This window comes from Blastomonas sp. AAP25, assembly GCF_001295965.1.
Lineage (GTDB): Bacteria > Pseudomonadota > Alphaproteobacteria > Sphingomonadales > Sphingomonadaceae > Blastomonas > Blastomonas fulva.
Map to the genome: position 1 here is coordinate 275,024 of NZ_LJHP01000002.1, position 190,660 is coordinate 465,683.

The following is a 190,660-nucleotide window of genomic DNA, read 5'->3' on the forward strand; positions in this document are numbered from 1 at the left end:
AAGCCCAAGGCGGGACCGGTTGTGCTGCTGGGGCACATGGATGTCGTCGAGGCGCTGCCCGAGGACTGGGAGCGCCCTCCGTTCACGCTGACCGAGGAGGACGGCTATTTCTTCGGGCGCGGCACGCTCGACAACAAATACGGTATCGCCAGCCTCTCGCACACTTTCCTCCGGCTGAAGCAGGAAGGCTGGGCGCCCAGCCGCGACCTCTACCTCGTCTTTTCGGGCGACGAGGAAACCGGGATGATCACCACCCGCGCGCAGGCAAAGCTGGTCGCCGAGACGATCAAGCCAGCGCTGGTGCTCAACGGCGATGCCGGCGGCGTCCGGCTGACCGAGGACTACAAGCCGATCCTGTTCGGGGTGCAGGCGGCGGAAAAGACCTTCGCGACCTTCGAACTCACCGTCACCAACCCCGGCGGCCACTCCTCGCGCCCGCGCAAGGACAATGCGATCTACGAACTCGCATCGGCGCTGAAGGCAATCGAGGCCTATCGCTTCGAGGTGCGCGACAATGCGATCACCCGCGGATCCTTCGCCGAAATGGGCAAGATCACCCCCGGCCCGCTGGGCGAGGCGATGCTGGCGTTTTCGCGCAACCCGGCGGACGAGGCCGCACGCGCGACATTGCTTGCCTCACCCACCACTGCCAATCTGCTCTCGACCACCTGCGTTGCGACGATGCTCAAGGGTGGCCATGCCGAAAACGCGCTGCCGCAATCGGCGACAGCGACGGTCAATTGCCGCATCTTCCCGGGCGAAGGCGGCGCTGCGGCGGCCGAGGCGACGCTCAAGAAGGTGATCGCGAACGACAAGGTGGTGTTCAAGCTCGCCACCGATGTGGTCGAGGCGCCTGCATCCACGCTGACTCCGGAGGTGCTCGCGGCGGTGAAGGCGGGCGTGCACCCGCGGTTCCCCGGCCTCGTCATCGCGCCGTACATGGAATCGGGTGGCACTGATGGCATGCACTATCGCGCGCTGGGGATGAACACCGTGGCGATCAGCGGCGCTGCGATGCGCGATGCCGACATGTTCGCGCACGGCCTCAATGAACGCATCCGGGTCGAAGATTTCTACGCCGGGCTGGATCACTGGTACCTGATCCTCAAGCATCTGGCACGCTAGAGGCGATTCAAGCCATCCAACGTCATTTCCGCGAACGCGGGAATCCCGCTGTCTTGCGCGGTTCGCGCAGAAGCGGGACCCTCGCGTTCGCGGGGGTGACGATCAGGGATGTCGGTGCGCAATGACCCTCGCTTTAGCAAGTCCTCCCGCGCCGATCGTCACGGCGCGGTCTGGAACGGCTTCGCTTCGGCCAGGATCAGCGCAAACCAGTCGTCGGGGTCGGTCCATTCGTGGCACATCGTCCAGCCGCCGGCGCGCAGCAGCAGCCGCGCATCGCGGGGGCCGTATTTGTGGCTGTTCTCGGTGTGGATCGTCTCGCCCTCGGCCATGCTGAAGCGTTCGCCCAGCACCTCGAACGTCATGTCGGCCTGCGCTTCGAGATGCATCTCGATCCGCGCATAGCTGTCGTTCCAGCGCGCGACATGGGCAAACTGCTCGACCGGGATGTCGGCGTCGAGCTCGCGATTGATCCGGCGCAGCAGGTTGAGGTTGAACTCGCCGGTGACGCCCTGCGCATCGTCATACGCCGGTATCAGGATGTCGGGTGACTTGATCCGGTCCATGCCGATCAGCAGCATCGACCCCTCGCCCATCGTCTCGCGCATCGATCGGAGCAGATCGACCGAGCTGCGCGCCACCATGTTGCCGATGGTCGATCCGGGGAAGAAGCCCAGCTTTGGCACGCCCGCCACCGCATCGGGCAGCTTGAGCGGGCGCATGAAATCGCCCTCGAGCGGATGCACCGCGAGCTCGGGAAAATCGGCGGCAAGCGCCGAGGCTGAATCGCGCAGGAAATCGCCCGAGATGTCGATCGGCACATAATGCTCGCCCTGCACCGCGCGCAGCAGGTGCGGTGTCTTGACCGAGGAGCCCGATCCGAATTCGACCACCGCGCGTCCCGCGCCGCCATGCGCGGCAACCTCGCCGCAATATCGTTCGAGCAGCGCGGTTTCGGTGCGGGTGGGGTAGTATTCGGGCAGGTTGGTGATCGCCTCGAACAGCTCCGAGCCTGCAAGGTCATACAGCCAGCGCGCCGGAATCGCGCGGCGGGGGCTACGGAAGCAGGCGAGCACATCCGCGCTGAAGGCAGGATCAGCCGAAGTTCGGGAGACAGTGGATGGTGCTTCGATCGCCTGGGCACTGCTGGGCACGGGGCTGGACTCCTGAATTTTCGTTACAGATCCCGCGCCAGTCTGAGCCCGGTGAACTGCCAGCGCTGATGGGGGTAGAAGAAGTTGCGATAACTGGGACGCACAGAGCCGCGCGGGGTTGCACAGCTGCTGCCGCGCAGCACGAACTGTCCCGACATGAACTTGCCGTTGTACTCGCCGACCGCGCCCTCAGCGGGCTTGAAGCCGGGATAGGGGCGATAGGCGCTGCCGGTCCACTGCCAGACGTTGCCAAACAGCGCGTCTGCCGCATCGGCGCGCGGCCGCACCGGACCAGCGGCATCCAGCTGGTTGCCGCCCAGCGGATCGTGGCTCGCGGCGATCGCCTCCCACTCCGCCTCGGTCGGTAGCCTTGCGCTAGCCCACGCGGCATAGGCGTCGGCCTCGTAAAGGCTGATATGGCAAACCGGTGCCGAAGGATCGACGCTGCGCAGGCCATCGAGCCCGAACTGTTGCCAGTGCCCGTCCTCGTCCTTGCGCCAGTAGAGCGGCGCGTCGATACCGTTCGCCTGCACCCAGGCCCAGCCATCGGCGAGCCAGTGGCGCGACTGGGCGTAACCGCCATCGGCGATGAACGCGGCCCATTCGCCATTGGTCACCGGGCGGCTGGCCAGGGCGTAGGGGGTCAGCAGCACCGCATGGCGCGGACCTTCGCAATCGAAGGCGAAGCGATCGCCGCCATGGCCGATCTCGACCTGGCCGACGGGCCCTTCTATCCATTCGACCGGCCGTGGCTCGACCGCAGGCATCGGCGCGGCAGGCCAGATCGCCGGAAACAGCGGGTTCTGCGCAAACAGGTGCAGGATGTCGGTCAGCAAGAGCTCCTGGTGCTGCTGCTCATGGTTCAGCCCCAGTTCGACCAGCGCCAGCGCATCGTTACTCAAGGTTGGCATCGCCTTTAGCATCGCCGCATCGACATGCGCACGATAGGCGCGAATGTGGTCGAGCGATGGCCGGGTGAGCAGCCCGCGGTGCGGCCGCGCATGCCGCGCGCCTTCGGCCTCGTAATAGCTGTTGAACAGGAAATGGAAGTCGGTATCGAACGGCTGGTATCCTGCGACATGATCGCGCAGCACGAACGTTTCGAAGAACCAGCTGGTGTGCGCCAGATGCCATTTGGCGGGCGAGGCATCGTCCATCGACTGGACCGTGGCATCGGCATCGGACAATGGCTCGGCCAGCGCCAGACTAAGCCCGCGGACGTGCGCGAGCAGATTGGTCAAGGCGGTGGCGGGTGCCTCATGAGAAAGGGCGGTGGCGCTCATGGTCGTCATGTCTTCCCCGTGAAACTTTCAGTGGTCACTTCAGCCGCCTCGTCATTCCCGCAAACGCGGGAATCCCGCTAACTTGTCTGGCGATTACAATGCGGGGCCCCCGCCTGCGCGGGGGTGACGAAAAACTCAGCGAGAAGCGCCCGGAACCCAGAGCGGATCATCGCCGTTGTTGATCCGGCGTGCGAGGACGAACAGGAAGTCCGACAGCCGGTTGATGTACATACGGGCTGCGGGATTGATCGATCCCTCGTGCGAGGCGGCGACCAGGGTGCGCTCGGCGCGCCGCGCAATCGACCGGGCGAGATGCACCGCGGCGGCGCCGGGGCTGCCACCGGGCAGGATGAAGCTGCGCAACGGCGGAAGGCTGTCATTCACCGCATCGATCCGCGTCTCGATCCAGTCGACCTGCGACGGCACGATCCTCAGCACCATTTCGGAGGGCTCGAAATCCTCGCCCGGTGTGGCGATATCGGCGCCCAGATCGAACAGGTCGTTCTGCACGCGCACCAGATCGGCGGTGAATTCGCTGTCGCCCAGCGCCACGACCGCAAGGCCGAGCGCGCTGTTCAGCTCGTCGATATCGCCGATCGCAGCCATCCGCGCGCAGTCCTTGGGAACGCGCGAACCATCGACCAGGCCCGACGTGCCGTCATCGCCGGTGCGGGTGTAGATCTTGTTGAGCTTGACCATCAGCTGTCCCCCAAGCCCCGAAGGCTCAGCGGTTGACCAGCATCAGCACTGCGACGGCAGCGATCGCCATCGCCTGATATTTGACGCGGGCAAACATCATCTTGTTCTGCATCTGGTGGCTGCGTCCGACCCCGGGCGATTTGAGGTCTTCCTCGGTCATCTGGATGAAGGAGACGAGGCCGCGCACGAGGCTGACCAGGACCATGATTGCCAGAGCGACAATCGCAAGGATGATGATGACGTTCATGGCAAGCTATATGAGGCGTGAACCCGGGAAATGCCAGACGGAAGGTGATTTTTTCTCAAATTATCGAGCAGCGCCGCCCCGTCCTCTCCGGCCTCGCGAAGTGCCGCCAAAGCCGCGGCGCCTTCGCTCTTGGCAAGCTTGCGGCCATCGGCTCCGGCGAGAAGATCATGGTGCAGATAGAGCGGCACCGGCAGGCCGAGCAGCGCCTGCAGCAGACGGTGGACATGGCTAGCGGCAAACAGGTCGCGCCCGCGCACCACATGGCTGATCTGCTGGTGCGCATCATCCAATGTCACCGCGAGATGATAGCTCGCCGGCGCATCCTTGCGCGCCAGCACGACATCGCCGAACAGTTCGGGCCGCGCGGGTTGATCGCCGGCTTCGAGATCGTGCCAGACGAGCGCGCCGGTCTCGGCAATCGCGCGCGCCAAGTCCAGCCGCCAGGCATGCGGTTCATTTCGCATCCGCCTCCCGCGCTCCGCCTCGTCTAGCAAGCGGCAGGTGCCGGGATAGACAAGGCCATCGGGCCCTGGCTGCGCGCCTGCGGCTGCAATCTGGCTGCGGGTGCAGAAGCAGGGGTAGACCAGCCCGCGCGCCTTCAACCGCTCCAGCGCCGCGTCATACGCGGCAAGTCGCGAGGACTGGAACAGCACATCGCCATCCCAATCCAGCCCCAGCCAGCGCAGATCGGCAAAGATCCCCTCGACCAGCTCGGGGCGCGAGCGTACCCCGTCGATATCCTCGATCCGCAGCAGGAATTCGCCGCCCCGTTCGCGCGCGAAATCATGCGCGCGCATCGCGGCATAGGCATGCCCCAGGTGCAGCGCGCCATTGGGGCTGGGCGCAAAACGGGTGCGGACACGCGCCTCAGCGGTCACCTCGCTAGCGTCCGCATCGGGGCCATCTTTCCCTTGGGTGTAATGCGCCAACTTATCACCATATATTGTGGCAGCGCCCTCTTGACCTGTGCGGCCGCCTCATGCTGATTAACCGTAAATCCGGTTATCACGTTTTTGTCATGGGGCTGTCACGCAACACGGTTTATAGGAAGCAGCGCGGACGAATGGGAGAGGGTTTGAGCCGACCATGTTTCATCCCGATTTGATCGAGCGGGCCATAAGGGACCCGCACCCCGACTTTATCCGGCACCCGGATAGCTGCCCCGCCCTCGTTCTCAATGCCGATTACACCCCCCTGAGCTATTATCCGCTCAGCCTGTGGCCGTGGCAGACCGCGATCAAGGCGATCTTCCTCGACCGGGTCGATGTCATCGAGACCTATGAGCGCGAGGTGCATTCGCCGACGGTCCAGATGAAGATCCCGTCGGTGATCGCCTTGAAGCAATATGTGAAGCCGTCCGAATACCCCGCCTTCACCCGCTTCAACCTGTTCCTGCGCGACCGCTTCCACTGCCAGTATTGCGGATCGCCGCACCAACTGACCTTCGACCACGTCGTCCCCCGCCGCCTGGGCGGCAAGACCACCTGGCAGAACGTCGCAACGGCATGTGCACCCTGCAACATGCGCAAGGGCGGACGCACGCCCGCGCAAGCCAACATGCGCCTGATGGTCCCCCCGATCCGCCCGACCAGCTGGCAGCTGCAGGAACGTGGCCGCGCGTTTCCGCCGAACTATCTGCACGATAGCTGGCACGACTGGCTGTATTGGGATGTCGAGCTGGAGGCTTGAGGGGGGGCAGAGTGTTCTGCGTGCGGCAGTTACGGCCGCAATTGGGTGGGGAGGTGACGCTTGATTTTCTGGTGGGAGGGTGTGGTTACGCTCCACTCCCCGCTAAGGACCGGTTTTACAGACCGGCTGCCGGAACTACCGGCTTTACCCTCCCAAGCAAACGCGTTGGCAGTCCCAAGCGGGGGGAAGGAAGCGGGCAGTCTGATGGAAAACTTCTGCTCGATTTCACCCCGTACTCAGGGCGAACGCAATCACCCCGTCAAATGACGAGATAATAATAGAAAAAGATCGAGCGGTTGATCATGCAGCCCACCTAGTTTTGGCTGATTGGACTGTCAATGCCCAATTTCCGCAACTGGGTCGTTTGCCGAATGGCAGGTTTTTTCTAGATAACCCCCTTAGCAGCCCACAAGCAATCCATTGTAGTAGCCTTCTTCCGCTACCCCGCTTGCCTGCGAAGGCAGGCATCCATCTCCTGCCCTCGCACCCGGCACAACGGTCGGGAGATGGGCCCCTGCCTTCGCAGGGGACCAAGTTGGTGCATCTTTTGCGGCAGAAGGGTTGGCTGGTGGCCATGTCCGCTAAATGGCCGGATCACAACAAAGAAACGGAACGCGTTCCCCTCCCTGCAAGGGAGGGGTTAGGGGTGGGTGCGAGCGGCAGCGAGCGGCGTTGCGTGAAATCGCCAGCGTTGCTGCCCCACCCCCAGTCCCTCCCTTTCAGGGAGGGGAGTTTAGAGTGCGCATTCCCACCTATGCGTTACGCCACCTGCGCCTGCGCAGCCGCAGCCACCACATCGAGCGGACGCACGATCAGCGTCACCCGGTCATGCCCCACCGCGACATTCAGCACATCGCCCGCCTGGACCACGATCGGCTCGGGGAAATTGTGCAGCATCTGCAGCCAGCCGCCGTCGGTATAGCCATCGGGGTGGTTGTCGAAGGTCACGCCCTCGGCCAGATCGACGTGCATCCACTGGACGATGCCGGTGGCGATGCCGTCGGCCTGCACGTCGATCTCGAGCAGATGCAGGTCGCTGGCATGGGCCTTGCGGGTGAGGTCGATGCTGACCAGTTCGACGTCCGCCGAGAGCCTGCGCCAGTCGGTCATCGTGCCGTGGATCGGCAATTTGGGCGAGGCGAGCGCGCCGAAGCGCGACAGGTCGAAGCCCGAAACCTGATCGACGAAGACATAGTCCGCTAGCACCGGACTTTCGACCAGGCAGCCGATAGCAGACGCCGCGCGCGGGATGACGATGGCATCTTCTTTCAGCAGCCGCGCATGCGCATCCTCGAAGGTGTCGATGACATGCTCGGTCAGCAGGTCGGATGAGAGGATTTCGGAGACCAGGATGTCGGCGCGCTCATCCAGATGCTCGCCGATCTCGAGCTCGGTCGAAGGCGCGGTGTGGACGGTGATCGCGTCCGAATAGCCGTTGTCGGCGATGATCTGGCGCGCCATGTCGGCGATCACCGGCACCACCTCGCACGCGGTGACCGATTGCGCCCCAGCGCGCGCGGCCATCATCGAGAGCAGCCCGCTGCCGGTGCCGATGTCGAGCACGCGCGCGTCCGGCCCGGCCTGTGCGATGGCAGCGCGGATCGCGGCCTCGAACGCATCGTTGCGGCGCACGTCGTTGAGCATCGGGATATGCCAGAAGGGGACCAGATCGGCGCTCAGCCGCCGGATTTGGTGTTCGATATGGATGTTGCCCGGTTGCAGCGCGAGCGCGCGGCGGAACTGGTCAAGAGCTTCTCCCTTGCGGCCTGCATCGGAGAGCATGACCGCAAGGTTGTTGGCGGCGACGGGGTTGGCGGGGTCGGCCTTGCAGCTCGCCTGCAGCGCGGTGATCGCCTCGTTCGGACGCCCGGTACGGCTGTAGATCAGCCCCTTTTCATGCAGCGCGACTGCATGATCGGGATCGAGCGCGAGCAGCATGTCCCATGCCTCGAGCGCCTCGTCGGTCGCGCCGCGATGGCCCAGAATTCCGGCGAGAATCGGAAGCACCTCGATCGTGCGATAGCCCTGCTCCACCACCATCCGATAGCGCGGTTCGGCCGCCGCGAGATTGCCCGCCTCCTGGAGCTGCATTGCCTCGTGCAACAGGGTCCGAGCGCTGACGATCTCGTGTGCGGTATCCGGCATAATCCCCCCGTAAAGCGGCGTTAAGACAATTTGCCGGACTATTAACGAGCAGGGTTAACAAAGCGTAACCGGGCAGGCCGCGGGGGTGCGAGGGTCGGTCGGGCCCTTAAAGCACCATGTAGAAATCAATGACCACATGGTCGGGTTTGCGGATTCCGCGCGCGATGAAGACGTGACGGTTCAGCCAGTCATGGGGGCCCGCAACCACCTCGAAACGCGGGGTGGTACGGAAATAATACAGCGAAGGATCGACATCTTCGCCCTCGGTCAGCTTCCTGGTCACTTCAGGCGTGGCGGTGCGGACGCCGCTGTTGACGACGCCGATCACCGTGCCGTCGCTGGCCTGGATCTGATAGCGGGCCCACACATCCGTGCGCCCATCGGAGCCGATCGCCTGCCAGTCGCCTCCACCGCCAAGCCCCTTCCCGGTGAGGCGGGGACCGTAGACGATGCCACTGTTGACGGGAATGAAGCGTTTGCGCTTGCCGTCGATCTCCCCCTGTTCCTGCGGCGAATCGATCATTCCGCGCAGCGAAAAGACATATTCGAGCGTTGGCGGCGGGGCGGATGGCCCAGCGGCCATCGGCGGGGCATCAGGATTTTCGTTGATCATTCAATGAATATATGCCGACCTCGCAAGCCGACGCAACCGCTAATTTGACGGCATCGACTTCGGTCGTCATGGGCACTTTTACGAAGGCCACCGGCGCGGATTCCCTTTTCGGGTTTTCTGGCCCTCACGGTGTTCCTTGACTCTGTTCCGGGGCAAGAGGATATATGGAACATAAGGTGAACACATGCCCCGATCCGAATCTCTCGAGTCTCTCAAAACCCGGATTGCCGGGATCGAACGCGCACGTGCCGTCGAGACGGCGGCGGTGGCGGGGACCGGCCATTCGGGTATCGACGGCGCGCTGGGCGGCGGGTTGGCGCGCGGGCGGGTGCATGAGGTGTTCGCGGCGCAGGCCGACGATGCGGGCTGCGCGGCGGGTTTTGTCGCGGGGCTGGCGATGAGACTGGGGGTAGGCCTGGGGGTGGGCCTGGGGACAGGATCGGGCGGCACTCTGGTGTGGCTGCGCGAGGCGCAGGCCGAAAGGCAGGGCGGCAGGCTGCACGCGCCGGGGCTGGTCGAGATCGGGCTCGATCCGGCGCGGGTGATCATCGGCGTGCTGCCCGATCCGCTCGCGGTTCTGCGCGCGGCGGCCGATGTGGTGCGCTGCCCCGAGGTCGGCGTTGCGGTGGTCGAACTGTGGCGCGAGCCGCGGCTGCTCGACCTGACCGCGAGCCGGCGGCTGGCGCTGGCGGCGGAAGCATCAGGGGTGACCGTGATCGGCTTGCGGATCGCCGCAGTGCCCTCGCCCAGCGCCGCGCAGACCCGCTGGCAGGTAGCCGCCGCGCCATCGTTGCCGATGGAGGCCAATGCGCCGGGCTATCCTGCCTGGAGAGTGGAATTGTTGCGCCAGCGCGGCCGCCCATCCGGCGGCGACTGGCGCGTGGAGTGGAACCGTGAACAAGCCTGTTTTGCAGACGCCGATGGGGTCGCCGATTTCGGCCCCGATGCCGGAGGATTCGCAGCCATCGCAGCGGCGCCATCTGGCGCTGTTCTTCCCTTTTCTGCCGGTCGACCGGTTGATGCGCCAAAAGACAACAGGAGAGCAGAACTGCGCTGGGCGGGATGAGACCCCTTTGGTGCTGGTCGAGAAGGTGCGCGGCGCGATGCGGATCGCGGCGACCTGCCCGCAGGCAGCCTCGCTCGGGCTGAGCGCGGGAATGGCGCTCGCCGATGCGCGCGCGCAGGTGCCGCTGCTCAGCGTGACCGATCATGACCCGGCGGCCGATCTCGCCTGGCTCGAGCGACTGGCCGATCACTGCGACCGCTTCACGCCTTTGGTGGCGATCGATGCGCCCGACGCGCTGGCGCTCGACATCACCGGCTGCGCGCATCTGTTCGGCGGCGAGGCGCCATTGCTCGCCGATGTCGCGCGGTTTCTAGCGCGGTGGAGCGATGACGTGCGGCTGGCGTGCGGCGACACCCCCGAGGCGGCGCAGGCGCTCGCCCGGTTCGCGCCTGCAGGCACGACGTTCGAGAGCGAGGATGCGACCTTACGCCGGCTGCCGGTTGCCGCTTTGCGGATCGAGGAAGAGACGCAGACCGCGCTGATCCGCACAGGGCTCAAGACCATCGGCGATCTGGCGATGCGGCCGAGCGCACCGCTCGCCGCGCGTTTCGGCGCCGATCTGGTCGACAGCCTCGACCGGCTGCTGGGCAGCGCCGACAGCCGCATCACCCCGCGCCGCGCCGCGCCTGCACTGCGCTTCGAGCGCCGCTTTGCCGAGCCGATCGCGCGCACCGAGGCGGCGATGGCGGCGATCGGCGAGCTCGCCGAGGAAGCGGCCGTCGAGCTCGAACAGCGCGGCATGGGCGGGCGGCGGTTCATCGCGCGGTTCTTCCGCAGCGATGGCCGCACCTATGACCTTGCCACCGAAAGCAGCCTGCCGATGCGCGACCCGGACGTGCTGATGCGGCTGCTTAATGAGCGGCTGGCGGCGCTCGCCGATCCGGTCGATCCGGGCTTCGGCTTCGACATGATCCGGCTGGCGGTCCCGCGCATCGAGCCGCTGACCCCGGCGCAGCTGCAGCTGGAAGGCGGGTGCGTGGCTGACGAGGCGATGGCCGAATTGGTCGACCGGTTGAGCACCCGGCTGGGGCGCGGCGCGATCCGCCGCTTCCAGCCGCACGACAGCCATGTGCCCGAGCAGGCGGCGCTCACCCTGCCTGCGGTCGATCTGCCCGCGCCTGCCGCCTGGGATGCGCCGCAGCAGGGTGAACCGCCAAGCCGCCCGATCCACCTGTTCGATCCGCCACAGCCGATCGAGGTCATCGCCGAGGTGCCCGATGGCCCGCCGCACCGCTTCCGCTGGCGGCGCAGCCAGCACCATGTCGTGCGCTTCGAGGGGCCTGAGCGGATCGCCGCGCAATGGTGGAAGCACGCGCCGGGCAAGAGCCCCGGCCTGACGCGCGACTATTACCGGGTGGAAGACGCGCGCGGACGGCGCTTCTGGATCTTCCGCCACGGGCTGTACGAGACCGAAAAGCCCGATCCGCGCTGGTATGTGCACGGTCTTTTCGCGTGATGCCTGCCCCCTTTGCTGAGCTCGTCACCGCGACCAACTACTCGTTCCTGCGCGGGGCATCGCACCCGGCGGAGATAGTCGCGCGCGCGCTCGAGCTCGGGCTGGCAGGGATCGGCATCGCCGACCGCAACACGGTGGCGGGCGTGGTCCGCGCGCATATCGCGCTGCGCGATGCGCACAAGGCGGCGGCAGAGATCGGCGTTCCTGCGCCCGCACTCAGGCTGGTGGTCGGCGCGCGATTGGTGTTTGCCGATGGGACCCCCGACATCATCGCCTATCCCGCGACGCGGCACGGGTGGGGGCGGCTGACCCGGCTGCTGACCTTGGGCAACCTGCGCGCCACCAAGGGCGATTGCACGCTGCACCTTGCCGACCTGCTCGAGCATCTCGACGACCTGCTGCTGATCGTGATCGCCGCGCCCACCGACGCCACCGTCCTGCACACTCTCCACACCGCCGCGCCAAACCGCGTGTGGATCGGAGCGACCATGCCACGCAGGGGCGCAGACCGCCGCCGTCTCGCCCGAATGATACGCCTCAGCGAAGACACAGGCGTTCCGCTGCTCGCCACCAACGATGTACTCTATGCCGCGCCCGAGCAACGCCCGCTGCACGATGTGCTGACCTGCATTGGCGCAGGCTGCACCATCGCCAATGCCGGGCGCAGGCTCGAGGCCAACGCCGAGCGCCACATCAAGCCGCCGTCGGAAATGGCGCGCCTGTTCGCCGACTGTCCGCAAGCGATCGCGCAAACCACCGCGCTGATCGAGCGCATCGCCTTCACGCTCGACGATCTGCGCTACCAGTACCCGCTCGAGCCCGTTCCCGAAGGATGGGAGGCGCAGGCCTGGCTCGAGCATATGGTGACCGAGGCGGCGCGCGATCGCTATGGCAGGGAACTGCCCGCGAAGGTGCGCAAGATGCTCGACGACGAGTTCAGCCTGATCGCCAAACAGAAATACGCCTGCTATTTCCTCACCGTGCACGATCTGGTGCGCTTCGCCCGCACCCGCGATCCGCCGATCCTGTGCCAGGGGCGCGGCTCTGCGGCCAACTCGATCGTCTGCTTCCTGCTCGGCGTCACCTCGGTCGATCCGGTGACGCACGACCTGCTGTTCTCGCGCTTCGTCTCCGAAGAACGCGCCGAGCCGCCCGATATCGATGTCGATTTCGAGCACGAGCGGCGCGAGGAGGTGATGCAGTACATCTACCAGCGCTATGGCCGCCATCGCGCCGGGATCGCCGCGACGGTGATCCACTACCGCCCGCGCAGCGCGGTGCGCGAGGTCGGCAAGGTGCTGGGCTTTTCCGAGGACATCACCGCGCGCCTCACCAGCACGATCTGGGGCAGTTTCTCGTCCTCGATGGAAGAGAAGCGTTATCACGAGGCCGGGTTCGATCCCGACAACCCCGATATCGTGCGCCTGCGCGATCTGGTCGACCAGATCCTGCACTTCCCGCGCCACCTCTCGCAGCATGTCGGCGGCTTCGTGCTGACCGAGGACCGGCTCGACGAGACCGTGCCGATCCACAACGCCGCGATGGACGAGCGCACCTTCATCGAGTGGGACAAGGACGATATCGACGCTTTGGGGCTGATGAAGGTCGATGTGCTGGCGCTGGGCATGCTCACCTGCATCCGCAAGGCGTTCGCGCTGATGCGGCAGCATGACCTGGGCGAGCACGACCTCACCGTCGATCTGGAGGCTGACGATCCTGCAGTCTATGACATGCTGTGCCGAGGCGACAGCATCGGCGTGTTCCAGGTCGAAAGCCGCGCGCAGATGAACATGCTGCCCCGCCTCAGGCCCCGCACGCTCTACGACCTCACCGTGCAGGTCGCCATCGTGCGCCCCGGGCCGATCGAGGGCGACATGGTCCACCCCTATCTGCGCCGCCGGTCGGGCATCGATCCGGTCGAATACCCCTCCCCCGCCCCGCCGCACGACCCCGATGAGCTGAAGACCCTGCTCGGGCAGACCTATGGCGTGCCGCTGTTCCAGGAGCAGGCGATGAAGCTCGCGATCGTCGCCGCGGACTTCACCCCGGGCGAGGCCAACCATCTGCGCCGCGCGATGGCGACCTTCCGCAATGTCGGCACGATGCACAACTTCCGCGAAAAGCTGGTCAAGGGCATGACCGCGCGCGGCTATACCGCCGAGTTCGCCGAACGCTGCTTCAAGCAGATCGAAGGCTTCGGGAGCTATGGCTTCCCGGAGAGCCACGCGCTGTCGTTCGCGCGACTGGTCTACGTGTCATCCTGGATCAAGTGCCACCAGCCTGCGGTCTTCGCCTGCGCATTGCTCAATTCGCAGCCGATGGGATTCTATGCGCCGGCACAGATCGTGCGCGATGTGCGCGAGCATCAGGTCGAGGTGCGCCCGATCGACATCAACGCCAGCGGCTGGGACAATGCGCTCGAGCGCGATGGCCATGGGCGGCTGGCGCTGCGGCTGGGCTATCGCCAGATGGATGGCTTCCGCAATGCCTGGGCCGAGGCTCTGGTGGCGGCGCGCGCCGAAATAGGGCGGTTCACCTCGGTCGAGATGCTCGCGCGCCGTGCCGACCTGCCGTCCGCCGCGCTGCGCCTGCTCGCCGATGCCGATGCGTTCGGCTCGCTCGGGCTGTCGCGGCGGCAGGCCCTGTGGGAGGTGCGGCGTACCCCTTCGGGCGAGCTGCCCTTGTTCGCCGCAGCCCGCGCGCGCGAACTGGGAGACGAGCCCGACATGCAACTGCCGATCATGCCCGCATCCGAAGAGGTGGTGACCGATTACCAGACGCTGCGCCTCTCGCTCAAGGACCACCCGATGCGCTTCCTGCGCGCTCGCTTGCGCGAAGACGGCGTGCTGTCGTGCGAGGACACCAACAATTCCAAGGCGGGCAAGACGGTGCGCACCGCCGGCATCGTCCTCGTCCGCCAGCGCCCCGGCAAGGGCAACGCCATCTTCGTCACGATCGAGGACGAGACGGGAATTACCAACATCGTCCTGTGGGCCCGCCTGTTCGAACGCTACCGCCGCGCGGTAATGGCCAGCCGCCTGATGCAGGTCGAAGGCGTGCTGCAACGCAGCCGCGAAGGCGTGGTGCATTTGATGGCGAACCGCGTGGTGGATCGGAGCGATCTGCTCGCGACGCTGACGGCAACGCGGGGGGATGGTGCGATGACGCCGCCTTTGGCGCGGGGGGATGAGGTGGCAAGGCCGGTGCCGTCACGCCATCCGCGGGATGCCAGGGTGCTGCCGAAGTCGCGGGATTTTCATTGAGGGAGTAAGCCTAATCAATACATAAGAATTCCGTCAGCTTATACCCAAGTTGGATTGCTTCTATCAATGTAGCGCTGCAGGATAGTCGATATTTGATTTATACCGTCTTTTCCTAATCGAGGACGACACGGGAATTTCAATGAACTTGGTGGGTTTGGCCAGATCTGACAGCTATCATGAAACCCTATCATGAAGCTCTTCTCTTCCAGGTGAACGTTCTCTATTCTCGTGCAAACCACTTGAAATACCGCTCTGCCTGCAATTAGAGTGACAACTTGCACATTTTTATGGGTACCCTCCAGCGGAGGATTAGGCTCTATTCCATTATAGGCTATACAATGCGAATGCCTGACAAAATATAAATAATCTTCACTTATATTTTCAGCTAGATAAAATCTGTAATAATTTGGAATTTGCAGATTTTTATAGAATAAGGTTCGGTCTGACTGAGGTGTAAGCACTACATCCTGAGCATCATGTTCGACAACCATAACTTTCAAAGTCAGCCACTTTGCCAGAACCTCTAAATTCCTTTGTGTCAGAATTATAAATTTTCCAGAAACGACGGATCCCAAAAATAGCTTTGCTTCACCCTCAATACGATTCATCCATCCATTATTACAAGTAGAACAGACAGCCCTTACTCTTACTGTTCTAATGTCACCCTGCCTACCTATGGGTCCCGAAATTTTAAGTCCGGATTTTGGACTAAAATTGTGAACTTCCTTGTTATGGGATGCATCTGACGCTGCGGACTCAAGGTGCTTATGCATCCAGACCGGCCACATATGCTCTTTGCTATTAGCGTTTGCCCCACAAAAAATGCATTTCCTGACCAGTTTCGGCATAATTTATATACTAGTCATTCGAACATTAGATTAACAATAGATTCAGTTGTGAAAACTCAAAAAACTGAGCCAAGGAAAGTTTCCTGAGCAAAATGGATACCTCTACGAATGCCTTCGCTGCGGACCTGATCGCCAGCATGACCGAAGCCGCCGCGCATGCGCGTGGTGAGGAGACAGGCGCGCGCGAGCATGTGGTCGAGGTGCCCGCTGTGCGCGCAATCCGCGAGGCGTTGGGCTTGTCGCAACAGGCATTTGCCAGCGCGTACCGCATTCCGCTCGCCACGCTCAAGGGTTGGGAACAGGGCCGCCGTCATCCCGATACCACCGCAAGCGCCTATCTGAGCGTCATCGCCCGGATGCCCGCCTCAAGGGTTGGGAACAGGGCCGCCGTCATCCCGATGCCACCGCCAGCGCCTATCTGAGCGTCATCGCCCGGATGCCCGATGCCGCACGGGAGGCGTTGAAGGCCGCCTGACGCTGCGCTCGCGCGCAATCCCCATTGACCTCCCCCCTCCACCCCCTACCCTCTCTGCGCGCACCCACAGGAGAGCCCGCCATGACCGCCACCACCGCCGACCCCAACGAACTCAAGGGCGAAGACTGGGCAGGCGAGATGGGGATAAAGTGGCTCACCCATATCGACCGGTTCGAGGGCATGATCGCGCCGATCGGCGACGCGCTGCTGTCGCGCGCGGCGATTGCTCCGGGGCAGCGGGTGATCGATCTGGGGTGCGGCGGGGGGTTGACCTCGCTTGCGGCAGCGCGGGCGACGGGGCCGGAGGGTGCGGTGCTGGGGCTGGATATCTCGCCCGATCTGATCGACGCGGCCCGCCGCCGCGCCATCGATCACCCCAACGTCAGCTTCGTCTGCGCCGATGCCGCCACCGTCGCGCTCGACACCCCCTATGACCGGCCCTATGACGGGCTGATCTCGCGCTTCGGGTCGATGTTCTTTGCCGAGCCCTATGCCGCTTTCACCAACCTGCACGGTCTGATCAAACCCGGCGGGCGGATCGATCTGGCGATCTGGGCGGCGCCGCGCGACAATCCGTGGATGATGGAGCTGATGGGGGTCGCGCGCTCGCATATCGACATCCCCTCGCCCGATCCGCGCGCGCCGGGCCCGTTCGCCTTTTCCGATCTCGATTATGTTCGCGACATCCTGGCGCACGCCGGGTTCTCCGCGCCCGACATTGAGGTGTATCAGGGCGAGCAGGCGATCGGTGGCCCCGGGGCCTCTCCGGATGACGCTGCAGACTTTGCGCTCGCCTCGATGGCGATCGGCCGCGCGCTCGCCGAAGCGGGCGACGACGTGCTCGCCCGCGCTCGCGCCGATCTCGTCACGCTGTTCGAAAAGCGCCATGTGCCGGGCAAGGGCGTGATGATGGCCAACAAGGTGTGGCTGCTCACCGCGACGGCCTGAGGCCCCCCGCAACCTTCGCTCACCCGTCGCGCTTCACTCGCGCACGTTCGCCACGTTGTACTGGAACACCTCGTCCTGCGTCAGGCAGCGGCGGGTAGACTGATCGCCGCCGCCGCTCGCCACCGCCTTCTGCTTGTACATGATGTCGGTCAGCAACTTGCGCGAGACGCCCATGCGGATGAGGAAATCATTGTCCTCGCTGGCGAGCAATGCGCTTTCCTGCTCGATGTCGCCGATCAGCTCGACCGTGGTGTCGGTGCCCAAGGCGACAGATTGATCGATCGCGGCGCGGTCGTTGGTCATGGTGAACATGTGCACCATGAAGTTGCCGCCGGGCTCGACCACGCGCAGCTGGCCGCCCATGAACACGAAGTTGCACGCCGAAAAACAGGTCCAGCCCGCCGGAATGCGCGTCACCAGCCCGGGGTTGCCACGGATCAGCCTGCCTGCGGCATTCCCTGCGCGCGCGTTGCCGCCGGGCGAACGCAGCCAGATCTCGGCGATGTCGGGATTGTCGCTCAGCGCCTTTTTGAGCCGGTCAGGCAATGTCTGGTCGATCGGCCCCTCGGCGAGCAGCACCTGCGCGCCGCCCTTCTTGACGACCTTGAGCGTCATGGTCTTGTTGGCCGACCAGTCGGGCGACCGGGGGCAGCTGGGATTGGCCGGGTCCATCTGTGCCGGGCTCTGCGCGCACAGCAGCGCCGCCGACAGCGCCAGCAGCAGGGATCGGCGGGCGGTCCGCATCCTGTCAGGCCTGCGCGATTTCATAGCGCGCTGCGCCCGGCTTCTTGCACATCTTCTTCGACACCGTGGTCTCCTCGCCCTCGACGATGATGACATCGTTGACATTCATGCAGGTCGATCCGTCCGCGAGCTGGGTCTTGCCCACCACGGTGGAGGTTCCCGACACGTCCTTGCGGGTCTCGCTGGTCCAGGTCGAGCTGCTCCCCACCTCCTCGCCGCGCGTCGCCTCCAACGTGGCATCGGCGGCCTTTTTCTGCTCCTCGGGCTCCAGCTTGCACGCGATGGCGTCGGTGAGCAGCCCGGCGACTTCCGGCACCGGCAGGAAATTGGCGATGCCGCCGATCCGCCCGGTGACGCTGCCCAGCATGCCGCCGATGACCGAACGGCCCACCGACTTGCCCGCGCTGTCGTCGCACCCGGTGGCGCTCTTGCCGCTGGCCCTGGGCTTGCTGCGCAACAGGCCGCCGAATTGCGCCGCCGCCGGCGCCGGCAGGGCCATAGCGATCATCGCCGCCAACGCTGCGGACCGCATCGTGATGTTCAAGACATTCGCACCCATCGCAAGCTTCTCCTGACAGGAACTGCTATCGACCCTGACGCATCGTACCGTAGCGTCCGTGACCGGTCAAACCATGACCCGGATCACAGCTGCACCGATGGCCCGAAAGTTGCCATGGGGGATAGGACATATCCGCCCTGGCGCGATCCAGCCCCCTGTATTTGCAGTTCATTAACCAAAATGACGGACAAGGGCGCATGTTCGTCCGGCTCCGACTTTGGCACAATTCGCTGTCGATCAGCGCGCGGACGGCGTGGAGCATGGCCGTCGGCCTGACGCTCGTCATCGCCGCGACTGCTGTGGTGGCCTTTGGGCAGGAGCAGAACACCGCCATCGATGAGTCTCTGGTGCGGCTGGATCAGCGCAACGCAAAGATCGTCGACGAGCTGGCCCAGCGCTTCGACCGCATCGCCCGGACCCAGGCCCGCGCCATCGATCTGTTCCGTGCCGAGCGTGCGACGCTGACGCCCGCACAGGCGCGGCGCGAGTTCGATGCGCTCTATCCGCTCGGCGCCGATGGCACCCGCCGCAGCACCGATGTGATGTTCGACGGTGGCCGCACCGCGATCGGCCATGTCGAGGGCATGGCGGCCTTTGTCCCCGGCGGCGTGGCCAACGATCTTGAGGCGGTGCGCGACATGGTCGCGGCAACCCATGCGGTTCGCGCGCTGGGCGAAGGCAGCCGGTTCGAGATCGAGAGCCTGTATTTCTTCACCCCGGCCAACGCCATGGTGATCTTCGCCCCCGACCGCCCAGACCGGCTGGAATATTACCGCAGGACCGCGCCTGCCAGCTTCGGTTTCCAGGACGCCGAGTTCGCGACCATTTCCACCCAGACGGCCAACCCGGCCCGATCCATGTTGTGCACCGGCCTGCAATCGCTGATATCGCTGCAGAACCGGCAGGTGTGGACGACCGGCTGCATGACCCCCGTCGATCGCGACGGGCGGCATATAGGCACCTTCGGCACCTCGATGCCGCTCGATCAGGTGGTGCCTGCCGGACATTTTGCCGACAACAGCGACGACAACGTCATCCTGGTGTCGCGCGAAGGGCGGCTGATCTATCACCCCGAATACACGCTGCAGCACAGCAGCAGGACCGGCCAGTATCTCGATATCACCACCAGCGACAAGCCCGAGCTGCGGGCGCTGTGGGCGCTGGTGCGCAAGCACGGCAAGTCCGGATTCACCGGCAAGGCGGACGATCTCGACGCCTATGTCTCGCTGCAGGCGATCCCGGGCGCGGGCTGGTATGCACTGACCGTCAAGCCCGAAAGGCTGATCCTGGCAGAGGCGCTGCGGCCCATTCCGCGGATCGCGGGGATGGCGGTGGTTGCCTTGTTCGTGTGCATTCTGGCGGTGACGCTGGCCTTGCGCAGCCTGGTCGGCAAGCCCCTGCGGCGGCTGACGCGCGATGCGCAGCGCATCACCCGCGAGCTGGCCAACGATGCGATCCTGGTGCTGCCCGATCGCGACAGGAGCAGCAACGAGGTCACCCGGCTGGTCCGCTGGTTCGAAACCATGGCAAGCGCCATCCGCCAGTCGCACAGCCTGCTGGAAGAGCGGGTGGCGGAGCGTACATCCGCGCTCAACCAAGCCAACGATAAGCTGCGCCTGCTGTCCGAGATCGATCCGCTGACCGGCATCGCCAACCGGCGCAAGATTCTGGCCGAGCTGGATGACCGGCTGACCCGCGTGCGCGCGGGCAGCGCGATGGCGGTGCTGGTGGTGGATGTCGACAACTTCAAGGCGATCAACGACCGCCATGGCCATGTTGCCGGCGACGATGCGTTGCGCGTGCTGGCGCAGCAAATGCAGTCGCTGCTGCGGCCGGGCGATGCGCTGGGCCGCATGGGCGGCGAGGAGTTCGTGATCATCCTCGATCGCGCGCGCCCGGTGATCGCCGATGCCATTGCCGAACGCATCCGCGCCGCGATCGCCCGCAACAGCTTCGAGGTGCATGGCAATCTGGCGCTCAGCATTACGGTCAGCATCGGGGTGGCCAACTGGCATCCGGGCGACACCGCGCGGGCGCTGTACGCTCGGGCCGATGGCGCGCTGTACCAGGCCAAGACCGCAGGCCGCAATTGCGCGATCACCAGCCGTCATGTGCCGGGGGCAGAGCGCAGCGCGGCGTGATGCGGGCGGTGCGCCGGGCCGGTTTTGCGGCCCTGCCTTGTTTGCCTGGCATGGCCTCGCGGCTCTGGCGAATATGCTGGATCTGTGTGGTGCGGGCGGGGGGACTCGAACCCCCACGGGCAAAGCCCGACGGATTTTAAGTCCGTTGCGTCTACCATTCCGCCACGCCCGCCAACCGCAGGCGTCTATAGGCCGAGAAGGTTTTAGCCGACAAGCTTAGAAAAACCCCGGACGGTGCCGGGCGGGTGTCTCAATCGGTATTGAGGCGCGCGCGCATTTCCTTGCCGGGCTTGAAATAGGGCACGCGCTTGCCGGGCACATCAACCGCCTCGCCGGTGCGCGGGTTGCGGCCCTTGCGCGGCTCGCGCGAGCGGGTCGAGAACGCGCCGAAACCGCGCAGTTCTACCCGGCCACCTTCGGCCAGCCGCTGAATGATGTTGTTGAAAAAGATATCCAGGATCTTTTCGATCTCGTCAGGACGAAGACCGGGGTTTTCCTCTGCCAGATGTTGTAGCAGTTCCGATCGTATCACGGGCCAATCTCCTGCAATTCAATATGCGACGGGACGCGCACCAAGGAAAATCGCCGCGTGCGGTTCCCCCCAACATTATCGAATTGACCAGCCCCCCGACAAGCCAAAGCGCCGGCTGACAAGCAGGCGCGTATGTGTGTGCCGAACACCGGTGAAGCGGAAATCCAGCACCGTAATGCTGTCAGAAATTGTTTGCCGTTTCAACGCCGTTCTTGCCCGACGGTGCTGGCAAGCGACAGATGGTACACAAAAAAGGGCACCGGCGGTGTGCCGGTGCCCCTTTTTGAAACGGTGTCAGCCTTGAAGGCTGGCCGCCTGGCTGATCAATCTTCGCGCTGCTTGAGAGCCGCACCCAGAATGTCACCCAGCGACGCGCCCGAGTCGGACGAGCCATACTGCGCCACAGCCTGCTTTTCTTCAGCCAGCTGATGCGCCTTGACCGAGAAGGTCGGCTTGCGCGACCGATCGAAACCGGTGACCATCGCGTCGAGCTTCTGGCCAACCTGGAAGCGGTCGGGACGCTGTTCGTCGCGGTCGCGGCCCAGATCGTTGCGCTTGATGAAGCCGGTGGCTCCATCTTCGCCAACCTGGACTTCCAGACCACCGTCGCGCACTTCGAGCACGGTGACGGTGACGACTTCGTTCTTGCGCAGGGTCGAGCTGTCCGATCCACCAACGGCCGGAGCACCCTTTTCGAGCTGCTTCATGCCGAGCGAGATACGCTCCTTTTCGACATCCACGTCCAGGACGATCGCCTTGACCTGCTCACCCTTGAGGTGGAGGTTGAGCGCGTCTTCACCCGAAATGCCCCATGCGATATCCGACATGTGGACCATGCCGTCGACATCGCCATCCAGGCCGATGAACAGACCGAATTCGGTCGCGTTCTTGACTTCGCCTTCGACGACGCTGCCAACCGGGTGCTTGTCTGCGAAAGCGTCCCAGGGGTTCGACTGCGCCTGCTTGAGGCCCAGCGAGATACGGCGCTTTTCGGCGTCGACTTCCAGAACGATGACATCGACTTCCTGGCTGGTCGAAACGATCTTGCCGGGGTGGACGTTCTTCTTGGTCCAGGACATTTCCGAAACGTGGACCAGGCCTTCGATGCCGGGTTCCAGTTCGACGAATGCACCGTATTCGGTGATGTTGGTGACAGCACCGCTGAGCTTGGCACCGATGGGATACTTGACGCTGGCGCCTTCCCACGGATCGCTTTCGAGCTGCTTCATGCCCAGCGAGATACGCTGCGTTTCCGAATTGATGCGGATGATTTGCACCTTGACGGTCTCACCGATGGTGATCGCTTCGCTGGGGTGGTTGATGCGCTTGTAGCTGATGTCGGTGACATGCAGCAGGCCATCGATGCCGCCCAGATCGACGAACGCACCGTAATCGGTGATGTTCTTGACGATACCGTCGATGATCTGGCCTTCGGCCAGCGACTGGATGAGGCCGGTGCGCTGTTCTGCGCGGGTTTCCTCCAGAACGGCGCGACGCGAGACAACGATGTTGCCACGGCGACGGTCCATCTTGAGGATCTGGAACGGCTGCGGAATGTCCATCAGCGGGGTAACATCGCGCACGGGGCGGATGTCGACCTGGCTGCCGGGCAGGAAGGCCACGGCGCCGTCGAGATCGACGGTGAAGCCGCCCTTGACGCGACCGAAGATCACGCCTTCGACGCGCTTGCCTTCGCCAAATTCGCTTTCCAGCTTGTCCCATGCAGCTTCGCGGCGTGCGCGGTCGCGCGACAGCATCGCTTCGCCATCGGCATTTTCGATGCGGTCGACATAGACTTCGACTTCATCGCCAACCTTGAGGCCGTGGTCCTGGCCGGGCGCTGCGAATTCACGCAGGGCCACGCGGCCTTCCGACTTCAGGCCAACATCGATGACCGCCTTGTCGTTTTCGATCGCGGTAACCGTGCCCTTGACGACGCGGCCTTCAAAACCGCCATCGGCAGCTGCGCCGCCACCAAGCGATTCGTCGAGAAGTGCCGCAAAATCATCGCGGCTGGGAAATGCCGTAGAGGCCATAAATCCTGTATTCCTTAAACTGTTTTGTCCGGCCAGCCGGTTGTCTCCGGCGGTCTTGGCCTAACCTGCCCCCCGGGCCGAATGCACCGGAAAGCGCCCAAAAACCGTGTGTTCCGGCGGCGGCAGACAGATATGCGAAAAGCGCGAACGATCGCGCGGGCCGATATCGGCGCGGGCGATGTTCACGATGATCGAAACATCTAAGACTGGGGCGAATGTCCGCCCTGCGTCCTGCCGTTCACCAGCTCTATGGCTCTTTGAACGGCCTGCCCTATAGTCAAATCGCTGGTATCAAGCAAGAGCGCGTCACAGGCGGGCTTGAGCGGGGCGATCGACCGTCCGGAGTCCCTCGCATCGCGCGCGGCAAGGTCGGCGACGATCTCTTCCAGCGTCACATCTTCGCCCCGGCCCAGCATCTCGTTGCACCGCCTCCCGGCCCGCGCAGCGACGCTGGCGGTGACGAACAATTTGGCGTCCGCCTCGGGCGCGATCACCGTGCCGATATCGCGTCCGTCGAGCACCGCGCCGCCCGGCTGCCGCGCGAAGCTGCGCTGCCGCTCGAGCAATGCAGCGCGCACCGCAGGATGGCGCGAGGCGCGACTGGCAAGCCCGCCTGCGGTTTCAGAGCGCAGATGCGCGTCGGCGAGCAGCGCGTCATCGAACGCGCAGCCTGCCAGCGCCTCGTCCGGATTGTCGGGGTCACCGCCCAGCCGCACCGCGTTCACCCCGACCGCGCGATAGAGCAGCCCGGTATCGAGATGCGGCAGTCCGAAATGCGCGGCGAGAGCCTTGGCGATCGTTCCCTTGCCGCTGGCGGTGGGTCCATCAACGGCGATGATCATGGCTGCTGCCCCTCCGGCGCCGCCTGCTGCTTGGCCAGCTCAGCCTCGAACTGTGCTGCCATGCGCGTGTTGAAGCTTTGCAGTTCTTGTCCGTTCACGAACGCGCTTGCATCCCCGGCGATCTGCCGTTTGCATTTGTCGTGCAAGTCAAAGAAATTGTCGTGATTGGCCAGAAAGATATCGGCCTTCATCGCCTTCACCTTGGCGAAGGTGCTGCGATACGCGGCAACCATGCCGGGATAGGCTTCGGGCACCAGCGACTGCCCTGCAACCGTGGCGCTGCAGTGCACGAACACGCTGCGTGTCGTGTTCGCATCGTTCACCGTGGTTGACCACGAGGTGCACCCCGGCGAGTGCCCCGGCGTCATATGCGCGGTCAGCGTCGTGCCACCCAGCGTGATGGCCTCGCCATCGCCGATCACACGATCAACCCGCACCGGCGGAAAGCGCATGCCCTGGCTGGGTCCGTGATCGATCGCGCCTGCCTCCAGAAACGGCCTGTCGGCGGCACTGGCGAGCATCTGCGCGCCGCTCGCCCGCTGCAGCCCGGCAAGGCCGCCGGCGTGATCGATGTGTGCGTGGGTGTTGAGCAGGTACTTCACATCGCCAATGTCGAAGCCCAGCGTCTTGATGTTGGCGATGATCTGCGGGACCGATTGCGCCAGCACGCCATCGATCAGCACATGCCCCTCCGGCGTGGTGATCAGAAAGGCGCTGACCGTCTCGGTGCCGACATAATGCAGGTTGCCGGCAATGGTGAACGGATCGAACGGTTCATTCCAGCGCCCCCCCTTGGCAAAGCCTTCAATGGGCGCAGCCTGGGCTGCATCGATCTCGGCATCCTTGGCCAGGCGCGATGAGGACGCTTCCGGCTGCAGTGCCACACCCGCTGTACCCACGACGGCGAGCATCGCTGTGATCAACATGCGCCTCATCCCTTGGTCCCCTCCCGGTCCACCCCTGCCCGCCGATCCCTGATCGCCTTGACCAGGCCGACCAGCGCGATCCCGGCCCATGCGGTTTCGAGAATCGTCGCTGCCAGATTGAAATGCACCGACAGCGACGTCAGCAACAGGATCGCGCCTGCCAGATTGACGGCGTTGAACAGCAACTTGTCGATCTTCTCGACCTTGTTGGCATAAGCAAAGGCGCCGATGAACAGCACGCTGCCCATCACGCCGAGGATATCGGCCACCAGTGGGCTCATGCCGCGCCCGTGCTGCGGCTGAGCAGGTTCAGAAAATCGGGGAAGCTGGTGGCGATCGGCGCAGTGTCATCCACGTCCACGCCTTGCTCGCTGACCAGCCCCGCCACGGCAAAGCTCATCGCGATGCGGTGGTCGAGCAGGGTCGCCACCGGGCCGCCGCCGCGCAAGGATGCGCCGCCGCTGCCGGTGATCAAAAGGCCATCCTCGCGCTCCTCGACATCCACGCCGATCGCCTCGAGCCCGCGCGCCATCGTCGCCAGCCGGTCCGATTCCTTGACCCGCAGCTCGTCGAGGCCACTGGTGACCGTGGTGCCGCTGGCCATGGCGGCGGCGATGAAGAACACCGGAAACTCGTCGACCATGCTGGGCACGATCGCAGGATCGACGGTGATCCTGCTGAGAGCGCTCGCCCGCACGCGCAGGTCGGCGACCGGCTCGCCGCCGACGGTGCGTGCGTTCAACCGCTCGATCTGGCCGCCCATCTGCTCGAGCACGGTGATGATCCCGGTGCGGGTGACGTTCATGCCGACATTCTCGATTGTCAGGTCCGACCCCGGCACGATCAATGCTGCGACGATGAAGAACGCGGCGGACGAGGGATCGCCCGGCACCTCGATGTCCTGCGCGGTCAGGTCGCATGGCCCGGTGACATGGATATGGCGCACGCCATCGGCATCGGTCTCCACGGTCAGGTCTGCGCCGAACCCCTTGAGCATCTTTTCGCTGTGATCGCGCGTCGCCACCGGCTCGATCACCGTCGTGGTGCCCGGCGTGTTGAGCGCGGCGAGCAGGATCGCGGACTTCACCTGTGCCGAGGCGACCGGCAGCCGGTAGCTGATCGGCACCGCAGGGCTGATCCCGCGCACCATCAGCGGCAGCGTGCCGCCGGGGCTCGCGTTGAATTCCGCCCCCATCTCGCCCAGCGGATCGGTGACCCGCGCCATCGGACGGCGGCTCAACGATGCATCGCCGGTGAACATCGCGGTGATCGGGTGGCTCGCGACCAGCCCCATCAGCAGCCGCGTCGAGGTGCCACTGTTGCCCATGTCGAGCGCCTGGGCCGGTTGAATCAACCCGCCCACGCCCACGCCGTGCACCGTCCAGATGCCATCTGCGCCGCGCTCGATCCGCGCGCCCATCGCGCGCATTGCGGCCGCCGTGGCAAGTACGTCCTCTCCCTCGAGCAGCCCCGAGATCCGGCTCTGGCCGACGCACAGCGCAGACAGCATCAGCGCGCGATGGGAGATCGACTTGTCGCCGGGCACGCGAATGGTGCCGGTGAGCGGCCCGGATCGCGCGAAACGGCGCGGGACCGGTGCCTGGTCTGCTGAATGGGCCATGGGATGAAACAAATTCCGGTTGGGCATGGGGCTGCCAGAGGTGAATTGCGACGCAGCTTTTGACAGCGGCATAAAGCTATGGCAAGGCGCACGCCGATTTTCCTGTTGCGGCGCACCCGCGCTGCGGGCTGGAAATATGCAACCTTCTCCTTACATCTATGATGTTATTGAACCTGAGGCATTATTCATGATCAAGCCTGAATGGGGCGCCAAGCACAGCTGCCCGAAATGCGGCACCCGCTTTTATGACCTTGGCAAGGACGACCCTGTATCCTGCATCAACTGCGGAAACAGCTGGACCCCCGAGCCCGTGCTCAAGTCCAAGCAGCCGCTGCCCTTCGAGGAAGAAAAGAAGAAGGTCATCGAGAAGGAGGACGTGGATCTTGCCGACGAGGATCTGGACATCGACGAGGACGGCGATTCGCCGGACAACGATGTCGACCTGGGCGGAGACGACGACCTGGGCGTCGCAGCAGCCGACGACAAGGACGAAGAAAGCTGAGATTTCCGGTTCGCGAACTTTAGGTGGCGGGGGCAGCGTTTTGCCCCTTGCCACCACCGGACGGCTCGACTAAAGGGCTGTCCTTCTCAGCGCCGGAGTGACTTTTCCCCGGCGCATATGGGGCCTTAGCTCAGCTGGGAGAGCGCTACACTGGCAGTGTAGAGGTCAGCGGTTCGATCCCGCTAGGCTCCACCATTTTCCTTGTCGATATCATGCTAACCCCAGCGTCCGACCCGCTGGGGCTTTGCCGTATCCGGCGGCACCCCGACGATCGGGCCCATCCCGTAGGGCCGCAGCTGGTAGCGGCCATGGCTGCCTGCTATTACCGGTAGCGCTTGCCACGCTGCCCGTTTTGCTGATTGGATAGCCACATGACCACCCTCCTCATCGCAGGCGCCACCGGGCTCGTGGGCCGCATCGTCCTTGCCAAAGCGCTGGACGATCCGCGCATTGGCCAGGTCATTTCTCCTACCCGCAGTGCATTGCCGACTAGCCCCAGGCTCACCAACCCCATCGTCGATTACGATGCGCTGCCGCAGGATGCCGACTGGTGGCGCTGCGACGCGGTGATCTGCGCGCTCGGGACCACGCGGGCCAAGGCGGGGTCGGATGCGGCATTCTTCCGAGTCGACCATGACTATCCGCTGGCCGTCGCACAGGCCGCGCGAGCACAAGGCGCACAGGCCTTTGCGCTGGTGTCCGCGATCGGCGCAGATGCAGGCTCGCGGCTGCTGTACAACCGCACCAAGGGCGAGGTCGAGGCCAGCATCGCCGCGCTCGATTTTCCCAGCTACACGATCGTGCGCCCCGGCCTGATCGGCGGAGACCGCGACGAGTTCCGGCCAGCAGAGCGCGTGTCCGAGGCGATCCTGCGCGTGTTCGGCCCGGTGCTCCCGCGTGGCTGGCGGATCAGCCCTGCCGAGAATATCGCCAGCGCGCTGATCGAGGCAGCGGTGGCCGCACCACCGGGGCGCCACGTCATCTCCGCAGACCGCCTCGCCTGACTTACTGCTTGGGCACGCCCGCCTTGTCGCGGATGGCCTTGAATTCGGACCCTGCCTTCCATTGCGGCCAGCGGCTTGAGTTGGCGAGCTCCGCACCGATCACGCCGATCAGCTCGATATCCTGCACCGCGCCGTCGAGGTTCCAGTCAGGCCCCCAGGCATCGCACGCCTGGTGATAGCACTTGCCGGTATAGGCATCGATCCACGCCTGCCCCGCGGCCACCCCGCCCTGCTTGAGGTTCGCCGCGCCCGCAATCCCCATCAGCAGCATCACCGGGACGCCGCGCTTGGCGAACGAGAAATGGTCGGCGCGATAGAACAGCCCGCGCTCGGGAAGGCTCTCGGGCGTCACAGTGCGGCCCTGGGTCGCGGCAACCCGCGCCATGTCATCCTCCAGCGTGTTCTGTCCCCGGCCGACCAGCACGACATCATTGGCAGCGCCTGCAGTCTGCAGGATGTCGAGCCCCAGATTGGCGACGGTCTTGTCCATCGGGAACAGCGGATTGGCGGCATAATATTCGGAGCCGAGGAGCCCGCGTTCTTCCGCCGTCCACGCGCCGAAGACGACGCTGCGCTGCGCTGCGGGTCCGGCCTTCATCGCGCGCGCAATCTCGAACATGCCGGCGATGCCCAGCGCATCGTCATTGGCCCCGGCGCGATAGATGCGACCTTCAGCATCGGGCTTGCCCGCGCCATAGGCATCCCAGTGCGCGCCATACATCACAATCTCGTCGGGTCGGGTGGTGCCGGGAATCCTGGCGAGCACATTGTGGCTGTCGACGACCTCCGGGGTCACGGGAATATCCGCGCCCAGGGTCACGCCCTTTAGCTCGACCGGACGAAAGCCCGGCGCGCGCGCGGCGACTTCGAGCTTCGCCAGATCCAGCCCAGCAGCCGCAAACAGCCTTGCAGACATCTCCGCCGACAGCCAGCCCTGCAGCTTCAGGCTGGTCAGTTGCTCGGCCGGGCGGACGATATCGTAATTCTCGCCGCCCGGGCTGATCACGACGTTCCAGCCATAGCCGACACCTGCAGCATTGTGGACGATCAGCGCGGCAACCGCGCCCTGGCGCGCGGCTTCCTCGAACTTGTAGGTCCAGCGGCCATAATAGGTCATCGTCCGGTCGCCGAACTTGCCCGCGGCAGGCTCGCCGGGCTTAGCTGCGAAATCGGGATCGTTGATCAGGAACACCGCGACCTTGCCCTTGAGATCGGCACCCTTGAAATCGTCCCAGCCGCGCTCGGGCGCCTTTACGCCATAGCCGACGAACACGACGGGCGCGTCGGCGATGCGCGCGGCATCGTCCGGGCGGATGGTGGAGAGATAGATGTCCTGCGCCAGCACCGGATCGATCGCGCCCTTGGGGCTCGCAAAGCCGAGCCTTTCAGGCGTGCCCAGCCGGGTGTGGAGCAGCGGCACCTTCTGCAGCCAGCCGCCATCGGTGCCTGCAGGCTCAAGCCCCAGCGCCTCGAACCGCGCGATCAGATAGCCGAGCGTCCGCTCCTCTCCGCGCGTTCCGGGCGCGCGGCCCTCGAACACATCGGAGGCGAGCGTGCGCACAGTCTCGGTCAGCCGGTCGGGATCGACCGTCATCGCCGGCTGCGCAAGGACGCTGGTGAAGGGGACGGCGCACAAAGCTGCGGCGAGAACGAGGGTACGGGTCAACATGCTGCGGGTTATAGGGCAGCTTGGGATCAGGGCAAGGCTATGGCATGTCGAGATGTCTGCCCTATATGCTTGGGATGACCGCACCCCTTGCCCATCCGATCCCGAGCGACGCCGATGCAGCGGCGGTGACCGTGTGGTTCGATGGCGCCTGCCCCCTGTGCCTGCGCGAGATAGCGCTGATGCGGCGGCTGGACCGGCGCGGGGCGATTGCCTTTGTCGACGTATCGACACCCGATTCGGTCTGCCCGATCGACCGGCGCGATCTGCTCGCTCGGTTCCATGCGCGCGAGAACGGCGTGATGCTGTCGGGCGCGGCGGCGTTTGCCGCGATGTGGCGCGCGATCCCGGTGCTCAAACCGCTGGGAGTGGCTGCGCGCAATCCGGTGATCCTCAAGGGGCTCGAATGGCTGTATCAGCGGTTTCTGGTGGTGCGGCCACGGCTGCAAAGGCTGCTCGCCAGGCGATGAGAGAGCCACCGCTGTTCCCGCCGACCCGCACCGCCGGGCTCAACCGGCTGGCTGCCTTCGTGCCGCACGCCGGGGCCGATTATGCGATGGGTCGCAACACCGACCCCGGCCCGGACGCCCCTGCGGCGGTCTCCCGGCTGTCGCCCTATCTGCGCTACCGGTTGCTGATCGAGCAGGAGACCGCAGGCGCAGTGCTGGCGGAGCATTCGCTGCACGCTTGCGAGAAATACGTGCAGGAGGTGCTTTGGCGCACCTACTGGAAGGGCTGGCTCGAGATGCGGCCGCAGGTGTGGGCTAGGTTTGTGGCCGAGCGCGACCGGCAGCGCGAGGCATTCCGTGACACCCGCGCGATCGCGGACGCCGAAGCGGGACGCACCGGCATCGAGGGTTTCGACGACTGGGCGCGAGAGCTCGTCGCCACCGGATATCTGCACAACCATGCGCGGATGTGGTTCGCCTCGATCTGGATTTTCACGCTGAGGCTGCCCTGGGCGCTGGGCGCGGACTTCTTCCTGCGGCATCTGATCGATGCGGATGCGGCGAGCAACACCCTGTCGTGGCGCTGGGTCGCGGGGCTGCAGACAGCGGGCAAGACCTATCTTGCCACCGCCGACAATATCGCGCGCTACACCAACGGCCGCTTTGCACCCAAGGGGCTGGCAGAGCAGGCTGAACCGCTGAGCGAGGCTGCTATGGAGCCCGCGCAGCCGATGCCGCAGCTGGCGCCCCTCAACCCGCGCACGCCTGCGCTGCTGCTGGTGACGCCGGAGGATATGCACCCGGAATCGGCCTTGCCGCGCGATGCCGACTGGCGTGCTGCGCTGATCGTCAACGATGCCAGCCTGTTGTGGGGCGATGGCGCGCGCGAATTCGTGCGCGCTGCATCCGCCGATGCGGGCATGCGGGTAACCGACCATTTCGGGTGCAGCGCCAATCCGGCCGCCCGGCTGGATGCCGCCACGCTGATCGGAGCGGCACATGGCTCGGGCGCGCAACAGGTCGTCACGGCCTTTGCGCCGGTGGGGCCGGTCGCCGACGCGCTCACGCAGGCAGCACCAGTGCTCGCCGCCGAAGGCATTCCGCTGGTGCAGGTCCGCCGCGAATGGGACGACATCTTCTGGCCGCACGCCAGGAAAGGGTTCTTCCCGTTCAAGCAGCAGATGCCGCGGCTGCTGGCCGAGATCGGGATGCCCGGCCGCTAGTCAGATCCCCAGCGCGGTTTTCCAATGCTTGAGCCGGGTATCGCGCGCTTGCGCTTCCATCCAGGGTTCGAACACCTGGGTGCTCGACACCATGACCTTGGCATCCTCGAGCGAAGCATAATGCCCTGTGCCCACCGCCGCGAGGATCGCGGCACCACGCGCGGTGGTCTCGACATCGGCGGGGCGCTCGCACGGGATTGCCAGCACATCGGCGATATCCTGCGCCAGCCAGTCGTTGGCGCTCATGCCGCCATCCAGCCGCAGCACCGACCAGCCCGCGCCATCGGCAGCAAAGGCGCGCGCCAGATCGTGGAACACATTGGCGACCGATTCGAGCGACGCGCGGATGATGTGCGCGCGCGTGGTCGCGAACGACAGCCCGATGATGCTGCCGCGCGCATCGGGCAGCCAATAGGGCGCGCCGAGGCCTGACAGCGCAGGAACCACGACCACGCCGCCGCTATCGGGCACCGACCGGGCCAGCGCCTCGCTCTCAGCCGCATTGCCCAGCATGCCGATGCTGTCGCGCAGCCATTTGACCAGGCTTCCGGCGACGAAAACCGATCCCTCGAGTGCAAACGTCCGCGTGCCACCGACTTCGCACAGCACCGTGCCGAGCAGCCGGTGCTCGGACTTCGGCGGGGTCTGGCCCATGTTGGCGAGCACGAACGCGCCAGTGCCCAAGGTCGCCTTGGTCTGGCCGTGCGCGAAGCAGCCCTGGCCGATGGTCGCGGCCTGCTGGTCGCCGGCAAGCCCGGTGATCGGGATCGCCGCGCCCAGCAGTTCAGGTTTCGTCGTCCCGAATACGCCGGCACTCGGCACGATCTCGGGCAGTGCGGCGCCCGGGACGCCGAACAGGTCGCACAGTCCCTCGTCCCAGGAGCTGGCGGTCAGCGGGAACAGCGAGGTGCGGCTGGCATTGGAGACATCGGTAATGTGCAGCCCGCCGGTGAGGTTCCACACCAGCCAGCTTTCGACCGTGCCAAACGCCAGCCGGTCGCCCAAAGTCGCGGCGCCTTCGACGTTCTTGAGCACCCACGCCATCTTGGTGGCCGAGAAATACGGGTCGAGCAGCAGCCCGGTGGCGGTCTGGATCGCAGGCTCGTGCCCCGCATCGCGCAAGCGGCGACACTGCGCTTCGGTGCGGCGGTCCTGCCAGACGATCGCGCGGCACAAGGGCTTGCCGGTGCTGCGGTCCCACGCCACCACGGTCTCGCGCTGGTTGGTGACGCCGATCGCCTCGATCGTTTCTGCACCCCCTGCCCGCTCGACCATCGCCCGCGCGCACTGCAGCGTCTTGTCCCAAATCTCGGCAGCGTCGTGCTCGACCAGGCCCGGCGCGGGATAATGCTGGGTGATGTCCTGCTGCGACGTCGCGATCATGTCACCGGTCAGCGAATACAGGATCGCGCGCGTCGACGTGGTGCCTTCGTCGAGCACCAGCAGGAAACGGTTGTCAGTCATGCTTCAGGCCCCATCCCCGGTTGTTTTATCGTTGCGCGCCCGGTTCCGCGATTTCCAGCAGATCGTCAATGTTGGCGACCGCAAGGCCGAACCGCGCCACCAGATCGGCAATGTCGGCAGGCCGGGCCATCTCGCCATCGTCGCGCATGATCGCGCAGATCACCGCCGCATCGCCGACGCCAGCGCGCTGGCACAGATCGACCGCGGCTTCAGCGGCTGCGGCGCGTTCCCGCACCCCGCCCGGCGCGGTGATCAGCGGAAAGACATGCCCGGGCGAGACGATGTGCTCAGAGGTCGCATCGGGCTGGATCGCGACCTTGACGGTCTGCGCGCGGTCGGCGGCGGAAATGCCGGTGGTGACGCCTTCTGCGGCCTCGATCGATCGACCCAGCGGCCTGCCCGACTGGCGCTCGGTGCCGGGGTTCATCAGGCTGATCCCCAGTTGCTCGGCGCGGTCCTGCCGCATCGCGAGGCAGATCAGCCCGCGGCCATGGGTGGCGAGGAAGTTGATCGCATCGGCGCTGGCGTGATGGGCTGCGACGCAGAAATCCATGTCGCCGCGACGGAAGCGATCGCCGGTGACGATGATCACCTCGCCCCGGGCCAGTGCGTCCAGCGCAGGTTGCACCCCGCTCATGCGCCAGCCTTTGCCATCGCAGAGAGGCTCATCGCACCGTGTACCACCTGCTGGCCGACCAGCTCGAGCTGCAGCCGCGCGCGGTCGTCAAGGCATTCGCCATCGACCGAGAACAGCCCGGGAAAGGTGCGGATCGTCGCCCCCATCGGGGTCGGCCAGCCGCGCAGCGCATGGACGATGCTGCGCAGCGTCTGCATCGTGCTCATCGTCGCCTGGTCGCCATAAGCGGTCGCGATCAGCCCGACCGCGCGGCCATCGAGATAGGGCCGGCTGTCCTTGGACAGGTCCTCGAGATAATCGAGCGCATTCTTGACCAGTCCGGAGATCGTGCCGTGATAGCCGGGCGCTGCGAGCAGCAGGCCATCGGCGTGGCGCACGGCCTCGACCAGTTCACTGCCCTCGGCGCCCGCGTGCGCGGAGCTGCGGTAATGCGGCAGCGCGGCGAGATAGGCCCCGTCGAACAGCTGCACTTCGGCGCCGTGCGCCGCCGCGCTCGCCATCGCGGTGCGCAGCGTGAGCTCGGTGGTGCTGCCGGCGGAGACGGTGCCGCCGATGGCGACGATACGCGGTGTCATGACATGGTTTCCTTGGTGAAGAAGCTGCGCAGATTGTCCTGCTCGGATGCTGAGAGGCGCAGGCCCAGCTTGGTGCGCCGCCAAAGCACGTCATCGGCCTCGCGCGCCCATTCGTTGGCGATCAGATAGCGCACTTCGCGTGTCGTGAGGCCGTAGCCGAAATGCTCGCCACAGTCTGCCAGGCTGGTCGCATCGCCCAGCACCGTGGTGGCCAGCGTTCCATAAGAGCGGATCAGGCGGTCGGCCCATTTTGCTTCCAGGAACGGGTAGCGCGCGCGCAGATTGGTGATCTGCCGGTTGACATCGTCCACCCCGAAATCGCCGCCAGGCAGCGGCCTCGTGTCGGTCCAGTGCGCACCTGCGAGCGCCGGGATACGCTCGGCCATGCGGTCGACCGCCTCCTGCGCCAGCGTGCGGAAAGTGGTGATCTTGCCGCCGAACACCGAGAGGATCGGCGCGCCTTCCTGGGGCTCGCTGACGTCGAACCGATAGCCGCGCGTCGCGGCTTCGGGCTTGCCCGATCCGTCGTCGACCAAAGGCCGCACACCCGAATAGCTCCACACGACCTGCGATGGCGTCACGGGCTTGGCGAAGAACCGGCTCGCGCCCTCGCACAGATAGGCGATTTCCTCGTCGCTGGCGACGATCGGCTCGCCGGGCGTGTGATCGCGGTCGGTGGTGCCGATCAGCGTGAAGTCCTGCTCATAGGGGATCGCAAAGAAGATGCGGCCATCGGGCAGCTGGAAAAAATAGGGGAACGGGTGATCGAACAGCCTGGGCACCACGATGTGCGACCCGCGCACCAGGCGGATCGACTGTTTGGGCGTCTCGCCACTCCGGCCCAGGATGCCGAGCACCGAAGGCCCGGCGGCATTGATCACCGAGCGTGCGGTGAAGCTGCCCTTCGCCGTTTCGATGCGCCACAGGGCGCCTTCGCGCTCGAGCTTGTTCACCGGGCAGCGGGTGTGCACCTCGGCGCCATGATCCGCCGCGTCGCGCACGTTCAACACCACCAGCCGGGCATCATCGACCCAGCCGTCCGAATAGACGAAGCCGTGCTTGAATTCAGGCTTGAGCGGTGCTCCAGCCGGATGCCGGTCGAGCCGGATCGTCTCGGTGGCAAGCAGCAGCTTGCGCATCCCCAGATGGTCATAGAGGAACAGCCCGAGCCTGAGCAGCCAGCGCGGACGCAGACCCTTCACCCAGGGCAGCACGAAGCGCATCGGCCAGATGATGTGCGGCGCGATTTTCCAAAGCTTCTCGCGCTCGCCCAGCGCCTCGCGCACCAGGGCGAACTCGTAATGCTCGAGATAGCGCAAGCCCCCGTGGATCAGCTTGCTCGAGTTTGACGAGGTGCCGCTGGCAAGATCCTGCGCCTCGAGCAACAGCACCTTCGCGCCGCGCCCGGCGGCATCGCGCGCGATGCCGGTGCCGTTGACGCCACCCCCGATGACGGCGACGTCGAAGATCGCAGGTTCGCCGGGCAAGCCTTGCTCCATCAGATGTTCAGCGGGCCATGCTGGATATGCGGCAGCACGTAACGCGCGAACATATCGGCTTCCTGCATGTGCGGATAGCCCGAGAGGATGAACGCCTCGATGCCCTCGGCCTGATAGGCGCGCAGCTTGGCCAGCACCTGATCAGGGGTACCGACGATCGCAGCCCCGCAGCCAGAGCGCGCCCGGCCGATCCCGGTCCACAGGTTTTCCTCGACGAAACCATCGCCATCGGCCGCGCCGCGCAGCTCCTGCTGACGCTGGACGCCGAAGTTCTTGGCATCGAGCGACTGTTCGCGGATCGCCCTGCCCGCCTCGTCGTCGAGCTTGGACAGCAGCCGGTCGGCATAGGCGCGCGCCTCGTCCTCGGTCTCGCGGACGATGACATGCGCGCGATAGCCGAACTTGAGCGTGCGGCCATAACGCGCGGCGCGCGCGGTCAGGTCGGCGATGTTTTCGCGGACCTTGTCCATCGTGTCGGGCCACATCAGATAGACGTCGGATGCTTCCGCAGCGCACTCGCGCGCATCATGGCTGAGGCCCCCAAAATAGAAGGCGGGGCACTTGCCCGAGATCGTGCCGATGCGCGGGGGATCGAGTTCGAGCTGGTAGAACTCGCCCTGGAAATCGAGATGCTCGCCGTTGAGCAGGGTTTTCACGATCTTCATGATCTCGGTCGCGCGGGCATAGCGCGGACCGGACTCGATCTTCTCGCCGGGCATGTCGGACGAAATGATGTTGACGTTGAGCCGTCCGCCAGTGCCTGCGGCATTGGGGCCGAGGATGCGGTCCAGGGTCGCGATGCGGCGCGCGAGCTGCGGCGGCCAGTCCTCGCCCATCCGCGTCGCCCAGAGCAATTTGATGCGGCGGACCTGGGTGGCGACAGCTGCGGCAAACGCAGTGGTGTCCAGCCCCAATGCATAGCCCGATGGCAGCAGGATGTTGTCGAACCCGCCCTCTTCAGCGCGCAGCACGATGTTGCGGCAGTGCTCCCAGCTTGATTTGAGATACGGGTCGGGCACGCCGAGGAATTCATAGTCATCGTCGCACAGCGCCGAAAACCAGGAAATCTCGCAATTCTGTTCAGTCATGATGACTCTCCTTGCAGAAACTTGTGTTCTGTCGACGGGGCCAGCCCGTCGTCGCGATATTCATGCTGCCACGGCGCAGGCGCGCACGCGGCCGATCGGTGCGCGCCTCAGGGCAGCGGGACACCGCGCGCGGCGACGAGCACCGCGTACCAGTCCTGCCGCGTCCAGCGCACCTTGAGCGCCTGTGCGCCCTCGGCGATGCGGCCGGGCTGCTGCGACCCGATGATCGGGACGATCCCCGCCGGATGCGCCATCAGCCAGGAATAAGCCGCGACGGTGCGCGAGACGCCCTGCGCCCCGGCCACCGCATCGAGCGCTGCTGCAACCGCGATATCCTGCGGGGTTTCAGGCGCAGCCAGACGCCCGCCGCCCAGCGGCGACCACGCCATCGGGGTCAGGCCGAGCATCATCGCCTGGTCGAGTTCGCCATTTTCGAAGCAATCGATCCGCAGCGGGCTGATCTCGGGCTGGGTGGTGACCAGCTTTTCGGCGAGGAAATGATCGAGCGCGGCGATCTGGTGGACAGTGAAGTTCGACACGCCGATGGTGCGGATCTTGCCCGACGAGACCGCGTCATCGAGCACGCGCGCGGTTTCCTGCGGGTGCGCGAGGATGTCGGGACGGTGGATCTGCCACAGATCGACCATGTCGACCTTGAGGCGGCGCAGCGAATCGTCGATCGCCTTGCGCAGATAGTCGCCGCTCTGGTCGTATGGCAGCGGCGGCAGGATGCCGCCCTTGGTGGCGAGCACCATGCGGTCGCGCAGGCCGGGCTCCGCTGCGATCACCTCGCCCAGCAGCGCCTCGGCATCGCCGAAACCGCCCGAGCCGTTGAAGCCATAAATGTCGGCGGTGTCGAGGAAATTGATACCGGCGTCGAGCGCGGCGTGCACCAGCGTCGTAGCCTCGGCAACGCTGCGGCCATTGTCGGCAAGCCGCCACATGCCCCACGCAATCGGGGACACCGCGATATCGCTGCGCCCAAGCGGACGGAAGGCAGGAGGCATTGGCAATTCACTCATGAAAAAGTCCTGTCAGGGGGCGCCACCGAGGCGCGTTCGATTAGGGTGTGGGGAAGGCGGCGATGCGAGATATCGCCACCGGCAATCAGGATCTCGGTGGCGGTGCGCGCCAGCTCGATCATCGGCTGATGGATGGTGGTGAGCGGCGGCCAGACGGTGCGCGCCAGCGTGGTATCGTCGAAGCCCGCAACCGAAAGCTGCGCGGGCACGACCATTCCGCGATCATGCGCGACGGCAAGCACGCCCGCGGCCATGTCGTCGTTCGAGGCGAAGATCGCGCTGGGCCGCTGCGGTAGATCGAGCAGCATCCGCCCGCCGCGTACGCCCGAATCGAAATCGAACTCGCCATCGCACACCAGCACCGGATCGTACGGCAACCCCGCCCGGTCGAGCGCGCGGCGATAGCCGAAAAGCCGGTCGTCGGAGGCCATGTGATTGTGGTGGCCCTTGATGAAGCCGATGCGGCGGTGCCCGGCATTGATCAGATGGGTGGTCATGTCATCGGCGGCCTGGGCATCGTCCATGAACACCGAACTCGTCAGCGCGTGATTGGTGCCGGGCGAAATCCGCACGAAGGGCACATCGAGCGCCTCGAGCGCGCGCAGCACCGGGTCGCAATCGGTCACCGGCGAGGACAGGATGATGCCATCGACATGCGTTTCGGTGACAAGGCCCCGCACCTGCTCGCCGACATCGGGATCGGCGACATCGACCGGCTGGGCGAGCAGCCGGATATGGTTGGCGCGGCAGAAGTCCCAGCAGCCGGTCTGGATCTGGAACATGTAATAGGGGCTGTGGTTGTCGTAGATCAGCGCGATCTGGTTCGACTTGCCGCCCGACAATATGCGCGCGGCGACGCTGGGGCGGAAATCGAGCGCGCGCATCGCGTCCTCGACCCGGGTGCGGGTCTCGGTGCTGACATAGGGGTGGCCGTTGAGCACCCGGCTGACGGTCTTGACCGCAACCCCCGCCCGCGCCGCCACGTCCTTGATGTTGGCTCGCTCGCTCATTCCTCCAGCACCCCTTTCAGCCCCGCGAACAGCGCGGCAAAGTCGCTGTCCGGGCGGTAAAACACCGGTGGCTGACCGATCTGAGCAGGGATGTCGTGAACCCCGGGGGCGAAATCCTCGCCCGTCCAGACATGCCGCCAAGGCCGTTCGCCCGGAAGGATGACCTGGCGCTGCAGCGCCCCCTGCTCGATCACTGGTGCCACCAGCAGGTCGGCACCGTAGAGAAACTGGTCCTGCACCGTAAAGAGTGCAGCATCATTGGGGTAATGCAGGAACAAGGGCCGCTGCGTAGGGAGCCCGGCCTCGCTGGCCTCGGCGCACAGCTGGCGGACATAAGGGGCAAGGTGCGCGTGCACCTGGCTCCAGCGTGCGAAGCAGGCGAGCAATTCGGCATTGCTGTCATATTGCAGATTGTCGTCGGGGCGGTTGCCCTCGTGGCTGCGCATCACCGGCGCGAAGGCCGAAAGTTCGCACCAGCGCTGCATCAGTTCGGTGGTGCGGATGTTGCCGTGCAGCGAGGTGTAGCCGCCACAATCCGAATGGCTATACGCATTACCCACCAGCCCGGCCGAAAGTGCGCCGGTGATCACCGTCCCGATGCCATCGTGCCGGGTGAAATCGACCGACTGGTCGCCCGCCCACAGCAACGGGCAATGCGCTTGAACGCCCGAAAAGCCTGCGCGCATGAAGAACACCGCATCGCCGGTGCGTCCCCGGCTTTCGACCGCACGCGCGTTGACCTCGGCCCACAACACCGGCCACAGATTGTGCGCTTCCATCGGGTCGGAACCGTCGGCAAGCCTGAGGTCGGTGGGCAGATACTCACCGAAATCGGCCATCCAGCCATCGATCCCGATATCGAGCATCTCGCGGCCCAGCACGCGTTCGGCGAACCAAGCGCGGGTCTGCGCGCGGGTGAAATCGACAACGCCGCAATCGAACTCGCCGAAATCGACGAGGTACACTTCGTCGCTGTCGCGCTTCAGACAGAAGTGCTTACCTGCGCGCCCTTCCTCGTACAGCTCGCCATCCACCGCGATATACGGGTTTGCATAAGCCATGAAGCGGATGCCGCGTGCATGGAGATCATCGATGCGCGCCTTGAGATCGGGATAGCGCTCTGCGCTGCGCGCGCCGCTGTGCCAGTCCCAGAACAGGCGGCGTCCGAAGGTCGTTTCGCGGACCCCTGCCCAGTCCTCGCACCACACAGCGGAAACCGCAGCGCCAGCCTCGATGAACCGCTCGAGCCTCTCGAAGCTCGACGCGCCAGACTTCAGCCCGACGATCGCGCCGCCGATCGCCCAGTCGGGCAATTGCGGCTGCCGCCCGAAGCGCGTGGAAAGCTGCGCGACCAGGCCTGTCGGGCCGGTGTCGGCGAATATCTCGAACGTCGCCGCACCGCTCCACACATCGACCGCATGGGTTTCAGGATCGGTGAAATCGAGCACGCTGTAGCTGCTGGCATCGAGATGCACCGCCAGCCAGCGCGAGGTGAGGAAGGTCGGCTGCGGATAATTGGTGTTCCAGTAATCGCCGCCCGCCATGCCGTCGGCGTCCATGATGCGCGTGAGCTCGGTCGACTTGTCGCGGCCGACACCGGGCTCGCTGGTCCAGATCGGGAAGGCGCGGCCGTTCAGCGCCAGATAGCTCATCTGCTCGCCGCCGCCCCAGACGGTCTCGCCGGGCTCGGCGTGAAAATTGACGCGCAGCCGGTCATAGCCCTGGATCAGCGCGCGCAGCTTTAGCATGCTCCCGGCCAGCTCGATCCGCACAACGGGCACATCGCCGTCGAGCAGTTCGACGCCCTGATAGCAGGTGCGCCAACCCGCAGGTGCAATGGCACCTTCAGGAGAATCGGAAATGCGGAAATTGCCGCGAATCATCAGGATATCGGGGTTGCCCCGCGCCATGACCACCGCAGGACAGGATTGGCGGTGACGCAACACCACATGATCCCCGAAGCGGAGATCGAACCCGTCATTTCCGGCGTCCAGCCGCAGTTTCAAGCTATTATCCTCACCCCGCAGCCGGGACTGTGGCAGATTGGCCGCAGCCTCCGCCCGTTTTTCTGACACCGCTTGACATATCGGGACAGTCATAGCAGATCAAGGGGCAATCGCGGCGACCATATCAAGGGGCGGCAAGCCCCCGCTACGACCGCATTCTCGCAGGGAGAGGTTACACATGACGTTCACCAAGTATCCGTCCGCACGCGCCCTGGCGCTGTCCGCCACCGCGCTGTCGCTTGGCTTTGCCACCCCCGCTTTCGCGCAGGATGCCGCGCAGGAAGACACCGGCGGGATCGCCGAAATCGTCGTGACCGCGCAGAAGGTCGCAGAGAACGTGCAGGATGTGCCGATCTCGATCACCGCGATCACCGCTGACCGGCTCGAAGCCACCGGCGTCACCAGCCTGGAAGGGCTGACCCAGCTCGTTCCTTCGGTTACCTTCCGCAAGGGCACCACCAGCGCCAACAGCGCCATCGTGATGCGCGGCGTCGGCACCATCACCTTCTCGGTCGCAGCCGAACCCAGCGTCTCGACCGTGGTCGATGGCGTGGTGCTCAGCCGCTCGGGCCAGGCGTTCATGGATCTGGTCGACGCCGAGCGGCTTGAAGTGCTGCGCGGCCCCCAGGGCACATTGTTCGGCAAGAACGCGTCTGCCGGCCTCGTCAACATCATCTCCAAGGGCGGCACCGACACTTTGCAGGCCGAAGCGCGCGCCGAACTGTTCGAGGGCCAGGAATACCGCCTGCGCGCATCGCTCTCCGGCCCGCTGGGCGAAGGCCTGACCGGCCGCGTCACCGGCTTCTACGGCACCTTCGATGGCAACATCACCAACATCAACGGCGGCCGTCGCAACACCATCAACGGCTATGAGCATTACGGTGCGCGCGCGATCCTCGATTACGACAGCGGCGGTTCGCGCTTCCGCTTCATCGCCGATTATTTCGAAGCCGATGACGATTGCTGTGCAGATGTCACCGGCGTCAGCCGCGGCGCGGTGCTCGATCGCGAGCTCGGCCTGCCCGGCGGCGTGGCGCGCGGCGTCAACCAGCGCTTCGTCAACCACAACCTCGTCACCCGCACCCTCGACCGCCAGTGGAGCCTCACCGCTTCGGGCGATTTCGATGTGCTGACCGACCATGTGCTTAGCGTCGTCGCGGGCTATCGCAACTGGGAGAACACCGAAATCCGCGAGGGTGACTTCCTCCCCCGCGCGCTCGTCGGCACCGGCGAACTGCACGACAATGGCGAAGTGCGCACCGAACAGCTCTCGCTCGAAGTGCGCCTGGCATCGGACCAGTCCAAGCCGTTCTTCTACCAGATCGGCGGCTTCCTGTGGGGTTCGGACAACGAGCAGGACTTCACCCGTCGCAACATCACCTGCAACAGCTCGACGCTGCCGATCGATCCGATCACCGGTGGCCGTCCGTGCAACGTGAACGATCGCACCAACACGCTGTTCCCGACCGCGACCTCGTTCAGCGACGTCAAGTCGCGCAACTACGCGATCTTCGGCCAGGCGACCTATCGCCTGACCGAGCAGCTCGCGCTGATCGGCGGCCTGCGTTACACCTGGGATGAGCTCGACTTCGTCCACACCCGCGCACCGGGCATCAACGCGACCACCGGCCTTCCGGCCACTGGCCCCGGCGTTTCCGGCGCACCTGCCGGCGGCACGATCGCCTCTGGCGGCAACGGCACCAACACTTCGCGTGGCCAGAGCAGCAACGGCAACCTTTCAGGTCGCGCCGCGCTGCAGTTCAAGCCATCCGAAGACGTGATGCTCTACGGCAGCTACACCCGCGGCTACAAGGGCCCGGCGTTCAACGTGTTCTTCAACCACACCGCGCCGACCAACGCGATCCCGATCGACGAGGAAACCTCCGACGCGTTCGAGATCGGCATCAAATCGCAGTTCCTCGACAACCGCATTCAGGTCAACGCGTCTGCCTTCACCGTCACCTATGACGGCTTCCAGGCGAACAACTTCGTGCTGCTGAACGGGGCGGTCGTCTCCAACCTGACCAACGCCGGATCGGTGAAGAGCGAAGGCTTTGAAATCGATCTGCTCGCAGTGCCGGTCGATGGCTGGACTTTGCGTGCGAGCGGCGCTTATGCCGACGCCACGGTCAAGCGCTTCAACCCCAACCCCGCCACCAACGCGCCCGATGCCCGCAACGGCACCCAGCTGCCGCTGGCACCGAAGTTCACCTGGACGATCGGTACCAGCTACGAGCGTGATCTGGGCGCGGTGAAGGTCTATCTGGACACCGACTTCCGCCACGTCAGCCGCCAGTTCTCCGACCTCGGCGAATCCGGCCCGATCGCGGCCTATGGCATCTGGAACGGCAGCATCGGGTTCTCGGATCCGCAAGACAACTACCGCATTAGCTTCCTGGCGCGCAACATCACCGACAAGGCGTACGCTCTGCTCAACGTCAGCGCCGGCCAGCGCCTGCAGATCCCGCGCGATGCCGATCGCTACTTCGGCGTCAGCTTCCGCGCCCGCCTGCGCTAAGTGGTTCAGGGATAACATAAGCCCTTCGGGCCACAGGGCAAAGAATGGGGCTCCGGGCGCATCGTCCGGAGCCCTATTTCTTGTCCTTAATCCTCCCCCAGCGTGCTGCTTAGCCGGGGTTGCGAGGGCGAGCGGGCGGTGCCCGATTTCAACGGGGCCTGATCACGTGCAGGTCCCGCCATCAAACAGAATTGCGCGCACCTTGCGCATCAAATCGGTTGCCACTGGCGGGTCGCGATTGGCCATGATCACTATCGTCGTCTGATCGTCGGGAAACGTCGCCGTCTCGACATTCACCCCCAAAGTTCCGCCATTGTGTCCCATCCATCGGTGCCCGTTGTACGTGCCAACTGCAAAGCCGAGGCCATGAGAAACCGCAGGCCTGTTGGGACTGGCAGGATCCATCGCAATCTGCGTGGAAAGCAGACGATCACGCATGGCGGCGCTGGTCAGCTTTCCGGCCACCAGAGATGCAAAGAAACGCTGCATATCCGCTGCATTGCTATAGGCCCCGCCTGCCGAATTTCCGACCAGTGCGGCTTCCACGGCAGGGCGAAGCGGGCCGGGTGGTGGCATCTGCATTCCATTGGGCCCGCCAGGCATTCCGGGCGGTGGTCCAGGCGGTGGTCCCAGTGGAGGTCCGGGCGGCCCGGCGTGCTGTCCGGGTGCGCCGCCGGGCGGCGGAAGCAGCATTTCAGGCATGTTGGTCATTCCAACGGCGCGTTCGGTGTCGCTGCCGGGCAGCGTGCTGGATGCCGTCATGCCTGATGGCGCAAAGATATGCCGCTGGAGATAGTCTTCATAGCTCTCTCCGCTGACATGCTCGATCATGAGGCCCAGCAGGAGAAAACCGGAGTTTGAATACTGGACGCGCGAGCCGGGCGGAAATTCCGGTCGTTCGCGCACGACCAGAGGCTTCAGATCAGAAAGGCTTCTCGCGGCCTCGAGAGCCGGCAGATTGTCCGGCGTGAAGAAGTTGCCCAGCCCGCTGCTGTGCGTCAGCAACTGCCGGACGGTCACAGCGCCAGCGCCGGGCGTCAGGCCATCGACATGGTTCCTGATCGGATCATCCAGGCTGACTTTGCCTGCGTCTACCAACTGGGCCACGGCCACCGCCGTGAACATCTTGCTGGCCGATCCCAGATTGAACCGGGCATCGCTTGCAATGGCGGTGCTTCCGGCCCCGGCCGTCAGGCCTTGCGCATAGGATACAGTGCCGCCCGGTCGCGTCACGGCCATGACGCCAGAGAAGGACGAAGGGGCTGCAACGCCCGCCAAGCACGCGCGCAACGCATCGTCGTCCAGTGCTTGTGGGGTGGCGGTGGCACCAGCCCCGGGACAGGCCAGCAATGCCGTGATGAGCATGGCTGAAATCGGTCGAATCAAACGCACAATTTTGTCTCCCATAGAGGATCACCAGCTTTGACGAGCACCAACTTCAAATTCTATACATGGTCTTGAACTAGGCGAGCTTGATGATGGTCAGCCCAGGAGGCATTCGATGCGTGAACATATGCATGTAACGGAGCGAGCAGCCGCCGCAGCCTTTGCATCTCCCCGTCAGCGCAGGATCGTACAAACCCTCATGGCAGGTGACATGTCGATGAGCGAACTGGCATCTGCAACCCAGCTGCCGCTCAGCCTGCTACACTATCATGTCTCGCAGTGTATGCGACTGGGCCTGATCCAGATCACGCGAGAACAGCCCCGGTCCGGGCGGGCGGTAAAATTCTATCGTGCGGTGGCGAAATCGTTCTTTGTGGCTGCAGAGCTGGTCGACGAAATGCCGGGCACTGCATTCACGCGGAAACTGCGGGACCTGCTTGACCAGAATTTGAACAGATCGCTTCAGGGGATATGCTTCCGGCACGATGGCGTCCGACCTCGCGCCGATCTTGTGACTGACCCCGACCAGCAGAATGAAGCCGTTGAACTATGGCTCGACGTCGGCCTGACGGGAGCCGATGCAGCCCGGCTGCGGCAGGAGTTGCAAGCCCTGATGGATCGCTTCCGGATGTGCGATAACGCTGCAAATCCGCGCTATCTTTTGCACATGGCGGCGGTCAAACTTTGATCTGCCGCATTCCCCCAATTCCTCATTCCGCCGCCAGCTTGAGCTTCGGGATCATCACCTGGATGAACGCCAGCGCCACCAGATACGCGCTGCCGCAGATCGCGAACAGGGGCACATAGCCCATGCCGCTGCCCAGCGAATAGCCCGCAAATTCGATGATCGCGGTGCCTGACAGATTGCCCCCGACCGCGCCCAAAGCGATGACGCTGGCGACGCGGGTGGCGGGGATGATGTCGGCGGTCATGCCGAAGACGTTGGTCGAAAAGCCCTGATGCGCGAACAGCCCAAGGCCGATCAGCACTGCGGCGAGCCACGGGTTGTCGGTGGTCAGTGCCAGCGGCATCGCCAGCACGACGACCGCGTAGAACAGCATCGAGGTCTTGCGCGCGGCGTTGACGGTCATGCCTTTGCTCAGCAGGATCGGGTACAGCCCGCCCGAGGTGATCGCGCCCAGCGCGGCCAGCGTGAAGATGATCGCGATCGGCCAGCCGAGGTCACCCTGCGCCATATCGAACTGGCGGTTGAAGAAATCGGGCATCCAGAACAAGACGAACCACCACACCGCATCGATGCAGAACTTCGCGCCGATCACGGTCCAGGTCCTGCGGTCGGAGAGCAGGATTCCCCACGGCACGCGCGCGCGCTCGGGGATATCGCCCAGGGGCTTGAGGTTGCGGGTGCCATACCACCAGCCCGCGAGCCAGACGAAGCCCAAGGCTCCCGTGACCCAGAACGCTGCCTGCCAGCCAAAGGCGAGCGCGAACGGCGGGATCAGCAACGGGGTGATGATCGCGCCGATATTGGGCGCGGTGTTGATCAGGCCAATGGCGAAGTTGCGTTCCTTGACCGGAAGATACATCGCCGCGGCCTTGAGCCCCGCTGGCGTGCTCACCGATTCGCCCGCCGCCAGCACGATCCGCGCGGCGACAAACTGCTGCACCGTCTGCGCCAGCGCATGCGCCATGCCGGCCGCGCTCCACACCACGACCGCGATCGAATAGGCGACGCGTACCCCCAGCCGGTCGACGAACCAGCCGACGAACAGCAAGGTGCCAGCGGCCGCGATCTGGAAGGAGGAGCCGAGATGCGCATAGTCCGCGTCCGACCAGCCGAATTCGGCTTCCAGCGTGGGCTTCAACAGCGCCAACACCTGCCGGTCGACATAGTTGAGCGCATTGCCCAGGAACAGCAGCGCCACCAGCGCAATCGCCGCGCCGCGCGCGACGCCCTGTTGCGCCGATTGTTTCTGGGCCTCGTTCATTGCGCAATCCTCCCGGTGGTGCACGCTTATGCCGCGCTTCTCGCTTGCACGATAGCCGCTCCCGAGCGTAAGAAAAGCCTTATATGACACCGAAGGACATACTTTGTGGTCAGGTCAGGGAGAGCCACGCGTGAAACGGCAGGAGATTGACTGGGATTCGCTGCCCGCGGCAGGCGACCTGTTCGGCGAGATGTATCTGGCCGATGCCGGCCCCAAACCGACATCCCAGACCCCTTCGGAGCCCGCCAAACCGCGCGAAACCGTTTTCCAGGGACTGGTCATCTGCGCGATTGCCGCCGCAGCGGCAGCGTGGCTGTCCGAACACTATATGTTCCCGATCATCCTGCTGGGGCTGCTGATCGGGCTGTCGCTGAGCTTTGTCGCGCGCGATCCGCGCAGTCATATGGGGCTCGATTTCGCCTCGCGCACCTGCCTGCGCTTCGGCGTGGTGCTGCTGGGGCTGCAGGTCACCTTCAACCAGATCGGATCGCTGGGCCCGGAGCCCTTTGCCGCGCTCGCTGCGATCATGACGCTGACCTTCGTGGCCGGGATCGTCGGTGCGCGGCTGGTCGGCCAGTCGGTCTATACCGGCATCCTCGCGGGCGGCGCGACCGCGATCTGCGGCGCGAGCGCGGCGATGGCGCTCTATGGAATCATCGGGCGCGAGCGGGTCAGCCAGTCGCAGTTCGCGATCACTTTGGTCGTGGTGTCGCTGGCGAGCGCGCTGGCGATGTCGCTCTACCCTATCCTCGCCGAATATCTGAACCTCACCGACGAGCAGGCAGGTTTTCTGATCGGCGCCTCGATCCACGACGTCGCGCAGGCGATCGGCGGCGGCTATGCGTTTTCTGAAGCCGCGGGCAGCTATGCCGCGATCGTCAAGCTGTCGCGCGTCGCGCTGCTCGCGCCGGTGGTGATCATCACCGGGCTGCTGATCGGCGGCGCAGGCAAGGCCGAGGGTGGCCCGCTGTGGAAGCGGCTGGCGCTGCCGTGGTTCATTGTCGCGTTCTTCGGCGTGGTGCTGCTCAATTCGATGGTCGCGATCCCCGCGCCCGCACGCGATTTCGCGCTCAGCGTCTCGAAGGGCCTGCTGCTGATCGCGGTGATCGCCACCGCGATGCGCAGCCGGCTCGACCTGCTGATGGAAACCGGCATCCGCCCCGCCATTCCCGTGGCGATCGCGACGCTGGTCAGCCTGCTCGCCTCGTTCGCGGCGGTGATGCTGATCAACTGATCCGCTGGAGTGAAACGGGGACATCCCCGCGCATTCACGGCAGCTGGGTTGCCTGGCCGAAGCGGTCGGCAAGGATGTCGCCGATCGCCTCTGCGTCCGCAGGTTCGATCGGCGCGCCATAGACCTTGATCATCTTGGCGACCGAATCGTGCCAGAATTTGTCGCCCATGCCGCGCGGCTGGGTGGTGATGTACTCGAGCGAGTGGCAGGCCGAGCAGGTCGAGACCACCAGCTCGGCGCCCGCATCGGCGAGTTCGGGCGGCGTGGTTTCCTGCGGCATCGTGAACGCAACCGGTTCCAGCGAGGATGGCGGCTGCGCGCGCTCCCCGGACCCTGGTTGCGGAAACACCGCCAGCACCGCGAGCGCGGCAACCACGACGAACCCTGCCACTGCGGCGTTCTGTCCACCCGGTCCCATCACACCGCCTCCACTTGCACGGTTTCAACGGCATTGCGCATATAGCCCGCAGGCTGCCAGCGCGCGTCGAACGGCTGCGTCTCTGCGCCTGCCGTGACCGCGCGCACCTTTATCGCATGCCGCCCCCGGGCCAGGGGCACGCCCAGCCGCCATGGCCGGAACGAATAGCGCCCCGCATCCTCGCCCAGCCGCGCCGCCTGCCAGCTGCGGCCATCATCGGCGGAAACGAGCACCTGTTTCACCGGGTCGCCCCCGGCGAACGCGATGCCGCGCAGCTCTGTGGGCTGCCCGGCGGAAACCTTCGCGCCATCGGCATGGCTGGTGAGGAACGAGCGCACATTGAAGCGGCCGATCGGCACGGTCTTGTCGGGCTTGGTGCCAGGCTCGACACAGGCGCAGTCATTGTCGGGAATGCGATAGGCGGTCTTCATCCAGTATCCGTCGAAGTCCGCATCGACGACGTTGATCTCGTTCAAATGCTTGACCCAATAGGTGCCGAAATGCCCGGGGACGACCAGGCGCAGCGGATAGCCGTTGAGGAACGGCAGGTCTGCGCCGTTCATTGCGAACGCGACCATCACCTCGCCATCGATGGAGTGATCGATATCCAGCGCCTTGACGAAATCGGGAACGGTATCGATCGGCGGATTGTCGAGGCCGTTGAAGGTGACCTGCCGCGCGCCTTCGCGCAGACCCGCCTTGGCGAGCAGGTGCTTGAGCGCGACGCCGCGCCAGCGCGCATTGCCCATCGCGCCGTTGCCCAATTGCCCACCGCCGACGCGCGGGGTCACGAACCCGCGGCTGTTTCCCGAACACTGGTTCACCGCGACGATCTCGGTGACCGGAAAATCGCGCTGCAGGCTTTCGAGCGTGAGCTCCAGCGGCGCGGTAACATGCCCGCCGATCTTCAGCCGGAAGCTGCGCGGATCGATCTCGCTGGGCAGGCCCGAGAGATGATAGCGCACGAAGAACGCGTCATTGGGGGTGATCAGGCCTTCATCGAACACGCCGAACGGGGTTTCGAGCTGCGGCGGACGGGTGGTGAGCAGGATCATCTCCCGCTTGCCGGGCATCCGCACCAGCGGCCGTGTGCCATTGCCGAACGGCAGCGTCACATGGCCCGGCGTGTCCCGGGTGGTGGCGCCCAGCAGCGCCGCACCGGCTCCGGCCAGGAACAGTCGACGGTCAAAATCGCTCACATTGCCTCCGCTGCGCATATCGGGTTGGCATCCCTTTTTGCGCAGCACGCAGCGTATGTCCACCGTTAGTCATAGGCGGCAGGATTTGCGGAATCTCGTTCGAAGCCGAAAAAGCGACGCTACTGTTTAGTGCGCGCCGACCGAATCCAGCTCCCACAGCCTTTTGGCGTGCTCCATGTCGCTTTCGCTCACCCGGCCGATGCGATGGGCGATGAAATCGATACCCTCGATCAGCCAGAGAGCCAGCTGCGGCTGGGTGAGCCGGTAAAACCGGTTCTGGCCAATCGACTTGATCTCGACCAGCCCCAGCGCGCGCAGCACCGCAAGATGCTGTGACAGCCGGGTGGGGGTGATATCGAGCGCGGCGGCCATCTCGTTAACGGTCTGGTCGCCCACCCGCAGCTTCTGGATCAGCCGGATGCGGTCCGGGTGCGATATCTGGCGCAGCACGGTGGCGAGTTCGTTGGCGACAATCTGGCGGCTTGGCATGGGCTTATTGACCTGTAATGGCGGAAACGAGGCGCAATGCGGGGCGGGCTACCGGCCGCGCTGCGGTCTGGACAGGGGCAATCGCGCGCCATGGCGCTGGCTTGCGCGGCGAACCGGCAATCCCCTCGCACATCTGCGCGATGAACTCCTGATCGCTGACTTCGGTGACATAGGGCGCGACCGACCCTCTGCCCGGGGTGATGATGCCGCAATCCCAGACGCGCGCCGTGCCCTGCTGCAGCCGGTGCGCTGCCTGGCGCATGCCAGCCTGAGACGCAGCCAGCGCCAGAGCCTGCACCAGCAAGGGGGCGTTGAGCGGCAGCACCGCATCCGCCTCGTCGAGCGCTTCGCCCGACACGCCGCTGAAATCGCGCTGATGCCACAGCATCGGCCAGGGGCTGCGGATGCCGGTGGTTTCTGCAAGCATCGCGAAGACCAGGCTGCGCAGATCGGGCAGCACCACAATCGCATCCCATCGGCCTGCATGCCGCACCAGATGGCACAAGGCGTCCTCGATGGTCAGAACTTCGATCTGCAGATCGTCGCGGGCCGCGGGACGACCCGTGATCAGCAGGCGGCGCACCATGGGGTTGCGGCGCCGGGAATCGACGATGATGGCAACGCGGCTGCGTCCTTCCTGCCGCGCTGCCTGCAGCATGGCCTGCATCGCATCGGCGCGGGGCATCGGCGCGCTGCATTCGTCATCGACCGGGCAGGCTGCGGGCAGCGGCGACATCAGCATGACATCCAGCCCGCCCGCCTTGAGCTTTTTGCCCGCCCCCTGGTCGTGCAGGTAGCTTGCGACCCAAGAGGCCCGCGGCAGGAACGCGTGGCCGCCGCCCTGAAGCGCGACCGGTGAAACAGCCTGCCATGGCGCGAAAACCGGAACGGTGGCTGCACTCGCAATCGAAGAGGCCCAGGCCGCCGCACGCCGCAGTTCACCCACCGGCCGGACAGGGATCAGCCTGATGTCGAGATCGAGCCAGGCGGCCAGCCGGTCGAGCGCCTGCTGCCAGTCGCCGGGCACCGGCTGCGACGTCTGGCCCAGCGTCAGGACAGAGCCTGCCACCAGGCTGAGCATGGGGCCGTGCGCAGGGCGGGGGCGCGCAGATATCCCCTGACCGGATGGAACTGCGGACATCCGGTCAGGGGCGCAGCCATCCACAGCCTGGGGGGAGTTGGCGGGCAGATCAGGCTGTTCGGGGCGTGCTTCCATGGTGGGGAACCTCGTATGGAACGTTTGACCCTTGTTCGCCTAAACGGATTGCCCTCATCGAGGAAATTCAATAAAATGGATTAATCGTTCGTATTTCGGGAATTGAATTGGAATCCGGGACGCCATGCACCTCAATTTCAAACACCTGCGCTATTTTCATGCGGTCGCGCATGACGGCAATCTCACCAACGCCGCGCGCCGGCTCAACGTGTCGCAATCCGCACTATCGACCCAGATCCGCCTGCTCGAAGAAAGCGTCGGCCATCAGCTGTTCGAGCGGCGCGGGCGCAGGCTCGAACTGACCGAAGCCGGACGGGTCGCGCTCAATTATGCCGACAGCATGTTCGAGACCGCTAACGAGATGATGGCGACCTTCGCAGGTGGCAGCGGCGCGAGCCGGCGGCATCTGCGCGTCGGCGCGCTCTCGACGCTGTCGCGCAACTTCCAGATGCGCTTCCTGGCGCCGATGGTGGGCCGCGATGACGTGCATCTGGTGATCCGGTCGGGTTCACCGCGCGATCTGGTCAAGGCGCTGGAGGCGCACGAGCTCGACGTGCTGCTGACCAACCGCCTGCCTTTCCGCGACAGCAGCACCAACTGGGTGGCGCATCTGGTCGATCAGGCGCCGGTCAGCCTGATCGGGCCGCAGCGGGTCGATGTCGCGCGCATGACGTTGCGCGACATGCTGGTGACCATGCGGCTGGTGCTTCCCGCCAAGGACAGCGGGATGCGCGCCGATTTCGACCTGATGGTCGACCGGCTGGGAATTCTGCCCAATATCGTGGCAGAAGCCGATGACATGGCGATGCTGCGGCTGCTGCTGCGCGCAGGCACCGGAATCGGCGTGGTGCCGCCGATCGTGGTGCGCGACGAGCTCAGCGCGGGGCTTCTGCACGAGATCATGGTGATCCCCGGCCTTACCGAATCCTTCTATGCGATGACCCAGTCGCGGCGCTTCCCCCACCCGCTGGTGGACCAGCTGCTCGAGATCGCAAAAATCGGCTAGTTCTTTTTTCAAGAACCAAATCTTAGTTTCATTGTATTTTCCGAAGTATCCGACCCGCGTTATCCGGATGCGATCGCTTCGCTCCCCACGGGGCGGCACGGAGACGGAAAGACAATGGACATAGCGATTTGCCTCGCCCTGGCGATAGCTGGCTTTGCAGGCCTTGGACTGGTGGCACTGATCGCTGGAGACCGCCACGCCCGGGTGACCGGCCTGGTGCTGGAGGCGGGCATGCTGGCATGCCTCGCGCTCGGCGTGGCAGCAGTGGCGCAGATCGTCCGCGCCGGGCCAGCGACGACCGATCTGCTGGTGTGGCACCAGGCGGGGCTGTCGGTCCGTCTGGACGCGGTGAGCCTGCCGATCATGGTGCTGGTCGCCTTTATCGGCTGGGTGGTGCTGCGTTATTCGCGCACATACATGGCCGAAGAGCCCCGCCGCGCCTATTTCCAGGCATGGCTGGCATTCACGCTGGCAAGCGTGCTGCTGCTCGCGCTGGCTGGCAATCTGGTGCAGCTGGCGCTGGCGTGGATCGCAACCAGCCTGTGCCTGCACCGCCTGCTGCTGTTCTATCCGCACCGCGCCGCCGCGCAGCGCGTCGCGCGCAAGAAGGCCATGACCGCTCGCGTCGCCGATGCCGCGCTGATCGGCGCGGTCGCGCTGCTCGCGGCGCTCTATGGCACCGGCGATATCATCACCATCCTTGATGCCGCACGCGATGGCCAGGGGGGCGCAGGCGTCACCGTTGCGGTGCTGGGCCTTGCGCTCGCCGCGATCCTCAAGTCCGCGCAATTCCCGCTGCACGGCTGGCTGACCGAAGTGATGGAGGCGCCGACCCCGGTGTCCGCGCTGCTCCATGCCGGGGTCATCAACGCGGGCGGCTTTCTGCTTATCCGCTTTGCCGATGTCATGCTGATGTCGCCTGCGGTCATGGCCGGGCTGGTGATGGTGGGCGGGTTCACCGCGCTATTCGGCGGGCTCGTCATGCTCACCCAGCCTGCGGTCAAGACCTCGCTGGCCTGGTCCACCGTCGCGCAGATGGGCTTCATGATCATGCAGTGCGGCCTGGCGCTGTTCCCGCTGGCGATGCTGCATATCATCGCGCACTCGCTGTACAAGGCGCACAGCTTCCTCGCCTCGGGCGGCGCGGTCGAGCGGATCGCGGCGCTGCGGCGGCCGGGCCCGGTCGCCATCCCCGGCGCTGCAGCGGTGACCAGCGCCTTCGTCGCTGCGATCGCCATCTATGTCGCCATGGGCTGGGCGTTCGGCTTTGCCGACAAGTCGCCACAATCCAACGCGCTGGGTGCGATCCTGATCTTCGGCGTCGCGTATCTGCTGGCGCAGGGACTCGCGGGTGCCGCGCCGGTGGCGCTGATGCGCCGGATGGTCGCCTATTCGCTGGTCGCCTCGCTGGGTTATTTCATGCTGCACATCCTGGCCGACTGGCTGATGATGGGGACGCTGCCTGCGACCCCTGCCCCCGGCCCGCTGGAATGGGTGCTGATCATCCTGGCGGTGGTGAGCTTTGGCCTGGTCGCCTTTGCCCAGTCGATGTTCCCGCTGTGGGCATATCACCCCGCGGCGGCGGGCCTGAGGGTCCATCTGTCCAATGGCCTGTATGCCAATGCGCTGTTCGATCGGCTGCTGAGCGGCTGGGCGCTGCGTCGTCCCCTGTGACCCGCATGTGACCTGCCAGTGACCCACCCGTGACCCCGCTGCCGACCCACAAGGAGATTGCCGTGATGCACACCACCCCGATCGAGACCGCCCCGGCAGGGCCGGATATCGCAGCCCTGGCCGATACCGCCGGGCGCGCCATCCCACCGGTCTGGCCGCTGGCCTCCAGCGTGGCGGTCAACCCCTATCTCGGCCAATCCGATCTGGATCTCGCCGCGACCGGCGCGCTGCTCGCCCGGATCAGCGATGCCCTGGTGACCATGCCGCGCAGCTGGTACCGCGAGCGGATCACCAGCGGTGCGATCAGCGATGCCGATCTGGCAGCGGCGCTGGCCGCCAGCACCTCGTCACCGCGACCCGCCTCGGTCGCGGAGCTGAAGCTCGCCGCGCAGCGCCCGCATGTCCGTCAGGACCCGCTGCCGACGATCGCCGATCTGGCCGCCCGCGTCTCCGGGATCGACTGGCCCGCGGTCATCGCCGAGCGCTTCGGCACCTGGGCCGGTGCGTGGAGCGACGAAGGCCAGGCGCTGTGGGCCGCGCCGCGCGGCAAATGCGCATGGCGCGCCTGGCAGGCGGTGGCGACGCACGACCTGACACCCGAAATCGTCGGTCTCAAGGGCTTTGCCGCCTTTGTCGCCGAAGCCCCCGACAGCCCGGCCGACGCCATGGCCGCGAGCGTCGGCCGGCTATCGATGCCCACAGAGGCGATGCCGACCTATTTCCACGCGCTGCTGGCGAGCCTTGGCGGCTGGGCGCAATATGCGCGCTACCGGCTGTGGCAGGCCGAACTTGCGGGCGAGCATGACAGCGCGCTCACCGATTTCCTGTGCATCCGTCTGTTATGGGAGGATGCGCTGTTCGCGCAGTACCGCTCCAGCATCATCGACGCCTGGACGCACGTGGTCGCATCGCATGCCGCCCCGGCGCTGCCCGGCGAGGAGCAGGTGATCGACGCCATCCTGCAGGAAGCCGCCGAGCGCGCGGGCCAGCGCGATATCGGCCAGATCCTTGCCGGCGGTGCTCCCGTCAACCCTGCTGGCCCCCCGCTGCTGCAGGCGGCGTTCTGCATCGACGTGCGTTCCGAAGTGTTCCGCCGCTCGCTCGAGGCGGTCGATCCCGGCATCCGCACGCTGGGCTTTGCCGGCTTCTTCGGTCTGGGTGCTTCGCACCGGCGTTTTGCCTCGGATGTGGCGGAACACCGGCTGCCGGTGCTGCTGAACCCCAAATTGACCAGCTGCGCAGGCAGCTCGGAAGACGCTGCCGATGATCGCGCCGCGCGCTATCTGTCGCGCGCACGCAGAGCCTGGGGGAGGTTCAAGCTCGCGGCGGTATCGTCCTTCGCGTTTGTCGAGGCGGCAGGCCCGGTCTATCTCGGAAAGCTGCTGCGCGACGGGCTGGGACTGAAGCGCACCAGGCTGCCCAACGATCCGATGCCGCGGCCCGATCCCGCGCTGAGCCTGGAGGATCGCATCGCTGCAGCCGGTTCGATCCTGCGCGCGATGTCGCTGACCGCCGATTTTGCGCCGCTGGTGTTGCTGGTCGGCCATGGCGCCAATGTCGTCAACAATCCGCACGCCAGCGGTCTGCACTGCGGCGCCTGCGGCGGCTATTCGGGCGAGGTCAACGCCCGGCTGCTGGCGAGCCTGCTGAACGATCCCGCGGTGCGCGGCGGGCTTGCGGCTGCGGGCATCCGGGTTCCGGCCGAAACGCTGTTTCTGGCAGCGCTGCACGACACCACCACCGACACCGTGCTGATCTATGACGGCGACCATCCCTCGCCCGCGCATGCCGACGATCTGGCCCGCGCGCGCACGTGGCTGGCGAGCGCCGGACTGGTCGCACGCGGCGAGCGCGCGCTGCGCCTGCCGCGCGCCGGATCGGCTGCGGACGTTGCTCGCCGCAGCCGCGACTGGGCGGAAATCCGTCCCGAATGGGCGCTGGCAGGATGCCGCGCGTTCATCGCCGCACCGCGCAGCCGCACCAGCGGCAGGAGCCTGGAGGGTCGCGCCTTCCTGCATGACTATGAATGGCAGCAGGATCAGGGCTTTGGCGTGCTGGAGCTGATCATGACCGCGCCGGTGGTGGTCGCAAGCTGGATCAGCCTGCAATATTACGGCTCGGCCGTGGCGCCCGAGGTGTTCGGCGGCGGCAACAAGCTGATCCACAACGTCATCGGCGGGATCGGGGTCGTGGAAGGATATGGCGGCACGATGCGCGCCGGGCTGCCCTTTCAGTCGGTGCACGATGGCAGCAGCCTGGTGCACGAACCACTGCGGCTGAGCGTGTGCATCGAGGCCCCGGTCGAGGCGATGACCGCGATCCTGGAGAAGCACCCGGGCGTGCGCGCGCTGTTCGACAACCGCTGGCTGCACCTGCTGGCGCTGGATGACGCGGGGCAGTTCGCGTGGCGCTATGTCGGCGATCTCGACTGGCAGCGCGTGGATGGCGACGGCCAGACGGTCATCGAGCGCGATCTGGCAGCGTGATAGCGGCGCAGCGCCGTGGTCACTCGACCATCAGCGCGGCGGCTGCGGACAGCGTCAGGCCCGACATCAGCAGCCGCTTGATCGTGGCGCTCGATGGCAGGCCCGAGGCCTTGATCGCATCGGCGAGCCCGGTGGCGATGGCGAGCGTGCCCGATCCGGCGGATTCCTCCCATCTGGGGCGCAGCGCTGCGGCGATCGTCGCGCTGCGCACCAGCAGCAGGTCGTGGATTCGCGAACCGGGCCGCGCGCCAAGCTCCTGCTTGTAACCGCTGTCGCCCGCACCCCAGTCGATCTGGCGCACGCCGCGCGCGAGGCTGTCATCGATTCCATGCAGCGTGACGATCTGGCCCGGAGAAAATGCGGCGAAGGCATCGTCATAGCTGCTGGCAATGCCATATTGCAGCGATCCGCAGGTCAGATCGAGCGAGAACGCCACCGGCTTGTCACCCACATAGAGCAGCGTTGCGGCAAGCATCTCGGCCAGCTCAGGATCGACCACCGCCCGCTGCCAGTGCGCCAGCATGTGCGGGTTGAGGAACTTGGCGCCGCTGCGATCGGTGCGCTTGCCCACCCAGCTGTTTTCCTCGATCTGCGCCAGATCATGAAACACCCGGCGCGACCAGGCGTCGCCGCGCACGATGCGCAAAGTCAGCGGCCCGAGCTCTTCCAGCCGCGCGATCATGCGGCGGATCTTCTTGCGGCGCGACTTGCTGGGCCATGGATCGGGTGCGCCGGGACCGGGAAGATCCTGGATGAAGCTTTGCCCCATGTCGCGGGTCAGCACGTGCCAGCCGGTAGCTTCGGCGGCGGCGACCACGAGCTGCGCCAGCCGGTCGTCCTGGTAGATCGGCCCCAGCCGCAGCATCGGACCGATCGCCGCGCGCGCGGCGGGATGATCCAGCACGGCACGCATGTCGCCGACCCCCGCAGTCTGATCGATCGCCGCGCTGCGGAACGGCCAGTAGCTGCCTGCCAGCGCACGCGCCTTCAGCCCTGCCGGGCCAAGCTGCCGCATCGGCAGGGCCAGAATTTCGCTGCCATCGCCGCGCCGCGCCACCAGCGTCGATATTGCCTCGGGCTCGCCGCGGCAGAACCAGGCGGCGCGCAGGAAGGCGTGGCTGGCGGGAGCCTGCGCCGCAAGCCGGTCCACTGCCGATGCCACCCCCGGCACCACCGCACAATCGATCGCTCCCAGTGGAGCAGCATTGGCCAGCATGGTCTTGTGGTTTATCTCCAGCATGAATGGCTCCCGGCAAGGTGGCAACACCCAGCCTATGCCAGAAAGAAGATAAGCCAAAGTTTACACCCGGCAAGACGGACGAGCGGTGCCAAAGACCGATCCTGGCGCGACGGGCGGTCATGCCCCGGCGCTCGCGCGGCTGCAGCACATACGTATTCATGGCGCATGATGGCCGCGAGTGCGGCACTCTTCGGCTTTGGCACGACCCCCGGCAAAGCGGGGCGCGGCGGGGAGAGGTGACGGATGTCAGGCATGGGAATGGGCAGCATCGATCGCGGCGGGAGCCCGCAGCGTCCCGGGATGAGCCAGGCGGACATCCGCCGGATGCAGCTGCTGGTGATCGCGGTGTTCTTCCTGTTCGGCGGCATCACCAACATCAACGACGTGCTGATCCCCAAGCTCAAAGGGCTGTTCCAGCTCTCCTACATGCAGGCCAACCTCGTCCAGTTCGCCTTTTTCACCAGCTATGCGATCTTCTCGATCCCTGCGGGGCTGGTGATGAAGAAGCTGGGCTATGTGCGCGGGGTGGTGCTGGGCTTTTCGATCATGGCGCTGGCGTGCGTGATGTTCCTGCCCGCGACCTATTCGGGGCAGTATATCTCCTTTCTCGTCGCTTTGTTCATGATCGGCGGCGGGATCACGCTGCTGCAGGTGGCGGTGAACCCGCTGATCCTGCAACTGGGCCCGGCGGAGACCGCGCACAGCCGGCTGACCTTCGCGCAATTGTTCAACTCGATCGGCGTGTTCGTGATGGTCTATGGCGGGGCCGAGCTGATCCTGGGTGACAGCACGCCGGTCGATGCGACCGGGCTCAGCGCCGCGTCGCTCAAGGCGATCCGGGTGCAGGAGACCGCGATCATCGGCCAGGCCTATCTCGGGCTTGCAGTCGTGCTGACCGCGATTGCCGCGTTCTTTTGGCTGTGGCGCAAGGCGCTCGACGGGCAGGCGGTCGATGATGTCAAGCTCGAGGGCAGCTTCGCGCTGCTGCGTCGGCCGCGCCTCGCCTTCGGCGTGCTGTGTATCTTCATGTATGTCGGCGCGGAGGTCGGCATCGGCAGCAACCTCGTCTCCTATCTGGGCGACGAGCGCGTGCTGGGTCTGAGCCAGGTCGAGGCCGGGCGGCTGCTCGCGCTCTATTGGCTCGGCGCGCTGGTCGGGCGGCTGGCGGGCACCGTGCTGCTGCGGCTGGTGAAACCGGGTCTGGTGCTGCTGTGCTTTGCCGCCGCTGCGATCGCGCTGATCGCAACCTCGGCGCTGTCGTCGGGGGCGCTGGCGGCGTGGACGCTGATCGCGGTGGGGCTCGCCAACTCGATCATGTTCCCGACGATCTTCAGCCTGGCCACCGAAGGCATGACCGCGGAGGCGCCCCAGGCATCGGGGCTCTTGTGCACCGCGATTGTCGGCGGGGCGATCATTCCGGTGCTGATCGGCTTTGCTGCAGACAACGTGGGCCTTGCCGCTGCAATGCTGGTGCCGATCGCCTGCTATGCGGTGATCGCGAGCTTCGGCATCTATGCTATGCGCAGCCGGGCCGCCGCGTAAGGGTCAGCGCGTCGGCTCGGGCACCCGCAAGGTGGCGAGCGCGGCCAGCGCCAGCACGGCTGCGGCAAACGCCATCGTCCAGATCGGCTCGGTCGGAAAGAACGCCTTGAGCAGGCTGCCCATCACCGTCGCCACCAGCAATTGCGGCAGCACCACGAAGACGTTGAACAGCCCCATGAAAATCCCGAGCTTGGCCTGCGGCAGGCTGGAGGCGAGGATCGCATAGGGCATTGCGAGGATCGAGGCCCAGGCGATGCCGATGCCGATCTCGCTGGCAATCAGCCATTGGGGATCGCGGATGACCAGGAAGCTTGCAAAGCCCGCCGCACCGCACAGCAGGCACAGCGCATGGGTGCGCACCTTGCCCAGCCGTGCCGCAAGCCAGGGCAGCAACGTCAGCGCGGCGATCGCCGCGACGCCGTTGTAGACGGCAAACAGCACCCCCACCCAGTTGCCCGCATCGTTGAACGCCGCGCTGCCCGCATCAGTGGTGGCGAACATCGCCTGCGCGACCACCGGGGTGGTGTAGATCCACATGATGAACAGCGCCGACCAGCTAAAGAACTGCACCAGCGACAATCGCTTCATGATCGGCGGCATGCCCGAGAAGTCACCGACGATGTGGCTGAGCAGGTTGTTGTCGCGTCCGGCGCGGGCGAGATGGATCGCAGCCAGGCTGATCAGGCCATAGGCCGCCAGCAATCCGCCGAGCAGATAGACCTCCTTCTCGAGCGCCAGCCGCCAGACCAGCGCGATGACCATGACGCCTGCTACCAGCCAGGCCAGCGCGGTGCCGGGGCCACGCGCGGCGAGCGCGCGCATCGGCGGGGCCTGCGGCTCGTCGGTATCGGCCTCGGCAAAGGCCTGCATCTCGTCGGGGCTGTATTCGCTGGTCGTGACGATGGTCCACAGCACCGCGACGAACAGCGCGGCACCACCGAACCAGAAGCTGTAGCGCACCGTATCGGGCACGCCGCCTGCCGCATCGGTGTTGGCGACGCCCGCGGCGGTCAGCAGATAGGGGAACAGCGACCCTGCCACTGCTCCGGCGCCAATGAATGCGGTCTGCACCGCATAGCCAAGCGTGTGCTGGTCCTTGCGCAGGCTGTCGCCGACAAAGGCGCGGAACGGCTCCATCGAGATGTTGAGCGACGCATCGAGAATCCACAGCATCATCGCGGCGAGCAGCAGCGACTGCGCCATCGGCATGATCACCAGCGACAGCGCGGCGAGCACGGCCCCTGCCAGGAAATAGGGTCGCCTGCGTCCGAGCCGGGTCCAGGTGCGGTCCGAATAATGGCCGACGATCGGCTGCACCAGCAGTCCGGTGAGCGGGGCTGCAACCCACAAAGCGGGCAGGTTGTCGAGGCTTTCACCCAGCGACTGGAAGATGCGGCTCATGTTCGCATTCTGCAGCGCAAAGCCGATCTGGATGCCGAAGAACCCGAAGCTCAGGTTGAACAGCTGCCAAAAGCTCTTGCGCGGTTTTTCCGCGATCATGTGCCTCTCCCCGGGATCAGACGATACGCTCCGGCCCGTGTCGATCCGGGTCTTCGAGCGGGCCGACCGTGGCAGAGCCACCGACGACGCACAACATCAGCGCATACGTATACTTGGCCGTGCAACCCGGCCGGTCAGCCGCTCGAGCCGCGCACGATCAACTGCGTCGGCAGCATATAAGGCTCGACCGTCTGTCCGCGGATCTTGCGCAGCAGCGTATCGACCAGCGCCTCGCCTGCGGCCTTCACATCCTGGCTGACCGTGGTCAGCGGCGGGCTGGTGAAGCTCGCGGCGGGGATATCGTCGAAGCCGACCACCGCGACATCGCTGGGGATGGACAGGCCATGTTCGGCAATCGCGCGCATCGCACCGATCGCGATCAGGTCGGACGCCGCGAACACCGCATCGCACGGCGCCCCCGCCTCGAGCAGCGACAGCATCGCCTCGCGCCCCGATTCCTCTGAGGTGACTGCGTTGCGCTGCAGCGCCGGGTCGGCCTCCAGCCCGGCCTCGGCCAGCGCATCGCAATAGCCGCGCCAGCGGTCCTCGAACTCGGGCGCGTGGCTCGATGCGGTGCCGATGAACCCGATGCGCCGCCGTCCGCGCTCGATCAGGTGCCGGGTCGCGGCATAGCCGCCGCTGCGGTTTTCCGATCCCAGAGTGATCCCCGGCTCGTTGGCCATGGGCGACCCCCAGCGCACGAAGTGCGTGCCCTGTTCGACCAGATGGGTGAGGCGCGCGCGATAATCCTCGTAATCGCCATAGCCCAGCAGGATGATGCCGTCGGCCTTGTGGCTGTCCTGATAGTCGACATGCCAGTCGCTCGACAGCTGCTGGAACGAGATCAGCAGGTCGAACCCCGCGCGCGAGGCGGTGCGGGTGATCGATCCGAGCATCGCGAGGAAGAACGGATTGATCATCGAATCATCGGGCGTCGGGTCCTCGAAGAACAGCAGCGCCAGCGTGTTCGCCTGCTGCCTGCGCAGCGACGATGCGTTCTTGTCGACCGAGTAATTCAGCTGGGCTGCGATCGCCTGAATCCGCCGCCGGGTCTGTTCGTTGACCGAAGGATTTCCGCTGAGCGCGCGCGATACCGTGGGCTGCGAAACCCCCGCCAGCTGTGCGATGTCGAATGACGTCGGCCTGCGTCCCATGATGCCCCGCGCCTCTCCAAACCCTGGCAAAACCGCCGTTTTCCGGGCCTTTTGGTCTGCATAATGTTGAATACGTATGCGTATGCCTTTTGTCATCGCCCTGCAAAGGTTATTCAACTGCCCGACCGGTTCATCTGAAAACCGGCGGCTCTGGCAGCCGTCCAGACGCCATGAATTGATCCCCGCCAGACGCTGGACGGGGTCCCTGGGGAGAGTGATTATGAAAGCGATTTTTCGCGCCCGTCGTCTGCGCCTTGCATCCGGCCGCGCCAGCCTTGCCACCCTTTCCACCGCGCTGATGATCGGCGCCGCGTTCGCCGCCCCGGCCGCAGCGCAGGATGCCGATGCTGCGCAGCAATCGGGCACTGCCATCGACGAGGACGCGGGCGTCATCATCGTCACCGGCTTTCGTGCCAGCGTGGAAAACTCGATCGCCGCCAAGCGCGAGAGCAACTTCATCGTCGATGTGGTGACCGCAGACGACATTGCGGGACTTCCCGATGTCTCGATCGCGGAATCGCTCGCCCGCCTGCCCGGCGTCACCTCGCAGCGCACCGGCGGCCAGGCCAGCGCGATCAACATCCGCGGCCTTTCTCAGGACCTGGTCTCGGCCACGCTCAACGGGCGCGAACAGGTCGCGACCAGCGGCAACCGCGTCATCGAGTTCGACCAGTACCCGTCCGAACTGATCAGCCAGGCTGCGGTCTACAAGACCCCGCTTGCCAGCCACATCGAAGGCGGGATTGCGGGCAAGGTCGAGCTCAAGACCGTGCGGCCGCTGGACAACACCGAAAGCTTCAAGGGCGCGATCAACCTGCGCGGGCTGTACAACGACCGCGCCAGCGAAAGCCCCGATGTCTCGTCCTATGGCTACCGCGTTTCGGGTTCGGTTCAGGCCAAGCTGCTTGACGACACGCTGGGCGTCGCGTTCGGCTATGCGCGGCTGTACCAGCCCAATGTCGCCACCCGCTTCGTCCAGTTCGACTTCCCCGTTCCCGGCACCAACGGCTCGCCCAGCCGCGATCTCAACGGTGACGGCACCGTCGATTCGCTCAACTTCGGGTTCGAGGGCATCCAGTTCGGCGGGCGCGAAACCCGCGATGCCGCGATCGGCGTGATCCAGTGGGAGCCGACTAGCAACCTGCGCGTGCTGATCGACGGCTATTATTCGCGCTTCAGGTCCGATGTGAAGCGCCGCGGCATCCGCATCGTCTCGCCGCAGTCGGGCGACAACCAGTTCATCAACCCGGTGATCGCCAACAATGCGCTGGTCGGCGGGCAGATCGTCAACCGCGTCGGCAGCAACGGCTTCGGCTTTGGCCTGGGGACCGAGCTGGTCAACCAGGACGAAAGCCGCCGCGACGAACTCTACACCATCGGCGGAAACCTCGCCTATGACTTCAGCGACCGCGCCACGCTGTCGGTCGATGTCGGCTATTCCAAGGGCACCAGCTTCTTCAACAACGCCGGGATCAACCTGCGGCCCTATGCGGCGACGCCCGCCGGGCTGCGCCGCGCGGATTCGATCCCGGGCCTGATCTCGGTCGACTATCAGCTCAACGGCACGCGCCTGCCGACGATCCGGTCGATCACCTCGGACTTCACCGATGTCGATCCTGCCGGTGGCGGCTATCTGCTCGACGGCCAGTTCCTGGTGCCGCAGTCGGACAGCGACGAACTGTTCGCGGCTGCCGCCGATCTGGTGGTCCGCTTCGACGAGGCCAATTTCCTCGACGCGCTGCGGGTCGGCTTCCGTTATGCCGACCGGCGCGGCGATCGCCTCGTGACCTCGTTCAACACCTTTGGCGTTCCGGGCAACGCGATAGCGGTTCCGGCCAACATCGTGCAGCAGGCGGGCTTTTCGGGTGGCTATGCCAAGGCCGGGCTGCCCAACTTTGCGGTGGTCGATATCGACGGCGCGTTCAACTTCGCCTTCGGCAACAGTTTCGGCGTCCGCCAGCCGACCGACCAGATCGCGTTCGACTTCACCATCGACCAGAGCTTCCGAATCGATGAGGAAACCTATGCGGGCTATGCGCAGATGGACTTCGATACCGAGCTGGGCGGCCTGCGCTTCCACGGCAACATCGGTGCTCGCTATATCCGCACCGACCAGAGTTCGACGGTGAACTTCGCCGATCCCAATCTGGTCGACAACCCGGCGACGCCGCCGCCGGCGCGCGAAAACCGCAGGCCGGTCACCCGCGGGCGGACGTTCAATGACTTCCTGCCATCGGTGAACCTCATCCTCGACCTGTCCGACCGCGACATCCTGCGCGCCAGCTACAGCCGCCAGATCTCGCGCCCGCGCTTCTTCGAGCTGCGCGGATCGATCAGCGTCAACACCGGATCGGACGGCAACACCAGCGGTAGCGGCGGCAACCCCGACCTGTCGCCCTATCGCGCCAACCAGTTCGATCTGGCGTACGAGCATTATTTCGGCAACTCGGGCGTGCTGGCGTTCGGCGCGTTCTACAAGGACCTGAGCTCGTACATCATCAACGGCACGATCCCGCAGTTCAATTATGTCGAAAACGGCATCACCCCGCCGCCGATCCCGGGGACCAACCGGCCCGGCAACGCGGTCGGCAGCTTCTCCTCGCCAATCAACGGCGACGGCGGCTATGTCTATGGCTTCGAAATCCAGTTCTCCAAGACCTTCGTCGAACTGCCCGCTCCGTTCGATGGTCTTGGGGTCCAGATCAACTATGCCTATAGCAAGAGCGATCTGGAATTCCCCAGCGCGACCAGCGGCGCATCGATCAACCTGCCGCTGCCGGGCCTGTCCGAGCATGTCTTCAATCCGACCGTGTTCTACGAAAAGGCAGGGTTCGGCGCGCGTCTGAGCACACGCCACCGTTCCAGCTTCGTCAGCCCGCAGATCGGCATCAGCGAGCTGATCCTGACCAGCGCCAAGGAAACGGTGATGGATGCGCAGCTGTCGTACCAGTTCCAGGAGGGCAGCGCGCTGCAGGGGCTCAAGCTGCTTGCGCAGGTCAACAACCTGACCGATGAACCCACCCGGACCTATTGGGGCAACATCGCCCAGACGGGCACGATCCAGAACTTCGGCCGCACCTTCTTCCTGGGCGCGACGTACGAATTCTGACCCCGGTACCGGTGCAGGGGGCGGGCTTCCCCACCCGCCCCCTGATTGTTGAGTGAGGTAGGCACATGGCGCGAAACTGGATGACGGCAGCGGCGGCAGCGGCATTGCTCGCGTCGGCTCCGCTTGCGGCGCAGTCCCCCGGCTATGGTGCCGATACCGTCCGGACGCGGGCACCGCAGGACGAGATCATCTATTTCGTGCTGCCCGACCGCTTCGCCAATGGCGATGCTGCCAACGATCGTGGTGGGCTGAAGGGCGACAGGCTCAGGACCGGCTTCGACCCTGAGCACAAGGGGTTCTTCCACGGCGGCGATCTTGCCGGGCTGACCGCGAAGCTCGATTATATCCAGCAGCTGGGCGTCACGGCGATCTGGTTCGCGCCGATCTTCCAGAACAAGCCCGTGCAGGGCGAGCCGGGGCAGGAAAGCGCAGGCTATCATGGCTATTGGGTGACCGACTTCACCAAGGTGGACAGCCATTTCGGCACCAACGACGCATTCAAGGCCTTTGTCGATGCAGCCCATGCGCGCGGCATCAAGGTCTATATGGACATCATCACCAACCACACCGCCGATGTCATCTATTTCAAGGAATGCGTTGGAAAACCGGTATGCGCCTATCGCTCCAAGGCGGATTACCCCTACTGGACCAAGGGGGGCATCAAAGGCGCACGGATCAACGGCGGGTTCGAGGGCGATACGGTCGCAACGAAAGAGAACTTCGCACGGCTGACCGATCCGGCCTATGCTTATAGTCCGCAGGTTCCGGCAGCAGAAAAGGACATCAAGGTCCCCGCCTGGCTTAACGATCCGATCCATTACCACAACCGCGGAAACACCAGTTTTTACGGCGAGGATTCACGCTATGGCGATTTCGTCGGGCTTGACGACCTGATGACCGAGAGCCCGCGCGTGGTCGAAGGCTTCATCGAGATCTACGGCAGCTGGATCGACCGCTTCGGCGTGGACGGCTTTCGCATCGATACGGCGCGGCACGTGAACCCCGAATTCTGGGCGAGCTTTGCGCCCGCGATGCTGGAGCGGGCCAAGGCCAAGGGCATCCCCAATTTCCATATCTTCGGTGAGGTCGCCAACGATGCAATGGACCCCGGTTTCCTTGCGCAGCACACCAGGCGCGACAAGCTGCCGGCGGTGCTCGACTTCGCCTTTCAGGCGGCGGTGCGCGAGATGCTCACCGGCAAGGCGGGGACCGACCTGTTCGCCAGCCTGATCGCGGGCGACGTGCTCTATGAGGGCGGCGAAGCCATGGCGCTGACCCTGCCCACCTTCCTTGGCAACCACGATATGGGGCGGCTGGGGCATATGCTCGACAAGGCGTATCCGCAGGCGAGCGAGGCCGAGCGGCTCGACCGGATGAAGCTCGCGCACGTGCTGCTGATGACCGCGCGCGGCGTGCCGACGATCTATTATGGCGACGAGCAGGGCTTTACCGGCGACGGCAACGATCAGGACGCGCGCGAGGACATGTTCGCCAGCCGCGTCGCCAGCTACAACGACAACCGGCTGGTGGGCACCGCCGCGACCACCGCTGCCGAAAACTTCGATCCCTCCCACCCGCTCTACCGGCTGATTGCCGAGCTGTCCGCGCTGCGCCGCGAGCATCCGCGGCTGCGCGAGGGCCGCACCGTGCTGCGGCATTCGGGTCCCAAGCCCGGGCTGCTGGCGTTCACCCGCGGCGAGGATGACGGCGAGGAAATTCTGGTCGCGGTCAACACCTCGAGCGAGCCGGTCAGCCTCAATGTCGAGGTCGGCTATCGCTCGCGCGCGTTCATCGGCCTTGCCGGGACCTGCCCGACCACCGCCAGCGCGCCGGGATCGGTGGCGATCGCGCTGCCGCCATTTGGCTATGCGGTCTGCCGCGCCACCCCGATCGACTGAGAGCCCATTCCAAGATGACCAAGCCGATCTGCGACACCCGGCCCGCACATCCCTCGCTGCAGGACACGCCCTGGTGGAAGGGCGCGAGCATCTATCAGGTCTATCCGCGCAGCTTTGCCGATTCGAACGGCGACGGAATCGGCGATCTGGCGGGCATCACCGCGCGGCTCGAGCATATCGCCTCTTTGGGGGTGGACGCTTTGTGGCTGTCGCCGTTCTTCCCCTCGCCAATGAAGGACTTCGGCTATGACGTCGCGGATTACTGCAATGTCGACCCGATTTTCGGCACGCTGGCAGACTTCGACGCGCTGATCGCGCGCGCGCACGATCTGGGGCTCAAGGTGCTGATCGATCAGGTGTTCTCGCACAGCTCTGATCAGCATCCCTGGTTCGTCGACAGCCGTTCGAGCAAGGCGAGCGCGCATGCCGACTGGTATGTCTGGGCCGATGCGAAAAGCGATGGCAGCCCGCCGACCAACTGGCAGTCGGTGTTCGGTGGTCCGGCATGGACCTGGGATGCGCGGCGCGGCCAGTATTACATGCACAACTTCCTCAAGGAGCAGCCGCAGCTCAACGTGCACAACCCCAAGGTGCAGCAGGCGCTGCTCGATGTGCTGGGCTTCTGGCTCGATCGCGGCGTCGACGGCTTCCGCATGGATGCGGTCAACTTCGCGATGCACGACCCCGAACTGCGCGACAATCCACCTGCGCCGCTCACCGACAAGCCCCGCACCCGGCCGTTCGATTTCCAGCTCAAGCTCTACAATCAGTCGCACCCCGATATCCCGGGCTTTGTCGAACGGATGCGCGCGCTGATCGACAGCCATGGCGACAAGTTCACCGTGGCCGAGGTCGGCGGCGACGATGCCGAGCGCGAGATGAAGCTGTTCACCGCGGGCGGAACGCGGTTCGACAGCGCCTATGGCTTCGACTTCCTCTACGCCGAAAAGCTGACCCCGCAGATGGTCGCCGATGCGCTGCTGAGCTGGCCAGACACGCCGGGGACCGGCTGGCCGAGCTGGGCGTTCGAGAACCACGACGCGCCGCGCGCCTTGTCGCGCTGGGTCGATGCCGAGCACCGCGACGCCTTTGCCGGCATGAAGATGCTGCTGCTTGTCGCGTTGCGCGGCAACATCTTCCTTTATCAGGGCGAGGAGCTGGGGCTACCGCAGGTCGACATCCCGTTCGAGCGGCTGCAGGACCCCGAGGCGATCACCAACTGGCCGCTGACGCTGAGCCGCGACGGCGCGCGCACCCCGATGCCCTGGCGGCACAGCGCCAACGATCTGGGCTTCGGCAGCGGCGATCCGTGGCTGCCGTTCGGCGAGGATCATGCCGCGCTGTCGGTGGACGTGCAGGCGCGCGATCCGCATTCGCTGCTCAACCTGGTCCGCGCCGCGCTGCAGCTGCGCAAGACGCATCGCGCGCTGGCGACCGGCAGCGTCGCGATCCTGCACTGCGATGCGCAGCTGCTCGCCTTCGAACGCGTGGGCCAAGGCCAGCGGATCGTCGCGATATTCAACATGCAGGCCGGTGATGCTCGCTGGCCTGAAGACGTGCCCACGACCGGCGAGGTGCTGATCGCGGTCAACGATGCCGCCCCCGGCGCCCTGCCCGGCCATGGCGCGCTGCTCTTCGTGCCCGATTGATCTTTCAGACTGGAGAAATGCCATGCGTGCGCTTGTGATGGCCGTGATCATGCTGTTTGCGGCGCTTAGCGCTCCGGCGATGGCACAGGAGGGCGCACTCGCCAGCGTCGCCTCGCCCGATGGCAGGGTACGGATCGACATCACCATCGATGGCGAAGGCTGGGCGCATTATGCGGTCAGCCGCGATGGCAAGCCGCTGATCGCGCCGTCGCGGCTGGGCTTCCAGTTTACCGACCAGGATGCGATCGGGCGCAACAGCCGGTTTGTCGGCAGCGAAACCACCAGCCGCAACACCCGCTGGGAACAGCCCTGGGGCGAGCGGCGGTTCGTCACCGATTCGCACAACGAGCTGCTGGTGCGCCTCGCCTCCCCCGGCGCGAGCAATGCGCTGACCGACAACCGCGCCGACCGAGCGATCGCGATCCGCTTTCGCGCGTTCGACGACGGCGTGGGCTTTCGCTACGAGTTTTCCGCGCGCGCCGATGGCAAGCCCTGGCGCATCGCAGACGAGCTGACCGAGTTCGTGATCGCAGCCCCGGGCACCGCATGGTGGATCCAGGCGGGTGACTGGAACCGCTACGAATATCTTTACCACCACACCGCGATCGGCGAGGTCTCCGCCGCGCACACGCCGATGACGGTGAAGCTCGCCGATGGGACGCACCTGGCGTTCCACGAGGCGGCGCTGGTCGATTATTCCGCGATGTGGCTCAAGCGTGTCGACGGCCTGCGTTTCCGCGCGACGCTTTCGCCCTCCAGCCGGGGCGCCAAGGTCGAACGAACCGGCGCGTTCACCACCCCCTGGCGCAGCATCCGCATCGCCGACGATGCCGCCGGGCTCTACGACAACGATCTCGAGCTCAACCTCAACGATCCCAACGTGCTGGGCGATGTCAGCTGGTTCACGCCACACAAATATGTCGGCGTGTGGTGGGAAATGCACCTCGAGAGCAAGAGCTGGGCGAGCGGCGCCACCCACGGCGCGACCAATGCCAACGTCAAGCGGCACATCGATTTCGCCGCGAAGAACGGCTTTCGCGGGGTGCTGGTCGAAGGCTGGAACACCGGCTGGGACGGCAACTGGTTCGGCAACGGCCGCGACTTTGATTTTGCCCAGAGCTATCCCGATTTCGATCTGCCCGATCTTGCCGCTTATGCGCGCAGGAAAGGCGTGCGGCTGATCGGCCATCACGAGACCGGGGGCAACATCGCGAAGTATGAGGCGGGCCTCGACGCCGCGCTCGACCTGTATGCGCGGCACGGCGTCGATGCGGTCAAGACCGGCTATGTCGCCGATGCCGGCGGCATCATCGCTCCGGGCGATGGGCCGGGAGAGCAGCGGATGGAATGGCATGACGGCCAGCGCATGGCGCAGCACCACCTCAAGGTCGTGCGCGAGGCGGCCGCGCGGCGCATCGCGGTCAACCCGCACGAGCCGATCAAGGACACCGGGCTGAGGCGCACCTATCCCAACTGGGTGAGCCGCGAGGGCGCGCGTGGCGGCGAGTATCAGGCATGGGGAACGCCGGGCAACGGCCCTGCCCATGCTCCAACCTTGGTGTTCACCCGCATGCTCGCGGGGCCGATGGACTACACTCCGGGGGTTCTCTCGCTAAAGGGACGCGGCGGACGCGATCTGGAATCGACGCTGGCGCGTGAACTGGCGCTGTATGTCGTGCTGTATTCGCCGATCCAGATGGTCGCCGACCTGCCCGAAAATCTCGAGGCGCATCCGCGCGAGATGGATTTCATCCGCAAGGTACCGACCGATTGGGCTCAAACCCGGGTGCTGACCGGCGCGGTGGGCGAACTGGCGGTTCTTGCGCGGCAGGATCGCAACGGGCCCGACTGGTACATCGGCGGCGTCACCGACACCAAGCCGCGCGAGGTGGTGATCGACACGGCCTTTCTTCCCGCAGGCACACGCTGGCGCGCGCACGTCTGGCGCGATGGCGACACAGCCGATTACCGCACCGCCGCGCGGCACGACATCGTCATCGAGCAGAAACCGCTGACCGCCGGCGACCGGATGACCATCCGCATGGCCGCAGGCGGCGGCTTTGCAGTGCGGCTTGAAACGATCGAATAGCCCGGCGCGGACCTGATGTCACAGCAGCATCCGCGACAAGGATGCCGGAGGGGCGGTCCAACCGACGATGCTGGTCAGGAAAATGGAGCATGCGGTAATTGCCTACCCCAACTGCAGTATCGATTTTGCCAAACCGACGACCTGCCGGGTAGCGGGGCTCAAGGTTCGATTTTTGAGATGGGCAAGAACGATGTCGATCTTGCGGTTCGCCGGCATCGTCGACACTGGCAACTCGATCAACCTGCCGGACTGCAATTCGTCGGAGATGACACGGTCGCTGGCGTACCAGATGGGGTTTGGTGCGCTGATCAGTCGAGCAGATCGACCGCCGTATTGCGCCCCACCTGCGCCAGCCAGACCTCTCCGGCGGCAACCATGTGCTTTTTCCAGTGTGCCTCGGCGGCATCGCCGTCCTTGGCGTCGATCAGATCGACGAGGCGGGTGTGCGACTTCAAGCCGAAGCGCAATTGCCTTTCCGAAAAATCGGGATCCTCCCCCTGGCGCCGGCGAGAGGACAGCGACAGGTGTGCATCAACCAGACCACGCAGCGCTTGAGAAAACATGTTCAGCGTGCGGTTCCCAGAAAGCTCCATCAACAACCGGTGGAACTCTGCAATCTGCAAAGTCACGGCCATGCGATTCTTGATGTTTCTCATCTCGTCTTCGATGAACGAGCGCAGAATTGGCACCGCTACCTCGCTGTTGCGCTCCGCGACGAGACGCGCCGCAGGCGGCTCGATCAACGTGCGCATCTCGTATAGGTCGCCGATGGTCACGCTTTGCGCCTGCAGGATGATCCCGGCGGCGCGTTCGACCATTTCGTAGTTCGGAGAGCTGACCTTTGCCCCGCCGCGGGCCCCGCGAGCGACTGTGACGAGCCCTTCTGACTCCAGGATCCTGACAGCTTCGCGGATCGTCGGCCGTGACACCTCAAATTCGGAGATAAGCTGGGCCTCTGCGGGCAGCGTATCGCCATCCTTGAGCTCGCCGCGGATGATGGCGTTGCGTATCTGCCGCGCCACCAGTTCGGCAGTTTTCGGAACCCTTACAGCGTCAGCATTGCTCCGGCTTCCCACAGGAATGACCGCAAATCCGTTAGACAATTTATATTCCTTCGTCAGCCTGTCCGTTCTTACCCTGCAAACGCTTGTTTCGGCAAGAACCATCGCGTTTTCCACGCTTGCATTTAGACGTATTAACTAGTTAGATGATAATTGGAAGCGGCCCACCTCACCTAAGGGGGATATGAACCGCAGGCCAAGCGCTTGTCAGGAGCAGGATGTGATCATGGAGTATGCGGTTGAGGGGGCGTTCAGCCTCCGATCCAGCCTCCCTCCCATCTGCTGTCGCCCTGCGCCAGAGTGATGTTTTGCTGAATTTGAAGGGTAATTTGATGGCTAGCTGGGACGAAAGCGCCGATTTCGTGATTGTCGGAAGCGGCGGCGGATCGATGGTCGCGGCGCTGGCGGTGGCCGATGCAGGCAAGCGACCGCTGATTCTGGAAAAGACCGACAAGATCGGCGGATCGACCGCGATGTCCGGTGGCGTGTTCTGGATTCCCAACCATCCGCTGCAGGCACGCGACGGTGTTGCCGACAGCGACGAGAAGGGCCGCACCTATCTGGACGCGGCGGTCGGCGATCTTGGCCCTGCCACCTCGCGAGCGCGCAAGGACATGTTCCTGAAACAGGGACCCAGACTGTTCGATTACCTCAAAGCCAAGGGCATGCCGTTCGTGCGCTGCGATGGCTGGTCAGACTATCACGATGATCTGCCAGGCGGCATGGCGGAAGGTCGCTCGCTCGCCGTCGAGCCGTTCAACGTCAAGGAACTGCCCGGCGAATGGGCATCCAAGCTGCGCCGGGGCCTGTCGGCGCTTCCGGTGCGCGGGGTCGAAGGGCGTCAGCTGATGCTGCTCAAGCGCACCTTCAGCGGCAAGGTGGCTGCGCTCAAGCTGGGAATGCGGATCATCAAGGCGAAGATCCAGGGCCGCGAGCTGGTCGGCGCGGGCACCGCGATCCAGGGCCGGATGCTGCAGATGGCGGTGCGGCAGAACATCGATATCCGCATCAATTCGGGCGTCAGCGAGCTGATCGAGGACAATGGCCGGATTACCGGGGTCGTTACGCAGAAGAATGGCAAGCCCTGGCGGGTCGAGGCGCGCGAAGGCGTGCTCATCAACGCCGGCGGCTTTTCGCACAACGAGGCGATGCGCAAGCAATACGGTCCGCAGCCGTCATCGGTCGCGTGGACCAACGCCAACCCCGGCGACACCGGCGAGATGATCCAGGTCGCCAAGGCGCATGGCGCGGCGCTGGACTTCATGGATGGCGCGGTGTGGATCCTGACATCGACCCCGCCCTCGGGCGAGCGGTATATCCACGTGCTCGACATCCCCAAGCCGCACTGCATTCTGGTGAACCAGAAGGGCCAGCGTTATACCAATGAGGCGCAGAGCTATATGGCGAATGGCCAGGCGCTTTATGCCAATGGCGACGTGCCAGTCTGGGCGATCATCGAATCACGCCACCGGGATCGCTATCCGTGGAGCTTCAACGCCGGCAAGACCCCGCAGTCGTGGTTCGACAGCGGGTATATGAAGAGCTCGGAGACAATCGAGGGCCTCGCCGAGCAGATCAACGTGCCGCCCGCAAACCTCAAGGCTACGATCGAGCGGTTCAACGGCTTTGCCCGCAAGGGCATCGACAAGGATTTCGGGCGCGGGTCCAAGGCCTATGATCTGGTGTTTGCCGATCCGACGCACGGCCCCAACCCGGGCCTGGGCGCGTTCGAAAAGCCGCCCTATTTCGCCGTTGCGATCTATCCGGGCGATGTCGGCACCTTTGGCGGAATCCTGACCGACGAATTCGCGCGCGTGCTCAAGGAAGATGGTTCGGTCCTGCAGGGGCTGTATGCGACCGGCAATTCCACCGCCTCGGTGATGGGCAAGACCTATCCGGGAGCCGGAGCCAGCATCTCGCCCGCGTTCATCTTTGGCTGGGTCGCGGCGCGCCACGCGCTTGGCCAGGCGCCGAACTGACGCCAGCGAGAAGGACGCCTGCAATGCAACCCGATCTCGAAGCCATGGTGCGCGAACTGTATGATCGCCAGAAGATCCGCGAGGTGGTGACCAATTACTGCCGCGGCGTGGACCGGATGGATCGCGACCTGCTGTTGTCCTGCTATCATCCCGATGCGGTGGACGATCACGGCTTCTTCGTCGGCGGGCCGGAGGCGTTCTGGGATTGGGTCAACCACTACCACAACAACGCGCAGGCCACCCACCAGCACATCATCACCAACCACAATTGCGACCTCGAGGGCGATGTCGCGCATGCAGAGACCTACTGGATGATGGCGGGCATGGACGCGAAGGACTTCACCCTCGCGATCGGCGGTGGCCGCTATGTCGACCGGATGGAAAAGCGCGACGGCCAGTGGCGCATCGCGGCGCGCAAGTGTGTCTCCGAATGGGGCGGCGTCCCGCAACCCTCAAAGGTGCCGCCGCAGTTCATGGCGATGCTGCGCGAAAGCGGCGTGGTCGCGCGCGACCGATCCGATTCGTCCTATGAACGCCCGCTGACGGTCGATCCGGCGCGGATCGGCATCAACCTCGATATCCTGCCGCCCGGTTACGCGCCCGATTGACGGCGGAGCGATGAACGAGATGCACGCCTATCGGCTGAGCGCGGCCGGTTCGCTCGACAATCTGGTCAAGCGACAGGAGCGTCAGCCGGCCATCGGCCCTGATGATGTGCTGGTCCGCATCCGTGCGGTGTCGCTGAACGCGCGCGATCTGATGATATTGCACGGCCCGCAGCCTTATGGCCCGAAGCCTGATATCATTCCTGTTTCCGATGGTGCGGGGGAGGTCGTCGCCTGCGGGTCAGCCGTCAGCGACCTGAAACCCGGCACACGCATTGTGCTGCCGTTTCGTCCGGGCTGGATCGACGGGCCATTCAAGCCTGCCGATGCCGCCACCGATCTGGGCGGAGCCGTGGACGGCGTCTTGTGCGAATATGTCGCCATCGCCGCGCGCGCCGTCGTGCCCATTCCCGATGACATGAGCTTTGAAGCTGCTGCCACCTTGCCGTGCGCCGGTGTCACTGCCTGGTCGGCGCTGACTCGCGGCAACCCGGTCAACGCGGGCAGCCATGTTCTGGTGCTGGGAACCGGCGGCGTCTCGATCTTCGCGCTGCAGATCGCCAAGTCGATGGGCTGCACCGTCATTGCCACGACGTCCAGCAATGCCAAGGCGCAGAGCCTGATCGCACTGCGCGCGGACCATGTGATCAATTACGTGACCACCCCCGATTGGAGCGCGGCGGTGCGCAACATCACCGGCGGTCACGGGGTTGACCGGGTTGTCGAAGTCGGCGGGGCAGGCAGCCTGCCGCACTCGATGAAAGCGCTTGCCCCGGAGGGCGAGATCGCTCTGATCGGCTTGCTGGATAATCCGATGGACACGATCAGCCCGCTGCCCCTGATGTCCAGCATGGGCGTTATCCGCGGAATTTCTGTTGGCTCGCGCGCCGATCTGGTCGCCTTGCTGGCACATATGCATCAAAGCTTCGCACCCGTCATCGACCGCGTCCTCGATTTCGACGAAGCCCCGCAAGCTCTGGCGTATCTCGCGTCGCGCCAGCATGTCGGCAAGATCGTCATCCGCGTTTGACGCAGAGCTTGCAAAGTCAGCCGCGCACGAACGCTCCGGCGCGACGTTCGGATACCGCTTTGATCCCTTCGGCAAAGTCCTGCGTCTGCTTCAAGCCTGCCTGCAGCACCGCCTCCTTTGCGGTAGCGGCGCGGATCCGGTCGGCCAGCCCTGCACGAAGCGTTTCGCGCGTGGCCTCGACTGCCAGCGGCGCATTCTCCGCAATTAGCGCAGCAAAGGCGCGGGCGGATCGCGCAAGATCACCGGGTGCTGCCAGTTCGTCGACCAGCCCCCAATCGAATGCGGTCACACCGCTGATCCGCTCGGCGGTCAGCAGCATCCGCGCAGCCTTCTGCCCGCCGACGATCTCGGGCAGGCGCACCGAAATTCCGAACCCTGCGTGAAAGCCGAGCTTGACGAAATTGGCGGAAAACCGGGCATCGTCGGTCGCAATCCTGAAATCGCCGACCAGCGCCAGCCCCAGGCCCGCGCCGATTGCCGCCCCCTGCACCGCAACGATCAGCGGCTTTCGATTCGAATAAAGCCGCACCGCCTGGGCATATAATTCCAGCGTCTGGGCGTTCTCATTGTCCTGCGCAAAATCGCCGCCTGCGGTGAAATCGGCGCCAGCACAGAACACCTTGCCTTCCGATTGCAGCAGCACGACGCGGCAGGCATCATCCTGGTCCAGCGCATACAGCGCATCGGCGATCGCCCTGAGAAGGGGGACAGAGACATGGTTGTACGGCGGGCTGGCAAATGTGACGACGCCGATATGCCCCTCGACCACCGACGCCAGGCGAAAGGCTTTTTGTCCAGCGGTCATTCGCGTGTTCCCAGCAGGTTGCGCGCGACCACCCAGTTGTGGATTTCGCTCGGCCCGTCATAGATGCGCATCGTGCGCAGCTTGTTCGACATCAGATACAGCGGCAGCTCGCGGGTCATGCCCATTCCGCCGAACATCTGCATCGCATGATCGACGATCTCATAGGCGGATTCGGTGCAATAGGATTTGATCATCGAGATTTCCTGGCGGGTATCGCGGCCCTCGTCGATCTTCCACGCGCAGTCATAGGTCATCAGCCGCATCGCGTGGATGCGCGTCGCAGCATCGGCGACCCAGTTCTGCACCGTCTGCCGCGCGGCCAGCGGCTTGCCGAAGGTCACCCGCTGGGGGGCGTATTCGACCATCATGTCGAGCGCGCGTTGCGCCATGCCGATCGACCACGACGCCATCTCGATCCGCCGGGTGCCCAGCCGCACCTGCATCGGCGCAAAGCCCTGGCCGCGTGTTCCCAGCAGTTTCCATCCCGGCACACGGCACTCCTCGAGCGCGATCTCGTAGGTCGCGCTGCCATCGATCATCGGGATCTTGCGCAGAACATTGAAGCCGGGCGTGTCTCTGTCGACCAGAAACGCCGACATGCCGTTGCGGCCGTTGGGGTTCTTGTCGGTCACCGCCATCAGGATGGTGAAATCGGCTTCGGCGGCGCGCGTGATCCAGATCTTGCGGCCGTTGATCACCCAGTCATCACCATCTTGCACCGCGGTGGTGGTCATCCGCGAAGGGTCTGCGCCTGCGCCGGGCTCGGAAATCCCGATCGCCGATATGGTCTCGCCGCGCACATAGGGTTCCAGATAGGCTTCGCGCTGTCGTTCGTCGGCGGCGACCATCATCATCCGCAGATTGGGTGAATCGGGCGGCAGGGTATAGGGTGTCGCGGTGCGGCCCAGTTCCTCGTTCACCCCGACCATGGCCACCATCGGCAGGTTCATGCCGCCAACCTCTTCGGGAGCATCCAGCCCCCACAGGCCCAGATCACGCGAGACCGCATCGACCTTGGCGAGCTCGTCCTTTGACAGGTAGCTGCCCTTGCCCGATGACTCGCGCGCCAGCACGTCAGCTTCCAACGGCATAAGCTGCGCCTTGACGAACTTGGCGACGAGGTCCTTCAACATCTGATGCTCATGGGCGAGCTCGAAATTCATGTGCGACGCTTTCCTGGCTTCTTTTAACGTGGTGCCGGCAGATCGCTCAGCGTCCGGTGTACCGGTTCCTGACATCATAGGTCAGAGCCCCGGTCACCAATGGATCGCAAATCCCCTCCCATGTCCAGCCGCCCGCCATGAACTGGTTGCGGATAAGCTCGGGTTCCTGAACCAGCGCAACCTGCGCGCCGCAGATGAACACCTCGCGCCCATTGATATTCTCCGACAAAGGCGAGCAAAGCCAGGCTAGCACCGCTGCCACCGAAAACGCCTCGGTCTGCAGATTGTGGGGCAGCAGCCACTGGTTGGATAGCGGCGGAATACCCAGTGTTTGCGTCTGGTAGCCGATGGTTTCCATAACCTCCGGGATTGCCATGTTCGTCGCCTGCGACATCGGGCGTACCGCATTGCAGCGGACGCCGAATTCGCCCAGTTCGCGCGCGATCGAGCGCGTAAGCCCAACAACGCCCTCTTTCGATGCGCTGTAGTTGGCCATGCCGAGGTGGCCAAAACCCGAGGGCGAGCTGAGGTTGACGATCGCGCCACCCTGTCGCTTGATATACTCAGCCCCCGCGCGGATGGTCGCGAAATAGCCTTTCAGGTTCACCGCCATGACGGTGTCGAAATCTTCCTCGCTCATCTCCGTGATCCGCTTGGGACGGATGATCCCTGCATTGTTGATCAAGAAATCGAGGCGGCCAAAACTGTCCATCGCGCATTCGACGACAGCCCTTCCGCCAGCCATGGACGAGACGCTCGAGGTTTCGGCAACCGCTTTTCCTCCGGCGGCAACGATATCATCGACGACCTGCTGCGCCAGCGATGTATCGCCCCCGCCGCCCTGGGGGCCTCCACCAAGATCGTTGACAACAACGCTGGCGCCTTCGCGGGCCATCAGCAGCGCCGTGTCCCGGCCGATACCGCGCCCGGCACCTGTGATCACTACAACCTTGTCTGCAAAATGGCCCACGATCTGTCCTCTCCGGTTGACGCTTTTTGCAAGTGCCTTGCATTCAATCAGCGATATTCATATAAATCCGTTACACATTAAATCAACCGACTCGATGGGGACTCCCGATAATGACAAGCTTGAGTTCGATCGTCCGTAACGTCCTGACGATTGAGCCGTCCGCCCCAGCGTTGGAATATGAAAAGACGTGGCACAGCTGGGGCGAGCTGACGGCGATCATCGATGCCGTCGAGACGGTGCTGCAAAAGAACGGTATCGGTCCAGGCGCGCGCATCGGCGGCATATTGCGCAATACGCCGCAGATCGCAGCCGTGATCATCGGCACCATCATCAACGACCGGTGTGTCGTCACGTTGAACCCGGCGCTGCCCGATGCCAAGCTGGACAACGACATCGCCACGCTGAAAACGCCGGTACTCATCGCGCAGAGCCTCGACTGGCAGCGGCCCGAAATCCTCGAAGCGGCGCGCAGGACCGGCGCGCTGTGCCTGGAAGTGACCGGCGATCTCGACACCCCCGTCAAGACGGTCTTCGAGATGACCGGATCGGATTTTGACACCGATGCCAAAGGCGTCGGAATCGAAATGCTGACCAGCGGGACAACCGGGGCACCCAAGCGCATTCCGCTGATGGCAGAGAACTTCTCGAAGATGGTGCTGGATGCAGCGGTTTATGAAAAGCGTGATATCGCAGCGGCGCCGAAGCTCTCTCGCTCGGTAACCATCGCCAACACCCCGTTCTCGCATATCGGCGGCATTTTCGGGCTGTTCGTCACGCTGTCTGCCGGGCGCAAGGCCTGCATGCTCGATCGCTTCCGGGTCGATGAGTTCGTCGATGCCATCCAGCGGCATCAGCCCAAGGTGGTAGGCGCGCCGCCGTCTGCGCTGCGGATGATCATCGATGCCAAGGTGCCCAGGGAGGCGCTGTCCAGCCTTGTGGTGTTCCGCACCGCGACAGCCCCGCTCGATCCCAGCCTGGCCGATCAGTTCTATGAAATATACGGCGTTCCGGTCCTGCAGAATTATGGGGCGACCGAATTTGCCGGCGGCGTTGCGGGGTGGACCCTCCCGGACTTCAAGAAGTACGGCCCGGAACGTCGTGGCAGCGTCGGCAGGATGAACCCAGGCATCGAAGGCCGCGTTGTCCATCCGGAGACCGGCGAACCGGTGGCCTTCGGCGAACAGGGGCTGCTTGAGCTGCGCGCCAAGCATCTGGGCGATGGACAGGCCTGGGTCCGGACGACCGATCTTGCCCGAATGGATGCCGAGCAGTTCCTGTGGATTCTGGGCCGCGCCGACAACGCCATCATTCGCGGCGGCTTCAAGATCATCCCCGACGATGTCGTCAAGGCCATCGAATCGCACCCCGATGTGCTCGAGGCATGCGTCGTGGCGCTGCCCGATGCCCGGCTGGGCCAGGTTCCGGCAGCGGGCTATCGGGTGCGCACCGGTCATACGCTGACGGAAGAAGACCTACGCGCGTATCTGCGCGAGAAGCTGACCGCCTATCAGGTTCCGACCAAGCTGCTTGCGGTTGACGAGTTCCCCCGCACGCCGTCGATGAAACCCAGCCAGCCCGAGCTCAAGAAGCTGCTCGAAGCGGTGTGACAGACGCCGTGCCCTCGGCCGACCGACGCGCGATGCAGTACCGACCGCTTCCCTTTCGGGCGCATGATACGCGGATCGAACACCGGGAGGACGGATGCTGGCTGTTCACACCGGGCTATCCAGCCGTCGCACAATGGCCATCGATCCCGCACCTGGCCATCGACCGGGCAAGCCGCATCCCAGATGCACCCTTGATCGCGCGGCGTGCGCTGCTGGAGGATGGCAGCCGGGGCGCATGGCAGCGCCGCAATTATGCCGACATCATCGCCAGCGCGCGCAGCCTGGCGCAGGCGCTGCTGGACATGAACGTCGCTTCCGGCCGGTGCATCATGGTGCTGTCGGGCGCATCGGCCAACCATCTGGTGGTCAATCTGGCCGCGCAGATGGCCCGCATTCCCTATGCGCCGGTGTCGGTGAATTATGCGATGGCAGGTGGCGACCATGCCCGGCTGCGCCATTGCGCCGACGTTTGCCGGCCGCAACTGGTTTATGCCGATGACTGGCAGCAGTTCCTTCCCGCCATTCGTGCGATCAGCGGCTCGGGCGACGTGATGTTCGTCACCGATGAAGCCGCTCCTTCAGGCGAAAGCACCGCCCTGCAAGAGCTGATGACCGGACCTGCAAGCGAGGCGGTCGAACGCTCGATCGCCGCGATCACGCCAGACACCCATGCCAAGACCATCTTCACCTCGGGTTCGACCGGAAAGCCCAAGGGGGCGATCCAGACCCAGCGGATGCTGACCGGCGTCGTGGCGCAGCATGATGCGATGTACCAGCATTCCGAACGACCGCTGGGCACGCGGTCGTATCTGTCGTGGATGCCGTGGAGCCATGTCGGCGGCAACAACACGCTGATGGCCGATGTGCTGAACGATGGCGCGTGTCTCTATATCGATGACGGCCGCCCGGTGCCGGGACAGTTCGGCGAATCCATCCGCAACCTGCACGAGATTTCGCCCTCCGAGTTCACTTCCACCCCGTCCTTCTATTCCGAACTGGTGAACGCGATGGAGGCGGACCCGGGTCTGCGTGAAAGGTTCTTCAGCCAGCTCAATCATCTGAGTTTTGGCGCCGCGGGCCTGTCCGAAGACGTGTTCCGGCGGCTGCAGGCCTTGTCCGTCGCCGCCACCGGGCAGGGCATCCCGATCATCGCCAAATATGGCACCAGCGAAACGCAGGGCACGTTCGCGACCCCGTGGCCGATCGAGCAGACCGGCCCGATCGGACTGCCGTTCGCGGGCAATGTGGTCAAGCTTGCACCTGTCGTCGACAGCTTCGAGATCCGGGTCAAAGGCCTCACCGTGACGCCGGGGTACGTCAACGATCCGCAGGCGACCGCCGATGCGTTTGACGATGAGGGCTTCTATCGCACCGGCGATGCCGCCCGGCTGATCGACGCAGAGCAACCCGAACTGGGCGTGGTGTTCGACGGCCGCCTGTCGGAAAACTTCAAGCTGCAATCGGGCACATGGGTGGACGTCGGCAACCTGCGGCTGGCGCTGATCGCGGCGCTCGACCCGCTGCTGATGGATGCGGTCATCCTCGGCGAAGGCGAGGCGGATGTGCGTGCGCTCGGCTGGCTTCGGGTCGCCGATGCTCGGGCGCTGGTCGGCGAGGCTCTGCCGCTGGACCTGCTGGTGGCGCACCCGCTAATCCACGCGCATTGCGCCGCCGCGCTCGCACGCTGCAATGCTGCAGCCGGCGGGCAGTCGCGCCAGATCGCGGCTCTGCGCCTGCTCGCCACGCCACCTGGAGGCGACGAGATTGCCGACAAGGGCTATATCAACCAGCGCGAGGTGATGCGGCAGAGGCCGGATGATGTCCGCGCGGCCTATCGGGGCGAGGGAATTCTGCCGCGCGCCTAGCGCGGGGCCATGCGGATCGCGCCATCGAGCCGGATCGACTGGCCGTTGAAATAGCTGTTGCGCGCCAATTCCATCACCAGGCTGCCGAACTCCTCGGGCTTGCCCAGCCGCTTGGGGAAGGGAACCGATGCGGCAAGGCTTTCGAGCACCTGCGGGTTGGCCCCCAGCATCAGCGGGGTGGCGAAGATGCCGGGCATGATGCAGTTGACGCGGATGCCAAGGTCCATCAGATCGCGCGCCATCGGCAGCACCAGACCGTTGACGCCGGACTTGGCCGATCCATAGGTCACCTGACCGATCTGGCCATCCTGCGCTGCCACCGATGCAGTCAGCGTGATCGCGCCGCGCTCGCCATCTTCCAGCGGTTCCAAAGTCGCCATGCCCTCTGCGGCCAGCGATGCCATGCGATAGCTGGCGATCAGGATGCCGTGGACGCCATAAGCATAATCCTCGGTCGAAAGGCGCTTGAGGCGGCCTGCCTCCTTGTCGAACGCCAGCGTCTTGCCCCGGCGCGATGCCATCGCGCAGTGCACCAGGATGCGTTCCTGACCATGCGCCGCGCGTGCCCTGGCATAGCCTGCGACCACGGAGTCCTCATCCATGATGTCTACCTTGCAGAACAGCCCGCCGATCGCCTTGGCCACTTCCTCGCCGCCTGCCTCGTTGAGATCGAAGATCGCGACCTTGACGCCGGCCGCAGCCAGCGCTTCCGCCGAGGCGCGCCCCAGGCCCGAGGCTCCGCCGGTGACGACGGCTGCGGTGGTGGTGTCGATGATCATGGTGTCGGTTCCTTCAATCAATAACTGCGGGGAAGGCCGAGGACATGCTCGGCAAGATAGCTCAGGATCAGGTTGGTACTGATCGGGGCGATGGTATAGAGCCGCGCCTCACGGAACTTGCGCTCGACGTCATATTCCTCGGCAAAACCGAAGCCGCCATGCGTCTGCACGCACATATCGGCTGCGGCCCAGCTGGCTTCGGATGCCAGCATCTTGGCCATGTTGGCCTCTGCGCCGGGATTGCCGCCTGCATCGAACACCTGCGCTGCGTGGTGGACCATCAGCTCGGCGGCACGCATCTGCGCATAGGCCCGGGCGATGGGGAACTGCACGCCCTGGTTCTGGCCGATCGCACGCCCGAAAACGTTGCGCTCATTGGCATAAGCGGTCGCCTTCTGGATGAACCACTTGGCATCGCCGATGCACTCTGCGGCGATCAGGATGCGCTCTGCGTTCATGCCCGACAGGATGTAGCGAAAGCCCTTGCCCTCTTCCCCGACCAGCGCCGAGGCCGGGATGCGCATGTCGTCGAAGAACACTTCGGTGGTCGAGTGGTTCATCATCGTGCGGATCGGCTTGATCGTCATGCCATTCCCCACGACCTTGCGCATATCGACCAGAAAGATCGACAGGCCTTCGGTCTTGCTCGCCACCTGGTCGCGCGGGGTGGTGCGGGCTAGCAGCAGCATTAGGTCCGAATACTCAGCACGGCTGGTCCAGATCTTCTGGCCATTGATGACGTAATCCTCGCCATCGCGCACCGCCACGGTGCGCAGGCTGAGGGTATCGGTGCCGCTGGTGGGTTCGGAGACGCCAAACGCCTGCAACCGCAATTCACCGCTGGCGATACCCGGGAGATAGGCGCGCTTCTGCTCCTCGCTGCCATATTTGAGCAGCGTGTTCATGATGTACATCTGCGCGTGCGCCGATGCGCCGTTGCAACCGGCGGCCTGGATTTCCTCCATGATCACCGCGGCTGCATCGAGGTTGAGGCCCGATCCGCCATAGGCTTCGGGGATCAGCGCCGCCAGGAAGCCCGACTTGGTGAGAGCATCGACGAATTCGCCCGGATAGGCGCGTGCTGCATCTTTCGCCCGCCAGTATTCCCCCGGGAAATCCGCGCACAAGGCCTGAACGGCGCGGCGGATCTCGGCAACATCTTCGCTTTCGGTCATATCAGTCTTTCCTTGTGGCGCTGGCCGCCATCACCTGCCGCCCATCGGCGGCAAAGGCTGCGAGTTCGAGTGTCGTGGCGGTGCCGCGCATCACCAGGTGCAGCGCCTCGCCGCAGATCGCAGGCGAAAGCCCGCGAAAGGCAAAGCTGGCGAGCGCATTGTCCCCCAACTGCCGCCGCGCCAGATCGAGCAGCAGGCTGGCGGTCAGCGGACCGTGGACAACAAGCCCGCGATAGCGCTCCTCGCCTCGCGCATAGGGCAGATCATAATGGATGCGGTGGCTGTTGAAGGTCAGCGCGGAAAACCGGAACAGCAGGGGTTCAGAGGGCGTGATGACGCGGTGAACGTCCCAGCCTGCCGGATCGAACATTGCCTCGCCAGCCGGCGGGGGCGAAAGCGGCGCATCGGCTGCAGCGGCATCGCGATAGACAATGCTCTGCGTCTCGCGCACCGCCAGACCGTTCTCGCCGCACGTCTCATGGCCGATTTCGACGAATACCAGCTGCCCGGAACCGCCGCTCTTCTCCACAACAGACAACACGCGCGATGTGCGGGTGACCGCCTCGCCTGCGCGCAGGGGGGTCAAAAACTCCAGCTTGCTCGATGCCCACATGCGCCGGGGCAGCGGTACAGGGGGCAGGAAGCTCTGCACGCTGTCATCGCGCAGCGGATGGCCATCCGGCCCCAACCGGGCAGTCGGCGCATCGGGCAGGCACAGGCACCAATGATACCCTTGCGGAACCGCACCATCGGCGGGCGGATCGCGATCCAGCGTTGCCAACCAGCGCCCCAGCGCACCTGGATCGATCCGGTCGCTGCGGCTTTCCTCGCGCCCGATCCATGCATTCCAGTCCACCATCAGTTGCGCCCCCCGGCCAGTCCCTTGGCGATCACCTGCGCCTGAATTTCCGCCGCGCCTTCAAAGATATTGAGGATGCGCGCGTCGCACAGCACCCGGCTGATTTCAAATTCCAGCGCATAGCCATTACCGCCGTGGATCTGCAGCGCTGCGTCGGCATTGCTCCACGCCGCACGCGCCGCCAGCAGCTTGGCCATTCCCGCCTCGATATCGCAGCGTTTGCCCGAATCCTTGGCGCGGGCCGCCGCGTAGGTCAGCTCGCGCGCCAGCAACAGGTCACTCAGGCTCATGGCAATCTTGTCAGCCACGCGTGGGAAATGCACGATCGCCTTGCCGAACTGCTTGCGACCGATGGCGTAGTCCACGCCAAGCTCGAGCGCACGCCTCGCCACGCCCACGGCGCGTGCTGCGGTCTGGATGCGAGCGCCTTCAAAGGTCCGCATCAGTTGCTTGAAGCCCTGCCCCTGCTCGCCCCCCAGCAACGCCTCGACTGGCGCTGCCATCCCGTCGAACTGCAGCGCATATTCGCGCATGCCGCGATATCCCAGCACCTCGATCTCGCTGCCGCTCATCCCCTGGTCGGGGAAGGGATCGCCATCGGTGCCGCGAGTCTTGGGCACCAGCAGCATCGACAGGCCGGCATAGCCTTTGACGTCGGGCAAGGTCCGCACCAGCATGGTCATCAGGTCGGACCGGCTGGCGTGGGTGATCCAGGTCTTCGCACCGCTGATTACCCAGCCGTCCGGCCCAAGCTGCGCCCTGGATTGCAGCGAACCCAGATCGGAGCCGGTATCGGGCTCGGTGAAAACCGCCGTGGGGAGTATTTCGCCGCTGGCAATCCTGGGCAGCCAGTGGGCCTTTTGCTCTGGCGTGCCACCCAGCACGATCAATTCGCCCGCGATCTCCGACCGCGTGCCAAGCGAGCCTGCGCCGATCCAGCCGCGCGACAGCTCTTCGGTGACCACGCACATCACCAGCTTCGACAGGCCCAGCCCGCCGAACTCCTCGGGGATGCACACGCCGAACGTCCCCAGCCCGGCCATCGCGGCAATGGTGGCATCGGGGATCAAGGCATTGGCGAGATGCCATCCATGCGCATGCGGGAGGATCTCCGCCTGGGTAAACCGCCGGAACTGGTCGCGCACCGTGTCCAGATCCGTATCGTGCAGCGTTTCGCTGACGCCCTGCCCTGCTGCCACCGCCTGCGCCACCGCCATCCGGGTTGCGGCGTGGTCTGCCTCCAGCAACCAGGCGCATTCTGTCGCCAGGGTCCGGGCGGCATCGGCCAGCCCAACGTCGCCGGGACGAAACAGCTCGTTCTGCCCCATCGGCAGACCGCCTGTGAGTTGACCCAGCGTCTCGGCAAAGGCCAGCGTCGCCACCTGCCGGTCCAGCGCGGAGCCGCCATCATTGCTTTCCAGCCAGTCCGCCACCGCCTCCAGCGCCGCCACGCTGGTCGCCACCCAAGCAAAGCCATGCGCGGCACGCTGCTCTTCGTCCATCGACCGGCGCTGCAACCGTTCGGTCAACGCCGACTTGGCGGCATCGCGATAGCGGGTGGCAGCAGCAAGGGCTGCGGCGAAGGTCATGCCCGCTCGAACACGGCCGCAATCCCCTGGCCGCCGCCGATGCACATCGTCTCGAGCCCGTAACGCACATCGCGGCGGTGCATTTCGCGGGTGAGGTTGGCCAGGATGCGTCCTCCGGTGGCCCCGATGGGATGGCCCAGCGAGATCCCCGATCCGTTGACGTTGAGCATCTCATGGCGGCTGTCGTCCTCGGCCCAGCCCCAGGCCTTGAGGCAGGCGAGCACCTGCGGCGCGAACGCCTCGTTGAGCTCGATCAGGCCGATGTCGCTCCACGACAGGCCATTGCGCCCCAGCAAACGCTCGGTGGCCGGGACAGGGCCAATGCCCATCCGCGAGGGATCACAGCCCGCCGCTGCCCAGCTGTGCAGATAGGCGATGGGTTCAAGCCCCAGCTCTTCCAACCGCTCTTCGGCCACCACAAGGCAGGCGGCCGCCGCATCGTTCTGCTGGCTGGCATTGCCCGCCGTGACCACACCGCCTTCGAGCGGGCGCAAGGCCGCCAGCGTTTCCGCGCTGGCATCGGCGCGATAGCCTTCGTCGTGATCGAAGATCAGCGGATCGCCCTTGCGCTGCGGGATCGCGACCGGCACCAGCTCGTCGGCAAACAGGCCATTGCTCCAGGCCGCAGCCGCGCGCTGGTGCGAGCGGGCCGCATACGCATCGCACGCCTCGCGGCTGATGCCATAATCCTTCGCCAGGTTTTCTGCGGTCTCGATCATCCCGGTGATCACGCCGAATCGTTCTACAGGCTGCGACATCACCCGCCCGCGGGACAGCCGGTCGTGCAGCGTCAGGTTGCCCATCCGCACGCCCTGGCGCAGATCGGTGGTATAATGCTCGACGTTAGACATGCTCTCGACGCCCCCTGCGACCACCACATCGCTGACGCCGGTCTGCACCATCATCGCGGCATTGACGATGGCCTGCAGCCCGGACCCGCAGCGCCGATCGACCTGATAGCCCGGCACCTCCAGCGGCAGCCCCGCTGCCAGCCATGACCAATGGCCGATACACGGCGCCTCGCCATTGCCATAGCCTTGCGCGAACACGACATCATCGACCCGCGCCGGATCGATCCCGGTCCGCTCGATCAGCGCGTTCAGGACAATGCCGCCCAGTTCGCCAGCGGTGAGCGACGACAGCGCCCCGCCAAACTTGCCGACAGCGGTGCGGATGGGAGCGACGATGGCAGCACGGCGAAGGCTCATGGGGCGGTTCCTACAATTCTGGAGTCGATCAGACGGGCAATTTCGCCGGAAGACAGCCCAAGCCGTTGGCTGAGCACCTGCTCGCTGTCAGCACCATTGCGCGGGGCGGCTTGCGGGGGCGTCCGTTCCAGCTGTGGTATAGTGCCAAAGGCGCCTGCAGCCGGATAGGCAAAGCCCGAGGGGTTGGCATCGAACGGGCTGAACATCGGGTTGTCACCCACGAGGCGAGGGTCATGCGCGGCATCGAGCATCGTGCGATAGGCCGAATGCACTATGCCACCCGCATCCAGCGCCTCGCCCAGCGCGGCGTGGTCGCGCGCGCCGATCGCCGCCTCGAACAGCGGGTACAAGGCATCGCGATGATCGAACCGCAGCCCGTCATCGCGCGCGAAGCTGACGCCGCGCGCTGCCTCGATCGCGGTCACTGCTTCATTCAGATCCAGCGCGGCCAGCAGGTTGGTCCATTGCCGCGGCGTGACCACCACGATCATCGTGCGCATACCATCGCGCGTCACGAAATCCCGCCCGAACAGGCCGTAGACCGCATTGCCCAGGCGCGGGCGATTGGCACTGTTGTGCAGCACCTCGGCAATACCGCCCATGTTGGCGACCGTGCCGATGGCGACATCGGACAATGGCACGCGCACCTCGCTCCCCTCGCCCGTCTGCTCGCGGCGCCGGATCGCCGCCAGCATCGCAAACGCGGCATAGGCCCCGCTCAGCAGATCCCAGGCGGGAAGCACATGGTTGACCGGCTCGGGCCCCGGCCCGGTCATCATCGGATAGCCGACCGCGTTGTTGATGGTGTAATCGAGCGCCGGCGCGCCATCGGCCCAGCCCATGATCCGCACCGTCACCAGATCGGCCCGTCCTTGCGCGAGGGTGGCGTGCGACAGAAAGCTCTCCGCCGGGAAATTGGTGATCAACTGGCCCGTGGCGCGGATCAGGGCCTGCAACAGCTCCCGCCCCTCGGGCCGCGACAGGTCCAGCGCCACCGATTTCTTACCGCGATTGAGGTTTTCCCAATAGAGCGAATCATTGGCCGCAGTCACCGGCCAGCGATGATAATCCGGTCCGCCGCCGATCTGGTCAACGCGGATGACATCTGCGCCAAATTGCGCACAATAGAGCCCTGCCGTCGGCGACGCCACGAAGGATGACGCCTCGATGATCGACAGCCCTTCGAGCAGGTTATACATCGATCATGCCTGCGCCGCCCATTCGCGCAGCATGTGCTTGGCGATCTGAAGCTGCAAGATCTGGGTGGTGCCTTCATAGATGCGATAGACGCGCGCATCGCGGAAATAGCGCTCGGCCTCATATTCGGCGAGATAGCCGGCCCCGCCATAGATCTGCACCACGCGGTCGACCACGCGCCCGCACATTTCGGTGGCGAACACCTTGGCCGCGGCCGCCTTGCGCAGCACGTTCTCGCCTGCATCGGCCCTGCGGGCTGCATCCTCGAGCATGCATTGCGCGGCGTAAATCTCGATCTCGCTTTCCGCGAGCATCTGCTGGATCAGCTGGAAATTGGCGATCGGCTCGCCAAAGGCCTTGCGTTCATTGGCATAGCGCAGCGCGCTGTCGAGCGCGCGCCGGGCATAGCCTGCGGCGGCTGCGCCGACCGAGAGCCGCCCGTTGTCGAGGCTGCGCATGGCAATCGCAAAGCCTTTGCCTTCCTCCTCGCCAAGCAGAGCATTTGCAGGCAGCTTTACGTCCTGCAGGATGATATCGGCAATATGGCTTCCCGCCTGGCCCATTTTCTTGTCGGACTTGCCGACCGAGACCCCTGGCGTATCCATCGGCACGATAAAGGCGGAGACATGCGCGTTCTTGGGCAAGGCCTCCTTGCTGGTCCGCGCCATCACCAGCGCGACTTTGGCAAACGGGGCGTTGGTGATGTAGCGCTTGGTGCCGTTCAGCACCCAGCCGTTGCCGGACCGGGTCGCCGTCGTCTGCATCGCGGCCGAGTCCGATCCCGAGCCGGGCTCTGTCAAACCAAAGGATGCGATTTCGCCCGCTGCCAGCCGGGGCAGCCACTCTGCCTTCTGCGCATCGGTACCGCCATTCTTGAACGCCGAGCAGATCATGCCGATGTTGATCGAGGTGATCGACCGATAGCAGGGCATGGCATAGCTCAGCTCCCGGATCGTGCGGATATACTGCTCGATGTTCATATCTGCCCCGCCGTATTCCTCCGGCATGGTCAGGCCGAACAGCCCCATGTCGCGCATTTCATCGATGATCGCCGCCGGGATAAGATCGGTTTCGAGAATCTCCTTCTCCGCCGGGATCAGCCGTTCGCGCACATAGCGCTGCAACTGATCGATAAACTGTTCGAAGACATCGGTATCCATGGTCGCTGTTCCTGGGCTGCTGGCAAATGGAGGCAAAACTGTCGCGGATCGCGCAAACGGGCGAAGACAAGGTCAATCGCCCCAGTCCACATGCCGCTCAAATCGGATCGTAGGGAAACACATGCGCCGAGACCTCGTCGGCCCGGGCAAAGCTTGGCTGGAACGCCGGGATCAGTTCGTTTGCAATTGTCTCGGGCGTCCAGCCTTCTGCCTTGGTCATCGAGCGCACCGGACGCGGCTTGCTGAACAGCACGATCTCGTTCTTGCGCACCGAGAAAATCTGGTTGGTTACTTGGGCCGAGGCATCGGACGCCAGATACACCACCAGAGGCGCGATCTTGTCTGCGCTCATCGACTTGAACTTTTCGACGCGTGCCTTCTGCTCGGGCGTTTCGGCAGGGATCGACGCGATCATCCGGCTCCACGCGAACGGCGCGATGCAGTTGGAGCGGACGCCGGCGCGCGCCATGTCGAGCGCGATCGACTGCGACAGGCCGACGATGCCCAGCTTGGCGGCGGAGTAGTTCGCCTGGCCGATGTTTCCGACCAGACCGCTGGTCGAGGTGAAATGGATGAAGCTGCCCGATTGCTGGTCGCGGAAATAGGGCGTGGCGGCCTTGGAGACGTTGAAACTGCCGTTGAGATGCACGTCGATGACCGCGCGCCAGTCCTCGTGGCTCATCTTGTGCCAGATGGTGTCGCGCAGGATTCCCGCATTGTTGACGACGGCATCGATCCGCCCGAACTGGCGGACGGCATCCTCGATGATCGTCGTGGCCCCTGCCGGGTCGGCAACGCTGGCAAGGTTCGCATGGGCCCGTCCGCCGGCTGCGATGATGTCATCCACCGTCTGCTGCGCGGGGCCCGCATCGCCCCCTTCCCCGCCACCGCTGACGCCGGGATCATTGACCACGACCGCAGCGCCGTGTGCCGCGCACAGCAGCGCGATCTCGCGCCCGACACCGCGTCCGCCGCCGGTCACCGCAACGACCTTTCCCTCGAGCATCGCCATATTCACATCCTTTCAGCAATTCAGTCGGTGAGCATGGCCTGGAAACGCTGCCGCATGATCGCCTCGGCATCCGCGACAATCCGCGTGATCAGTTCAGCACAGGTCGGAATATCGTGGATCAACCCCTGCACCATGCCTGCCGACCAGATGCCGTGGTCGGTATCGCCGCTCGCCAGTCCTTCACGACCGCGAACACCCTTGACCAGATCGGCAACCGCCTCGAACGGCTTGCCCTCGCGCTCGGCGGCGACGACCTGCTGCGAAACCTCGTTGCGCGCGACGCGCGCGGTGTTGCGATAGGTGCGGAAGATCAGATCGGTGCCGCGCTCGTCGGTCGCGACCATCGCATCCTTGAAGCTCTGATGGATCGGCGCCTCGACCGTCGCGGTAAACCGCGTGCCCATGTTGATGCCCTCTGCCCCCAAAGCCAGCGCTGCCGCCAGCCCGCGTCCGTCGCCAAAGCCGCCGCTCGCCAGCAGCGGGATTTTCACCTTGTCGGCTGCCACCGGGATCAGGATCAGTCCGGGAATGTCGTCTTCCCCGGGATGGCCCGCACATTCGAAGCCGTCGATCGAGATGATATCGACCCCGGCGCGCTCTGCCGACAAGGCGTGACGCACGGCGGTGCATTTGTGGAGGATGCGAATGCCATGCGGCTGCATCATTTCCCACAGCTCGCGCACCGCAGGCGTGCCGGCTGTCTCGACAATCTTGACGCCGCTGTCGATGATGGCCTGCGCATAGGCGCGGTAATCGGGCGGGTTGATCGTCGGGAAAACGGTCAGGTTCACCCCGAAAGGCTTGTCGGTCATGCCGCGACAGCGTTCGATTTCCTCGGCTAGCGCCTGCGGCGTCGGCTGGGTGAGCCCGGTCAGGATGCCAAGCCCGCCGGCGTTGGACACCGCGCTCGCCATCTCGGCTATACCCACCCATTGCATCCCGCCCTGCACGATGGGATGCTCGATTCCGAGCATGTCGGTCACTCTCGTTTTCAGCGGCAAGGCTCTCTCCATGTCTTCATTTATCGATTGACCGCCACCGTGGTGCGACCAACCATTTTTTGATCCAGTGGCCATCCCCTCTGGACTCATTAGCCAGGGGAATTATATAACTAGGTAATAGCATTCAACCCCAGTTTCGGAATTTGTCCAATGGCTGGGTACAAAAGGAAACCGACGCTACGTCGCGAAACGCAAGCGGGTAACAGCATGGCCGAGCGCAACCCAAGGGACAAGTTGCGTAACGATACCATGGGCCCGAAAGCGCAACACGGCTTGGCGGACAGGAAGATGGAGGATGAGTGATATGGCCAGCCAGGCAGTGCAGCACGCCGCAGAAGCATTCCCGCAGACGCAGGAACTCAAGACGCACAACCATCTGATCGATGACAAGGCGGCGCTCGATGCTGCCTGGGAGCAGGACGGATACTGGTTTTTCCGCGATGTCCTCGACAAGGCGGCGGTAGCGCGGCTGCGCCAGTCGTGGATTGAAGAGCTGGAGCGCAACCGCGTGATCGACCCGGTCGGCAGCTCAGCGACCGACAAGAGCGTCGCCTACAACGGTGGCAGCCTCGAGACCTTTCCGTTTCGCATGGAGCCGATCGCGGCCAAGCGGCCCTGGGTCCAGTTTGTTGCCGAACAACCGATCAATGCCTTCTTCACACGGCTGTTCAAGGATGACCCGTTCTGGGTGCCCGTCGTCGAATACCGCGCCACGCCTCCCCAGCAGGACCGGACCAAATCGCGAATCGATGCGATCCACCAGGACGGCCCGTTCAGCCCTGGCATTCCGTTTCGCATCTGCTGGATTCCGCTGGCCGAGATTGACGCCGATATCGGCGGCCTGATGCTGGCCGAGGGCATGGCGGCAGACCGGGTGAGCTATCACCCCAAGGTCGAAGGCGGATCCAACGGCGCGATCCCGCTTGATGCAATCCCTGCCGACCGCTGGCGCCGCACCACCTATCAGGCAGGCGATGTGCTGCTGATGAACCTGTGGACCCCGCACACGGGCCTGGCCAACCGGTCCGACCGGTTCCGCCTGTCGATGGATCATCGCGTCATGGCCAAGGGCGACAAATGCCCGCTGGTCGGCATTATCGAGGACATCAGCGAGAGCCACGTCGTCATCCGCAACGCGCAAGGCGAGCATCGGCTGACGATTGATCCGGAGACCTATGTCCGCAATACCGTGGGGCAGAAGCTCAACGGCACCGCGATCACCGATTTCCACACCATCGGCTCTGAAGTGATCATAGCCTATGACGGCGACCGCGCGTCGGTGGTCCGCCCGCCGCACTGACCAGACATCCTCCAGCAGGGGAACCCGTTCACGCGCCAGTTCCCCGTTCGAAGCCTGTGCAAACAGGGCCAGCCAGTACCAGGAGAGTCCGATGAACCTTCACTCGCCCAAGGGCATGCACAGCTGGACCGGCAAGGATGCCGTTGTCCCGGCCCGAAACTATATCGATCCAGAATTTGCCCGGCGCGAGGCGGACAGTCTCTGGAAGAAGGTCTGGCAGATGGCCTGCCGCGAGGAGGAAATCCCCAAGGTCGGCGATTTCTATACCTATGAGATCGTCGATCAGTCGATCATCGTCATTCGCACCGGCGAAGACGAAATCAAGGCGTTCCACAACGTATGCCCCCATCGCGGGCGGACATTGACCGAAGGCTGCGGCCATGCCGCAAGGCTGTTCTGCCGCTATCATGGCTGGAACTGGAAGATCGACGGCACCGATCCCCGGATCGTCGACCGGCACGAATGGGCTGCCGAAGACATGACCGATGAAGACCTGAGCCTGATGCCGGTCAAGGTCGGGCGCTGGAGCGGCTGGGTCTATATCAACATGGCCCCTGACAGCTGCACGCTCGATGAGCATCTCGCCCCGGCCAAGGCGTTTCTCGATCCGTTCGACATCGGCGGCATGAACTATCACTGGCGCAAATCGACGATCCTGGACTGCAACTGGAAGGTCGCGCTGGAGGCGTTCAACGAGGGCTATCACGTCCAGACGACACACAGCCAGATGCTGCGCTATATGGATGACTGGACGCAAAGCTACGCGCACGGCCGCCATGCGCATTTCGGCTATTGGGAAGCCATGCCGATGGGGTCGCGTTCAGCGCGACTGACCGGCGGCCAGCCAACCGAGGACATCCGCCCCGGCATCCGCGACTATATGGAAGACATGGCCGCGACGCTCAACGCAGGATCATCGGTGCAGACCGTCCATGCCGCGCGCCGGGTGGAGCAGGAAGTGCCGCCGGGTACGCCGCACATGGAAGTGCTGATGAAATTCGGCCAGTTCATCTATGAGCATGCGCTCTCGCTCGGCCTGAAATGGCCCGACATCACCCCGCAGCAGATGCAGGAGGCCGGGATCGACTGGCACCTGTTCCCCAACCAGATCATGCTGATGGGAGCAACCGGCCTGCTCGGCTATCGCGCGCGGCCCTATGGCAATGACCCCGACAAGTGCATTTTCGATGTCTATTCGCTCCAGCGCTATCCTGAAGGGCAAGCCCCCAAGGTGGAGCACGAATGGAGCCAGGACCACAAGGACAAGGATTTCTGGGGCCTTATCCTGACCCAGGACTTCGCCAATGTCGCTGAAATCCAGAAAGGCATGAAGTCGATCGGCTTCAAGGGTGCCCGGCCCAACCCCAAGCAGGAGGTGGCAGTGCTCAACTTCCACCGGTCGCTGGAGGACTTCCTGGATGAAGGTTACGCTGCTTGAGCCAATGAATGCGTGATGTGCGGGGGCGAGCGTCGCAGACGCTTGCCCCGTCGCTCATTCGTACCGACGAAAAGGCGATTTGAAGCGTTCCCTGCCGTATCGATACTGCATCGCCACAGGGTAATGCAGCGATATTTGGCTGGCCCGGTCAAGGCTTTCGATCTCCGCTTCGGTCAGCGTCCAGCCTGTCGCGGCCAGATTATCGAGCAACTGCTCGTCGGTGCGCGCACCCAGCAACACCGAGGTAACGCCGCTGCGTGCCCTCAGCCAGTTGAGTGCGACCTGGCTGTGCGTCGCACCATTGCCGCGTTCCTCAACTATCGCATCGACTGCGGCCAGCACATTGCGGCACCGCTGATTGTCATAGGCTGTCAGCGCGCCCATCAACTCCAGCCGGGTGTTGCCGCTCGCCTGGCCGCGGAACTTGCCAGAGAGAAAACCCTGCGCCAGCGGGCTCCAGATGATTGCGCCAACGCCCATGTCGATACCGCAGGGCAGCAATTCCTCTTCCGCCGTCCGGGCGACCAGCGAATATTCGATCTGCTGGCCGATATAAGCGTTTAGCCGGTCGCGTTCGGAAATGCCCAGCGCCCTGGCCAGTTGCCAGGCGGCAAAGTTCGAACACCCGATGTAGCGGACCTTGCCCGAGCGCACGAGGTCATCAAGCACGCGCAGCGTCTCGTCCTGCGGCGTCAGTCCGTCAAAGCTGTGGACCTGATACAGATCGATCCAGTCGGTGCCCAGGCGGCGCAGCGATGCGTCACACGCATCGATCAGGTGACGGCGCGACAGGCCGATGTCATGCACGCCCTTGCCCATACGGTTGAAGGCCTTGGTCGCCACGCAGACCCATTTGCGTTTCTTGCCCAGCGCTTCGCCCAGGATTTCCTCAGACCGGCCGGCTCCATAGACATCGGCGGTGTCGAAGAAATTGATGCCGTGATCGATGCACAGATCAACCTGGCGCGCAGCATCTGCACCCCTGGTCGATCCGGTCGCGCCAAAGCGGCCCTCACCATCGGAAAAGGTCATGCAGCCAAAGCCAAACACCGAAAGTTCGAGCCCGCTTTTGCCGAGAAACCGCTTTTCCATACCATTGGCTCCTATTGTTTGCGCTTGGCGCCCGCCACCGCGGCCTTGGTTGCGGCCAGTTGCCGCTTGAAATCGTCGCTGCCCAGCAGCAGCGCCTGATTGGCGAGGTTGGCCTGCCACTCCGCCTCCATCGAGGTTTCCAGCCCACGCTGGAGCCCCTGCTTGATGCTGGTATAGGCCATCGCCGGAATCTGGCCGAGCTCTCGGGCAAACGCCATGCCACGTTCGGCGAGCAGATCGGCGGCAATCACCTCGCCAACCATGCCGATGCGCAGTGCCTCATCGGCAAGCACCGGCCGCCCGAGCAGGCAGATGTCCATCGCCCTGCCAAGACCGACCAGCCGGGGCAGCAGGAACAATCCTCCCAGCGGCGGCATGATGCCAAGCTTCACCCAGCTTTCCTGAAAGCGGGCGGTATCTGCCGCGATGCGGAAATCACAGGCCAGCGCCAGTTCGCACCCCACGGTCACTGCCGCGCCCTGCACGAGCGCCAGCGTCGGCTTGGGGCAGCGATAGATCGCGCGCGCAGCGCCCTGAAAGCGCGAATACACGGTGTCGCGGATGTGCTGCGCCGACATGCCCGTCAGCCGGTCGAGAAAACCGAAATCCGCTCCGACCGAAAAATGGCGTCCCTCGGCCATCAGCACGATGGCGCGGACATCCGCATCATCGCCGAGCGCGGCAAAGGCGTCGCGGATTTCCTCGAGCATTTCAGGCGACGAGGCATTGCCGATATCGGCGCGCGCGACGATCACCTGTGCAAGGCCGGTGTCATGCATTTCAATACGAATATGATCGAGTGCCATGCCGATTATCCACCTGATCCCATAAGCGAAAAGGGGGAGGATGCCGGCGTAAACGCCAATATCCTCCCCGCATCGAAGTGTTCGTCAGGCTGCGGTGCTCATTGCAGCCCTAGGATCAATCGCCGCCAAGTTCGCGGTGTCGAGCCATCATCTTGACAGCCTTTTCAGCCAGCGCCTCGGGCACCGGCGGATACAGCGGCAACGGACGCGCCTTGCTGGGCAAGGCAATCGTCGCGGTCGACTTGATGGTTTCCTCGCCACGCTGGTTGGTGAAGCGGACCACGACGTCGACCAGTTCGTTGCCATATTCGGTGCGCTTGCCGACGACTTCGCCGGTGACGAACTGCACATCGCCCATGTAGTTGAACTTGCGGATCTCGTCGTGCACCTTGGTGATGATCGCGTCATCGCCGGCCCAGTCGTTGAGATAGCTCCACAGATAGTTTTCGCGCATTACCCCATAATCATAGGCCATCGGGTTGCCGATCGCCTGCGCCCACACCGGATCCCAGTGCAGCCGCTGCGCCACGTCGGGTACGCCATATTCGTTCTTCACATAGAACGGCGCAATGCGCTTGCGGTTCTTGTGCGCGCGGCGGCCGACGGTGGGGGCATAGGGCACGAAGCCGTAGCCGCCCGCGTGGAAGCACACCACGTCGGTCACGGTCAGCGGACCCTTGGCCTGACGACCCAGCGCCGAGCCGATCGCCACCTCTTCCGCCCAGCGCTTGGCCGGTCCCTGGACCTGCTCGGCGGCATAGACTTCTTCGATCGCCGCGAACTCTTCGTCGGTCCACACCTTGGGTTCAATGGCGGAGTATTTGCCCTTTTTCGCCGCGGTCTTGCGTTCGGTCAGCACGCTGAGCACGCGATAGACCGACACGACATCGCCGCGCTGGTTCATGTTGACGTGGCGGCGCACGTTGATCACCGACCGGCCCGCGAATTCGGACTGCTTGACCTCGCAGCTTTCCTCGCCCGAGAAGGTGTAGATGGTGTCGCCGGGATACGCCGCGCGGTAGAATTCCCAGTCGGCGCCGGACACGAACACGTGAATTCCACGAAACAGGCTTTTCTTGAGCGCACGGATTTCGTCAGGCGTGGGGTCGCCGAGCAACGGCTTGCCGACCTGGCCGATCATCATGCCCGGAGCGATGGCATCGCCCCAGCGGGTGCGCCTGGCGTAGTTGGGATCGGTAAACAGAGGGTTGTCGTCGCCGCAGCCATACGACCAGTTACGGATCGAATCATGGCTCAGCGTTTGCACGTACTGCGCCATCTTGCCGGGCTCTTCGAAGCCGATCAGCTGCTTCTGCCGTTCGATATCCTCGTCTCTGATCTCGTAGGATACGGCTTTTTGCCATTCCTCACTCTGCTTGATGTCGTCAGCCTTCGTGGCCATGCGATCTCTCCTGTACTAATCGTCTAACTAGGTGATATCTATAACCCGGTTGATATGCAAGGCTTGGAAGTCATCCAACATAGCATCAGCCTCCAATTTGCGACGCCACCACACCTGTCGATCCCCGGCAGATAGAGTTGGCGCCCCCGGAATTCCGTGGCTGGGCAGGCTTATTTGCATGAAACCATTCGGTTCGCTGGCGCGCCGACGATCCGCCGCGAGACCACGCATCCTATCCAGTTCCTTCCAGAGAGCCGGAAATTGCTCAAATCTGGAGGAAGATGGCGGGCAGACCAGCAAGCCTGACCTTCTCCAGCCATTCGGCAGCCACCAAGTTGGCGGAGTCGGACGCCGCAATGCTGTCGGCGATTTTGTGCAGCCTGGCCTGGTCGACCGGATCGATGCCGTCTGCGATCAGGCGTCGGGCCTCAAGGAGGCCTGCCTCGCGTCTGCCCGGCAATATGACGGTAGTTCATCCGCCAGTATTCCGTCCCGGTCAGACAGTTTGCAATCGATGGCTTGGGCTTCGCGTGCGCGAGTGTTGCAATTGCAAGCCCCGGTTATCTGGCACTTCCGGTCATTGCGATGGACCTTTCGCCGGCAAGTTATGCCGCAGGTCCATCAAAAACCCCACCAGATGGACAATGTGCAGGGCAACATTACGCTCGAACCGCTGGGAAGGCATATCACAAAAAAGCGCTGAAAAACGGCAGCTTACGCTACGTTTTCGGACCTCGTGCGAGAGGCCTTGGAGCGGTAGAGGGAACCGCAAAATAATACCAATCCATTGATATTATTTAATTTAAACCGATACGGTTTTCAGATGGCCCCCAATCTGGCCCCCAGAAGTGTTTGTGAGGCCATCAATGACAGCTTTGTCGCCCCCGCTTAGGTCGTCCACATAGGGCGGGTTTGCCAATCCATCGGAAAGCCCATTGATGCCAAATCGTTCTCGGGATTGCTGGCCACATGCTGCGCTAAATCAGCTAGCCAGGACGAATCCGGTGCGACAGTATTAACGATATGTCCCACGGTGCACGCTGCGTTGTAGAGCTTGGCAGGAGCCTGCGTCGCTGTTTGATCGAGCGTGTTTCGCAGGCGATCGGGCTTCTGTGCAATCTTTGGGGCAATCAGAAACTGCCTGTTCCAAAGTCGTCCGTGATGGGCGCAGATGTTCCTTATGTCGGTGATGTGGCGGATAAAGGGGACCAAGACGGCTTCAGGCAAGCCCAACGGCTGTGCTATGCGATTGCGCAGCGAACGATCGGCTAAGTTGGAATACCATCTGGACAACTGCCCGAACGACATCATCTCAGCAGCCATCCAGGCGGGTGGCAGCGGTGGAACATCGTATTTTTCTCGATAGTGTTTGATGTATGTTTCGCGTGAATGTCCCGTCTCGCCAGCAACCTTGGCTAGGTCGCCCTGAAAATGCGTCCTATTGCTGTAAAGGCTTGCATCCAAATACGTGTGACCGTCACCTTGCAGGCCTAGCTGATAAGCCCAACTTCCCCGCAACGCGATTTCAACATGCTCTGTGCCTCGCATAATCAAACGACGAAGCAATCGGTCAAAATCGTATAGTGCGGTCACCCGGTCAAAGGTCGTTCCGGCCCGAAAGCGCGGGCCAGCTTGGCCCTTCGGATGCTCGAAATACAGCCAATACGCACTCAGGCGATAATAGCTGACATGCCTAAGCCAATATTCAGCCTTGGCATCATCATCAATTAGCATCCCAGCAGATCGCAAATGTGCAATCTGCTGCTGCCATGTCAGTGTGGGTTTTGCATATGCGCGGGTCATGTCGCCGATAGTGGCATTGATGCGCCAGAAACAAAAGACCCGCCCAGTGTGCATGTCCTTTCGAACAGAGGCCGGGCGGGTGCGATTGACGTTGAAATAGGATCAAATCCCCAACAAAGCAATAACCGATCGGTTCACCCGGTTCATTCGTCCAGCAGCTTTGCCAGCTCCCGCATTTCCCGCATGGCCGCTTTGGTCGCCGCAGAATAGCCGCCATGCTTGCGCGCGTTCCGGTTGCCCTTGGGTGGGCCAGGGTTAGTCCCGCCGTGCATCCTGCATCGCCGCTTCCCGCTCACTGCTGGCGATTGGCACGCCGTTCCCGAGCGGGTCAGGGCCAGGCAGCGCCGGGTCTGGACCAGCTGCGCCGGTTGCATGGGATTGTTTGCCAATTTTTGCATTTTCACTGCCCCCCGTATGGTGATGGAAGTTATCGGCAACGACCGCTTGCCCGCCTTCGTTCACATGCACATGGCGCACGGTCTGTTCGCGGGGTTGGTGTAGCTTGGCCAGCGCCTCCAGCGTGGCGCGGCAATTGGCCTGCGCCTTCAAGGCCACCCGCATGTAGGTTTCCGATGCCTTGATATAGTCGCCCATATTGATGGCAGATCGCCGCGCCATTTCGGTAAAGATGGAATCGAGCGTCAACGCCTGCGCAGTCAGGATTTCGCTGGCAATGGTCAGGTCACCTTTTAGGGCAACGTTCGCATTCCTTTTGATGACCTTGGCGAAATCATCCATTTTGGGGTCGCCGGGTAGGGTGCCAACCATCTTGTTGCTAATTGTGCTGCTCACGATGCCATGGCGCAGATATGGTCCGACCATCACCCTAGCCATGGTGTCAGTTTCGGTTTCGCCTTGCTTGGCATCGATCTGAACAGGCCGGTCAGCTGGTTTCTGAGTGGCGCTTTTGCGGGTCATGCTGCAATCTTTCGTTGGTGGCTGGCCAATGACGCGGCGAATGCGAAACATGCAATCGGCAGGCTCCAGTCAGGTTCGAACCAACCTGCCAGCCTGCGCTCCAGCACATTACCCATGGTAACAGCTGTATGTGCCATGGAATCCGCCATGAGCCAGTTTGGCAGTTTTCCGCCATTTCCTGCATTCAGCGTATTGGAATCCACCACCGCTGGCACTGGCATTTCAGGTGCAATTCCGGTCATCGTATCGGTATCCACCACCGGCAAACGTCCCGCCGTTTTGGCTTTGCGATACGCGTTCAATGCAAGCTGGCCACGCTCCATCCGCTTGTATGCGCGTGTCTTGGGTTCAGGTTCGCGCCGCTCAAATGCACATGACGCGGCTTTGCGGCCCGGCCCGGTTAGCCAGGTTAACCGCCAACAGCGCGCCCTCGAATGTTCTGCGGCCTTGACGCGAAACCATGATGCCTGCGTCATTTCGATGAAGCCCAGCTCCGTAAGGGCATCAAACGACCGGCTGGCCGCTTTCAGATCGGCAATGCCCATTCGGTCTGCGGCATCGCGCACGCTCAGATAAAGGCTGCCATTGTTGCTCCCGTTCTCCATCATGGTCAGTTCGACCAGCAGGGAGCGGTCATTGGGGTTGAGGCTGCGATAAGCGTTGGTCATCAACAAACTGTGCGGCAACAGGGCAAAGCGCCGGGTCTTGTTGCGGCCAGTCTGGTTAGGTGCGGACGATTTGTGTTTGCGTGCCATATGCCGGGCCTCAGGCGTCGATCAGGGCGCGCAGTGATGCAGCGGGTATCAGGGTGCGCTTGCCCACCTTGCGGGCCTCCAGCCGCCCCTCACTTATCAACTGATACAGGCGGGTGCGGCCCAGCGATGAAACGCGGCTAGCCTCTTTGATCGAATAGGCTAGCGGCTGGAATGGATCGGTCGGGGTATTCATGGTGTCTTGCTCCGTTCGTCTGTGAACGGGGCCATTGTGTGCCGGTTGCTGGCATTCAGTCAGCCAGTTGGGGCCGGATTGGGCCGGAAAGCACAGCGTTGCTAGTTTCCGGCTGAACGAATACGGGCCATGACGGCATTGATGACCGACTGCACCGTTGCCCGACCGGGTTCGGGTTTTCCGGCCTCAGCCAGCCGCTTGAAGATAGCTTCCATCATTTCTGATTGCCCATCGTGCCCTTGCCCATCTGGAATGCCGCACTCATGGACATAAAGAGCCAGTTCCTCAGCAAAATCAGGCCACCATTTGGCAGGGGATCGTCCACCCGAACGCGCAACAGCGGATTGCATCGAACCACGGCCTGAAGCTTCTTTATTGCCCGTCCAAGCTAGTTTCGGGAGATCATTTTCATCAACTTCCAGCCCAATGACAGTGCCTTTGCATGTTGCGTCGAGCCGTCCAAAACCGCTGGAGTAAGACAGAGTGAAACTAAAATCACCCGGCAGCCAATCAGCCTCGCGATGGATCGATTTGCTTTGAAGAAAATAGGTCCAAAAACGACTTGGCACTAAAACCCTACCATTGCGATCAGGGCAAAGTGGTTCTGATGGTTCCGATCCATCATCCCATTCGAATAAAACTTGAGCCGCCCGTCCTGCCAACTGTCCAGACTGCAAGCGCCGTAAAAGTGTATCATGCGCGGCCTTCCAGCAGTGTTCTTCATCCCCATAAAGGTGATGCTCTTCATACTGTTGGCGCAGGGCTTTGAAGGCTGCCGAGGCTGGTATCCAGCAAGACTGATACCCACCGTCCACCGGATCAACCCCTTGCCTCTGCTTTGCGCGCTACGCGGCGATTTTTCGCCGCGCCTAGTCGTTCCAGAGGGTTTACCAAGGCCTCATAGCGCCCGAACAGGTGTTCCACCCGGTCGCGGTCGGTTTCGAAGGGGGCGGCGCGGTAGAGGCGGTCAACGGCGCGGTCCAGCGCGGTGTGCGCACGGCGCAGATCGGCGGGCATGGTGTCGGGGTCATACAAATCGGCCAGGCTGCACGTCGTGTGCGCGGCGCGGGCATCCAGCACGGCCTGCGCCAATGCCTCCACCTTGGCGCGCTGCGCTGGCGTGGCGTCGGGCCATGGGAAGGTGTTGTAGACGAGAGAGTTTGAGTATTGATAATCGCTTTTCGTTCGACCGCCAACGGCTCGCATCCATGCCATATGGATATTTGAACATAGTATAGCGAATGTCAGCAAATCTGCATTTTCTATTGCCTGCGCACTCCCGCTTACGATAATTTCAGGATCACAATATCCAATAGGAATGTATTCGCGTCGCTGCGACGAAACCTTTGGGACCAATAGATACCGGGCCTTTGGCTGGCGGTTCTCAGAAAAAAGGCTTGGATATTTGCTCCAAAGCCTTGTTCGCGGCTTGTCGCTAGCGCTCCGGGCTTCTGCTACTGCTTTAGTGCGCTGGATTACCTCAGGGCACGCGCGCAAATCGTCGGGGTTTGCACCCAGTAACCAGAGACAAAACCGCATTCCCCCGTTGATATACTCGTCGCCTCCAATAAATACGCGCAACCACTCCGATCGGAAGCCCGGAGCTTCCTTCATGGCATTAGCTTCTTGCACCGTCAGTGTTAGGTGCCCGAAATCGGTCGCCTCACTGCCTTTTTGGATCAGGGGCCGAGGAGTAAGCGGCTGACGTGATTTTTGGACCGAAAGTGGTGGGCCTTCAACAAGATATGGACTGATGCGGGTTACGCGCAATTCCGTTGGAGCAACAGCCTTATCAGGATAGTCAAATAAGGTCGTCATCCCGGCGTTCTGTACGTGTGCTAGGCCAATAATCACAACGTGCACGTGAGCTTTGCCGCGCGCTTCACTTGACCACTCAAATGTCCGGTGTGCGAAGAAAATCCGAACTTGGTAACGTGAAAACAATCTGTTCCACAAGGGCGCAACCTGCTCTCCTTGCGTGATTGAATTAGTCGAAACGAGCGCAACTTTAATCTTGGGATTCGCATAAATGTAACGGCTTGAAAGCTCGAACCAACAGGCAACGTAATCTAAGTCGCCTGCACCTTTTGCGGCTTCAGTTGCTCCTTTTTACCCACAAATGGCGGGTTACCCATTATGTAGCTGCACTTTTCCGGTGGCAGCAGGGCTGACCAATCGGCCTCTAGCGCATCGCCCTCGACTGGGCCGCCCAATATGTGGGCGCTGTCTTTCAGCGGGATGCGAGCATAGTTCAGCCGGAATGCCTCATTGATCGCATTGTTGGCGATATGGTCCATCATCCACATGGCCACCTCGGCAATCTTGGCCGGAAATTCCTCGTACTCAATGCCATAGAATTGATCGACAGTCACACGGGACAGCAGCGCGGCATCTATCTGCTGGTCGCCATATTGGGCTTTGAGCGCCTCCAGTTCCAGCCGCCGGATTTCCCGATAGGCGATGACCAGAAAATTGCCGCAGCCGCAGGCCGGATCGAAAAAGGTCAACCGGGTCAGCTTGTGCTGAAACTCTGTCAGCGCCTTGTCCCGACCGGTCTTGCGAGCAATGATCGCCGCCAGCTCCGCCTTCAGGTCATCCAGAAACAGCGGGCCGATGACCTTAAGGATATTGGTTTCGGTGGTGTAGTGCGCGCCCTTGGCCCGGCGTTGCTTGGCATCCATGACCGACTGGAACAGCGAACCGAAAATGGCAGGCGATACACCGGACCAGTCATGGCGCGCGGCGTCTAGCAGGTGTTCCCGCATAATTTGCGTGAAATGTGGCGTTCTAAGGCGTCCAGAGAACAACCGGCCATTCACATAGGGAAAAGCGTTCAGTTCCGCCTGTAGCGTTGTCTGGCGGGCATTCTCAGGCGTATCCAGCACGTCGAACAGATCATTGATGACGCGGCCCGTATCGCTACCATCGGGGCGCGTGTCATTCTCGACAAGTTGCAGAAACAGGTCTTTGGGCTGGAATATGCCGGTGTCGTCGGCAAACAGGCAGAACAGCAGCCGGACCAGCAATTGCTCCAGATCGTGCCCGGTATAGCCTGAATCCTCCAGCGCATCGTGCAGCTTGCCCATCAATTCGGCAGCCTTGATGGTGACATTGGCCTGTGTTTCAAACGTGACCTTGCGGCCCAGCATGAAATCGAACGCGGTGATATGCTTGTGCAGATCGGCCAGGCGGAACCGCAGCTCATTGCCGCTTTCAAGGTCCAACAGCACCCATGACTGGAAATCGCAAGTCAGCACCCATCGGGGCTGCTGTGTCGGGTGCAGGCCTTCCACGTAATCGAGCGCCTGCCCCTGCGCCCGGTTCAGGTCCAAACTATGGCTTTTCTGTTCGACCAGCAGCGTTCCCGGCCAGAACAGATCGATAAAGCCATGGCGGCTATTCAGCAGTTTTACGCGCTGTTCATAGATCGCCACCTGCTTTCGCTTGATGCCGAAAATCTCGAAAAACTCGTTGTAGAAGGTTTGCGTCTGGCCGCGCTCGTAATGCGCGTCTTTCCATTCGTCGCTAAACGCTTTGGCCCGCCGTTTTATTTCATCCCAGCCTAAGCGCATGTATCCCCCTGCATCCGTTACAGGTTAGCGCCGTCCGGTCAGATCGCCAAGGTGTGTGGAAAATTATCCCGCCGCGCGTTCAGGGAAGGGAACAATGTCCGCGCCCTTGCGCAGCTGGTCCAGATAGTCGCTCCACCATTGCGCCATTTCCACCCGTTCCTGCCAGTGCGCGCCACGATGGTATGCCGCGCGCACCTTGTCGGTGTCGCCATGCGCCAACGCCCGTTCGATAGCGTCGGGATGCCACTTGCCGCTTTCGTTCAGCAAGGTCGATGCCATGGCGCGGAAACCGTGCGCGGTCATTTCGGTGCTGGAATAGCCCAGCCTGCGCAGGCCCGCGTTGATGGTGTTTTCGCTCATAGGGCGGGCACGGCTGCGGATCGATGGAAACACATAGCCATCGGGGCCGGTCAGCGAATGCAGATCGCGCAACATTTCCAGCACCTGCTTTGACAAGGGCACTTGATGGGCCTTGCGCGATTTCATCTTTCCGGCCGGAATCGACCAAAGGCCTGCATCCAGATCAAACTCGCTCCACTCGGCATGGCGCAGTTCGCCGGGGCGAACAAACACATGCGGCGCAACCTGCATGGCCAGCTTGGTGAAGCCCTGCCCATCATAGCCGTCGATCGCGCGCAGCAACTCGCCTACGCGGGCTGCATCGGTGATAGCGCCGTAGTGCGTGACGGTCGGTGCGGTCAGTGCGCCGCGCAGATCGCGGGTCGGGTCAGACGCCAGCCGCGCGGTCGCCACGGCATAGCGGAACACTGCCCCTGCCAGCTGGAGCGTGCGCCGCGCGCTTTCCAGATTGCCCCTGCTTTCAATTTTGCGAATGGCCCCCAAAATGTCGATCGGCTCGATTTCGTTGATTGCCATGCGACCGATCGAACCGTTCAGCAGGGACAGCAGATATTCACTACGGGTGGCGGTTGCCGGTGCCCAGCCCTTTTGCCCATCCCCCCTGCGCTTCTGACAATACTCACCTGCAATAGCCGTGAAGGTGTTGCCAGCATCGATTCGCGCCTTGGCCTTGTCGCGTTGCTTTTCGCGTGACGGGTCTTTGCCAGATGCCAGCTGTTCGCGGGCTTCATCGCGGCGCTTGCGGGCATCACTCAGGCTCACATAGGGATAGACGCCAAAGCCCAGCTTCTTTTCGCGGCCTTCAACCCGATATTTCAGCCGCCACAGTTTGCCGCCAGACGGCTGGACCAGCAGGAACAGGCCCAGGGCATCGGCCATCTTGTAAGGCTTGGGCCGGGACTTCGCATTCCGGATCGCAATATCTGTCAACGCCATGATCGCCGCCGCTCTCGAACAACGTGGCCTCCATCATGGGGGCCATTCCCAATGGCCCCCGCCCATGGCCCCCACCTTGGCCCCCAAAATCGGGTGACAGTGTGTGAACGCCTATGAACGCGACTGGCCTTGTGATGGCTAGAATACAGGGATTTCTGGGGTTTTTCTAGACGAAAGCGGACGATGCTGGTCAGGAAAATGGAGCGGGTAGAGGGAATCGAACCCTCATAGCCAGCTTGGAAGGCTGGAGCTTTACCACTAAGCTATACCCGCGCGCATGGGTCGCGTTTGCGATGCGAGGGCGCTAATGCCACTTGCTACCGGGAGCGTCAATATCTGGTTTGACTGCAAAACGACAGTCGGAGCCAGAGCCGGTGTCTACTGCGCGTCCAGCCAGTGCTTGAGCAGGTCATGCGCGATGGCGAATGGGGGCGGCGCGATGAAGGGGGCGGTCTCGTCGCCTGCCATCGCGGCGCGGACCTCGGCGGCGCTGAACCAGCCCGCCTCCTCGATCTCGGTGGTGTCGAGCGTGAGTTCGTCGCTCAGCGCCTCGCTGGTGCAGGCGATCATCAGCGAGGACGGGAACGGCCAGGGCTGGCTGGCGACATAGCGCACGTTGCGCACGCGGATTCCCGCTTCTTCGAACAGCTCGCGTGCGACCGCTTCCTCGATGCCCTCGCCCGGCTCGACAAAGCCTGCCAGCGCGGAAAAGCGGCGCGCGGGAAAGCGCGGCTGGCGGCCGAGCAGGACCTTGCCCTGATATTCGGACAACATGATCGTGACCGGATCGACACGCGGAAAATGCTCCGCGCCGCAGCCCGAACAGGTCCGCGACCAGCCGCCCTTGGACATCGTGCTGGCGGCCCCGCACAGCGAGCAGAAGCGGTGGCGGGCGTGCCAGTCGATCAGGGTGCGCGCGCCGCCGTACAACGCGAGCTCGTCGGCGGGCAGGCTGGCGAGCATCTGCCAGACGCGCGGGTTGTAGTGCAGGCTCGAGCCGGGCTCGCTGCGCTTCAATTCGGCGAAATGCGCTTTGTCGTCCATCAGCCCCAGGAAGATCAGCTCGCTGTCGGGCGCGGCATCGGCAAGGCTGTGCCAGACCAGCCGTCCCTCGACGCTGACCTCGGGCTCGAGCCCGTTGAGCGTGAGCAGCTTCGCCTTCCAGTTCATGTAGCCGGCGAGCCGGTCGGGATCGACGCGGACCTGATCGGCACGGTCGATCCGCCCCCCGGTCAGCGCCGGAGCAATCAGCGACAAGGACATAGCGCTTCCCCCGTTGCGGCCGATCAGCCCATCGCCTGCAGCTGGTCGTAGATCATCTTGGGGAATTCGCGCTGGAACGGATAGCTTTCGGCCGGCATGTACTGGGTAAAGCCCGATGCGCGGATGCCGCGGACATGGTCAACAAACGCCACCGTTCCGGCTGCACCGCCCCAGCCATAGGTCCCTGCAGGGCCCTTGGCATTGCCCAGGCCCACGCGTCCGCCCGCGCCGAAGCCCTGGTCTTCCACCCAGGTGCCCTTGGTGACCGCGGTGTCGGGAAGCAGGTTGGACATGCCGAGCAATGCGGTCTGCTCGGACATGATCCGCGTGCCGCCCAGCTGGCCCTTGCCGACCAGCATGCCGAGGAACCGGTCGTAATCGCGCGCGCTGCTGACCAGTCCGGCGCCGCCGAACGGGAAGGCTGGCGGCGTGGTAAAGATGCTGTCCTGCGCCGGATCGATCGGGATCAGCGCGCCTGCAAACGGCGCGTAATTGGTGCTCAGCCGCGGAACTTCGCTCTGCGGAACGGTCCAGTAGCTGCTGGTCATGCCCAGCGGATCGAACATAGCCTTTTGCAGGAACGCGCCCAGTTCCATGCCGCTGGCGACCTGGATGACATAGCCCAGAAGGTCGAGCCCGATCGAATAGCTCCAGATCGTGCCCGGCTCGGCGACCAGCGGCAGCGAGGCGACACGGCGCGCGAACTCGTCGATTGGCGGGGTCGGCGCGGGCATCGGGAAGCCGGGAATCGGGGTCTTGCTGACCGCGGCGGGATTGATGCCGAGCTTGTTGTATTCCTCGAGCAGCGGGCCCTTGGTGACGATGTTGTAGCCCAGGCCAGCGGTGTGCGTCATCAGGTGGCGCGGGGTGATCATCGTCTTGGCGGGCACTGCATCCAGGCTCTTGGCGGGATCGGTCAGCACCTTCATGTTCGCAAATTCGGGGATGAAGTCCGCGATCGGCTGGTCGAGCTTGAGCCTGCCCTGGTCGACGAGGATCATCGCGGCCATGCCCGCGATCGGCTTGGTCATCGAATAGACGCGCCACAGCGAATTGGCATCGACCGGGGTGGGGATGTCCAGAGCCAGATTGCCCGCGCCGATCAATGCGGCTTCCTGCGCGCCGAAGCCCAGCGACACCAGCATGCCGGCGACCTTCTTGGACGCGACATAGTCTTCGACCTGCGCGCGGATCAGCCCGAAATCGCCGGTCACCATCGCCCGGGCATAGCCCGGCATCGCCGCGAACAGGCCAAGCAGCCCGGCGGATCCCAGCACATGGCGGCGGCTCAAGTTCGGCATCTGGTTCAACACCTTCGACATAGTCTGCTCCTGTTCGTCTTTGCCCCGCCTTTGGCGGACGCGGCTTTATCGATGCTGAATGGCGATACGCGCGGCCTTGGCGAACAGCGTCGGCAACCCCGCCTCCTCAATCCGCTCGACGGGCCACCAGCACGCACCATTCAGGTTTTCAAAGGCAACCTTATCGATTTGGGGCCCGCGATAAAGCGCCAATGACAGGTCGAGCGAAAAATGTGTGAAGACGTGCGCGACCGCGGCATCGAGCTGCGTCCACTGGCCCGCAAGCGGCGGCGCGCGATTGCCGTTACGGCTTGCAGACCAGCCGTCGTCGGGCAGCGCGCGCATGCCGCCGAGCATCCCCTTGTCGGCGCGCTGGACCAGCAGGACATGGCCCTGCTGCTCGATCCACCAGGCGGTGCCGGTGCGCGCGGGCTTTGCCTTTTTGGGCGGCTTGACCGGCAATGATTCGGCAATCCCCTGCGCCCGCGCCCCGCACCAGCCGGCGACCGGGCACAGCAGGCACGAGGGGTTGCGCGGGGTGCAGATCGTGGCGCCCAGGTCCATCATGGCCTGCGCAAAATCCCCGGGCCGCGCAGCGGGCAGCATCTGCGCGACTTTTGCGCGGATCGCGGATTTTGCGGCGGGCAACGGGGTGTGGATCGCAAACAGCCGCGCGGTGACCCGCTCGACATTGGCGTCGACCACCGCCGATGGCCGGTCGAAGGCGATCGCCGCGACGGCAGCGGCGGTATAGTCGCCGATGCCGGGAAGCGCGCGCAATCCCGGTTCGGTGTCGGGAAAACGCCCGCCATGATCAGCCGCCACCGCGCGCGCGCAGGCGATCAGGTTGCGCGCACGGGCATAATAGCCCAGCCCCGCCCAGGCCGCGAGCACGTCTTCGGCCGGAGCCGCCGCCAGCGCCTCGACCGTTGGCCAGCGTCCGGTGAAGGCGTTGAAATAGCTGGTGACCGCAGCGACCGTGGTCTGCTGCAGCATCACCTCGGACAGCCAGACACGATACGGATCGGGCCGCACCCCGGCTGCGCGCTGCTGCGGCGAATTGCGCCAGGCGAGCTTGCGGGCGTGCGTATCGTAATGATCGAGCAAGGCAGCCGCGATTCGCGGAGCCTCGCGCTCATCCACAATTTTCTCGCGACACTCGACGGGCATGGCCCGGCTATGCCATGGTCGGCTGCGATATGGAACGCGATAAGCCCCAAACTGCAAAGCCGTCTGCATCGGCGCGCAAGAAGGCAGCGACGGCGCCTGCCCGCCCTGCGCGCGCGCGCGGCGGCGAGGCGCGCGGCATTGCCGACCTGATCCCGGCGATCGGCGAAACCAGCTTTCGCCGCTTCGGTTTCGTGCAGAGCTCGCTGGTCAGCCGCTGGGCCGAGATTGCAGGGCCGCGTTATGCCGCGATGGCCAGCCCCGAATCGATTGCCTTTCCGCGCGGCCAGAAGGCGCAGGGCACGCTCAATCTGGTGGTCACCAGCGCGACCGCGGTCTTCATGCAGCATGCCGAGCCCGAGATCATTGCGCGGGTGAACCGCTTCTTCGGCTATGAGGCGGTAGCGCGGGTGCGATACCGCCATGGCGCGCTCAGCCGCCCGCTGCGGCCCGAGCCGCGCCCCGCAGCGCCGCCGTCGCTCAAGCCGATGGCTATCGCGCCTGCCGATGGCCTCAAGCCGATCGGCGACCCGGAACTGCAGACCGTTCTCGAATCGCTCGCACGCTCGATGGCCGACAAGGAGGCACGCGAGGCTGCGGCCGAGGCAGCGCGTGCAGCCCCGGTTAAGCTGAAAAGCGACAATCTCAAACCCGTGCGCCTGTTTGCGCCGCCACCATCTGACGAGGTCCATTGATGAAAGCGCCCCTGCGCCCCCTGATCGCCCTGACCGCATTTGCCCTGACCGCCGCTTCAGCCGCGCTGCTGCCCGTGGCAGGGACCGCGCAAAGCGCCGCCACCGCCTGGACCGACAAGGTCAGCCAGTCGGATGTCGGTGGCCATGTCCGCGGCAACACCGCCGCGCCGCAGAAGATCATCGAATACATGAGCTATACCTGCCCGCATTGCGCGGCATTCGAGCAGGAATCGAACCCTGCGCTGGCCGACGGGTTCATCGCTACCGGCAAGACCAGCCTTGAAGTGCGCAACTTCATCCGCGACCCTGTCGACCTGACAGTCGCGCTGCTGGCGCGCTGCGGCGAGCCGCGCAGCTTCTTCCGGCGGCACAAGGGCCTGCTCGCCAGCCAGAAGACCTGGCTGGGCAAGGCGGGCAGCATGGGCCGCGAGGGCCAGGCGGCATGGTATCAGGGCGATACCAACGCGCGGCTGCAGCGGATCGCCAGCGATCTTGGCCTGTACGACGAGCTGCGCCGCCACGCGCCGCTCGCCACCGATGCGCAGATCAATGCGTGCCTGGCCAACAAGACCGAACAGAACAAGGTGCTGGCGATGACCAAGTTCGCCACCGACACGGTCAAGGTGCAGGGCACCCCCAGCTTCACGCTGGGCGGCAAGCTGCTGGCCAATGTGTACGACTGGAAAAGTCTGGAACCGCTGCTGGCCAGCCGCTAAAGCGCCATCACACGAGGTTATCCGACATGCGCGGATCTGAATGACAAGGACCAAGCCCTTATGAAGCGTATTGCCAGCCTGATTGCCCTGCCCCTGATGCTGTCGCTCGCCGCGTGCGGTGGCGAGGCGGACACCACCGCCGAAGGTGCCGCCAGCAAGGAGCCGATCGCGGCGATCCCCGCACCCGCCGGCAAGAACTGGTCCGAGACCGTCACCAAGACGGCGGACGGCTATTTCGTGCTGGGCAACCCCGAAGCTCCGATCAAGCTGGTCGAATATGCCTCGCTCACCTGCAGCCATTGCGCCGATTTCGCCGAAACCGCCTTCGCCACCATCCGCGACAAATATGTCGCCAGCGGCCGGGTGAGCTTCGAACTGCGCAACTTCGTGCGCGAACCGCTCGATCTCACCGCATCGATGCTGACCCGCTGCGGCCCGCAGGAAAGCTATTTCGCGCTGACCGAGCAGGTGCTGGCCAACCAGGCCGACATCTTCACCAAGGCGCAGGCGATGGGCCAGCAGCGCTTCGACCAGGTGCTCGCGCTCCCCGACAACCAGCGTTATGTCGCGCTGGCCGAGGGCACGGGGCTGACCGACTTCTTCGCGCAGCGCGGCATCTCGCGCGATCAGTCGAACCAGTGCCTGACCGATATCGACGCAGCGCGCGCGCTGGCCGACGCCACAGGTAAGGCAACCCGCGAGGACAATATCCAGGGCACGCCGACCTTCTTCCTCAACGGACGCCAGGTGGAGTTCACCGGCTGGCCGGCGCTAGAAACCGAGATCCAGGCGATGGGAGCGCGTTAAGCTGAACCAGGGGGGGCTGATCGAGACAGGTGACGACCGGGCGGAAACGCCCGGCGCGCCGATCAGCGCCCCCGCCTTCAATACGCCTTCCTTCACCGCGCCGATGCGGTTCAAGCGATTGAAGCTCAGCGGGTTCAAGAGCTTCGTCGAACCTGCCGAACTGCGCATCGAACCCGGGCTCACCGGCATCGTCGGCCCCAATGGCTGCGGCAAGTCCAACCTGCTGGAGGCTATCCGCTGGGTGATGGGCGAAAGCTCTGCCAAGTCGATGCGTGGCGGCGGGATGGAAGATGTCATCTTCGCCGGCACCGCGACCCGCCCCTCCCGCAATTTCGCCGAAGTCTCGCTGCTTACCGAGGTTAGCCAGCCGGTGTTGGCGGCGGTCTCGGTCGAGGATGGCGAGCTGGAAGTCGTCCGGCGGATCGAGCGCGGCGCAGGCAGCGCCTATCGCGCCAATGGCCGCGATGTGCGCGCCAAGGACGTCGCCCTGCTGTTCGCCGATGCTGCCACCGGCGCGCACAGCCCTGCGTTGGTCAGCCAGGGGCGGATCGCCGCGGTCATTTCCGCGCGGCCATCCGAACGCCGTCAGATGCTCGAGGAAGCCGCCGGAATCGCAGGCCTTCACGTCCGCCGCAAGGATGCCGAGCAGAAACTGCGTGCAACCGAGGCGAACCTCGAGCGGCTGCTGCAGGTGCTGGGCGATATGGAAGCGCGCGCGGCGACGCTGACCAAGCAGGCGCGCGCCGCCGAGCGCTATCGCGCGCTCAGCCGCGAGATCGCGCTCGCCGAAGCGCGCGCGCTGTTCGCCCGCTGGCGTGCCGCAGCAGACGCGGCGAAGCAGGCGCGCGACGAGGCAGGGGCTGCAGAAGCACGGGTGGTCGCAGCGCAGACCGCTCAGGATGAAGCACAGACCCGCCAGCGCACGACGATCGAAGCGGTGGCAACCGCGCGGATGGCGCTGCAGACCGCGCGCGAGGCGAGCCAGTCGCTCGCGCATCGGGTCGCCACCCTGACTGCCGAGCGCGACGCCGCAGCGCAGCGTCTGGCCGATCTCGACCGCCAGCAGGCGCGGATCGCCGAGGACAGCGCGCGCGAAGACCGATTGACGCACGATGCCACCGCCGCGCTGGAGCGGCTCGAGGCGCAAAACACGCGGGTGCAGTCCGATCTTGCTGCCGAAGACGTGCGCGGCCCGGCGCTGACCCAGGCGCAGGATGGCGCCGAGCGCGCGGTCCGCGAGGCGGAAGTCGCGCTGGCCGAAGCACGCGCCGAACTTGCCCGCGCCGATGCCGATATCAAGGTCGCCGATGCCGCGCTTGCCACCGCACGCACGCGCGAGGTCCGCGCGCGCGACGAGCTCGAGCGGACCCGCGCCCAGCTGGGTGGTCTGGGCGATGCCGCCGCGCTGGCACGGTTGCGCGACGAGGCGCTGGCCGACTGCGCCCGCACCTCGGCCGATCGCGAGGCGGCATCCAGAACGCTGGCCGAGGCGCAATCCGGGCGCGATGCGCTGGTGGCAGCGCGCGATGCCGCGCAGTCCGATCTTGCCACGCTGCGCGCCGAGACCAACGCAATGGCGCGCGAGATCGAGGCGCTCACGCGCGATCTGGCCAGGCGCTCCGGCAAAGGCGATCGCGCGCTCGATCAGGTTCAAGCGGACAAGGGCTTTGAGAAAGCACTGGCGGCAGCGCTGGGAGAGGATTTGGGTGCGGTGATCGGCGCGGCGCAGGGTGACGGCCATTTCTGGACCGGAAGCGCCAGCGAGCCCGTTACAATCACGGCGCCGGAGGGCACCGTCCGGCTGGGTGATCATGTCCGCGCGCCCGATGCGCTGCGCGCCCGGCTGGCGATGATCCTGGTCGCCGACACCGATGACGGCCAGGCGCTCGCCCCCGGGATGCGGCTGGTCACCCGTGATGGCCGGATGCGGCGCTGGGACGGTTTCGTGTCTTCGGGCGATGGCGCGGGCGCGGCGGAAAGGCTCGAACGCCGCACCCGGCTGACCGAGCTCGAAGCCGCCCGGCCCGCGCTTGCGGCGCGGCTGGACGCTGCCGACGCCATGCTTGGCGAGAGCCAGCAGCGGCTGGCCGAGGTGCAGGCGCGGATCGCTGCGGGGACCGCCGCGCTCAATGCCGCCGAAGTCGCAGAACGCCAGGCGCTGCGTGACCGCGACCAGGCCGAACACGCGCTGACCCGTGATGGCGAGCGCCGCGACGATCTTGCCGAGCGCATCGAGCGGCTGGCGCAGGATACCGCCGCTGCAGAGGCGGAGCGCGCAGCAGCACAGGCAGCACGCGCGTCGCTTCCCGATGGCGGGGCCCAGCGCGAGCAGGTCACCCTGCTTGCCGAACGCACCCAGGCTGCGCAGAACGCGCTGCGCTCGGCACATGCTGCGCTCGCCGCTCAAGGACAGGCGCTGGCCGCGCTGCGCGAACGCCGCGCGACGGTCCGCGCGGAGATCAAGGGCTGGCAGGGCCGCTCGGGCGAGGCGGCGCAGCGATTGCGCGACATGCAGCTGCGTGCCGCGGAACTGGCAGGCGAACGCGAGGCGATCGCCGAGAAACCCGCAGCGCTGACCGCGCAGATCGCCGCGCTCGAGCAATCGGCGAAGGACGCGCGCTCAGCCCAGGCGCAGGCCGAAAGCGATGCAGCCAAGGCAGAAACGACGCTGGTGCAAGCCGAGCGGATCGCCGCGGCGGCCTTAGAAACCCTGGCACTTGCCCGCGAGGAGCGCGCAGGGGCCAGCGCCCGCGCCGAGCATCAGGACCAGCGGCGGATCGAGCTTGCCCAGGGCTGCGGCGAGCGCTTCCAGTGCCCGCCCCCGGTGCTGCCCGAGCGCTTCGGCTTCGACCCCGAGGGCATCGCCGGAGCCGATAGCGAGGCCGCCGAGCACGAGCGGCTGACCCAGGCGCGCGAACGACTGGGCGCGGTCAACCTGATCGCCGCCGACGAACTCGCCACGCTGGAAACCGAAATGGCGACGATCCGCGCGGAGCATGACGAGCTGGTCGAGGCGATCGGGCGGCTACGCGGATCGATCGGCGCGCTCAACCGCGAAGGACGCCAGCGCCTGCTGGCGGCATTCGCTGCGGTGGACGGCCATTTCCGCGATCTGTTTGCCCGGCTGTTCAACGGCGGCAAGGCGCATCTCGAAATGATCGACAGCGATGATCCGCTCGAGGCGGGGCTAGAGATCATGGCACAGCCGCCGGGCAAGCGTCTTTCCTCGCTCACATTGCTCTCGGGCGGCGAACAGGCGCTGACCGCGGTTGCGCTGATCTTCGGCCTGTTCCTTACCAACCCCGCACCAATCTGCGTGCTCGACGAGGTCGACGCGCCGCTCGACGACGCCAATATCGATCGCTTCTGCGACCTGCTCGACCACATGGCCCGGGTCACCGACACCCGCTACCTCATCGTCACCCACAACGCCGTCACGATGAGCCGCATGCACCGCCTGTTCGGGGTGACAATGGTCGAGCAGGGGGTCAGCCGCCTCGTGTCAGTAGATCTTGGCGGCGCGGTTGATCTGCTCGCGGCGGAGTAGCTTGACGCAAGGGGTTTGATTGAAATCCCAGACGATCGTTTTGTCTATGGCGAAGATCGTATCGTATCCTTCGGTGAACTGGATGGTCGCGCTGTCGCTATCGTCTGGACGGGGCCCGGCTGGCAGAGCCGGATCAATGCCGAACTGCGCAAGGCGTTGAAACTCGACGGCTGAACATCGACCCGGTGTTCGGCTGGACAAATGTTCAGCCACGTGTCCGCTGTCACAGCCTATTGTCCCAAATATGGCAAATGGTCTGTTAACCGCGCTTGACTTGCGCCGTTACCGATAGGACCACAGGCAGCGGGGACGATCGACTGCGACATGACACTTGCCCAAACTGCACCTGACACGCTTTCCGACATGCGCGCGGCCAACCTGCATCTGCAGGCGACGATCGATGGCCTGCGCCAGTCGCTCGAGGCGGCAGCGGTCGAGGCCGACCGGCGCGTCACCCGCGTCCAGTCCGAAGAGGCCGCGCGGATCGCGGACCTGACCGTCACGATCCAGCAGATGCGCGATCAGATGGAGATGCAGCAACAGGCGCATGACCGCGCGCTGCAGGCAGACCGCGCGGGTGCGCAGGCCGAAATCGCCCAGCTCAGGGGCAGCATCGATGCCCTGCGGCTGACGCTGGACGGCGAACGCGCCGTATTCGATCAGGCGCGGATGACGATGGAAGCCGAACATGCCCGCGAGCGACTGGCCCTGCAGCAGCAGGTCCAGGCGCTGCGCGAAAGATTGGACGAACACGTGGTCGCACACATGGGACAGACCGCCGCATGACACCCCCCATAGCCGACACCCTTGCCCGCCCGATGACCGAAGACCAGCGCGCCGCGGCCTTGCGCCGCACCGAGGTGCTGCTCGAGGTCACCCGCAAATGCGCGACGATGACGCAGATCGATGGCGTGCTCGCCATGCTCGTCGAACTCACCTCGCGCGAGCTCAATTGCGATCGCGGCACATTGTTCCTCAACGATCCCAAGACCGGCGAGCTCTATTCGCGTTTTGCGCAAGGAAGCCAGAGCCAGGAAATCCGCATCCTCAACACATCGGGCATCGCGGGCGAGGTCTTCCAGACCGGGCAATCGCTGATGGTCAAGGACGCCTATGCCGATCCGCGCTTCAACAGCACGGTCGACCAGCGCACCGGCTACAAGACGCGCAACATCGTGTGCGTTCCCGTCCGCACTCCGCTGGGCCAGATCATCGGGGTGATGCAGAACATCAACAAGCACGAGGGCGACTTCACCGCCGAGGACGTCTCGCTGCTCGAGGAGATGACCAGCCAGGCGACGGTGTTCCTGCAGAGCCTGCAATCGATCGAGGAGATCGAGCAGGTCCGCGCCAAGGAGCTCGCGTTTCTCTCGATGATTTCCGAGATCAGCTCGGAAGTCGATCTCACCCGGCTGCTGCAGCGCGTGGTGGCTGAAACGGTGCGGATGTTCGAGGCTGAACGTGCGACTATCTTCATCCACGACAAGGCCACCGATACCTTGTTCTCGATGTTTTCAGCCGGCGGCAAGGTCAACGAGATCCGTTTCCCGTCGAGCGCGGGGATCGCAGGTACGGTGTTCACCAGCGGGCAGAGCCTCAACATCCCGCACGCTTATGCCGATCTGCGCTTCAACCCCAGCTTCGATCGGCAGACCGGCTTCTTCACCCGCTGCATCCTGTGCGTGCCGATCATCAACAAGCAGGGCGAGGTCATCGGCGTCACCCAGGTGCTCAACAAGAAGACCGGCGCGTTCACCGACAAGGACGAGCAGCAGCTCAAGACCTTCACCGGGCAGATCGCGATCGCGCTCGAGAACTCCAAGCTGTTCGACGACGTCCAGCGAATGAAGCTCTACAACGAGTCGGTGCTGCAAAGCATGTCCAACGGGGTGATCACGCTCGATCCGCTGGGCAAGGTGATCACCTGCAACCAGGCGATCGAGCGGATCTGGGCGTGCAAGGCGGCAGAGGTCCAGGGCCAGCTGCTTTCCGATCTGCTCGGCGAGACCGGTGGCTGGATCATCGAGCGGATCGAGAAGGTGAAGGAGGAGCGCATCAGCGACATCTTCCCCGATGCCGATGTCGCGCTGTCGGGCGTGCACAAGTCGGTCAACCTCACGATCATGCCCCTGGTGTCCGAAAGCGACGACAGCAAGCTGGGATCAATGCTGATGGTCGAGGACATCAGCAGCGAAAAGCGCATGAAATCGACGATGTCGCGCTACATGGACCCGGTGATCGCCGCGCAGATGATGGATGGCGATGCGCTCGACCTATTGGGCGGGGTCAGTGCCGAAGCGACGATCATGTTCACCGATGTCCGCGGCTTCACCACCATCACCGAGGAATATGGCGCGCAAGGGACGGTGTCGTTCCTCAACGAATATTTCAGCCTGATGGTCGACTGCATCACCGCGCAGGGCGGCATGCTCGACAAGTTCATCGGGGATGCGATCATGGCCTGCTTCGGCCTGCCGATGCCGCACGACGACGATCCCGATCGCGCCGCGCGCGCAGCCATAAACATGATCCGCACCTTGTGGGAATGGAACGCGCAGCGCCGCGACAAGGGGTTGAAGACCGTCGACATGGGCGTGGGCATCCACACCGACAACATCGTTTCGGGCAATATCGGCAGCCCCAAGCGCATGGACTACACCGTGATCGGCGATGGCGTGAACCTCGCCAGCCGGCTGGAAAGCGCGTGCAAGGCCTATTCCGCGCGCATCCTGGCGAGCGAGACCACCGTTGCCAAGTTCAACGGCACCTACCGGATGCGCGATATCGATCTGGTGGTGGTCAAGGGCAAGACCGCGCCTGTCCGCGTATTCGAGCTGCTCGACTATCACGACGCGCAGACCTTTCCGGCGATGCGCGATGTGCTCGGCCATTTCGAGGACGGCATGATCGCCTATCGTGCCGCCCGCTGGGACGAGGCGATCGCCCGCTTCGAGAAATGCCTGTCGCTGAACCCGGGCGACGGCCTGTCGCGCACCTATGTCGACCGCTGCCGCGCGATGCAGGCCAACCCGCCGACACAGGCGTGGGACGGCGTCTGGGTGATGAAGGACAAATAATCACAATGCGTATTGACATCCCTGATCTTTGACAGCGTTACTGCTGCCGAAGCAACGGGGGCGTTTGCATGTCGATCACAGATGATGACCTTGAACAGAAGTTCGTGCGCTTTGCCGAACCCAAACAGATACTGTTTCTGAGTGCAGACCTAGTCGGATCAACCGCCCTAAAGCAGAAGAAACGCAAACAGCGAAAGAGAAATGTCCATCATCCTGACACGCAGGAGTGGGCAACGACACTGCAGTTCTTTTTCACCAGTCTCGGACATTGCTTCGACAAGAAATGGAGCGAACGCAAGGCGCATCTGCTGAGCCTCAAGGATGCGACGCTGGTTGAAAAAAGGCTGGGCACCAAGCCTATACTTTGGAAAACGATCGGCGACGAACTGGTTTACCGCAAATACGTGGCCAATCGTCATCAGGCAAAAGAGTGCATCGACATCTGGATCAATGCGATCCAGGAGCTCTACAAGAGGTTCGAAAAGGATCTCAAGAATCCCGAGATTTCGATCAAATCGACCGCCTGGGTCGGTGAATTTCCGATACAGAACAAGGTTTTGGTTGGCGTCCAGTTTTCAGGATTTTCGGGCCAGGATGGCAATAACTCTGGGCCCGAGCATAATGCCAAGTTGGAAAAAGCAACAAGCGCGGAAGCCGCCACCCGTTCGCAAAAAGCAGATCAGCTTGGAACCTCTCCAGCCCAGTTGCTGGACATCCTGGACGGCTTTGAGAGCAACCCGGTCAAAAATGGCGTCGAGATCGATTTCATCGGCCCTGCGATCGATATCGGGTTTCGACTGACCAAAAAGGCAACACCCAGAAAATTCGTTCTGAGCATTGATGCGGTGTTCCTCTACGTCCTGTCGGAACTGTCCGGCGACGGCGGTTCGCTATCCAATGTCAAGATCAACTATGACGGCTCAGAAATTCTGCAAGGAGTTCTGGGCGGCCTGCCCTACCCGATCTTCTGGATCGACATGAGCAAAAGCGATTCATCCGAAGTCATCGCCGACCAGTTCCTGTTCAGCAAGAACCCGATCGACAAGAACAGCATCTATAAATACTGCATGAAATTCTACGAAGAGAAGCTGAACTATGTCGATCGACCCTATATCATGACCGACGACGGCGTCAGCAAGACGCTGATCAACAAGTTGCCCAAATGGTATGATATTGAACGCACGCGGCTGAAGAAGGACTTTTTCGGGCCTCGCTGACGTCCAGCCGCTACCGGAATTCGCGCAGCCCGCCGAAACACTGCGCGCATGAAGGCTAAAGGGCAAATCGGAGCTGCGGGCAACGATATGGCCGTTCGTGTGTTGGCTCCAGACAGCTTTTTTCCGCCGTCCGCAGCTGCGCTCCTTTCCAGCCGAGGAAAAAAGGGCAGAGGCTCGGGCCATTCGTGCTAGGCGCAATAATGAACCCGACATCGCACGACGCATCCGAACCCGCTTCTGTCACCCCCGCGCCTGTTCCCACTCCGTCGGAGCTGACCCCGCCTGATAGCGCCGAACGACGCAAACGCCGTCTGCGTATCGCGCGCAATATCGCGATCGGTGTGCTGGGCACGCTGTTTGCCATCTGGCTGATCCTGTTCATCACCAAGGGACGTTTTCTCAAGGGCCCGGTCGAAGGCATCGCCTCATCGCTGACCGAACGAGAGGTGGCGGTGAAGGGGGACTTCCAGCTCTACTTCGCGCCTTTCAGGATCAAGTTTTTCGCCGAAGGACTGACGGTTTCGAACCCGGAATGGGCGACGCGCCCCTATCTGTTCACCGCGCGAAGGATAGACACCCGGATCGCGCCGCTGCCGCTGCTGCTCGGCAACTGGCGGTTGTACTGGCTTGACCTGACCGACGGCGCAGTCGACCTCGAATGGAACGCCCGGCGCACCGCCAACACCTGGACATTCGACAGCAGCGGCGATGCCAAGCCGCTGGAGTTGCCGACGATCGACCGGGCTTCGCTGCGCGATACCAAGGTGCGATACCGCGACCCCGTGCTCCAGCTGCTGACCGATCTCGACTTCGCCTCGGTGGTGTCGAACGATGCCAGAATCGGCCAAGCGGTGCGGTTCACCGGCGACGGCACGTTGCGCTCGACCCCCTTCACGCTCAAGGGCGCGCTGCTGACCCCTGATGCCACGGTACAGCGCGGCCAGAACAAGCTTGAGCTGCAGGCGCGCGCTGCCAACAACATCATCGATATCTCGGGCACCCTGCCCAGTCTCGCCGATATCGAGGGCGTACCGCTGGCCACCAGGGCGCGGGGCCGCAATGCCGCCGAGCTGTTGGGGATCATCGGCGTCGTCATCCCGCGCACCCGGACCTACAAACTCAATGCCACGCTGGTGAAGAACGACCGCGAATATCGCTTCACCGGCCTGAAGGGCACGTTCGGCGACAGCGACATCGCGGGCAAATTCACCGTCAACATGGCGGGCGAGCGGGTGCATGTCGATGCGACGCTGGCGACGAAGACACTCGACATCATCGATGTCTCGCCCTTTATCGGCTACAATCCCGATGTCGTGGCGGCGCGCGGCGTCCAGGCGGCGGCTGCGGAAAGCGGTGCGGCCCCTGCCCGTCTGTTGCCCAATGCCAGCCTTCGTGCCGAAGGGCTGCGCGTGTTCGACGCCGATGTGCGTTACACCGCTGCCCGGTTGCGGTCGGATAGCATTCCGATCAGCGACATCTCGGTCACCGTCGATCTCGATGATGGCATGCTCAAGCTGTCGCCTCTGGTGCTGACCATGGCGCGGGGCAAGCTTGAGTCCGATATCGCCATCGACTGGCGCCGCCGCCCGGCGCGCACGCAATATGACATCCGTCTGGCCTCGACCCCGATGGCGCAGCTGCTCAGCGGGTTCGGCGTCGCCGAGGCGGGCACCACCGGCACGGTCAAAGGTCGCATCCAGCTGACCGGCGATGGCGACGCGCTGCACGATTCGCTCGGCAGCGCATCGGGCCGGATGGCGTTCGTCATCCCCAAGGGAACCTTCTGGACGCGCAACGTCCAGCTGGCAGAGCTCGATTTCGGCACCTTCGTCCAGAAGATGTTCGAGGACAAGCTGAAGGACCCGGTGCAGATCAATTGCGGGCTGGTCGCGTTTACCGTGCGCAAGGGCGCGGCGGCGGCGGACCCGATCCTGATCGACACCACCAAGAACGTGATCACCGGGCGCGGCGGCTTCAGCTTCGCCACCGAGCAGATGGACATGGCCTTCCGCGCCGATGGCAAGAAGTTCAGCCTCGTGTCGGGCCAGTCGCCGGTGCAGATCGGCGGCTATTTCTCGTCCGCCAAGCTCAACGTCATCAGCCCCGAACTGCTGGGCCGCGCAGGCGTGGGCCTGGGGCTGGCGGTGCTCGCCGCGCCGCCTGCTGCGCTGCTGGCGTTCGTCGATGTCGGCGATGCCAAGTCTGCCGCCTGCGGTCCGGTTCTGCAGGGCGCAAGGGCCGCCGGCCAGCGCACCACCAAGGGCAAGCCGCGGGACGATGTCGGCAACGGCAAGAAGGCGACCAGCGGCAAGAAGGACGACAAGAAGTTCCTCGGCATCTTCTGACCGGGACATGAAAACGGCGGCGCAGGGTTGCCCCTGCGCCGCCGCTTCGTGTCAGGTCATCAAGCCTTACATCAGGCCGAGGTTCATCACCTTGGTCCAGGCTGCGACGAAGTCCTGGGCAAACTTCTGCTCGCCGTCGCTTGCAGCATAGACTTCCGCCACCGCGCGCAGCTCGGAGTTCGATCCGAACACCAGGTCGACCGGAGTTGCGGTCCACTTGACCTGGCCCGACTTGATGTCGCGGCCTTCATACAGCCCCGGATTGCCCGCCGACTTCGACCACTTGCTGCCCATGTCGAGCAGGTTGACGAAGAATGCGTTGTCGAGCTGTCCCGGCGTGGTGGTGAACACGCCATGCTTGGACCCGCCGGTATTGGCATCCAGCGCGCGCAGTCCGCCGACCAGCACCGTCATTTCGGGCACCGTCAGGCTGAGCAGGTTGGCCCGGTCGATCAGCATGTCCACCGGCGCCATCTCGCTGGCCGCGCTGTAATAGTTGCGGAAGCCATCGGCAGTGGGCTCGAGCGATGCGAACGAGCTGACATCGGTCTGCGCCTGGGTGGCATCGCCGCGACCCGGGGTGAACGGCACGGTCAGGCTGTGCCCGGCCTTGGCTGCGGCCTGTTCGATCGCCGCATTGCCGCCCAGCACGATCAGATCGGCGAGCGAGATCATCTTGCCGCCCTTCTGCGCCTTGTTGAACGATGCCTGCACTGCCTCCAGCTTGCTCACCACGCGGGTGATCTCGGCCGGATTGTTGACCGCCCAGTCCTTTTGCGGGGCCAGACGCACGCGACCGCCATTGGTGCCACCACGCATGTCGGTGTCGCGGTAGCTTGCGGCTGCCGCCCATGCCGCGCGGATCAGCTCGGGCCCGGTCAGGCCACTGGCGAGAACCTGCGACTTGAGCGATGCGACATCGTTCGCATCGACCAGCGGATGCGTCACCGCGGGCACAGGATCCTGCCAGATCAGGTCGACCTTGGGTGCGTCTGCGCCCAGATAACGGGTGCGCGGGCCCATGTCCCGATGGGTCAGCTTGAACCAGGCGCGGGCAAAGGCATCGGCGAACGCGTCCGGATCCTTGTGGAAGCGTTCGGACACCTTGCGATAGCCCGGATCCATCTTCATCGACAGGTCGGTGGTGAACATGATCGGCGCGTGGCGCTTGGTCTTGTCATGCGCATCGGGGACCAGATTGGCCGCGTTCTTGTCGCTGGGGATCCACTGGATCGCGCCTGCAGGGCTGCGGGTCTGGACCCAGTCGAACGCGTACAGATTGTCGAAGTACTGGCTCGTCCAGGCGATTGGATTGACCGACCAGGCGCCTTCCAGGCCGCTGGTGATGGTGTCCGCGCCCTTGCCGGTGCCGCACTTGTTGACCCAGCCGATGCCCTGCTGTTCGGTGGCGGAACCTGCCGGATCGGCGCCCATGCATTCGTCGGGCTTGTGCGCGCCATGCGCCTTGCCGAAGGTATGGCCGCCCGCGATCAGCGCCACGGTTTCCTCGTCGTTCATCGCCATGCGGCCGAAGGTCTCGCGGATGTCACGCGCCGCTGCCAGCGGATCGGGGTTGCCGTTCGGACCCTCGGGGTTGACGTAGATCAGGCCCATCTGGACCGCCGCGAGCGGCTTTTCCAACTGGCGGTCGCCATGATAGCGATCGGCGGCGAGGAACTTCTTCTCGCGGCCCCAATAGACCTTGTCGGCCTCCCAGTCGTCGGTGCGGCCACCGGCGAAGCCGAAGGTCTTGAAGCCCATGGATTCGAGCGCGACGTTGCCGGTGAGCACCATGAGGTCGGCCCAGCTCAGCTTGCGGCCGTACTTCTGCTTGATCGGCCACAGCAGACGGCGCGCACGATCGAGGTTCACGTTGTCGGGCCAGCTGTTGAGCGGCTCGAACCGCTGCTGGCCACCGCCCGCACCGCCGCGGCCATCGGTGACGCGATAGGTGCCCGCGCTGTGCCAGGCCATGCGGATGAAGAACGGACCGTAATGGCCGTAATCCGCCGGCCACCAATCCTGCGAGGTGGTCATCAGCGCCTCGATGTCCTGCTTCACCGCAGCGATGTCCAGCGTCTGGAATTCCTTGGCGTAGTCGAAATCGTCGCCCATCGGGTTCGACTCCGCAGCATGCTGGCGCAGCGGTGACAGGTCGAGCCGCTCGGGCCACCAATCCTGGTTGGACATCGCAGCCGAGCGCGCGGGCGCATCGGTGGCGGTGGGGGCGTTTTCGGCACTCGCCAGCGCTGCAGGCGCGGACAGGCTGAACGCCAGCAAGGCGAACACGGAAACAGATGTGCGATTCATGGGTTGTGGCTCCTGGCAAACCGGCGAATTCGCCGTTCACCAGAGGTTAAGCCCAACCCGCCTGATTTAGAAAACCGATTTTCCTGATATATGTTAGTGAGAAACTAGATCAGGGTCATCAGACCCGACGTTAACGCGCCCGCTGTTTCAGGCGGCTCTCACTGCGTAGATGGCAGGACGATATTTTGGTTCAGGGATGGGAAATCCACGATCCTCTGCGACCGCCAACCAACCCTCGATGGCATCCTGAACATTTTGAACCGCCTCCTCACGGGTATCTCCATGCGCTGAACAGGGCTTTAGATCCGGAACGTCGGCGATCCAGCAATCGTCCTCAGACGACCAGAACAGGTTGATATGATATCGGGGCTCGCTCATTTCTCGATATGTAAGCCATAAGCCTCCACGATATCAAGCAGCTCGCGGACCTGATATCTTTTGGCATCCTTGCCGGTCGGCTGGACGGGGAGCGATCGTGGAACTTTGGGATGCACATATTGGCGGTGACTACCGATGGTCCGATCATGGACAAAGCCAAAGGCTTCGAGCAGCCGGACGAAATCGCGAAAGGATATGACGCCCGCGCGCGAGGCCAAAAGTTGCTGATACAGTTTGGCTGGCTTGACCATAGGTACGACTCCGTGCGGTTTGGAGTGCCCCATTATTCACATGAAACGGCCAGACGCCATTTAACGTTTTCGCCGCTCGCAAACCGTTCAAAACTTCCGCTGCGTCTTCCCGTAGCGCATCTTGCGCGTGCCAGGCTTACCCTCAGTCGCCCGGCCCTTCGGCGCAGCCACGCGTTGCTCGACCGGTAGCCCCAGCTCCTCCGCCTCCAGCTTGCGGATCTCGTCGCGCAACCTTCCGGCTTCCTCGAACTCGAGATCGGCAGCGGCGGCGCGCATCTTCTTCTCCAGCTCCTCGATATAGCCGCGCAGATTGTGGCCGACCATGTGCGGGCGGTCCGCATCGCCGGTATCGATCAGCACGCTGTCCTTGCTGGCGACATGCGCGATGATGTCGCCGATGTTGCGCTTGATCGTCGTGGGGGTGATGCCGTGCTCTTCGTTGTACGCCACCTGCTTCTCGCGGCGGCGGTCGGTCTCGTTGAGCGCGCGTTCCATGCTGCCCGTAATCCGGTCGGCATAGAGGATCACCCGGCCCTCGACGTTGCGCGCGGCGCGGCCGATGGTCTGGATCAATGAGGTTTCGCTGCGCAGGAACCCTTCCTTGTCTGCATCCAGGATCGCGACCAGCCCGCATTCGGGGATGTCCAATCCTTCGCGCAGCAGGTTGATCCCGATCAGCACGTCGTAGACGCCGAGCCGCAGGTCGCGGATCAGCTCGATGCGCTCCAGCGTCTCGACGTCCGAATGCATGTAGCGGACCTTGATCCCCGCCTCGTGCATGTACTCGGTCAGATCCTCGGCCATGCGCTTGGTGAGCGTCGTCACCAGCGTGCGGTAGCCTTGCGCGGCGACCTTCTTGCACTCGTTGATCAGATCGTCGACCTGCTCCTCGACCGGCTTGATCTCCACCGGCGGATCGATGAGTCCGGTGGGACGGATGACCTGCTCGGTGAACACGCCGCCGGTCTGCTCCATCTCCCAGTTGCCCGGCGTCGCCGACACGCTGACCGTCTGCGGGCGCATCGCGTCCCATTCGTTGAAGCGCAGCGGGCGGTTATCGATGCAGCTGGGCAGGCGGAACCCGTATTCGGCGAGCGTCAGCTTGCGGCGGTGGTCGCCGCGCGCCATCGCACCGATCTGCGGCACGGTCTGGTGGCTTTCGTCGAGGAACAGCAGCGCGTTCTCCGGCAGATATTCGAACAGGGTCGGCGGCGGCTCGCCCGGCAGTCGGCCGGTGAGGAAGCGCGAATAGTTCTCGATGCCCGCGCAGCTGCCGGTCGCGGCGATCATCTCGAGGTCGAAATTGGTGCGCTGCTCCAGCCGTTGCGCCTCGAGCAGGCGTCCCTCGATCTCGAGCTCCTTCAGTCGCTCGGTCAGTTCGAAACGGATGGCCGCTGCCGCCTGCTGCATCGTCGGGCCGGGGGTGACATAGTGCGAGTTGGCATAGACCCGCACGCGCTCGAGCTTGTCGCCGGGCCTGCCGGTAAGCGGGTCGAACTCGCTGATCGATTCCACCTCGTCGCCGAAGAACGAAATGCGCCAGGCGACGTCCTCATAGTGCGAGGGAAACAGCTCGAGCGTATCGCCGCGCACGCGGAAGTTGCCGCGGGTGAAGCTCGCGTCGTTGCGCTTGTACTGCAGCGCGACAAGCTTGCGGATCAGCTCGCGCTGGTCGACGCTTTCGCCTGCCTTGATGTCGAAGATCATCGCCGAATAGGTCTCGACCGAGCCGATACCGTAGATGCACGACACCGATGCGACGATGATCACGTCGTCGCGCTCGAGCAGCGATCGGGTGGCCGAATGGCGCATCCGGTCGATTGCCTCGTTTACCGAGCTTTCCTTCTCGATGTACGTGTCCGAGCGCGGCACATAGGCCTCGGGCTGGTAGTAATCATAGTAACTGACGAAATATTCGACGGCGTTTTCGGGGAAGAAGCTCTTGAACTCGCCATAAAGCTGCGCGGCGAGGATCTTGTTGGGCGCCAGGATCAGCGCGGGGCGCTGCGTCGCCTCGATGATCTTGGCCATGGTGAAGGTCTTGCCCGAACCGGTGACGCCGAGCAGCACCTGATCCTGATCGTGCGCCCTGATGCCCTCGACCAGTTCCTTGATCGCGGTCGGCTGGTCGCCCGAGGGCGTGTATTCGCTGACCAGCTTGAACGCGCGCCCGCCCTCGGCCTTTTCGGGGCGCTGCGGCTTGTGCGGCACGAACGTGCCATCGGTTTGCGGCTCTTCAAGACCGCGTCGGATTACCAGTTCTGCCATGCACCGGGATATGCGCAGACGAAGGGCGCGGCGCAAGGGCAGGCACCCGACAAATCGGGGCGATATGCCGGGACAATTGCAATCGCCAAACGGCATCTCTAGGGTTCGGTGCAGGAGATGCGGTCGCGCGTTCACCAACCGGTTTTTGGAGATGAGATGATGAAGGTGTTGCAGACTGTATCGATCCTGGCGCTCCCGCTGGTGGCGCTGGCCGCCTGCAGCGGCGGCGGTGCGGACAAGGATGGCGACGGCAAGATCAGCAAGGAAGAGGTCGTTGCCGAAGCCGAAGCGATCAAGTTCAGCGCTGGCGAATGGGAAAACAAGGTCGAGATCGTCGATGTGAAGTTCGACGAGAGCAAGCTCCCTCCCGAGGCCAAGGGCATGACCGGCGCGATCGTCAAGCAGATGGTCGGCCAGGTGCAGACCACCAAGAATTGCCTGACCAAGGAAGAGGCCGAAAAGCCGGGCGCCGATTTCCTCGCCGGGGCCGAGAACGACGAGTGCACCTACAAGAAGTTCGACCTTTCCGGCGGCAAGATCGATGCCGACATCGCCTGCAAGGGCAAGGAAGCCGGCCAGCAGGGCGACATCAAGCTGACCGGCACCTACACCGCCACCAGCTATGACATGCAGATGGCGATGGTGATGGCATCGCCGCAGAGCGGTTCGATGACGATCAAGGCAAAGAACAGCGCCAAGCGCATCGGCGAGTGCAAGGGCTGATTTACCTGTCCATGCCTGTTGTGCCGTCATCCCCGCGAAAGCGGGGCTCCCGCTTTTCTGATTGGACATCACGCATAAACGGAATTGCCGCCTTCGCGGGAATGACGGTGTTGGTAGCGCTGATGCTGGGGGCCCTCGCCGCCCCCGCCACCGCGCAGACCGACGACAATGTCCGCATCGAGCTGACCTTCACCGCCGACCAGCTCGGTCGGTCGAAGGTCTCGGGCCTTGCCCACCGGCCCTCGATGCGCGAGGCGACGCTCGACGATCCGGTGCGGATCGCGTCGATCTCAAAGCTCGCGGTGGGCGTTGCGGTGATGCGGCTGGTCGACAAGCAGGCGCTCGATCTCGATCGCGACGTCTCGCTGTATCTCGGCTGGCGACTGGTCCACCCGCAGCACCCCGGCGCCAAGATCACGCTCCGGCTGCTGCTGTCGCACCAATCGGGGCTGACCGATGACGCGGGCTATTTCATCCCGCTCGATGCGAAACTTGCCGACCTGCTGGCCCAGCCCGAGGCCTGGGATGCGAGCCACGCCCCCGGCAGTTTTTTCCGCTATGCCAATGTCAATTATCCCGTGGTCGCCGCGGTGATGGAAGCGGCGACGGGGCGCCGGTTCGACCGGATCATGACCGAAGAGGTATTCGATCCGCTCGCAATCCCGGCCTGCTACAACTGGTCGGGCTGCAAGACCGAGGCGCGCAAGGACGCGATCACGCTCTACCGCCCCGATGGCAGCATCGCGCGCGATGACTGGATCACCCAGCCCGAGCAATGCGCGTCGATGACGACCCGCGATGGCCGGTGCGATCTCGATGCCTATCTGCCCGGACAGAACGGATCGGCCTTTGGCCCGCAGGGCGGTCTGCGCATTTCCGCAGGCGGTCTGGCGCGGCTGGGTCAGATGCTGCTGGGTGGCGGCGACGGGCTGCTCACCCCGCAATCCTTTGCCGAGCTGATCCGCGCGCAATGGCGCTTCGACGGCAGCAACGGCGATGACGACAAGGGCTATTTCACCGCCTTTGGACTTGGGGTCCAGCGCATCGAGCAGGCCGATGGGCGGGTGTGGATCGGTCATCCGGGGGAGGCCTATGGCCTGCGCGCCGGGCTGTGGGTCGACCGCGCCGGCGGGCAAGGCGTGGTGCGGATCAGCACCGGCCATGCCGAAGATTACCCCGTAGGTCATTGTCTTGTCGCATGCCCGTGATAGGTTGCAAAGCGCAACCCGAATCGACGGGCAGCAGGCAGGAGATAAGCGATGATCGGTTATGTGACGGTTGGCACCAATGATCTCGACAAGGCACGCACCTTTTATGCGGCGCTGGTCGGCGCGCTGGGTGGCAGCGAGCTGATGCGGATGGAGGAAAACGGCTTCACGCTGTTCGGCACGCAATGGGGCGTCCCCGGCATCGCGGTGACCCGGCCCTATAACGGCGAGCCAGCCAGCGTCGGCAACGGCACGATGATCGCGCTGGCCTTGGATGCCCGCGCCAAGGTCGACATGCTCCATGCCAAGGCGCTGGAACTGGGCGGCAGCTGCGAGGGCGAACCGGGCCTGCGCGGACCCGAAGGCGACCAGGCTTTCTATGGCGCCTATTTCCGTGACCTCGACGGCAACAAGCTGTGCGCATTCAAGGTGGGTCCGGCGGACTGATCGCCCCCCGGACCTCCTTCGATAGCCCACAGTTTCCAAAACGCCGTTTTGTCGTCACCCCCGCGAATGCGGGGGTCCCGCTTCTGCGCGAGCGCTGAAGAAAGCGGGATTCCCGCGTTCGCGGGAATGACGATAGAATTAACTCAGCGCCCCGCTATAGTCACGACGACGACGCACAAAGCGCAATCGAACGGGGACGGCTATGACATCCACAACCAAGACCTTGGGCTTGCTCGGGAGCGCATTGGCGCTGTCACTTTCGGCCCCGGCAACCGCTCAGAAAACAGCGCCCGACGCGCTCGGCAAGGCGGTTGCCAGCGATTACGACACCAAGCTGGAAAAGCTGTTCCTCGATTTCCACGCCAACCCCGAGCTATCGTTCAAGGAAACCCGCACCGCCAAGATCATGGCGGCGGAATTGCGCGCGGCAGGTGCGGTGGTGACCGAAGACGTGGGCACCACCGGTGTCGTCGGTATCATGAAGAACGGCGATGGTCCGGTGATCATGGTGCGCGCCGATATGGACGGCCTGCCGCTCGCCGAGGACAGCGGCCTCGCTTATGCATCCAAGGCGAAGCAGATCGATATCGACGGCACCGAAAAGCCGGTGATGCATGCCTGCGGGCACGACACCCACATCACGTCGATGGTCGGCACCGCGCGGCGGCTGGCGGCGATGAAGGACCAGTGGAAGGGCACCGTGGTGTTCGTCGTCCAGCCCGCCGAAGAACGGATCGGCGGCGCGGCCAAGATGATGGAAGACGGCCTTTACACGCGCTTTCCCAAGCCCGATTACGCGCTCGCCTTCCATGTTTCGGCCGGCACCCCCACCGGCAAGATCGAGATCCAGCCGGGGCTCACCGCCTCCTCATCCGACTCGGTCGACATCACCGTCTTCGGCGTCGGCACCCACGGTGCCTATCCGCACATGGGCAAGGATCCGATCCTGATCGGCGCGGAGATCGTCGTTGCGCTGCAGACGCTGATCTCGCGCGAGATCTCGCCGCTCGAAGCGGGCGTGGTGACGGTCGGATCGTTCCATTCGGGGTTCAAGCACAACATCATCTCCGACAAGGCCGAACTTCAACTCACCGTGCGGTCGAACGACAACAAGGTGCGCAAGACCCTGCTTGATGGCATCAAGCGGATCGCCGAGAATGTCGGACGGCTGAACGGCCTGCCCGACGACAAACTGCCCAAGGTGCGCGTGGGCTTTGAATCGACCCCGGTGACGGTGAACGACAAGCCGCTGACCGAGCGGATCACCAAGACCTTCGCACGGCGGTTCGGGACCGGCGCGCTGCTGACCAGCGAGCCGCAGACGGGCATGGGCGCGGAAGACTTCGCCTATTTCGTCGCGCCCAATACCGATGTGCCAGGGCTGTACTTCAACGTCGGCGGCACCCCGCAGGCGGATATCGACGCGGCCAAGGCGGGCGGGCCGCCGGTTCCTGCGCACCACTCGCCGTTCTTCAAGGTTGCCCCGCGCGAATCGATCACACTGGCGACAGAGGCGATGGTGACCGCGGTGGTCGACCTGCTCGGCCCCGGCAACGGCCCGACCGCGGATTGATGCACGTCTGATGGCCAAACGCCGTGCCTGGGAAGAGGAAGAGGACGACGAGGCGGCAGCGCCTGCGCCCGTCCCGTGCTGGCTGTGCGGCCGCGATCTGGGCGAGGTGGTGGAATATCACCACCCTGTGCCCAAGAGCCGTGGCGGCAAGGGCCGCGAGCCGGTCCACCCGATCTGCCACCGCACCATCCATGCGCACTTCACCAACAGCGAGCTTGCCCGCACCAATGGCGACCCGCAGGCCTTGCGCGACCATCCCGAGATAGCGAAATTCCTGACCTGGGTGGCGGGAAAGCCCGCGGACTTCAACGCGCCGACGAAGAAGAAGGAGCGGTGATACTCCAGCCCCGCTCAGGCTGAGCGGATGTGGGAAGATACCCCTGGCCCCATCAATCCTTGGGCGGCTTGCCCGCATCGCGCACCTGCCAGTATTGCCATGCGCACAGGCCCAGCACGACCGCCCCGGTGAAGGCCATCTCGATGATGCCGATATTGTTGCCGATCCATTCGCCCATTCACGCCTCCTGCTTGTGCGCCTGGCCCGGCTGACCACGCCGCGCCGGGCGTGCGCCCAGCGTGAAACGGATGATCAGGCCGATGCCGATGATGCTTGGCACCGCCCAGATCAGCGGGTTGAAGACATGATCGGGCACCAACCGGATCAGCCCGACCGACAGAAACGCAGTATAGGCCGAAATGCCCATGCCGAGCAAAGCGCGGAAATGTTCGGGCACATGCGCGCGCGGCGGGGGTGAGGCACGCCAGACATAGAATTGCTGAGTCGCCACCGCCGCCAGCCCGACCGTTGCCACCGCCGCCATCAACGGCTGGCCGATGCTGAGCCCGAAATAGCCGCACCACAGCGCCGAGGCGATCACCGCGCCGAACATCGCCTGATAGCGGAACCCGCGCAACGCGGCGCGGTTGGCGCGGTGGCGCACAACCGCCAGGCCATAGATGGCAAAACCGATGGTGAGCGTACCCAGATACAGCATCATCCAGCCGAACAGCCCGGCAAACAGCACCCGGTCGGTGATCATCGGCAGCCGCTGTTCGGGCCCGTAGAGCGAGAGCAGCGCCATCAAAACCGCCAGCGTGCCTGCGGCGAGGAATGCGTATGTCCCGATCCGCCCCCATTTGCGGTGCGCAGGGCCACCCTTGCGCGCGGCGATCGGCACCCAGAACGCAATCAGCCCGGTTGCTCCGGCGATGACGTGGAGAACAACCAGGGCTTCAAACAGGTGCATGCATGGGGCCTAAAAAAATCCTCCCCGAGCTTGTCTCGGGGAGGGGGAGCGCCGACCGCAGGTCGCTGCGCGGGTGGCCCCCCTCCCCCAGCAAGCTGGGAGAGGAATTGTATCAGCTCAGTTCCCGGCTGCCGCTGCTGCGGCAGGAGCCGCTGCTGCTGCGGCTGCGCCGGTGGCAGGAGCCGCGCCCGGAACCGCCGGAGCAACAACCGGTCCGACCGTACGCAGCGCCGGATAGTCCTTGGCCATCTGGGCACCGCCCAGAGGCTTGCGCTGCATCTGGTGGCAGGTTGCGCAGTTGGTCTTGTAGGGATCACCCTGAGGGCCAAGCCGGTTGGCCGGGAAAACGCTGGCCAGCGGATGGATGTATTCCTCGTTGGTGTTCTTCACCATCTGCAGGCCATACCAGGCCAGGGCGCGCTGCGGGCTGCTCTGTTCCCAGCGCGCAAACGAGCGGCTGTTGTGGCAATAGGTGCAGTTGACGCCCAGCGACTGCGACAGATGCATCATGATGGCATAATTGCCTTCTGCATCCTTGACGCTCTGCCGGTTGGCGGTGGTCGGATGGATGGTCTTGGAGATCACCCGTGCCGGGCCCGAATTGCCGCGCATGTACTTGGCATAGGTGCCCACCGGCAGCGAGGCATAGGCCACCGACGGGTCGGGGGTGTTCTGGCCGCGCTTGTTACCCATCAGACGTCCGTCGGACGGCCTGGGATCGGTCCACACATATTTCGGAACGGCGTTGCCGCGGTGGCAGGTGTAGCAGGTGACGCCGGTCTGCTTGACGTGATCCGAATAGTTCTGGTTGATGTTCTGCGTCATCTGGATCATCCGGCGCGCGACAACCTTGGTGTACTTGCTGTCGTCAGCCAGATTTTCGGCATTGTGGCAGTAATTGCACCCGGCTTCCTCGGCCGGCGCATCGGCCGGAACGATCCACTGGGTAATCGCCGCCATGGTGTAGTCGAACTCTTCCTGGCTGACATTCGCCAGCACCTTGACGTTCTGATACACCTCGCCCGCCTTGGGCCCCGAGGGGGCGGGCAAAGCATAAGGCGGCGGCGGCACATCGCCGGGCGCGACCACATTTTGCGGATCGACGATCTGGACGATGCCGGTGCCGCGATACCCGGTCTGCTGCGATTGCTTGGGACCGAGTTCGCATCCCGCCAGGGCGAGGCCGGCAATGGCCAGCGCCCCCATGGCGGTCAGTTTGGAAAGACTAAGCATGGCCGTCAGCTCCCTTGCGTCTGGCTGGGGGCCGCGGGCAGCGCGCCCGGATCCTCAACCATCTGGTTTGGATCGATCACAGCCTCGCTCGGCGCAATAAGCGTCGTGCTGGGATCGACGACACCGGTATCGGGATAGGCGGGAGCGAAGTTGTGCTCCTGAGCCCAGAGATACCAGTTATCGACAACCGTGCCGGTCAGCAGGATGCCGATACCGCCGGTAAGTGTGGTCAGCACCGCAAACCACCAGGCCCAACGATGGATCGATTCCATGGTGGCATTGAAGCCCATGGTCCAGCGCCAGAACAGTCCGGCGCGTTCGCTGGCTGTACCGCGGTCGTAGATCTGTTCGATCTCCCGCTCGCCACCATAGCGACCCACAGCCAGAATTGTGGCGCCGTGCATCGCGAAAAGCAAGGTGGAGCCGTACAAAAAGGCGATCGAGAGCGCATGGAAGGGGTTATAGAACAGGTTGCCGTAGCGGATCGAGAAGGCTGCGGTCCAGTCGAGGTGCGGGAAGATGCCGAAGGGCACGGCTTCCGACCAGCTGCCCAGCAGGGCGGGGCGGATGAAGCCGAGCACGAGGTACAGCCAGATCGCACTGGCGAAAGCCCAGGCAATGTGCGTTCCCATGCCCAGCGCCTTGGCGCGGCGATAGGTGCGCAGCCACCACAGCAGGATCGATGCGGTCAACAGGAAGCCGGTGATGATCCACCAGCCGCCTTCGGCCAGCGGCACCATCGGCGAGAAGCCCCATTCAGGACCGGGCGGTTCCAGCGCGAGCCAGAACAGCTCCTTGAGGAACCGGTTGGGATTCCAGCTCACCGAGGCCAGCATGTTGAGGCCGATGATCAGGAATGCCAGCGAACCCATCAGCAGCGAGGCGAGGCCAAGCTTGCCCAGATACAGGGGACCAAGCTGGGCCTGGCCGAACTTGCCCATCCAGTAGCTGAATCCGGTGGCGTTGATGCGCGGTTCGCTGTCGTCCTTGTGCGGCATCCCGATTTCGGGGTGCCCGCGCAGCTGAACCTGGGTGAAGATATTTTGGTAGCGTGCCATGGTGAATTACCCCTCTCACATCCAGATCGGCAGGTTGAGCCACCAGCTCCACCATTCCGGCCAGCCGCGGGTCCAGAACGGGCCGGATATGATGATGCACACGGCGCTCCAGAAACCGGCATTCAGCGCCAGCAGCAGGCCCACGCGGTGGATACCGAGCGTGCCGACCGAATAGCCGATCAGGTCGCGGAAGAAGGTGTCTTCATATTCGGGCGATTTCACCTCTTCACCCTTGGCCGGGTTGGTGGCCGAAAGAACCAGCGCGCCATGCATCGACAGCGCGAGGGTGGTGGTGAAGAAGAACGACACGGCGAGCATGTGCGCCGGGTTGTAGTGGAAGTGCAGGTATTGGTATCCGACGTTCGACACCCAGTCGAGATGGCTGAAGATGCCATAAGGGAAGCCATGTCCCCAGGCGCCCAGCAGCATCGGGCGGAACACCACCAGCGTGACATAGGCGAAGATCGCGACCGCAAAGGCGAAGGGAACATGATAGCCCATGCCCAGTTTGCGGCAGATTTCGACCTCTCGCAGCGCCCAGCTGACAAAGGCGCCGATCGCGCAGACTGTGATGATCTGCCAGAGGCCGCCTTCCTTCAGTGGCGCCAGGCCCAACCCGTATTTCAGGTCGGGCGGAGCGATGCTGATCAACCAGGGGTTCCAGGTCCCACCCTGCGATGCGCCGTAAAAGATCAGCGCGGTACCGAGCGAGGCGAAGAACAAAGTCGTGATCCCGAAGAAGCCGACATAAAATGGCCCGACCCAGAAATCGAACAGATCTCCGCCGACCAATGTTCCGCCTCTGACGCGATATTTTCTCTCGAAGCTCAAGAGCGCCATTGCCAGACTCCTTCGTTAGCCGCTGCGGCAAGGGCGCAGCGAGCCTGATAGTTTCTTCCCCGATTTCCTCGAGGCCCCGTTTGTTTAATCACCAGTGCAAGGGGCGGACCGGTTGGAACCAGCCCGGCCGGCCCGCCCATATCGCCTGGCAAGGCGACACACTGGCATTTACCCTGATGTCAGGGCGTAATTGCCGATGCCGCAGCCACTGCTGCAGGAGCAGCGGTCGGGTTCGGAGCTTCCAGCCAGTTGTAGCGATTGGTGCTCAACAGGATGAAATGGATGAGAAGTGCGAGGACGAACAGGAAGACCGCAAGCGCAGTCAGGATCCTGTTGCCATCGAATGATTGCCACATTCTATGCATGATCAGGTTTCCTTCTTAGCTGAGCTGAACGTCGGTCACCGGGTCGAGGCTCGATGTCGCTTCATAGCCGGGCGTACCCGGGAACCATGGGCGCCATTGCCAAACCAGTACGTGCGCGATGATCGCGACGATGGTGAAGAAAGCGAAACTGGCGACGAAGAGCTTGTGGAACTCCTTCGCCTCGCTTTCAGTGAGGTAGGTCGTTGGACCCATCCCTTCATCTGCCATGAGATATTCTCCTTAGCTTCCAGATTTGGAAGGACGCCAGCAGGCGCCTTCCAGGCGATTATCCGTGCGGGCGAACCCGACGCGGATGTTGGAGGCCCCGTCCCAAGGCCGATGACTGGACCAGCCGCTCACGCGAGCTGCCCCATATTCTGTGCGACGGCTTCCTCCACCAGCCGCACCTCGGTTACTGTATTCTCGTTCGCGCGCCGTGCGGCCCTTTCGGCCGCATCGCGCAGGGTCTTGGCCGCAGAGATGCGCACAAGAACCGGCTGCGCGTCGACCAATTGGTCGAGCCGCGCCTTGGCTTCGTCCGTCCAGTCGAGTTCCCGCTCGATCCTGGCAGGCGTTGCCGCAACTGCATCCATCTGGGTCGACAGGGGCAGGATGTGGAACAGCGCGTCGAACAGCGCATTGCACACTTCCTGCACCAGCCAGGTCGCCCCGGAATAGCCCATCACCGGCGTTCCCGTATGGCGGCGGATCACCGCGCCGGGGAAGCTCGCCGGGATATACATGCCGCGCGCCCCGCACTCGGCCATGTACATCCGCTCGTTATAGCTGCCGAACATCACCAGCGGCGGGTTGGTGCGGATCGCCTCGCGCACCGCCTCGTTGTCGGGCTTGACCCCGGCGGTGCGGCTGAAGGCGAAATTGCACGGCAGCCCCATGTCGTGCTCGAGGAAATTGCGGATACCGCGCGCATAGGTCTCGTTGGCGTGGATGCCGAAGCTCGCTGTGCCGAAGAAATCCTGCGTGACCGAACGCCACAGATCCCAGAGCGGCTTGATCGTCGTGTGCTTCTCGCGGTCGATGAACGGTTCGGGGTTGAGCCCCGTGAGCTCGCCCAGCTTGCGCAGGAACAGGGTGGTCGATTCGAGGCCAATCGGAGCCTGAAGATAGGGTCGTTCAAGAGTTTCGCACAGGTTGCGGCCGAACTCGCGGTACATGCAGATGTTGACCTCTGCGTCCGCAAGCTTCTTCACATCGGCCAGATGACTGCCCAAAGGGAAGACCATGTTGAGCTCGCAGCCGATGCCTTCGACCAGCCGCTGGATCTCGGCCAGATCGCTGGGCATGTTGAACGTGCCGTAGATCGGGCCCAGGATGTTGACCTTGGGCTTTACCCCTTCCTTGCGGGGGGCGAGCGGCTTGACCTTCTTTGGGCCGAATTCGGTCCACAACCAGGTCAGCGCGCGATCGGCGGCCTGCCACTGGTCCTCGTCGATGGTGCGCGGCAGGAACCTGCGGATGTTGGTGCCGTTGGGCGTCACGCCGCCGCCGATCATCTCGGCGATCGAGCCGGTGACCACCACCGCGGGAAGATCGGGATCGAGCGTCTGCCAGGCGCGGCGCATGGCGCCTTCGGTACCGGTCTTGCCCAGCTCTTCCTCGCCCAGGCCGGTGACGACGATGGGCAGTTCATGCGGCGGCAGCGCATCGGTATAATGCAGAACCGAGGTGACGGGCAGGTTCTCGCAGCCCACCGGGCCGTCGATGATGACCTGCAGGCCCTTGATCGCGGTGAACGCGTAGACCGCGCCCCAATAGCCGCCGGCCCGATCGTGATCGATAATGAGCGTCATGTGCCCACCGCCTCTTCGGACTTGTTGATGCCGACCATGCGGGCCGCGTACTTCTTCTTGAACTCGGGGCGGTCGACCGGGGTGTCGCGCCAGATGCCGGCATTCTCTTCCATGCCGACGCCGTCGAAGAAGCTCTGCATCCGGTTGAACCGGTCCTGGTTGGCGAGCGCGGCGTTGATCACCAGCGCCAGCGAGCCTGCGCCTGCCGGGCCCATCAGCGGGCGCGCCGAGATGAGGTTGGTGAAGTACAAAGCCGGGATCGCCTCGCTCTTGGCGTGCTGGACCACGGGCGTGGTGCCGATCGCAAGATTGGGGCGGAACTCTTCGACCGCCGCGATGTCCTGCTCCAGGCTCGCGCGGTACTGGATGCGCACGCCGCGCTCTTCAAGCCACGCGCGATCGGGCTCCGACCAGCGCGTCTTGGGGCAGGCCGTGCCGACATAAGGGACATCCGCGCCGCTTTCGATCAGCAGACGCGCGACCAGCAGTTCGGAGCCTTCATAGCCCGAAACGGTGATGCGGCCCTTGATCGGGTTGGCATCGAGCGCCGCGCGGATCGCGGGCAGGAACTTGTCCTTGGCGGCATCGACCGCAGACTGCGCGATCCCGCAGGCGGCGCCGATCGCATCGAGCCAGGCGGCGGTGCCATCGACACCCACCGGGGCAGAACCGATCACCGGGCGTCCGGCGCTTTCGAATTCGCGGATGCTGGCGGTGTAGAACGGATGGATCGCAGCGACCGCGGCGCAATCAAGCGCGCTGTAGAGCTCGCGCCATTCGCGGGTCGGAACGACGGGCCCTGCCGCCAGGCCCAGAGGTTCGAGCAGCTGGCCGATGCCGACCGGATCGGCGGGGAACATCTCGCCCAGCAGCGTCACCGTCGGGCGATCCGGGCGATGGCTGGGAGCGGCAACCGGGCCCTGCGAGGCTTCCTTGCGCGCGTAAGCGAGCATCGCGCCGGCCAGAACGTCCTTGGCCTCGGCATGGGTGGGGATGCCGAACCCGGGAACATCGATGCCGATGATCCGCACGCCGTTGATCGCCTTGGGCAGGCCCTGCAGCGGCACGCCCGAAGCGGTCGGAACGCACAGATTGGTGACGACGATGGTGTCGTACAAAGCCGGATCGGCCATCACATGCACCGCGTCGCGGATGTCTTCGTACAGCTTGCCGGTGACGAGCGTTTCCGAGCTGAACGGCACATAGCCGACCGAACGGCGCGCGCCATAGAAATGCGAGGTGAAGGTCAGGCCATAGACGCAGCAGGCAGAGCCCGACAGGATCGTCGCGGTGCGACGCATGCGCAAGCCCACCCGGAGCGATCCGAACGCGGGGCACATGCTCTGCGGCTGATCGTGCGGGCCCTTGGGATAATCGGCAGCGTAACGCGCCAGGATTTCGCCCTTGCCAGCCTCTTCGGCGGCCGCGCGCATGGTGTCCTTTGACGAGCACCCTCCCTCTACCGGAGCGGCCGCAAGGTCGATCCGGTCAGGTGTGCGCGAGGCGGAAGAGGCGGGAGTGTCGGTCATACGCTGTCGTAAACCACTTCGAGCGAAGGCTTCTGTTCGTAGGTGCCGCCGCGCATGTCGGCCTGGGTAGCGGGGACCAGTTCGACGTTGCCGCCGGTGTCTTCGGGCTTGAACAGGCCGAGCAGGCCGTCCTGGGTCAGCGGCCGCGGCGAGGCGGGCTGCGCTTCGGCGACGTTGATCGCCAGTTCCTCGAACAGCGACGCCCATTCGGTGTCGGGCCGCCCGATGATCTGATAATTGGCCGACTTGCGGCGGATGTCCTCGTTCGCAGGGATCGAAGCGAGGATCGGGATGCCGACTTCGGCGGCGAAAGCCTGCGCCTCGCCGGTGCCGTCGTCCTTGTTGATCAGGATGCCGGCGACGCCGACATTGCCGCCCATCTTGCCGAAATAATCCACCGCCTTGCAGACGTTGTTGGCGACATAGAGCGACTGCAGGTCGTTCGAGGCGACGACGATGACCTTCTGGCACATGTCGCGCGCGATCGGCAGGCCGAAGCCGCCGCAGACCACGTCGCCCAGGAAATCGAGCAGCACGAAATCAAAGCCCCAATCATGGAAGCCCAGCTTCTCGAGCAGTTCGAAACCATGAATGATGCCGCGCCCGCCGCAGCCGCGTCCCACTTCGGGACCGCCCAGCTCCATCGCGAACACGCCGTCGCGCTGGAAGCAGACGTCCTCGATCTTGACCTCTTCACCGGCCAGCTTCTTGGCGCTGCTGGTTTCGATGATCGTCGGGCAGGCCTTCCCGCCGAACAGCAGGCTGGTTGTGTCGGACTTGGGATCGCAACCGATCAGCAGCACGCGCTTGCCCTGCTGCGCCATCATGTAGCTGAGGTTGGAGAGCGCGAAGCTCTTGCCCGAGCCGCCCTTGCCGTAGATCGCGATGATCTGCGTTTCCTTGGTTACCGGGCCGGTATGGACCGGATCGGGCTCGTGCGACGCTTCATCGCGCAGCGCGGTTACATCGGGACCAGAGTTTTCCAGCATCGTCATGCGCAAGCGCTCCAATCGAGTATCATTTTAAGGCAGGCGGGGTCGGTAAAGGCAGTCGGATAGGCGCTGGGCGCATCGGCGACCGGTTGAACATGGCTGACCAGCCCGGTGAGGCTGAGCGCCCCGCTCGAGACCATCGCGCGGATCGCGACCAGATCGTCAGGGCCCCATTCGGCAGCGACACGGATGCGCGCTTCGCGCATGAATGCGGGCGGGAAGGTGAAGCTGAGCGGCGCCTGGTAGAAGCCGGCGAGCGTGACCTCGCCACCCTTGCCAAGGCGAGAGATCAGCGTGTCGAGCAGCGAACTGTCGCCGCTGACATCGCAGATGCTGCGATAATCGCGACGCTCGTCGCTATCGGGATGGATCACGCCATAGCCATGATCCCCCGCGCTGCGCGAGGGGTCGATTTCCCACACGGTGGGCGCGGGCGCGCCGCTGGCGATGGTGAGGCGAGCGAGCAGACGGCCCAGAATGCCATGGCCGACGATCAGGTCGGGAGGCTCGCCGCCTGCCATTGCGTGAAGCGCAGTGGCGGCCAGCGCGAACAGCACGCCGTCCGATCCCCAGCTTTCATCGATGGGAAGCGCACGTGCCGAGGGAACCACGAGTCGCCGGGCCGATCCGCCGAACAGACCGCGCGCATCGGCAAAGCAATTGGCGCCGGGGACGAACACCCATTCGCCGATCCGGCCCCTGCACTCGGCGCCGGAGTCGACGATGCGGCCGACCGACTCATAGCCGGGGACCAAAGGATAGCCCATTCCGGGGAAGCTCGGCATCTTGCCGGTAAACAGCAGTTTTTCGGTCCCGGTGCTGATCCCGCTCCACACGATCTCGACCACGACATCGCCGGATTCCGGCGCGTTCAACGCGAGGGGACGCAAGGCAAGGCGGTGCGGCGCTTCGAAAATGACGGCCATTGCCTGCATTGTGCGATCCCCTTGTTTTGAGCCTTGCAGGGTCAGTTAGGAGACCCCTCAACAAGGTGTCATCTTAACTTAACTCCCCATAGTGTCAATGTAGGTTTACACATTCAGGTGCATTTGTTTTTGGACACTCTGACACACGGCGATGGCATGAGGGGGTTTGGGGCAGTTCAGGCGGTAGCGGCAATCACGCGGGTGACAATGGGCAGCCCGGTGGGTCGTTCCCGCCACGATGCAAAGCCTGCGCGGGTCAGCATGGCGCCGATTTCCTGCGGAGTACGGGCCCTGCCCGAGCCCATGGCGAGCAGATAGAAGCCGAAATAGGCGTCCGCCATCGCCTCTGCGCCGCTGGTTCCCGCCATCGGTTCGGCGATCAGCAACGTGTCTCCGGGCTTGAGCGAGGCGCGGACCTTGATCAGCAGCGCCTGGGCCAGCTCGTCATCATGATCGTGCAGGATTCGGATCAATGTGATCAGGTCATAGCCCGTGGGAATCGCGTCGTTGCGGAAATCGCCGGGATGCGGGTTAACCTTGATCCCCTGTTCGCCCAGCTGCCGCGCGCCGATCGCAGTGACCGCGGGCAGATCGAACAGCCCGAAGTCGAGCCTTGGCGCGACCCTGGCGACCGCCGCGATGAACGCCCCTGCCCCGCCGCCAACATCGAGCATGCGTCTGTGCCGGTCGAATCGCCAGGCATGCACCACCTGATCGGCGACCATAGGCTGCGATGCCGCCATCAGCTGCGAATAGGGGGACACCGCTGCCTGGTCCTCACCCTCGCTGCCATCGCCCAGCGCATAGGGCCAATAGCCTGCGAGCGCGCCGGGCACGGTGCGCTCGCCGCGCAGCAGCGACAACGGATCGGCAAGGTCGGCGTAGAGCAGGTGGTGATGACGGATCATCGCGATCGCACCGGGATTGCCGACCAAAGCGACGCCCTGTTCGCCCAGCATCCACAGATCATCGCCGACGCGCTCGATCAGCCCCAGTGCCGCCGCCGCACGCAGCAGCCGGCGCGTCGCATCGGGCCCGAGTCGCGCCCGCGTGCCCAGCTCAGCCGAAGCCGCAGCCCCCTGCTGCAGCCGCGCGACGATGCCACTTTCGACACAGGCGAACAGGGTCTGCGAATAAGTGAACCCGGCGATGATATCGAACAGCCTGCGCGCCCGCACCCGCGACACCGGGCGGGTCAGCGGGAACCGCGATGCCCAGGACTGGAATGCCGGGCTCGAGATAATGCCGTTGCGCCAGCCGACCCAGCGTTGCTTCCATCCAACCATAAGAATCAAGCTGCCACGGCCGGGGTTCGGGCCGCGAATTCGCCGATCAAAGCTGCGATCTGCTCGGGAGCTTCCTCATGCGCCAGATGGCCCAGGTCCGCCAGCGTGACGACCTCGGCATGCGGCATCATCCGGCCTGCGCGCTCGATCGAATCGAGCGGGATCGCGCTGTCGCGTGCGCCATGCACCAGCAGCGAGCGCGCCGCGACGCTGGGCAGTTCCTTCGCCAGGCTTTCCAGATCCCAGTTCGCCATCATCCCGATCGCGCCCGCGCAATGGTCGGATGTCCGGAAGAGGCGGTGATACAGCTCCACCCCGCGCGCATCGATCCGCGACCCGGTGGATTTCTTCAGGAATCGCGCCACTTCGGTCTCGCTGCTGGCGATCTGGGCAAAGATCATCGCGGTAAACGGATTGACGAACAAAGCGCGCGCCATCGCCGGGAACAGCCGCGCGGCAAGGCCCGGGAAGGGCAGCAGCGCAGGATTGAGGCCGATAATCGGGGCATCGATACTCAGATCGATCGCCAGCCGCACACCGATCGCTGCGCCAGCCGAATGACCGACGATCACATCGGGCGCGCCCAGCGCCAGCTTGCCGAGCAGTTCGGCCAGCACCCTGGCCATCCCCGGCAGGCTCTGCCCCCCGGCAATCCGGCCGCGGGTAAATCCGTGCCCGGGCATGTCGGGCGCGATCACGGTAAAGTGCTGCGCCAGCAGCGGCACCACGTCGCGCCAGCTGTGAGTCGCAGCGCCGGTGCCGTGGATCAGCAGCAGCACAGGTGCGGCGCGGCCTTCGGGCCCTGCGACCTGGACATGCCAGTCGAGCATGCCAGCCCGCACGAAGCGACTGTGCTCGCGGTTGGGCCAGTCGTGCCCGTCAACCTCCCAGCGTACCGAACTCATGATGCTTTCCCGAATTGCAGCGCGGATACGGCGCGCTCGACACCGCGCGCATCGGCACGCGGCAGCGCCAGATAGCGCGCGCGCATCGCCGCTGCAATCGCTGCGGCCTCAGGTTGCGGCCGGGCGGAGATATCGATCACCACGGCTTGCGTCCCCGATTGGGCAAAACGCCGTGCCGCCGCGAGCGCATCCTCGCCCGCCTGCGCGCGGCCTGGCTGGCCGTTCTTGTCGATATTGCCCTTGCCATCGGTGAGCACCGCGACGAACGGCGTGCGCCCGCGCGCGGCCTGGGTTTCGGCGAGCTCGGCGGCGGCCGATAGCCCCAAAGCGAGCGGCGTGCCGCCCCCGCCGGGCAATTCGCCCAGCACCTTCTTGGCGCGGGTCAGCGACCGCGTCGGCGGCAGCAGCAGTTCGGCCGAGGTCCCGCGAAACGCGATCAGCGCCACCTGCGCGCGTTTCACATAGCTTTGCGCCAGCATCAGCTCGACCGCACCCTTGGCTTCGGCCAGCCGCGCCAGTGCCGACGAGCCCGACGCATCGACCGCAAAGATCGTCAGCGCTTCGGCGCGCTCCTCGAACCGGCGGATGCGCAGATCCCCCTTGCGGATGCGCAGGCGTTTGGGCGCGTCCATGCCCTCCTGCTGGCGGCGGATCTCCTGCCAGGGGACCGCGGTGCGCAAGGTATCGATCAGCGCCAGCCGTGCGCCGCCGCGCGGCAGGCCGGGACGCGCGCCCAGAGGCCGTCCGCGCATCTGCGAGGCCCGCTTGCGCCCTGCCCCGCCCGCGCCGGTCGCACGCCGCGCGCTGCGCCCCTCGCCGATGCGCGCCAGCACATCCTTGGGGATCGAGGCAAGCACGGCAGCGAGGATCAGGTCATCGAGCTGATCGGGATCATGCTGTTCGTCTTCGCCATCGTTGTCGCCTGGCGGCGGCTCTTCCTCGCCCTCGGGGGGCGGAGGCGGAGGCGGTTCTTCGGCTTGCTGCGGGATGCGCGTGGCTCGGGGTCCGAGGACGGTGCGGGCAACGAACTGGATGTCGTCGTCGGTGATGGAGTCGCGCTCATCGATCTGTGCGGAAAGCGACAGCGCGGCCTGCGCGAACAGCATGGCGCGCGCGGAGTCGATGCCGAGTGCGAGGGTGATATTGGCGAGGGTCTGGCGGTGCTCTTGTCCGACAAGCCTTCCCCCCTCCGTTTGTGCCGAGCCCCTCGGCTGGCCGGCTGGCCGGCCGCTCGGGATAAGCTTCCCGGTCTGACCGGGAGGTCGAAGGACGTGCGCGCTACCGGTTGCGCGAGGTCCCTCGACTTCGCTCGGGAACACGGCAGATGAGGGTTTGGGTTCTTGGGACGAAAAAGCGCACCAGAACGCCACCCGCTCGGTGAGCGATACAGGCGGAACTTCCTCCTCGCCGCCATCGTCGATCAGTACCAGAGCGAAGCCTGCGCCAGCATCCATCGCCTGGGCGATGCGCCCGGCGACCATGCCGCTCATCCGCTCGGCCATCGGGACGACCAGCAGCCCGCCTGCAACCTCCTCGAGCAAGCCTGCCTGTTCGATCCGGCGTCCGGCCGAAAGGCTCGAGGCGACATCGATGCCGCCGCACAGCCGCTCCTCGTCGATATGCACCGGCAGGCGGCGCACCGGGCGATCGGCGAATTCTTCGGCCAGAAAGGCCAGCACCGCGTCGCGTTCTGCCGAGGGACCGCGCAACCACATCCCGCCCAGCCGGGCAGGCGCGGCGGCCAGCAGGTCCGCCGCCAGCAGCGCATCGCTCATCCGAAAAGCTCGGTCAGCGCGCGATCGATGCGCACGGTCGATCCGGTTTCGTCGAGCACGTCGCGGCGCAGACGGTGGCGCAGCGCCATGGGAGCGACGGCGCGCAGATGCTTGCGCTCGGCGGACTTGGCGCCTTCGAGCGCCGCAAAAGCGCGCGCCGCGCGCATCAGGGTGAGTTCGCCGCGCAGGCCATCCGCGCCCACCGCCATGCACAGGGTAGCGGCATCGGTTAGCGTCGATTCGGGCATCGCGACATTGGGCAGCGCCTTCTTGCCCCGGGCCAGCCGCTTGACGATCTTGGCGTCCGCCTCGGCCCAGTCCGCCGCAAACGCCGCGCCGTCGCGCTCCAGCGCATCGCAGCGGCGCATGATCTCGATGCGCTGCTCAAGATCCTGCGGCGTCTTGACCTCGACCGAGAGCCCGAAGCGGTCGAGCAATTGCGGGCGCAGTTCGCCTTCCTCGGGGTTACCGCTGCCGATCAGCACGAAGCGCGCGGGATGTCGCACCGAAAGCCCTTCGCGCTCGACCAGATTCTCGCCCGAGGCCGCGACATCGAGCAACAGGTCGACGAGGTGATCCTCGAGCAGGTTGATCTCGTCGATATACAGATAACCGCGATGCGCGCGCGCAAGCAGCCCGGGCTCAAACGCCTTTTCGCCGCGTCCCAGCGCGCGTTCCAGATCGAGCGCGCCCAGCACCCGGTCCTCGGTTGCGCCCAGCGGCAGATCGACGAACGGCACCGGCACCTTTGCGGTCTTGACGCCCTTCTTCTCGGCACATTTGTCGGGGCAGCGGTCCGCCTCTTCAGGCGCGCAATTGTAGCGGCACCCGGCGATCGCCTGCATCGGCGGCAGCAGCGCCGACAGCGCGCGCGCGGCGGTGGACTTGCCCGTGCCGCGGTCACCGAACACCATCACCCCCCCAATGCGCGGATCGACCGCGCTGATCAGCAGGGCACGTTTCATTTCGTCCTGGCCGACGATGGCGGAAAAGGGAAAAGGCATAAGGCTAGGTCTAACAGATTGATCCGCCGCGACAAGCGGGGGTGTCAGCAAAAGTTGACAGTTCAGTCGAACGAGCCCTTCCGCGGGCCGAGATAGCCGAACAGATACGCCCCCACCTTGCGCATCTGGATTTCTTCCGACCCCTCGGTGATGCGATACCGGCGGTGGTGGCGGTAGATGTGTTCGAACGGGGTGTGGCGCGAATAGCCGATGCCGCCGTGCACCTGCATCGCCCGGTCGGCTGCCTCGCAGCACAAACGGTTCGCCCAGTAATTGCACATGCTGACCTTGTCCGAGATCTCGCGCTCGATGGCTTTGTGGGGCAACCGGTCCATGTCCCAGGCGGTCTTGTAGATCAGCCAGCGCAGCATCTCAGCCTGCGTCGCAAGTTCCACCAAAGGAAACTGGATGCCCTGGTTCTCCGACAGCGCCTTGCCGAAGGGCTTGCGCTTGCGGGCGTATTTGACGCTCTCCTCAATGCAGAACACCGCCGCGCCCAGCGACGAGGCCGCCTGGCGGATGCGGTTCTGGTGGACGAAGCTTTGCGCCAGCGCGAGCCCGCGCCCTTCCTCGCCGAGCATCGCGGTTTCGGGCACCCAGACGTTGGTGAACGACAGCCGCGGGTGATCGGTGGGCATGTTGAAGGTCCAAAGATACTCCTCGATCTTCAGCCCCGGCGTCTCGGTGGGCACCAGCAGGCAGGTAATCCCCTTGGCGTCGCCATCCGCGCCGCTGGTGCGCACGAACAAGGCGCAGTGCGTGGCGACATGCATCCCGGTGATCCACATCTTCTCGCCATCGATCCGCCAGCCGGGCACGCCATCGCGGGTCTCGCGCACCGCGCGGGTTTCCATGTGCGTCGCGTCCGATCCATGGTCGGGCTCGGTCAGGCCGAAGGCCGTGATCCGGGTGCGCTCGAACCCGCCCAGGATGAACTCCTGCTTCTGGTCCTCGGTGCCGAACTCCTCGAACATCGCGACGAACGGGAAGTTGCCGACGATCGAATGCTCGTTCTGCAGATCATTGTGCAGCCCCAAACCTTTGGCCGCGAAATGCTCGCGAATCACCGCCATCCACAGGTTGGAGCCATCCTTGCCGCCATATTTTTTCGGTGCCGAGAAACGCCAGTGACCGGCCGCGTCGGCGCGGCGCTGCGCCTCGCGCAGCAGCTCTTCCCAGTCGTGCGCAGGCAGGCCGCCCGCATCGAAATCGGTCCGCGCCCATTCGCGGCGATGGTCGAAAAAGCGGATGTTGTCGTCCGCCTGCTCGAGCGGTTTGATCTCGGCCTCGATGAACGTGTCAAGCTCGGCCAGATAGGCGGTCAGCTCCGCCGGCAGCGCAAAATCCATGGGTGCATCCTCGGTTTATCGTTTGGATGCACTATGGACGGCTTTACGCGTCCGGCAAGTCCCGTGCTGCCTCATCGCGCGTGCCCAGCCCCGACCAGTCGACCTTGCGCGTCACGTACATCACCGCCGCCAGCGCCGCGAACAGCAGCAGCGACCCGATGATCAGCGAATACGCCTCGAGGTTGAGCAGCACATAGAGCAAGGCATACAGCCCGAGCAGCAGCCCGGCGATGAAGCCTGCGCGTTTCACACTGCCCAGCACTGCAGCGCTGTAAGCGCTGATCAGGGCGATGATCGCGCCCGACGCCAACAGATAAGCGAGCGTGAAGCCGATGATCTCGGCAAAGGCGAGTAGCAGCACGAAGAACAGGATCAGGCCTGCGCCGGTGAGCAGATACTCCGCCGCCGCGACCCGCGCGCCCGCGATGATGTCGAACATCAGGAAGGCGAGGAAGGTGAAGCCGATGAACAGGAAGCCGTATTTCACCGCGCGGTCGACCTGGCTGTAGAGGTTGACCGGCTCGATCAGGTCGATCTGCGCCGACTGCGCTCCCTGGCCGACTTGCTCGCCCGGCTGCGGCAGCTGGACGATGGCGCGGCCGAGCGCGAGGTTGCTGATCGTGTAGCGCGCAGTAAAGCCCTTGTCGGTGACCGAGCGGCTGTTGGGCAGGAACTGGCCGCCGAAGCTGGGGTGCGGCCATTGCGAGGCGATGGTCCAGTCGGTCGATTCGGCGTCGGGGATCAGCGTCAGTTGGCCATTTCCGCGCACCCCGAAGCGATAGGCAACGTCGAGCGGCGCGCCACTGGCAGCGGACCAGTCGGCAAAGGCGAAGAAGCCCGACCCATTGGTCGCGCCCAGCCCCTTGCCGGGGCGCAGCGGCAGGGCGGTGCCGCCGACGCTGATGCCGTTGTCCGCGAGCAGCCCGCGCGCGTCCGATATGCCGACGCGGATTTCGGCGCGGTCGAGCAGCAGCTCTTCGGGTTTCACCCCAAAGCGAGCAAGGTCGACCGGCAGCGCAAAGCGCGCGGTTCCCTTGACCCGCGCTTCATAGACCACGGTTTCGTAGATCGATTTGACCCGCCGTTCGGGGCTGACATCGACCTTGGCGGTGTTCTTCACCGGCGCGAGGAACAGCTCGCGATCGATCGTCACCGCGCGCGTCGTCGCCTTGCCGTTCTCGGTCACCGTTTCGACCGATTGCTGGCGATAGGGGATGACCATCACCGGCCCCGCGAGCATCTGCGGCCCGCCCCAGCCCTCGGCGACGCTGGCGCGCGCGGTTTCCGACTGGCTCTGCCGGTCCCAGACGAGCGCATAGACCATGAACAGCGGAATCGCGAGCAGCGCGCCGATCAGCACGGTCATGCCCAGCTTGAATCCCGGGCTGCGGTCCTTGGCCATGCGGCGCTCCTAACGGTTCATCGACGAAAATGCACGGTTCAGCTATAGAACGAAAGCTTAATCGGGTGTGAACTGGGTCACAGCGAATCGCCGAGGTTAATATTAACCCTGTCTCGGAAGCCGGATGCCCTACCCGTTCGTTGCCCGCTAGCAATCGGGGCGTCCGGTTTCCACTATTCCCCTAACCGCCACCACCGTCATTCCCGCGGACGCGGGAATCCCGCTTGTTCGCCACGGTCGCGCATAAGCAGGACCCCCGCCTTCGCGGGGGTAACGAAGAAAGATGAGCGGAAAGAACCGGCACAGCGACACACAGGACGCCCTGGGGCCCGGATCAGGTCCGGGGTGACGAGTTACCAACCAACCCCCTCACCTCTTCTCCATCGACAACCGCGTCATCAGGATCGCCGCGCGCTTCGCCTGGCGCTTGATGCTCGGCAGGTCGACCGTTTCGCCCGGGGCATGCGCGCCGTCGCCTGTTGGACCCATGCCGACAAGCCCGTCGACATAGCGCGCAACGAACGAGATATCGCCTGCGCCGCGCTTCAGGGGATCGAGTTCGGCCATCTGCTCGAGGCCAAGGTCGGCGTTGATGACGTTCAGCCGCCGCAGCAGGCCGCGGTTGCCTTCGGTCGGGGCCATCGGCGGATAGCCCTGTTCGAAGACGATCTCGGCGCTCGTGCCGGGCAGGTGCTGGGCGACGATGGCCTGCATCTTGGCCTTGACGCGTTCGGACTGCTCGTCGCTCAGCGTACGGAAATCGCCGCGCGCCACCGCGAGCGCGGGGATGATGTTGGTCTTGCCCGCCGCCTGCGCGCGGACGAGGTCAGCGTCGAGCTGCGCCACCGATCCGCCCGCGATCAGGCCGACGTTGAAGGTAAGCTTGTCCTCGGGCAGCTCGTCGTGGAACTGGTCGATGATCCGCGCGAGTTCGTAGATCGCGCCATGCCCCGCGCTGGCCGAGAATATCCCCGAGCTGTGCCCTTCCTTGCCGGTGGCGTTGACCTGCCAGCTGTACGACGAACGCCGTGCGATCGCGCCCATGTCCTTGCCGTCCTCGCGGCTCAGGCCCTCGAAATCGAGCGCGACATCGGCCCATTGGCCCCATTTGATCAGGTCCGCACGCGCGATTTCGATCGGATCGCCAGCATCCTCCTCGTCACCGGTCAGCACGATGGTGATTGTCGCCGCCGACAATGTCCCCGCCGCCTGCATCGCCTCAAGCGCAGCAAACATCGTTACCACACCGCCCTTGTTGTCCTCGATCCCCGGCCCTTCGAGCGTGTTGGCATCGATCCGCCGGACATTCTGGAAAGGCGAATCGGGTTCGAACACCGTGTCGAGATGGCCGATCAGCAGCATCTTGGTGCTGCCGGGGCGTCCTGGGCGCGTCGCGATCAGATGGCCCGAACGCTTGGCCGCGCTTTGGTCCACCCATTCGACCTTGAAGCCCAGCCTCTCGAGCTCGGGCGTCACCATCTCGCCGACCTTCTTCACCCCGGCGATGTTGCGGCTGCCGCTGTTCTGCCGCGTGATCGTCTCGAGCACGCCGATCCAGCGGTCGTGGCCCTTGTCCACCGCCTCGACCATCTTGGCTTCCTGCGAGCTGAGCTTGGCGAAAGCGGGGGTAGCAAAGGCCAGCATGGCGGTGGCCGCAGCAAGGCCGAACGTCTTCAATGTCATGGTGTTTCCCTGTCAGCCGATATCAAGTTCGCGCACGCCGCGCTTCTGGCGGATCGCCTCCACCCGGTCGCGCAGTTCGGCGCGGATGGCGCGCGCGTCGCGCACATTGGTCACCTCGATCGAAGTGCGCGGATGCGGCGTGGCCGAGGCCAGCCGCCCACTCGAATCGGATGATGAAATCTGGATGGTGCCGTTGTCGAACATCTGCTGGATGACCGAGAAGGAAACCTTGACGTCCTTGATCCGGTACAGCTCGATTTCTTCCTCGCTGCGCATCAGGATGCCGCGCCGCATGAACAGCCGCTGGTCGTCGATCCAGAACAGGCTGGTGCGGTTCTCGATATGCGTCCAGGCGATATAGACACCCAGCACCACGCCAAGCACCGCAAGCGTCTGCCACCAGTATCCCGCATAAGACCCGCCCGCCATGACAGCGGCTGCAAGCGCCAGGATCATCCAGCCGGTGCCCGACTGGAACAGGAACGCGAAGGTGGACGAGCGAAACTCGATCCGCGGCAGCCCCTCCATCCGGCGCACGCCCGAGCGCGCCTCGATCGGGCGATGTTCGATGATGTCATGCGGGTCCATATCGCATCCCTTCCCCCCCCTGGCCCAAGGCCGATGCCATGGTCTTAACCGCCATCTGTCTGGCGGTAAACGGGATTGCGCGCGATCAGGGCCCAGTTGCATTTGGTCGAAGAGCAAAGGTCGCCGGTCGAAGCCGATGCCGCAAAGCGCAGGCTTGGTCACACAGGACGACTACGGGTGTAGTTGAAAGCGCATGTCAGTGTGTTCCGCCCGCTTGGGGGAATTTCTGTGACACATCGTCTGCTTGCAACCGTCGCTCTGGCTGCCTTGCTGTGCACGCCGGGCATGGGCCTGGCGCAGGGCACGCCCGATGCCCCGGTGCCGACTGCCGGTGCAGGGGCAACGACGCCGCTGCGCAGCTTCGATCCCGGCTATTTCGACCGCTTCGCACCGCGCACCGCGCTCGACATGGTTCGCCAGATCCCCGGCTTTTCGATCGCCGAAGGTGAAGACCGCCGCGGCCTTGGCCAGGGCGGCAGCAACGTGCTGATCAATGGCGAGCGTTTTTCGGGCAAGAGCAACGATGTCGTCTCCGAGCTCGGCCGCATCGGGGCAAGCAACGTCATCCGCATCGAACTGATCGATGGCGCGACGCTGAACCTGCCCGGGCTCACCGGCCAGGTGGTCAACATCGTCAGCAAGGTGGATTCGCTGACCGGCCAGTTCCGCTGGAGCCCGCGCGTTCGCTTCCGCCGCACCGACCCGCAGTTTCTCGATGGCGAGGTGTCGATCAGCGGCAAGGCGGGCAAGATCGCCTATACGCTCAGCCTTTCCAACGACAGCTTCCGCAACGGCAATGCGGGCATCGAGCGGGTGCTGGACGCGAACGGCGCGGTGACCGACCGCCGCTATGAGGAGCTTTATGTCGATGGCGACCGGCCGCGCATCGCTGCGGGTGTGAAGTATCAGGGCGATGGCGGCCAGGTCGGCAACCTCAACCTCTCCTATGAACGCGGCTGGACTGAAATCCGCGAGGATTCCGATGGCGAGGTGGTGCGCGACCGCGACTATCTGGAGACCGAGAAGGAGTATAACTACGAGATCGGCGGCGATTTCCTGTTTCCCTTGTGGGGCGGCAACCTCAAGCTCATCGGCCTGCGGCGGTTCGAGCACAGCCCGTTCTTCACCCGCATCTTCCTCGATTTCGAGGACCGCCGCCCGCGCGAGGGCAACAGCCTGGCCACCGTGATCGACGAGACCGAGACCATCGCGCGCGCCGAATTTGGCTGGAAGGCAGGCAAGGCCGACTGGCAGCTCAGCGTGGAGGGCGCGATCAACAAGCTCGACACCCGCGCCGAGCTCAACCTGCTCGACACCACAGGCACCTTCCAGCCGGTGCCGCTCCCCGGATCGGACGCGGTGGTCGAGGAAAAGCGTGCCGAGATCGGGCTTAGCTACGGCCGCCCGCTGTCTTCGACGCTGACGCTGCAGACTTCGCTCGGCGGTGAGTATTCGCAGATCGTGCAAAGCGGCGTAGGCGGGCTGACGCGCAGCTTCATCCGCCCCAAGGGCTTCGTCTCGCTGGCGTGGAAGGCCACCCCCCGGCTCGACCTGTCCTTGCGCCTGCAGCGCGATGTAGGCCAGCTCAACTTCTTCGACTTCGTGGCCTCGGCCGATCTGGGCGCCGAGAACCAGAACAGCGGCAATCCCGAATTGGTCCCGCAGCAAAGCTGGAACATCGACTTCCAGGCGACGCAGAACCTGGGCGCACTGGGATCGATCAACGCCAAGGCGTTCGTCAACTTCGTCGAGGACATCGTCGATCAGGTGCCGATCGGTGCCACCGGCGAGGCGCCCGGCAACATCGCAAGCGCGACGATCTGGGGCGTATCGCTCGACAGCACCTTCAAGATGGATGTCATCGGCTGGACCGGGGTGCGGTTCGACATCGACTATACCTACCGCAAGAGCAGCCTGCCCGATCCGCTCACCGGGATCCGCCGCCGCATCTCGGGCGATACCATCCACGAGTTCAGCGCCGAGCTGCGCTATGACATCCCCGGCGGCGACTGGGCCATGGGCGCGAACTACAGCGATTTCAGCCAGGCCGACGAGGTGCGGCTGAGCCAGCTCGCCGAATTCCCGATCCGCGGCGGGGACCTGGGCTTCTATATCGAGAACAAGAATGTCCGCGGGCTGACGGTGCGCGCTGGACTGTCCAACCTGATCGACACCAACGAGGCGTTCCGCCGCACCTTCTATGTCGGCCGGCGCGATGGGCCGGTGGCGTTCGTCGAGGATCGCGAGCGCTTCTTCGGCCCGGTGGTGTCGCTCGGCATCAACGGCAGCTTCTGACCGCAAGCCGACTAGGCGCCCGGTTCATCGGTGATACAGGGTGCGAAACCTAGCGATCGGAACGACACGGCGAATCCTCGCCAACCCGCTTGATTTGCGCTTGGCGCACGGGTGCTTAGCCGATAAGGGTTGCGGCCATGAACAAGGCGATCAAACTGGCTCTGGCAAGCGCGGGCGCGCTGGCTCTTCTTTCTGGCTGCGCCGGAGGCAAGAACAAGGTCAACACCAACTACATCGCACGCGATGTCAGCACGCTGTACATGGCGGCGAAGGACCGGCTCGACCGCGGACAGAACAAGATCGCCGCCGAGCTGTTCGACGAGGTCGAGCGCCAGCATCCCTATTCGCCCTGGGCGCGTCGCGCGCAGCTGATGAGCGCGTTCAGCTATTATCTCGCCAAGGATCACAACAAGTCGATCCAGTCGGCCCAGCGCTTTCTTGCCATCCATCCCGGCAACAAGGACGCAGCTTACGCCTATTACCTGATCTCGCTCAATTATTACGAGCAGATCAGCGACGTCACCCGCGACCAGAAGATCACCCAGCAGGCGCTGGCATCGCTGGGCGAAGTGATGCGGCGCTACCCCAACACCCGCTATGCCTCGGACGCGCGGCTCAAGGTCGATCTGGTCAACGATCATCTTGCGGGCAAGGAAATGGAAATCGGCCGCTATTACCAGCGCAGCTCCAACTGGCTGGCCGCGACGTTGCGCTTCCGCGAGGTCGTCGACAAGTACCAGACCACCAGCCACACCGCAGAAGCCCTGTATCGCCTGACCGAATGCTATCTGGCACTGGGCATTCCGCAGGAAGCCAAGCGCTCGGCGGCGGTTCTGGGCGCCAACTATCCGGGTTCGGAATGGTATGAAAAGGCGTTCAAGCTGTCAGAAAAGCACAGCGACCTGATCACCAGCTGATCCGCACCAAATTCGATCAAAAAAGCCCCGGCAGCGCGATGCTCCGGGGCTTTTTTTGTTTTCAGATCTGGCCGAACACCCAGCGCAGCACCGATTTCTGCGCGTGCAGCCGATTCTCTGCCTCGTCCCACACCACCGATTGCGGGCCATCGATCACGCTCGTAGTGACCTCTTCCTCACGGTGTGCGGGCAGGCAGTGGAGGAACAGCGCATCGGGTTTGGCCAGCGCCATCAGCGCCGGGTTGACCTGAAACGGCATCATCGCCTTGAGCTTCGCCTCGGCATGCTGCTGTCCCATCGAGATCCAGGTATCGGTAACGATCACGTCCGCACCCGCTGCGGCCTCGGCGGCATCGCGATGCAGCGTGACGGTGCCGCCCGCCGCCTGCGCGCGCGCGATGAAGCCCTGGTCGGGATCATAGCCTTGCGGGCAACCGATCCGCACGGTGAACTTCATCAGCCCGGCCGCCTCGATGATCGAATGCAGCACGTTGTTGCCATCGCCCAGCCACGCGACCACCAGCCCCGGCAGCGCCTTGCGGTGCTCGATGATGGTGAGCAGGTCGGCGACGATCTGACACGGGTGCGACAGGTCGGTCAGGCCGTTGATCACCGGCACGGTCGCGAAATGCGCCATGGCATCGGCCTTGGCGTGATCGTCGGTGCGGATCATGATGGCATCGCACATCCGCGACAGCACGCGCGCGGTATCCGCAACGCTCTCGCCGCGGCCCAATTGGGTGCTGCCCGCATCGAGGATCAGGCTGGTGCCGCCCAGCTGGCGGATTGCCATATCGAACGAGACGCGGGTGCGGGTCGAGTTTTTCTCGAACACCATCGCGAGCGTGTGCCCTTCAAGCGGCGCATCGGGGTCCGCCTTGCCGCGCGGCCAGCCATGGCGGACCGCCTTGCGATCCAGCGCATCGTTGAGCATCGCGGCAATGGCATCGTGTCCGGCATCGGACAGGTTCAGGAAATGACGGGTCATTGTGGTCCTTCCCCCCTCTCCCTTGACGGGAGAGGGTTGCGAAGACTTGGACCTGAAAGGTCCTAGTCGCAGCTGGGAGAGGGTGAGTGCAAACGCCCCTCCCTCTCCAAGTTCGCCCAGGCACCTGCGGCGCCAAGGCTTCCTATCCTTCCCCCGCCAGGGGGGAGGAGCGTTACGTCAAGCCGCCACCGGCATCGCAAAGTCGCGCGCGCCTGCCGAAAGGCGCTCGATGAACTCGTCGACATGGGCCTGCTCGATGATCAGCGGCGGCAGGATGCGCACCACATTCTCGCCCGCAGCCACCGTCAGCAGCCCGTGATGATCGCGCAGATGCGCCACAAACGCACGGTTTTCGGCCTTGTCCTTGAGCTTCAGCCCCAGCATCAGCCCCATGCCGCGCACCGAATCGAAGATCGCATCGTGGTTGGGGATCAGCTGCTCGAGCGCGCCGCGCAGGCGGTCGCTCATGGTGCGGACATGGGCCAGGAACTCGGGGTTGTCGACCACGTCGAGCACCGCCTCGCCCGCTGCCATGGCCAGCGGATTGCCGCCATAGGTCGATCCGTGCGTGCCGGCGACCATGCCGCGCGCCGCCTTTTCGGTGGCAAGGCACGCGCCCATCGGAAAGCCGCCGCCGATGCCCTTGGCGGTCGCCATGATGTCGGGCTCGATGCCGTACTGCTCATAGGCATAGAATGTGCCCGTGCGCGCGACGCCGCACTGCACTTCGTCGAGCACCAGCATAAGATCGTGCTCGTCGCACAGATCGCGCAGGCCCTTCATGAACTCAGGGGAAGCCGGGCGGACACCGCCCTCGCCCTGCACCGGCTCGACCAGGAAGCCCGCGACATCGGGACCGATTGCCGCCTTCGCCCCTTCCAGATCGTCGAAATCGACATAGCGGAAGCCGGGCAGCAGCGGCGCGAAGCCCTTGTGCATCTTTTCCTGGTTCGACGCGCTGATCGTCGCCATCGTGCGCCCGTGAAAGGCGTTGTTGAAGGTGATCAGCACCGTGCGGTTGGCATCGCCGCCTTCGGACTGGTGATAGGCGCGCGCGGTCTTGATCGCGCACTCCACCGCCTCGGCGCCCGAATTGGTGAAGAACACCGTGTCGGCAAAGGTCGAATCGACCAGCCGCTGCGCCAGATGCTCACCCTGTGGGCTGCCGTACAGGTTGGAGACGTGAATCAGCGTCTCGGCCTGTTTCTGGATTGCCTGGGTGAGGTGCGGATGGCCGTGGCCGAGCAGGTTGACCGCGATGCCGCTGGCGAAATCCAGATATCGCTCGCCACGCTCTCCGATCAGATAACAGCCTTCGCCGCGCACCGGGCGCACGGCGCACCGGGGGTATACGGGCATAAGCGGCGTGATCGTCATGGCGGCCTCGTCCTTCTCGCAAGGGCCCCGTTTGCATGGTTCGCAAGCCAGGCAAGGCGCAGGGGGCCGCTGCACCAAACGTAAAAAGGCGACCCCGTCCAAAGGGCCGCCAGCTTGCAGGCCGCAGCTATAGCGCCGCAGGGGCCACCGGGTCAATGATCGCCGCACAAAGGGGCTGGCGGCATTCCTTATGGCTTGCTAAGGGCATGCGCCTTGGCCAGACGCACCCGTAGCTCAGCTGGATAGAGCGCTGCCCTCCGAAGGCAGAGGCCACTGGTTCGAATCCAGTCGGGTGCACCATTTTTTCAATGACTTAACGCCTTAGCATTCCTGAAGTACGCAACCAGTACGGAAAATAGGGGTAAGAGCCTTGTTGACCGGCATGGCTCGTTTCTAGCTACTTTCGCCCTGCAGTCTGCTAAGTGGCAACCAAGGATGGCCCGGCAATCAGACCTGCACGTTGACTCTTGGACCGGAATGTTTTTGGGGGTTTCATGCATCTCTTGAAGCGCATCATTTTCTTCATTTTTGGAGCAATTATCTTCATCCCAGCTCAGTTTGCTTTCAGGATGGACAAAAATCGCTCTAGCGACGACGCTCTTTTGGCCTCCCTAATCATCGACATCCCCGCATTTTTGCTAATGTGCTTTGCGCTTTGGTTGGCTTTCGCTGCAGGTGGAAAGTCGAACAAAAAAGAACGTTAAATCGGTCCTGAAAGGCGTTGCCTTCTGTTGACACACCCGGGAGTCAGAGCCGACACTCGGGAACCCATCATGGCGACCGCTACTTTTCACTTTCGCATTTCGGCTGCCTCCAAACGCGAAACTAATGGCACGCCATTACACTGTTGAGATTGACAGAGGCAATTGCACCTCTCAGCATCCATCACACCGATCCAGCTTGCGGGCGACGGCAGCAGCCCTCCGCTAGAACTTCTCAGACACAACCATACGCTAGAGGTTTGTGATGTCGATATTTAGTCGGGTTTTTAAGGGGCCTGAACCTTGCACCCTAGAGCAACTGCTAAACTGCTGCGAACAGTTGATTGCACGCCGTCAATTTCAAAAAGCCATTCGCGTCGCAGAGCGCTATGGTGAACGCCTGTTTGCAGGTGGTGATGCGGATCAGCCGGACAAACTTTATCAACTGGGGGCGTCCTATTTATTTGCTCTAGCTGCTGCTTACGAGGAATGCGCTGTACTCTCGGGTGAGAAATTAGAGCAAGCAATTGTTCAAATGGCTGCACGACGGCGCTACATAAACGACTTACTAGAGCGCGCGAAAGCAGGCGGGGGCATTCCCCCTGAGGGCGCACACTATCGTGACATCGCAGACGCTACGATAAATAATATAGCCGATATTTACCGTGCTAAATTAGATGTTGCAGCCTTGGTCGTATTAGGTGATCAATATTATTACGCTAACAAACGTGTTTGACGGCTCACCGCTTAGTCGTAGTCTTCCGATAATATGCGGCTGTATTGAGCAAGAAATGATGGGTTTAATCTGATAATACGCTAGCCTAGCATACAACGTTATTTATTTCGTGCACCTTCGCCAGTACCTCCGCATATCGGTTGCCCTCAGGTGCCCCCGGATTGGTACCGCCGTTCATGCGACAGCGCTTTCGCCGCAGCCCCTTTTTACAATGGCCGACACCCCGAATCATTGCGCCTCCGTTCCCATTATGTTCTATGGCGGGAATGCAATCCCATTGTCCCTATGCCATCGCATAAGCAGCTGGCTCGCTCAGCGTTGCGCACACTAGAGGATGCGCTTGCACAGGCACAGTCCGGCCTTGTTGAGCGAAGCTGGGGACAGCAGTTCGCACTGAGGTGGCTGCATCATTCAGGCATAGCTGAGGTGTGGCAATGTGCCGCATTCTGGAAAGCGTTAACAGATGAATGCGAATGGGCGTTTACCCCAGAGCAGGGACAGCAGGTCCGCATCACCAGCTTGATAGGGCTGCTCGATACGTGGCATTTTAAGCTTGGGATCGATCGGCCGTGCCTCCAAACACGTGGCAGGTGGGCAAGGCGTTATGCTGCCGACATTGACAGCGGTAGTGGCACTCCCCAGCATCCATGCATGTGCAACAGATACCAGCCGGGCGAACGAACCCGCATTGAGGATCATTTCGCCGCCAAGCGCCTGCGGGACTATAACGAAGGCCCGCCGACGGTTCACCCCAAAGATCCCGGCTGGATAGTGCGGCTAGCCAATGGCGAAATGGTGCTGGAACAGATGACGTGGGGGTTTCCCGTTGTGCTACGCGGCAAGCAGGGACAGCCCCTCAAGCCCAAGCCCGTTAACAATGCGCGATTTGATAAGCTGGGGGCATTCTGGAAGCGGTGGGCAGATCAGCCGGGTAATCGCTGCCTGATCCCAACAGCGCGCTTTGCTGAGGCCGTCGGAACGCCCGGAAAGATGACAGAAACGTGGCTGTCGCTGAAAGATGCGCCGCTATTTGCATGGGCTGGTCTATGGCGTTCATCCGACGAATGGGGCGACTGTTATACCGGTGTGATGACGAACAATGCACCCGGCCTGGAGCATATTCACGATCGGTCACCGGTCATCCTTTTGCCGGATCAATGGGACATATGGCTTAGAGCCTCGCTTGATGACCTTTACCAGTTCGACCGGCCAATTCCTGCCGATCGGATGGCGATTGAAGCCACCGCAGAGCTTTGGGCACGTCGCAAATAGCTTAGTGCTTTCTGCCCAATACGGGGGCAAACCTGTTCGCGATGGTAGGATCAGTCACATTTCTCAGAAACGATCTCTGCGGCTCTGTCTGCACTCAAAAGATAGTCCTCTGCCCAGAGGCGACCCTCGCGCCCGTTTTGCAAGTAAGTCACTTTCTTCATGCCGTAGCCACCATCATATCCCGCAAGGGTATCCCCCTCCACTGGATCATAGCCCCCATACCACTCTAGAACATAAAGACCCTTTGGCCCGTCTGCTATAAAATAGTCACATCCAGCAACTCTATAAACAACAGTCACAGCATTAGCAGGAGACCTTACACCTCGGGGAGCATCCACAGATCGAAGGGCAATAACATTCAGTGATTTTTTGTTGATTATTAAAACACCCTTATCAGGGCAAATTATTACGCTTGGGCTGTACTCATAAAGATACTCGTATTCATATTTTACCTGCCAAATTGAGCCATCACTAAGCTGAAAAATTTCATCATTTTTGCCCATGAACGGCGTCGGATTGCTGATCATGCTCTCATAACAAGCTTGTGCACTGGCAGAGCCGTGCAACAAAAAAAACAACACGATAGAAGCCATTCCGCTAAGGCGTGTCATAACCGCAAGCATTTTAGTCCCCAAATAATTTTGTTTTTTACACATCAGCCCACGACGCTTCAATTTAGTTTTCGATCTGTGGCGATCTGTGATCAATTTGTTTTGCCAGCATCAACATCGCTCTGAGTTGACGCGCCTCACTCAAACTCGCACCAGCCCGCCCCCCATGCTTCCAAGCGTTGCGGTTGCCCGCAGGTGCGCCAGGATTTGTGCCCCCGTGCATCCTGCAACGTCGCCTCCCCTTCACCGCCGGGGACCTGCACTCCGTTCCCGAACGGGTCCGGGCTAGACAGCGCGGAGCTGCTGCCAAGATCGCTGGTTGCAAAGGGTTGCTTGGCAGATGCTGCATGACAGCGTATCCATTCAGATTATGTCGCTCCAAAACTGCCAATGTCGGCGGTCGGAGACGAACTTTAGAAGAGCGGATTGCACAGGGGCCCCATGTTACATTTGAAACACATCACGACAGCTTTTCTTTTGGCGTTTACATCACAAGCAGCTTTTGCCGAACCTCTAACTCGCGACGAAGCAGTCAATCTCATAGCGCTTGGATTAGGCGATGATGCAGTGATTGCAAAGATAGCGGCTGAAAAAGTTGACTTCGACCTTTCTACTACTGAAATGGTAGATTTAAAAAATCGTGGAATCTCATCTGCAGTTATCGCCGCAATGATTAGCAATCGTTTTGTTGCAAAAGTTGAACCTTCATTGGATTCACCTGACCCAAACGTTCCTCATCCTGCTGGACTCTACACATTGCTTTCCGCAGATGGTGTTTCGCGCATGCAACGGATGGAACCAACAGTAACCAATCAGGCTAAAACTGGAGGCATTTTGGGATATGCCCTGACGGGTGGCTTGGCTTCGATGAGCATAAAAGCCACTATACAGAATGAGACTTCGCGCGTTCCGGTTAGTGTCAGCCCAAAATTCTATTTTTTCTCAGGTGAATCAAACGGTGACAGCAGTTCAGCTTGGGCAAGCGGCAATAATACGGTTGTTAATTCCCCAGCAGAACTTACTCTTATCCGCTTAAACAGGAAGAAGGATCGACGCGAGGCCCGTGTTGGTAGCATGAATATTGGAGGTGCCAAGACGGGAGTCATGGACGAGGATAGGCTTGAGTTTTCTCATTCTGCAATTCGACCCGGTGTTTTCGTGATTGAACCCAGCGCATCACTTCCTCCCGGTGAATACGGTTTTATCTATTCACTAGCTGGAGGAGCGGCGGGCGGAGCGATGACTGCTCGCATTTTTGATTTTACGGTCCGCTAGCCCTGACTTTGGCAGACAACACCCAACAGGCTATTCCCCGGCTGTTTTGACGTCCGGGGAGTAGCCTGTCCGTCTTTTGCCAGCGCGAAGTCGACCTAGACTTAGCCCCGCGCAATTTGCCTCCGTGCGCACTGCCCCCCCTCGCTCGTCGTTGCAGCCAGCATCGCTTCAGCCCCATCATGGCCAGAGATTGACACGCCGTTCCCGAATGGGTCCGCGCCAAGCAACGCGGTGCCGAGGCCAGCGCTTCCGGTTGCATGGGATTGATCGTCGGATTTTGCATTCTGCCCCCCCGTCTGGATTGTGTCGGCAATGACGGCCTGCCCGCCCCGGTTATCGACATGAACATGGCGGATCGTCTGTTGGCCCCCGCGTCGCATGCGCGCCAAGGTATCCATTTGCCCCTGTGAGGCCCGTAGCAGCTTGGTGGCAAGGTTTCCGAACGTTTGCATCTGTGGAACCCAGTCCGCATTTCCCAGCATGCTCAGCGCCCGTATTGCCGCATCGTGCGTGCAATACATCTCGACCAGCAAGAGCGCTTCCATCTGGTTGCGCGGCTCCATGCTGTCGATGAACGACAACGCCGCGTTATAGCGCCCGTCCTTGGCTGCCCCGATCGATTCCAGATATTTTAGCAGTTCCGTCGCCCGCGCGTTGACCGGCTCGATCGTGTTCGTACCGAATGTCCGATACATCCGCAGCAACCCCTGCGCCTCGCAAGGTCCGTCGATCTCGATATTCATCCCGCCGTCCGGCCGCGTAACCAGCTTCACCTTAGCCGATTGTCGCCCATTGCGCTGGTCCAGGATCAATTGCGCCAGCTCGGCCTGTTCGCTTGGAACCAGCGTATCCCAGCCCGGCATGCTAGTGGCCAAGGCTGCGTTTACCTGTTCTTTTGTGCTGCCATCAACCAGTTCGATAACATACGCCTTGCCCGCCTCAGGGGGGTTAGACTTGGCTCGTTTCGCCCGTTGCCGTGGCTTGGGTTTCGCCGTGGTCGTCATGTCTTTGCCTTCCGTGCCTTGGGTCCGATGTTCTGGGATATTCCGCAGCGCTTGCCGACTATCGGCCCGCCCTGTTCATGCCGCCGTTGCATGCCGTGGCTGTCTAGGATCGTCTGCGGTGCGCTCTTGCAGACATAGGCCAGCGCATTGGCGAGATTGGCAGCGTGAACGGCCGGATTGCAGGTTTCCATGCCCAGCCGCCCGCCAATGGGATCGCTGCGGATTACGCGCTTGCGATAGGGGTTGCCGGTGATCGACCGCAGCCAGCGCCGTTGCATCTTGGCGATGGTTCGAACCAGCTTGGGCGGGACATGCACCAGCATGTGGCAATGCCCGCCTTTGCCCAGCCCGTTCTCGTGCATCCAAAGCCACGCGGTGCATTCGCCCGGCCGCTTTTGGCTTTGGCGCGCGATAGCCTTGCTGAGCATGTCCAGAAACCGCCCGGTCGCCTGCGCCATATCTGCCAGCGCCACGCCTGCGGCTTCCCAGTGAACAGTTATCATCCGGTTGAAGGGCAAGCCGATGACAACGGCGTGCGCGCTCCCGGCTGTCAGGTTGGCGACATGGCCCGCTGTAGGGTGATAGCTGATCCGGTCGGCGCGGTTGTGTGCCCCGCCCCTGCCATTGCCGCCTGCGGAATCTGCCCCGCAACCTATATCTAGGTATCTTATTGCATCATGCGTGCCACTCGGCCGGATCGCCCGTTTTCCGCCGTTAATTACCGGAAGGGCAACGTTTGAAACTTCACCGAAAGTTGCCCCCCGGTGAAGTTTCAAAGCGCTTTCCGGCATGGTGCTGCGTTGCGGCTGGTGCATGCCGGACAACATCAGGTTGCAACCCAGACAATGGCCATCTTGCCAGTGGCATTTGGCCTGCGCCGCCCGCTGTCGAGGATCAGGCCCTTGCGCCGCAGTTCACTGGTGCGCGGCTGGATCGACCAACGGTCCATGCCGAGTGTTGCGGCCAGTTCGTCAGCAGTGAGGCCAATCCATCCGGCTTCCCGGATCGCGGTTTCTGTCATGCGCTGCAATCGGCCCAGTTTGGGCGCTAGGGCGTCGGCAGCCGCCATCGACGTATCGACATGGCGATGGCCAGGTGCGTCGGGATAGGTGCTCATATAGCGCCCTCCCCGGCATAGGTGCCTGTTCCCGCCTGTTCTAACAGGATCGCCAGCCACTTGGCTTGCCGTTCCGTCATGGGTGTAAGATCAACTGCCAGCTGGCCAAGGAAAGACCCGGCTTTGCGGCTAAGGCGATGATCGCTGTTCAACAGCGCTAGGGCTGCCGAGCGATGGCTGGTGAAGGCAGCCTTAGTCATGGCATTGCCCCCCGTAGCAGAGCCGCGCCATATCCTGCGCCATCCAAGGCGAAAGGCAGAAACGGGTAGCAAGCATTTGCGCCTGCCAGTCCGTTGCGGTAGAGGGAGAATGCAAGCAGCCGACAAGTTGATTGCATGGGACGCCGGGCTGCAACCCGGCGTTTCGTTTTTGTGCTGTCATCGCTCACGCCCCCGTTCCGTGGTCCGGGAGAGATGCAAACAGCGCATCCACGCTATCGAAGTCCCAAATAGTTCTGCCGCCTAGGCGCTTGGCCCGCAGCTTCCCGATTTTCAGAAGTTCGTAGGCCCGTGTGCGGCCCAGCGGGTATTGCTGGCGCAGCTGATCTAGGCTGCCCCAGCGACGGTTTTTGGCTTCAGAAGTGTCCATCTTCGTTGTTCCCTTGCGGACCCATGCGGGATTGCATGGACGTCGCGGAACAACTGTCAGTCGTCATCGGTCGGAGAAACATGGGGGGTTTTTGAGATTCCTCCCTCGCCTGCGCCAAACGGCAGTTTTACGTCGTTAAGCATCCGAATCATTATCTTGAACGCAGCCATCGGACCAAACTTTTCGGCCCCAGCGAGATATTCAGAATAGAACAGGCGAGCACTGCTGACGGCCGGATGATCGCTACTTTCTTGCATGCAAAGATCACGAGCCGTCTTGAGGTTGGCCCGCGTGACATCCCCAAACCAGCGGCCCTTCATTTGCCTTGCCGCCTCAGCAAGCAATTGTGCTTGTGTCCGATCTTCGTCAACGTGAATACGCAACCATGCTTCGGCTAGGGCGGCAAGGATGCCCATCCGCTCGTGGTCTGCACTAGTAGCGCTTGGCCGACCAGCGCGGGCGCGCTCAGCAAACATCATATCTCGCGAATTTTGTTCCCTAGCGTTTAGGGCCGACACCGGGCGCATTAGCGGTGCAAGCGTCATGTTAGAAAATCCTTGAGCCTGCAGGTACCCGATCACAGCCAGAAGGGCATGGGCCACCGCGTCCCTTTGATCCTGCAAGCTATCGCTGGCGTACAACTGAGAATCATCGGCCAGTTCGTCGTGTAGCTTGGATAGCGCCGCCACTCGGCCGCCAGCCGCCCTGCCTCTTTGAAATGACAACTGATGGCGCGCCTTGTTAGCAGCTAAAAAATCCGCTTCCGTTGGCAAATTGAAGCAACTCACAACGCCAGCGCTCCCAGCGCCTTCACCGCTGCATCGCTGGCAAGGTGGCCATAGTGCCGTTCAATCATCTCAGCGCTGGTGCCGGAAATTTGGGCGATGGTGAGCAAAGGCAGCCCTGCCCGAACCAAGTCCGTGATGGTGCTATGCCGCAGCGTGTAGGCTGTGGCTTCACCCGGCAACCCGGCCGCAACAACAGCAGCAGCAATTGGCACTTTCCAGCTATTCTTGTCCCATGCCTTGCCATTGGACCGCATGAACAGCGACGCTCCCGGAAGCTTATCCTTGGCCTGTTCCGCCAGCAATGATGCCGCCTCTTGCGGCAACTGGATACGGCGCGGCTTGCCTGTCTTGTCCTTGCCTACGGAGAGTTCCGCCGTGCGCCTGTCAAAGTCGCCAGCGGTGAGCGCAGCCAGCGCGCCCGGCCGCAGCGGCAACAGGCAAAGACCACGCACGAAAGGTGCTGCCTCAGCGTCAATGTGCTGCAACAGCTTCCGCCGTTCGTCCCGGTCCAGATACAGGGTGCGCCGCCCGTTAGCATTCTCGATGGACTTAAGCGGCTCTTGCCAAGCGGCTTCACTGTTTGGCGCGCCCGGCGATAACACCTTGGCCAATGCCGCCCGCAATATGGCCATGTCGCGGTTGACGGTGGAAGGTGCGCGCTTGCGGTGCACCTGAACGCCGTCCTTGCGCCTTGTAACCAGCGCGGGCTGCGCTTCCAGCCGTTCCCGCCATTCCTTGACATGCCGCCGCCGCAGCTTGTCCAGCCTCACCTTGGCGATGGGATCGTCGTAGACATAGCGCCCGAAGCGCTGGCCTGCCTCATTGCGGGTTTTGGCATACTCGCGGCATGCATCTGCCACGGTTTCAATCTTGGCGCGCATTTCGCCACCGGCTTCCACCAGCTCGGCCAGCTTTTCCGCTTCACGCTTGGCAGCGGCAAACCGTTCATTGCCCGCCAGTGCCCCAAAGTCGCCAAGGGCTTTCAGGCGATACGTCCCTGCATCCTCATCATAAGCCCGCGCAATCCATGTCCCTGCCCCGCCTCGCTTGGACGGCCGGAACCCCAGGAAGCAACCCGCGCGCAGCCGCTGCCAGTGCGGCTCGCGTTGCGCCTTAAGATCGTTCCGCTCGCCAACCCGGCTCAGGTCCAGTTTTTTGGCAGGCTTTCGCTTGCTGCCCTTGCTCGTGACGTCTGCCATGTCGATCGCCTCATTCCGTTCCGTACGTAATAAGTACGGAATACAGGATCGGACAGAATCGGACAAGGCCGGATCAGCAATGCCGTATTTACGAGGGTTTTAGTGTCCGGCCACATCCGGCGACGGTAGCTAACCCTGCACTCCGAAGGCAGAGGCCACTGGTTCGAATCCAGTCGGGTGCACCATTTTTCCACATCCGTCGCGCTGAAGACGCCATGCACCCGCCGAAGGGCTGGCCGCCGGCGTTTCAGCCTGCGGCGATTTTCTGCAAGGGTTCGCCGATGGTGCGTGCCGCCATCAGGAAACACGGTGCCGCCGCAGCATAAGCCAGGCACGCAGCAAGCAGCCCTGCGCGCAGGCCGGCAGCGGACGCCTGCGCGCAGGCCAGCCCCATCTCCGCCGATGCTGCGGGGAGTGGCTTTCCACCCGGGCAGGCCATGCCATAATCGCCCAGCGATTGGGCGAACGATGATGCTGCGACGCTATCGCTGACCAGACCGACGATCATCGGGCCCATCCCGGTCCCCAGCGCGATGACGCCGATCAGGATGACCGCGGTTGCCGTGCTGCGCATGTGTGGCGGCGACATGTTCTGGACTGCGGCATAGACCGGGCCATTCTTCATGTCCCCCATGATGTTGGCCAGAAGCAGAAAGCCCAGCGCGACCTGCCAGGACGGGCTGGTGAACACCACGGCAAACATCAGACCCGCACCGGTCGCGGCGACAGCGCACATGAAAGGGTACGACCGGCCGTATTCGCCAGCATAGCGATCCGCCAGCCATCCCCCCATGAAGGTGCCGATCAACCCGGCTGCGCCAAGCCCCGCCGCCATCATCGCCCCTACCTGCGCGAGGGTAAGATCATACTGCCGAAGGAAATAGGACGCAGTGAAGACGTTGGTCGCGCCGACCGCCTGTCCGAGGAACGTCGCACCGAACCACAGCCAGACGAACGAGCGGTTGGCGGTGAGCAGCTTGATATCGTCAAGAAACTTGCCCGACCCCTGCGTCTTGCGCGTGACCAGCGTGTTGGTCATGTCGTGGCGCGGATCACGCAGCGTCAGCCGAAGCAGCACCGCCACAAGGATGCCGGGGAGCCCGACGACGACGAATGCGGTCCGCCAGCCATATTGCATCGCAACCACCCCGCCGATGAGCGGCGCCATCAGCTGCGCGATCGGAATGCTGGTCGTCAGGACCGACAGTGCCATCCCGCGCTGACGCGGTGGAAAATGATCCGACACCAGCGAATGACTGACCGGCGTACACGCGCCTTCACCGGCCCCGACCCCGATGCGCGCAAGGGCCAGCTGCGCAAAGCTGCTGGCTGCGCCGCACAGCGCGGTCATTCCCGACCAGACCGTGATCGCGATCGACAGCACGGTGACCCGGTTCAGCTTGTCGGCGATGCGGGCGGCGGGGATGCCCGAAATCGAATAGAGCAGTGCGAAGGCAGGACCGCTGATCAGCCCCAGCTGCCAATCGGCGAGCAGCAGATCCTGTTTGATCGGCTCCTGCAGGATGGCGAGCACGCCGCGGTCGAGATAGTTCGAGATGTTGACCAGCACCAGCAGGAACAGCACCCATATCTGCAAGGGTGTCCAGAACCGCCTGGCCGGGGGTTTGGCGCCATGGTCAGGCGGAGGGCTTTCCATCCCTGCCGATGGCATGGACTGCGCGTCTTGTGGGTCGCTCATGCGACTGCCTCTCCCCCCGGCATTGTGCCGGTATCCGCTTGGGCTGACCGACCACCGGAAAAAAGTCAAGTGACAAGAGTATTTGGCTATATTAATAATCGGGAATTCAGATGAATGGAGAGCTATATGGAATCTGTCAGTGAGCGCCCGATCGCCAGGCCGCTTGAAGGTGTGCGGGTGCTCGATCTCAGCCACGCTCTCTCCGGACCGACCTGCACCAGCCTGCTGGCGCTGCTGGGGGCAGATGTCATCAAGGTCGAACGCCCCGAAATCGGCGACGATTTTCGGCATTACACCGAGCATGCCGGGCTGCCGGGAATGAGCATTCCGTTTGCCGCAGCAAACGCCGGCAAGCGTTCGATCACGCTGGACCTGAAGCAGCCCGCCGCGATCAAGGTGGTGCGCACGCTGGCCCAGCGCAGCGATATGCTCGTCGAGAACTTCCGTCCCGGTGTCGCCACCAAGCTTGGCCTCGACTGGCCGTCGCTGCGCACCATCAATCCAGGGCTGGTCTATGCCTCTATCAGCGGGTTCGGCCAGACCGGGACGCTGCGTGACTGGACCGCTTATGATCATATCGTCCAGGCCATGTCGGGGATCATGTGGATGAACGGCAACCCGGACGAGGAACCGATGAAGGTGGGCTTCCCGATCATCGACACGTTCAGCGGGTACATGGCGGTCATCGGCCTGCTGTCCGCGCTGCATCGCCGCGACCAGACGGGCGAAGGCGACTATGTCGACGTCGCGATGCTCGACAGTGCATTCAACCTGATGGGCGCCGCCATCCCGGTCTATTTCTACTCGGGCGAGGTGCGCGGGCGAACGGGCAACCGCGGCTATAGGCTGGTGGCGACGTCGGAGACGTACAAGACGGCCGACGGGTACATCTCGATCGGCGCCAATCACCATCACCAGATCGAGGCGCTGTGCCAGGTGCTGCATTGCGAGTGGCTGCTTGAGGACGAGCGGTTTGCGACCCACCGCGCGCGCGTTGACAATCACGATGCGCTGCGGGCGGCACTCAGCGACATTTTCCGCGAGCATAACGGAGAGGAGGTGGAGCCCCGGCTCGCCGCGCGGCATGTTCCGGTCGCCTTCGTCCGCAATCTCGGCCAGGTGCTGAGCCACCCGCATTTCAAGGAGCGCGACATCTTTCTCGAGGCGGAATTGCCCGGGTCGCCAGAGCCGGTGAAGATGGTCGGGCCCGGCTTCCAGCTCAGCAGCGGCAAGTTCTCATCGGGCGCGGTCCCGTCCCTGGGCGAACATACCGATGCCATTCTCGCAGAGCTGGATCTCGATCCGGAAACGCTCGCCCAACTGAAAGAGCATGCGACCGCATAGCCCTGAGACGACAAAATGATTGTAATTTCCGATGATCTAATGAATGCTACGATTCGATCAACTATGAGAACATAAAAGACAGCGCAGACGCAGATCTGCGATGAGGGGGAGAGACCATGAAACTAGGCATCACCGTTTCCGCCATCGCCTTGTCAGCGGGGATGCCCGCAATCGCCCAGACAGCCGATTTGCCCAGCCCGGCCGAAGCCCCTGGCCTCGAGGCTGAAGAAGGCGCGCGAGGCAAGGAGATCGTGGTGACCGGGAGCCGCATCCGGGGCACGGGCCCGGTGGGCTCCAACGTGGTCTCGGTCAGCGCCGCGGAGATCGAAGCCCAGCCGACCGCAACGATCACCGAATTCCTGCGCAAGGTTCCGCAGATCCAGGGCTTTGGGGTCGATTCCTCGAGCGCCGTGGTCAGCGGCGGACAGGGCGGCACCAACACCACCCGCGGCAGCGCCATCAACCTTCGCGGCGTCGGGCCTTCGGCAACGCTGACCCTCGTCGATGGCCAGCGGCTGAGCTTCTCGGGCGTCTCGTCCAACTATGTCGATGCCAACGCCATTCCCGCAGCGGCCGTCGACCGGATCGAAATCGTCCCCGACGGTGCCTCGGCAGTCTATGGCTCGGACGCGGTTGCAGGTGTCGTCAACTTCATCCTGCGCAAGGAATTCGAGGGCATTCAGGTGCGTGGCCGCTATGGCGTGGCGGACGACTACTGGCTGGCGCAGGCCAGTTTCATGGCGGGCACCAACTGGGGCTCGGGCGGGGTCGTCTTCGCCTATGAATATACCCGCAACGATGCGCTTGGCGGCGATGAGCGCGACTTCGTGCGGTTCGATCTTACCGACCGGGGTGGCCGCGATTATCGCAACGGCCAGTGTTCGCCCGGCAATATCGTCGTGGCCGGCCGGACCTACGCCATTCCGCAGGCCGGGGTCACCCCTGCCACCGCCAGCCAGCTCGTCGCGGGCACGCGCAATCTGTGCGAAAACCTCAGCATTGCCGACATCCTGCCCGAGGAAGAGCGGCACAAGTTCTACGGCTATGCCTATCAGGAAATCGGGGACCGCCTGCGCGTCCATGTCCAGGGCATCTACTCGCTGCGCGACTACACCGCCCAGGCGATCCAGCAGGGATCGACATCGAACATCGTCAATCTGGCGGTGCCGAACACCAACCCGTTCTTCGTGCGCCCGGTCGGCACGACCGCGACGACGGTGACGGTGGAATATGATTTCACTCCGCTGATCGGTCCGATCCAGCAGACCGGCTTTACCGACACGCTGTTCCTGACGGCAGGGCTGGCCTGGAACATCGACGACAACTGGAAGGTCTCGCTCGATGGCGTGTTCAGCGAGGATCGCAGCGCCCAGAACACGCGGCGCATCAACACCACGGTGCTGACCGACAGGTTGCGCAGCACCAATCCGGCGCTGGCGTTCAATCCCTTTGGCGGGGCCAACAGCGCGGACAATATCGCCGCGATCTATTCGGGCGTGTTCAATCCGTTCGCGATCAGCCGCACCCGTGGCGGTTCGCTCCAGGCCGATGGCAGCCTGTTCAGCATTGCTGGCGGCGATGTCCGGCTGGCGGTCGGGGCAGAATTCCTGCGCTACACCTCCGATGCCGGCAACGCCCAGGGCGCGCTCGCAGCTCCCACGGTCACGATCAACCCCAAGCTAGAACGCAACCAGAAATCGGCCTTTGCAGAGCTTTACATCCCGATCTTCAGCTCCGCCAACGCGACCGGCATGTTCGAGCGGCTCGATCTGTCAGCGGCTGTCCGGTACGATGATTACAGCGACGTCGGCAGCACCACCAATCCCAAGTTCGGGCTCAACTGGTCGCCTGCGCGCGGTGTGCTGTTCAAGGCCAGCTATGGCACATCGTTCCGCGCACCTGGCCTGCAGGATCTGCCGCTGCTGCGCACCGGGGCCGGGCTGACGACCGCCACCTGGACCGATCCGCTCTCCCCCACCGGCACCAGCGTCGGTTTGCAGCTCAACGCAGGCAACCCCAACCTCAGCCCGGAAAGCGCGGAAACCTGGTCGATCTCGGCCGAACTCAACCCCGGCCTTGTCCCGGGTCTGCGGCTGGCAGCGACCTATTTCAATCTGCTCTACAAGGACCTGATCGGGTTTCCGCCGCGCACGACCAGCAGCCTGCTCGACCCGAATTATGCCTTCGCGGTGACTCGCAACCCCACCGCAGCGCAGATCACCGCGCTGACCTCGCAGGGGCTGAGCCTGCAGGGCGTCGTGCCACCGGTCATCGCGTTTCTGTATGATGGCTCGGCCCAGAACCTGGGTTCGATCCATACCGACGGTTTCGATTTCGATGCCAGCTATGCATTCGATGCTGCAGGCGGTGAGCTGACGCTGGGCTTCAACGGCACCTACACCTTGGGCTACGACTTTGCGGTGACCCAGATCGCCCGGCCTCTGGACCGGGCTGGCGACATCAGCTTCCCTGTGGTGTTCCGCGCCCGCGCCTATGCCGGTTTTCGTTCGGGTGGGTTCACCGTCAACGCGCTGGTCAACCACGTCAGCGGCTATACCAACACGCTGGTGGCACCCGAACAGAATGTCGGCAGCTGGAATCCCGTCGATATCGACATCAGCTATGAGTTCAAGGACAGCGGCGTGCTGAACGGGCTGGCGCTCGGGCTGTCGGTGACCAACCTCTTCGATCAGGACCCGCCGTTCGTCAACATTCCCGGCGGCTGGGATCCGGGCCAGGCAAGCGCGCTCGGTCGGCTGGTGGCGTTCACGTTGACCAAGAAATTCTGATGAGTGAAGTCGAGGGTGAACCGCCGCTCGCACGGTTCGGCGGTTCACCGCCGCCGCGGGCACCCTGGCTGGCTGAGGCACTGGCCACGGCGCCGGATCGCAGCGAATTTTTGTGCGACGATGCAGCCATCGAACTGCTGACATGGGGTGAAAGAGGACGGCCGGGGCTGCTGTTTCTGCATGGCAATGGCGGCCACGCCGACTGGTGGAGCTTCATTGCCCCCTATTTTGCCAAAGATCGGCGATGCGCGGCAATCTCGTGGTCGGGAATGGGTGGATCGGGCTGGCGCGACCAGTATTCGATCGAAGCCTATGCCCGCGAGCTGGTCGGTGCGATCGATGCTGCAGGACTGGCCGATGCCGGGCCACCGGTTGTCATCGGGCACAGCTTTGGCGGCATTCCCCTGATGTATGCAGCGGTCCATCACACTGACCGGCTGCGCGGCGGAATCATGGTCGACAGCTTCGTCCCGCCACCCGAGCGCAAGAAACCCGGCTGGGCGGTTTCCGGCAGGAACCCGCCGCGCTATGCCAGCGAGGCCGAGATCCTCATGCGCTATCGTTTCGCCCCGCATCAGGACAGCGCGCATCCCGATATCGTCGATTATCTTACGCGCCATTCGGTGCGCGAGGTCGCAGCCGATACGCCCCCTGGCAAGCAATGGACCTGGCGGTTCGATCCGCGAATGTGGGCGACACTCGATCGCAGCGCCGCCGATCCGCTGGTCGAGCAGGCCAATCTGCCGATGGGGATGATCTATGGCGAGTGCTCGGCGCTGGTGACGGCTGATCATGTTGCGCAGCTGGCGTTGCGGCTGCCCGATTGCCGGTTTGCTGCGGCCATTCCGCACGCCCGTCACCACATCATGGTGGATGAACCGATCGCGCTGATAGCCGCACTGCGGGTCGGCATCGCTGCTTTGGAGCAAAAACCATGAAGGCCTGGACGAGCGCATCTCCCGGAGGCCCGGAGACATTGGTGCTGGCCGACCTTCCGATCCCCGAAGCTGCGCCTGGCGAGGTCGTGGTTGAGGTGGCTGCCTGCGGCATCAATTTTCCGGATTCGCTGATCATCAACGATCTGTACCAGACGCGTCCGCCAAGGCCGTTCGTCCCGGGTGGCGAGATCGCAGGCACCATCACGGCGCTGGGCTCCGGTGTCACAGGCCTGGCAGCAGGCGACCGGGTAATTGCGCGCACGGCCTGGGGCGGGCTGGGGCAATACATCGCGGTGCCTGCCGAGAAATGCGCGTTGATGCCTGATGATATGGGATTTGCCGAGGGATCCGCGTTCCTCTTCACGTATGCGACATCCTATCACGCGCTGGTCCAGCGCGGGCGGATCGCACGCGGAGACCGCATGCTCGTTCTGGGCGCGGCGGGTGGCACGGGGGCTGCGGCCATCGAGCTGGCCAGGGCGTTTGGCGCTCATGTCTGCGCGGCGGTGTCGAGCAAGGAAAAGGCAGAGTTTGCCCGCGAATGCGGCGCAGATGACACGGTGATCTACCCCGCCGGACCGCTGGACAAGGATGCAGCCCGCGCGCTGGGCGCGCAGTTCAAGAACGCGGGCGGCGAACGCGGCTTCGATCTGGTCTATGATCCGGTCGGTGGCGATTATGCCGAACCGGCGCTGCGGGCATTGGGCTGGAAGGGCCGGTATCTGGTGGTCGGCTTCACCGCGGGCATTCCCCGGCTCCCATTCAACCTCCCGCTGCTCAAGGGCTGCGAGATCGTTGGCGTGTTCAATGGTGGGCTGAATGCCAATGAACCGCACGTCGCGGCAGACAATGTTCGTGAGCTGATCGCACTTTTTGAACAGGGCAAGGTGCGCCCCCGGGTCTCGCGCGTCTATGATTTTGCCGATGCACCCCACGCAATCGCGGCGATCGCCGGACGCGGGGCGCTGGGCAAGCTTGTCGTCCAGGTGGGAGATTTCGCGCATGGCTGAAACCCCGCTGGATCACCTGCGGAACGCTTATGCCGACCCGCATGCCATCGCCCAGGCGCGCAAGGCGGCAGGCGCAAGGCTGATCGGTTCTTTCCTCAATTCGTTTCCGGTCGAGCTGATCCTGGCGGCGGGGCTCGATCCGATCCGGCTGCGGGGGATGCCCGCCGACACGCCGCATCGCGCCGGCGCCTATATGGAAGAGTATTTCGATGGAGAGGTGCGCGCCATCTTCGAGGCGCTGCTGGCGGACCGCTATGCGCTGCTCGACCTGCTGGTGGTCCCCCGCTCGTCGGAGGTCTACCTTCAGCTCTACTATCTGATCCGCGAAATTCCCCGCTGGGAGCCTCAGGCCCGCTTGCCCGAGACCAGCCTGTTCGATCTGCTGCAGACACCGGGCTATACAACGGCGCGCTACAATCTGGGGCGGATGAAGGCGCTGGCCGAGCAGCTGGCCGCGATCGGCGGACGGGCGATCGACGACACTGCGCTGTCAGCGGCCATCGTCGACGCCAACCGGCTGAGGACGGCGTTGGCCGAGGCGTCGGTGCTGTGGCGCGGGCCATCGCCGCGGTTGAGCGGGAGCGATGCCCTGTGCGTGATCGGTGCTGCCAGCGTGCTGGATCCTGCCGATGCGATCGCGCAGATCAACGCGCTGGTTGCCGAACCGCCACCGGAACTGGCGCGCAACGGACCCCGGCTGCTGATCAAGGGCAGCCCGCAACACGACATCCGCTTTACCGCGCTGGTCGAATCCTGCGGCGCTGAGGTCGTGGCGCATGACCATCTGGGAGGTGACCGCACCTTCGAGACGCTGGTCAGCGAAGAGGGCAACCCATGGGAGGCGCTGGTGCATCACTATCAGCGCGAGATCCCGGGTCCGCGTGCCTATCCGCAGGCCCGCGAGGATGCCCGGTTCATCGCGCTGGCAGAATCTGCGGCAGTAGATGGCGTCATCATCTTTCACGACGAGTGGGACGACACTTTGGGCTGGGAATATCCCGACCAGAAAAGGCTGCTCGATGCGCGCGGGCTGCCTGTGCTGTTCCTCAAGCGTCAGCCCTATTTCGATCCTCCGCAAGACGCCCAGCGCCGGGCGGTCACCGCCTTTATCGAAAGCATCACGGGAGGCGCGGCATGAGCGAACCTCAGGAAAAGATGGCCGCCACCCTGGCCGCGCAGGCGCATCAGAAGGAAACCCAGGCGCGGTTCAGGACCGAGGTGATCGAAGGCGGCGGCGATTACGTTATCGCCGATGCGGTGACCCCGCACGAGATCTTCCACACGCTGGATATCCCGGTGATTTCGCTGGCCTGGTATTCGGCGGTGATCGCCGCCAAGCGGCTGTCGCCTTATTACTTCGAACTGATGGACCAGCTCGGCTATCATGACGGTCTGCCGCGCTATGGCAGCCTGCCGTTCATGACCACGCTGGATGGCGACCCGGAGCGCGCACCTTATGGCGGGCTGCCCAAGCCGATGCTGATCCTGGAGAGGCTGCGCGGCGATTTCGGCCAGAAGATCGGCGAACAATGGTCGCGTGCCTTTGGCGGAGCGCCGCTGGTGGCGCTCGATTCCTCGTCAGTGAGCGAACTGCGGCCTTCCTGGTACACCCGGTCGCAGCATGATTGGGAAGAGCTGTACGAGACACCCAGGCTAGACTTCCAGGTCGAACAGTTGCGCGGGCTGATTGCCGTCAGCGAAACGCTCTCGCATCGCAACCTCGATATGGCGGAGTTTCGCGCGGTGATGCACCGGGTCAACCGCGCAGGCGAGCTGGTCGACAAGGCCAAGCAGATCATCGCGCGCACCCGGCCCGCCCCTGTCGCGTTACCCGAGCAACTCACCAACATCATGGCCGCAACCTGGTCGCGTGGCAGCCAATGGGCGATCGATCACCTTCAGGCCTATTGCGACGAACTGGAAATGCGCGCCGGAAAGGGCGTGGCGGCATGTCCGAACGAGCGGGTGCGGCTGTTGTGGGTGAACAATGGCCTGTGGTTCAACACCGCATTCTACCGCGCGTTCGAGGAGAAATACGGCGCGGTGTTCGTGTGGTCGATGTATTCGAATTTCTTCTCGGATGGCTATCGCAAGTATTTTGGCGAAGACGATGATCCGCTAAGAGCGCTTGCGGCGCGGCACATTTCGATGAATGAGCAGCTGCACCTGCCCGGATGGATGTCCGAATGGATCATCCAGCAGGCGCGCGACTATCAGTGCGACGCGGCGGTGATGCTGGTTCCTGTGGGGGACCGCATGGCCTCGTTTGGCACCAAGTTGTGCGCCCTGGCGCTGGAGCAGGCCGGCATTCCGGTGCTGACGCTGACCGCGAGCATGGTGGATGCGCGGTTGTGGGACAATGATGCAATGATCGCCAGGGTCGAAGCATTTCTGGAAGATAGAGTGATGACATGAAGCGCGATGATCCAACCCGGCTGTATGCTGAACCCGCCCCGCCAGGCGCGTCGGTGCGTGGTGTGGCCGACAAGTTCTCGATGGGCGTGCTCGACGAGCTGCTCAACTTCCGGCTGCGCCGGATCCGCAACTGCCTGACCGAAAAGTACCGCAACGAAACGCTGAAAATGGGCCAGCGCGCCGGTGCGTTCAGCATCCTGGCGGTGATCGCGGCGAACCCGGGCATTTCGCAGATCGATCTCGCGCGCTTTGCCGGATACGACCAGACCGCCTTGGTCGGCATCATCGACGACATGGAGGCGCGCGGCTGGACAACGCGCACCCGCGACCCCGCCGATCGCCGCCGCCATCAGGTTCACATCACCGATGCCGGACGCGAGGCGCTGGACGAGCTGTTTGCGGCTGCAGTGGAAAATGAACGCGAGGCGCGCGAGGCGCTGTCTCCCGAAGAGCTCGACGTTTTCCGGGTGTGGCTCGACCGAATCTACCGCAAGCTGCTTTAGGCGGGCGCGGTGCGGATCTGCGTCTTCGGGGCAGGAGCCGTTGGCGGCAATCTGGCGGTTCGGCTGGCGCTGGCCGGAAACGAGGTTTCGCTCGTCGCACGCGGCGCTGCACTGGCCGCGATCAATGCCGACGGGCTGCAGGTACTGGCAGGCGACGACGTCCTCGAAGCGCGGCTCAGCGCGAGCGATGACCCGGCGAGCCTCGGCGCACAAGACGCCGTGATCGTGGCCGCCAAGGCCCATCAGCTGCCCGCGTTCGCTGCAACCGCGGCCCCCCTGCTGCATCGCGATACGTTGGTGGTGTTCGCCCAGAACGGCATTCCCTGGTGGTATCCGGCGGCAGGATTGCAGCCGCTGCTCGATCCCGATGGGGCTGTGGAACACGTGGTCGGCCGGGAACGGAGCACAGGCGCGGTGATCTATTCGGCCAACGCAAAGCTGGCCCCGAACATCATCCGCAACACCTCGCCCCAGCGCAACCGGCTGACGATCGGCGCCGTGGATCCAGGCTCGCAGGCCCGCGTTGCGCAGCTCAGACGGGTGCTGCGCGCCGCTGGCATCGAGTCGCCCGACACCGACGACCTGCGTGCCGCAATCTGGCAGAAACTGATCGGCAATGCGTCGGTCTCGGTGCTTTCGTTCCTGGATGAACGCACCTCGCGCGAGGTGTTCGACGATGCCTGGCTCGGCCCGGCGGGTGTGGCCATCGCCGAAGAGCTGGCGGCAGTCGCGCGCGCCGAAGGCCTCGCAATCGACGCCGCCAGGGCCGCCCCCGCGCCCGGGCACTTCAGTTCGATGCTGCAGGATTCGCGCGCCGGGCGACCGATCGAGGCAGCAGCCTTGCTGACCGCACCGCAGATGATTGCACGGCAGCACGGCATCGCGACACCATGCTTCGATCTGCTATGCGGGCTGGCATATGGCAAGGCCGCCCGCCTGCAGGCACAGGCTCGGGCAACGGCGGACCTTGGCTGATGGAGGTCAGGCGCGGCAATCCGCCCAGGGCGCTGCAAACCCAGGCGCCGGATGTCTCGACACCCCCGGGTGCCTCCGGTCTTCCGCCCGAGGTGCACTTCGCGCAGCTGCGCGCGCAGTGCCCGGTCGCGTTGCAGGCAGGAAGCGGCACCAATGGCGCAGGGCGGGCCGCATGGGTGCTAACGCGGTACGACGACATCGTCGCCGCTGCCAACGATCCCGAAACCTTCGGGCAATCGCAGCGCTTTGCGGGTGAACGCAGACCGCCGCTGGAATCGAACCCGCCCGAACACCGCATCTGGCGGCGGATGCTCCAGCCCTATTTCCTGCCCAAGGCGATCAACCAGATGGAGCCCTTCACTCGCGCGCTGGCGCGAGACCTGCTCGCGCCGATCCTGGCCACCGGCAGCGGCGATGCGGCACACGGCGTTGCGCGGCCCTTGCCGCCTCAGATCCTGTTGCGCTGGCTTGGCCAGCCTTCGGAGGATTGGGAGACGATCAAGCTCGCATGCGAACACGCCTATTTCCAGGGATCGCCCGATCCCGCCGAGCGCGCAGCCTTCGAGGAGGCAGAGGCGCTGCTCTGGCGTTATGCGCGCGACACCGTCGCTTCGCGGATCGAGCGGGGCACGCACGAGGCAGATGACGATCCGGTATCGGCGATGCTCGCCGCCATGCCGACCGAGCCCGCGGTCACCCGCCCGCTGATCGACGGCGTGGTGCGGCTCCTGCTGGCGGCGGGTCATGATTCGACGACCAGCGCGCTTGGCATGTGCATCGGCTTCGTCGCGGGAGACGGGGATCTGCAACAGAGCCTGCGCAGCGATCCCACCCGAATTCCCGCAGCGATCGAAGAGATGTTGCGGCTGCGCACCCCGGTGCTGCAGATGCCGCGCACGGTCATGGCGGACACAGTGGTCGGCGGGAGGGAGCTGGCAGCGGGCGACAGCGTGCTGCTGGCTTTTGCATCGGGCAATCGCGACGCGTCAGCCTTCGAAAATGCGGAATGCTTCGACATGGGCCGTCGCTCAGGCCAGCATATCGCCTTCGGCGTCGGCATTCACCGCTGCATCGGCAATATCCTGGCACGCCAGGAAATCCGCGTGGTGCTGGAAGAGCTTCTGGCGGCAACGCACAGCTTCAGGCCCGATGGGCAAATCAAGCACGAGTTCTGGCACCCTTATGGTCTGCGCCGGCTGCCGCTCAGCCTCGTTCCACGCTAGGGGTTGCGGGGATTGAGCTTGAGGTGATGGCCGCGGCTTATCCAGGCCCTGCATGGCTGAAGCCGGAGCGCCCCTGGGCGACTTGTGCAACGCCTGAATGCCCAAAGCCTATTCGCGGATGACAGCAGACATCTCGCCGGGCGGGCAACAGCGAGGCATCACGCTGGATCAACCGCCAATCATTTGGCCAGAAACCGGTGCGGCCACCTGCTATTCCACCACCAGATAGAACCGCGCCTTGCGCTTGGCCGGGTTGATGACGTGGATCAGGTGGCGCTGCGTGAACACCGGGACCCATTCGCAGATCGGCCGCGAGGCGGTGTGCTGGCAGACGGACTGCGACGTCCCGTCGACCACCTGCAGCCGCAGCTCCACTGCATCGGGCGATGACAGCGCGATCGAGGCCTTCTGGCCCGAGAGGAAGGTCTGTTCGATGCGGACGTCACCGCCCGCGCCGAGCATTCCGTGGCGATAGCCGGGGCCGAGCGCGCGTCCGCGCAGCGGCGGGGCCTGATCGGGGAGCCGCGCCTCCCACTGGGCGGTCGTCGCGGCGGTGGCATCATCCAGCGGCCGAGCGCCCATGCCCCGGATCATCGCGAGCGGCCTGGCAAGCGCGGTGTCGTTGCCGGCCTGGACGGCGGCGTCCGCGCTGGCCAGCGCATCGGCCAGCCGCGCGGCGCCCGATTGCGGTGCTGCAGCCGGGGGCCTGGCAAGTTCTGCGCTCGATGTGCCCGGGGCACAGGACGCCAGCGCAGACGCCAGCACACCTGCCATAAGGGGAATGCGCACGCGGATCATGCCGCCTCCTTGCTGAGCTGGAAACAGGCGCCTTGGGGACTGTCCATTAGTCCCAGCGTGAGGCCGTGCCGCTCGGCAATCGCGCGCGCCAGCGCCAGGCCCAGCCCGCTGCCCGGCTGGCGCTGGTCGACATTGCCGCTGCGATAAAAGGCCTCGAAAATCCGCGCACGATCGGCCTCGGGAATTCCGGGGCCGTCGTCCGCGATCGTCAGCACGGGACCTGTGGCGAGCGACACCGTCACGCTGCCGCCTGCGGGCACATATTTGAAGGCATTGTCCAGCAGATTGGTCACCAGTCGCCCCAGATGCGCTTCCTCGCCCTCGATGAACACGTCCGGCGCGATATCCCACGCAAAGCGGTGTCCCGATTCCTCCGAGCTGTCGGCATAAAGCTCGCAGATGCCGCGCAGCATGGCCGACAGATCGATGCGCTTCAACCCGGTCCGGTCGCCGCGCCGCGCCTTGCTTGCGGCGATATCCAGCAAGGATTCGAGCGTGCCGACCAAATGGCGGATGTCGCCGCGCGCCGCAACCAGCGCCTGCGCCGTGGCCGGATCGGGCTGACCCTCGAGCAGCTTGGCAAGCCGCCGGTCAAGATGCATCACCGGGGTGCGGATTTCATGCGCGACCTGATCGGAGGTATCGCGATAGGCTTCCATCAGATCGCGCATCCGCGCGAGCGAGGCAGCGCTGTGGCCGGCAAGCTCGTCGATCTCGTCGCCCCTGTTGTGATTGGCCACCTTGCCATCGACCAGTGCGCCGTCAGCCGCCGCGCCATCGGCCAGACTGCGGAGCGGCTTGCCATCGAGGCTGCGAAACGCGCGGTTGATCGCTTCGACACGGTGCTTGAGATTGCCCCCGGCGCTGCGCCCGAACAGCCCGATGACCAGCGCAAACACCAGACCCCCGCCCAGGAATACCAACGCGATGCGGCCCAGCAGCGGCTGGCCATCGCCCGCCTCCTGCGCGACCACCAGCTTCAGGTCGGGGCCTAGCTGCGTCGCGCGGGCATAGACATGGGTGGCGTTGCCGATGCGGATGAAGCCACTTTCCGACACGCGCGCATCGAGAGCAGGCCAGGCGGCGATGTCGCCTGCAATCCGCGCGCCCTTTGCATCGGCCAGCAGATAGTGCGGCAGGCTGCCATCGGCGGGGCGGATCATCAGCCGGTCGCCGATGCGCCGCGCCAGCTCGTCGCGCCCGCCGCTGGCATGGATATCGACAAGCCCCGCCAGATCGACATCGACCGCCTCGCGCGCGGATGCCTCGAGCGTCGCGCGGATGGTCTGGTCGGTCACCAGCCACAGTCCTGCGACTAGGACCCCCGAAAGGGCAATGGCCATCACCACGATGCGGGTGAAAATGGAACGGCGGGCAGCGCGGGTCATCGGCCGTCGAGCAGCCTGTAGCCCGAACCCCAGATCGTCTCCAGCGCAGGGGTGGCAAAGCCGTCCTCGAGCTTGCGCCGCAGCCGCCCGATATTGACATCGACCACATTGGTCTGCGGGTCGAACGCAATGTTCCACACATCGCGCAGCAGCATCTCGCGGGTGACGATCTCGCCGGCATTGTCCATGAAATAGCGAAACAGTTCGAACTCGCGCGGGCTGAGCGCGAGGTGCCGGTTCTGGCGAAAGGCGGTACGCGCCTTAACATGGCATTCGAACGCACCGTACAGGATCACCGCGCTGTGCTCCTGCCCCGACGCCCGCCGGTGCAGCGCGCGGATCCGCGCCATCAGCTCCATCGCCTCGAACGGCTTGGCCAGATAATCATCCGCGCCCGCTTCCAGCCCTTCGGAGCGGTCGCTGGTGCGGCCCAAAGCCGAGAGCATCAGCACCGGCGTGCCCACGCCGCTTTCGCGCAGCCGCCGCAGGATGGTGAGACCGTCAAGATCGCCCAGCATCCGGTCGAGAATGATGACATCGAACTTTTCCAGACCGGCGCGCAGCAGACCGCCCGCACCGCTGTCTTCCCACACCAGCTGATCGCCGTTCTCGCGGGCCAGCTGGCGCACCTCGGCGGCGGCGCGCTGATCGTCCTCAACATACAGGATCTTCATCATGTGCGTTACACCTGTCCTGCCCCAGCCCTGCCCAGTCCTGCCCGCAGGCCAACCGGCGATCCGGGTTTATGGCCCATGAACCGCGCATCGGGCAACCACGGCCTTGATCCGATCGTCCGGGCTTGAGCGCTTCCTTCTAGCAAGCCTGGCACAATAAGCTTGTTACAAATCCCGTTAGGGCGCGCGCGAACCGTACTGGGCCGGTTGGCCGAATCCCCGCGACCGCGCCTGGTTGAACGGCCAAGCCTTTCGGATTTGCAGGCGAAAGCGTGAAATTTTCGGATAGGTCGGGTCTCTAACGGATTTTGTCATCTTTCGTTCAATGCTTGTAACGCGCAAGAATCGCAGCCACCGCCTAACCTGCCTTCATCAAGCAACGCTCTGCAGGAGGCACCTCATGAAAGCCCGCACACAGTTCGCATCGGCATTGTCTGCCGCCGCTTTCGCAGCCCTGGCAGTTGCACCGGCGCACGCGGGCAAGCCGCCCGCAGAGGTCGAGGTCACCAAGTGCGCGACGCCCCATGGCTCGATCGCGATCACCGATGGCGACACGCAGGGCTGGGCCAAGATGGGCCTGTCCAGCCCGCGCGGCATGCTGGGCGCGATCGTGCAGCAATCGGGCTGCTTCACGCTGCATACCGGCGCCGAGGGCAAGCCTGCAGACTATCTGATGTCCGCGGTGGCAGGGTCGCAGGAAGAGATCGACCGCACGATGGACGCCGCCAAGGGCGCGCTGACCACCGGGCTGGTGCATTCGGGCGCAGCCGGCGCGATCCTCTCAAGAGTGCCGTTCGGCGGCGCGATGTTCGGGATGCTGGGAGGTCTGGGCGGCAAGAAGAAGACGGTTACCGCCGGGCTTCGTCTCGTCAATCCGGCCAACGGACAGACGCTGCTGTCGGGCAGCGGCCAGAGCCAGAAATCGACCATCAGCGTGCTCAGCAGCACCGACTGGGTCGCGGCCAGCCAGGGGCAGCTCGGTCAGTATGGATCGTCGGCGGATGGCAAGATGCTGACCAGCGCGTTTATCGAGGCGTACAATACGCTGGCATCGCAGGCAGGCGCATTGGCACCCGTGCAACCTGCCGCGCCAGCCGCAGCCGAGACGGCGAAATATATCGTCGCGGTGGACACAAAGATGCGCGCCACCGCAGCGGCGGAAGCACCCGAGGTCCGCGCGCTCAGGGCAGAGACCGCGCTGATCCCGACCGGTCAGAAGGAAGGGCTTTTCGTCGAGGTGACAGACACCTACGGCACCAAGGGATGGGTTTCGGTGGAGGACCTGCGTTAGATTGCGACCCGAGCGCAAGCTTTCCACCGTCAGGAGGGCGCCATCCGCAAGGTTGGCGCCCTTTCCTGTTTGCAGCAGGTCAGTGCGAGGCGACTGCGTCCCGGCTCAGGACCGGTGCAGCCTAGCTAAAGCGGCAACCCGACATAATTCTCGGCGATTGCGGTCTGCATCGCGGGCGAGTTGGCGAGATAATCGAGCTCGGCGATCTGCATGCGGCGCTCGAAGGCGCCCTGCTCGGGAAAGCTGTGCATCAGCTTGGTGAGCGACCAGCTGAAGCGCTCCGATTTCCAGATCCGCGCCAGGGCGCGGCGCTCGTAGCCGAGCAGCCCGGCTTCATCGCGCTGGCGATAATGGCCGATCAGCGCGTCGGACAGATAGATGACATCGGATGCGGCAAGGTTCAGGCCCTTGGCGCCGGTCGGCGGCACGATATGTGCCGCGTCACCGGCGAGAAACAGCCGTCCATGGCGCATCGTCTCGAAAACATAGGAGCGCAATGGAGCGATCGACATCTCCAGCGCCGGGCCGCGCGTGACGCCGTGCTGCGAAATGCCGTTGAAGCGGCCTTCGAGCTCGTCCCACAGCCGGCCCTCCGACCAATTGTCGATGCTCTCGCCCTGCGGCACCTGGATGTAATAGCGGCTGCGCGTCGGCGATCGCATCGATGCGAGGGCGAAGCCGCGCGGGCCATTGGCGTAGATCAGTTCGTCATGACAGGGCGGCACATCGGCGAGGATACCCAGCCAGCCGAACGGATATTCATGGGTGTACTCGCGCACCACGTCTGCAGGAATGGCGCGGCGTGAAGGGCCGTGGAAACCGTCGCATCCGGCGATGAAATCGCATGCGAGCGTGTGCGCGACGCCATCTGCGACATAGCTCACGCTGGGATGATCGCTGTCGACATCGTGCAGCGCCAGATCGGCCGCCTCGAACACGATGTTCAGCCCGCGCTCGGGGGCTGCGTTGATCAGGTCACGGGTAAGCTCGGTCTGGCCATAGACCACCACGTTGCGCCCGGTCAGCGCCTTGATGTCGATCCGCACCAGCATGTCGCCATCGGCGAGGTTGAAGCCGTCCTCGACCAGCCCTTCGGCATCCATCCGCGCCCCCAGCCCCAGCCGGTGCATGATGTCGGTGGTCACCGTCTCGAGCACCCCTGCGCGGATGCGGCTTTCGACATGCGCGCGGGTCTGGCGTTCCAGCACCACGCAGTCGATGCCCTCGGCCTTGAGCAGATGGCCCAGCATCAGCCCGGCGGGACCGGAGCCGATGATCGCGACCTGGGTCCGCTGGGCCGTCATGCGCCGAGCTGCCGTTCGAGATCGCCGAGCACCCGATAGCAATCGAGCACTTGAGCCACCGAGCAGTTGGGCTCGCGTCCTTCGCGGATCGCGGCGATGAACTCTCGGTCCTGCAGTTCGATGCCGTTCATCGATACCGCGACCTTGGAGACATCGATCGGCTCTTCCTTGCCGTTCACCAGATCGTCGTAGCGCGCGATATAGGTCGCGGTGTCGCCGATATAGCGGAAGAAGGTGCCCAGCGGGCCTTCGTTGTTGAAGCTCAGCGACAGCGTGCAGATCGCGCCGCTCTCGCTCTTGAGCTGGATCGACATGTCCATCGCGATGCCGAGCTCGGGATGGATCGGGCCCTGCAGCATGTTCGCCTGAACAATGCGACCCGCCTGATAGGCGAACAGGTCGACGGTATGCGCGGCATGGTGCCACAATAGATGGTCGGTCCAGCTGCGCGGCTCGCCCTTGGCGTTGATGTTGCGGCGGCGGAAGAAATAGGTCTGCACATCCATCTGCTGGATGTTGAGCTTGCCGCTCGTGATCTCGTTGTGAACGTATTGGTGGCTGGGGTTGAAGCGACGGGTGTGGCCGACCATGCAGACAAGGCCGGTGTCCCGCTGCTTGTCGACCACCGCCTGCGCATCGGCCCAGCTGTCCGCCAGCGGGATTTCGACCTGCACATGCTTGCCCGCGTTCATGCAGGCGATGGCCTGTGCAGCATGCATCTGCGTCGGCGTGCACAAGATGACGGCATCGACGTCATCGCGCGCCAGCGCTTCATCCAGGTCGGTCGTGGCATGCACCGCGCCGTATTTTTCGGCGACGGCTTGCGCCTGCTCCAGCCTGCGGCTGACGATCGAGACGATCTCCACCCCGTCTATCAGCTTCAATCCGTCGAGATGCTTTTCACCAAAGGCACCTGCGCCTGCGAGGGCAATTCTCATGTCTGTGGCTCCAATACCAGATGGCCGATGGCGGTGTTGCTGCACGGGATGTGGTAATGGCGGTGCAGCGTCTTCACGCTCTTGCCGAGTGCGCCGCGCATGATCAGCCACATCACCATCTCGATGCCCTCGCTGCCGGTCTCGCGCAGATATTCGATGTGCGGAATGTGCCGCACCGCGTCGTCATCCGACTCGAGCATGTCGAGGAAGCGGTTGTCCCATTCGCGGTTGAGCAGGCCTGCGCGCGGTCCCTGCAGCTGATGGCTCATCCCGCCGGTTCCCCAGATCTGCACGTTGAGATCCTCCGGGAAGCTGGCGACTGCGCGCGCGATCGCCTCGCCCAGCGCCCAGCAGCGGTTGCCCGACGGCGGCGGATAGGTGACGACATTGACCGCCAGCGGGATCACCGTGGTCGGCCAAACCTCGCACTTGCCGAACATCATGCTCAGCGGCACGGTCAGGCCATGGTCGACGTCCATCTCGTTGATGATCGTCATGTCGAATTCGTCGAGGATCAGGCTTTGGGCGATATGCCAGGCGAGGTCCGGATGGCCGATGACATCGGGAACCGGACGCGGTCCCCAGCCCTCGTCCGCCGGCTTGTAGCGCTCGCCGCACCCGATCGCGAAGGTCGGGATGATCTTCATGTCGAACGCGGAGGCATGGTCGTTGTAGATCAGGATAACGACATCGGGCTGCTGCGCCTTCTCCCACTCCCGCGTCCAGTCATAGCCTGCGAAGATCGGACCGAAATAGTCGTCGCGCTCCTTGCCCTGGTCGTGCGCCACGCCCAGCAAAGGAACATGGCTGCTGGCCACGCCTGCGGTAATCCGGGCCATCAGCGCTTCTCCCTGATCGACCGCAGGCCTTCGGGCGAGCGGCCGCCATCTATCATCATCTGGCGGTATTCTGGCCAGCTCATGTCGGTCATCGTGCTCACCGCCTCGGCAAAGGCGATGCCGTCGGTGGAGAACAGCTTGGAGAGGAAGTAGATGTTGCCTCCCAGATCGATCATCGCGTTGTAATCGCGCGCCATAACCGCAAGCTTGGCCTCTTCCGGTATCGCCCATTCGTCGAGATAGGCGCGCTCGTCGGCCTTGAACCGCGCGCGGCTGTCAGCATCCATCAGGCTCATCGCGAACTGGTTGAGGTGATATCCCTGCCGTGCGCGCGCCGCGGTGAACACGCGGGTGCCCGGAATGTCCTCGAGCTCGGCGAGATAGGCGTGGATGTCGGTAGGGTGGCTCACAGGCCGCGCTCCTTCAATTGCGCATCCAGCCTGGGAAAGACGCGGCGGGCATTGCCCTCGAAGATCATGTGCCGCTCGGCCTCGCCGATATCGAGCGCATCGACATAGCGCTTGGTGTCGTCGAAATAATGCCCGGTGGTGGGGTCGATGCCGCGCACCGCGCCCACCATCTCGCTGCCGAACAGGATGTTCTTGTTGTCGATGACATCGGCAAGCAGATCGATCCCCGGCTGATGATAGACGCAGGTATCGAAGAAGATGTTGTTCATCAGATGCGTGTCGAGCGCGGGCTTTTTCAGCATGTCGGCAAGGCCGCGATAGCGCCCCCAGTGATAGGGCACTGCGCCGCCGCCATGCGGGATGATGAAGCGCAGCGTGGGGAAATCGGCGAACAGGTCGCCTTCCAGCAGCTGCATGAACGCGATCGTGTCCGCCGCGATATAATAGCCGCCGGTGGCGTGCATCGCCGGGTTGCAGCTGCCCGAGACGTGGATCATCGCGGGCACATCGAGTTCGACCATCTTTTCGTAGAACGGATACCAGAAGCGATCGGTCAGCGGCGGATGCTCGAACCGCCCGCCACCCGGATCGGGGTTGAGGTTGCAGCCGATAAAGCCCAGTTCGGTGACGCAGCGTTCGAGCTCTTCGATCGAGCCCTGCATATCCGCCTTGGGGCTTTGCGGCAGCATGCACACGCCTGCGAACACGCCCGGGAACAGGCCGACCACGCGTGCGATCAGATCGTTGCAGCGCCGCGCCCATTCGCGCGCCACGCCCTCGTCGCCGACATGCGGTGCCATCGCGGAGGCGCGGGGGCTGAAGATCGTGAGATCCGCACCGCGTTCCTTGATCAGCCGCAGCTGGTTGGCCTCAATCGTCTCGCGGATTTCGTCGTCCGAGATTTCGGGATAGGGCGGGCAGATCGCCCCCGCCTTGAACGCGGCCTTCTGCTCCTCGCGCCAGGCGTCGTGCGCCTTGGGGAGGACCGTGTAATGGCCGTGGCAGTCGATGATCATGGTCATGCGGGGGCTTTCTGTCCGGCAGCGGTGATGGCATGCAGTTTTGCGCCCAGGCCTTCGGGCGGCGTGATCGCCAACACGCCCAGGTCCCGCTGGCGGGCGATGGTGCCGCGGGTCATCACAGGGTCGACGCCAAGGTCTTCCAGCGTCACCGCGACCTCTTCCATCTCGGCCGCGCGGCGCAGGCCGTGCGCCATCATCCGGTCGAGGTTGTAATCGAAACGCTCGCCCCAGGATTGCGCCTTCCAGCTCGCGTCGAGCGAGGCGATCACTGCATCGGTCACCCCCGCGCGGTCTGCGGCCAGCGCGCATTCGGCGCTCAGCGCCTCCAATCCCTTGACCATCACCGATCGGATCATCTTGATCGCCGACGCATCGCCGATTGCACGTCCGGCGACGGCGGTGTTGGCAAAGCCGAGCAGCGTCAGGGCCTCAAGCGCAGCCTGAGCATGGGCACCGGATACCAATAGCGACACATTTTTGCGCGCGGGCAGCACCGGCGCCATCACCGCGACATCGGCATAGCGTCCGCCTGAAGCCTCGATCACCTGAGCTGCATGGCGCTTGGTGCCCGGCGCGACGCTGTTCATGTCGAGCCACAAGGCACCCGCACCAAGCAGCGGGGCACAATCGAGCGCCGCTGCCAGCGCCTGGTCTGCAGTCACCAATGACAGCACCACCTGCGCACCCGACAGGGCGCTCGCGGCATCGTCCACGCCTTCGACACCGGCAGCGTCATAGGCAGCGAGCATCGCGCCGCGTTCGCGTTCGCGCTCGTGCAGCGTCTTGCGGTCGAACGCCCGCGCGCCCGCCGTGGCAAAGGCGCGGCCCGCTTCTCCAAAGCCGATAAAGGTGGTCGCTGGCATCATGGCGTGGCCCTAGGCCAGCGAGCCTTGCTCTCACCAATCCAATTGCTGGGCCCCCTATTGGTTTTCGTGAAGTCTTGTCTCGATGGACGCCTGATGCAGCAGATCGACCAGCCGCTGCTGCGCGCGCGTGGGCCGCCAGCCGCGGCGGGTACTGATGCCGATCGTGCGCACGCTGCCGGGCAGGTCGAGATCGATCCGCACCAGCATCGCGGTGTCGAGCTCCACCGCGATCTGGTCGGGGGACAGCAGGGTCAGCAGGTCGCTCTGCATCACCAGCCCGCGGATGACCATCACCGACCCGCATTCGACCGGAACCGGGGGAGGATCGCCTGCAAACAGCGCCTCCCAGTGCGCGCGCAGCGGCGTTCCCTGCGGGCCCACGACCCAGGACTGGCCGCGCAGCTGATCCAGCGTCACCCGGCGTCCGGCCAGCGGATGATCCTTGCGCGCGAAGATCGCCAGCCGGTCGGTGAACAGCGCAACCTGATCGATCTGCGGCGGCGGGTTCTCGCGCAGCGCACCGACCATCACGTCGATGATGCCGTCGAGCAGCGGATCGATCAGTTCGCGCCACGATCCTTCGACGACGTCGATCACCGTGCCGGGGCTTTCGCGCAGGAAATGCGCGATGGCACGCGGGACCACCAAAGCGCGGCTGAGCGGCATCGCACCGATTGCGATCCGCCCGCCGACCTCGGGATCACCGCGTGCCTCGTCCATTCCCGCCGCCAGCTCGCCCGCCGCCAGCCGGACCCCGCGCGCCAGCGATCGCCCGGCGGGTGTCAGCACCATGCCGCGCCCGCGTCGCTCGGCCAGCGCTGTCCCGCACACCTGCTCGAGCTCGCGCACCGCGCGGTGGATGCCGGGTTGCGACAGACCGCTCGCGGCGGCGGCACCGGCAAAGCCCTGCGCGTCGGAAAAATGCAGAAAGGCTTCGAGCTGGGTCGCGGTCATGAGCTGTTCGGGCCGGGAAAAGCCGCGCGCGCCGGTGCGCCCTGGCCGCCGGGTCGCGGATGCCAGATGCGCAAACGCCCGTTCTGCCCGTTCAGCCAGCGCAAGGCCCGCGGCGGTAGGGGTGACGCCGCCCGAATGCCGGTCGAACAACAGCACGCCGATCTGCTTTTCAAGCTTGCCAAGGCCCTGCGTCAGCGCGGGTTGCGACAGGCCTGCGGCCTCTGCCGCGCGGTTGAGACTGCGCAGCGCCACCACGTTGCCGAGTGCACGCAGATGGCGCAGGTTGAGATCGAACGGCTTGAGCATGAACACCAGACATAGCAAAAACCTATTGGCTGTCCACAAGTTGGATTGGCGTTCGGCGGGATCATGGGAGCACGGGGAAGCTCCAAGGGAGTGTTGCGCATGAATGTGGTGGTGCAGAATATCGAACGGACCGCTCTCGACATTGTCGATGGCCTGGGGGCTGCGGGTGTCGCAACCGTTCACGAGGCGCAGGGCCGCATCGGCCTGCTCGCGCACCATATGCGCCCGATCTACGCAGGCGCACGCATCGCGGGCAATGCTGTGACGATCTCAGCGGCTCCCGGCGACAACTGGATGATCCATGTCGCGATCGAGCAGCTGCAGCCCGGCGATGTCCTTGTGCTGGCGCCGACCAGCCCGTGCGTCGACGGCTATTTCGGCGACCTGCTGGCGACCAGCGCGATGGCGCGCGGATGCCGGGGGCTGGTGATCGATGCCGGGGTGCGCGATGTGCGCGACCTCACCCAGATGGGCTTTCCGGTCTGGTCCAAGGCGGTGTTCGCCCAAGGGACGGTCAAGAACACGCTGGGCAGCGTCAACGTGCCGATCGTCTGTGCGGGCGTGGCGATCCAGCCGGGTGACGTGATCGTCGCCGATGACGATGGCGTGTGCGTCGTCAAGCGGGCGGACGCAGCGGCGGTGCTGGCCAAGGCGCAGGCGCGCGAGGCCGCCGAGGAAGCCAAGCGCCAGCGGCTGGCGGCTGGCGAACTCGGGCTCGACATCTACGACATGCGCCCGCGGCTCGCCGAGATGGGGCTGAAGTATGTCTGAGGGCAAAGTTGCCCTCTCCCATTGGGAGAGGGAAGGGGCCCGCGAGGCGCAGCCGAGTGGGAAGGGTGAGGGCGACGCCCTCCCGGCCACCCCCCCCCC

167 protein-coding genes, 4 tRNA genes and 1 pseudogene (1 of these 172 only partly in view) are annotated in these 190,660 nt (G+C 64.1%); 63 read left to right on the forward strand and 109 right to left on the reverse strand.

Translation table 11 applies throughout. The features are described from left to right. A protein-coding gene (locus tag IP68_RS03195; RefSeq protein WP_231683652.1) for a M20/M25/M40 family metallo-hydrolase crosses the window boundary here: on the forward strand, positions 1-1,125 show its 3' portion. Its footprint begins 321 nt before the window's first position; the window shows 1,125 of its 1,446 coding nt (coding positions 322-1,446); its start codon lies off the left edge, out of view; it ends in the stop codon at positions 1,123-1,125. 158 nt (positions 1,126-1,283) lie between these two features. On the opposite strand, the gene egtD is transcribed toward IP68_RS03195, so the two are convergent. From egtD to gluQRS, 5 genes are all read right to left on the reverse strand, one after another. Further along, positions 1,284-2,276 carry an L-histidine N(alpha)-methyltransferase gene (egtD, locus tag IP68_RS03200; RefSeq protein ID WP_231683655.1) on the reverse strand — a complete coding sequence of 331 codons (993 nt, stop codon included), beginning with the start codon at positions 2,274-2,276 and terminating at the stop codon, positions 1,284-1,286. Positions 2,277-2,299: 23 nt separating this feature from the next. Further along, the gene (egtB, locus tag IP68_RS03205) at positions 2,300-3,559 is read right to left on the reverse strand and encodes an ergothioneine biosynthesis protein EgtB (protein WP_082382102.1); all 1,260 of its coding nucleotides are present in this window, start codon (positions 3,557-3,559) and stop codon (positions 2,300-2,302) included. Between the two features lie 135 nt (positions 3,560-3,694). Next, positions 3,695-4,258, reverse strand: coding sequence for a cob(I)yrinic acid a,c-diamide adenosyltransferase (locus tag IP68_RS03210; RefSeq protein ID WP_054133510.1), 564 nt, complete (start codon positions 4,256-4,258; stop codon positions 3,695-3,697). Between the two features lie 25 nt (positions 4,259-4,283). After that, positions 4,284-4,505 carry an HIG1 domain-containing protein gene (locus IP68_RS03215; RefSeq protein ID WP_054133511.1) on the reverse strand — a complete coding sequence of 74 codons (222 nt, stop codon included), beginning with the start codon at positions 4,503-4,505 and terminating at the stop codon, positions 4,284-4,286. After that, on the reverse strand, positions 4,502-5,383 hold the full coding sequence (gene gluQRS / locus IP68_RS03220) for a tRNA glutamyl-Q(34) synthetase GluQRS (protein ID WP_054133512.1): 882 nt from the start codon (positions 5,381-5,383) through the stop codon (positions 4,502-4,504). Before gluQRS ends, IP68_RS03215 begins: the two co-directional genes overlap by 4 nt. A 208-nt stretch (positions 5,384-5,591) precedes the next feature. Here gluQRS and IP68_RS03225 point away from each other — a divergent pair, with 208 nt between their 5' ends. Continuing rightward, positions 5,592-6,194: an HNH endonuclease gene (locus IP68_RS03225; protein ID WP_054133513.1), complete on the forward strand. Its 603-nt coding sequence runs from the start codon at positions 5,592-5,594 to the stop codon at positions 6,192-6,194. A 759-nt stretch (positions 6,195-6,953) separates the two neighbouring features. Here the strand turns inward: IP68_RS03225 and IP68_RS03230 are convergent. Further along, on the reverse strand, positions 6,954-8,339 hold the full coding sequence (locus IP68_RS03230) for a protein arginine N-methyltransferase (RefSeq protein ID WP_054133514.1): 1,386 nt from the start codon (positions 8,337-8,339) through the stop codon (positions 6,954-6,956). A 106-nt stretch (positions 8,340-8,445) separates the two neighbouring features. Further along, entirely contained in the window at positions 8,446-8,952 is a 507-nt protein-coding gene (locus tag IP68_RS03235) for a DUF3237 domain-containing protein (protein ID WP_054133515.1), read from the reverse strand. A gap of 184 nt (positions 8,953-9,136) precedes the next feature. Between IP68_RS03235 and IP68_RS20570 the strand changes: the two genes are divergently transcribed. The 3 genes from IP68_RS20570 to IP68_RS03250 are packed head-to-tail and all read left to right on the forward strand — an operon-like array spanning position 9,137 to position 14,737. After that, on the forward strand, positions 9,137-10,018 hold the full coding sequence (locus tag IP68_RS20570; RefSeq protein ID WP_054133516.1) for an ImuA family protein: 882 nt from the start codon (positions 9,137-9,139) through the stop codon (positions 10,016-10,018). Next, entirely contained in the window at positions 9,972-11,474 is a 1,503-nt protein-coding gene (locus IP68_RS03245; protein WP_054133686.1) for a DNA polymerase Y family protein, read from the forward strand. Before IP68_RS20570 ends, IP68_RS03245 begins: the two co-directional genes overlap by 47 nt. Next, positions 11,474-14,737, forward strand: coding sequence for an error-prone DNA polymerase (locus tag IP68_RS03250; protein ID WP_231683684.1), 3,264 nt, complete (start codon positions 11,474-11,476; stop codon positions 14,735-14,737). The genes IP68_RS03245 and IP68_RS03250 overlap by 1 nt, the downstream gene beginning before the upstream one ends. A gap of 38 nt (positions 14,738-14,775) precedes the next feature. On the opposite strand, the gene IP68_RS20070 is transcribed toward IP68_RS03250, so the two are convergent. Further along, positions 14,776-15,345, reverse strand: coding sequence for a hypothetical protein (locus IP68_RS20070; protein ID WP_156317915.1), 570 nt, complete (start codon positions 15,343-15,345; stop codon positions 14,776-14,778). A 332-nt stretch (positions 15,346-15,677) separates the two neighbouring features. On the opposite strand from IP68_RS20070, the gene IP68_RS03255 reads away from it, so the two are divergent. Together IP68_RS03255 and IP68_RS03260 are read left to right on the forward strand one after the other, a co-directional pair. After that, on the forward strand, positions 15,678-16,007 hold the full coding sequence (locus IP68_RS03255; RefSeq protein ID WP_054133517.1) for a DNA-binding transcriptional regulator: 330 nt from the start codon (positions 15,678-15,680) through the stop codon (positions 16,005-16,007). A 134-nt stretch (positions 16,008-16,141) separates the two neighbouring features. Further along, positions 16,142-17,008, forward strand: a complete 867-nt coding sequence (locus tag IP68_RS03260; protein WP_054133518.1) for a class I SAM-dependent methyltransferase — start codon at positions 16,142-16,144, stop codon at positions 17,006-17,008. Positions 17,009-17,041: 33 nt separating this feature from the next. Here the strand turns inward: IP68_RS03260 and IP68_RS03265 are convergent, their stop codons facing one another. Together IP68_RS03265 and IP68_RS03270 are read right to left on the reverse strand one after the other, a co-directional pair. Then, positions 17,042-17,752, reverse strand: coding sequence for a hypothetical protein (locus IP68_RS03265; protein ID WP_231683657.1), 711 nt, complete (start codon positions 17,750-17,752; stop codon positions 17,042-17,044). A gap of 4 nt (positions 17,753-17,756) precedes the next feature. After that, a complete protein-coding gene (locus tag IP68_RS03270) occupies positions 17,757-18,311 on the reverse strand; it encodes a hypothetical protein (RefSeq protein ID WP_231683659.1) in 555 nt (184 codons plus the stop codon). Between the two features lie 197 nt (positions 18,312-18,508). Between IP68_RS03270 and IP68_RS03275 the strand changes: the two genes are divergently transcribed. Beyond that, positions 18,509-20,452, forward strand: a complete 1,944-nt coding sequence (locus tag IP68_RS03275; RefSeq protein ID WP_054133519.1) for a GGDEF domain-containing protein — start codon at positions 18,509-18,511, stop codon at positions 20,450-20,452. An 87-nt stretch (positions 20,453-20,539) separates the two neighbouring features. Here the strand turns inward: IP68_RS03275 and IP68_RS03280 are convergent. From IP68_RS03280 to aroA, 7 genes are all read right to left on the reverse strand, one after another. Continuing rightward, positions 20,540-20,624 (reverse strand) — tRNA-Leu (locus tag IP68_RS03280). A gap of 78 nt (positions 20,625-20,702) precedes the next feature. Continuing rightward, positions 20,703-20,984: an integration host factor subunit beta gene (locus tag IP68_RS03285; protein ID WP_054133520.1), complete on the reverse strand. Its 282-nt coding sequence runs from the start codon at positions 20,982-20,984 to the stop codon at positions 20,703-20,705. Positions 20,985-21,307: 323 nt separating this feature from the next. Beyond that, positions 21,308-23,020, reverse strand: coding sequence for a 30S ribosomal protein S1 (rpsA, locus tag IP68_RS03290; RefSeq protein WP_054133521.1), 1,713 nt, complete (start codon positions 23,018-23,020; stop codon positions 21,308-21,310). A 200-nt stretch (positions 23,021-23,220) separates the two neighbouring features. Further along, positions 23,221-23,862: a d(CMP) kinase gene (locus IP68_RS03295; RefSeq protein WP_054133522.1), complete on the reverse strand. Its 642-nt coding sequence runs from the start codon at positions 23,860-23,862 to the stop codon at positions 23,221-23,223. Further along, positions 23,859-24,788, reverse strand: coding sequence for a subclass B3 metallo-beta-lactamase (gene bla, locus IP68_RS03300; RefSeq protein ID WP_197275707.1), 930 nt, complete (start codon positions 24,786-24,788; stop codon positions 23,859-23,861). The genes IP68_RS03295 and bla overlap by 4 nt, the downstream gene beginning before the upstream one ends. A 5-nt stretch (positions 24,789-24,793) precedes the next feature. Then, a complete protein-coding gene (locus tag IP68_RS03305; protein WP_054133524.1) occupies positions 24,794-25,069 on the reverse strand; it encodes a hypothetical protein in 276 nt (91 codons plus the stop codon). Further along, entirely contained in the window at positions 25,066-26,409 is a 1,344-nt protein-coding gene (gene aroA / locus IP68_RS03310; protein WP_054133525.1) for a 3-phosphoshikimate 1-carboxyvinyltransferase, read from the reverse strand. Before aroA ends, IP68_RS03305 begins: the two co-directional genes overlap by 4 nt. 187 nt (positions 26,410-26,596) lie before the next feature. Between aroA and IP68_RS03315 the strand changes: the two genes are divergently transcribed. From IP68_RS03315 to IP68_RS03325, 3 genes are all read left to right on the forward strand, one after another. Continuing rightward, complete coding sequence (locus IP68_RS03315) at positions 26,597-26,911, forward strand: FYDLN acid domain-containing protein (protein ID WP_054133526.1); 315 nt, start codon at positions 26,597-26,599, stop codon at positions 26,909-26,911. A gap of 119 nt (positions 26,912-27,030) precedes the next feature. Further along, positions 27,031-27,106: transfer RNA gene (locus tag IP68_RS03320), tRNA-Ala, on the forward strand. A 176-nt stretch (positions 27,107-27,282) separates the two neighbouring features. After that, the gene (locus IP68_RS03325; RefSeq protein WP_054133527.1) at positions 27,283-27,915 is read left to right on the forward strand and encodes an NAD(P)H-binding protein; all 633 of its coding nucleotides are present in this window, start codon (positions 27,283-27,285) and stop codon (positions 27,913-27,915) included. A gap of 1 nt (position 27,916) precedes the next feature. Here the strand turns inward: IP68_RS03325 and IP68_RS03330 are convergent, their stop codons facing one another. Further along, positions 27,917-29,584, reverse strand: a complete 1,668-nt coding sequence (locus IP68_RS03330) for a M28 family metallopeptidase (RefSeq protein ID WP_054133528.1) — start codon at positions 29,582-29,584, stop codon at positions 27,917-27,919. 74 nt (positions 29,585-29,658) lie between these two features. Between IP68_RS03330 and IP68_RS03335 the strand changes: the two genes are divergently transcribed. Together IP68_RS03335 and IP68_RS03340 are read left to right on the forward strand one after the other, a co-directional pair. Then, positions 29,659-30,051 (forward strand): DUF393 domain-containing protein, encoded by a 393-nt coding sequence (locus tag IP68_RS03335; RefSeq protein ID WP_054133529.1) that lies wholly within the window; start codon positions 29,659-29,661, stop codon positions 30,049-30,051. Beyond that, positions 29,988-31,253 carry an FAD-binding domain-containing protein gene (locus IP68_RS03340; RefSeq protein WP_231683661.1) on the forward strand — a complete coding sequence of 422 codons (1,266 nt, stop codon included), beginning with the start codon at positions 29,988-29,990 and terminating at the stop codon, positions 31,251-31,253. Before IP68_RS03335 ends, IP68_RS03340 begins: the two co-directional genes overlap by 64 nt. Here IP68_RS03340 and IP68_RS03345 read toward each other — a convergent pair whose 3' ends face one another. From IP68_RS03345 to IP68_RS03380, 8 genes are all read right to left on the reverse strand, one after another. After that, the gene (locus tag IP68_RS03345; protein WP_054133531.1) at positions 31,254-32,717 is read right to left on the reverse strand and encodes a glycerol kinase; all 1,464 of its coding nucleotides are present in this window, start codon (positions 32,715-32,717) and stop codon (positions 31,254-31,256) included. Between the two features lie 25 nt (positions 32,718-32,742). Further along, the gene (locus tag IP68_RS03350; RefSeq protein ID WP_054133532.1) at positions 32,743-33,354 is read right to left on the reverse strand and encodes a 3,4-dihydroxy-2-butanone-4-phosphate synthase; all 612 of its coding nucleotides are present in this window, start codon (positions 33,352-33,354) and stop codon (positions 32,743-32,745) included. Then, positions 33,351-33,929, reverse strand: coding sequence for an NADPH-dependent FMN reductase (locus IP68_RS03355; protein ID WP_054133533.1), 579 nt, complete (start codon positions 33,927-33,929; stop codon positions 33,351-33,353). Before IP68_RS03355 ends, IP68_RS03350 begins: the two co-directional genes overlap by 4 nt. Beyond that, a complete protein-coding gene (locus tag IP68_RS03360) occupies positions 33,926-35,416 on the reverse strand; it encodes a glycerol-3-phosphate dehydrogenase (protein ID WP_231683663.1) in 1,491 nt (496 codons plus the stop codon). The genes IP68_RS03355 and IP68_RS03360 overlap by 4 nt, the downstream gene beginning before the upstream one ends. An 11-nt stretch (positions 35,417-35,427) precedes the next feature. Further along, positions 35,428-36,516 carry an LLM class flavin-dependent oxidoreductase gene (locus IP68_RS03365; protein ID WP_054133535.1) on the reverse strand — a complete coding sequence of 363 codons (1,089 nt, stop codon included), beginning with the start codon at positions 36,514-36,516 and terminating at the stop codon, positions 35,428-35,430. Positions 36,517-36,623: 107 nt separating this feature from the next. Then, positions 36,624-37,538 (reverse strand): aldo/keto reductase family oxidoreductase, encoded by a 915-nt coding sequence (locus IP68_RS03370; protein ID WP_054133536.1) that lies wholly within the window; start codon positions 37,536-37,538, stop codon positions 36,624-36,626. Then, the gene (locus tag IP68_RS03375) at positions 37,535-38,548 is read right to left on the reverse strand and encodes a LacI family DNA-binding transcriptional regulator (RefSeq protein ID WP_054133537.1); all 1,014 of its coding nucleotides are present in this window, start codon (positions 38,546-38,548) and stop codon (positions 37,535-37,537) included. Before IP68_RS03375 ends, IP68_RS03370 begins: the two co-directional genes overlap by 4 nt. Next, positions 38,545-40,554, reverse strand: coding sequence for an alpha-glucosidase (locus IP68_RS03380; protein WP_054133538.1), 2,010 nt, complete (start codon positions 40,552-40,554; stop codon positions 38,545-38,547). Before IP68_RS03380 ends, IP68_RS03375 begins: the two co-directional genes overlap by 4 nt. Positions 40,555-40,732: 178 nt before the next feature. On the opposite strand from IP68_RS03380, the gene IP68_RS03385 reads away from it, so the two are divergent. Next, positions 40,733-43,072, forward strand: coding sequence for a TonB-dependent receptor (locus IP68_RS03385; protein WP_054133539.1), 2,340 nt, complete (start codon positions 40,733-40,735; stop codon positions 43,070-43,072). 162 nt (positions 43,073-43,234) lie between these two features. On the opposite strand, the gene IP68_RS03390 is transcribed toward IP68_RS03385, so the two are convergent. Next, positions 43,235-44,479 carry a serine hydrolase gene (locus tag IP68_RS03390; protein ID WP_082382080.1) on the reverse strand — a complete coding sequence of 415 codons (1,245 nt, stop codon included), beginning with the start codon at positions 44,477-44,479 and terminating at the stop codon, positions 43,235-43,237. A gap of 94 nt (positions 44,480-44,573) precedes the next feature. Here IP68_RS03390 and IP68_RS03395 point away from each other — a divergent pair, with 94 nt between their 5' ends. Next, complete coding sequence (locus IP68_RS03395; RefSeq protein ID WP_156317916.1) at positions 44,574-45,146, forward strand: winged helix-turn-helix domain-containing protein; 573 nt, start codon at positions 44,574-44,576, stop codon at positions 45,144-45,146. Positions 45,147-45,168: 22 nt separating this feature from the next. On the opposite strand, the gene IP68_RS03400 is transcribed toward IP68_RS03395, so the two are convergent. Continuing rightward, positions 45,169-46,407, reverse strand: coding sequence for an MFS transporter (locus tag IP68_RS03400; RefSeq protein ID WP_054133542.1), 1,239 nt, complete (start codon positions 46,405-46,407; stop codon positions 45,169-45,171). A gap of 130 nt (positions 46,408-46,537) precedes the next feature. Here IP68_RS03400 and IP68_RS03405 point away from each other — a divergent pair, with 130 nt between their 5' ends. After that, entirely contained in the window at positions 46,538-47,641 is a 1,104-nt protein-coding gene (locus tag IP68_RS03405; protein WP_082382081.1) for a YeiH family protein, read from the forward strand. A gap of 34 nt (positions 47,642-47,675) precedes the next feature. Here the strand turns inward: IP68_RS03405 and IP68_RS20430 are convergent, their stop codons facing one another. From IP68_RS20430 to IP68_RS03425, 4 genes are all read right to left on the reverse strand, one after another. Further along, on the reverse strand, positions 47,676-48,059 hold the full coding sequence (locus tag IP68_RS20430) for a hypothetical protein (RefSeq protein ID WP_054133543.1): 384 nt from the start codon (positions 48,057-48,059) through the stop codon (positions 47,676-47,678). Continuing rightward, complete coding sequence (locus IP68_RS03415; RefSeq protein WP_231683665.1) at positions 48,059-49,258, reverse strand: molybdopterin-dependent oxidoreductase; 1,200 nt, start codon at positions 49,256-49,258, stop codon at positions 48,059-48,061. Before IP68_RS03415 ends, IP68_RS20430 begins: the two co-directional genes overlap by 1 nt. Positions 49,259-49,384: 126 nt before the next feature. Then, positions 49,385-49,747 carry a helix-turn-helix transcriptional regulator gene (locus tag IP68_RS03420; protein WP_054133544.1) on the reverse strand — a complete coding sequence of 121 codons (363 nt, stop codon included), beginning with the start codon at positions 49,745-49,747 and terminating at the stop codon, positions 49,385-49,387. Between the two features lie 4 nt (positions 49,748-49,751). Continuing rightward, positions 49,752-50,816 (reverse strand): hypothetical protein, encoded by a 1,065-nt coding sequence (locus IP68_RS03425; protein ID WP_197275708.1) that lies wholly within the window; start codon positions 50,814-50,816, stop codon positions 49,752-49,754. A gap of 271 nt (positions 50,817-51,087) precedes the next feature. Here IP68_RS03425 and IP68_RS03430 point away from each other — a divergent pair, with 271 nt between their 5' ends. From IP68_RS03430 to IP68_RS03440, 3 genes are all read left to right on the forward strand, one after another. Further along, positions 51,088-51,969 (forward strand): LysR family transcriptional regulator, encoded by an 882-nt coding sequence (locus tag IP68_RS03430; RefSeq protein WP_054133546.1) that lies wholly within the window; start codon positions 51,088-51,090, stop codon positions 51,967-51,969. 114 nt (positions 51,970-52,083) lie between these two features. After that, on the forward strand, positions 52,084-53,643 hold the full coding sequence (locus IP68_RS03435; protein ID WP_054133547.1) for a proton-conducting transporter membrane subunit: 1,560 nt from the start codon (positions 52,084-52,086) through the stop codon (positions 53,641-53,643). 65 nt (positions 53,644-53,708) lie between these two features. Next, on the forward strand, positions 53,709-56,129 hold the full coding sequence (locus IP68_RS03440) for a YbcC family protein (RefSeq protein WP_054133692.1): 2,421 nt from the start codon (positions 53,709-53,711) through the stop codon (positions 56,127-56,129). Positions 56,130-56,148: 19 nt separating this feature from the next. Here the strand turns inward: IP68_RS03440 and IP68_RS03445 are convergent, their stop codons facing one another. After that, entirely contained in the window at positions 56,149-57,369 is a 1,221-nt protein-coding gene (locus IP68_RS03445) for a GNAT family N-acetyltransferase (protein WP_054133548.1), read from the reverse strand. A gap of 252 nt (positions 57,370-57,621) precedes the next feature. Between IP68_RS03445 and IP68_RS03450 the strand changes: the two genes are divergently transcribed. After that, the gene (locus tag IP68_RS03450) at positions 57,622-58,911 is read left to right on the forward strand and encodes a sugar MFS transporter (protein WP_054133549.1); all 1,290 of its coding nucleotides are present in this window, start codon (positions 57,622-57,624) and stop codon (positions 58,909-58,911) included. A gap of 3 nt (positions 58,912-58,914) precedes the next feature. Here IP68_RS03450 and IP68_RS03455 read toward each other — a convergent pair whose 3' ends face one another. Both IP68_RS03455 and IP68_RS03460 read right to left on the reverse strand, forming a co-directional pair. Beyond that, positions 58,915-60,411, reverse strand: coding sequence for an MFS transporter (locus tag IP68_RS03455; RefSeq protein WP_054133550.1), 1,497 nt, complete (start codon positions 60,409-60,411; stop codon positions 58,915-58,917). 134 nt (positions 60,412-60,545) lie between these two features. Next, complete coding sequence (locus IP68_RS03460) at positions 60,546-61,565, reverse strand: LacI family DNA-binding transcriptional regulator (protein ID WP_054133551.1); 1,020 nt, start codon at positions 61,563-61,565, stop codon at positions 60,546-60,548. Between the two features lie 220 nt (positions 61,566-61,785). Here IP68_RS03460 and IP68_RS03465 point away from each other — a divergent pair, with 220 nt between their 5' ends. The 4 genes from IP68_RS03465 (at position 61,786) to IP68_RS03480 (ending at position 70,310) form a co-directional block, all read left to right on the forward strand. After that, a complete protein-coding gene (locus IP68_RS03465) occupies positions 61,786-64,674 on the forward strand; it encodes a TonB-dependent receptor (RefSeq protein ID WP_054133552.1) in 2,889 nt (962 codons plus the stop codon). Between the two features lie 65 nt (positions 64,675-64,739). Then, positions 64,740-66,572 carry an alpha-amylase family glycosyl hydrolase gene (locus IP68_RS03470; RefSeq protein ID WP_054133553.1) on the forward strand — a complete coding sequence of 611 codons (1,833 nt, stop codon included), beginning with the start codon at positions 64,740-64,742 and terminating at the stop codon, positions 66,570-66,572. Positions 66,573-66,586: 14 nt separating this feature from the next. After that, positions 66,587-68,221: an alpha-glucosidase gene (locus tag IP68_RS03475; protein ID WP_054133554.1), complete on the forward strand. Its 1,635-nt coding sequence runs from the start codon at positions 66,587-66,589 to the stop codon at positions 68,219-68,221. A 22-nt stretch (positions 68,222-68,243) separates the two neighbouring features. Further along, positions 68,244-70,310, forward strand: a complete 2,067-nt coding sequence (locus IP68_RS03480) for a glycoside hydrolase family 97 protein (RefSeq protein WP_054133555.1) — start codon at positions 68,244-68,246, stop codon at positions 70,308-70,310. A gap of 308 nt (positions 70,311-70,618) precedes the next feature. Here IP68_RS03480 and IP68_RS03485 read toward each other — a convergent pair whose 3' ends face one another. Continuing rightward, a complete protein-coding gene (locus tag IP68_RS03485; protein WP_082382083.1) occupies positions 70,619-71,476 on the reverse strand; it encodes a FadR/GntR family transcriptional regulator in 858 nt (285 codons plus the stop codon). A gap of 227 nt (positions 71,477-71,703) precedes the next feature. On the opposite strand from IP68_RS03485, the gene IP68_RS03490 reads away from it, so the two are divergent. The 3 genes from IP68_RS03490 to IP68_RS03500 are packed head-to-tail and all read left to right on the forward strand — an operon-like array spanning position 71,704 to position 74,985. Then, positions 71,704-73,350: an FAD-binding protein gene (locus tag IP68_RS03490; protein ID WP_054133557.1), complete on the forward strand. Its 1,647-nt coding sequence runs from the start codon at positions 71,704-71,706 to the stop codon at positions 73,348-73,350. A 23-nt stretch (positions 73,351-73,373) separates the two neighbouring features. Continuing rightward, positions 73,374-73,958, forward strand: coding sequence for a nuclear transport factor 2 family protein (locus IP68_RS03495; RefSeq protein WP_054133558.1), 585 nt, complete (start codon positions 73,374-73,376; stop codon positions 73,956-73,958). Between the two features lie 10 nt (positions 73,959-73,968). Then, positions 73,969-74,985: an NAD(P)-dependent alcohol dehydrogenase gene (locus IP68_RS03500; RefSeq protein WP_197275709.1), complete on the forward strand. Its 1,017-nt coding sequence runs from the start codon at positions 73,969-73,971 to the stop codon at positions 74,983-74,985. A 16-nt stretch (positions 74,986-75,001) separates the two neighbouring features. On the opposite strand, the gene IP68_RS03505 is transcribed toward IP68_RS03500, so the two are convergent. Genes IP68_RS03505 through IP68_RS03515 form a run of 3 tightly spaced genes read right to left on the reverse strand, consistent with a single transcriptional unit; the run spans position 75,002 to position 77,923 of the window. Then, positions 75,002-75,790: an enoyl-CoA hydratase/isomerase family protein gene (locus IP68_RS03505; protein WP_054133559.1), complete on the reverse strand. Its 789-nt coding sequence runs from the start codon at positions 75,788-75,790 to the stop codon at positions 75,002-75,004. Beyond that, on the reverse strand, positions 75,787-76,953 hold the full coding sequence (locus IP68_RS03510; RefSeq protein ID WP_054133560.1) for an acyl-CoA dehydrogenase family protein: 1,167 nt from the start codon (positions 76,951-76,953) through the stop codon (positions 75,787-75,789). The genes IP68_RS03505 and IP68_RS03510 overlap by 4 nt, the downstream gene beginning before the upstream one ends. A 46-nt stretch (positions 76,954-76,999) precedes the next feature. Beyond that, a complete protein-coding gene (locus tag IP68_RS03515; RefSeq protein ID WP_054133561.1) occupies positions 77,000-77,923 on the reverse strand; it encodes an SDR family NAD(P)-dependent oxidoreductase in 924 nt (307 codons plus the stop codon). A 110-nt stretch (positions 77,924-78,033) separates the two neighbouring features. On the opposite strand from IP68_RS03515, the gene IP68_RS03520 reads away from it, so the two are divergent. Continuing rightward, positions 78,034-79,530 (forward strand): class I adenylate-forming enzyme family protein, encoded by a 1,497-nt coding sequence (locus IP68_RS03520; RefSeq protein WP_054133562.1) that lies wholly within the window; start codon positions 78,034-78,036, stop codon positions 79,528-79,530. Continuing rightward, positions 79,527-81,395 (forward strand): AMP-binding protein, encoded by a 1,869-nt coding sequence (locus IP68_RS03525; RefSeq protein WP_156317917.1) that lies wholly within the window; start codon positions 79,527-79,529, stop codon positions 81,393-81,395. Before IP68_RS03520 ends, IP68_RS03525 begins: the two co-directional genes overlap by 4 nt. Here IP68_RS03525 and IP68_RS03530 read toward each other — a convergent pair. The 9 genes from IP68_RS03530 to IP68_RS03570 all read right to left on the reverse strand — a co-directional run bounded on the left by IP68_RS03530 (position 81,392) and on the right by IP68_RS03570 (position 91,375). After that, positions 81,392-82,174 (reverse strand): SDR family oxidoreductase, encoded by a 783-nt coding sequence (locus IP68_RS03530; protein ID WP_054133694.1) that lies wholly within the window; start codon positions 82,172-82,174, stop codon positions 81,392-81,394. The two genes, IP68_RS03525 and IP68_RS03530, sit on opposite strands and share 4 nt — an antisense overlap. A 17-nt stretch (positions 82,175-82,191) precedes the next feature. Continuing rightward, complete coding sequence (locus IP68_RS03535; protein WP_054133564.1) at positions 82,192-83,349, reverse strand: acyl-CoA dehydrogenase family protein; 1,158 nt, start codon at positions 83,347-83,349, stop codon at positions 82,192-82,194. A 1-nt stretch (position 83,350) separates the two neighbouring features. Beyond that, positions 83,351-84,208, reverse strand: coding sequence for a MaoC family dehydratase N-terminal domain-containing protein (locus IP68_RS03540; protein ID WP_054133565.1), 858 nt, complete (start codon positions 84,206-84,208; stop codon positions 83,351-83,353). After that, positions 84,208-85,797, reverse strand: coding sequence for an acyl-CoA dehydrogenase family protein (locus IP68_RS03545; protein ID WP_054133566.1), 1,590 nt, complete (start codon positions 85,795-85,797; stop codon positions 84,208-84,210). The genes IP68_RS03540 and IP68_RS03545 overlap by 1 nt, the downstream gene beginning before the upstream one ends. Further along, a complete protein-coding gene (locus tag IP68_RS03550; RefSeq protein ID WP_054133567.1) occupies positions 85,794-87,005 on the reverse strand; it encodes an acetyl-CoA C-acetyltransferase in 1,212 nt (403 codons plus the stop codon). The genes IP68_RS03545 and IP68_RS03550 overlap by 4 nt, the downstream gene beginning before the upstream one ends. Then, positions 87,002-88,204 carry a CoA transferase gene (locus IP68_RS03555; protein ID WP_054133568.1) on the reverse strand — a complete coding sequence of 401 codons (1,203 nt, stop codon included), beginning with the start codon at positions 88,202-88,204 and terminating at the stop codon, positions 87,002-87,004. The genes IP68_RS03550 and IP68_RS03555 overlap by 4 nt, the downstream gene beginning before the upstream one ends. A gap of 3 nt (positions 88,205-88,207) precedes the next feature. Next, positions 88,208-89,362 (reverse strand): acyl-CoA dehydrogenase family protein, encoded by a 1,155-nt coding sequence (locus IP68_RS03560; protein WP_054133569.1) that lies wholly within the window; start codon positions 89,360-89,362, stop codon positions 88,208-88,210. Between the two features lie 97 nt (positions 89,363-89,459). After that, positions 89,460-90,368, reverse strand: a complete 909-nt coding sequence (locus IP68_RS03565; protein WP_082382104.1) for an SDR family NAD(P)-dependent oxidoreductase — start codon at positions 90,366-90,368, stop codon at positions 89,460-89,462. 26 nt (positions 90,369-90,394) lie between these two features. Then, the gene (locus IP68_RS03570; protein WP_054133571.1) at positions 90,395-91,375 is read right to left on the reverse strand and encodes a nitronate monooxygenase family protein; all 981 of its coding nucleotides are present in this window, start codon (positions 91,373-91,375) and stop codon (positions 90,395-90,397) included. 304 nt (positions 91,376-91,679) lie between these two features. Between IP68_RS03570 and IP68_RS03575 the strand changes: the two genes are divergently transcribed. Together IP68_RS03575 and IP68_RS03580 are read left to right on the forward strand one after the other, a co-directional pair. Continuing rightward, positions 91,680-92,675, forward strand: a complete 996-nt coding sequence (locus IP68_RS03575; protein ID WP_054133572.1) for a phytanoyl-CoA dioxygenase family protein — start codon at positions 91,680-91,682, stop codon at positions 92,673-92,675. 91 nt (positions 92,676-92,766) lie between these two features. Further along, on the forward strand, positions 92,767-94,113 hold the full coding sequence (locus IP68_RS03580; RefSeq protein ID WP_054133573.1) for an SRPBCC family protein: 1,347 nt from the start codon (positions 92,767-92,769) through the stop codon (positions 94,111-94,113). A 54-nt stretch (positions 94,114-94,167) separates the two neighbouring features. Here the strand turns inward: IP68_RS03580 and IP68_RS03585 are convergent, their stop codons facing one another. The 3 genes from IP68_RS03585 to IP68_RS03595 form a co-directional block, all read right to left on the reverse strand. Next, complete coding sequence (locus IP68_RS03585) at positions 94,168-95,205, reverse strand: aldo/keto reductase (protein WP_054133574.1); 1,038 nt, start codon at positions 95,203-95,205, stop codon at positions 94,168-94,170. Positions 95,206-95,216: 11 nt separating this feature from the next. Further along, complete coding sequence (locus IP68_RS03590; RefSeq protein ID WP_054133575.1) at positions 95,217-96,011, reverse strand: enoyl-CoA hydratase/isomerase family protein; 795 nt, start codon at positions 96,009-96,011, stop codon at positions 95,217-95,219. 115 nt (positions 96,012-96,126) lie between these two features. Further along, on the reverse strand, positions 96,127-97,413 hold the full coding sequence (locus IP68_RS03595; protein WP_054133576.1) for a MaoC family dehydratase N-terminal domain-containing protein: 1,287 nt from the start codon (positions 97,411-97,413) through the stop codon (positions 96,127-96,129). Between the two features lie 178 nt (positions 97,414-97,591). Between IP68_RS03595 and IP68_RS20080 the strand changes: the two genes are divergently transcribed. Then, entirely contained in the window at positions 97,592-98,116 is a 525-nt protein-coding gene (locus IP68_RS20080; protein ID WP_156317918.1) for a hypothetical protein, read from the forward strand. A 185-nt stretch (positions 98,117-98,301) separates the two neighbouring features. Here the strand turns inward: IP68_RS20080 and IP68_RS03605 are convergent, their stop codons facing one another. The 13 genes and pseudogenes from IP68_RS03605 to IP68_RS03655 form a co-directional block, all read right to left on the reverse strand. Beyond that, the gene (locus IP68_RS03605) at positions 98,302-99,216 is read right to left on the reverse strand and encodes an Abi family protein (protein ID WP_054133695.1); all 915 of its coding nucleotides are present in this window, start codon (positions 99,214-99,216) and stop codon (positions 98,302-98,304) included. Between the two features lie 143 nt (positions 99,217-99,359). Continuing rightward, a complete protein-coding gene (locus IP68_RS20810; protein WP_369814816.1) occupies positions 99,360-99,512 on the reverse strand; it encodes a hypothetical protein in 153 nt (50 codons plus the stop codon). Further along, positions 99,472-100,134, reverse strand: coding sequence for a hypothetical protein (locus IP68_RS20085; protein WP_231683668.1), 663 nt, complete (start codon positions 100,132-100,134; stop codon positions 99,472-99,474). Before IP68_RS20085 ends, IP68_RS20810 begins: the two co-directional genes overlap by 41 nt. Next, positions 100,131-100,889 (reverse strand): hypothetical protein, encoded by a 759-nt coding sequence (locus IP68_RS03615; protein WP_156317919.1) that lies wholly within the window; start codon positions 100,887-100,889, stop codon positions 100,131-100,133. The genes IP68_RS20085 and IP68_RS03615 overlap by 4 nt, the downstream gene beginning before the upstream one ends. 10 nt (positions 100,890-100,899) lie before the next feature. Further along, positions 100,900-101,082, reverse strand: a complete 183-nt coding sequence (locus IP68_RS03620) for a helix-turn-helix domain-containing protein (RefSeq protein WP_054133579.1) — start codon at positions 101,080-101,082, stop codon at positions 100,900-100,902. Positions 101,083-101,183: 101 nt separating this feature from the next. Then, a complete protein-coding gene (locus tag IP68_RS20090) occupies positions 101,184-101,897 on the reverse strand; it encodes a hypothetical protein (protein WP_156317920.1) in 714 nt (237 codons plus the stop codon). A 4-nt stretch (positions 101,898-101,901) separates the two neighbouring features. Next, entirely contained in the window at positions 101,902-102,900 is a 999-nt protein-coding gene (locus IP68_RS20435) for a type IIL restriction-modification enzyme MmeI (RefSeq protein WP_197275710.1), read from the reverse strand. 48 nt (positions 102,901-102,948) lie between these two features. After that, positions 102,949-104,654: pseudogene (locus IP68_RS20440) on the reverse strand (DNA methyltransferase); the annotation flags it as partial. Positions 104,655-104,717: 63 nt separating this feature from the next. Further along, entirely contained in the window at positions 104,718-105,950 is a 1,233-nt protein-coding gene (locus tag IP68_RS03635; protein WP_054133581.1) for an integrase arm-type DNA-binding domain-containing protein, read from the reverse strand. A 199-nt stretch (positions 105,951-106,149) separates the two neighbouring features. Continuing rightward, a tRNA-Gly gene (locus tag IP68_RS03640) sits at positions 106,150-106,223 on the reverse strand. Positions 106,224-106,328: 105 nt separating this feature from the next. Further along, positions 106,329-107,213: an NAD(+) diphosphatase gene (nudC, locus tag IP68_RS03645; protein ID WP_054133582.1), complete on the reverse strand. Its 885-nt coding sequence runs from the start codon at positions 107,211-107,213 to the stop codon at positions 106,329-106,331. Positions 107,214-107,236: 23 nt separating this feature from the next. Further along, positions 107,237-108,535, reverse strand: coding sequence for a serine hydrolase (locus IP68_RS03650; protein WP_054133583.1), 1,299 nt, complete (start codon positions 108,533-108,535; stop codon positions 107,237-107,239). A gap of 45 nt (positions 108,536-108,580) precedes the next feature. Next, positions 108,581-109,684, reverse strand: coding sequence for an A/G-specific adenine glycosylase (locus IP68_RS03655; RefSeq protein WP_054133584.1), 1,104 nt, complete (start codon positions 109,682-109,684; stop codon positions 108,581-108,583). A 29-nt stretch (positions 109,685-109,713) separates the two neighbouring features. Here IP68_RS03655 and IP68_RS03660 point away from each other — a divergent pair, with 29 nt between their 5' ends. The 9 genes from IP68_RS03660 to IP68_RS03695 all read left to right on the forward strand — a co-directional run bounded on the left by IP68_RS03660 (position 109,714) and on the right by IP68_RS03695 (position 122,085). Further along, positions 109,714-110,376, forward strand: a complete 663-nt coding sequence (locus IP68_RS03660) for a DUF721 domain-containing protein (RefSeq protein WP_082382105.1) — start codon at positions 109,714-109,716, stop codon at positions 110,374-110,376. Then, positions 110,376-111,092, forward strand: a complete 717-nt coding sequence (locus IP68_RS03665) for a thioredoxin domain-containing protein (RefSeq protein WP_054133586.1) — start codon at positions 110,376-110,378, stop codon at positions 111,090-111,092. Before IP68_RS03660 ends, IP68_RS03665 begins: the two co-directional genes overlap by 1 nt. Before the next feature lie 60 nt (positions 111,093-111,152). Next, positions 111,153-111,899 carry a thioredoxin domain-containing protein gene (locus IP68_RS03670; RefSeq protein WP_054133587.1) on the forward strand — a complete coding sequence of 249 codons (747 nt, stop codon included), beginning with the start codon at positions 111,153-111,155 and terminating at the stop codon, positions 111,897-111,899. 103 nt (positions 111,900-112,002) lie between these two features. Further along, a complete protein-coding gene (gene smc / locus IP68_RS03675) occupies positions 112,003-115,446 on the forward strand; it encodes a chromosome segregation protein SMC (RefSeq protein WP_054133588.1) in 3,444 nt (1,147 codons plus the stop codon). 15 nt (positions 115,447-115,461) lie between these two features. Then, the gene (locus IP68_RS20095; RefSeq protein ID WP_156317921.1) at positions 115,462-115,620 is read left to right on the forward strand and encodes a hypothetical protein; all 159 of its coding nucleotides are present in this window, start codon (positions 115,462-115,464) and stop codon (positions 115,618-115,620) included. Positions 115,621-115,770: 150 nt separating this feature from the next. After that, positions 115,771-116,232 carry a hypothetical protein gene (locus tag IP68_RS03680; protein WP_150126334.1) on the forward strand — a complete coding sequence of 154 codons (462 nt, stop codon included), beginning with the start codon at positions 115,771-115,773 and terminating at the stop codon, positions 116,230-116,232. Continuing rightward, a complete protein-coding gene (locus tag IP68_RS03685) occupies positions 116,229-118,523 on the forward strand; it encodes an adenylate/guanylate cyclase domain-containing protein (RefSeq protein ID WP_231683677.1) in 2,295 nt (764 codons plus the stop codon). Before IP68_RS03680 ends, IP68_RS03685 begins: the two co-directional genes overlap by 4 nt. 68 nt (positions 118,524-118,591) lie before the next feature. After that, a complete protein-coding gene (locus IP68_RS03690; RefSeq protein WP_054133591.1) occupies positions 118,592-119,740 on the forward strand; it encodes a hypothetical protein in 1,149 nt (382 codons plus the stop codon). Between the two features lie 200 nt (positions 119,741-119,940). Continuing rightward, positions 119,941-122,085 carry an AsmA family protein gene (locus IP68_RS03695; protein ID WP_231683680.1) on the forward strand — a complete coding sequence of 715 codons (2,145 nt, stop codon included), beginning with the start codon at positions 119,941-119,943 and terminating at the stop codon, positions 122,083-122,085. Between the two features lie 66 nt (positions 122,086-122,151). On the opposite strand, the gene katG is transcribed toward IP68_RS03695, so the two are convergent. From katG to uvrB, 4 genes are all read right to left on the reverse strand, one after another. Beyond that, on the reverse strand, positions 122,152-124,395 hold the full coding sequence (gene katG / locus IP68_RS03700) for a catalase/peroxidase HPI (protein WP_054133592.1): 2,244 nt from the start codon (positions 124,393-124,395) through the stop codon (positions 122,152-122,154). A 147-nt stretch (positions 124,396-124,542) separates the two neighbouring features. After that, entirely contained in the window at positions 124,543-124,773 is a 231-nt protein-coding gene (locus IP68_RS19665) for a type II toxin-antitoxin system HicB family antitoxin (RefSeq protein WP_082382088.1), read from the reverse strand. Beyond that, the gene (locus IP68_RS03705) at positions 124,770-125,024 is read right to left on the reverse strand and encodes a type II toxin-antitoxin system HicA family toxin (RefSeq protein WP_054133593.1); all 255 of its coding nucleotides are present in this window, start codon (positions 125,022-125,024) and stop codon (positions 124,770-124,772) included. The genes IP68_RS19665 and IP68_RS03705 overlap by 4 nt, the downstream gene beginning before the upstream one ends. 87 nt (positions 125,025-125,111) lie before the next feature. Continuing rightward, positions 125,112-127,292, reverse strand: a complete 2,181-nt coding sequence (gene uvrB / locus IP68_RS03710) for an excinuclease ABC subunit UvrB (RefSeq protein WP_054133594.1) — start codon at positions 127,290-127,292, stop codon at positions 125,112-125,114. Positions 127,293-127,448: 156 nt separating this feature from the next. On the opposite strand from uvrB, the gene IP68_RS03715 reads away from it, so the two are divergent. From IP68_RS03715 to IP68_RS03735, 5 genes are all read left to right on the forward strand, one after another. Then, entirely contained in the window at positions 127,449-128,015 is a 567-nt protein-coding gene (locus IP68_RS03715) for a DUF3617 domain-containing protein (protein ID WP_054133595.1), read from the forward strand. Positions 128,016-128,116: 101 nt separating this feature from the next. Continuing rightward, on the forward strand, positions 128,117-129,223 hold the full coding sequence (locus IP68_RS03720) for a serine hydrolase domain-containing protein (RefSeq protein ID WP_054133596.1): 1,107 nt from the start codon (positions 128,117-128,119) through the stop codon (positions 129,221-129,223). Between the two features lie 51 nt (positions 129,224-129,274). Next, entirely contained in the window at positions 129,275-129,670 is a 396-nt protein-coding gene (locus tag IP68_RS03725) for a VOC family protein (RefSeq protein WP_054133597.1), read from the forward strand. Positions 129,671-129,872: 202 nt separating this feature from the next. Continuing rightward, positions 129,873-131,243, forward strand: coding sequence for an amidohydrolase (locus tag IP68_RS03730; RefSeq protein WP_054133598.1), 1,371 nt, complete (start codon positions 129,873-129,875; stop codon positions 131,241-131,243). 10 nt (positions 131,244-131,253) lie between these two features. Next, positions 131,254-131,580 (forward strand): HNH endonuclease, encoded by a 327-nt coding sequence (locus IP68_RS03735; protein WP_197275713.1) that lies wholly within the window; start codon positions 131,254-131,256, stop codon positions 131,578-131,580. A 52-nt stretch (positions 131,581-131,632) separates the two neighbouring features. Here IP68_RS03735 and IP68_RS20730 read toward each other — a convergent pair whose 3' ends face one another. The 19 genes from IP68_RS20730 to IP68_RS03825 form a co-directional block, all read right to left on the reverse strand. Next, complete coding sequence (locus tag IP68_RS20730; RefSeq protein WP_255352527.1) at positions 131,633-131,758, reverse strand: hypothetical protein; 126 nt, start codon at positions 131,756-131,758, stop codon at positions 131,633-131,635. After that, the gene (locus IP68_RS03740) at positions 131,759-132,490 is read right to left on the reverse strand and encodes a hypothetical protein (protein ID WP_054133599.1); all 732 of its coding nucleotides are present in this window, start codon (positions 132,488-132,490) and stop codon (positions 131,759-131,761) included. It lies immediately after the preceding gene. Between the two features lie 117 nt (positions 132,491-132,607). After that, positions 132,608-133,723 (reverse strand): photosynthetic reaction center cytochrome PufC, encoded by a 1,116-nt coding sequence (gene pufC, locus IP68_RS03745; protein WP_054133600.1) that lies wholly within the window; start codon positions 133,721-133,723, stop codon positions 132,608-132,610. 5 nt (positions 133,724-133,728) lie between these two features. Continuing rightward, positions 133,729-134,781 carry a photosynthetic reaction center subunit M gene (pufM, locus tag IP68_RS03750; protein WP_054133601.1) on the reverse strand — a complete coding sequence of 351 codons (1,053 nt, stop codon included), beginning with the start codon at positions 134,779-134,781 and terminating at the stop codon, positions 133,729-133,731. 15 nt (positions 134,782-134,796) lie between these two features. Beyond that, positions 134,797-135,621 carry a photosynthetic reaction center subunit L gene (pufL, locus tag IP68_RS03755; protein ID WP_054133602.1) on the reverse strand — a complete coding sequence of 275 codons (825 nt, stop codon included), beginning with the start codon at positions 135,619-135,621 and terminating at the stop codon, positions 134,797-134,799. Between the two features lie 179 nt (positions 135,622-135,800). Beyond that, complete coding sequence (gene pufA / locus IP68_RS03760; protein ID WP_054133603.1) at positions 135,801-135,986, reverse strand: light-harvesting antenna LH1, alpha subunit; 186 nt, start codon at positions 135,984-135,986, stop codon at positions 135,801-135,803. Between the two features lie 15 nt (positions 135,987-136,001). Beyond that, positions 136,002-136,214, reverse strand: a complete 213-nt coding sequence (gene pufB, locus IP68_RS03765; protein WP_023839307.1) for a light-harvesting antenna LH1, beta subunit — start codon at positions 136,212-136,214, stop codon at positions 136,002-136,004. A 128-nt stretch (positions 136,215-136,342) separates the two neighbouring features. Then, entirely contained in the window at positions 136,343-137,797 is a 1,455-nt protein-coding gene (gene bchZ, locus IP68_RS03770; protein WP_054133604.1) for a chlorophyllide a reductase subunit Z, read from the reverse strand. Continuing rightward, positions 137,794-139,326, reverse strand: coding sequence for a chlorophyllide a reductase subunit Y (gene bchY / locus IP68_RS03775; RefSeq protein ID WP_054133605.1), 1,533 nt, complete (start codon positions 139,324-139,326; stop codon positions 137,794-137,796). The genes bchZ and bchY overlap by 4 nt, the downstream gene beginning before the upstream one ends. Then, on the reverse strand, positions 139,323-140,321 hold the full coding sequence (locus tag IP68_RS03780; protein WP_054133606.1) for a chlorophyllide a reductase iron protein subunit X: 999 nt from the start codon (positions 140,319-140,321) through the stop codon (positions 139,323-139,325). The genes bchY and IP68_RS03780 overlap by 4 nt, the downstream gene beginning before the upstream one ends. Beyond that, the gene (gene bchC / locus IP68_RS03785; protein WP_054133607.1) at positions 140,318-141,253 is read right to left on the reverse strand and encodes a chlorophyll synthesis pathway protein BchC; all 936 of its coding nucleotides are present in this window, start codon (positions 141,251-141,253) and stop codon (positions 140,318-140,320) included. Before bchC ends, IP68_RS03780 begins: the two co-directional genes overlap by 4 nt. Positions 141,254-141,420: 167 nt before the next feature. Next, positions 141,421-142,530 (reverse strand): methyltransferase, encoded by a 1,110-nt coding sequence (locus IP68_RS03790; RefSeq protein WP_054133608.1) that lies wholly within the window; start codon positions 142,528-142,530, stop codon positions 141,421-141,423. Between the two features lie 5 nt (positions 142,531-142,535). Further along, positions 142,536-143,435, reverse strand: a complete 900-nt coding sequence (gene bchO / locus IP68_RS03795) for an alpha/beta fold hydrolase BchO (protein ID WP_054133609.1) — start codon at positions 143,433-143,435, stop codon at positions 142,536-142,538. Further along, positions 143,432-145,210: a magnesium chelatase subunit D gene (locus IP68_RS03800; RefSeq protein ID WP_054133610.1), complete on the reverse strand. Its 1,779-nt coding sequence runs from the start codon at positions 145,208-145,210 to the stop codon at positions 143,432-143,434. The genes bchO and IP68_RS03800 overlap by 4 nt, the downstream gene beginning before the upstream one ends. After that, complete coding sequence (gene bchI, locus IP68_RS03805; RefSeq protein WP_054133611.1) at positions 145,207-146,214, reverse strand: magnesium chelatase ATPase subunit I; 1,008 nt, start codon at positions 146,212-146,214, stop codon at positions 145,207-145,209. The genes IP68_RS03800 and bchI overlap by 4 nt, the downstream gene beginning before the upstream one ends. Before the next feature lie 62 nt (positions 146,215-146,276). Continuing rightward, entirely contained in the window at positions 146,277-147,563 is a 1,287-nt protein-coding gene (locus IP68_RS03810; protein WP_054133612.1) for an acyl-CoA dehydrogenase family protein, read from the reverse strand. A gap of 43 nt (positions 147,564-147,606) precedes the next feature. Next, positions 147,607-148,965 carry a cell envelope integrity protein CreD gene (gene creD, locus IP68_RS03815; protein WP_054133613.1) on the reverse strand — a complete coding sequence of 453 codons (1,359 nt, stop codon included), beginning with the start codon at positions 148,963-148,965 and terminating at the stop codon, positions 147,607-147,609. Positions 148,966-149,334: 369 nt separating this feature from the next. Next, positions 149,335-150,648 (reverse strand): M20/M25/M40 family metallo-hydrolase, encoded by a 1,314-nt coding sequence (locus tag IP68_RS03820; RefSeq protein ID WP_054133614.1) that lies wholly within the window; start codon positions 150,646-150,648, stop codon positions 149,335-149,337. Between the two features lie 12 nt (positions 150,649-150,660). Next, positions 150,661-151,236, reverse strand: a complete 576-nt coding sequence (locus IP68_RS03825; RefSeq protein WP_054133615.1) for a PH domain-containing protein — start codon at positions 151,234-151,236, stop codon at positions 150,661-150,663. A 228-nt stretch (positions 151,237-151,464) separates the two neighbouring features. Between IP68_RS03825 and IP68_RS03830 the strand changes: the two genes are divergently transcribed. Together IP68_RS03830 and IP68_RS03835 are read left to right on the forward strand one after the other, a co-directional pair. Beyond that, entirely contained in the window at positions 151,465-153,531 is a 2,067-nt protein-coding gene (locus tag IP68_RS03830) for a TonB-dependent siderophore receptor (protein ID WP_156317923.1), read from the forward strand. Positions 153,532-153,668: 137 nt separating this feature from the next. Beyond that, positions 153,669-154,448, forward strand: a complete 780-nt coding sequence (locus IP68_RS03835; protein ID WP_054133617.1) for an outer membrane protein assembly factor BamD — start codon at positions 153,669-153,671, stop codon at positions 154,446-154,448. 61 nt (positions 154,449-154,509) lie between these two features. On the opposite strand, the gene argF is transcribed toward IP68_RS03835, so the two are convergent. Then, positions 154,510-155,436, reverse strand: coding sequence for an ornithine carbamoyltransferase (gene argF, locus IP68_RS03840; protein WP_054133618.1), 927 nt, complete (start codon positions 155,434-155,436; stop codon positions 154,510-154,512). A gap of 177 nt (positions 155,437-155,613) precedes the next feature. Next, the gene (locus IP68_RS03845; RefSeq protein ID WP_054133619.1) at positions 155,614-156,813 is read right to left on the reverse strand and encodes an aspartate aminotransferase family protein; all 1,200 of its coding nucleotides are present in this window, start codon (positions 156,811-156,813) and stop codon (positions 155,614-155,616) included. Positions 156,814-157,036: 223 nt separating this feature from the next. Here IP68_RS03845 and IP68_RS03850 point away from each other — a divergent pair. The 3 genes from IP68_RS03850 (at position 157,037) to IP68_RS03860 (ending at position 159,522) form a co-directional block, all read left to right on the forward strand. After that, a tRNA-Arg gene (locus tag IP68_RS03850) sits at positions 157,037-157,113 on the forward strand. Positions 157,114-157,779: 666 nt separating this feature from the next. Continuing rightward, on the forward strand, positions 157,780-158,250 hold the full coding sequence (locus IP68_RS20100) for a hypothetical protein (RefSeq protein WP_197275714.1): 471 nt from the start codon (positions 157,780-157,782) through the stop codon (positions 158,248-158,250). A 651-nt stretch (positions 158,251-158,901) separates the two neighbouring features. Beyond that, positions 158,902-159,522 (forward strand): SOS response-associated peptidase, encoded by a 621-nt coding sequence (locus IP68_RS03860; RefSeq protein ID WP_054133621.1) that lies wholly within the window; start codon positions 158,902-158,904, stop codon positions 159,520-159,522. Positions 159,523-159,572: 50 nt separating this feature from the next. Here IP68_RS03860 and IP68_RS20105 read toward each other — a convergent pair whose 3' ends face one another. Together IP68_RS20105 and IP68_RS20815 are read right to left on the reverse strand one after the other, a co-directional pair. Continuing rightward, positions 159,573-160,229, reverse strand: a complete 657-nt coding sequence (locus IP68_RS20105) for a hypothetical protein (RefSeq protein ID WP_156317925.1) — start codon at positions 160,227-160,229, stop codon at positions 159,573-159,575. Further along, on the reverse strand, positions 160,198-160,482 hold the full coding sequence (locus IP68_RS20815) for an HGGxSTG domain-containing protein (RefSeq protein ID WP_082382092.1): 285 nt from the start codon (positions 160,480-160,482) through the stop codon (positions 160,198-160,200). Before IP68_RS20815 ends, IP68_RS20105 begins: the two co-directional genes overlap by 32 nt. Positions 160,483-160,583: 101 nt before the next feature. Here IP68_RS20815 and IP68_RS20110 point away from each other — a divergent pair, with 101 nt between their 5' ends. Then, a complete protein-coding gene (locus IP68_RS20110) occupies positions 160,584-161,408 on the forward strand; it encodes a hypothetical protein (protein WP_197275715.1) in 825 nt (274 codons plus the stop codon). A 101-nt stretch (positions 161,409-161,509) separates the two neighbouring features. On the opposite strand, the gene IP68_RS03865 is transcribed toward IP68_RS20110, so the two are convergent. The 8 genes from IP68_RS03865 to IP68_RS03905 form a co-directional block, all read right to left on the reverse strand. Continuing rightward, complete coding sequence (locus IP68_RS03865; RefSeq protein WP_054133622.1) at positions 161,510-162,412, reverse strand: hypothetical protein; 903 nt, start codon at positions 162,410-162,412, stop codon at positions 161,510-161,512. Continuing rightward, entirely contained in the window at positions 162,409-162,885 is a 477-nt protein-coding gene (locus IP68_RS03870; protein WP_197275716.1) for a hypothetical protein, read from the reverse strand. The genes IP68_RS03865 and IP68_RS03870 overlap by 4 nt, the downstream gene beginning before the upstream one ends. Before the next feature lie 353 nt (positions 162,886-163,238). Then, positions 163,239-163,529, reverse strand: a complete 291-nt coding sequence (locus IP68_RS03875) for a hypothetical protein (RefSeq protein WP_054133624.1) — start codon at positions 163,527-163,529, stop codon at positions 163,239-163,241. Next, positions 163,526-163,729: a hypothetical protein gene (locus IP68_RS03880; RefSeq protein ID WP_054133625.1), complete on the reverse strand. Its 204-nt coding sequence runs from the start codon at positions 163,727-163,729 to the stop codon at positions 163,526-163,528. The genes IP68_RS03875 and IP68_RS03880 overlap by 4 nt, the downstream gene beginning before the upstream one ends. A gap of 184 nt (positions 163,730-163,913) precedes the next feature. Next, positions 163,914-164,117 carry a hypothetical protein gene (locus tag IP68_RS03885; protein ID WP_054133626.1) on the reverse strand — a complete coding sequence of 68 codons (204 nt, stop codon included), beginning with the start codon at positions 164,115-164,117 and terminating at the stop codon, positions 163,914-163,916. 56 nt (positions 164,118-164,173) lie between these two features. After that, a complete protein-coding gene (locus IP68_RS03890; RefSeq protein ID WP_156317927.1) occupies positions 164,174-164,905 on the reverse strand; it encodes a hypothetical protein in 732 nt (243 codons plus the stop codon). Beyond that, positions 164,902-166,104, reverse strand: a complete 1,203-nt coding sequence (locus tag IP68_RS03895) for a tyrosine-type recombinase/integrase (protein WP_054133628.1) — start codon at positions 166,102-166,104, stop codon at positions 164,902-164,904. Before IP68_RS03895 ends, IP68_RS03890 begins: the two co-directional genes overlap by 4 nt. Before the next feature lie 247 nt (positions 166,105-166,351). Continuing rightward, complete coding sequence (locus tag IP68_RS03905) at positions 166,352-167,803, reverse strand: MFS transporter (RefSeq protein ID WP_082382093.1); 1,452 nt, start codon at positions 167,801-167,803, stop codon at positions 166,352-166,354. A 126-nt stretch (positions 167,804-167,929) separates the two neighbouring features. Here IP68_RS03905 and IP68_RS03910 point away from each other — a divergent pair, with 126 nt between their 5' ends. The 9 genes from IP68_RS03910 to IP68_RS03950 all read left to right on the forward strand — a co-directional run bounded on the left by IP68_RS03910 (position 167,930) and on the right by IP68_RS03950 (position 179,000). Continuing rightward, complete coding sequence (locus IP68_RS03910; protein ID WP_197275717.1) at positions 167,930-169,147, forward strand: CaiB/BaiF CoA-transferase family protein; 1,218 nt, start codon at positions 167,930-167,932, stop codon at positions 169,145-169,147. A gap of 116 nt (positions 169,148-169,263) precedes the next feature. Further along, complete coding sequence (locus IP68_RS03915; protein ID WP_082382094.1) at positions 169,264-171,936, forward strand: TonB-dependent siderophore receptor; 2,673 nt, start codon at positions 169,264-169,266, stop codon at positions 171,934-171,936. Continuing rightward, on the forward strand, positions 171,936-172,874 hold the full coding sequence (locus IP68_RS03920) for an alpha/beta fold hydrolase (protein ID WP_054133632.1): 939 nt from the start codon (positions 171,936-171,938) through the stop codon (positions 172,872-172,874). The genes IP68_RS03915 and IP68_RS03920 overlap by 1 nt, the downstream gene beginning before the upstream one ends. After that, a complete protein-coding gene (locus tag IP68_RS03925; protein WP_054133633.1) occupies positions 172,871-173,884 on the forward strand; it encodes an NADPH:quinone oxidoreductase family protein in 1,014 nt (337 codons plus the stop codon). The genes IP68_RS03920 and IP68_RS03925 overlap by 4 nt, the downstream gene beginning before the upstream one ends. After that, positions 173,877-175,022 carry a 2-hydroxyacyl-CoA dehydratase subunit D gene (locus tag IP68_RS03930; RefSeq protein ID WP_054133634.1) on the forward strand — a complete coding sequence of 382 codons (1,146 nt, stop codon included), beginning with the start codon at positions 173,877-173,879 and terminating at the stop codon, positions 175,020-175,022. Before IP68_RS03925 ends, IP68_RS03930 begins: the two co-directional genes overlap by 8 nt. Beyond that, a complete protein-coding gene (locus IP68_RS03935) occupies positions 175,019-176,299 on the forward strand; it encodes a 2-hydroxyacyl-CoA dehydratase family protein (RefSeq protein WP_054133635.1) in 1,281 nt (426 codons plus the stop codon). Before IP68_RS03930 ends, IP68_RS03935 begins: the two co-directional genes overlap by 4 nt. Continuing rightward, complete coding sequence (locus IP68_RS03940; RefSeq protein ID WP_054133636.1) at positions 176,296-176,802, forward strand: MarR family winged helix-turn-helix transcriptional regulator; 507 nt, start codon at positions 176,296-176,298, stop codon at positions 176,800-176,802. The genes IP68_RS03935 and IP68_RS03940 overlap by 4 nt, the downstream gene beginning before the upstream one ends. Before the next feature lie 9 nt (positions 176,803-176,811). Next, entirely contained in the window at positions 176,812-177,777 is a 966-nt protein-coding gene (locus IP68_RS03945) for a ketopantoate reductase family protein (protein ID WP_054133637.1), read from the forward strand. Then, a complete protein-coding gene (locus IP68_RS03950; RefSeq protein WP_054133638.1) occupies positions 177,777-179,000 on the forward strand; it encodes a cytochrome P450 in 1,224 nt (407 codons plus the stop codon). The genes IP68_RS03945 and IP68_RS03950 overlap by 1 nt, the downstream gene beginning before the upstream one ends. 210 nt (positions 179,001-179,210) lie before the next feature. Here IP68_RS03950 and IP68_RS03955 read toward each other — a convergent pair whose 3' ends face one another. The 3 genes from IP68_RS03955 to IP68_RS03965 are packed head-to-tail and all read right to left on the reverse strand — an operon-like array spanning position 179,211 to position 181,863. After that, positions 179,211-179,798 (reverse strand): hypothetical protein, encoded by a 588-nt coding sequence (locus tag IP68_RS03955; RefSeq protein ID WP_156317928.1) that lies wholly within the window; start codon positions 179,796-179,798, stop codon positions 179,211-179,213. Further along, positions 179,795-181,186, reverse strand: a complete 1,392-nt coding sequence (locus tag IP68_RS03960) for a HAMP domain-containing sensor histidine kinase (protein WP_054133640.1) — start codon at positions 181,184-181,186, stop codon at positions 179,795-179,797. The genes IP68_RS03955 and IP68_RS03960 overlap by 4 nt, the downstream gene beginning before the upstream one ends. Next, entirely contained in the window at positions 181,183-181,863 is a 681-nt protein-coding gene (locus IP68_RS03965; RefSeq protein WP_054133641.1) for a response regulator transcription factor, read from the reverse strand. Before IP68_RS03965 ends, IP68_RS03960 begins: the two co-directional genes overlap by 4 nt. Before the next feature lie 397 nt (positions 181,864-182,260). On the opposite strand from IP68_RS03965, the gene IP68_RS03970 reads away from it, so the two are divergent. Further along, complete coding sequence (locus tag IP68_RS03970; protein ID WP_054133642.1) at positions 182,261-183,151, forward strand: SH3 domain-containing protein; 891 nt, start codon at positions 182,261-182,263, stop codon at positions 183,149-183,151. A 125-nt stretch (positions 183,152-183,276) separates the two neighbouring features. Here IP68_RS03970 and pobA read toward each other — a convergent pair whose 3' ends face one another. Genes pobA through IP68_RS04005 form a run of 7 tightly spaced genes read right to left on the reverse strand, consistent with a single transcriptional unit; the run spans position 183,277 to position 189,790 of the window. Then, entirely contained in the window at positions 183,277-184,455 is a 1,179-nt protein-coding gene (pobA, locus tag IP68_RS03975; RefSeq protein ID WP_054133643.1) for a 4-hydroxybenzoate 3-monooxygenase, read from the reverse strand. Then, the gene (locus tag IP68_RS03980) at positions 184,452-185,393 is read right to left on the reverse strand and encodes a Gfo/Idh/MocA family oxidoreductase (RefSeq protein ID WP_054133644.1); all 942 of its coding nucleotides are present in this window, start codon (positions 185,391-185,393) and stop codon (positions 184,452-184,454) included. Before IP68_RS03980 ends, pobA begins: the two co-directional genes overlap by 4 nt. Continuing rightward, positions 185,390-186,232: a class III extradiol dioxygenase subunit beta gene (locus tag IP68_RS03985; protein ID WP_054133645.1), complete on the reverse strand. Its 843-nt coding sequence runs from the start codon at positions 186,230-186,232 to the stop codon at positions 185,390-185,392. The genes IP68_RS03980 and IP68_RS03985 overlap by 4 nt, the downstream gene beginning before the upstream one ends. Continuing rightward, positions 186,232-186,642 (reverse strand): protocatechuate 4,5-dioxygenase subunit alpha, encoded by a 411-nt coding sequence (ligA, locus tag IP68_RS03990; protein WP_054133646.1) that lies wholly within the window; start codon positions 186,640-186,642, stop codon positions 186,232-186,234. The genes IP68_RS03985 and ligA overlap by 1 nt, the downstream gene beginning before the upstream one ends. Further along, positions 186,639-187,664, reverse strand: coding sequence for an amidohydrolase family protein (locus IP68_RS03995; RefSeq protein WP_054133647.1), 1,026 nt, complete (start codon positions 187,662-187,664; stop codon positions 186,639-186,641). The genes ligA and IP68_RS03995 overlap by 4 nt, the downstream gene beginning before the upstream one ends. After that, positions 187,661-188,530 carry an NAD(P)-dependent oxidoreductase gene (locus IP68_RS04000; RefSeq protein WP_054133648.1) on the reverse strand — a complete coding sequence of 290 codons (870 nt, stop codon included), beginning with the start codon at positions 188,528-188,530 and terminating at the stop codon, positions 187,661-187,663. The genes IP68_RS03995 and IP68_RS04000 overlap by 4 nt, the downstream gene beginning before the upstream one ends. Before the next feature lie 54 nt (positions 188,531-188,584). Continuing rightward, positions 188,585-189,790, reverse strand: a complete 1,206-nt coding sequence (locus tag IP68_RS04005) for a LysR family transcriptional regulator (protein WP_054133649.1) — start codon at positions 189,788-189,790, stop codon at positions 188,585-188,587. Between the two features lie 99 nt (positions 189,791-189,889). On the opposite strand from IP68_RS04005, the gene IP68_RS04010 reads away from it, so the two are divergent. Continuing rightward, positions 189,890-190,561: a 4-carboxy-4-hydroxy-2-oxoadipate aldolase/oxaloacetate decarboxylase gene (locus IP68_RS04010; protein WP_054133650.1), complete on the forward strand. Its 672-nt coding sequence runs from the start codon at positions 189,890-189,892 to the stop codon at positions 190,559-190,561. Positions 190,562-190,660 lie beyond the last annotated feature (99 nt).

Bases quoted from the DNA above. Each gene is read 5' to 3' on its own strand.
- egtB (WP_082382102.1), bottom strand. From the start codon at position 3,559: ATGAGCGCCACCGCCCTTTCTCATGAGGCACCCGCCACCGCCTTGACC.
- IP68_RS03210 (WP_054133510.1), bottom strand. From the start codon at position 4,258: ATGGTCAAGCTCAACAAGATCTACACCCGCACCGGCGATGACGGCACG.
- IP68_RS03215 (WP_054133511.1), bottom strand. From the start codon at position 4,505: ATGAACGTCATCATCATCCTTGCGATTGTCGCTCTGGCAATCATGGTC.
- IP68_RS03225 (WP_054133513.1), top strand. From the start codon at position 5,592: ATGTTTCATCCCGATTTGATCGAGCGGGCCATAAGGGACCCGCACCCC.
- IP68_RS03230 (WP_054133514.1), bottom strand. From the start codon at position 8,339: ATGCCGGATACCGCACACGAGATCGTCAGCGCTCGGACCCTGTTGCAC.
- IP68_RS03235 (WP_054133515.1), bottom strand. From the start codon at position 8,952: ATGATCAACGAAAATCCTGATGCCCCGCCGATGGCCGCTGGGCCATCC.
- IP68_RS20570 (WP_054133516.1), top strand. From the start codon at position 9,137: ATGCCCCGATCCGAATCTCTCGAGTCTCTCAAAACCCGGATTGCCGGG.
- IP68_RS03245 (WP_054133686.1), top strand. From the start codon at position 9,972: ATGCGCCAAAAGACAACAGGAGAGCAGAACTGCGCTGGGCGGGATGAG.
- IP68_RS03250 (WP_231683684.1), top strand. From the start codon at position 11,474: ATGCCTGCCCCCTTTGCTGAGCTCGTCACCGCGACCAACTACTCGTTC.
- IP68_RS20070 (WP_156317915.1), bottom strand. From the start codon at position 15,345: ATGAATCGTATTGAGGGTGAAGCAAAGCTATTTTTGGGATCCGTCGTT.
- IP68_RS03255 (WP_054133517.1), top strand. From the start codon at position 15,678: ATGGATACCTCTACGAATGCCTTCGCTGCGGACCTGATCGCCAGCATG.
- IP68_RS03260 (WP_054133518.1), top strand. From the start codon at position 16,142: ATGACCGCCACCACCGCCGACCCCAACGAACTCAAGGGCGAAGACTGG.
- IP68_RS03265 (WP_231683657.1), bottom strand. From the start codon at position 17,752: ATGCGGACCGCCCGCCGATCCCTGCTGCTGGCGCTGTCGGCGGCGCTG.
- IP68_RS03270 (WP_231683659.1), bottom strand. From the start codon at position 18,311: ATGGGTGCGAATGTCTTGAACATCACGATGCGGTCCGCAGCGTTGGCG.
- IP68_RS03275 (WP_054133519.1), top strand. From the start codon at position 18,509: ATGTTCGTCCGGCTCCGACTTTGGCACAATTCGCTGTCGATCAGCGCG.
- rpsA (WP_054133521.1), bottom strand. From the start codon at position 23,020: ATGGCCTCTACGGCATTTCCCAGCCGCGATGATTTTGCGGCACTTCTC.
- IP68_RS03295 (WP_054133522.1), bottom strand. From the start codon at position 23,862: ATGATCATCGCCGTTGATGGACCCACCGCCAGCGGCAAGGGAACGATC.
- bla (WP_197275707.1), bottom strand. From the start codon at position 24,788: ATGTTGATCACAGCGATGCTCGCCGTCGTGGGTACAGCGGGTGTGGCA.
- IP68_RS03305 (WP_054133524.1), bottom strand. From the start codon at position 25,069: ATGAGCCCACTGGTGGCCGATATCCTCGGCGTGATGGGCAGCGTGCTG.
- aroA (WP_054133525.1), bottom strand. From the start codon at position 26,409: ATGGCCCATTCAGCAGACCAGGCACCGGTCCCGCGCCGTTTCGCGCGA.
- IP68_RS03315 (WP_054133526.1), top strand. From the start codon at position 26,597: ATGATCAAGCCTGAATGGGGCGCCAAGCACAGCTGCCCGAAATGCGGC.
- IP68_RS03325 (WP_054133527.1), top strand. From the start codon at position 27,283: ATGACCACCCTCCTCATCGCAGGCGCCACCGGGCTCGTGGGCCGCATC.
- IP68_RS03330 (WP_054133528.1), bottom strand. From the start codon at position 29,584: ATGTTGACCCGTACCCTCGTTCTCGCCGCAGCTTTGTGCGCCGTCCCC.
- IP68_RS03335 (WP_054133529.1), top strand. From the start codon at position 29,659: ATGACCGCACCCCTTGCCCATCCGATCCCGAGCGACGCCGATGCAGCG.
- IP68_RS03340 (WP_231683661.1), top strand. From the start codon at position 29,988: ATGGCTGTATCAGCGGTTTCTGGTGGTGCGGCCACGGCTGCAAAGGCT.
- IP68_RS03345 (WP_054133531.1), bottom strand. From the start codon at position 32,717: ATGACTGACAACCGTTTCCTGCTGGTGCTCGACGAAGGCACCACGTCG.
- IP68_RS03350 (WP_054133532.1), bottom strand. From the start codon at position 33,354: ATGAGCGGGGTGCAACCTGCGCTGGACGCACTGGCCCGGGGCGAGGTG.
- IP68_RS03355 (WP_054133533.1), bottom strand. From the start codon at position 33,929: ATGACACCGCGTATCGTCGCCATCGGCGGCACCGTCTCCGCCGGCAGC.
- IP68_RS03365 (WP_054133535.1), bottom strand. From the start codon at position 36,516: ATGACTGAACAGAATTGCGAGATTTCCTGGTTTTCGGCGCTGTGCGAC.
- IP68_RS03370 (WP_054133536.1), bottom strand. From the start codon at position 37,538: ATGAGTGAATTGCCAATGCCTCCTGCCTTCCGTCCGCTTGGGCGCAGC.
- IP68_RS03375 (WP_054133537.1), bottom strand. From the start codon at position 38,548: ATGAGCGAGCGAGCCAACATCAAGGACGTGGCGGCGCGGGCGGGGGTT.
- IP68_RS03385 (WP_054133539.1), top strand. From the start codon at position 40,733: ATGACGTTCACCAAGTATCCGTCCGCACGCGCCCTGGCGCTGTCCGCC.
- IP68_RS03390 (WP_082382080.1), bottom strand. From the start codon at position 44,479: ATGGGAGACAAAATTGTGCGTTTGATTCGACCGATTTCAGCCATGCTC.
- IP68_RS03395 (WP_156317916.1), top strand. From the start codon at position 44,574: ATGCGTGAACATATGCATGTAACGGAGCGAGCAGCCGCCGCAGCCTTT.
- IP68_RS03400 (WP_054133542.1), bottom strand. From the start codon at position 46,407: ATGAACGAGGCCCAGAAACAATCGGCGCAACAGGGCGTCGCGCGCGGC.
- IP68_RS20430 (WP_054133543.1), bottom strand. From the start codon at position 48,059: ATGGGACCGGGTGGACAGAACGCCGCAGTGGCAGGGTTCGTCGTGGTT.
- IP68_RS03420 (WP_054133544.1), bottom strand. From the start codon at position 49,747: ATGCCAAGCCGCCAGATTGTCGCCAACGAACTCGCCACCGTGCTGCGC.
- IP68_RS03430 (WP_054133546.1), top strand. From the start codon at position 51,088: ATGCACCTCAATTTCAAACACCTGCGCTATTTTCATGCGGTCGCGCAT.
- IP68_RS03435 (WP_054133547.1), top strand. From the start codon at position 52,084: ATGGACATAGCGATTTGCCTCGCCCTGGCGATAGCTGGCTTTGCAGGC.
- IP68_RS03440 (WP_054133692.1), top strand. From the start codon at position 53,709: ATGCACACCACCCCGATCGAGACCGCCCCGGCAGGGCCGGATATCGCA.
- IP68_RS03445 (WP_054133548.1), bottom strand. From the start codon at position 57,369: ATGCTGGAGATAAACCACAAGACCATGCTGGCCAATGCTGCTCCACTG.
- IP68_RS03450 (WP_054133549.1), top strand. From the start codon at position 57,622: ATGGGAATGGGCAGCATCGATCGCGGCGGGAGCCCGCAGCGTCCCGGG.
- IP68_RS03455 (WP_054133550.1), bottom strand. From the start codon at position 60,411: ATGATCGCGGAAAAACCGCGCAAGAGCTTTTGGCAGCTGTTCAACCTG.
- IP68_RS03460 (WP_054133551.1), bottom strand. From the start codon at position 61,565: ATGGGACGCAGGCCGACGTCATTCGACATCGCACAGCTGGCGGGGGTT.
- IP68_RS03465 (WP_054133552.1), top strand. From the start codon at position 61,786: ATGAAAGCGATTTTTCGCGCCCGTCGTCTGCGCCTTGCATCCGGCCGC.
- IP68_RS03470 (WP_054133553.1), top strand. From the start codon at position 64,740: ATGGCGCGAAACTGGATGACGGCAGCGGCGGCAGCGGCATTGCTCGCG.
- IP68_RS03475 (WP_054133554.1), top strand. From the start codon at position 66,587: ATGACCAAGCCGATCTGCGACACCCGGCCCGCACATCCCTCGCTGCAG.
- IP68_RS03480 (WP_054133555.1), top strand. From the start codon at position 68,244: ATGCGTGCGCTTGTGATGGCCGTGATCATGCTGTTTGCGGCGCTTAGC.
- IP68_RS03485 (WP_082382083.1), bottom strand. From the start codon at position 71,476: ATGGTTCTTGCCGAAACAAGCGTTTGCAGGGTAAGAACGGACAGGCTG.
- IP68_RS03490 (WP_054133557.1), top strand. From the start codon at position 71,704: ATGGCTAGCTGGGACGAAAGCGCCGATTTCGTGATTGTCGGAAGCGGC.
- IP68_RS03495 (WP_054133558.1), top strand. From the start codon at position 73,374: ATGCAACCCGATCTCGAAGCCATGGTGCGCGAACTGTATGATCGCCAG.
- IP68_RS03500 (WP_197275709.1), top strand. From the start codon at position 73,969: ATGAACGAGATGCACGCCTATCGGCTGAGCGCGGCCGGTTCGCTCGAC.
- IP68_RS03505 (WP_054133559.1), bottom strand. From the start codon at position 75,790: ATGACCGCTGGACAAAAAGCCTTTCGCCTGGCGTCGGTGGTCGAGGGG.
- IP68_RS03510 (WP_054133560.1), bottom strand. From the start codon at position 76,953: ATGAATTTCGAGCTCGCCCATGAGCATCAGATGTTGAAGGACCTCGTC.
- IP68_RS03520 (WP_054133562.1), top strand. From the start codon at position 78,034: ATGACAAGCTTGAGTTCGATCGTCCGTAACGTCCTGACGATTGAGCCG.
- IP68_RS03530 (WP_054133694.1), bottom strand. From the start codon at position 82,174: ATGATCATCGACACCACCACCGCAGCCGTCGTCACCGGCGGAGCCTCG.
- IP68_RS03535 (WP_054133564.1), bottom strand. From the start codon at position 83,349: ATGACCGAAAGCGAAGATGTTGCCGAGATCCGCCGCGCCGTTCAGGCC.
- IP68_RS03540 (WP_054133565.1), bottom strand. From the start codon at position 84,208: ATGGTGGACTGGAATGCATGGATCGGGCGCGAGGAAAGCCGCAGCGAC.
- IP68_RS03545 (WP_054133566.1), bottom strand. From the start codon at position 85,797: ATGACCTTCGCCGCAGCCCTTGCTGCTGCCACCCGCTATCGCGATGCC.
- IP68_RS03550 (WP_054133567.1), bottom strand. From the start codon at position 87,005: ATGAGCCTTCGCCGTGCTGCCATCGTCGCTCCCATCCGCACCGCTGTC.
- IP68_RS03555 (WP_054133568.1), bottom strand. From the start codon at position 88,204: ATGTATAACCTGCTCGAAGGGCTGTCGATCATCGAGGCGTCATCCTTC.
- IP68_RS03560 (WP_054133569.1), bottom strand. From the start codon at position 89,362: ATGGATACCGATGTCTTCGAACAGTTTATCGATCAGTTGCAGCGCTAT.
- IP68_RS03565 (WP_082382104.1), bottom strand. From the start codon at position 90,368: ATGCTCGAGGGAAAGGTCGTTGCGGTGACCGGCGGCGGACGCGGTGTC.
- IP68_RS03575 (WP_054133572.1), top strand. From the start codon at position 91,680: ATGGCCAGCCAGGCAGTGCAGCACGCCGCAGAAGCATTCCCGCAGACG.
- IP68_RS03580 (WP_054133573.1), top strand. From the start codon at position 92,767: ATGAACCTTCACTCGCCCAAGGGCATGCACAGCTGGACCGGCAAGGAT.
- IP68_RS03585 (WP_054133574.1), bottom strand. From the start codon at position 95,205: ATGGAAAAGCGGTTTCTCGGCAAAAGCGGGCTCGAACTTTCGGTGTTT.
- IP68_RS03590 (WP_054133575.1), bottom strand. From the start codon at position 96,011: ATGGCACTCGATCATATTCGTATTGAAATGCATGACACCGGCCTTGCA.
- IP68_RS03595 (WP_054133576.1), bottom strand. From the start codon at position 97,413: ATGGCCACGAAGGCTGACGACATCAAGCAGAGTGAGGAATGGCAAAAA.
- IP68_RS20080 (WP_156317918.1), top strand. From the start codon at position 97,592: ATGAAACCATTCGGTTCGCTGGCGCGCCGACGATCCGCCGCGAGACCA.
- IP68_RS03605 (WP_054133695.1), bottom strand. From the start codon at position 99,216: ATGACCCGCGCATATGCAAAACCCACACTGACATGGCAGCAGCAGATT.
- IP68_RS20085 (WP_231683668.1), bottom strand. From the start codon at position 100,134: ATGACCCGCAAAAGCGCCACTCAGAAACCAGCTGACCGGCCTGTTCAG.
- IP68_RS03615 (WP_156317919.1), bottom strand. From the start codon at position 100,889: ATGGCACGCAAACACAAATCGTCCGCACCTAACCAGACTGGCCGCAAC.
- IP68_RS03620 (WP_054133579.1), bottom strand. From the start codon at position 101,082: ATGAATACCCCGACCGATCCATTCCAGCCGCTAGCCTATTCGATCAAA.
- IP68_RS20435 (WP_197275710.1), bottom strand. From the start codon at position 102,900: ATGACGACCTTATTTGACTATCCTGATAAGGCTGTTGCTCCAACGGAA.
- IP68_RS03635 (WP_054133581.1), bottom strand. From the start codon at position 105,950: ATGGCGTTGACAGATATTGCGATCCGGAATGCGAAGTCCCGGCCCAAG.
- nudC (WP_054133582.1), bottom strand. From the start codon at position 107,213: ATGTCCTTGTCGCTGATTGCTCCGGCGCTGACCGGGGGGCGGATCGAC.
- IP68_RS03650 (WP_054133583.1), bottom strand. From the start codon at position 108,535: ATGTCGAAGGTGTTGAACCAGATGCCGAACTTGAGCCGCCGCCATGTG.
- IP68_RS03655 (WP_054133584.1), bottom strand. From the start codon at position 109,684: ATGCCCGTCGAGTGTCGCGAGAAAATTGTGGATGAGCGCGAGGCTCCG.
- IP68_RS03660 (WP_082382105.1), top strand. From the start codon at position 109,714: ATGGAACGCGATAAGCCCCAAACTGCAAAGCCGTCTGCATCGGCGCGC.
- IP68_RS03665 (WP_054133586.1), top strand. From the start codon at position 110,376: ATGAAAGCGCCCCTGCGCCCCCTGATCGCCCTGACCGCATTTGCCCTG.
- IP68_RS03670 (WP_054133587.1), top strand. From the start codon at position 111,153: ATGAAGCGTATTGCCAGCCTGATTGCCCTGCCCCTGATGCTGTCGCTC.
- smc (WP_054133588.1), top strand. From the start codon at position 112,003: ATGCGGTTCAAGCGATTGAAGCTCAGCGGGTTCAAGAGCTTCGTCGAA.
- IP68_RS03680 (WP_150126334.1), top strand. From the start codon at position 115,771: ATGACACTTGCCCAAACTGCACCTGACACGCTTTCCGACATGCGCGCG.
- IP68_RS03685 (WP_231683677.1), top strand. From the start codon at position 116,229: ATGACACCCCCCATAGCCGACACCCTTGCCCGCCCGATGACCGAAGAC.
- IP68_RS03690 (WP_054133591.1), top strand. From the start codon at position 118,592: ATGTCGATCACAGATGATGACCTTGAACAGAAGTTCGTGCGCTTTGCC.
- IP68_RS03695 (WP_231683680.1), top strand. From the start codon at position 119,941: ATGAACCCGACATCGCACGACGCATCCGAACCCGCTTCTGTCACCCCC.
- katG (WP_054133592.1), bottom strand. From the start codon at position 124,395: ATGAATCGCACATCTGTTTCCGTGTTCGCCTTGCTGGCGTTCAGCCTG.
- IP68_RS19665 (WP_082382088.1), bottom strand. From the start codon at position 124,773: ATGAGCGAGCCCCGATATCATATCAACCTGTTCTGGTCGTCTGAGGAC.
- IP68_RS03705 (WP_054133593.1), bottom strand. From the start codon at position 125,024: ATGGTCAAGCCAGCCAAACTGTATCAGCAACTTTTGGCCTCGCGCGCG.
- uvrB (WP_054133594.1), bottom strand. From the start codon at position 127,292: ATGGCAGAACTGGTAATCCGACGCGGTCTTGAAGAGCCGCAAACCGAT.
- IP68_RS03715 (WP_054133595.1), top strand. From the start codon at position 127,449: ATGATGAAGGTGTTGCAGACTGTATCGATCCTGGCGCTCCCGCTGGTG.
- IP68_RS03720 (WP_054133596.1), top strand. From the start codon at position 128,117: ATGACGGTGTTGGTAGCGCTGATGCTGGGGGCCCTCGCCGCCCCCGCC.
- IP68_RS03725 (WP_054133597.1), top strand. From the start codon at position 129,275: ATGATCGGTTATGTGACGGTTGGCACCAATGATCTCGACAAGGCACGC.
- IP68_RS03730 (WP_054133598.1), top strand. From the start codon at position 129,873: ATGACATCCACAACCAAGACCTTGGGCTTGCTCGGGAGCGCATTGGCG.
- IP68_RS03735 (WP_197275713.1), top strand. From the start codon at position 131,254: ATGGCCAAACGCCGTGCCTGGGAAGAGGAAGAGGACGACGAGGCGGCA.
- IP68_RS20730 (WP_255352527.1), bottom strand. From the start codon at position 131,758: ATGGGCGAATGGATCGGCAACAATATCGGCATCATCGAGATGGCCTTC.
- IP68_RS03740 (WP_054133599.1), bottom strand. From the start codon at position 132,490: ATGCACCTGTTTGAAGCCCTGGTTGTTCTCCACGTCATCGCCGGAGCA.
- pufC (WP_054133600.1), bottom strand. From the start codon at position 133,723: ATGCTTAGTCTTTCCAAACTGACCGCCATGGGGGCGCTGGCCATTGCC.
- pufM (WP_054133601.1), bottom strand. From the start codon at position 134,781: ATGGCACGCTACCAAAATATCTTCACCCAGGTTCAGCTGCGCGGGCAC.
- pufL (WP_054133602.1), bottom strand. From the start codon at position 135,621: ATGGCGCTCTTGAGCTTCGAGAGAAAATATCGCGTCAGAGGCGGAACA.
- pufA (WP_054133603.1), bottom strand. From the start codon at position 135,986: ATGCATAGAATGTGGCAATCATTCGATGGCAACAGGATCCTGACTGCG.
- pufB (WP_023839307.1), bottom strand. From the start codon at position 136,214: ATGGCAGATGAAGGGATGGGTCCAACGACCTACCTCACTGAAAGCGAG.
- bchZ (WP_054133604.1), bottom strand. From the start codon at position 137,797: ATGACGCTCATTATCGATCACGATCGGGCCGGCGGCTATTGGGGCGCG.
- bchY (WP_054133605.1), bottom strand. From the start codon at position 139,326: ATGACCGACACTCCCGCCTCTTCCGCCTCGCGCACACCTGACCGGATC.
- IP68_RS03780 (WP_054133606.1), bottom strand. From the start codon at position 140,321: ATGACGATGCTGGAAAACTCTGGTCCCGATGTAACCGCGCTGCGCGAT.
- bchC (WP_054133607.1), bottom strand. From the start codon at position 141,253: ATGCAGGCAATGGCCGTCATTTTCGAAGCGCCGCACCGCCTTGCCTTG.
- IP68_RS03790 (WP_054133608.1), bottom strand. From the start codon at position 142,530: ATGGTTGGATGGAAGCAACGCTGGGTCGGCTGGCGCAACGGCATTATC.
- bchO (WP_054133609.1), bottom strand. From the start codon at position 143,435: ATGAGTTCGGTACGCTGGGAGGTTGACGGGCACGACTGGCCCAACCGC.
- IP68_RS03800 (WP_054133610.1), bottom strand. From the start codon at position 145,210: ATGAGCGATGCGCTGCTGGCGGCGGACCTGCTGGCCGCCGCGCCTGCC.
- bchI (WP_054133611.1), bottom strand. From the start codon at position 146,214: ATGCCTTTTCCCTTTTCCGCCATCGTCGGCCAGGACGAAATGAAACGT.
- IP68_RS03810 (WP_054133612.1), bottom strand. From the start codon at position 147,563: ATGGATTTTGCGCTGCCGGCGGAGCTGACCGCCTATCTGGCCGAGCTT.
- creD (WP_054133613.1), bottom strand. From the start codon at position 148,965: ATGGCCAAGGACCGCAGCCCGGGATTCAAGCTGGGCATGACCGTGCTG.
- IP68_RS03820 (WP_054133614.1), bottom strand. From the start codon at position 150,648: ATGACATTGAAGACGTTCGGCCTTGCTGCGGCCACCGCCATGCTGGCC.
- IP68_RS03825 (WP_054133615.1), bottom strand. From the start codon at position 151,236: ATGGACCCGCATGACATCATCGAACATCGCCCGATCGAGGCGCGCTCG.
- IP68_RS03835 (WP_054133617.1), top strand. From the start codon at position 153,669: ATGAACAAGGCGATCAAACTGGCTCTGGCAAGCGCGGGCGCGCTGGCT.
- argF (WP_054133618.1), bottom strand. From the start codon at position 155,436: ATGACCCGTCATTTCCTGAACCTGTCCGATGCCGGACACGATGCCATT.
- IP68_RS03845 (WP_054133619.1), bottom strand. From the start codon at position 156,813: ATGACGATCACGCCGCTTATGCCCGTATACCCCCGGTGCGCCGTGCGC.
- IP68_RS20100 (WP_197275714.1), top strand. From the start codon at position 157,780: ATGTCGATATTTAGTCGGGTTTTTAAGGGGCCTGAACCTTGCACCCTA.
- IP68_RS03860 (WP_054133621.1), top strand. From the start codon at position 158,902: ATGTGCAACAGATACCAGCCGGGCGAACGAACCCGCATTGAGGATCAT.
- IP68_RS20815 (WP_082382092.1), bottom strand. From the start codon at position 160,482: ATGCAGCATCTGCCAAGCAACCCTTTGCAACCAGCGATCTTGGCAGCA.
- IP68_RS03865 (WP_054133622.1), bottom strand. From the start codon at position 162,412: ATGACGACCACGGCGAAACCCAAGCCACGGCAACGGGCGAAACGAGCC.
- IP68_RS03875 (WP_054133624.1), bottom strand. From the start codon at position 163,529: ATGAGCACCTATCCCGACGCACCTGGCCATCGCCATGTCGATACGTCG.
- IP68_RS03880 (WP_054133625.1), bottom strand. From the start codon at position 163,729: ATGACTAAGGCTGCCTTCACCAGCCATCGCTCGGCAGCCCTAGCGCTG.
- IP68_RS03885 (WP_054133626.1), bottom strand. From the start codon at position 164,117: ATGGACACTTCTGAAGCCAAAAACCGTCGCTGGGGCAGCCTAGATCAG.
- IP68_RS03895 (WP_054133628.1), bottom strand. From the start codon at position 166,104: ATGGCAGACGTCACGAGCAAGGGCAGCAAGCGAAAGCCTGCCAAAAAA.
- IP68_RS03905 (WP_082382093.1), bottom strand. From the start codon at position 167,803: ATGAGCGACCCACAAGACGCGCAGTCCATGCCATCGGCAGGGATGGAA.
- IP68_RS03910 (WP_197275717.1), top strand. From the start codon at position 167,930: ATGGAATCTGTCAGTGAGCGCCCGATCGCCAGGCCGCTTGAAGGTGTG.
- IP68_RS03915 (WP_082382094.1), top strand. From the start codon at position 169,264: ATGAAACTAGGCATCACCGTTTCCGCCATCGCCTTGTCAGCGGGGATG.
- IP68_RS03920 (WP_054133632.1), top strand. From the start codon at position 171,936: ATGAGTGAAGTCGAGGGTGAACCGCCGCTCGCACGGTTCGGCGGTTCA.
- IP68_RS03925 (WP_054133633.1), top strand. From the start codon at position 172,871: ATGAAGGCCTGGACGAGCGCATCTCCCGGAGGCCCGGAGACATTGGTG.
- IP68_RS03930 (WP_054133634.1), top strand. From the start codon at position 173,877: ATGGCTGAAACCCCGCTGGATCACCTGCGGAACGCTTATGCCGACCCG.
- IP68_RS03935 (WP_054133635.1), top strand. From the start codon at position 175,019: ATGAGCGAACCTCAGGAAAAGATGGCCGCCACCCTGGCCGCGCAGGCG.
- IP68_RS03940 (WP_054133636.1), top strand. From the start codon at position 176,296: ATGAAGCGCGATGATCCAACCCGGCTGTATGCTGAACCCGCCCCGCCA.
- IP68_RS03950 (WP_054133638.1), top strand. From the start codon at position 177,777: ATGGAGGTCAGGCGCGGCAATCCGCCCAGGGCGCTGCAAACCCAGGCG.
- IP68_RS03955 (WP_156317928.1), bottom strand. From the start codon at position 179,798: ATGATCCGCGTGCGCATTCCCCTTATGGCAGGTGTGCTGGCGTCTGCG.
- IP68_RS03960 (WP_054133640.1), bottom strand. From the start codon at position 181,186: ATGACCCGCGCTGCCCGCCGTTCCATTTTCACCCGCATCGTGGTGATG.
- IP68_RS03965 (WP_054133641.1), bottom strand. From the start codon at position 181,863: ATGATGAAGATCCTGTATGTTGAGGACGATCAGCGCGCCGCCGCCGAG.
- IP68_RS03970 (WP_054133642.1), top strand. From the start codon at position 182,261: ATGAAAGCCCGCACACAGTTCGCATCGGCATTGTCTGCCGCCGCTTTC.
- pobA (WP_054133643.1), bottom strand. From the start codon at position 184,455: ATGACGGCCCAGCGGACCCAGGTCGCGATCATCGGCTCCGGTCCCGCC.
- IP68_RS03980 (WP_054133644.1), bottom strand. From the start codon at position 185,393: ATGAGAATTGCCCTCGCAGGCGCAGGTGCCTTTGGTGAAAAGCATCTC.
- IP68_RS03985 (WP_054133645.1), bottom strand. From the start codon at position 186,232: ATGGCCCGGATTACCGCAGGCGTGGCCAGCAGCCATGTTCCTTTGCTG.
- IP68_RS03995 (WP_054133647.1), bottom strand. From the start codon at position 187,664: ATGACCATGATCATCGACTGCCACGGCCATTACACGGTCCTCCCCAAG.
- IP68_RS04000 (WP_054133648.1), bottom strand. From the start codon at position 188,530: ATGATGCCAGCGACCACCTTTATCGGCTTTGGAGAAGCGGGCCGCGCC.
- IP68_RS04005 (WP_054133649.1), bottom strand. From the start codon at position 189,790: ATGCTCAAGCCGTTCGATCTCAACCTGCGCCATCTGCGTGCACTCGGC.
- IP68_RS04010 (WP_054133650.1), top strand. From the start codon at position 189,890: ATGAATGTGGTGGTGCAGAATATCGAACGGACCGCTCTCGACATTGTC.